The 188,051-nt window shown below is 35.6% G+C and carries 143 protein-coding genes, 1 tRNA gene, 1 rRNA gene and 2 pseudogenes; 87 read left to right on the forward strand and 60 right to left on the reverse strand.

Annotated elements, in window-relative coordinates:
• Positions 1 to 251, reverse strand: a pseudogene (locus tag LV89_RS24995) (hypothetical protein); the annotation flags it as partial.
• A gap of 444 nt (positions 252 to 695) precedes the next feature.
• Between LV89_RS24995 and LV89_RS02475 the strand changes: the two are divergent.
• The 6 genes from LV89_RS02475 (at position 696) to LV89_RS02500 (ending at position 11,015) form a co-directional block, all read left to right on the forward strand.
• A complete protein-coding gene (locus LV89_RS02475) occupies positions 696 to 2,867 on the forward strand; it encodes a TonB-dependent receptor (protein WP_109741274.1) in 2,172 nt (723 codons plus the stop codon).
• A 219-nt stretch (positions 2,868 to 3,086) separates the two neighbouring features.
• Entirely contained in the window at positions 3,087 to 5,828 is a 2,742-nt protein-coding gene (locus LV89_RS02480) for a DNA methyltransferase (RefSeq protein ID WP_109741275.1), read from the forward strand.
• A gap of 40 nt (positions 5,829 to 5,868) precedes the next feature.
• Positions 5,869 to 6,990 carry a Fic family protein gene (locus tag LV89_RS02485; protein WP_109741276.1) on the forward strand — a complete coding sequence of 374 codons (1,122 nt, stop codon included), beginning with the start codon at positions 5,869 to 5,871 and terminating at the stop codon, positions 6,988 to 6,990.
• A gap of 449 nt (positions 6,991 to 7,439) precedes the next feature.
• A complete protein-coding gene (locus tag LV89_RS02490) occupies positions 7,440 to 7,694 on the forward strand; it encodes a hypothetical protein (protein WP_146199054.1) in 255 nt (84 codons plus the stop codon).
• A gap of 5 nt (positions 7,695 to 7,699) precedes the next feature.
• Positions 7,700 to 9,823 carry a DEAD/DEAH box helicase gene (locus LV89_RS02495; RefSeq protein ID WP_109741278.1) on the forward strand — a complete coding sequence of 708 codons (2,124 nt, stop codon included), beginning with the start codon at positions 7,700 to 7,702 and terminating at the stop codon, positions 9,821 to 9,823.
• Positions 9,816 to 11,015, forward strand: a complete 1,200-nt coding sequence (locus LV89_RS02500) for a GIY-YIG nuclease family protein (protein ID WP_109741279.1) — start codon at positions 9,816 to 9,818, stop codon at positions 11,013 to 11,015. The genes LV89_RS02495 and LV89_RS02500 overlap by 8 nt, the downstream gene beginning before the upstream one ends.
• A 220-nt stretch (positions 11,016 to 11,235) precedes the next feature.
• Here the strand turns inward: LV89_RS02500 and LV89_RS02505 are convergent, their stop codons facing one another.
• The 4 genes from LV89_RS02505 to LV89_RS02520 all read right to left on the reverse strand — a co-directional run bounded on the left by LV89_RS02505 (position 11,236) and on the right by LV89_RS02520 (position 17,891).
• Positions 11,236 to 13,056, reverse strand: a complete 1,821-nt coding sequence (locus LV89_RS02505; protein WP_109741280.1) for a tail fiber domain-containing protein — start codon at positions 13,054 to 13,056, stop codon at positions 11,236 to 11,238.
• A gap of 6 nt (positions 13,057 to 13,062) precedes the next feature.
• Positions 13,063 to 13,503, reverse strand: a complete 441-nt coding sequence (locus tag LV89_RS02510) for a phage tail-like protein (RefSeq protein WP_146199055.1) — start codon at positions 13,501 to 13,503, stop codon at positions 13,063 to 13,065.
• A 60-nt stretch (positions 13,504 to 13,563) separates the two neighbouring features.
• On the reverse strand, positions 13,564 to 15,717 hold the full coding sequence (locus LV89_RS02515; RefSeq protein WP_109741282.1) for an O-antigen ligase family protein: 2,154 nt from the start codon (positions 15,715 to 15,717) through the stop codon (positions 13,564 to 13,566).
• 134 nt (positions 15,718 to 15,851) lie between these two features.
• Entirely contained in the window at positions 15,852 to 17,891 is a 2,040-nt protein-coding gene (locus LV89_RS02520; RefSeq protein ID WP_109741283.1) for a M43 family zinc metalloprotease, read from the reverse strand.
• A gap of 277 nt (positions 17,892 to 18,168) precedes the next feature.
• Between LV89_RS02520 and LV89_RS02525 the strand changes: the two genes are divergently transcribed.
• Positions 18,169 to 18,738, forward strand: coding sequence for a hypothetical protein (locus LV89_RS02525; protein ID WP_109741284.1), 570 nt, complete (start codon positions 18,169 to 18,171; stop codon positions 18,736 to 18,738).
• On the forward strand, positions 18,722 to 19,141 hold the full coding sequence (locus LV89_RS02530; RefSeq protein WP_109741285.1) for a hypothetical protein: 420 nt from the start codon (positions 18,722 to 18,724) through the stop codon (positions 19,139 to 19,141). Before LV89_RS02525 ends, LV89_RS02530 begins: the two co-directional genes overlap by 17 nt.
• Positions 19,142 to 19,195: 54 nt before the next feature.
• Here the strand turns inward: LV89_RS02530 and LV89_RS24845 are convergent, their stop codons facing one another.
• The gene (locus LV89_RS24845; protein WP_146199056.1) at positions 19,196 to 19,408 is read right to left on the reverse strand and encodes a hypothetical protein; all 213 of its coding nucleotides are present in this window, start codon (positions 19,406 to 19,408) and stop codon (positions 19,196 to 19,198) included.
• A 70-nt stretch (positions 19,409 to 19,478) separates the two neighbouring features.
• Between LV89_RS24845 and LV89_RS02540 the strand changes: the two genes are divergently transcribed.
• The 3 genes from LV89_RS02540 to LV89_RS02550 all read left to right on the forward strand — a co-directional run bounded on the left by LV89_RS02540 (position 19,479) and on the right by LV89_RS02550 (position 21,800).
• Entirely contained in the window at positions 19,479 to 20,303 is an 825-nt protein-coding gene (locus tag LV89_RS02540; RefSeq protein WP_109741287.1) for a site-specific integrase, read from the forward strand.
• Positions 20,270 to 21,469 carry a VapE domain-containing protein gene (locus tag LV89_RS02545; protein WP_158279494.1) on the forward strand — a complete coding sequence of 400 codons (1,200 nt, stop codon included), beginning with the start codon at positions 20,270 to 20,272 and terminating at the stop codon, positions 21,467 to 21,469. The genes LV89_RS02540 and LV89_RS02545 overlap by 34 nt, the downstream gene beginning before the upstream one ends.
• Positions 21,470 to 21,593: 124 nt before the next feature.
• A complete protein-coding gene (locus LV89_RS02550; RefSeq protein WP_109741289.1) occupies positions 21,594 to 21,800 on the forward strand; it encodes a hypothetical protein in 207 nt (68 codons plus the stop codon).
• Between the two features lie 377 nt (positions 21,801 to 22,177).
• Here the strand turns inward: LV89_RS02550 and LV89_RS02555 are convergent, their stop codons facing one another.
• A complete protein-coding gene (locus LV89_RS02555; protein WP_109741290.1) occupies positions 22,178 to 22,879 on the reverse strand; it encodes a helix-turn-helix domain-containing protein in 702 nt (233 codons plus the stop codon).
• Positions 22,880 to 23,007: 128 nt separating this feature from the next.
• Between LV89_RS02555 and LV89_RS02560 the strand changes: the two genes are divergently transcribed.
• From LV89_RS02560 to LV89_RS02615, 10 genes are all read left to right on the forward strand, one after another.
• Complete coding sequence (locus LV89_RS02560) at positions 23,008 to 23,220, forward strand: hypothetical protein (RefSeq protein WP_109741291.1); 213 nt, start codon at positions 23,008 to 23,010, stop codon at positions 23,218 to 23,220.
• 119 nt (positions 23,221 to 23,339) lie between these two features.
• Positions 23,340 to 24,557 carry a site-specific integrase gene (locus tag LV89_RS02565; protein ID WP_109741292.1) on the forward strand — a complete coding sequence of 406 codons (1,218 nt, stop codon included), beginning with the start codon at positions 23,340 to 23,342 and terminating at the stop codon, positions 24,555 to 24,557.
• Positions 24,554 to 24,820, forward strand: coding sequence for a hypothetical protein (locus LV89_RS02570; protein WP_146199057.1), 267 nt, complete (start codon positions 24,554 to 24,556; stop codon positions 24,818 to 24,820). Before LV89_RS02565 ends, LV89_RS02570 begins: the two co-directional genes overlap by 4 nt.
• Positions 24,821 to 24,839: 19 nt before the next feature.
• Positions 24,840 to 25,031 (forward strand): hypothetical protein, encoded by a 192-nt coding sequence (locus LV89_RS02575; protein WP_109741294.1) that lies wholly within the window; start codon positions 24,840 to 24,842, stop codon positions 25,029 to 25,031.
• 104 nt (positions 25,032 to 25,135) lie between these two features.
• Complete coding sequence (locus tag LV89_RS02580; protein ID WP_109741295.1) at positions 25,136 to 26,425, forward strand: VapE domain-containing protein; 1,290 nt, start codon at positions 25,136 to 25,138, stop codon at positions 26,423 to 26,425.
• 367 nt (positions 26,426 to 26,792) lie between these two features.
• Positions 26,793 to 27,680, forward strand: a complete 888-nt coding sequence (locus LV89_RS02585) for a DUF8464 domain-containing protein (protein ID WP_109741296.1) — start codon at positions 26,793 to 26,795, stop codon at positions 27,678 to 27,680.
• Positions 27,681 to 28,039: 359 nt separating this feature from the next.
• The gene (locus tag LV89_RS24850) at positions 28,040 to 28,630 is read left to right on the forward strand and encodes a hypothetical protein (protein ID WP_146199058.1); all 591 of its coding nucleotides are present in this window, start codon (positions 28,040 to 28,042) and stop codon (positions 28,628 to 28,630) included.
• Positions 28,631 to 28,634: 4 nt separating this feature from the next.
• Positions 28,635 to 29,027: a hypothetical protein gene (locus LV89_RS02605; protein WP_146199059.1), complete on the forward strand. Its 393-nt coding sequence runs from the start codon at positions 28,635 to 28,637 to the stop codon at positions 29,025 to 29,027.
• A 13-nt stretch (positions 29,028 to 29,040) separates the two neighbouring features.
• Positions 29,041 to 29,301, forward strand: coding sequence for a hypothetical protein (locus LV89_RS02610; protein ID WP_109741301.1), 261 nt, complete (start codon positions 29,041 to 29,043; stop codon positions 29,299 to 29,301).
• A gap of 182 nt (positions 29,302 to 29,483) precedes the next feature.
• Positions 29,484 to 29,804 carry a hypothetical protein gene (locus LV89_RS02615; RefSeq protein WP_109741302.1) on the forward strand — a complete coding sequence of 107 codons (321 nt, stop codon included), beginning with the start codon at positions 29,484 to 29,486 and terminating at the stop codon, positions 29,802 to 29,804.
• Between the two features lie 834 nt (positions 29,805 to 30,638).
• Here LV89_RS02615 and LV89_RS02620 read toward each other — a convergent pair.
• The 3 genes from LV89_RS02620 to LV89_RS02630 form a co-directional block, all read right to left on the reverse strand.
• A tRNA-Asn gene (locus tag LV89_RS02620) sits at positions 30,639 to 30,712 on the reverse strand.
• 131 nt (positions 30,713 to 30,843) lie between these two features.
• The gene (rsmG, locus tag LV89_RS02625) at positions 30,844 to 31,476 is read right to left on the reverse strand and encodes a 16S rRNA (guanine(527)-N(7))-methyltransferase RsmG (RefSeq protein ID WP_109741303.1); all 633 of its coding nucleotides are present in this window, start codon (positions 31,474 to 31,476) and stop codon (positions 30,844 to 30,846) included.
• Between the two features lie 144 nt (positions 31,477 to 31,620).
• On the reverse strand, positions 31,621 to 32,781 hold the full coding sequence (locus LV89_RS02630; protein ID WP_229201462.1) for a glycosyltransferase: 1,161 nt from the start codon (positions 32,779 to 32,781) through the stop codon (positions 31,621 to 31,623).
• Between the two features lie 194 nt (positions 32,782 to 32,975).
• Between LV89_RS02630 and tgt the strand changes: the two genes are divergently transcribed.
• The 11 genes from tgt to LV89_RS02685 all read left to right on the forward strand — a co-directional run bounded on the left by tgt (position 32,976) and on the right by LV89_RS02685 (position 50,945).
• A complete protein-coding gene (gene tgt / locus LV89_RS02635; protein WP_109741304.1) occupies positions 32,976 to 34,109 on the forward strand; it encodes a tRNA guanosine(34) transglycosylase Tgt in 1,134 nt (377 codons plus the stop codon).
• Positions 34,110 to 34,206: 97 nt separating this feature from the next.
• Positions 34,207 to 36,573 carry an SLBB domain-containing protein gene (locus LV89_RS02640; protein WP_109741305.1) on the forward strand — a complete coding sequence of 789 codons (2,367 nt, stop codon included), beginning with the start codon at positions 34,207 to 34,209 and terminating at the stop codon, positions 36,571 to 36,573.
• Between the two features lie 11 nt (positions 36,574 to 36,584).
• On the forward strand, positions 36,585 to 37,658 hold the full coding sequence (locus LV89_RS02645) for a Wzz/FepE/Etk N-terminal domain-containing protein (RefSeq protein ID WP_109741306.1): 1,074 nt from the start codon (positions 36,585 to 36,587) through the stop codon (positions 37,656 to 37,658).
• On the forward strand, positions 37,658 to 38,959 hold the full coding sequence (locus LV89_RS02650; protein ID WP_109741307.1) for an oligosaccharide flippase family protein: 1,302 nt from the start codon (positions 37,658 to 37,660) through the stop codon (positions 38,957 to 38,959). Before LV89_RS02645 ends, LV89_RS02650 begins: the two co-directional genes overlap by 1 nt.
• Complete coding sequence (locus tag LV89_RS02655; RefSeq protein WP_109741308.1) at positions 38,959 to 40,155, forward strand: glycosyltransferase family 4 protein; 1,197 nt, start codon at positions 38,959 to 38,961, stop codon at positions 40,153 to 40,155. The genes LV89_RS02650 and LV89_RS02655 overlap by 1 nt, the downstream gene beginning before the upstream one ends.
• Before the next feature lie 98 nt (positions 40,156 to 40,253).
• On the forward strand, positions 40,254 to 41,552 hold the full coding sequence (locus LV89_RS02660) for an O-antigen polymerase (RefSeq protein WP_109741309.1): 1,299 nt from the start codon (positions 40,254 to 40,256) through the stop codon (positions 41,550 to 41,552).
• A 43-nt stretch (positions 41,553 to 41,595) separates the two neighbouring features.
• Positions 41,596 to 42,708 (forward strand): glycosyltransferase, encoded by a 1,113-nt coding sequence (locus LV89_RS02665; protein WP_109741310.1) that lies wholly within the window; start codon positions 41,596 to 41,598, stop codon positions 42,706 to 42,708.
• The gene (locus tag LV89_RS02670) at positions 42,705 to 44,540 is read left to right on the forward strand and encodes a glycosyltransferase (RefSeq protein WP_109741311.1); all 1,836 of its coding nucleotides are present in this window, start codon (positions 42,705 to 42,707) and stop codon (positions 44,538 to 44,540) included. The genes LV89_RS02665 and LV89_RS02670 overlap by 4 nt, the downstream gene beginning before the upstream one ends.
• A 1-nt stretch (position 44,541) precedes the next feature.
• Positions 44,542 to 45,645: a non-hydrolyzing UDP-N-acetylglucosamine 2-epimerase gene (gene wecB / locus LV89_RS02675; RefSeq protein ID WP_310588756.1), complete on the forward strand. Its 1,104-nt coding sequence runs from the start codon at positions 44,542 to 44,544 to the stop codon at positions 45,643 to 45,645.
• A gap of 189 nt (positions 45,646 to 45,834) precedes the next feature.
• Positions 45,835 to 47,952, forward strand: coding sequence for a bi-domain-containing oxidoreductase (locus tag LV89_RS02680; RefSeq protein WP_109741312.1), 2,118 nt, complete (start codon positions 45,835 to 45,837; stop codon positions 47,950 to 47,952).
• Between the two features lie 107 nt (positions 47,953 to 48,059).
• A complete protein-coding gene (locus LV89_RS02685) occupies positions 48,060 to 50,945 on the forward strand; it encodes a S8 family serine peptidase (protein WP_109741313.1) in 2,886 nt (961 codons plus the stop codon).
• A 169-nt stretch (positions 50,946 to 51,114) separates the two neighbouring features.
• Here the strand turns inward: LV89_RS02685 and ettA are convergent, their stop codons facing one another.
• Positions 51,115 to 52,785, reverse strand: coding sequence for an energy-dependent translational throttle protein EttA (ettA, locus tag LV89_RS02690; RefSeq protein WP_109741314.1), 1,671 nt, complete (start codon positions 52,783 to 52,785; stop codon positions 51,115 to 51,117).
• A gap of 247 nt (positions 52,786 to 53,032) precedes the next feature.
• Between ettA and LV89_RS02695 the strand changes: the two genes are divergently transcribed.
• Together LV89_RS02695 and LV89_RS02700 are read left to right on the forward strand one after the other, a co-directional pair.
• Complete coding sequence (locus tag LV89_RS02695; protein WP_109741315.1) at positions 53,033 to 54,442, forward strand: DEAD/DEAH box helicase; 1,410 nt, start codon at positions 53,033 to 53,035, stop codon at positions 54,440 to 54,442.
• A gap of 97 nt (positions 54,443 to 54,539) precedes the next feature.
• Entirely contained in the window at positions 54,540 to 55,385 is an 846-nt protein-coding gene (locus LV89_RS02700) for a YybH family protein (protein ID WP_158279495.1), read from the forward strand.
• Positions 55,386 to 55,701: 316 nt separating this feature from the next.
• Here LV89_RS02700 and LV89_RS02705 read toward each other — a convergent pair whose 3' ends face one another.
• Complete coding sequence (locus LV89_RS02705; protein WP_109741317.1) at positions 55,702 to 56,361, reverse strand: phosphatidylserine decarboxylase family protein; 660 nt, start codon at positions 56,359 to 56,361, stop codon at positions 55,702 to 55,704.
• A 253-nt stretch (positions 56,362 to 56,614) separates the two neighbouring features.
• On the opposite strand from LV89_RS02705, the gene LV89_RS02710 reads away from it, so the two are divergent.
• Together LV89_RS02710 and LV89_RS02715 are read left to right on the forward strand one after the other, a co-directional pair.
• The gene (locus tag LV89_RS02710; protein WP_109741318.1) at positions 56,615 to 57,163 is read left to right on the forward strand and encodes an RNA polymerase sigma factor; all 549 of its coding nucleotides are present in this window, start codon (positions 56,615 to 56,617) and stop codon (positions 57,161 to 57,163) included.
• A gap of 64 nt (positions 57,164 to 57,227) precedes the next feature.
• Positions 57,228 to 58,802, forward strand: a complete 1,575-nt coding sequence (locus tag LV89_RS02715) for an outer membrane beta-barrel protein (RefSeq protein ID WP_109741319.1) — start codon at positions 57,228 to 57,230, stop codon at positions 58,800 to 58,802.
• Here LV89_RS02715 and LV89_RS25905 read toward each other — a convergent pair.
• The 4 genes and pseudogenes from LV89_RS25905 to LV89_RS02730 all read right to left on the reverse strand — a co-directional run bounded on the left by LV89_RS25905 (position 58,799) and on the right by LV89_RS02730 (position 62,533).
• A complete protein-coding gene (locus tag LV89_RS25905) occupies positions 58,799 to 59,266 on the reverse strand; it encodes a 3-oxoacyl-[acyl-carrier-protein] synthase III C-terminal domain-containing protein (protein ID WP_310588757.1) in 468 nt (155 codons plus the stop codon). The two genes, LV89_RS02715 and LV89_RS25905, sit on opposite strands and share 4 nt — an antisense overlap.
• Positions 59,252 to 59,884 (reverse strand): annotated as a pseudogene (locus LV89_RS25910) (type III polyketide synthase); the annotation flags it as partial. The gene LV89_RS25905 and the pseudogene LV89_RS25910, both read right to left, overlap by 15 nt.
• A 209-nt stretch (positions 59,885 to 60,093) precedes the next feature.
• The gene (locus tag LV89_RS02725; RefSeq protein WP_109741321.1) at positions 60,094 to 60,867 is read right to left on the reverse strand and encodes an alpha/beta fold hydrolase; all 774 of its coding nucleotides are present in this window, start codon (positions 60,865 to 60,867) and stop codon (positions 60,094 to 60,096) included.
• A gap of 64 nt (positions 60,868 to 60,931) precedes the next feature.
• Positions 60,932 to 62,533 (reverse strand): MFS transporter, encoded by a 1,602-nt coding sequence (locus LV89_RS02730; protein WP_109741424.1) that lies wholly within the window; start codon positions 62,531 to 62,533, stop codon positions 60,932 to 60,934.
• 169 nt (positions 62,534 to 62,702) lie between these two features.
• Between LV89_RS02730 and uxuA the strand changes: the two genes are divergently transcribed.
• On the forward strand, positions 62,703 to 63,893 hold the full coding sequence (gene uxuA / locus LV89_RS02735; protein WP_109741322.1) for a mannonate dehydratase: 1,191 nt from the start codon (positions 62,703 to 62,705) through the stop codon (positions 63,891 to 63,893).
• 163 nt (positions 63,894 to 64,056) lie between these two features.
• On the opposite strand, the gene LV89_RS02740 is transcribed toward uxuA, so the two are convergent.
• The 3 genes from LV89_RS02740 to uvrA are packed head-to-tail and all read right to left on the reverse strand — an operon-like array spanning position 64,057 to position 67,652.
• A complete protein-coding gene (locus LV89_RS02740) occupies positions 64,057 to 64,362 on the reverse strand; it encodes a helix-turn-helix domain-containing protein (RefSeq protein WP_229201463.1) in 306 nt (101 codons plus the stop codon).
• Between the two features lie 4 nt (positions 64,363 to 64,366).
• Positions 64,367 to 64,702 carry a type II toxin-antitoxin system RelE/ParE family toxin gene (locus LV89_RS02745; RefSeq protein ID WP_109741323.1) on the reverse strand — a complete coding sequence of 112 codons (336 nt, stop codon included), beginning with the start codon at positions 64,700 to 64,702 and terminating at the stop codon, positions 64,367 to 64,369.
• A gap of 46 nt (positions 64,703 to 64,748) precedes the next feature.
• On the reverse strand, positions 64,749 to 67,652 hold the full coding sequence (gene uvrA / locus LV89_RS02750; protein ID WP_109741426.1) for an excinuclease ABC subunit UvrA: 2,904 nt from the start codon (positions 67,650 to 67,652) through the stop codon (positions 64,749 to 64,751).
• Positions 67,653 to 67,897: 245 nt separating this feature from the next.
• On the opposite strand from uvrA, the gene LV89_RS02755 reads away from it, so the two are divergent.
• From LV89_RS02755 to trpB, 10 genes are all read left to right on the forward strand, one after another.
• Complete coding sequence (locus LV89_RS02755; protein ID WP_109741324.1) at positions 67,898 to 68,470, forward strand: hypothetical protein; 573 nt, start codon at positions 67,898 to 67,900, stop codon at positions 68,468 to 68,470.
• A gap of 5 nt (positions 68,471 to 68,475) precedes the next feature.
• Positions 68,476 to 68,718 (forward strand): hypothetical protein, encoded by a 243-nt coding sequence (locus tag LV89_RS02760; protein ID WP_109741325.1) that lies wholly within the window; start codon positions 68,476 to 68,478, stop codon positions 68,716 to 68,718.
• A gap of 60 nt (positions 68,719 to 68,778) precedes the next feature.
• On the forward strand, positions 68,779 to 70,776 hold the full coding sequence (locus LV89_RS25915) for a CHU_0125 family OmpA-like outer membrane integrity protein (RefSeq protein ID WP_109741326.1): 1,998 nt from the start codon (positions 68,779 to 68,781) through the stop codon (positions 70,774 to 70,776).
• A 389-nt stretch (positions 70,777 to 71,165) separates the two neighbouring features.
• Entirely contained in the window at positions 71,166 to 72,578 is a 1,413-nt protein-coding gene (locus LV89_RS02770) for an anthranilate synthase component I family protein (protein WP_109741327.1), read from the forward strand.
• A gap of 209 nt (positions 72,579 to 72,787) precedes the next feature.
• Positions 72,788 to 73,354: an anthranilate synthase component II gene (locus LV89_RS02775; RefSeq protein ID WP_109741328.1), complete on the forward strand. Its 567-nt coding sequence runs from the start codon at positions 72,788 to 72,790 to the stop codon at positions 73,352 to 73,354.
• Positions 73,355 to 73,386: 32 nt separating this feature from the next.
• Positions 73,387 to 74,376, forward strand: coding sequence for an anthranilate phosphoribosyltransferase (gene trpD / locus LV89_RS02780; RefSeq protein WP_109741329.1), 990 nt, complete (start codon positions 73,387 to 73,389; stop codon positions 74,374 to 74,376).
• On the forward strand, positions 74,373 to 74,957 hold the full coding sequence (locus tag LV89_RS02785) for a Uma2 family endonuclease (RefSeq protein WP_109741330.1): 585 nt from the start codon (positions 74,373 to 74,375) through the stop codon (positions 74,955 to 74,957). Before trpD ends, LV89_RS02785 begins: the two co-directional genes overlap by 4 nt.
• A gap of 87 nt (positions 74,958 to 75,044) precedes the next feature.
• Positions 75,045 to 75,833 (forward strand): indole-3-glycerol phosphate synthase TrpC, encoded by a 789-nt coding sequence (gene trpC / locus LV89_RS02790; protein WP_109741331.1) that lies wholly within the window; start codon positions 75,045 to 75,047, stop codon positions 75,831 to 75,833.
• 96 nt (positions 75,834 to 75,929) lie between these two features.
• Positions 75,930 to 76,568, forward strand: coding sequence for a phosphoribosylanthranilate isomerase (locus LV89_RS02795; protein ID WP_109741332.1), 639 nt, complete (start codon positions 75,930 to 75,932; stop codon positions 76,566 to 76,568).
• Positions 76,569 to 76,582: 14 nt separating this feature from the next.
• Positions 76,583 to 77,776 (forward strand): tryptophan synthase subunit beta, encoded by a 1,194-nt coding sequence (gene trpB / locus LV89_RS02800; RefSeq protein WP_109741333.1) that lies wholly within the window; start codon positions 76,583 to 76,585, stop codon positions 77,774 to 77,776.
• A 368-nt stretch (positions 77,777 to 78,144) separates the two neighbouring features.
• Here trpB and LV89_RS02805 read toward each other — a convergent pair whose 3' ends face one another.
• From LV89_RS02805 to uvrB, 4 genes are all read right to left on the reverse strand, one after another.
• Positions 78,145 to 78,654 carry a KdsC family phosphatase gene (locus LV89_RS02805; protein ID WP_109741334.1) on the reverse strand — a complete coding sequence of 170 codons (510 nt, stop codon included), beginning with the start codon at positions 78,652 to 78,654 and terminating at the stop codon, positions 78,145 to 78,147.
• Positions 78,655 to 78,895: 241 nt separating this feature from the next.
• Complete coding sequence (locus tag LV89_RS02810) at positions 78,896 to 79,687, reverse strand: Rossmann-like and DUF2520 domain-containing protein (RefSeq protein ID WP_109741427.1); 792 nt, start codon at positions 79,685 to 79,687, stop codon at positions 78,896 to 78,898.
• A gap of 73 nt (positions 79,688 to 79,760) precedes the next feature.
• On the reverse strand, positions 79,761 to 80,102 hold the full coding sequence (locus LV89_RS02815; protein WP_109741335.1) for an ArsC family reductase: 342 nt from the start codon (positions 80,100 to 80,102) through the stop codon (positions 79,761 to 79,763).
• A 219-nt stretch (positions 80,103 to 80,321) separates the two neighbouring features.
• On the reverse strand, positions 80,322 to 82,355 hold the full coding sequence (uvrB, locus tag LV89_RS02820) for an excinuclease ABC subunit UvrB (RefSeq protein WP_109741336.1): 2,034 nt from the start codon (positions 82,353 to 82,355) through the stop codon (positions 80,322 to 80,324).
• A gap of 126 nt (positions 82,356 to 82,481) precedes the next feature.
• Here uvrB and LV89_RS02825 point away from each other — a divergent pair, with 126 nt between their 5' ends.
• Positions 82,482 to 83,318 carry a glycoside hydrolase family 16 protein gene (locus tag LV89_RS02825; protein WP_109741337.1) on the forward strand — a complete coding sequence of 279 codons (837 nt, stop codon included), beginning with the start codon at positions 82,482 to 82,484 and terminating at the stop codon, positions 83,316 to 83,318.
• 97 nt (positions 83,319 to 83,415) lie between these two features.
• Here the strand turns inward: LV89_RS02825 and purB are convergent, their stop codons facing one another.
• Positions 83,416 to 84,762 carry an adenylosuccinate lyase gene (gene purB, locus LV89_RS02830; protein WP_109741338.1) on the reverse strand — a complete coding sequence of 449 codons (1,347 nt, stop codon included), beginning with the start codon at positions 84,760 to 84,762 and terminating at the stop codon, positions 83,416 to 83,418.
• Positions 84,763 to 84,947: 185 nt separating this feature from the next.
• Here purB and LV89_RS02835 point away from each other — a divergent pair, with 185 nt between their 5' ends.
• The gene (locus LV89_RS02835) at positions 84,948 to 85,988 is read left to right on the forward strand and encodes a sensor histidine kinase (RefSeq protein ID WP_109741339.1); all 1,041 of its coding nucleotides are present in this window, start codon (positions 84,948 to 84,950) and stop codon (positions 85,986 to 85,988) included.
• 284 nt (positions 85,989 to 86,272) lie between these two features.
• Entirely contained in the window at positions 86,273 to 86,725 is a 453-nt protein-coding gene (locus LV89_RS02840; protein ID WP_109741340.1) for a lipocalin-like domain-containing protein, read from the forward strand.
• A 49-nt stretch (positions 86,726 to 86,774) separates the two neighbouring features.
• On the opposite strand, the gene prfA is transcribed toward LV89_RS02840, so the two are convergent.
• Positions 86,775 to 87,851 carry a peptide chain release factor 1 gene (prfA, locus tag LV89_RS02845; protein WP_109741341.1) on the reverse strand — a complete coding sequence of 359 codons (1,077 nt, stop codon included), beginning with the start codon at positions 87,849 to 87,851 and terminating at the stop codon, positions 86,775 to 86,777.
• 238 nt (positions 87,852 to 88,089) lie between these two features.
• Between prfA and LV89_RS02850 the strand changes: the two genes are divergently transcribed.
• Both LV89_RS02850 and LV89_RS02855 read left to right on the forward strand, forming a co-directional pair.
• A complete protein-coding gene (locus LV89_RS02850) occupies positions 88,090 to 88,338 on the forward strand; it encodes a hypothetical protein (RefSeq protein ID WP_109741342.1) in 249 nt (82 codons plus the stop codon).
• 91 nt (positions 88,339 to 88,429) lie between these two features.
• Positions 88,430 to 89,047 carry a hypothetical protein gene (locus tag LV89_RS02855; protein ID WP_109741343.1) on the forward strand — a complete coding sequence of 206 codons (618 nt, stop codon included), beginning with the start codon at positions 88,430 to 88,432 and terminating at the stop codon, positions 89,045 to 89,047.
• Positions 89,048 to 89,078: 31 nt separating this feature from the next.
• On the opposite strand, the gene LV89_RS02860 is transcribed toward LV89_RS02855, so the two are convergent.
• Positions 89,079 to 89,876, reverse strand: coding sequence for an alpha/beta hydrolase (locus tag LV89_RS02860; RefSeq protein ID WP_109741344.1), 798 nt, complete (start codon positions 89,874 to 89,876; stop codon positions 89,079 to 89,081).
• 95 nt (positions 89,877 to 89,971) lie between these two features.
• The gene (locus LV89_RS02865; RefSeq protein ID WP_211321133.1) at positions 89,972 to 91,276 is read right to left on the reverse strand and encodes a D-alanyl-D-alanine carboxypeptidase/D-alanyl-D-alanine-endopeptidase; all 1,305 of its coding nucleotides are present in this window, start codon (positions 91,274 to 91,276) and stop codon (positions 89,972 to 89,974) included.
• Positions 91,277 to 91,712: 436 nt separating this feature from the next.
• Between LV89_RS02865 and LV89_RS02870 the strand changes: the two genes are divergently transcribed.
• Both LV89_RS02870 and LV89_RS02875 read left to right on the forward strand, forming a co-directional pair.
• Complete coding sequence (locus tag LV89_RS02870) at positions 91,713 to 92,771, forward strand: ferredoxin--NADP reductase (RefSeq protein WP_109741346.1); 1,059 nt, start codon at positions 91,713 to 91,715, stop codon at positions 92,769 to 92,771.
• Between the two features lie 128 nt (positions 92,772 to 92,899).
• Positions 92,900 to 93,187, forward strand: coding sequence for an antibiotic biosynthesis monooxygenase family protein (locus LV89_RS02875; protein WP_109741347.1), 288 nt, complete (start codon positions 92,900 to 92,902; stop codon positions 93,185 to 93,187).
• 72 nt (positions 93,188 to 93,259) lie between these two features.
• Here the strand turns inward: LV89_RS02875 and LV89_RS02880 are convergent, their stop codons facing one another.
• Complete coding sequence (locus tag LV89_RS02880; protein WP_109741348.1) at positions 93,260 to 96,433, reverse strand: serine hydrolase domain-containing protein; 3,174 nt, start codon at positions 96,431 to 96,433, stop codon at positions 93,260 to 93,262.
• 343 nt (positions 96,434 to 96,776) lie between these two features.
• On the opposite strand from LV89_RS02880, the gene LV89_RS02885 reads away from it, so the two are divergent.
• Entirely contained in the window at positions 96,777 to 99,347 is a 2,571-nt protein-coding gene (locus LV89_RS02885; RefSeq protein ID WP_109741349.1) for a zinc-dependent metalloprotease, read from the forward strand.
• A 116-nt stretch (positions 99,348 to 99,463) separates the two neighbouring features.
• On the opposite strand, the gene LV89_RS02890 is transcribed toward LV89_RS02885, so the two are convergent.
• From LV89_RS02890 to LV89_RS02915, 6 genes are read right to left on the reverse strand one after another with little or no spacing between them, the layout of a single operon-like run.
• A complete protein-coding gene (locus LV89_RS02890; RefSeq protein ID WP_146199060.1) occupies positions 99,464 to 100,093 on the reverse strand; it encodes a hypothetical protein in 630 nt (209 codons plus the stop codon).
• 13 nt (positions 100,094 to 100,106) lie between these two features.
• Positions 100,107 to 101,402 carry an LVIVD repeat-containing protein gene (locus tag LV89_RS02895; RefSeq protein ID WP_109741351.1) on the reverse strand — a complete coding sequence of 432 codons (1,296 nt, stop codon included), beginning with the start codon at positions 101,400 to 101,402 and terminating at the stop codon, positions 100,107 to 100,109.
• A 15-nt stretch (positions 101,403 to 101,417) separates the two neighbouring features.
• On the reverse strand, positions 101,418 to 101,801 hold the full coding sequence (locus LV89_RS02900; RefSeq protein WP_109741352.1) for a hypothetical protein: 384 nt from the start codon (positions 101,799 to 101,801) through the stop codon (positions 101,418 to 101,420).
• 29 nt (positions 101,802 to 101,830) lie between these two features.
• Positions 101,831 to 102,355 (reverse strand): hypothetical protein, encoded by a 525-nt coding sequence (locus LV89_RS02905; RefSeq protein WP_109741353.1) that lies wholly within the window; start codon positions 102,353 to 102,355, stop codon positions 101,831 to 101,833.
• A 52-nt stretch (positions 102,356 to 102,407) separates the two neighbouring features.
• Entirely contained in the window at positions 102,408 to 103,010 is a 603-nt protein-coding gene (locus LV89_RS02910; protein WP_109741354.1) for a hypothetical protein, read from the reverse strand.
• The gene (locus tag LV89_RS02915) at positions 103,007 to 103,534 is read right to left on the reverse strand and encodes an RNA polymerase sigma factor (RefSeq protein WP_109741355.1); all 528 of its coding nucleotides are present in this window, start codon (positions 103,532 to 103,534) and stop codon (positions 103,007 to 103,009) included. The genes LV89_RS02910 and LV89_RS02915 overlap by 4 nt, the downstream gene beginning before the upstream one ends.
• A 145-nt stretch (positions 103,535 to 103,679) precedes the next feature.
• Here LV89_RS02915 and LV89_RS02920 point away from each other — a divergent pair, with 145 nt between their 5' ends.
• The 7 genes from LV89_RS02920 (at position 103,680) to proC (ending at position 110,194) form a co-directional block, all read left to right on the forward strand.
• On the forward strand, positions 103,680 to 104,594 hold the full coding sequence (locus LV89_RS02920; protein ID WP_109741356.1) for a DNA adenine methylase: 915 nt from the start codon (positions 103,680 to 103,682) through the stop codon (positions 104,592 to 104,594).
• Complete coding sequence (locus LV89_RS02925; protein WP_109741357.1) at positions 104,587 to 105,285, forward strand: MutH/Sau3AI family endonuclease; 699 nt, start codon at positions 104,587 to 104,589, stop codon at positions 105,283 to 105,285. The genes LV89_RS02920 and LV89_RS02925 overlap by 8 nt, the downstream gene beginning before the upstream one ends.
• 4 nt (positions 105,286 to 105,289) lie before the next feature.
• Positions 105,290 to 106,168 (forward strand): DNA-methyltransferase, encoded by an 879-nt coding sequence (locus LV89_RS02930; protein WP_109741358.1) that lies wholly within the window; start codon positions 105,290 to 105,292, stop codon positions 106,166 to 106,168.
• 1 nt (position 106,169) lies between these two features.
• The gene (gatB, locus tag LV89_RS02935) at positions 106,170 to 107,624 is read left to right on the forward strand and encodes an Asp-tRNA(Asn)/Glu-tRNA(Gln) amidotransferase subunit GatB (protein WP_109741359.1); all 1,455 of its coding nucleotides are present in this window, start codon (positions 106,170 to 106,172) and stop codon (positions 107,622 to 107,624) included.
• Positions 107,625 to 107,713: 89 nt separating this feature from the next.
• Positions 107,714 to 108,856 carry a TlpA disulfide reductase family protein gene (locus tag LV89_RS02940; protein ID WP_109741360.1) on the forward strand — a complete coding sequence of 381 codons (1,143 nt, stop codon included), beginning with the start codon at positions 107,714 to 107,716 and terminating at the stop codon, positions 108,854 to 108,856.
• Positions 108,857 to 108,956: 100 nt separating this feature from the next.
• The gene (locus LV89_RS02945) at positions 108,957 to 109,343 is read left to right on the forward strand and encodes a four helix bundle protein (protein WP_109741361.1); all 387 of its coding nucleotides are present in this window, start codon (positions 108,957 to 108,959) and stop codon (positions 109,341 to 109,343) included.
• Between the two features lie 50 nt (positions 109,344 to 109,393).
• Complete coding sequence (gene proC / locus LV89_RS02950) at positions 109,394 to 110,194, forward strand: pyrroline-5-carboxylate reductase (protein ID WP_109741362.1); 801 nt, start codon at positions 109,394 to 109,396, stop codon at positions 110,192 to 110,194.
• A 61-nt stretch (positions 110,195 to 110,255) separates the two neighbouring features.
• On the opposite strand, the gene LV89_RS02955 is transcribed toward proC, so the two are convergent.
• The 4 genes from LV89_RS02955 to LV89_RS02970 all read right to left on the reverse strand — a co-directional run bounded on the left by LV89_RS02955 (position 110,256) and on the right by LV89_RS02970 (position 115,388).
• A complete protein-coding gene (locus LV89_RS02955) occupies positions 110,256 to 110,645 on the reverse strand; it encodes a MerC domain-containing protein (protein ID WP_109741363.1) in 390 nt (129 codons plus the stop codon).
• 51 nt (positions 110,646 to 110,696) lie between these two features.
• The gene (locus tag LV89_RS02960) at positions 110,697 to 112,124 is read right to left on the reverse strand and encodes a DUF1800 domain-containing protein (RefSeq protein ID WP_109741364.1); all 1,428 of its coding nucleotides are present in this window, start codon (positions 112,122 to 112,124) and stop codon (positions 110,697 to 110,699) included.
• Positions 112,125 to 112,423: 299 nt separating this feature from the next.
• Positions 112,424 to 113,704: a DUF349 domain-containing protein gene (locus tag LV89_RS02965; protein WP_109741365.1), complete on the reverse strand. Its 1,281-nt coding sequence runs from the start codon at positions 113,702 to 113,704 to the stop codon at positions 112,424 to 112,426.
• A gap of 283 nt (positions 113,705 to 113,987) precedes the next feature.
• On the reverse strand, positions 113,988 to 115,388 hold the full coding sequence (locus LV89_RS02970; RefSeq protein ID WP_109741366.1) for an MBL fold metallo-hydrolase RNA specificity domain-containing protein: 1,401 nt from the start codon (positions 115,386 to 115,388) through the stop codon (positions 113,988 to 113,990).
• Positions 115,389 to 115,650: 262 nt separating this feature from the next.
• Between LV89_RS02970 and LV89_RS02975 the strand changes: the two genes are divergently transcribed.
• From LV89_RS02975 to hisH, 3 genes are all read left to right on the forward strand, one after another.
• The gene (locus LV89_RS02975; protein ID WP_374755128.1) at positions 115,651 to 116,805 is read left to right on the forward strand and encodes an acyl-CoA dehydrogenase; all 1,155 of its coding nucleotides are present in this window, start codon (positions 115,651 to 115,653) and stop codon (positions 116,803 to 116,805) included.
• A 343-nt stretch (positions 116,806 to 117,148) separates the two neighbouring features.
• Complete coding sequence (locus LV89_RS02980) at positions 117,149 to 118,075, forward strand: helix-turn-helix domain-containing protein (RefSeq protein WP_109741368.1); 927 nt, start codon at positions 117,149 to 117,151, stop codon at positions 118,073 to 118,075.
• A gap of 135 nt (positions 118,076 to 118,210) precedes the next feature.
• Complete coding sequence (gene hisH / locus LV89_RS02985; protein WP_109741369.1) at positions 118,211 to 118,795, forward strand: imidazole glycerol phosphate synthase subunit HisH; 585 nt, start codon at positions 118,211 to 118,213, stop codon at positions 118,793 to 118,795.
• Positions 118,796 to 118,845: 50 nt separating this feature from the next.
• On the opposite strand, the gene LV89_RS02990 is transcribed toward hisH, so the two are convergent.
• Entirely contained in the window at positions 118,846 to 119,607 is a 762-nt protein-coding gene (locus LV89_RS02990; RefSeq protein ID WP_109741370.1) for an enoyl-CoA hydratase/isomerase family protein, read from the reverse strand.
• Between the two features lie 168 nt (positions 119,608 to 119,775).
• Between LV89_RS02990 and LV89_RS02995 the strand changes: the two genes are divergently transcribed.
• Positions 119,776 to 120,915, forward strand: coding sequence for an acyl-CoA dehydrogenase family protein (locus LV89_RS02995; RefSeq protein WP_109741371.1), 1,140 nt, complete (start codon positions 119,776 to 119,778; stop codon positions 120,913 to 120,915).
• Positions 120,916 to 121,186: 271 nt separating this feature from the next.
• Here LV89_RS02995 and LV89_RS03000 read toward each other — a convergent pair whose 3' ends face one another.
• Positions 121,187 to 122,467 carry a sensor histidine kinase gene (locus tag LV89_RS03000; protein ID WP_109741372.1) on the reverse strand — a complete coding sequence of 427 codons (1,281 nt, stop codon included), beginning with the start codon at positions 122,465 to 122,467 and terminating at the stop codon, positions 121,187 to 121,189.
• A gap of 141 nt (positions 122,468 to 122,608) precedes the next feature.
• Here LV89_RS03000 and LV89_RS03005 point away from each other — a divergent pair, with 141 nt between their 5' ends.
• A complete protein-coding gene (locus tag LV89_RS03005; RefSeq protein WP_109741373.1) occupies positions 122,609 to 124,561 on the forward strand; it encodes a tetratricopeptide repeat protein in 1,953 nt (650 codons plus the stop codon).
• A 112-nt stretch (positions 124,562 to 124,673) separates the two neighbouring features.
• On the opposite strand, the gene LV89_RS03010 is transcribed toward LV89_RS03005, so the two are convergent.
• The 8 genes from LV89_RS03010 to LV89_RS03045 form a co-directional block, all read right to left on the reverse strand.
• Complete coding sequence (locus LV89_RS03010) at positions 124,674 to 126,014, reverse strand: sensor histidine kinase (RefSeq protein ID WP_211321134.1); 1,341 nt, start codon at positions 126,012 to 126,014, stop codon at positions 124,674 to 124,676.
• Positions 126,015 to 126,019: 5 nt separating this feature from the next.
• Positions 126,020 to 127,381 carry a sigma-54-dependent transcriptional regulator gene (locus LV89_RS03015; RefSeq protein ID WP_109741374.1) on the reverse strand — a complete coding sequence of 454 codons (1,362 nt, stop codon included), beginning with the start codon at positions 127,379 to 127,381 and terminating at the stop codon, positions 126,020 to 126,022.
• Positions 127,382 to 127,505: 124 nt separating this feature from the next.
• Positions 127,506 to 130,445 carry a DEAD/DEAH box helicase gene (locus LV89_RS03020; RefSeq protein WP_109741375.1) on the reverse strand — a complete coding sequence of 980 codons (2,940 nt, stop codon included), beginning with the start codon at positions 130,443 to 130,445 and terminating at the stop codon, positions 127,506 to 127,508.
• A gap of 219 nt (positions 130,446 to 130,664) precedes the next feature.
• Complete coding sequence (locus tag LV89_RS03025) at positions 130,665 to 132,593, reverse strand: KUP/HAK/KT family potassium transporter (protein ID WP_374755129.1); 1,929 nt, start codon at positions 132,591 to 132,593, stop codon at positions 130,665 to 130,667.
• A gap of 215 nt (positions 132,594 to 132,808) precedes the next feature.
• Entirely contained in the window at positions 132,809 to 133,621 is an 813-nt protein-coding gene (locus tag LV89_RS03030) for a hypothetical protein (protein WP_109741377.1), read from the reverse strand.
• Between the two features lie 23 nt (positions 133,622 to 133,644).
• On the reverse strand, positions 133,645 to 134,373 hold the full coding sequence (locus tag LV89_RS03035) for an ATPase (RefSeq protein WP_109741378.1): 729 nt from the start codon (positions 134,371 to 134,373) through the stop codon (positions 133,645 to 133,647).
• Complete coding sequence (locus LV89_RS03040) at positions 134,374 to 134,637, reverse strand: hypothetical protein (protein ID WP_211321135.1); 264 nt, start codon at positions 134,635 to 134,637, stop codon at positions 134,374 to 134,376.
• Between the two features lie 26 nt (positions 134,638 to 134,663).
• Positions 134,664 to 135,878 (reverse strand): NADH-quinone oxidoreductase subunit D, encoded by a 1,215-nt coding sequence (locus LV89_RS03045; protein WP_109741379.1) that lies wholly within the window; start codon positions 135,876 to 135,878, stop codon positions 134,664 to 134,666.
• 45 nt (positions 135,879 to 135,923) lie between these two features.
• On the opposite strand from LV89_RS03045, the gene LV89_RS03050 reads away from it, so the two are divergent.
• On the forward strand, positions 135,924 to 137,825 hold the full coding sequence (locus LV89_RS03050) for an ABC-F family ATP-binding cassette domain-containing protein (RefSeq protein WP_109741380.1): 1,902 nt from the start codon (positions 135,924 to 135,926) through the stop codon (positions 137,823 to 137,825).
• Between the two features lie 107 nt (positions 137,826 to 137,932).
• Here the strand turns inward: LV89_RS03050 and LV89_RS03055 are convergent, their stop codons facing one another.
• Both LV89_RS03055 and LV89_RS03060 read right to left on the reverse strand, forming a co-directional pair.
• Positions 137,933 to 138,364: a Dabb family protein gene (locus tag LV89_RS03055; protein ID WP_109741381.1), complete on the reverse strand. Its 432-nt coding sequence runs from the start codon at positions 138,362 to 138,364 to the stop codon at positions 137,933 to 137,935.
• Between the two features lie 122 nt (positions 138,365 to 138,486).
• Complete coding sequence (locus tag LV89_RS03060; RefSeq protein WP_109741382.1) at positions 138,487 to 140,646, reverse strand: ComEC/Rec2 family competence protein; 2,160 nt, start codon at positions 140,644 to 140,646, stop codon at positions 138,487 to 138,489.
• A gap of 170 nt (positions 140,647 to 140,816) precedes the next feature.
• Here LV89_RS03060 and LV89_RS03065 point away from each other — a divergent pair, with 170 nt between their 5' ends.
• The 3 genes from LV89_RS03065 to LV89_RS03075 all read left to right on the forward strand — a co-directional run bounded on the left by LV89_RS03065 (position 140,817) and on the right by LV89_RS03075 (position 148,022).
• On the forward strand, positions 140,817 to 144,632 hold the full coding sequence (locus tag LV89_RS03065) for an SNF2-related protein (protein ID WP_109741383.1): 3,816 nt from the start codon (positions 140,817 to 140,819) through the stop codon (positions 144,630 to 144,632).
• Positions 144,633 to 144,926: 294 nt separating this feature from the next.
• Complete coding sequence (gene lon / locus LV89_RS03070; protein ID WP_109741384.1) at positions 144,927 to 147,410, forward strand: endopeptidase La; 2,484 nt, start codon at positions 144,927 to 144,929, stop codon at positions 147,408 to 147,410.
• A 156-nt stretch (positions 147,411 to 147,566) separates the two neighbouring features.
• Positions 147,567 to 148,022 carry a hypothetical protein gene (locus tag LV89_RS03075; RefSeq protein ID WP_109741385.1) on the forward strand — a complete coding sequence of 152 codons (456 nt, stop codon included), beginning with the start codon at positions 147,567 to 147,569 and terminating at the stop codon, positions 148,020 to 148,022.
• 81 nt (positions 148,023 to 148,103) lie between these two features.
• On the opposite strand, the gene LV89_RS03080 is transcribed toward LV89_RS03075, so the two are convergent.
• From LV89_RS03080 to rnhB, 5 genes are all read right to left on the reverse strand, one after another.
• Positions 148,104 to 149,588, reverse strand: coding sequence for a GH3 auxin-responsive promoter family protein (locus LV89_RS03080; protein ID WP_109741386.1), 1,485 nt, complete (start codon positions 149,586 to 149,588; stop codon positions 148,104 to 148,106).
• A gap of 15 nt (positions 149,589 to 149,603) precedes the next feature.
• Positions 149,604 to 150,191, reverse strand: coding sequence for a hypothetical protein (locus LV89_RS03085; protein WP_109741387.1), 588 nt, complete (start codon positions 150,189 to 150,191; stop codon positions 149,604 to 149,606).
• Positions 150,192 to 150,209: 18 nt separating this feature from the next.
• On the reverse strand, positions 150,210 to 150,404 hold the full coding sequence (locus LV89_RS03090; RefSeq protein ID WP_109741388.1) for a DUF433 domain-containing protein: 195 nt from the start codon (positions 150,402 to 150,404) through the stop codon (positions 150,210 to 150,212).
• Positions 150,405 to 150,429: 25 nt separating this feature from the next.
• The gene (locus LV89_RS03095; protein ID WP_109741389.1) at positions 150,430 to 150,756 is read right to left on the reverse strand and encodes a HigA family addiction module antitoxin; all 327 of its coding nucleotides are present in this window, start codon (positions 150,754 to 150,756) and stop codon (positions 150,430 to 150,432) included.
• 137 nt (positions 150,757 to 150,893) lie between these two features.
• On the reverse strand, positions 150,894 to 151,472 hold the full coding sequence (gene rnhB / locus LV89_RS03100) for a ribonuclease HII (RefSeq protein ID WP_109741390.1): 579 nt from the start codon (positions 151,470 to 151,472) through the stop codon (positions 150,894 to 150,896).
• A gap of 284 nt (positions 151,473 to 151,756) precedes the next feature.
• Between rnhB and LV89_RS03105 the strand changes: the two genes are divergently transcribed.
• From LV89_RS03105 to LV89_RS03170, 14 genes are all read left to right on the forward strand, one after another.
• A complete protein-coding gene (locus LV89_RS03105) occupies positions 151,757 to 154,243 on the forward strand; it encodes an OmpA family protein (protein WP_158279497.1) in 2,487 nt (828 codons plus the stop codon).
• Between the two features lie 895 nt (positions 154,244 to 155,138).
• Positions 155,139 to 155,681 (forward strand): hypothetical protein, encoded by a 543-nt coding sequence (locus LV89_RS03110; protein ID WP_109741392.1) that lies wholly within the window; start codon positions 155,139 to 155,141, stop codon positions 155,679 to 155,681.
• A gap of 83 nt (positions 155,682 to 155,764) precedes the next feature.
• Positions 155,765 to 156,274, forward strand: a complete 510-nt coding sequence (locus tag LV89_RS03115) for a phage tail protein (RefSeq protein WP_109741393.1) — start codon at positions 155,765 to 155,767, stop codon at positions 156,272 to 156,274.
• 33 nt (positions 156,275 to 156,307) lie between these two features.
• Positions 156,308 to 156,826, forward strand: coding sequence for a phage tail protein (locus LV89_RS03120; RefSeq protein WP_109741394.1), 519 nt, complete (start codon positions 156,308 to 156,310; stop codon positions 156,824 to 156,826).
• A gap of 61 nt (positions 156,827 to 156,887) precedes the next feature.
• Positions 156,888 to 157,412, forward strand: coding sequence for a phage tail protein (locus LV89_RS03125; protein ID WP_109741395.1), 525 nt, complete (start codon positions 156,888 to 156,890; stop codon positions 157,410 to 157,412).
• A 4-nt stretch (positions 157,413 to 157,416) separates the two neighbouring features.
• Positions 157,417 to 157,917: a GNAT family N-acetyltransferase gene (locus LV89_RS03130; protein WP_109741396.1), complete on the forward strand. Its 501-nt coding sequence runs from the start codon at positions 157,417 to 157,419 to the stop codon at positions 157,915 to 157,917.
• Complete coding sequence (locus LV89_RS03135) at positions 157,899 to 158,198, forward strand: DUF6916 family protein (protein WP_109741397.1); 300 nt, start codon at positions 157,899 to 157,901, stop codon at positions 158,196 to 158,198. The genes LV89_RS03130 and LV89_RS03135 overlap by 19 nt, the downstream gene beginning before the upstream one ends.
• Positions 158,199 to 158,262: 64 nt before the next feature.
• Complete coding sequence (locus LV89_RS03140) at positions 158,263 to 169,185, forward strand: Ig-like domain-containing protein (protein ID WP_109741398.1); 10,923 nt, start codon at positions 158,263 to 158,265, stop codon at positions 169,183 to 169,185.
• Between the two features lie 76 nt (positions 169,186 to 169,261).
• Positions 169,262 to 169,594: a LytR/AlgR family response regulator transcription factor gene (locus LV89_RS03145; RefSeq protein WP_109741399.1), complete on the forward strand. Its 333-nt coding sequence runs from the start codon at positions 169,262 to 169,264 to the stop codon at positions 169,592 to 169,594.
• Between the two features lie 517 nt (positions 169,595 to 170,111).
• Positions 170,112 to 171,089, forward strand: a complete 978-nt coding sequence (locus LV89_RS03150) for a DUF8740 domain-containing protein (protein WP_109741400.1) — start codon at positions 170,112 to 170,114, stop codon at positions 171,087 to 171,089.
• Between the two features lie 24 nt (positions 171,090 to 171,113).
• Positions 171,114 to 172,061: a DUF8740 domain-containing protein gene (locus tag LV89_RS03155; protein WP_109741401.1), complete on the forward strand. Its 948-nt coding sequence runs from the start codon at positions 171,114 to 171,116 to the stop codon at positions 172,059 to 172,061.
• A 32-nt stretch (positions 172,062 to 172,093) separates the two neighbouring features.
• Positions 172,094 to 179,644 carry a LamG domain-containing protein gene (locus LV89_RS03160; protein ID WP_109741402.1) on the forward strand — a complete coding sequence of 2,517 codons (7,551 nt, stop codon included), beginning with the start codon at positions 172,094 to 172,096 and terminating at the stop codon, positions 179,642 to 179,644.
• Between the two features lie 108 nt (positions 179,645 to 179,752).
• Entirely contained in the window at positions 179,753 to 180,205 is a 453-nt protein-coding gene (locus LV89_RS03165) for a hypothetical protein (protein ID WP_109741403.1), read from the forward strand.
• Positions 180,206 to 180,577: 372 nt separating this feature from the next.
• Positions 180,578 to 181,618, forward strand: a complete 1,041-nt coding sequence (locus tag LV89_RS03170; protein WP_109741404.1) for a hypothetical protein — start codon at positions 180,578 to 180,580, stop codon at positions 181,616 to 181,618.
• 98 nt (positions 181,619 to 181,716) lie between these two features.
• Here the strand turns inward: LV89_RS03170 and LV89_RS24855 are convergent, their stop codons facing one another.
• Entirely contained in the window at positions 181,717 to 182,019 is a 303-nt protein-coding gene (locus LV89_RS24855; RefSeq protein WP_146199061.1) for a hypothetical protein, read from the reverse strand.
• 277 nt (positions 182,020 to 182,296) lie between these two features.
• Here LV89_RS24855 and LV89_RS03175 point away from each other — a divergent pair, with 277 nt between their 5' ends.
• The gene (locus tag LV89_RS03175) at positions 182,297 to 183,028 is read left to right on the forward strand and encodes a tetratricopeptide repeat protein (protein ID WP_109741405.1); all 732 of its coding nucleotides are present in this window, start codon (positions 182,297 to 182,299) and stop codon (positions 183,026 to 183,028) included.
• Positions 183,029 to 183,046: 18 nt separating this feature from the next.
• On the opposite strand, the gene cobA is transcribed toward LV89_RS03175, so the two are convergent.
• A complete protein-coding gene (gene cobA / locus LV89_RS03180; RefSeq protein ID WP_109741406.1) occupies positions 183,047 to 183,832 on the reverse strand; it encodes a uroporphyrinogen-III C-methyltransferase in 786 nt (261 codons plus the stop codon).
• Between the two features lie 77 nt (positions 183,833 to 183,909).
• The gene (locus LV89_RS03185; protein WP_109741407.1) at positions 183,910 to 186,012 is read right to left on the reverse strand and encodes a ferredoxin-like domain-containing protein; all 2,103 of its coding nucleotides are present in this window, start codon (positions 186,010 to 186,012) and stop codon (positions 183,910 to 183,912) included.
• A gap of 387 nt (positions 186,013 to 186,399) precedes the next feature.
• On the opposite strand from LV89_RS03185, the gene LV89_RS03190 reads away from it, so the two are divergent.
• Positions 186,400 to 186,819 carry a hypothetical protein gene (locus tag LV89_RS03190; RefSeq protein ID WP_109741408.1) on the forward strand — a complete coding sequence of 140 codons (420 nt, stop codon included), beginning with the start codon at positions 186,400 to 186,402 and terminating at the stop codon, positions 186,817 to 186,819.
• Positions 186,820 to 186,875: 56 nt separating this feature from the next.
• Here LV89_RS03190 and LV89_RS03195 read toward each other — a convergent pair whose 3' ends face one another.
• Complete coding sequence (locus LV89_RS03195; protein WP_146199062.1) at positions 186,876 to 187,655, reverse strand: hypothetical protein; 780 nt, start codon at positions 187,653 to 187,655, stop codon at positions 186,876 to 186,878.
• 102 nt (positions 187,656 to 187,757) lie between these two features.
• Positions 187,758 to 187,869, reverse strand: a 5S ribosomal RNA gene (gene rrf / locus LV89_RS03200).
• Positions 187,870 to 188,051 lie beyond the last annotated feature (182 nt).

A 188,051-nucleotide genomic window follows, 5' to 3' on the forward strand; every position in this document is an offset into this window, starting at 1 on the left:
TTGAAATCTCTTCTCTCTCCTCTATTCTCTGAACGATCGCCGTAAGGTTTACGCTCGCCTGACTTAAACTCTCTTCTTTCTCCTCTATTCTCTGAACGCTCGCCATTAAACTCTCTTCTGTATTCGTCGCCGCCGTAAGTTCTTCTCACAGGAACTTCACGTCCTAATTCACGGTTTAATTCATCTTTTCTTTGACGAGTTTGTTCTCTTCTCTCAAAGTTCAAATCTTCTTTTTCGATTCGCTTTCTCATTTTTTTGTTTGTTAAAATATTGCAACATCACTGCTGTAAATAAATACGATAATAAATCTCTAAAATACGAATTAAAATTAGCTAAAAATCTATATTTCAACGATTTAACCACTCTGTCTTTTTAAATGGCGTGCAAAGGTACAACTATTTTATTAATATGTAACAACTTTTTAAAATACAATTTCAAAAACTACAATTCTACACATTTTCTTGGTGCAAATTACCTTTGCTATTATGAAGAAGCTACTTTAGAAAACAGGTATATAAATGGTGATTTTGTATATTTACTTTATCATTATTTCATCAACGAAAAAAGAGGTTTTTTTCAAGTTGGACAGATGTTCATTTCTCGCAAAATACTAACCTTAATAATCAGAAAAGTTTAGAGCATAATAGCTGTCGAGTGATTCACGCTCCGCAAACTGCTTTTCACGTATATATTCCATGAAAAAAATATTTATACTATCATATTTAATGCTTAGTGCTGGATTTGCCTTTGCTCAAGATTCTACAAGCAAAGCTCTTGATGAAGTTATCGTCAGAGAAAAACGTAAAACTGCTAAAGAAAGAGGCGAATTTAAACGCCATGCACAGACAGTTGAAGCTCTTACAGAAGAGGAACTAAATAGAAATAACCCTGCATTTATCGAACAAAGTTTAGGTACAATGGCGGGTGTTCAAGTAGATAAACGGACGCAATTGGGCGGACAACGCTTGGTAATTCGTGGTTACGGAAACGACCAAAAATTCAACAACTGGGGCATAAAAGCATACTATAACGGCATTCCGATTACTACCGCAGACGGTGTTACGGTATTGGATGATATAGATTTTGCCTTAGTCAATAATATCGAAGTAATAAAAGGAGCAGCAGCAACCATGTATGGCGGTGGAGTTGGCGGCGTAGCTCGTTTTTACTTAAAATCTTCAGAGGATAAAGGCGTTTCCATTACCGAAAAAGCATCAGCAGGTTCTTTTGGTTTGTTTCAGTCGAACACTCGTTTAGATATTGTGGGAGATAGTTCTGCCATTGCTTTAAGTTATGGACATTTACAGTCTGACGGATACCGTCCAAGGGGAAATAGTTTAAAAAATTATTTGACATTCTTGGGAGATTTCAAGTTTAATAAGAAACAAATGCTATCCGTTTATATGAGTCAGAACTATTCTTACGAAGGGGTAACTGGGCAAATTCCGTATGCTGATTATTACGCTGGGATAGACAATGGAAATACTGCTTATGCCAAGAAAAATGCTCGAAACGAAATATATGCCACTCGTTTTGGGGTAACACATCGTTATAACTTCTCGTCAAATTTCAGTAATTATACTACGGCATTTTATTCCAATCAAGACTTTACAAGAGTTGCTGCGGGTGCGTATGAAATGAGCATGAATCCTAATTATGGTGTTCGGTCAATCTTCATTTTAAAATCAAATTTTTCTCCAACTATTACTAACGAATTAAACGTTGGAACTGAAATTCAACAATCACGCTCACAGATTTCTAACTACCGTTTTCTTGGAACAGACGATGCCAATCCGTTAAAAGTACAGGATATTTCTAAAGGCTCGTATTTCAAATATGTAACCAATCAAACCTCATTTTTCGTCCACAATCGTACTACCATAACCCCACTCGACCTATCATTAATTTTGGGTTTGAGTGCTAACAATATCAGTTATAGTCGTTTAGATTTATTGGCAAACCCTGGGTTAGTAGCAGGTTATAATAAAGATTTATCATTTGAGAAAAGCTTTGCAACATCATTCAATCCACACATTGCTTTGCAGAAAAATATCAAAGACCAAATCATCAATTTAAGTTATAGCGAAGGTTATAACGCCCCAACGGCTTCTACGGCATTCATCGGGACAATCAATAAAGCCAATGATAATTTATTGCCAGAAAAAGCAAAAATGATTGATTTAGGGATTCAAGGATTGTTATTTAATAATCACTTAGACTACCAAGTGTCTTTATTCAACATCGACATCACCAATAAATTAACACAGTTATCGGGTGTTATTCCAACAGGTGGTACTTACACTTATTTTGCCAATACAGGCAATCAAAGTAACTCTGGATTAGAACTTAGTTTGGGATATTTATTCATTCCGAGAACGAAGTCGTTTATCAAAAAAATTGAACCATTCCTCAATTACTCGAACTACAATTTCAAATACAGCGACTTTAAAACACGATTTGGAAGTGATGTTGTAGATTTTTCTAATAAACAAGTGGTAGGAGTTCCTAAAACTAAATATACACTTGGCTTAGACATTGTAACCAAAGCAGGTTTATACCTCAACAATACCTACAATTTTATGGGGGATGTTTACACAGACTTTGCCAATACCAATAACGTAAAAGAATTTGCTTTGTTAAACAGTAAAATTGGCTACAAATACACAGGCAAAAAGGTAGATTTCGATATTTATTTTGCAGGCAATAACTTAACCAGTCAAGTAAACTACACGTTCTTATTTTTGGGGAACAACATCAACGACTCAGATGCAGGAAGTAACTATCCAACAGGCATTGCAACAGACGTAAACCCAGGTCCAAGCAAAGCTTACTATTTTAGTGGAGTGAATGTAAAGTTTAAATTTTAAAACAAAAAAGCCTTAAATCGTGTGATTTAAGGCTTTTTTGTTTTAAAATCAATATTGCTCACAAACTCTCTTTCAGTGCTAAAGGCATTTACCATTTGGCTATTAACTTGGATTGAAAGAAAAGGGATTTCCAAACCTTAAATCGTTCTATTCCACATTCCCCAACAACAATTCCCTCTTTTTTCCATAAATTGCAACCACAATCATTAATCCTCAAAAATGAATATTACCCAGATAACCGATAGTTTACAAAACCTACTGAATAACTTTGATAAAGACGAATTTATCTACCAATTGCTCCGTGCTTATAACATCCCGAATGCCTCTATTGCACGACTGAAAAAAGGGGGACTTAACCTCTCTAAAAACCCAAATGAAATAGACTGGAAAACTAAACTTTTCTATAAAATTGCTGAACCTACCGAGAATGTCCATGAAATCATGGAGGAACTCAAAGCCAATGGAAAGGCTCTTAAAAACTCCCCTCGGTTTATGGTGGTGACGGATTTTACGACGCTTTTGGCTTGGGACGTGAAAATGGCAGAGGCTTTGGATATTCCCCTGACGCAATTGGTGCAACACTACGACTTCTTTTTGCCTTGGGCGGGCATGGAAAAAGCTACGCATCAATACGAAAATCCTGCCGACGTAAAGGCTGCCGAAAAAATGGCAAAGCTTTACGACGAAATCAGTAAGGATAACCGAAACGTAGCAACGCTCACCAAAGAGGATGTTCATTCGCTCAATGTGTTCCTCAGCCGTTTGTTGTTTTGCTTTTTTGCGGAGGATACGGGCATTTTTGAGAAAAGCCAATTTACCCACGATATTAAAGACCATACCCAAGAAGACGGCTCCGATTTACATACCTACCTCGACCGCCTTTTTGAGTTGATGAATACGCCTCTCCGAGACGATTCTTTGCCGAAACACCTCCGTGATTTTCCGTATGTAAACGGGGGACTTTTTCAACAAAAACACCAAGCACCCACTTTTAGCAGACGTAGCCGTGCAATCTTGATTGAATGTGGGGAACTGGATTGGGCTGCTATTAATCCTGATATTTTTGGTTCGATGATTCAGGCGGTTATTACGCCCGAACACCGTGGCGGTATGGGGATGCACTATACTTCTGTACCCAATATTATGAAGGTAATTGAACCGCTTTTCTTGGATAATTTGCTCGAAGAATTTGAATCTGCAAAAGGTAATATCAAGAAAATCAATGAATTGCTAAAACGTATCTGGAGTATCAAAATCTTTGACCCTGCTTGTGGTTCGGGTAACTTTTTGATTATTGCCTACAAAAAAATGCGGGAATTGGAAATGGCTATTTTCAAGGAAATTGACCGTATTAAAGGTAAACTTGGTTCTGGAATTTTTGATTTTGGAGGAAATTCTTTTTCTGAAATTCGTTTAGATAATTTTTACGGAATTGAGTTGGACGATTTTGCCCATGAAATCGCAATTCTGTCTTTGTGGCTTGCCGAACACCAAATGAACCAAGAATTTTTTAAGGAATTTGGCAGAACTCGCCCCGCTTTACCCCTCAAAGCTACGGGCAATATCGTACACGGAAACGCTACTCGTTTGGACTGGGAAGTGGTTTGCCCTAAAAAAGAACAGGACGAGATTTATATTTTGGGAAATCCGCCGTATTTGGGAAGCAGTATGCAATCTGCGGAGCAAAAAGAAGATATGGCTCTGGTTTTCAAAGGAATAAAAGATTATAAAAACTTAGATTATATCGCTTGTTGGTTTTTAAAAGGGGCTAAATTTATTCAAAACCAAAACGCTCAATTCGCTTTTGTAAGTACCAATTCTATTTGTCAAGGGGAACAAGTAGCCCTTTTATGGCCACATATTTTCAATCGTAATCTTGAAATTGGATTTGCTCATACTTCTTTCAAATGGAACAATAATGCTAAAGCTAATGCAGCGGTAATTGTTGTGATTGTAAGTATCAAACCAACCGCTTTAAACAAAACTAAATTAATTATTAATAGTATTAATAAAATTATAGTCGATAATATTAATCCTTATTTAACAAAGGGACGAAGTACTTTTGTTGTTAGAACTACAAAATCTATAAGTTTACTGACTCCCATGGTAAAAGGTAATCAACCAACCGACGGAGGTCACTTTATTTTAAATAAAGAAGAGCGTTCTGAGTTATTATCATTGAATTCTAATTCGTCTCAATTCATCAAAAAGCTTATTGGGTCAGACGAACTTATAAATAGTAAAGAAAGATGGTGTCTTTGGATAAACGATGAAACTCTATCTGAAGCTACTCAAGTGGACATTATTAAGACTCGTATCAATAATGTCAAGTATTTCCGTAGCCAAAGTCCTGCCCCATCTACAGTAAATTTTACTGGAGGACATCATAGATTCATTCAAATTCAGCATGAACCTGAAAAAGCACTCGTTATTCCATCTGTTTCGTCAGAAAATCGCATTTACATCCCAATAGGGTTTGTTGATAATCATACTGTTGTTACAAATCTTGCCTTTGCTATCTATAATCCCGAAACTTGGTTATTTGCAGTACTCACTTCACGTATGCACATGACGTGGGTACGTGCAGTAGCAGGAAGATTAAAGTCAGATTATCGTTATTCATCAGCACTTTGCTACAACACCTTCCCCTTCCCACCCATATCAGACACACAAAAAGACGAGTTAAAGAAGCACGTGTTTCAGATTATTGGAGAGCGGGAACAAGATTCAGAAAAGACCTTAGCCCAACTCTATGACCCTGAAAAAATGCCCGAGGGGCTACGAGAAGCCCACCGTCAGAACGATTTGGCGGTAGAGCGTTGTTACCGTTCCAAACCCTTTGAAAGCGACGAAGAGCGTTTAGAATACCTCTTTAAACTCTACGAAAAAATGATTGAAGAAGAGAAGACGAAGGGGACTTTGTTTGCGATGGAGAGGAAAGGGAAGGGGAAGAAGAAGTAAAAAGGATTGTATAATTTTGTCGGAATAAATTTAAAACAATATGAATTATCAGATACCAATGTTGCCTTTGGGGAACGATGTAGAAACCAAAGCAGTCTTGAAACAAGCTGCTAAGGCTCACAGACGTTTAGCAGAATTGAAAGGTGTAGCATTGACAATACCCAACGAGCAAATTCTTATCAGTACCCTCACGTTGCAAGAAGCAAAAGATAGTTCTGCTATTGAAAATATCGTGACGACCCACGATGAAATTTTCAAGGCTGAACTATATATTGAAAATCTGAGAAGTCCAGCCGCAAAAGAGGTTCAAAGCTACGCCAATGCTCTACGAAAAGGGTTTGGATTGGTTCGCCAAAATAAGATTTTGAGTAATAATTATATTTTACAGATTCAGGAAGAACTTGAACAGAACAAGGCTGGTTTTCGTAAACTACCTGGCACAGCTCTAAAAAATCAACAAACAGGCGAAACTGTATATACTCCCCCACAAGACTCAGAGGATATTTTGCGATTAATGCAAAATTTAGAAGCCTTCATTAACAATGATGATTTATCAGACCTTGACCCTTTGGTTAAATTGGCTATTATTCACCATCAATTTGAGAGTATTCACCCTTTTTATGACGGAAATGGACGAACTGGCAGAATTATCAATATCCTTTATTTAGTAAGCAAAGACTTACTCGACATTCCTGTTTTATATTTAAGTCGTTATGTGATTGAAAATAAAGGAGAATATTATCGTCTCCTTCAATTGGTAAGAGATAAAAATCAATGGGAAGATTGGCTGATTTTTATGCTTACGGGCATTGAACAAACAGCTATTCAAACAATAAAACTTATTGAGAACATTAAAGAATTAATGATGGATTATAAAAAGCGTATCCGTTCTCAATTTCCCAAAATTTATAGTCAGGAACTACTCAATAGCCTGTTTAGTCATCCATACACTAAAATAGAATTTGTAGAAGAATCATTAAGAATCACTCGTAAAACAGCGTCATCTTATCTAAAAGAATTGGTAGAAGCCAATTACTTAGAATTGATAAAAATTGGGAGGAGTAATTTCTATTTGAACAAACCTCTTTTTGATTTATTTCTCAATGTTCCAGACCTTTATAAAGCCGACACACCCATTATAGAGTCAGGAAGGATTGGTTAATAATCCTAAAAAAGCCTCAATCTTTTCCCGAATAATAAATTATATGGGTAAAAAATTGAAAAATTTACCCATATCGAGAATTATATGGGTAAAAAATTGAAAAATTTACCCATATCGAGAATTATATGGGTAAAAAATCGAAAAATCTTAACACGTTTTTATAATATGTTAAGAAAATCGAAAAATCTTAACATATCGTAAAAAGTAGACGATAGTTGATTAATGCCATGCAATAATGCTTTAGAGACGCATACAGATTATCTAAGTTATTACAAGAGCTATGCAAAAGTGGATTTCTAACATCTGAAAACAGAGGAAGATGGACGACATACCATCTTAATAAAACTTATAATGTTAAACAGAGTAGTTCCAATGAGGGTAGTTCTAATGGGGGTAGTTCTAATGGGGATAGTTCTAATGAGGGTAGTTCTAATATGGACAGTCCCAATATGGACAGTTCTAATATGGATAGTTCTAATATGGACAGTTCTAATAAGAGATTATCATTTAATGAAATGGCAAAATTAGTAAAAGCCTCTTGCTCAAACGAGTATAAATCGGCAGAAGAAATAGCTGTAGAAATCAACAGAGCTGTTAAATATTTAAAAAACTTCATTTTACCCAAATTGATAGAAAACGGAGAGTTAATTAAATTGTTCCCAGATAATAATCCATTTCAAAAGTATAAATCAAATATCAAATAAATCCTATGCCAGATTTAGTCCATGTTACCTACGCCCAAACGGGACAAAGCTCCAAAACCAATCATTACGGAATGCGAGAAATGCAAGAAAAGGCATACCAAGCCCGTGATGCTCAATATTTATTATTAAAAGCTCCACCTGCCTCTGGTAAATCAAGGGCTTTGATGTTTATCGCCTTGGATAAATTGGTAAATCAAGGCTTACAAAAAGTCATTGTAGCCGTTCCCGAAAGGTCTATCGGCGGTTCATTTGGTACAACCCTCTTGAGTAAAAACGGTTTTTATGCCGATTGGAAACCCAATCCACTTTATAACCTCTGTACCCCAGGTATGGACGGTAGCAAAAGTAAAGTAGAAGCCTTTAAAAAGTTTTTGGACAACGACGAAAAAATCCTGATTTGTACGCACGCTACCTTACGTTTTGCCTGTGATGAGCTGGAAGAAAAGAAGTTTAATAATGTTTTATTGACGATTGATGAATTCCATCACGTTTCAGCCGATGGCGATAACCGTTTGGGCGAATTGTTGCGGTTAATCATGGCAAAATCAACGGCACATATTGTAGCCATGACGGGGTCATATTTTCGTGGAGATAGCATTCCAGTCTTAAAACCCGAAGACGAAGCCAAATTCACTAATGTAACCTACAACTATTACGAGCAACTCAACGGCTACACGTATTTAAAATCTTTAGGAATTGGCTATCATTTCTATCAGGGTAGATATACGTCCGCCATTTTAGAGATTTTAGATACCGATAAAAAGACAATTTTACACATTCCAAACGTCAATTCGGGCGAGTCAACCAAAGATAAACGCCAAGAAGTAGATACCATTTTAGATGCCATTGGTGATATTATTTCAGTGGATGAAGAAACAGGCGTTATTTCCGTGAAAAGACATTCGGACGGGAAAATACTAAAAGTAGCCGATTTAGTAAACGATAACCAAAGAGACCGAGACAAAATCCAGAACTATTTGCGTGACCAAATCAAGTCCGCAGACGACATGGATTTAATCATTGCTTTAGGCATGGCAAAAGAAGGTTTCGACTGGCCCTATTGCGAACACGCCCTGACGGTAGGTTATAGAGGTTCGTTGACAGAAATTATTCAGATTATCGGGCGTTGCACCCGTGATAGTAATAACAAAACTCACGCCCAGTTTACCAACCTCATAGCCCAACCCGATGCTAAAGATGATGAGGTAAAACTTTCGGTCAATAATATGCTTAAAGCCATAACGGCTTCTTTGTTGATGGAACAAGTCCTTGCTCCTAACTTTAAATTCAAAACAAAAGTAGATGGTGGCGAACCTCCTAAAAAAGGAGAATTACATATTAGAGGTTTTAAAAAGCCCAGTTCACAACGAGTAAAAAGTATTGTAGAATCTGATTTGAACGACTTAAAAGCAACGATTTTACAAGACCCTCAAATGCTAAAAGCCATGCCAGGGAATGTGGACGCTGAGGTTATAAACAAGGTACTTATTCCAAAAATTATTGAGAAAAAATACCCTACTTTATCAGAAGAAGAAATTGAAGAAGTCCGTCAATATGTAGTGTTAGACTCGGTAATCAAAAATACCTTGATGGTCGATGTTGACGTAATTAAAAAAGCGATTCAAGAAGATAAAGCTGTTCAAAAAGCAACCTCTCAACAAACCATTGATAGTGAATTAGTGCCTAAAATTGTCAAAAAAGTGTATCCAGACCTAAGCGATGATGAAGCAAAAGCCTTTAGTAAATTGATGGTTAATATGCCTAAAGGTGAATCCAAAACTGACGAAGCCATGAGTGATAAACGATTTATCAGAATGGCAGGACAGTTTATTAACATCGACGACATCCATATTGATTTAATCGACCAAGTAAATCCATTTCAGAGAGCCTTTGAAGTATTGTCAAAATCGGTAACTACGCAAGTGCTAAGAATCATTCAAGATGTCATTGAAGCGACGAGAATCACGATGGATTTTGAAGAAGCGAAGATTTTATGGCCTAAAATTATTGCCTTCAAACAAACGTATAACAAAGAACCTAATTTACAGTCAAGCGACCCACTGGAACGTAGAATGGCGGAATGTATTATTTATTTGAAAGAAGAAAAACGAAAAAGAGCCAATGGATAAGAATCGTATTTTAGATGAAATATTCTCGAATGACCCATTCGAGATGCTGAATATTAAGCCTACTTCATCAGGAACAAGAAATGACGAAGAGCGGCTGTTCAGCTCGTTTCAACCAATCGTTGACTTTTATCAAAAAAATAATCGAGAGCCTTTACCAGTTAGTGAAGATATACAAGAGTATCAATTATTCTCAAGGTTGAAATCTATTCGGGAGAATCCTTCCAAAATGGAAATTCTCAAAAAGTATGATACCTACGGATTCTTAACTACCAAGAATGTTGAAATCAATTCCATTGATGATATTTTCAACGATGATTCATTTGGACTATTAGAAAATGATAACTTAGGCTTATTTGATTTTAAACATATAAATGCCCCTGATAAAGACAGAGCTGAAACAGATTTTGTGGCAAGAAGAAAGCCTTGTAAAGACTTTAATAAGTATGAACAACGGTTAAGAGATGTACAAAACGACCTAAAAATTGGTAAGCGAAAATTAGTAGATTTTAATCAAGGAAATCTGCGTGAAGGTGCTTTTTACATTCACAATGGTGTACTTTTTCTGTTAGAGAAAATCAATATTTCATTTAAAGAACATTATCGTGAAGATGGCACACGAGTACGAGAAGATGGACGAACTCGATGTATATTTGAAAACGGTACAGAGTCAAATATGCTCAAACGTTCAGTAGAAAAAATCCTTTATGCAAATGGCAAAGTGGTCACAGAAAATGCCGACGAAGTTGCTGAAAGTTTTGTCAATAAAGTAAATAATATCACCGAACAAGACCAAGCCTTTGGCTATATCTATGTCTTAAAATCTAAAAGTAGCAATCAAGAAATTAAGCAGATTAACAACCTTTATAAGATTGGTTACTCAAAAATAACCGTCGAAGAAAGAATCAAAAATGCGAAAGAAGAGCCTACTTATTTGATGGCAGATGTATCAATTCTTCAGACATACAAATGCTATAATATTAACCCTCAGAAGTTAGAACAACTCTTACATATCTTTTTTGGAAAGGCGTGTTTAGATATTGATATTTTTGATAAAAATGGGAATAGGCATACGCCAAGAGAATGGTTCATAGCTCCGTTGCACATTATTGAAAGTGCTATTGAAATGATTATATCGGGAGAAATTTTAAAATATAAATATGACATAAAGAATCAAGAAATTATTGAGTCTTAACAAGTGGAATAAAATAGGAGTTTTTGTAATGCCGTAATACAATCTTCGTATTACGACATTACAGGAAAGTGGCAAACGCTTGATAATCAACTGTATTACATTGTAATACGTAGGTTTAAACTGGTTCAGTTAGATATTGTTCACAAAAAATGCTTGTTCACGAAAACGTGAACAAGCATTTTTTGTGAATAATGTTGAAGATGGATTAACCCATAAGTACCTATTTTTCTGAAACCTTTTTTGCGGATATTTTTTCTCTTTCGGGCAATAGTAAAGCCTTTAGCTCTTCCATTTCTAATTTCAAAATGGAGATTTCAGCGTTTGATTTTTCCAATAATACTAATCGTTTTTTCAATAATTCATTTTCAGCTTGTAAATCACTGGTTCTTTTTTCTAAAGCTTTAATGGCGGTGAAATTGACACCATCAAAATCAGCGGATGCAATGGTAGTATCGTTACCAACAACACCTAATTTATCACGACCAAAAGCACTAAAAAACTCTTGAGCCATTGGGCCATAATGTCGGAATAGTTTCGGGTCTTGTCCTTTATAATTCCAAGTAACTGTTCTCATATTGGCTATTTTCTTTAAAACATTTTCACCATCAATGGGTTGGAAGTTTTCTTTTTTGGTGCTGTCGGATATTGACGACCAACTATTACTACCTCCGTAAAGAATAGCACCCGTTCCCAAAGTTGCACTGGTATAGAGATAGTAACCATTTCTAAACCTTGCAGAAAAAGTATTTGGATTAAAGCTATACAGATAACTACTGCTATTTGGGGAATCTCCGATGACAAAAGAACCTTCGTAATAGGCATTTACATTACTACCTATTGCGGTTGAGTTGTTACCATTTGCTATCGTATTGTATCCCATAGCAGTTGAAGCAAAGCCAGAAGCAACCGTTCCTGTCCCCATTGCAGTAGCTATATATCCCGATGCGTTGGTATTGTTTCCAAGAGCTGTTGAAACATAACCAGAGGCATTAGAATTATAACCCATTGAAGTAGAAGCATAACCACTCGATATTGTTTGAGAACCTGATGCGAAACTGGCGGTTGATGATGCAGTGGTATAATATCCCATGGCTGTACCATAATAAGCATTTGAAGTTGCGTTTGTATTATAACCTGTTGCTAATGAGGCATAACCAGAAGCGTATGTACTATATCCCATTGTAGTTGAAACATATCCAGAAGCATTTGTGTAAGCCCCTATCGCTGTAGAGTAATCTCCAGATGCTCTTGTTGAGTAACCCATTGATGTGGCAGTATTTGCAGTAGCGTTTGAATAAGCACCCATTACAGTAGAGTAATCTCCAGATGCGGTTCCGTAATAACCTAATGCAGTCGATGCTTGTCCTAAAGATTTTAAGAATGACCCCAAAGCAGTTGAGGTATAACCTCTACATTCTGTTGCAAATCCCAACGCAACAGTATAGTAATTACTGGCTGTTACGTTTGAGCCTATAGCAGTTGAATAAGGTCCTGATGCTAATGTCTGCGTTCCCATGGAGATAGAACTAAATCCTTGAGCGTGATTATTATAGCCTATTCCAATAGAGTATTTTCCTATAATTTCACTCTGATTTGCTGATGTAACTGTACGGCCACTTCTAAATGCACCTTTTGTAGAATCAAAAAATAAAGCATTCCCTACCGCTTCTGTAATGGGTGTAGATGTAATGTCTTGCTCTATCATATACCATCTTATTTTAAACCCTTGTCCGACAACAGAATTTCCATTCGTTTTAAACTTAATTCCTATATAGGAGCCATCATACAATAAATCAGGAGGCAAATTATTCCCTGAGTATTTAGCAATCACTTTACTTCCATTATCTAATATTATAACTGAATCTCCATTGGCCTCAGTATCAAATGTCTCAAAGACCAATTTGATACTTACTATACTGGGTAAAGAATTATAAATAGTTGTTGTTGTATTTATACTCCCACTTGGATATGGAGCATTAGGGCCACTTGGGTCATATAATATACCAGCAGCATCCGTGTACGTGGTATTACTAAGGGGCATATTATACTAATGCAAATTAGGGTCTTCCGTAGTCAATTTCGTTTTCTGTGAAATTAAAAAACCATCCCCTTTAATATCAAGCGTAGTTTGAGGAGTTGCAGTATTTATCCCAACATTATTATTATTGGTATAAACATTCGTTCCATTCTGTAACCATGCCCCATTAGTTCCGCCATTGCCCATATCTGTCCAAGTGGTTCCATTGTAATACCAAAAAGTATTGGTTGTTGTATTGAAAACAATTAAACCCGTAGCGGGCGAGGTAATTACGGTGTGGTCAGTTACCCGTGGCATTAAAAACCCTTTTGCGTTTGTAGTGGCTGATGCTTTAATATCCAGCATCGCTGATTGGTGAGGAGCAGTACCATCTTTATTAATACCCATTTGGGCTTTTATTTGAAATAGGGTAAACATCAACATAGATGTTAGGAAATAGATTTTTCTCATGATATTGATAAATTTAAGGTTGAAACAATCATTATACACTATTGATATTGAACTGATTAATTACTGAAAATACTCCGCAGGACTCCGCCCGTTTCTGACAGCTTCCCGATGCTGGCGAGTAGTGTTGACATCCATTCCATTACCGAATAGGCATAAATATCGAAATACTTGGTCGGCACTCTGTTTTAAATCCCCCGTTACATAAGCCGCCATTGCCCATTCAAAATAAATTTGTTTGGTATATTGATACGAAAGTTTTGCGGTCTGCTTTTCTCTTCGATTAAACTCCTGTACCAAACCCTGTAAGTTGTTATGCTTACCGTAGATAAAGCGAATCATTTCTATTTTTTGGATAAAATTCTTATTATCAACCTTTTGCAACTCCTTCCAAATGTTTAGCGTGTCATTCTTTTCGCTGTAAATCATGGATTTGAATATAAAAACCTCACCATGTCCATTGATTTTATAAATATCATCGTAAAGTTTTAGAGCCTTTTCTGTTTGTTGGTTTCGGGTGTAAACGCCCGCTAATTGCATCAAATTGATATGGCGTTTAGGTGCGAGTGCTTGTACTTTTTCAAAACCTGTTATGGCTTCATTGAATGCCCCACGGTCGGCATTAATGGAAGATTGAATGGATAATAAACGTGGATGTTCGGGGTGTTTTTCTGCTTCTTTCTTTAAAATATCTGATACCGCTTGATAATAGCCACCTTTCATTTCGTTAGCAATTTCACTTTTACCCACTTTTTCGGATAAGAAAGAAACTTGCTCGGCAAAATCGCTCGTACCTGTACCGATGGCGTTTGAATAACCCAATTGAATTTGCTGAATAGTTTGTTGTAAATCAGGCTCTTGCATTATTTTTACGATTTGCTTACTCGTTCGCAAGGGTTGTAAATAACCGTAATAAAAACCAACAGAAGACAATAGAACACAAATAAAAACTCCCCAAATTGTTAGCTTAGGGAAGATATGAGCTTTATCAGATTGCGTTTCAAATTGCCAGTAAGCCAATACCATAAAAACCGTTATTGTACCCGTTAAACTATCAAAACCAAAGAAATTATTGACAAAGTAGGCAACGATAAAACCGATAAATAATCCTTTTTGAATATTAGAAAATTTACCCGAACGCATAGTAAACCAAAACATTAAACCAAATGGAGCGAGAAAAGATAAAAGCCCAAGAATTCCGCCCGAGACAAGCCAATCTAAAAGGAAATTATGCGAACGGTCGTACCACGGAGCATCATTATACATTTCGGGTAAAAAATGTTTGGCAAAAACGTATTGATAATTCTCCTGTCCCCAACCTAAAATGGGCTTTTCCTTAAAGCCTTCGTAAGCAATTTTCCAGTTATTGAGTCGAGAAACACCCGTAGTTTTTGACTTTGCTACCGAAACAACCCGTGATAACAATGCAGACTGTTTTACCAATTTAGAATCATCAGCACTGAATAAAACCGCAATGGATAATATTGAAATACTCACAAAACAACCGATACTCCATCGGATTTTAGCAGATATTTTAGCAGAAAACAGTACAAAACCCATCAAAACTAACCCGCCCAAAAATAAGCCTAAAAACGCACTTCTACTTTGCGTTAAAATGACTCCAATCAAGAGAATGGGAATAAACAAAAGGGAGATTTTTCTAATGTTACCCGAAGCATTTGTCAAAATAAATCCCACTAAAAACAAGTGTAGAATCAAATAAAGACCCAAATACGTAGGGTTTCCCAAACTTGAAAAAAGCCTTTCGCCAGTTTTAAGCATTTCAAGTTCTTTGAATATTCCTATCAGCACGACCACGCAAGCCACACTACAGGAAATCAGAAAGAGAAGATGCCATTGCTCTATTTTTTTGAATGAATTACTCAGTACAAAGAAGAAAATTAAGGAATAAAAAAGCCCAACGGCTCCCTCCATACGTTCTAAACCAGACCAAAAGCTACTGTGGAAATCATGCCCGAAAAGAGCCGTCAAAAAAGTTACGATTCCCAAACCTAATAAAGCAATATTCAAAGGCGTTTTGCGTGGTAAATATTCTGCATCTCGAAAGGCAATAATCGCCCAAACAATCAACAAAATATCCACTAATAATCGAAAATAAAGTGTTTTTTCAGTGACAAACGGAAATGGTAATTTCTCGAAAAGAACTAACGGAGTAAGCGTAATGAGTAGAATTAGGATGAATAGAAGTTTTTTCATGATTTGTGTTAAAGTATGGCACGCTGATAAGACTTGCCGTCCGCCTTGATGCCTATCGGCAACGCAGATTTAATAGATTTTTTCAATCTGCAAAAATCTGCGTTGGGACATCTGCGTTATCTGCGTGCCAATAGTTAAATACCTAAACCAACTTTCCCTTTGATAGTTGGTGAGAAGTTTTGAAAGTTTAGATTTCCTCTGATAATGATATTTTTTGCCTTAGCATCGTTTATTGGCACATTTACCGTGTGACCTGCTTGGATAGTTACGGTTTGGCAATTGAGGGGAACGAGATTACTCGACCAAAGCGTAGCATCTTGCCAATTACCTGTTTTGGTGGATTGAACGTTGGGGTTTAAGGCAATTATCCTGACGGGTGGGGCGTAACCCTTATTACAGAAATAATTATTACAATTCACGAAAAAATCTCTCGTACTGGAAGCAGTCAAATAACGAATGGATGACGTTGAGCCGTCATTCCATAAAGTATTCATCCCCGATTGGCAACCCGCAGAAAGCATCACTGGAGAACCCTCGCAGGTAGCAAGTCTGAAATCGGTCAAAGCACCATTTGATGATGCCGTGAGTGAAGGTGTGGGTTCATAAAATCTTAGATAAATCGAGTTTGAACTTCGGTAAACATTTCCACATTTCATCATATTTAAGGTATAAGTTCCCGTTGATGAGGCGTTAAAGTAACTACTTGTTGAAGATGCCGTAATATTTTGTCCATCCTTCGTCCACCAATAAGTATCATAACCGCTTTCGTTTACATTTAAACCGATATTATTCCCTGCACAAGTTGAAGTAGCGTTGTAATTTGTGGATGTAGCATTTGAATATTGAGAGTATATTGGGCTGCCTGTGGGAGTGTTATTTGCTCCATTGATGTAAAGCGTAATAGTTGTCATAGCATCAGGAGAAGCATACGAATTATATATTCTCAAATCGTAATATCCTGCTGTAATGTTTGAAGGTATCGTAATGGTTTTCAGACCAGCAGAAACATTACCCAAGTCATAATAACTGCCACTACTATTATAAAGTCTGGCTGTCGAAGAAGCATTGACAAAATTAGGCTCTCCATATAAATTATACTCAAAAGAGAATGAACCTCCTGCACAAAGTAAGCGATTGGAACTAAAAGGACGTATTACCACTCTTCTTTGACCATCGAGGTAGTAGCGTTGAGAAAAAGTTGGATTTGGATTTAAAACTCTAAAATCGTAGCCTGAAGCTATTCGTTGATATTGTTCGTAAGTAAATCCTAAATTATCTAAACAATCTCTTGTCCAGTAACTCATTTGGTTATTGATTGGAGGTGTATAACTTTGATTATTGGAGTCAATATAATTACATCCATAAGTAGAACCACCCCAAAAGCAATTACCAGTGAAAATATTCAACCTTTTACAATTATCCATACCGCTATTTCTTATGTATGGGTCCGCATCTGTATCACATAATTGGTCAGCTACTGAATAACAATTTCTCCCAGACCCTCTTGTAACAAGTTCAAACGGCTCTAACCCATCTTCTCTAAAAGTATGAAATAAACTAAAATAATGTCCAAATTCATGAGGTACAACATATTTTGAGATGAAATCTAAACTACTATTTTTACCTATAAAAATTCTATTATCTTCTTTTCTACTTGTATTGCCATCACAAAAAGTTGGGAACTTAGCAAAACCACTCGCATCTGTTATAGAACCTACAAAATAGATATTTATTGCATTTGTATAATCTCTCGTTGAGCAAAGACTTGCTTCTTTTGAGCTACCACAAGAAGTAACATCACCATAATTATAGAAATAATCACTTTGAATAAAGTCTGTAAAATAAGGTCTATAAAATTGAATGCCAACACTACTATATTTACTATTTAATATTGTAAATATGGTCGTTAAATCAGATGAACTAATCTTTCCTGTGCCATCCAGTTTGTATATATCATGAACAATCACAGGAACATATACGATATTAGTTGGGGATGGAGAAAGGGCGGTCTTTGTACGAGACTGATAATCTTGATATGCCTTTAACAGATTTTTTGAAACTTCATGTGTTTGTGGCTTAGTACCACAATCTAAGTTTGTAGAACTTTGCCCAACCCCATCAAAAAAAACAAACAACAATAAACAAACAAACCAAATTCGTAGAAAATGTTTCATATAGAAATTATAGAGTTAAAATGTAAAATATTAATTCCTACAAAGAAACGTAGAATTACGTATTGGTTTTAGCGTAGAATTACCTAATGTCAACAACTACCCCTTAATATCTTCTCAATACTCCTCTTTTTTCCCCTTCCCTCAAGTCTATAATTACCAACTTGCCATCGTTTTACAAAGTCTGTAAAGCCGTAATACAATGACGTTTTACCGTATTACGAAAAATGCAATCAATTGATAATCAAACGTATTACAACGTAATACATCGTAACACAACATGAGCGAATTATCCCAAACAATTAATATCCGTACAACCTTCGATATGAAGAAACGGATATTAGACCATGCCGACAAAAAAGGTATGAACCAGTCTGAGTTTATTATTTATGCTGTTGAGAGTTTTCTGAACGGTGGAAATAATCAGAATCCTGTTGAATCTAAATTGGATATTGACAATTCTTTTGTCCAACAACTTCAAGAACAGTTAGCGACCACAACTAACCAATTAAGGCTAATACAAGAAACTATGACTTCTGAAAGGAAAAGTATTTTACAAGAAGCGGTTGAGTTAGCTCAAAGAATGGCAACTGAAAAAATTCAGCAAGTACAAAACCAAGCCATTAGGGTTCATCAAGAAAGAACTCGAAACGATTTTGATGGGACTAATCAACAAATTAAAGTCTTACAAGAACGCTTATATGCTTACGAAACACCATTATTAAAAGAAGTATTTATGATGGTATCTCAAAATCCTCAAATTAGAGACTATCCTGATGTCGTTTATTTTTTAGTTCATTGTTACTCTCAACAATTTAAACAAACAACTCAATATGCAATTGGACAATAAATTTAGGTTTTCTTATGACCCTTTTGGTCTGGTTGATTTTAATAGTAAAAATGGTCGCTATGTACCTAAACCTCCTAAATCAAATTGGGGATGGGTTCTTTGGATTGTACTCTTGCTAATATTAGGACTTGGCATATTATTCCGAGAAACCATTTATAAGTTCTTCTTTCCCAAAACTGATGACGTAGATGATAAACCCGAAAAAGTAGAACCCAATGATGAAGTTTTAAAACAGCTCCCAGCGGTAACAGCTCAATCATTTAAGTTACAACCTGAACACAAAATAATTATACGACTCGACTTAGCAGATGAAGCTAAATGGGATTTAGAACTTTTGGAAGCAAAGAAAAAAGAGGGAAAAGCAGAGTTTGTAAAGGGCAAAGGTTGGCTATTATATGAGTAATACAATGTAAAACCCTGTAAAACACGCAATTTTACGGTATTACAGGGTTTCATTCTATTCAAATTTGTATGTTGCATAGTTACTGATTGTACCCATTACTTGGAACGGATTTCGAGCCATTGAAGAAACGATAGAGCCAACTTCTGAAAAAGATTCTAAATAACTATCTAATGGACTTGCCGCCTGTGGCGGATTTTTCTTCTTCCATTCTTCCCATTCCGTCTGCTCGTTGTCAGTAGCCAACCCTTGTTCTAATATAGTTTTCACCCACGGGTCTTTATAATATTCAGCCAAGAGTTTTTCAAAATTCGCCTGAGTTACTACTGTCTCATCTCTTTTGAAAAGATATATTATTGAAAATATTAAGAGTTTTTTGAAAGTTGAATTTAAGGGGCAAAACATTCAATTGGAAGAAGTTGAGCCAATTGTAGCAGACAACCTAATTAACTACCTCAAAAATGTACGTGGCAACCAACAAGACCATGCTGTAAGACATGCCAAAACATTAAAATCTGTTTTCGCTTTTGCTCAAGATAATGGCTGGATACCTTATAGTAAGTTTGCTAATAAATCTTACAAAAGAGGCGTGAAAAAGGAGATACATTTTTTAAATGAAAAAGAGATTCGACAAATTGTAGAATTGAAACTTTATAGTCCAAACCTACAACTGGTAAAAGACCTCTATATATTCTCGTGCTATACAGGATTGAGCTTTGCAGATGTAATGAACCTAAAGGCTTCAGATATTCAGAGATACGAAGAAGACTTTGATTATATTTCTAAAGCAAGACAAAAAGGAGCCGAAAATAGCAATTTTAAGAAGAAAGTATTCTTTACTCCTGTTCTTCCTGAGGCAGAAAACATATTAAAGAAGTATGAAGAAATTGCTCAACTAAGTCCAGAGGGATTCTACTTCCCACGTATTACAAACCAGCAAATTAATAGAACCATCAAAGATATTGCAGCCCTGGCTAAAATTGAAAATCCTGAAAAGGTCACTTACCATAGCTCACGAAGAACCTGTGCAAGTCTTTTGTATAATTATGGCGTTCCTATTTCAATCGTTGCGAAAGTTTTAGGACATTCATCAGAATTAGTAACACTCACACTCAACCCAAAAGTAGCAATTTGCCTCAAAATACCAATGATAGCAAACCATTGAAGGTAAGTAATACAGAACTGGTCAGGCAATATTTTAAAGCAAATTATAAGTTTAGGTATAATACCATTACTGATACACCAGAATGGAGGACAATAACAGATACAAGATTTAAGCCTCTGGATGATTACAAACTCAATAGTTTGTCTTTTGAGTTAGAAAGTAAAGGTTCAAATGTATCAACGGAGAAAATTTTCAAGTTATTAAAATCTGATTTTGTTGAGCTTGTAAATCCTATAAAAGAATATTTTGAAGGCTTAGAGTTTGAAGAGGAAGTAACAGGTAGTATCAAAAAACTCACGCAAACTGTAAAAGTTGAAAACCCCACATTATTTGAAAACCACTTTACAAAATGGATAGTCGGAGTAATTGCCAATAGCTTAACTCGTGAAGGTTGTCAAAACCATACCTGTTTAGTGTTGACAGGTGACCAAGGTGCATATAAAACGACATGGCTAACCAACCTATGCCCACCCTCTTTAAAAGAATATATTTTCACGGGTAAAATAGACGTAGATAAAAATGATACTCAAAGTATGCTATCAGAGTTTCTAATAATCAATATCGACGACCAACTCCGAAATCTTAACCGTAAAGATGAAAATGCACTAAAGACGCTTATCACACTTGAATCTGTCAAAGTCAGGAAACCCTATGACCGAATGATTACCAAAAGACCGAGAATTGCATCATTCTGTGGAAGCGTCAACGGCAATGATTTTTTAACTGACCCTTCAGGCTCACGCAGGTTTTTACCATTTGAGGTAAAGAGTATTGATTTAGAAGAGTTTCAGAAAATAGACATAGATGCAGTCTGGACAGAAGCATTACAATTATTTCACAGTGGTTTTAGGTACTGGTTTACGAAAGAAGAAATTGCTGAAATAAATAACCACAATCAGGAGTTTGAAGTTACTGATACCGAAACAGAACTTCTCTTAGAATTATATGAAGCCGTGCCACGAAATAGTCCAGAATCAGAGGAATTAACATCAAGTATCATTCTACATAATATTGAAAGTCATTTCAATACAAAGCTTAGTAGTAAAAAATTGGGCGATGCCCTAAGCAAACTCAAATTTATTCGTTTTGGGAAAAAAATCAATGGGTCAGTCAGGTATCTATTTGTAGTCAAACCGAAAGATTTACAGAAAAGCAATCGGTTGTAAGATAGATAGTCAATAGGTTGTAAGAACTTCTCTAAATCCACACAACAATCAAAACTTTGAATACCAAACTATTAATCTCAAAAAAAGTACGGTTGTAAGATAATAACTAAAAAAAGTATAAAACATGAAAAGATTAAGAATTCACACAGACGAAGTAATGTCCACAATGGGCTGGTCGAAAAAGCACACCTATAAGGTAATGCGTCTAATTAAAGACTGCTACCCTGATTCCAAAAAATATGTAATGGTCAAGGATTTTGCTAAACATATCGGTGCATCTGAAGACTACGTTCAAGATGCTATCAAGCAAACAAAAAACGAAGCCCCTTGAAAGGCTTTGTTTTTTGTTGTATATCATCACAAATCAAGAAGATTATATTAGTTTGAAAAAGCGTTTTGGAAAAGAATCACTTATTCTGGAAAAAAATTCAACAAAAAAGCCTTAAATCGAATGATTTAAGGCTTTTTGCTCCCTCTCAAATAGTGGAAAGCAACCGAATAACATCTTGATTATCAAGGAATAAAATAACTTTATATAAAGAATGAACCTAATTTTGTTCAACCGAATCATCACCATTGAAAGAACAAAGTTACACTTAAATACAGTTAAACGCTATTTTGGTGTTCCAAAATGATTTTCTGTTGCTCCTGACTTCGTTCCAATTATTAGTAACTAAAACTTTATCTAAAGTTACATGAAACTGCTATTTAAAAACGATTTTCATTTTCTTTAAGGTTCGCTTGATATTTAACAAGAAAATCGTAATATTCTTTTCTGAATAAAGTAATATTAATTTCTCCAATAATAGCCTTTAACCGTTTTGTATTTTCCACTATCGTATTAAAAATAGAACTCTTTATCGTAAATCGGGTTTCGTCCCCATCAAGCACATTGCTAATTTCAATTTCTCTGGCTTCGTTAAAACTGCGTCGAAATTTCCTAAATATATCACTTGATAAGTCTGATGAATTTGAGCTATTTTCTTGATTTAACATATATTTTTTGCTCAGAAATTCCATTACATTTTCAATTTCTTGCATTGCAATATTATAGGCAAGTAATATCGTAGGGTTTGCATTTGAATACTCATAGTCATCTAACTCTTTCTTCAGCCGTCTTTTATCATCCTCCAAATCCGTAATCCTGAGTTTCAATTCTTCATTCTCTTTCAAAAGCCTTTTCATCTCATCAGAATTGATGTTGGTATTAGAAATATCAACACCTATAAGCTCTGTAACCGATACGCCTAAGGCATTAGCTATTAATTCAATTTGCTCTAAGCTCAGTTTCTTTCCACGTTTTTCAAGTTTTGCGTATTGTGAGTTGTCCATATTTAAGGCATCAGCAATCTCTATTTGCTTTATCCTTTTGGATTCTCTAATCTGCTTTATTCTATTTTCAATATTCATAATTCAAAGTTATGTCATTATTTGACAACAATAATATACAAATTTATCCAAAATCATTTGGATAAATGGACGAAATTATCCAATTTTGAGGACAAATAATTCCATTTTGTGTCAAAATAGATAGAGAAATGAATACAAACCCAATAATTACGGCTAAAAACGCCTATGAAGCACGTTTAGGAGTCAATTTTTCTCCTAATGAAGAAACTCTAACTCGCTTAGGGTTTAAGAAAAAAAGACTGACAAGAATATTATCAGGCAAAACAACCAAACCGCTAACCGCAACAGAAGCTAAAGGACTGGCAGAGATGCTCAATGTTCCTGTTTCTCAAATTATTTAAGTCTAAAAGTATGAGAAAGTCTAAAAAAAAATCCCTAACGATTTAACCGTTAGGGACTTACTATTTTAATTTAACTGATTGCAACAGTTTGCCGACAATGCAACCAAAAAATGTAAACAATGGCAAAAATACAAAAAAAACAGAACAACTCCGAAAGGGTGCTGAGAATCCCCGATGTTGCCTTTTCCAATAGGCAAGGTAAAGTACAAATAAGGTTTAAGCACGGAGGAGAAGACCGTAAATTATCTTTGAACCAGACCATTGGAAAACGAAAAATTGATTCAAAGACTGGCTACATAGAAAATGACCCAATAGCTACTCAATTGCTTTTAGAATATCGTAACCGATTTCGAGAGACTTACAAAAACTTTATCCTGAGAGGAGCAGAACCGTCAATAGAGGATATTAAAGATGGTATATTTTTTAGGACAACTTCTACTCCTATACCTTCTCTAAAAGTAGCAATGCAAGATTATTTCGACCAAGATTATGGAAAAGACAGCAAAAAGGACGAGAAAACCATAGAGAAGAACGGCTACATGATGCGGTATGTATTAGAATGGCTTAATGATATTGGCAAAAGCGATATTTCAGTAAAATCAATCAATGCTAATCATGCAGAACAACTTCTGAACTGGGTAATGGCAAACCGAAGCGTTGAGAAGGAGCATAGCCGTAGAAGCGTTGGTTTCTTGGAGAGAGCTTTAAAATTTAGTGTTAATAATGGTTGGATTGCTCGCAATCCATTTGAATATGTTTTGATGGAGAAGAAATTTAAACGCCAAAGTAAGCCAATTACCAAATTCCTAACGCCAAACGAAGTGAAAGCCATTGAGCAACTGGACAACTTACAACCAGAGTTAGCATTGATTCGTGATTACTTCCTTTTTTCATGCTATACTGGCATGGATGAAATTACACTAAGAGTCGCAAAAAAGGAATGGCTAAAAGACAAAAACGGTCAAGCCTATATCGAAGGATTTAGAGGTAAACCAGACGGAGACATACATCATCAGTTTGTAGTACCTATTTGTCCTAAAGCGGAAAAGCTAATTGAGAAATTTACCGCTATGAGCGAAGGAGATTCATTATTACCAATTATGACGTACAATCAGCAAATAAACATCATGCTAAAGTGTATAGCCAAAATGGCAGGAGTAAATAAACCTGTTTCGTTTGGGTTTGGTCGCAAAACATTTGCCACTACAAAAATCAATGATGGAGTGAGAATAGAAATTATCCAATTAATGATGGGGCATACCTCCATAAAAACAACCATAGGGTATTACGCCCACATTGACATAAACACCGTGCTAAAGGAGGGCTTAACAAAATGAGAAATTATCAATTACTATGTTTTCAATTGATGGAAAAATATGGCAAAAAAGCCAAAATACAGGGTGAACAGATGCTAAAAAGCAAAGGGAAACAACGCCAAAAAAGTAAGATTTTATACTTTTTCTATTTAGAAAATGGTCAATACTGGCAATACAGAATGAAGGAGGATATAATGGAAAATGGGCTTAAATTAGGTACAGGACAAAAACTAAACAGCCTTTTATTTAACTCTTTTTCTGCCAATAACGGATTTTTCAATTAATAACTAAAACAACAAAAAAATGAAAAACTTAGAAGTAACCAACACAGTAGCAGAAGGATTAGACTTAGACAGAATGAACGCCACATTAGAACGACTATTTGAAGGTTATTCAAGCTCGCAAATGGCAGAAAACGACGACCACGAGCAACGAATGGTACTAACGGAGGATTTCTTCAACTTTAAACGACTACTAAAGAGCCTTAAAGACTAAACAAAAAAGCCCGAACAATTAAAGATTGTTCGGGCAATTGATTTTAAGGCATAAGAAGTCCAGAAACGAAAACGCCTCATTAAAATCTTAAAAAACTAAAGACAATGACGAAGTTAGTTAAAAAAGGTGAAATCCAAGGAGTTACACCCGAAAAAGGCAGAGAAAAGTCTGCACAAAAAAATGAAACTAATCATACTAATCCTGTTATAGCAACAAATCCAAACCCTGATAACAAGCCCAATCAACCATTAATTCTAAGATTAGAAGATTATATTTTCAATAAATATGACCTGAGAATGAATATAGTTTCTAATGAATTAGAAGGCAAATTAAAGAAAGATTCTGAATATGGTTTATTTAGCGAAGACCAATTGACTTATGACCTTTTTGTAAAAGGATTTAACAAATTCAACACTCAACTATCCGTGTTAATTTCCACAAAAGTACCTAAATATGACCCATTAAAAGAGTATTTCGAGAATCTTCCCAAGTGGGATAATTCACAACCAGACTATATCAAAAGACTGTCAGATTTTGTAGTTACTGACAGTGGTGATTGGTGGGAACTAATGTTTAAAAAGCATCTTGTCAGAATGGTTGCTCAAGCCATTCTAAAAATACCTTTTAATAAGCAGTGTCTAACTCTTATAGGCAAACAAAATGACGGAAAAACATCTTTCTTAGAATTTCTTGTTCCCCCTAAACTATCAAAATACTACCGAAAAGGTTTTGACTTTGGAGGTAACAAAGACGGTAAAATTTCCTTATGCCAAAACTTTGTAATCAATTTGGACGAATTGGCAAGTTTTGACAAGAAGGAACTAAACAACGATTTCAAGACAATTTTAACTGAATCAATAGTAAAATTTAGAGGTCTATTTGCTAAAAGTGAAACCACTCATAGCAGAAGAGCAAACTTCGTGGCGAGTACAAACCAATACGAGTTCTTGACTGACGAAACAGGCAACGTTAGATGGTTGCCTTTTGTAGTGAAGGAGATTAACCACGATAACGGAAAATCAAAAGGTTATCAAGCCAATATAGATATAAATTTAGTATGGTCACAAGCGTATAGTTTATTGATTAGCGGAAATTTTGATTTTATTTTATCGAAAGATGAAATACAAACACAAGAAAAAAGAAATCAGCGATTTATGAAAGTTAGTGCCGAGATGGAAGCAATCCAGAAGTATTTTATCTCAGGAAACGAAGATGATAGAAATAGCAAATTTTTAACCGCAACCGATATTCAACTGAAATTAGTATTAAAAGGAATTAAACTAAGCCATATTTCAATTGGGAAAGCCTTAAAAACATTACAATTCCAAGTTTCAGAAAAATATTATAAAGAATGTAAATATAGTATAAAAGGGTATTATATCAAAGAATTGTAAAAACAACTTACTCTCTTACTCGAATGATTATAATATATTGAATATCAATCACTTAAATATATTTTTTCGAGTAAGATATAATATTTAATCTTACTCGAAAAAAATATAAATTACTAAAAACCAATACATTATATATATATTATCGAGTAAGATTATGTTATTCCAAAAAGTATCTTACTCGAAAAACGGAGTAGTTTTCGAGTAAGATAGTAAGATAGAGAATACTATCCTACTCGAAAAAAATAACCATAAATAACTGACAATCAATTAATTGAAATTATTCGAGTAAGAGAGTAAGAATAAATCAAATTTTCAAAAGTCTGCTACTCAAAATAAAATTGAAATTGTACTTTAACAATAATATAAAATGAAAACCCACGAACAAATAAACCAACTAAAACAAATATCCATCATAGATTATCTAAGTGGAAAAGGCATAAGTCCAGTCTCAAGAAATGGCAGTAATTTCCTGTATCATTCTCCGCTCCGTCAGGACAGTACACCGTCTTTTTCAGTAAGTCCAACCCTCAACGTTTTTAACGACTTCGGTAACGATGCCGATAAAGGAAGCATAATTGACTTAGTAATGAAGTTAGAGAAAATCGGATTTGTAGATGCTTGTAGCTTATTAGAGAGAATGGACGACAAAAGAGAAAGAGACGGCTCCCAAACTCTTTCTCTCTCTTGTCGTCCAATCTCTCAGGAAGACCCCGAAGGCTATACCATCAAATCGGTTGCTAACTTACAACACCCTGCTTTAATGCGATATGTAAAAAATCGTGGAATCAACCTAAATACTGCATTCAATTACCTCCAAGAAATTCACTATACAAATTCAAAAGGGCAATTTTTTGGAGTGGGATACAAAACTGATAACGGAGGGTATGTTTTAAGGAGCGAAATCATGCAGAAACCTATAAATTTGGGTAAATCTGGCATTAAAACTTTTACATTCCCTAATAGTAATACCATATCAGTATTTGAGGGAATGTTTGATTTTCTATCAGCCATAGAATACTACAAGCGTCCGCCACGATGTACGGCTATCATACTAAATTCTGTAACGAACCTAAGTAAAGCAATACCACAATTAACGGAAGCAACCACGATTTACAGTTATATGGACAATGACGAAGCAGGACGAAAAGCAACGCAAAAAATGAGAGATGCAGGGTTAAACGTTCAAGATTGTTCAAGTATGTATTCAGACAAAGATTTTAAAGACTTCAATGAGTTTTTAGCCAGTACAATTTAAGACTTTAAACATGGAGAAAAATATAACTTTCAAATGTCCGCTTTACTTGACTGTCGATGACATTAAAATTTTGCTCAGAAGAGAAAAGTCTTTTTGCTACGATTACATGAAAACATTAAGAATACTATACCCTGATAGATGCAAGAATGGAAAAAATATACCATCAAATGTATTCTCTGAATATACAGGTAATTCATTAGAAGATATAGCCGAAATACTCGAAGCATCCAAGCGAAAAATTTAGTTCCATTGTTTCCACACTTTCCATGCTTTCCACCCTTGTTAATTCATTTCTTCAATATTTGTAACCTCTGATAAGTAAGAATTATCGGAGGGTTTTTTATTAAAAATCAAAGAACATGAACAACCCAATTACAATATTTCCCGACGAGGAAATGGCAGAAAAATTTAAACAAAAAAGAGAATCTTTAGGCATGACCGAAGAAGAGTATTTCGCCCATTTAATGGAATTATCGGACGAGGACGAATATGCCGAAATAGAGGACGAAGAACCAGACGAAGAGGACGAAGAAACCGAAATAGAGGACGAAGAAACCGAAATAGAGGACGAAGAATTTGACGAGGAATTGACAGGTATTACGGACATATCTGACAATGATTCTATCATTAAAGAATTAAAGCTCCAAGTAAAAGCTCGTGAAGATGAACTCATCCATGTTAACGAAGAATTAAACGGCATCATCAACTATCCAAGAATCAATCTATTATTTGACCTTGTCAGAGGGCATACGCTAAAGATTAACAATACAGATATTGAGATGGTCATCAGAACAAAAAAGGACTTCATTCAATGCCTTGTTAAGAATTTCCATGCTAACATAGATTCTGAAGACTTTGGAATTGATAGTGATGAATTTGAAGAAATGGAGAACGAAGCATTTAAAGATTACGAAGAAGAGGACGAAAACGACGACGAAGATGACGAATAGAAACATGGAAAAGACCAGTAAAATATCATTCAGATTGTCCGATGAGTTAAAGACATTTCTATCTGACAACGCTAATCGTGGCGAATTATCCATGACAGACTTCTGTATTTGGATTTTAACGTCCTACAAAAATGGAGAAGACATTACGGGCAACATTGAGAATTACGGAGTTAAAGAGGATGCAAGATTAAACGAAATTTTAGCGGAATTTGAAACATATAAACGAAGAGCATTCAACGAAATTGAAGCTCTTAAAAAGGATAAATCCAATCTTATAACAAAATATAACGAATTACAATCTAAGATTATTCAAGAGTGCAAGGGTGTAATTAAAAATGAGGTGGAGAAAGCCTATAAAAGAGGATTTGCCGAAGCAGAAAAAACAAATAATAAATAACTCAAAAAAGAATATGGCACAATTTAATAAAAACGATAAAGTATATGCTGGAAATAGTGGTGTCTCAATGTTTGAAAATGCTGAAAAAAGAGGTGTATTCTCTAAAGCAAGTCCAGATGTTTTGAATCCATGTATTACTCACTACCGAAAATATTTAGGTGAACAACAGGAAAGTCAAGAGCCATACAAAAGTTTAACATTCCTTCCTTATGTTAATTCTCCAATTATTAAAAGAATTTGGCTTCCTGAGTCTTACATTGGCATAGCTACTTGAGAAAGATACTCACTTGGTGGAGTATCTTACATTCAAGTCCAATATGATGCCAATAAAATCACATTTAATAATCAAGAATTGGCAGCCTATACAACAATACAACGTTTAGCATGGGTTAAAGAAGTTTCCATTTCTGATACTGGCTATTAATTAATGAAAACACATTCTAATCAAAAATAAATATGTGGGAAGACGAAGAACAACCCAAAACAAACCCACTCTTTGACTTAATAGGTAGTGGACTTAACACAGTAGGGCAAACCATAGGAACAGTTGTAACAAGTGATAATGCCCGTAAAATAGCACAAACAAAGGCAGAACAAGAGAAGGAATTAGCCATCATTGCGGCAAAGAAAGCAAAAACAGACGGCTTTTTTTTTGTTGGGGGCATTGCAATATTTTTTCTATTCATAGGTATAATTATATGGGCAAAAAAGCCTAAATATTACCAAGTAGGGCAATCATACGCATTAAGTGGTATTCACGTACCCAAAGTTGTTTAAAGGAAACCCTATCATTCATTTTCATTCCTTTTGCTCAATAAATTTCCTTCAAATGGCGTAAATTTATTGACAAAGCAAAAAGCGAAACAACTAAAATCCTGACGATAAACCGTTGGGATTTTTTGTTTTTAACCATTCTCAATTTTTCAATGGTGAAAAACCTGCACCATTAGAACAGTTTACGAAGAACTTAATTAGCGTTAATTAAACGAGAATTAAAAATAGATATATTTAGTCAGTTCAACTCCAAAACACCAAAGTTTAACTCCAAACTACCAAAGTTTAACTCTAAACACCTAAAGTTTAACTCCAAACTACCAAAGTTTAACTCCAAACTACCAAAGTTTAACTCCAAACTACCAAAGTTTAACTATTAATGAATATTGTCTTACAACTTTTATAATGAGTTGAATGACTGTCCGACAACGTAAGACAATCATTTAATAGAAATTACAACCTGTCCGACAAAGTAAGACGCACTATTAATCAATAATACAACCTGTCCGACAAAGTAAGACACACTATTAATCAATAATACAACCTGTCCGACAAAGTAAGACACACTTTTAAACGATAATACAACCTGTCCGACAAAGTAAAACACACTTTTAAACGATAATACAACCTGTCCGACAAAGTAAGACACACTTTTTAAACGACTACTGTATAAGTTTAAAACAACAAACATCTTGTTTTAAACCTTGTTTCACGACTGAAATAGTCCCAAAAACACGCAAAAAAAGCACTGTTCCAAACGCTTGGAACAGTAAATAAAAATTGTTCCAACAAAAAAGCCTTCATACGTAACGTATGAAGGCTTTTTGTGATTAATTGCTCCCTCTCCTGGGCTCGAACCAGGGACCCCATGATTAACAGTCATGTGCTCTAACCGGCTGAGCTAAGAAGGATTGTTGTTAATCGTGATGCAAAATTAGTTGGTTTCTGGTTATTCTGCAAGTGTTTTGGAGGAAAAATTTGCAAAAAAAATTCTAATTTACCTTTATCGTTTGATTATCAGTTTTTTAGGTTTGAAAAAAAATTACTTCATTGGTACATGAACTACCATTTTTGTCTCAAAAAACTCCTCTTCATAGAAATTTGATAGTTCATAGACTTTCGTTTTCTTGCCAAATTCTTTTAATTCTTCTTTTAAGTCTCCTCCTTTTAGATATAAAATTCCATTTTGAAGTTTATTATAGTTATTAATATTGATTTTATTTTTTACCCAACCATAAAATGGAAGCAAACGAGTTACAGCTCTACTTACAATAAAATCATATTCTCCTTCCACTTGTTCTGCTCTTATTTGTTCTGCTTTTACATTGGTTAATCCTAAAGCTTGAGCTACTTCATTGACTACTTTTATTTTCTTGCCGATGCTATCAATTAAATGAAATTGACAGTTTGGAAATAAAATCGCCAAAGGAATTCCGGGAAAACCTCCGCCTGTACCTACATCTAAAATTTCGGTAAAATCTTTGAAATCGACAATTTTAGCAATTCCCAAAGAATGTAAAATGTGTTTTTCATAAAGATTGTCTATATCGGTTCTTGAAATAACATTGATTTGTGCATTCCAAGTAGCATACAAATCGCCTAATTGAGCAAATTGTTGCTTCTGTTTTTCTGAAAGTTGCGGAAAGTATTTTTCTATAATTTTTGAATCGTTCATTACTTTAATTTAAAAATTTTGGATTATTGAATAAGCTCACCGATAAATTGTTTTCAAGCGGAGCTTTTCTAATCTGTTGAATAAAATATAAAATTGAGTTCGAGATAAAATCTAATTTATGCTAACAAATTGCTAACTCATTTATTATCTCCATCTCATTTTTCGTTTTCTCGGAATAAAATTATTGATACCCATTATTAAGATATATAGAGCGTAAACTCCATCCCAAAAAGGAAATGTAAATATTTCAAGTGTATTGTCAAACCTTTTATTTGCTTTAGAAAAAACAACCCATTGACTTATTAATCTGAGAAGAAAAACGCCTAATATCCAGAAAATAAGCGGATTGTGACTAAAAATAGGAGCTAATATTAGAAAAGAAATCCATGATAAAATTTGAGTTGATGCCAATCCTCCTAACAAAGCTTTGTTCTTAAATTGATAATATTTTCCAACCGACAAGTGTCTTCTTTTTTGTCTATACCAAGCTTCCCAAGTTGTTTTAGGGAATGAATACATAAAGGTATCTGGATTTAGGCAAACTGCTGTATTTTTTTCATTAGCAACATCATTCATGAATAAATCATCGTCCCCACCCAAAATATTTGTATGCTTTGCAAACCCTTTGTTATGGAGAAATAATGATTTTTTATACATTAAATTTCTCCCAACACCCATGTAAGGTACGCCTGTAATGGCAAATGAAAAGTATTGAATAGCTGTAATAAAGGTCTCGTATCTTATTAAATTATTGAGAAATCCCTTCTCTTTAAAATAGGGAGAAAATCCTAAAACTATTTCTTTGTCTGGGGTTAAACACTCTGCCATTCCTGTTATCCAGTTGGTACTTTGTGGGCGACAATCTGCATCTGTTAAAAGAACTGTATCATATTTTGCAGATTTTATTCCTAAAGTCAAAGCATATTTTTTGGAAGATAAATGCTCTGGCGTTTGTTCAAGTCTAATAAAGCGAACTTTCTGAAATTCAGCACATTCAGTCAAGAGATAATCAAATGTTCCATCCCAAGAGCGGTCATCAACAATAATCACTTCAAAAGTTGGATATACTTGACTATTTAATAAGGGTAATAATTCTTTAAGATTAGCCAATTCGTTCCATGCACATACAATCACAGATACACCCTGAGATTTTCCTATGGGAATTATCGGAGCGTTGTGCTGAATAACTTTAGCAAAAACAAAAAGAATAAAATATAACTGAAATGCAACAGATATAATAAATATGCCGAATAGAAGTGGTATCAAAGCCGTCAATATCAATGAGTTAGTAAAATCGGAGTGCAAAGATAGCTGATTACAGATTAGAGATTGGAGATTAGAGGGTAGTTTTTGTGAATATGTTGTAATTTTGTGAATATAAGGATGGTTATTAGTTACTGGTCAATTAGTTATTGGGGCTGATAAATGATATTGCGTAGATGTAAACGTTTACTTTTCCAACAACCAATAACTGATAACCAATAACTAATAACCGAAATATGACTTTCGATATACAAACTACCGACCCTAATTCTAAAGCAAGAGCAGGTGTCATCACTACCGACCACGGACAAATCCAAACGCCTATTTTTATGCCTGTTGGTACAGCAGGTTCAGTAAAAGCGGTTCATCAGAGAGAACTAAAAGAAGACATTAAGGCTCAAATTATTTTAGGGAATACTTACCATTTATATCTCCGTCCAACATTAGATATTATTGAAAAAGCAGGCGGTTTACATAAATTTAATGGTTGGGATAAACCTATTTTGACAGATTCAGGAGGGTATCAGGTTTATTCATTGGCGGGAACAGGTAGAAAAATCAAAGAAGAAGGAGTAACTTTCAAATCTCACATCGACGGCTCAACACACTTCTTTACTCCAGAAGGCGTAATGGATATTCAACGAACCATCGGAGCAGATATAATGATGGCTTTTGACGAATGTACGCCCTACCCTTGCGAGTATGGCTACGCTCGTGAGTCAATGGAAATGACGCATCGTTGGCTAAAACGTTGTTGCGACCATTTTGATAAAACGGAGCCTAAATATGGATACAGCCAAACGCTTTTTCCAATTGTACAAGGCAGCGTTTATAAAGATTTACGAGTAAAGTCAGCCGAAGTAATTGCCAGTTTTGAGCGTGAAGGAAATGCTATTGGAGGATTATCAGTAGGCGAACCTGCCGAAATGATGTATGAAATGACTGATATGGTTACAGATATTTTACCAAAAGATAAACCACGTTATTTGATGGGCGTTGGTACTCCTGCTAATATCTTGGAAGGAATTGCCTTAGGTATTGATATGTTTGACTGTGTGATGCCAACCCGTAATGCTCGTAACGGAATGTTGTTTACCACAGAAGGCACAATCAATATGAAAAACGAAAAATGGAAAGACGATTTTTCTCCTTTAGACTCAGGTTTAAATAGCTATGCCAGTAATTTTTATACAAAAGCTTATGTAAGACATTTATTAAAAGCTGATGAAATGTTAGGTGCAATGATTTGTAGCGTTCATAATTTAACTTTTTATCTATGGTTGGTTGGGCAAGCAAGAGAGCAAATTATTGCAGGAACTTTCAAAACTTGGAAAGATAGCATGGTTGTAAAGTTAATGCAACGTCTATAACCGCTTGATAATTCAATATTGTATAAAACCAAGATTTATGCCTACTTTTGCATATAATTTTTAACAAACTCAATCATTCAGAAAATTAAACCTGAAAATGACCCGTTTCAAAAAAAATACTTCGAAGATATTTGTATCTCTTCCCCAATTAGCTTTCTTCCTATTATTGTTATTATCTACAATAAATGCTTTCTCACAGAAGACCAAAGTTGGCGATTTAACTGACGAACAAGTTGCTGCCTTTTTACAAAAGGCAAAAGATAGCGGCATGAGCGAAGCCCAAATCGAAAAAGCGGCAATTATGCAAGGATACACTCCTGCAGATGTGGCAAAAATGAGAGAAAGGCTTAACGCTTTAGTTAGTAAGAAAGGTAAAACAACCAACGAATCTGATATTACGGTTGCTCGTAAAGCTATTAAGACAAAATCAAATTCAGATAGTACAGATACAGACAGTTTAAAAGTCATTCGCAAACCATCAAAAGTTTTCGGGATGTCAATGTTTGCCTCTGGTAGTTTATCATTTGAGCCAGATTTAAGAATTGCAACGCCACGCAACTATCAGTTAGGACCAGATGATGAATTAAATATTGACATTTTTGGTAATGCTTTAGATAATTATAAAGTTAAAGTTAGTCCAGAAGGAACAGTCAGAATTTTAAATTTAAGTCCTATCTACGTTAATGGCTTAACAATTGAGTCAGCATCTGAAAGAATTGTAGGAAGACTTCGCCAACTTTATCAAGGTATCAATATGCCTGGAAGTGGCGTCTCTGCTCAAATTACATTAGGAAATGTTAGAAGTATTAAAGTGACTATTACAGGCGAAGTCGTTAAACCTGGAACCTATACAGTTTCTTCGTTAGCAACAGTATTCAATGCACTTTATGCTGCAGGAGGCCCATCAGAAAATGGTTCTTTTCGTAATATTAAAGTAATTAGAGATAATAAAATTGTAAGAGTTTTAGACTTGTATGATTTTCTTTTGCGTGCTGACCAAAAAGATAATATCCGTCTTCAAGACCAAGATGTAATCAGAATTGCAGACTATGAAACTCGTGTAGAAATTATAGGAGAAGTTAAACGTCCAATGATTTTCGAAGTTGAAAAAACTGAAACCTTAAAAGACGTTTTACGTTTTGCAGGAGGCTTTACCGATAAAGCTTATACCTACACAATTGGTTTGAGAAGAAATACTGCCAAAGAATTGAAATTATTAAATATTACTCAAGATGAGGTTTCAACATTTATTCCACAAAGAGGTGATAAATATACCGTTGGTGAAATTTTAGAAAGATTTGAAAATAGAGTACAAATTAATGGAGCTGTTTTTAGAAGTGGAGAATATGCCTTAGAAGCAGGAGTAAGTACAGTAAAAGAACTTATCAAGAAAGCTGAAGGTTTAAAGGAAGACGCATTTTTGAATCGTGCAACAATTAATCGTCAAAAAGGAGATAGTGACCCACTCATCATTGCCTTCGATTTAGGAAAGCTTATGAAAGGTGAAATTGACGATATTCCTTTAAAAAGAGAAGATATCATTTTCATTAAGAGTATAAAAAACCTACGTGAAAAGCGACTAATTTCTATCAGTGGAGAAGTTAACAAAGAAGGGAAATTCGATTATGTTGATGGATTAACGCTTGCCGATGTAATTGTTTTAGCGAACGGATTTAGTGAAAGTGCGAGTTATGCCAAAATAGAATTAGCTCGTAGAGTAAAAGATGACACAACAGGGCTTGAACCTAATCAAGATGTAATTATCAAGTCGTTTGACATTGATAAAGACCTTAAAATTAGTGCTTTAGATGCCCAAATAACTATTCAGCCTTTCGACAAAATCTATGTTAGAAAAGCTCCAAGATATGTACAGCAAAAAACAGTCGTTATCGAAGGAGAAGTTAAATTTCCAGGGGCATTTACCATCAAAGATAAAAAACAAAGAATTACAGACTTAATTGAATTATCGGGTGGTTTGAAAGACGGGGCATTTGCCAAAGGAGCAAGTTTTAGCAGAGATAGTACCAAAATTGCTATCGACCTATCTTTAATATTGAAAAATCCTGACGTCAAAGAAAATTTGTTATTAATACAAGGAGACAGACTATTTATTCCAAGAGAGTTGGAAACAATAAAACTTACAGGTGAATTATTAAATCCTATTTCTGTTCCCTACCGTCCTAATCTAAGTATTAGAGATTATATATCACAAGCGGGAGGTTTTACAGAAAAAGCAGCCAAAAGAAGAGTGTTTGTAAAATATGCCAATGGGTTTTCAGATAGAACAAAAACATTTTTATTTTTCACTACTTATCCAAAAGTAGAACAAGGTGCTGAAATTATAGTTCCTGCTGTTGATAATGATAATAGTAGTAAACTATCTACCGCAGAAAAAGTTGCTATCTTAGGAGCTGTATCATCTATTTCGCTAATAGCTATCAATATTATTAATGCTTTAAAATAATTACTAATCAATTGGAAACGAATCAACTACAAAATACTGACGCTGAAATGACCATTGATATTAGTAAAATATTCAAGGTCATAGCAAGGAAAAAATGGGCAATATTAATTGTAACAATTATATCCGCATTACTCGGGATTTTTATTGCTATTAATATTCCAAACGAATATTCTTCGCAAGTACAAATACTGCCAGAATTGGAATCAAAAGATGGTGCTGGTGGACTTAGTAAGTTTAAATCTTTAGCTGGTTTAGCAGGCGTGGATTTAGGGAGTTTAAGTTCAACAGAAGCTGTTCGTCCAGATTTATACCCAAATATTATCCAAAGTACGCCTTTTCTGATGGATGTATTAAATCTTGAGGTTTTCGTTTCAAAATATAAACGAAAAATGACGATGAACGCATTTTTAGAAGAAAATAAGAAACAAGAGTTGGCAACTAAAATCTTGGGGGAATCTGACGATAGCGATAAAGATATGCCTGTGATTAATTCAAAAAATATTCCTCTCGAAACAATTCATCTTAATAAAAAACAAGATAATCTTATCAAGGAATTACAGAAGCGTGTTGGGGCTACTTTAGATAAAAAAACAGGCGTAATTAGTATTTCTGCTAAAATGCAAGACCCTGTAATTGCTGCAACGATTGTTCGTTATTGCCAAGATTATTTAACACAATATGTTGTAAAATATCGTACTGAGAAAACCTTAAAAGACATTAAATTCTTGGAGGAGAGGTTAAGCGAGGCTAAAAGAAGATACGATAATGCATTATTTGCATATTCAAGTTATCAAGACCGTAATAAAAGTTTGTTTTTGAATATTGCTAAGGACGAAGGGAAAAAACTTCAGTACGAAGTAGATTTATCTTACAATCTTTATTCAGAATTGGCAAAACAATTGGAAGAAGCAAAAATTAAAGTTCATAGAGAAACGCCAATTTTCAAAGTGCTTGAACCTGCTCAGATTCCAGTGAAAAAGAGTGAACCAAAGCGTTCTGTCATGGTTTTAGGATTTGCCTTCTTAGGATTAATTCTTTCAACTTTTGTTGTATTAGGGATAAATTATAAAGAATTAGGCTTTTAGTGAAAGCTAAGAGTATTATACAAAATATTGGAGCCAACCTTCTGATTGCTATATTCGGACTGGTTGGCTCTATTATTTTGGCTCGTTGGTTGGGACCAAGTCAACGAGGAGTATTTGCCACTATCATTATTATTCCATCAACATTACAGTATTTTGTTAATTTCGGACTTTCGTCTGCTACCGTCTATTTCTCGGCAAAACCCAATGTCAATAAACATAGTATTTGGCATAATCTCCTCGTTATTGCTTCAATTCAGAGCTTAATCGGCATATTATTAGGCTGGGCTATTACTAACTTATATCTACAAAAATACGATGAAAATGTTACGCACTTAGGGCATCTATATTTACTGACTATTCCCTTAGGGCTTTTCGGAATGTACGCCAATTATATGTTGCAAGGAGCATCATTTTTTAAGACCACTAATATGTTGAAATGTGTTGTTCCAATAGGGTATTGTACAGGTATTATCATTTTAAAAATTACTAATATTCTCTCCATTACAAATTTGGTATATCTCCAAATTTTACTACAATCATGCTATTTAATCGTTGCTATTTTCTTTTTGTACCGATTAATTTTACACTATTTTTCCTTCCAATATGATTTTCAATACACCCGAAAGCTATTGAATTACGGAGTAAAAGTGTGGTTTGGCGACGTTGCTCAATTGGCAAATTCCAGAATAGACCAATTCTTAATTGGCGGATTTCTCAGCAGTCATGATTTAGGAATTTATACCGTAGCCGTAAGTATAGCGGGTTTTACAGGAATATTTGCCAACGCTGTCAGAACAATTATCGTTCCTTCGGTTACTGAAAAAGACCATTTACAAGCACAAATCAAAAGCACGATTTTACTATTCAAATCATATTGGATTTTTAGTATTATTTTTCACATTTTATTTGCTTTCAGTCTGAGTTTTTTGATTCCTTTTGTATTTGGTTCTGCTTATTCTGAATCAATTAAAATTTGCCAATTATTAGTCATTGGAAGCTTTTTCATTAATGCCAAAACCGTTTTAGCAGGAGGTATTCAAGGAATGGGATTTCCAGAAGCCATTAGTTTTGCCGAATTTTCAGGCATGATTCTCTCTCTAATCTTAACCTATTTTTTAATCAATTCAATGGGATTAATAGGTGTCTCAATCGCTATCTCATTGGCGTATTTTAGTCAATTTATAGGCATTGTTTTTTTCGCTAATAAAAAGGGAATTATTTACAAAAATTTGTTATTTGCTTCTCAAAAGGAAATAAATTATTATCTTAGAAGATTCAAAAAGAATATTCTACGGAAATAATGAAAACTTTGCTTTTAGCTCGCCCAGACCATTCTATTAATTTATATCGTCACCTCAGTCAAGAAACTGAAGTCGATGTAAAATTTCATACATTTGGCGTTTTTAAGGAAAAATCTTTATTAAGTGCATGGAAACCTTATGTAAAAACGGTTAACTCCCAAGCTGATATTTCATACCAGTTCACGGCTTTTCATAGACTGTTGTATTTTCTTCAAAAACACTTTTCATTCGATTATTATAAAACAGAAAATCAAATTTCGGAATATTATTTCAATAGATTTATCCAAAAGTCAATTGATGATTTAGATGTACTACATTATTGGCCTGTTTACTGTTACAAGGCTGTTGAAACTTTTAAAAAGTTAAATCCTCAAGTAAAATTATTAGCCGATGTGTATGCGGCTCACCCAACCTACACGCAACAACTCCTCGAACCAGAATTTGAAAAATCAGGTATTCCTTTTGCCAAATCTCATTTTTATAGAAGTAAAGAAAGAGAAATAGCTTCTCTCGAAAATGCCGAAAATATAGTCGTTCCCTCTGAATATATGGCTCATATTTATAGGCAATATTTACCTCAAGCAAATATTTTTACGGCAAGTTTTGGACTTCAAATTACTCCTCAAACAAAAAAAAGAAAAGGACATTATAGGACATTTGGCGAACGGCTAAAACTTATTTTTACAGGAAAAGTATCTATTGAAAAGGGTTGTATATACCTTTTTGAAGCAATGAAACAATTACCTTCAGATAAGTTTGTATTAGATGTAATTGGCGAAATAGAACCTTCTCAAACTTCCGTTTTCAAGCAATATCGGCACATTCCAAATATCCGTTTCTTGGGAAAAATGCCTAATTCAGAACTATTATCCATTTTGCCAAGCTACCACGTTTTCGTAATGCCAAGCCTTAGCGATGCTTATTCATTGGCAGTGTCAGAAGCATTAACGAGTAATATTCCTGTGATTGTTACAGAAAACGTTGGCAATAAAGATGATATTCGGAAATATAAAGTTGGAGAAGTTTGTAAAGCACAATGTGTAGAATCTCTTTTAAAATCCATCATTTCAATGTGTTATGAAGAGTACAGGCAATTATTAAAGTCAAATATTGACAATTTCATTAAAGAAGAGGAAACGAATAACCACGCATCAAAAGTCTTGAATATTTACCAAACACTTATTTCAAGTAAGTAAATTTTGACCTAAAAATCAACGTTTTAGTTCTCAATGGCAATTATTAATTTTTCTAAATAATTGCATTTTAAAAGTTACCACTGCACAATTAACCACTGATGAAAGAAAGTTTATTTTTTGCTTTTAGCATAGATACAACCGTACTTTTGATATGCTCATTTTTGCTATTTCGATATGCAAAATTGTCGATATATCACCCTGCTCCTACTTATTTGTGCTTTCATTTCTTTACTTTTTCTACTCGACTTTTCTTTCTAATTAATGGTGCAAATGTATTTTTAGGCGAACAAAGCGACTACTTTTCAGCCATAGAAAATCAGGAAATTGTTCGTGCAACTTTATTAGCAGATATTGGTTTTGTGTCTATGACTGTCGCTTGGATTTTAGAAGCCAATCGTATATCACAAGGTTTTTCTGAGAAATCTGTCATTTTAATAGATAAACTTGCCTTAAAAACTATACTTATTTTTACCATTCCAATAGGTATTTGGGGGATTTTCTCCCAACTCTATATCCCATTTTTAGGCAAAGCTCAATTAGATTTTGGGCTTTGGCAAGACTCTTCTTACATAGCAAATACGCAAAATTGGGTAATTTTAAGTTGTTTGATTTTAGTGTTTTATTACGGTTTTCAGAAGTCATTTTTGTACATAATTGGCATTTGTTTATTTATTCTTGCTTTCCAAGGTCAGCATCGTTATCGAATTTTAACACCTTGTATTTTTCTCCTTTTTTTGTACTTATATCATCAAAAACGAAATTGGATTTCTCTAAGATTCGCCATTTTGATTTTAGTTGGAATCGTCATTTTTTTACCTCTCAAATACGTTGGAAAACTCATTCAACAAGGAGCAAATGTGAATGATTTAATAGAATTTTCTATTGAATATCAGGAAAGTTTTGGCATTGGAGCAAATGCTGATTTTTCGTTTTTAGATATGTACTCGTCTATTCTAACCTTGATAGACCAGCACGACAGTTTTTATTATGGCTCAACCTATTTTACCCTATTATTAGCTCCCATTCCACGACCATTTTGGGAAGACAAACCGTCTTTAATGCAATGGATGACAGATATTTCTACGCCTTCCAGAAATCTTCGAAAATTAGGAGCAGTCGCCACTATTTACGGTGAATCTTACGCAAATTTTGGGTATTTAGGTGTTTTGGTCATTCCTTTTTTATTCGCCAAATATTCTGCTCGCTGGTACAATAGCATTAAAGATGCACACCCAAAATCAGTTAGTTTATTTCTCTATTTATATTTCATGGCAATTTTAGTTCAAGTTTATCGAGACGGAATAAACGCCATTTTCATGTTTTTATCAGTCTATAATATGCCCGGTTTTTTTGTTTGTGCTTTAAGTTATGCCAAAAAATTTTCCATAACCACCTAATCATTAAACAACCACTACTATCAAAACGTCTCTACATATTTGGATGAATATGCCAAGCCATTATCAAAATGATTTATTCACTGAGCTTTCAAAATACTATGATGAATTTGAGGTTATTTACGCTCATACACACGATGATGCACGCAAAAGTCTCGGTTGGAATTTTGAAAATGCACATAATTTTAACTCAAAAACGATTGGACGAGATTTAACTATTTGGAAAATAATCCCATATTTATTTAAAAATCGTAAATCAACCCATATCGTAAATGGCATTTGGGCAGAAAGCATTTTTTTCTTTGTTATTATCCTTCTAAATCTGTTTCAAATCAATTTTTTGATATATTCCGAAGCCTCAAATCCTTTCAAAAATCGCAGTTTTTTGAAGAAAATAATTTTGCGTTTTGTGTCTGTATCAATAGCTAAACTTCTGATTATCAAAGCAAAGGGAGTTTTAGCCATTTCCATTTTTGCCTCAAATTATTTTAAAGACTTAGGCATCAACGACCGAAGAATATATCGCTTTGGATATTTTCAGAAAGAGAAGATACACTTAAAATTAACCACTAAAAAGTCCTGTATTTCATTACTTTTTGTAGGACAATTAATTGAAAGAAAAGGTATTTTCACTTTGTTAGAAGCCATTGAAAAACTTTTTGAAAAATATCAATCTTTTCACCTTTCAATAATTGGGAGTGGTATTTTGAAAGACAATATTCAGCATTTCATCAAGACACAAAACTTACAAAATGAAGTTGAACTTTTAGGCGTAATTGACTCCCAAAATGTGTCAAACTACATTGCTCAAGCCGATTTATTGGTACTCCCTTCGGTTTTTGACGGTTGGGGAATTGTGGTAAATGAAGCATTACAAAACGGAATTTCAGTCTTAATTTCCGACCAATGTGGTGCAAAAGAATTAATACGAGAAGGGAAAAATGGGTTCATTTTCAAAGCAAATAATGTGAATGACATCACTGAAAAATTGACAAATTTTATTGAATTATCACCTCACGAAAAGCTTGAAATGATGAAAGAAATACGAAAAATGAATCAAAATATTGACATTCAAATCGTCACGAAATATTTAGTTGCCTGTGTTGCTCATTCTTTAAATCAAATTTCTATAAAACCTACTGCACCTTGGCTCAAATGAAACATAGAGAAATTTTATTAATTGGCATACTTCCGCCACCTATCAACGGACAAACTATTGCTTTTCACAGCCTTAGCAAAGAATTGTCTTGTGAAATTTTAACATTAAGTGGCCAAAGACATGAAAATCTATCAGGTTTTTTGGGTAAATCTTGGACTTATCTTAGCGTTTTAGTAACCTTATTTTTCAAACTCATTCGTAAAAAATATGTGATTTATCATACCATTTCACAATCGAAGGAAGGATTTTTGAGAGATTTTCCAATCGTGATTTTAGCAAAATTTTTCGGCAGTAAAATCATTCTACACATTCATGGCGGGAATTATGATAACTTTTACGCAACACAAAATGACATTTTACAGAAGTTGATTTTGAAAATGTTGACTTCTGCCAATTCGATTATTGTTTTGTCGGAAGGACTCAAAAAAATGCTTGATTTTGCTCCAACATTAAATCCTAAAATTAAGGTTGTGAATAATGGTTTAGCATGGAGTGCGAGCAGTAAGTATCAAAAAATCAAACGATTACCTTCTAATTTGCAAATACCAATTAACATTTTATTCTTATCAAATCTTATAGAATCTAAAGGATATTGGAGCGTTTTAGAAGCCATCGAAATATTAGTAAATCAATTCAAAATCAACATTCAGGCTGATTTTTGTGGTGAATTTATCCATTATGACGATGCCATTCGCTTTGAAAATGCAAGCGATGCTGAACGTCATTTTTTTGAGTTTATTTCAAAACATCAACTAAGCAATCATGTAAAATATCATGGTATTATAGATGAACAAACCAAAATAGAATTACTACAAAAAGCTCATTTTTTCATTCTTCCCACCCAATATAAAAACGAAGGGCAGCCTATTTCTATCATTGAAGCGATGGCATATAGTTGTGTGGTTTTAACGACCAATTTTAGAGGAATTTCTGAAATGATTGAACACCATAAATCTGGCATTTTTGTGGAATATAATAACCCAAATTCTATCGTAAAACAGTTCATTCATCTAATTGAAAATCCACAAATATTTGAGAAAATATCCCAAAATTCTTTACAAAAATTTCAAGAAAAATACACTAAAGAACTTCATTTAAAGCAACTTGTAGAAGTGATAAAATCTCATACAAAACCTCAAAATGCCATTGATTTTCATTCAGAGATAGCTTTTCAATTCCAAGAAAAATACAAAAAATCAAAACAGTTTAAAGAGCGTTATTTCGTTTGGACAAGCCTAATTGACAAGTATATTTATCCCGATATGAGCGTATTAGATGTGGGTTGTGGCTCAGGGATTTTTAGTCATTATTTAGCTACAAAAAAATGTAAAGTAACAGGAATTGACGGCTCAGAAAAAATGATTGAATTATGCCAAAATAATTACGCTCAAGAGAATGTTACGCTTTCGTTTCTTCAAGATGATTTACCTTTTCAAAACCATTTAAAATATGCTAAAAAAGAGGCAATTATTTGTTCGAGTGTATTAGAATATTTACCTGATTATAAGAAAATTACTATTCAAATTTCGCAAATATTAAACGCAAATGGAATCTTGATTGTATCCATGCCAAATCAAGATTGTTGGTATCGAAAAATTGAAAAATATATCTTCCAAATTACGGGAAAACCAGATTATTTCCCACATCTCAAACAGGTTGTTAAAGCAGAGGCTTTCTCAAAAGAATTATCTGATTTAGGCTTTGAATTAAAAGAATTACAATACTATCCAAACACTCACTTTTATACCAAACTCTTCCATTATATAGGCATACACAAAAAATATACGCACACTATTTTTGTGGGAGTATATCAATTAAACTCAAACCACTAATATGATAAAAATCCTAAATATCGTTGGCGTTAGACCAAACTTCATGAAAGTTGCTCCGCTACATCGTGCTTTTGAAAATTATCCCAAAATAACCTCCAAAATCGTCCACACGGGTCAGCATTATGATAACAACATGAGTGATGTCTTTTTTGAACAATTACAAATTCCTAAACCCGACTATTATTTGGGCATTGGTGGGGGTTCACACACGGAAGTTACAGCCAAAACTATGCTCGAATTTGAAAAGGTAATTTTAAGCGAAAACCCTGATTTAGTGATAGTTGTGGGCGATGTGAGTGCAACGCTTGCGTGTGCGTTGGTGGCAAAAAAATTACACATTCCAGTTGCCCATGTTGAAGCAGGTTTACGTAGTGGCGACCATTCAATGCCTGAGGAAGTTAATAGAATGGTGGTGGATAAAATAGCTGATTATTTGTTTGTTACTGAGAAATCGGGGCTTGAAAACCTAAAACGTGATGGAGTTTGTGAAAAGAAAGTATTTTTTGTAGGTAATGTTATGATTGATTCTCTAAAATATTATCTCAAAAAAGCCCCTCAAACCTCCATTTTGAAAGATTTAGAAATTCAGCGAAACAATTTCGTAATCGTAACTATGCACCGCCCCGCCAATGTAGATTCTGAAAAAGGACTAAGCACTATTTTGACAATCCTTGAAAATACGGTAAAACATCAAAAAGTCGTTTTCCCGATTCATCCACGAACGGCTAAAAATATTAAAAATTTTGGACTCGAAAAGCGACTAAATGTTATCAAAAACCTCATTTTAACCAAACCACAAGGATATTTAGAGTTTTTACAATTGATGAAAAATGCTTCGTTAATCATCACAGATTCGGGCGGAATTCAAGAAGAAACCACTTTTTTGCAAGTACCGTGCTTGACTTTTAGAACTACAACAGAACGCCCTGTAACCGTAGAAATAGGGACAAATCAGCTTTTAGACGACCTAAATCCGCAGACGGTTCATGAAAAATTGATGGAAGTTTTGGAGGGGAAAACCTCAAAGGGACAAATTCCACCATTTTGGGACGGCAAAACGGCTGAACGAATCGCTGAGATTTTAGTATCGAAATTTACAAAATAATAATTGGCACGCAGATGTCGCAGACAAAATTAGCCCACAGATTTAACGGATTTTACCGATTTACACAGATAAAATTAAAGAAAATCGTAACTCCGTTAGGGGTATTAATATTAATCTGTTAAAATCTGCGTTGCCGAAGGCATCTGCGTCATCTGCGTGCTATCATCTTCCACTAATCAAATTATAAAAATGAAACAGCTTATCCAAAACCTAAAAACTGGCGAAACAAGTTTGGAAGAAATACCGATTCCGCAAGTAAAAAAAGGGTGTGTATTGATAAAAACGCATCGAAGTTTGGTTTCGTTAGGGACTGAAAAAATGCTCGTGGAGTTTGGAAAGGCAAATTTTATCGAAAAAGCTCGACAACAACCTGAAAAAGTAAAACAGGTTTTTGATAAGATAAAAACTGACGGATTACGACCAACCACAGAGGCAATTTTCAGAAAATTATCCGAACCTTTACCTTTGGGATATTGCAATGTTGGCGAAATTATTGCCCTTGGCGAAGGCGTAAATGAATTCAAAATTGGCGACCGTGTGACTTCAAACGGACATCATGCGGAAGTGGTTTGTGTACCTAAAAATTTGGTGGCAAAAATCCCCGATAATGTTACGGACGACGAAGCCGTTTTTACCGTTGTCGGGGCAATTGCTTTACAAGGAATTCGGCTCATTAACCCAACTTTTGGGGAAACTGTTGCCGTCATTGGCTTAGGATTAATCGGGCAACTCACCGCCGAATTATTGCAAGCCAATGGTTGCGAGGTCATTGCGTTTGATATTGACAAGACAAAAGTAGAAATGGCAACCGCCAGAGGAATAAAAGCATTTACGGTTTCGGACGGAATGGATTCGGTGAAAATTGCCCAAGAGATTACGCAAAATATAGAGGTTGATGCCGTCATTATTACTGCCTCAACTTCATCTAATGAGCTTATTTCTCGGGCTGCCCAAATGTCTCGGAAGCGTGGACGAATTGTATTGGTAGGCGTGGTTGGCTTAAATATTCAACGAGCAGATTTTTACGAAAAAGAGCTTTCTTTTCAAGTTTCATGCTCGTATGGAGCGGGACGTTATGATGAAAATTATGAGCAAAACGGACAGGATTACCCAATCGGTTTTGTGCGTTGGACGGTAAAACGGAATTTTGAAGCCGTGTTAAATGCCATTTCATCAGGACGTTTAAATGTGAAGTCTTTAATTACAGAAGTAATTGATTTTCAAGACTATAAACAAATTTATAATAATATTGGCAAGTCAAAAACTATTGCTTCAATCTTGAAATATCCCGATAATATTGACCTTTCACAAACCAGTATTTCTTTACAAAATCACACATTTCAAGCTACCGAAAACGTATTGGGAATTATTGGTTCGGGAAATTTTACAAAGGCGACAATTCTTCCAAATTTGACGAAACTCAAAGCCAATATCAAGTATTTGTCTTCCGCTTCGGGCTTGTCGGGAACGTTGTTGGCGAAGAAATTTGGCGTTCATTATTCCACAACTAATAACGAAGATATTTTAAAGGATTCAGACGTTTCTGCCGTCATTATTGCCACTCGCCACGATACTCACGCTCGTTTGTGTATTGAGGCTCTACAAGCAGGAAAACACGTTTTTGTTGAGAAACCTTTGGCTTTGCATCACACAGAATTGGAAGAAATTATTGAGGTTTATCAAAAATCTAACAAGACTTTAACGGTTGGCTTTAATCGTAGATTTTCACCATTTTCTCTGGATTTAAAGAAACAATTAGGCAGTTCTAATATACCCATAAATGTGATTATTACGGTGAATGCAGGAGAAATTCCTCAAAATCATTGGACACAAAATATGAATATTGGAGGTGGGAGAATCATTGGAGAAGCCTGTCATTTCATTGATTTAATTACTTATTTTTCAGACAGTTTAGTGGAAAGCGTAACGATGAATTCAATGGGACAAAATCCTAAAGAAAATACAGATAACGCAACCATTTTGTTGAAATATCAAAACGGGTCAATGGGCGTAATTAACTATTTTTCCAACGGAAATAAAGCCTATTCCAAAGAAAGAATTGAAGTTTATTCACAAGGGCGAACGATGATAATTGATAATTTTCGGAAGTCAGAATATTTCGGAACAAAGGCTTCGGGAATGTCTCGAAGTCAGGACAAAGGTCATTTTAGACAATTTGAACTGTTTTTGGAACGTCTCAAAAATGGTGGAAAAGCCATTATTCCTATCGAAGAAATTATCAATACAACCCAAGCGAGTTTGGCGGCAATAGAGTCTCTCAAACTTGGAACATGGCTGAAAATTTAATTTTTGATAAATACCATTCACACAATAAACTCTTCAAAATAAGCTACTAAGGCACATTTTTTGCTACAATAACAACACACAGTTTTTAAAATCTAAATCAAAACGAAATGAATATCTTTCCGCCAGAGGATTGTTCATGGATTAAAGATTCTTTTAGAGGAAAAGTCGTTATTTTAGCTTCTTTTTTAGTGCTAATCAATCTTTTTAACCTTGTAGCTCAATCATCAGATGAAATTAATTCGTCTGAAAAATCGGCTATTGTTTCTTCTGAAAAAAATTCTGAAAAGGCTCTCCGAAAATTGACAAAAGTCCTCAAATCTGATGCCAAAAGTAATTTCAAAAAAACTTTACAGTTAGCCAACATAAATAATTGGACTCTACAAAAAACGCTTCCTGATGGTAGAACAATGGCTTTGCAAGGCATTGACGAAACCGAAAACCCCATTTATTACATCACGCATGGGCAAGTTTCACCCTCCGCTTGTACACGTACCAATTCGCTTTATGCAGGCGGAAGTTTAGGTGTAAGTTTGAGTGGTGCAAGTTCAGTTGTGAGGAATAAATTAGGACTTTGGGACGGCGGATTGGTCAGAAGCACTCATCAAGAATTGGGCGTTAGTAGAATCACGCAAATTGATGCTCCACCCTATTTAAATGAACACGCCACGCACCTTGCAGGCATACTTATTGGAACGGGCGTAAACAAACAAGCACGGGGAATGGCTTATGGTGGTAGTTTGAAAGTCTGGGATTTTGGCGATGATGTTTCTGAAATGGCTTTTGCTGCCAAAAGTTTATTGGTTTCAAATCATTCTTATGGTGTTTTGGCAGGTTGGGTTTTTAATCCCGACCGAAGCGGAATTATTTTTAGAGATGATAATCTAAAATGGGAGTGGTGGGGAGATACAACTATCTCAAAAACAGAAGATTATCGTTTTGGATTTTATGACAAAAAATCAAGCGACATTGATAAAATTGCGTACAATGCTCCCTATTATCTCATCGTAAAATCGGCAGATAATAAACGAACAGAAACGGGACCTCCCGCAGGAACGCCCTATTATTTCAGAAATACAAATACGAAAAGTACCATTTCAAGAAGTAGGAATGACAGTTTTGATACCATTCCGATGGATGGGAATGCTAAAAATATCATTACCGTTGGAGCGATTGACGGCGGAGACGTTGTACCAACCAAACCAAGCGACATCAAAATGTCTGCATATAGTAGTTGGGGACCCACCGACGATGGACGCATAAAACCTGATATTGTGGGTACAGGCGACGGTATTTTATCAGCCTCCTCTAATGGCGACGATGCCTATACAACACTCAGCGGAACGTCGGTAGCAGCACCCAATATTGCAGGTTCATTATTGCTTTTACAGGAATTTTATGCTCGTAAAAACTACGGATTTACGATGCGTTCTTCAACGTTAAAAGGCTTGGTTTTACACACTGCCAACGAAGCAGGAACAACACAAGGGCCTGATTATCAATTTGGTTGGGGGCTTCTCAATACTGAAAGAGCGGCTCAGGTGATTGACAATAAAGACCAAAATCATTTCATTTCAGAAAGTCTTTTATACCAAAATTCTATCAATACCATTCAAGTAGTTGCATCTGGCAAAAGCCCAATTACAGCAACTATCTGTTGGACAGACCCCGAAGCTACGCCAACCGAAGCAAAAGCCGAAAACTTAAATAGCCGTAAACCTAAGTTAATCAACGATTTAGACATCAGAATTAGTGATGGAACAAACACCTATTATCCTTGGGTTCTGAATCCCGATGCACCAAGTCAGGGAGCAACGCAAGGCGATAATTTCAGAGATAACATTGAACAAATCTATATCGAAAAACCTGTTTATGGCAAAACTTACACAATTACAGTTCGTCATAAAGGTTCTGTATTGAAAGGCGACATTCAATATTATGCCATGATTGTGAGCGGTGTTAGTAGCACTCCATGCCAACTTTCAGCTTCAATTGCCTCCGCAGGTAATACTTCCTTATGTAAAGGTGCGGTGAAATTATTAACCAATTCTGGGACAAATCTATCTTACGTTTGGAGTTGGAATGGGCAACAAATTCCCTTATCAAATGCCAATTCTTATCATGTAAAATTCGCAGGAAATTATACCGTAACCGTTACGCAAGGCAAATGTTCTTCAACCTCTCCGATTATCACGGTAGAAAATGCCCAAACGCCAACTGTTTCGTCAGATAATGGCTCAAATATTTGTGCTGGCAATGTCAATTTGAGCGTTAAAAACCTTACGGGAACAGGTATTACTTATCAATGGTTGAAAGACAATAGCAATATTTCTAAAGCTACCAATTCAACATTAGCAGTTACGGCAACAGGTAATTATTCTGTAAAAACAACGCAAAATGGCTGTTCGGCAACGTCACTACCATTCGTCATTACGAGTATGGGAAATAGTATTTCAACCAAACCTTCAACTGGAAAATACTTGCTGATAAACGGGCGTTCGACCACTATTCAAACGGTCTTAACGGATAATTTGCCTTATACTTTTCAATGGTTTAAAGATGGCGTGAAAATTCAGAATGCAACCCAATCAAGTATTTCCATTAATCAGGCAGGCAAATACACCGTTCAAATGACTTTGGGTAAATGTACATCGACTTCGGGGGTCGTGGAGTTTGTAAAAGTGAGTAATGCACGAGTAATGAGTTTTGATGATTTCATGCAAGATGTCGAGCCAGAAACTTTAATCATTTCGCCAAATCCAACGAATGAATGGCTAAAAATTCAGTATTTATCGAAGCAAAATATCCCGACTGAACCTTCGGTAGAAATCATTAACGCATTGGGATTAAATGTTTTATCAGATAAATTAGAGAAATTACAAGACAATACTTTCACGAAAGAAATTAACGTAAAAAGTCTATCCACAGGAATGTATTTTGTGAGAATTATTGATGGAGAACAGGTACTTGTGAAGAAGTTTATTCGGGGGGAGTAAATACGATATAAAATTAGACCACAGATTATATAGATTTGACTGATTTACACAGAGTCGCACCAATAGAGAAATTAAACTCCGTTACGGGCAAAAATCTGTTATATCTGTACAATCTGTGGTCTATTGTTGTCTTGCGACAAACATTCGATAGTTTTGTTTTATATTATTCCTAATCTCCCAATTTCTTATAACGAATACGCTTCGGCGTGGCATCGTTACCCAAACGTTTTTTACGGTTATCTTCATAATCAGAGAAGTTTCCTTCAAACCAATAAACCTGCGAATCCCCTTCAAATGCTAAAATATGCGTGGCAATTCTATCCAAGAACCATCTATCATGGGAAATTACAACGGCACAACCACCAAAGTTTTCTAAGGCTTCTTCCAAAGCACGAAGCGTATTTACGTCCAAGTCGTTGGTAGGTTCATCTAAAAGCAAAAGGTTTGCCCCTTCTTTCAACATCATCGCCAAATGCACACGGTTTCTTTCTCCACCCGAAAGATTACCAATTTTCTTTTCTTGGTCAGCTCCGTTGAAGTTAAACTTACTCACATACGCACGAGCATTCACTTGTTTTCCACCTAAAAGCGTCATTTCTGTACCACCCGAAACCGTTTCAAACACCGATTTTTCTGCTTTTAGTTGGTTATGTTCTTGGTCAACGTAAGCCATTTGTACGGTATCTCCTACTTCAAAACTTCCCGAATCTGGTACTTCTTGACCCGTAATTAATCTGAATAAGGTCGATTTACCAGCACCATTTGGACCAATAATTCCCACAATTCCCGCAGGAGGTAATGAGAAGGTAAGGTTTTCAAATAATAATTTATCACCATAAGCTTTAGTAACACCTTGAACTTCAATTACTTTATTGCCAAGACGTGGACCTGCTGGGATAAATAATTCTAATTTTTCTTCTTTCTGACGGTTTTCTTCCGACATCAATTTATCATAAGCATCTAAACGAGCTTTAGATTTCGACTGACGAGCTTTTGGAGACATTCGTACCCATTCCAATTCTCGTTGTAAAGTTTTCTGACGACGAGATTCTGTTTTCTCTTCCATCGCCAAACGATTTTGTTTCTGCTCTAACCATGAAGAGTAATTTCCTTTCCACGGAATACCTTCGCCTCTGTCTAATTCCAAAATCCAACCCGCTACGTTATCCAAGAAATAACGGTCGTGCGTTACGGCAATCACCGTTCCTTTGTATTGGCGTAAGTGTTCCTCTAACCAAAGTACCGACTCAGCATCTAAGTGGTTGGTAGGTTCATCTAATAAAAGTACATCTGGTTCTTGCAACAATAAACGACAAAGAGCCACACGACGTTTTTCACCTCCCGAAAGATTAGCCACATTGGCATCTGATGGCGGGCAGCGTAAAGCGTCCATCGCACGTTCCAAACGAGTATCTAATTCCCAAGCGTTGAAATGGTCAAGTTTTTCTTGTACTTCGCCTTGGCGTTCTAATAATTTGTCAAAATCAGCGTCTGGGTCGCCAAAAGCTTCATTGATTTCGTCAAATTCTTTCAACAAGCCTACAATTTCAGATACGCCTTCTTCTACAATTTCCTTAACAGTTTTAGTTGGGTCAAGCTCTGGTTCTTGTTCCAACATTCCCACAGAATAACCTTGCGAGAATACAATATCGCCCGTATAGCTTTTATCTTTTCCTGCAATAATTCTTAACAAAGAAGATTTCCCCGAACCGTTCAAACCCAACACACCAATTTTTGCTCCGTAGAAGAAAGAGAGGTAAATATTTTTTAAGATTTGTTTCTGAGGTGGAACGGTTTTAGAAACTCGCTCCATTGAAAATATTATGGTTTCTTGACTCATTTGATTTTAAATATTTGTATTGTTCAAAGATAGTACAAACATTAATGTACCCCAAATTTTGGAAGGAATCTAAGTCTGTAAAATCTTCATAAATAGATATTTTAAAATGAATAAAAAGCACAAAACGGTTATTATTAACATCAAAAATTTAGGACTTCATACTTAATACTTCGTACAATCCTCTATATTTAAGATACTTCACCGTTTCTTTCCGTACCTTTGTGGTTAAATTAAGCGAATAAAATTTATGACTTTCGAGGATTTTGAACTCAACAGACAATTACTAAACGCCATTGAAGAAGCTGGTTATCAATCACCTACGCCAATTCAAGAACAAGCCATTCCATTAGTTTTGGGTGGACACGACGTTTTGGGTATTGCACAAACAGGAACAGGTAAAACAGCGGCGTATGTATTGCCTATTTTAATGAAAGTCAAATACGCACAAGGAACGGATATGCGTGTGCTGATTCTGGCACCAACCCGTGAATTAGTGATGCAAATTGACGAAGCTATCAAACAATTAGCTAAATATACAGATGTTCGCCATGTAGCTTTGTATGGAGGATTAGGTCCAAAAACACAGATTGAAACACTCCAAAAAGGTATTGACATTATTGTGGCAACTCCTGGGCGATTCATGGATATTTATTTGAAAGGTGAAATTGGCGTTAAAGAACTAAAAACGCTCGTTTTGGATGAAGCCGATAAAATGATGGATATGGGTTTTATGCCTCAAATTCGGAAGATTTTGGAGGTAATTCCTTCAAAAAAACGTCAGAACTTACTGTTTTCGGCAACTTTTCCGCCACGTGTTGAAAACCTTTCGCATGAGTTTTTAGAGTTTCCGCATAAAGTTGAAGTATCGCCACAAGCTACAACGGCGAGTATGGTTACCCAAAAATTGTATCAAGTACCCAATTTCATGACCAAAATTAACCTTTTGGGAATGCTCATGCGTGACCACGAGACGTTTAAAAGAACAATCATTTTTTGCAGAAGTAAAGAATACGCAGATAATATTTTTAAGTTTTTGGGTAGGAAAGTCGTTGGTGAAAACAAGATTCGGGTAATTCATGCAAACAAAGGACAAAATACTCGTATCAACTCGATGGAGGATTTCAAAGAAGGAAATATTCAAGTGTTAGTTGCTACTGATGTTGCCGCCAGAGGCATTGATATTCAAATGGTTAGCCATGTTGTAAATTTCGATGTACCCCTTATTTATGAAGATTATGTTCATAGAATTGGGCGTACAGGACGAGCAAACCAAACGGGGGAAGCCATCACTTTTATGACTGAAGCGGAAGAGTATCACATTGGGAAAATTGAAAAATTGATAAAAATGAGCATTCCCCGTGAGCCACTTCCTGCGGAATTAGATGTTTTAGATACGCCATTTGTTGAAAAACAAATCATGCTTCGTGAAATAGACGAACAACGCAAGCGTGAAGACCCAACTTTTAAAGGTGCTTTCCACGAGAAAAAGGATTTCAAAGTAAAAGCCAAAGAGAAAGAGGTAAAAAATAAAAAACAGATTATTGCAGGCGGAAAAGAATCTCGAAAAGGGAATTTTGGAAAATCATCAAGCAGTAGCGGAGAAAGGAAAAACAGAGGGGCAAAAAAGGGTGGAAATAGTAGAAAGGGACGGCAATAAGTTTAGTGGTGATTTAGTTAATTTATTGTAGTGGCTAATAGCATTAGCCCAATCACGAATTAAAACAGGCTAATACTATTAGCCACTACAAATGCTCATGACTTTAAAAAACATATTCCTTTTCATCTGCTTATTTCCAAGCATGATTTTTGCCCAAGATGCAAAGCAAAAAGATGCTTTACAAGAAGTCATAAAAACGGAAAAAGCCTTCGCCCAAACGTCAATTGACAAAGGAACGAAAAAAGCTTTTGGTGAATTTTTATCGAAAGAATCTATTGTTTTTAATAAAAATATGCCTGTTGATGGACTTGATTATTGGCAAAAAAATGATTTTAAAGGCGTTATTACTTGGCAACCAACCTTAGCAGAAATTTCGGGTTCGATGGATTTGGCTTATACCGTTGGCAATTGGCAATTTCATACTGAATTGGCAACAGATAAACCTGTCACTTTCGGCAGTTTTATTACGCTTTGGAAAAAACAGACTGATAATTCATGGAAAGTTGCCCTTGACGCAGGTATTTCACATCCAGAAACGATTGCTGAAAATATCGCAGAACTTTATCCAACATTCAAGCCAATGGAACTCAAAAATCAATTGGTTTTAGCAGAAAGAATGGTTTTTATGAACGATCATTTTTATTGGAAAAATGCCAAATCATCACTCAATCCATTTGAACCACATCTTGCTCAAAACGTAAGAATTTACCGTAAAAATCAGAAGCCAATTATCGGGAAAGAATTAGGCAAAGCATTTCTGAAAAAAACTTACGATAAAAATATTGTTTATACAGGCTTGAAAGCAATTGCCTCAAATGCAGGCGATTTAGTATGTGTTTACGGGGTAATTTCAGGAGCAGGAAAATCTGGAAACTATGTAAGAATTTGGAAGCAGGAAGCGAAGGATTCTTGGAAAATTGTAGTGGAAATGGTGGATATGTGATGTTTGTCTGGACTATGATTTTTTTAAATCAGCACTAAGATTTCTTAGATTAATAGATTTCAAGACAAAAGATTACATCCTAAAATCCATCAATCCAAAAAATCTTAGTACAGATACATTTATCAATCCTAAAATCCATCAATCTAAAGAATCTTAGTTTAAAAGAAAATGGGGTAAAAAGTATCAAAACTTTTTACCCCATTTTTTATACTTCTCGAAAGTTCTTTCTACTTTCGAGAAGTTCTGTATTTCAAACCTGTTTTTTATTTATGAGCTTACAATTCACAACTCACTCATTCACAAATCACTAAATAAACTAAACTAATTCTGCAATAACGGTTTCTCCGCCCACAGGTCTATCTTCAAGATTTACTAAAATTTTTGCATCTAAAGGCAAGAAAATATCAATTCTTGAGCCAAATTTGATAAAACCAAACTCTTTTCCTTGTTCAACGGCTTGTCCTTCTTTCACATACCAACAAATTCTACGAGCCAAAGCACCTGCAATTTGACGAAAAAGAACTTCTGTTCCATTGGCGTGTTTTGTCACGATGGTTGTTCTTTCATTATCTGTACTCGATTTTGGATGCCAAGCTACCAAGAATTTCCCTGGGTGATATTTAAAATAAGAAACAATTCCAGAAATTGGATTAAAATTAATATGCACGTTAATTGGCGACATAAAAATTGACACCTGACGACGTGGACCTTTGAAGTATTCAGTTTCTACAACTTCTTCAATTACAACCACTTTACCATCAGCAGGTGCGATGATATGCTTAGGATTTTGAACCGTAGTACGTTTTGGAACACGAAAAAATTGAAGCACAATTATGGCTAAAATAACACTAAGAACTACGAAAATTTTACGTATTGTGTCATTATCAGGGAAAAAATAAGCAATTGCACTATTCAAAATGATAATAAAAATAGTGGCTACCAAAATAGTTCCTTTGCTTTCTCTGTGGATTGTCATTGTTTTAGGGAATGTTTGATTTACAAAGTTACAGAAAATCTCTGGATTTTGAGAATTAGCCAGCGGATTCAGTATTAGGCATAATCTAAAATATAATTCAGATGGATTTGGTTTTGGGAAATTCATCTTATAAAACATTATTTTTGTTTTTTTTAGAAACAACGCAACTCAATAAATTAAACGTTCGTACTTATAAAATACATTGATAGCTTTAACGTTTGAGAAATATTTTTTTCGCAGCAATGCCGTCAAAATGCCCATTACCATAGACCGAAGCCATACACTCAAAGACCTGCTTGACGGATGCCTAATTGGTAATCCTAAGTGTCAGGAATTGCTCTATAAGCAGTTCTATGGCTATGCTATGAGCGTTTGTTTGCGTTATACTCGTACTCACGACGAAGCTATTGAGATTGTAAATGATGGATTTATAAAGATTTTTAACAACGCTGATAAAGTCGATTTATCAAAATCTTTTAAAAATTGGCTTAGGAAAATCATGGTAAATACGGCGTTGGATTATTATCGCCACAATCACAAACATTATAATCACGAAGATATACAAGAAGGTGAATATCATTTGACTGACAATACCGATGCTTCATCTGATGTATCCTATGAAGAACTTTTGGGTCTAATACAAAAACTCTCGCCAGCCTACCGAACGGTTTTTAGTTTGTTTGTAATTGATGGATATTCACATGAAGAAATTGCAGAGATGTTAGAAATTTCAATTGGAACATCAAAATCCAATTTAGCGAGAGCCAGAATTAATTTAAGAGAAATGTTGAGCAAAATGTAAAAATATTTCTTCTGAAAATCGAATATAACAACTATTTAAAATTGTCAAAAGACAATTATCAAAAATGTCAGATAAGTGGTGGGATATGCCTGATGATGAACTGGATGACCTTTTCAGAGAAGCCTCTGATAAGGTAGAAATCCCGTTTGATTCGTCGGCATTCGACAAACTCAGACATAAAATTGACAATCAACCCGAAGTCGTCGCTCCCAAAAGTGTCAAGAAAAGGTGGTTGTTGCCGCTTGCCCTTCTACTTTTAGTTGGGGTGGGAATGGTATATTATTTCGTGAATAAAAAACCTGAAATAAGCACGCCTAACCATACGATTACAAGCAATTCTAACAATCAATCAAATAAATTATCGGCTGAATCTTCTGAAAAAAATAAAGTGGATAATAAAAATCTATCTTCAGCAACTACCGATAATAAAAGTATTGATGTAGCTAAAAATATTGAGTCCTCAAAAAATAGCAAGGCTTCAAACTTAAAAGAAGGTAATGATAGGAATACGCTGTCGCCTCAAACGAAAGTGAATAATAATGGTGATTTGTTAGCAAAGAATTTAGCAATAAAAGAAAGATTTACGACTCAAAATGATAAGCAGCAATCGTTAAAAATTATAGAAAATAAGAATACCGAAAAAATCATTCCTTCGTCAGCAACGGAATCTGTAAAAACAGTAAAAGAAGAAAATGCGTCAGCGAATAGTCTAATCAACAGTCCAGAGTTCTCTTCAAAATCAATCGAAAGCTCTTTTGAAACTGAAAAAGTAAAAAGTAATTTTAATAATCAATGGAAAGTTAAAAACAAGAAAGTATCATCTCATAAAAATCAGTTTCATAGATTAACTCTCTCAAATAAAAGTGAAAATATTGGTTTTGAAACCATTAGTATAATTCCTCAAAAAACTGAAAAAGAAGAAATTGTAAATAGAACAAATTTCTTTGGAATTGATAATTTAACAAGCAAGAAAACTAAATCTCTTTTAACGAATTTGGAAGTTGATTTACCACCTTTTGTTGATAGTCTGCCAAGACCAAAATCAAAACCAAAAATGTCTCGATTTGGTGTAAGATTAGCCTTATCACCTGATATTAATTCGATTGAGAAATTACAAACCTCAGCTTTAAGTAGTTCTTTGGGACTTTTATTTGAATATGGACTTAGTAAAAAATGGATTTTACAAACAGGGTTGACGTATTCAAACAAAAAATATGGAGGAGAATTTGACTATTATCATAGTTGGGCAGATACTTGGCAAAAGTATCATCCATCTAAACCCGTAGAAGTTGATGGCGGTTGTAAAGTTATTGACATTCCGCTGAATTTACGTTTTAATGCCTTCCAGAAACCCAGACAAACGTGGTTTGTAAGTGCTGGAATTTCATCGTATTTGATGCTCAACGAATCTTACACCTACAACTATGCGTGGGGAACGCCCAAAACTGTTAACTGGCAAGATAAAACCTCGTATTATTGGAGTACCTTAAATCTATCCATTGGTTTAGAAAAACAGCTTACCAAACATTTAACTATTCAAGCAGAACCTTATTTAAAAACGCCACTTGTTGGGGTCGGGCGTGGTTCTGTCAATTTGTACAGTAGCGGTATTTTATTTTCTACAAAATTCAATTTCTAATTCACTCTCAAAATCATAGATTCTAAAGTTAAACCCGGACCAAAAGCACCACTCAAAATGTTTTTACCTTTGTCGGCTTCTGTTGTATTTTTCAAGATTTCGTTCAAAACAAAAAGTACCGTACAAGACGACATATTTCCGTAATCTCGTAAAACTTGATACGCATATCTATTGTCTTCTTTGGTAATTTCCAAAGCTGTTTCAATGGCTTCTAAAATCGCCTTTCCTCCTGGGTGCATGGCATACAAATCAATTGCCGAATTAGCGATTCCTGAATTCATTAATAATCTATCAATGAGCGACTTAATCCCTAATTTTACTAATTTAGGAATATAAGAAGTCAGGGTCATTTCAAAACCAAAATCTGCTACTTTCCAAGCCATATCTTGCTTGCCTTCAAAATATAAATCACAGAAAAAAGAGTGTAATTCAAGACTTTTTTCTTGACCTTTACTTTCAACCAAAACAGCAGCGGCTCCGTCTGCAAAAAGAGCATTTGAAAGCAAGAAATCTTCTTCCATTTTCTTTTGGAAATGAAGCGTACACAACTCAACACAAACTACTAAAACCTTCGCATTGGGGTTCGCCTTGCAAATGGTATCAGCCATTTTTAAACCATTAAAAGCACCGTAACAACCCATAAAATTGATGGCGGTCCGCTGAATGGTTGTATCTAAATTCAAAGCAGAAATAATCTCAATATCTAATCCGGGAGCATACATTCCCGTGCAACTAACCGTTACAATATGGGTAATTCCTTTTGTATCAATATTGAGATTTTCAATTGCCTTCAAACATAGCGGTAAAGCAAATTTTTGGTAGGCAATCATCCGCTGAGAAATAGTTGGAAATGGCTCTAAATCTGGACTTTGGGGATAAAATTGATATGCTGAATAAGGTTTACCATAATCTGCTAAAACCGAATGCCGTTGAGCAATTTTTGTGGTTTTATACAAAGCTTTGAGTTTTCGTTGGTCATATTCGTCCATTTGCAAAGCAGAAGCCATAAATTCCGCAATTTGCATTTGAGGAAAACAATTTTCTGGAACAGCCGTACCGATAGACGTGATAAAACTCATTTTAGCTTTGGATTGGGTGGAGTGATTAGGAAATGTAGATGATAACTAAAAACCTAACAACATTTAATATACGAAGTAACAACGACTATTGTTTGAATACTGTCAGTTAAATGTCAAATATTGATATTTTTTTAGAGGTTTGTCAATGCTATAAAACATAAGAATCTGATAATAAACTCCTTACCAATGAACCATTTTCTAATTACCAATAACTAATTACCTTTCCCTAAATATCCTAAAGTTTTATCAACCAATCGTCCGTGAGTAGCTTCTAAAGTGACAAACTTAGAAGGTTTTATAAGTTTAGTTAATGGGAGAACTTTCTGAATGGGCATTACTTTATCGTATTTTCCCATAAAAACCTGCACATCTATTTGTTGTTGATTGATTAAATCTGCGATTTTTTTGATGTCAAATCTTAATTGATAAAAACCTACCCAAGCCTGATAAAGCTGCTTCTGCTTTTGGGGAGTATCCACCATCATTTTAGCAAATTTCAGCACACTTTTATGTACCAAACCTACTTTCACTAATATTTCTGCGGGTGCATAAAGTTTATGATTGTGTTTTAGCACTGAGTAAAAAATCTTGCGAGAAAAGCCAAAGCGAGTAGCTAAAGTATAAACGGGGTCTTCCGTAACACCGTCGGGAGCTAATAAGAAAAGTTGCTCAATTCTTTCATAAAAAGCCTCAACAGTCGCCAAAGCAAAGCGTCCACCCATACTGAATGCGATAATTGAAAAAGAATTAATTTGATTTTTTTGAAGGAAATCGGTCATGAAGTTTTTCCAAACCTCCTTCGTAATCATGCTATTTTCAGCACCTTCATTTTTACCATGAAAAGGCAAATCAAATAAATAGGTAGTATATTGATTTTCAAAGGTTTGGGCAAATTGCTGAAAACACGAAAAATCCTGCCCCATTCCATGAAAGGCGAGCAGGATTTTTGTACCATTTCCTATTTTTTGATAGTGTAAGTTCATCATGTAGCCCGATGTTTCACATCGGGCTGGTAATATTTTATTCCGATGTAAAACATCGGGCTACATTTTAATGTCCTGATTTTCCACCAGTAACTACTTCTTTATCAAAGTCAATTCCTTGTTTGCGAAGAACACCTTGTACGATAATTCCGAAAATAAATAAATACGCAAAACAAGCTGCTGCTAATAAATATGACGTTTGGATTCCGAATGAATCAGCAATTTTTCCTTGAACAACAGGAATAATTGAACCTCCCAAAATCATCATGATTAAAAATGCAGCACCTTGGTTGGTAAATTTACCTAAACCAGCCGTTCCCAATGAGAAAATACTTGGCCATAAAACCGAACAGAATAATCCACCAGAAATTAAAGAAAATAAAGCAACAGGTCCTTCTGTCATTACACCAATGATGGTCATAATTGCACCTAAAGCCGTGAAAAGCAACAACAAACGAACAGGTTTTTCATTACTTGCGAAGTAAGCGATAATCATCACCAAAATACAAACTGCATACGGTAATAAATCCGTTACATCACCACTATAAAGGGCATTTACAAATAATACAATGGCAAAAGCTACGAAAGGAACAACAAAAGTTAAAATCTTTTTCATTGAAGCAGAAGGATTAAAATTACTGATAGAAGCCGTCCAACGACCCACCATCATACTTCCCCAGAACAATGAAATATATTTTGAAATTTGAGAAGAATCTAAGTTTTGAGTATGCTTCAAATATTCTCCTAAGTTCGACCCAATCGTTACCTCCACACCTACATAAACAAAGATGGCAGTCATACCCAAAATCGCTTGTGGATATTGTAAAACAGAACCTGCATTTTGAATTTCACCCGATTTAGTTACAAGGGCATAAGCCAAGTAACCAATCATTAAAACAACCATTAAAATAAAGGTGAAAATGATAGCTGTTTCAATTGAAAAAGCAACGGCAACTCCTACGCAAATTACCAAAAATGCCATTGGTAAACCAATCACCACATTACTTACCTGCACATCTTCGTCATTCTTGATACGTGGTAAATTTGAACGCCAAAAGAATAAAGCCATCAAAGCAAATAATGCTCCCAAACACAAATAAGGTAATTTTACATCTTCAATTGAAGCATTGGCTGCGGCATCTTTAGAGATTGAACCAAAGATTGCATAAGAAACTAAAGCAGGTCCAATTGTTCCTCCTAAGTTATTAACTGCACCACCTAAATTGATACGTTGAGCACCCGTTTCTGGAGGTCCTAAAGCAATCATAAATGGCTGTGTTGCCGTTTGTTGTAATGAGAATCCAAGTCCAACAATAAACAAACCTGCAAGCAATAAAGGATAAGAAGCCGTTTGAGCCGCAGGATAAAACAATAATGTTCCAATTGCCGAAATCAAAAGACCAATGACAATTCCGTTTTTGTAACCAATTTTATTCAGAATATCCCCTCCCATAATACGTGAGAAAATTAAATAAAGCACAGAACCAATAAAATATGCCGCATAAAAAGCAAAGTCAACCAATTGAGCTTGGGTCTGACTTAAAGCAAATTTTTCTTTGAATAAAGGTATTAATATTCCATTTGATGCTGCCACAAAACTCCAAAAAAACCAAACGGTCATTAAGGTGTACAGGGCTGATTGATTACTTTTTGTTGATTGTTGTGTCATGAAATTTAAAGTTTTGGGATAATTGATTAGAATTGAATCCAAATCTACTATTTTTCAAAGTAAAATTTGTGCTTCTTTGCATCTATAATGAATATATTTTTAGGTTTTTGGGTAAAAACCAAAGAAAATTCTCTTTTATAATCATAAAACAAGTAATAAATTACATATTATGCCCTTAGAACAAACTTTTCGTTGGTTTGGGACGAAAGACCCAGTACCATTAGCTCATATTCGTCAGGCAGGAGCAACAGGAATTGTAACCGCCCTTCACCACCTTCCCAACGGTGTTATTTGGGGTATTGATGAGATACAAAATCGTAAAGCTGAAATCGAAGCAGCAGGTTTAAATTTTTCGGTTGTAGAAAGCGTACCTGTACACGAAGACATTAAAAAGCGTTCGGGGAATTATCGTCAGTATATTGAAAATTACAAACAATCACTTATCAATTTAGGAAAAGCGGGTATTGATACGGTTTGTTATAATTTCATGCCCGTTCTCGATTGGACTCGTACTGATTTGGACTATGCTTTACCAGACGGTTCAACAGCACTGCGTTTTGATGCTACCGAATTTGCGGCTTTTGAAGTTCATATCTTGAAAAGACCAAATGCTGAAGCTAATTATACAGAAGCACAATTAGCAAAAGCGGGCGAATGGTTTGCTAAAGCCTCACAAGCACAAAAAGATAAATTGATTCGTAATATTATTGCAGGATTACCGGGAAGTGAAGAAAGTTTTACGGTAGAAGAATTTGCTCAAGTTTTGAAAACTTATGATGAAGTTGGCGATAAAGAACTGAGAAATAACTTGTACGATTTCCTTCGTGAAATTACGCCTGTTGCCGAAGAAGCAGGTATCAATTTAGCCATTCACCCAGACGACCCTCCTTTCCCGATTTTAGGTCTTCCACGTGTAGTAAGTACAGAAGCTGATGCACAACAAATTTTACAAGCCTACGAAAGTGCAAATAACGGATTGTGTTTCTGTACAGGAAGCTACGGCGTGCGTCCAGATAATGATTTAGTAGGAATGGTTGAACGCATGGGAAGCCGAATCAACTTTGTGCATTTAAGAGCTACCAAAAGAGATATTGAAGGCAATTTCCACGAAGCCGACCACTTAGACGGCGATGTAGATATGTATGGCGTAATGAGAGCTTTGGTTTTGGAACAAAAAAGCAGAATTGAAGCAGGTAGAAAAGATTATCGTTTGCCATTCCGTCCTGACCACGGACACAGAATGTTGGACGACCTTAATCCAGAAAAACGTACAAATCCGGGTTATACAGCCATTGGTCGCTTACGTGGTTTAGCAGAATTAAGAGGTTTGGAATTGGGGATTTTGAGAGGTTTGGAATAAAACGCTGATGACGCTGATACTTCGTAACGCAGATTTAGAGGATTTTATCATTTCAGAGATTAGCCAACTTTTCAAAAAGTTGGCTAATCTTATTTACTCAATGTTGGGCAAACAGACTTACCTATAAATTATTTCTTTCCTCTATTTTAAGCTAAATGGGAAGTCACCCAAATGATAAATTCACTCTTTTTCCTAATCCTTGCTCAAAAATTCGATAAAGGGTAGATATTTGAATATCACATTGACCGTTTTCAATTCTTGAAATATAACTTTTTTTAGTCCCTATTTTTACTGCCAACTCCTCTTGTGTCATTTTAGCCTCTTTACGAGATTCTTTTAACATCTCGCTAATAACAAAATATTGAGCTTTTTCTTCAAATACATCTCTATCGTGTGTTCCAATTTGACCGTATTTAATATTTAAAAGTTCATCAAATGACTTCGCTTTTTTTAGTTTTTCGATTTCCATTTTCTTAAAGTTTTTGTTCAAAATACTCTTGCATTAATTTTTCAGCCAACTCTATTTCTTTTTTAGGAGTCTTCTGTGTTTTCTTTTGGAAAGCATTAAAAAGAACAACTATTTTACCTTCATCAAAACAACAAAAAATACGGTAAATATTACTCCCAACTTCTATTCTAACCTCATATAGCCCATCTGTACCTGTGAGATGTTTCAGAAATTTTTCTGGGACTCTTTCTATTGTCCGTATAATTGTAAAAACGTATTCTATCTTTTCTTGTACTTTCTGAGGTTGTTCAACATAGAAATCAATAAAATAATCTTCATGAAAAATAATAGTTCGTTCCAAAATAAAAAGTTATCTTTAAAGTTATCAAAAAATCAACAAATTACTACTACACTTTCCCTTTCAAAAAGTCAGCCGTATAATTTCCTTCGATTTTTACCATTGTTTCGGGTGTACCTTCAAAAGTGATATAACCACCTTTATCTCCGCCTTCTGGACCAATGTCAATAATATGGTCAGCCGATTTTATCACTTCCATATTATGTTCAATGATAATGACCGAATCGCCCTGTTCTACCAAAGCATTGATGGCTTTCAAGAGTTTTTTGATGTCGTGAAAATGTAATCCTGTGGTCGGTTCATCAAAAATGAATAAGGTTTTCCCTTTATTCGGATTTCCCTTTCCTAAGAAACTCGCCAATTTTACACGCTGTGCTTCTCCACCCGACAGGGAATTGGACGATTGCCCTAATTTCACATAACCCAAACCAACTTCTTGCAAGGGCAATAATTTTTCCACCAATTTCGGTTGGTCTTTTCTAAATAAATCAATGGCATCATCCACCGTCATATCCAAAATATCTGCGATGTCATTTTCATGATATTTTACGTCCAAAATTTCCTGTTTGAAACGCTTTCCTCCGCATGATTCGCATTTGAGTTTTACGTCTGCCATGAATTGCATTTCGATGGTTACAAAACCTTCTCCCTGACAAGTTTCACAACGTCCACCTTCTACATTAAACGAAAAATGAGCAGGTTTATATCCTCTTGATTTGGCAACAGGTTGTTCGGAATACAACAAACGAATTTGGTCATACGCCTTCACGTATGTAACTGGATTTGAGCGTGACGATTTCCCAATCGGATTTTGGTCAACCATTTCTACGGCTTCAATTTTACCGATACTGCCCGCCATTTCCGTAAATTTCCCTGATTCATCGGTATAAGTTCCTAAATGTCTTCCGATGGCAGGATACAAAATTTTACGTACCAAAGTCGATTTCCCTGAGCCACTCACGCCTGTAACAACCGTCAAAATGCCCAATGGAAATTTCACTGAAACGTCTTTTAAATTATTTTCATAAGCTCCTTTAATCTCTATAAAACTGGTTGATTTTCTACGGAATTTAGGCACTTCTATTTTATCCGTTCCATTCAAAAAGTTAATGGTGTGAGAATTATGAGGTGAACGGGATGCGTAACCTTGTGAATTGTGAATTGTGGCTTCTAACTCGGCATTTTCAAAACTTCCTTGAAAAACCAATTCTCCGCCATTTCGTCCTGCGTCTGGACCAATGTCTATAATTTGGTCAGCGGCACGCATTACTTCTTCTTCATGTTCAACTACCACAACGGTATTTCCCATGTCTCGCAAAGATTCCAAAACCGAAACCAAACGTAAAGTATCTCTTGGATGCAAGCCAATGCTCGGTTCGTCCAAAATATACATGGAACCCACCAAAGCACTACCCAAAGACGTAGCCAATTTTATCCGCTGGAATTCTCCTCCCGAAAGCGTTGAAGACAAACGATTGAGCGTTAAATATCCCAAGCCAACCTTGTTCATATATTCTAAACGAGTTTCTATTTCTTGCAAAATTCGCTTAGAAACACCGTATTGATAATCAGCCAATTCGAGCGTATTGAAAAATTCCATTACGTCTGAAATTGGCAATAAAACCAATTCAATGATTGATTTTCCGCCTATTTTCACATAACCTGCATCCTGACGCAAACGTGAGCCTTTACACTCAGGACAAGTTGTACGTCCACGATAACGAGAAAGCATTACTCGGTACTGAATTTTATGGGTTTCGGCTTCCAACATTTTAAAAAACGCATCTAAACCGATAAAATATTCATTGCCAGTCCATAAAACTGCTTTTTGAACATCTGTTAATTCTTTATAAGGACGATGAATTGGAAAATCAAACTTGGTAGCATTTTTAATAAGCGGAATCAAATATTCGCTCATTTTTTCAGTTCTCCACGGAGCAATTGCCCCTTCGTAAATCGAGAGACTTTTATCTGGGAAAACCAAGTCTGGGTCAAGCCCCAAAATACGTCCAAAACCTTCGCAACGCTTACAAGCTCCGTAAGGATTATTAAAGCTAAAAAGGTTTAAAGAGGGTTCTTCAAAAGGAATTCCGTCAGCTTCAAAGCGGTCGGAAAACGATTTTGTTTCTCCACCCAGAATTTCGACAAAACAAGTTCCATCTCCTTCAAAAAAAGCAGTTTGAACAGAATCTGAAAGACGGAATTGCGTTTCTTCATCGGGTTGCCCGTCTTCTTCTTTCTTAACTGCCACACGGTCAATCAAGATTTTATAATTATTGGTGAATAGATTTATCGGAGGCAGACTCTTTAATTCTTCTTTATTGTCTAAAAGTTCTTCCAAAAATTTCGTCTCTCCATCAATCACAATTCTGGTATATCCTTTTTGCAATAATACCTTCATTTCTTCGGCAAGTGTTCGTTCTTGTTTTAGAAATAAAGGGGACAAAATCATCACTCTTTGTGATTCTTCTAAGGTAAAAACATAATCAACCACACTCGAAACGGTATTTTTTGTCACTTCGTTTCCAGAAATTGGCGAATATGTTATTCCAATTCGGGCGAAAAGCAGTTTTAAATAATCATAAATTTCGGTAGTTGTTCCAACGGTTGAGCGGGGGTTTTTCGTCGAAACTTTTTGTTCAATAGCAATAGCAGGAGAAAGCCCTTTGATGTAATCGACATCGGGTTTTTCCATTCTTCCCAAAAACTGACGAGTATATGAACTCAAACTTTCCACGTACATTCGTTGTCCTTCAGCAAAAAGCGTATCAAATGCCAAAGACGACTTTCCCGAACCAGATAAACCCGTGATTACCACCAATTTATTGCGTGGAATGGCAACATCAATATTTTTTAGATTATTTACTCTCGCCCCTTTGATAAGGATAAAACGCTTTGGGTCAAGGTCTTCAATGGAAGTATTATCGTGATTCTTAATTTCAGTACTGTTCATGAATTTAGGGAGTGGTGATTTGGTTTTGGGGTTTAGAATTTTGCCCGATAAATCACTGATAAATGAATTTAACAAAGATAATAAATTCTGAGATTGTTTTGTCAGAAGAATAAGGGCTTGCCACAATGAAATGTTCTTACTTAAAAGAGACACTTTTTCAGAAAAGAATGTTTCGTATCTTGCAAGAAATTATAAAAAAATTCGTTTAATCATAAATGTTTAAACGACTAATTATAACCAAAATCATGAAAAAATTACTTTTCTTTTTACTTATATCAATTATTTCATACACAAGCACTTACGCACAAGACCCAATCGTTATTAAACAAGATAGTTCTGTTAGAGACTTAGACGTAGAGCAAGATGTACGTGAATTGCCATTCCGTCAGCGTATCAGAATCGGGGGAGGTATCGGAGGGTTGCAATTCGGAAATCCAACAGTTATTAGTGTTTCTCCGATGGTTGGTTATCAGGTAACAAACGATTTTACGGCAGGTTTAGCCGTTGATTATCAATACACAAAATACACAGGCTATACGGCATTAAATCTATATGGTCCACGTCTTTTTGGTCAATACCGTTTGCAGTTTTTGGAAAGTATTCTTTCAAGAGCTTTTGCACAAGCTGAAATTCAAAAATATTACGCATCATCAGGCGGGCAATCTTTAGACTATAATATGCAAACTTTGGCAGGACTTGGTTTGGGTTATGGCGGTTTTCAGATAACGGCTTTGTATAATTTTTCTTATTCTGCCAACGGACTTAATTCTCCGTACAGTAGCCCTGTTGTTATCCGAGTTGGCGGATTCTTTTTCTAAGAATTATGTCTGAAAAGTCAAATCCGTTTGATAATCTTCGTCCAATATTACTTTCGGTAATCATTGGTATTCTCCAATTATTCATTTGGATAGAGATTTTAGTTATTCTCGTGATGATGTATGCTTGGCAAAAAGATTCGGTTTCATTTACCCAAAATAGTACAGATAAAGGGCTAATTGTCTTGGTTATTGTTTTGATTTTGACGTATTTAGTAAAACGAAATATTCATAAATTGTTGAAAAATTAGAGGAAGCCTTCGCTTTGAGCGAAGGCTTCCTTAAAATTCGGAAAATAACACAAAACTTTCATGCAAAAACTGCGTACTTCTATATCAATTTTATCCGCAATTATTTTATTAAATAGTTGTAATTCCGCCTTGCAATCCTTCAAAAAAGGACAAAAGAAATTTGATAATGGCGAATACGAATTGGCTATCAAAGAGCTACAAAAAGCATCTGGGGCAGGCTATGAATTAGGGAAAACCAATTACTTAATTGCAGAATCTTATCGTTTATCAAACCGTCCTTTACAAGCGGGTGATTATTACGAAAAAGCATTGGCAAGCAATAGTCGTGAAAATGATTTACGTTATCATTTAGCCATGACTCAAAAAATGCAAGGCAAATACAAAGAAGCAGGCGAAAATTTAGAAAAATATCTTTCGGGAATACCGAGTAAAGAACTAAAAAATAAGGCTCAAACCGAAATAGATTTACTTCCAGAAGTTGAAGAATTAGCCAATAAAAAAACCTACATTGAAGTAAAACCGTTGAGTTTGAACTCGACAGGAACAGAATTTGCTCCCATTCCACAAGGAAATGAGTTGATTTTTACGGCTTCACGCAAGGATATTATCTACAAAAACAACGGTTTGCCATATTTGGGTTTATATCGTGCAACGCTGAATTCTCCAACAGAAATTGGCACTCCTTCCCTTTTCAGTTCAACCATTTTTAAAGACAACGCTAACGAAGGAACACCAACGTTTTCAAAAGATGGAAAGATGATGGTTTTTGCTCGTGGAAATACAGGAAAACGCTCTGACGCTTCACCTGATGTTGATTTGTATATTTCTAAAAATATTGATGGCGTTTGGTCTGAACCAGAAATGGTTTCAGTTTCTGATTCTTTGGCTTGGGACGGTTGCCCATCTTTTTCAGCCGACAATAAAACTTTGTATTTTGGCTCAAATCGTGCAGGTGGAAAAGGAGGAATTGATATTTACCGAGCCAATATTGACAATGCAGGAAGATTTGGACGTGCCATCAATATGGGTTCTGATATTAATACCGCTGGCGATGAAATGTTCCCGTATGTTTCTAAAGATGGAAAATTGTACTTTTCTTCTGACGGACACGCTGGAATTGGTGGCTTAGATTTGTATTCAGCCACTCGTATAAATGGTGAAATTAAAGTAGAACATTTGGGTATTCCGCTTAATTCCCGCTTTGATGATTTTGGTTTAGTAGCTATTGATTCGACAAAAGGATATTTTGCCTCAAATCGTGATTCTGGCAAAGGAGACGACGATATTTATTATTATGAGAATACTCAACCGGGTAAAAAATACGAAAATGTACCGCCAGTAGTAGCCAAAAAAGACGAGCCAAAAAAGAAAACTATTCGTTATTTCTTAGCAGGTAATGTTACAGATATAAACAATCAAGCTCTTGATTCTGTGAAAGTTGCCATTTTGGATAATTCCACGAATCAAGCGATTGATGAAGTCTATACAAAAGGCGAAGGAACATTTGGAAAAGTAAAAATGGAAGAAGAAAAAACATACACCATTGTTACTGAAAAGAAAGGGTATTTTACCAAACGTGAGCCTTTTACGATGGTCGGAAAATCTATTTCTTTGGATAAATTGACCAAAGCAGAAACAGACACTATTTTCTATGCAAGTATTAAAATGGAGAAACCAGAAGTCGGTAAAGACATTACCAAAACCTTCAATATTGCTCCTATTTATTACAACTTAGATAAATCAGAAATTAGAAATGACGCTGCCAACGAATTGGATAGAATCGTTCAAGTTTTGGTAGATAATCCAACTATTAAATTAGAATTGGGTTCACATACAGACTCACGTGCAACCGCAGAATATAATCAAAAATTATCACAAAGACGTGCAGATTCTGCCGTAGCTTATATTATTTCTAAGGGAATTTCATCAGCACGTATCGTAGCAAAAGGCTACGGAGAAAGTCAATTAGTAAATAAATGTGCCGATGGCGTTCCGTGTTCAGAAGAAGAACACCAAGCCAACCGTCGTACAGAATTTAAAGTGTTGGAAGTAAAGTAGTTCAGATTTCTAATCTGACATATTTCCTAAGAAGAAATTTTAACAAAATTTTTGATTTTAAATTTTAAACGCTAAGTTTGCAACATCAAAACGACAAAATGACAACAAATTTCAAAAATACAGCATGGTGGTGGCAATTGACAAACGTCGGTTGAACAGTCCCATTATGTATTTTCGATAAAGATATATTTATCACGAAAAGGCTTACTGTTCAACCAGTAAGCCTTTTTTTGTTTTCCAATGGGTGAATTAGAACGTGGGCAAAGCTAACTTCTCGAAAGTTTTAGAACTTTCGAGAAGTTCCTCCCTCAATCTGACATATTAGCGTCAATGCTAATTTCATACACTCATTTTATCAATCATTGAAATTATTCGCTAATTGAAAAAACATGAATTTTAAAGTTACAACAACCTCGAAAAAACGTCTTGCAGATACGGTTACGCCCGTAGGGATATTTCTTAAACTCAGAAATCAGTTTAAGAACACCGTCATGTTGGAAAGTGCTGATTATCACGGAAAAGAACATGGATATTCGCATATTGCCTGCGACCCTGTGGCGAGTATTATCATCAACAATGACATTGTTACGCAGACTTTCCCAGACGGCACAACGGAATCATTCAAATTAGCAAAACGCAAAGATGCAGTTCAAGCATTAATGAATTTTGCCAAGAGATTTGAATGGACTCGTCAAGCAGATGATGCCCCAATGGCAAACGGAATGTTCGGACATATCAGTTATGATGCCGTTGAATATTTTGAGGATATTGAAATTCAAGATAAAAATGAGAATACAGAAATTCCGTCTATCATTTATCATGTTTATCGTTATGTAATTGCCATCAATCATTTTAAAGATGAAATGTCAATTTATGAACACCAATTTGGCGATGAAAAATCAACGGAAAAGCCCTTTGAGAAACTTGATTTCTTAATGAATTTACCGCATTATTCAACCAAGCCATTCAAACTTACCAGCGAAGAAACCACCAATTATACTGATGATGAAATGCGAGTTATCATCAACGAATGTATTAAGCATTGTTTAAGAGGTGACGTTTTCCAAATTGTACCTTCACGTCGTTTCAGCCGTACTTTTGAAGGAGATGATTTCCAGATTTATCGTGCTTTGCGTTCAGTAAATCCGTCGCCTTATATGTTTTATTATGATTATGAAAACTACCATATTTTTGGAGCTTCGCCCGAAAAACAAATTGCGATAAAAGGAAATATGGCAGAAATTCACCCCATTGCAGGGACATTCAGACGTACAGGAGATGATGAAAAAGATGCAGAATTAGCCCGTGAATTATTAGCTGACCCCAAAGAATCTGCCGAACACGTGATGTTAGTAGATTTAGCGAGAAATGATTTATCAAGAAGTTCTGACGTGGTAAAAGTGGAAACTTTCAAAGAAGTTCAATTCTATTCGCACGTAATTCACTTGGTTTCAAAAGTAACTGGACAAATGACAGCAGGTACAAACCCATTACAATTAGTGGCAGATACTTTTCCTGCGGGAACGCTTTCAGGTTCACCAAAACACAATGCCATGAGTATCATTAATCGCTTAGAAAATGTCAATCGACACATTTACGGCGGAGCAATTGGCTACATGGATTTTGATGGTAATTTTAACCACGCTATTGCTATCCGTACTTTTATGAGTAAAAATAACACGCTTTTCTATCAAGCAGGGATGGGCGTTGTAGCAAAATCTGTGGTAGAAACAGAAATGAATGAGATTAAATTGAAATTGGGAGCTTTGAGAAAAGCGTTGGAATTGGCAGAAGGGATTTAGTTTTTAGCCACAAAGGCACAAAGACGCTAAGATTAAATTTAGGGTTGCCACTAAGGCACGAAGACGCTAATTATATTAACAATATTCGTGGCTTTTAGTCTTCGTGGCTAAAACAAATTCTTAAAGACTCTGAGCCTTCGTAGCTAAAATAAAATCTTAGAGGCTTTGTGCCTTCGTGGCTAAAATCACAGTAAAATAAAGATACAAAAATGAAAATATTAGTCTTAGATAATTACGATTCATTTGTTTATAATTTGGTGTATATCCTCAAAGAATTAGGCAATGATGTGGACGTTTTTCGTAATGATAAAATAGCATTAGAAGAGGTCAGAAAATACGATAAAATTCTTCTTTCTCCAGGGCCAGGAATTCCCGAAGAAGCAGGAATTTTATTAGATGTTATCCGTGAATATGCTCCGACCATTCCAATGTTAGGCGTATGTTTGGGACATCAAGCCATTGGTGAAGCTTTTGGAGCAAAATTGCACAACATGGGCGACGTACTTCACGGGGTAACGACCAAATGTATCATCACTGACCCATCGGAAGTCCTTTTTCAAGGCATTCCAAAAGAATTTGACGTTTGTCGCTACCATTCGTGGACGGTCGTTGCCGATACAATGCCCGAAGATTTAAAAATTACCGCTATTGACGAAAATAATTTTGTGATGGCAGAAGCTCACACTCGTTATGATGTGCGTGGGGTACAATTTCACCCAGAAGCGTATTTGACGCAATATGGCGTGAAAATGGTGGAGAATTGGGTGAAAATGTAAATTGATTCTCCTGAATCGAAACAGACAAAAACATGAAACAATACTTACAAAAACGAATCTCAGGTGAAATCCTCAGCAAAGCCGAAGCTAAAGAAGCTCTTTCAATCATTGGAAAGGGAGAAGCAAATGTTAGCCAAATTGCTGCTTTTTTAACCACTTACATGATAAAATCTATCACGGCAGACGAATTAGAAGGCTTCCGTGACGCCATGTTAGACTTAGCTATAACCGTTGACCTTTCTGAATTTTCGCCGATGGACGTTTGCGGAACGGGTGGCGATGGTAAAGACACTTTTAATATTTCAACGACTTCCTCTTTCATCGTTGCGGGTGCGGGGCAGTACGTAGCAAAACACGGCAATCATGGGGTTTCGTCGTCCGTTGGTTCTTCAACGGTTTTGGAATATTTAGGCGTAAAATTCACCAATGATGAAAGTTATCTAAAAGCCAAAATTGAAGACGCTGGCATTTGTTTTTTACACGCACCATTGTTTCACCCAGCTATGCGTTTTGTGGGTCCAATTCGTAAGGAGTTAGGCATGAAAACGTTTTTCAATATGCTCGGACCAATTCTAAATCCTGCACAAGTAAAAAAACAAGTCACGGGCGTTTACAACCAAGAGATTTTGGGCATTTACGGACAATTATTTCAAAAAGCAGAAGGTAATTTTGGCGTTTTATTCGGGTTAGATGGTTACGACGAAATTTCATTAACTTCTGACTTTGAGTTAATTACAAAAAGAGGAAAAGAAACGTTTTCGCCAGAACAATTAGGTTTCACAAAATGTAAACAAGAAGATTTACACGGAGGAAATAACGTAGAAGAATCGGCAAAAATCTTAGTTTCTATTCTTGAAAATAAAGGAACGAAAGCTCAAACAGAAGTCGTTTTAGCCAATGCAGCCACCGCTTTATATTGTGCTGATGAGAATTTGAGCCTTTCAGACGCAGTTTTGAAAGCAAAAGAATCTTTAGAAAGTGGAAAAGCCTTAACTTCGTTTAAAAAATTTGTAATGCCATGACATTTGCAGAATTAGACCTTAACGGCACTTATACGTATGCCGATTATTTGAAATGGACTTTTGAAGAACGCCTTGAAATTATTAAAGGCAAAATCTTCCCAATGTCCGCCCCTGCGAGGATTCACCAACGAATTTCTTGGAAATTTACTGAAGCTATTGTAAAGTTTTTGGAAGGGAAAAAATGTGAAGCATATACTGCTCCTTTTGACGTAAGACTAACTCCACTAAAAAGAGATAACTCCTCCAACAAAGTTCATACTGTTGTTCAACCTGACTTGTGTGTAATTTGTGATTTAGATAAATTAGACGATAAAGGCTGTGTGGGTGCTCCTGACCTAATTATTGAAATTCTTTCTCCAGGTAACTCCCGCAAAGAAATGAGAGAAAAGTATGAAGTTTATGAGGAAAATGGCGTAAAAGAATATTGGTTAGTTGAGCCACAAGATAAATGCGTTTTTGTCTATGTATTGAATGAAGCGGGCAAATACATTGGTTTACAACCTGTTACAGATGAAGACATTTTAACTTCTACTACATTCCCCGATTTACAAATAGATTTATCCAGAGTTTTTGATAATTAATTCTTAGTGGCTGGGATTTAGGGGTTAGGATTTTTTAAAGATTAACCATTTTAACCCCTAAATCCTAACCCCTAATCCCCAAGATAAATGACCATTTTAGATAAAATAATTGCCCGAAAGCAAGAAGAAGTAGCCGAAAGAAAAGCACTGATTTCGGCAAAGGAATTAGAAATGAAAGGCTATTTTGCCAAAACTACTAATTCTCTAAAAACCAGCTTATTAAACCCTTCTTCAAGCGGAATAATTTCAGAATTTAAGCGTAAATCTCCCTCAAAAGGCATCATAAACGCCAACGTAACGCCCGAAGATGTTACGTTTGGATATGTGCAAGCAGGAGCCGCTTGTTTGTCGGTTTTGACAGATATTGACTTTTTTGGAGGTTCAGACGATGATTTTCTAAGAGCCAGAAAAGCTAATCCAAGCATTCCGATGATTCGTAAGGATTTTATGATTGATGAATACCAAATCATTGAAGCAAAATCTTTAGGAGCGGACGTTATTTTGTTGATTGCCGCCAATTTAAGTCCTCAAAGAATTAAAGAATTAGGGAAATTAACAAAAGATTTAGGCATGGAAACACTTTTGGAAATTCATGATGAAGAAGAACTAAATCGTAGCCTTTGTGAGTATATTGATGTAGTGGGCGTAAACAACCGCAACCTCAAAAACTTCTCAGAGCAAAACGTGAATGCCTCTTTGGAATTAGCTGAAAAAATCCCTGCAAATTGTATTAAAATTTCAGAAAGTTGTATATCTCAAGCCGAAACCATAAAACTCTTAAAATCAGTTGGTTATCGTGGTTTTCTAATGGGAGAAACATTCATGAAAACTGAAAATCCTCCTAAAGCTTTAGCTGATTTAATTGCTCAACTTTAAGAACATTGCCCATTTATAGCCACTATAATTGCTTTTTATGATAATTGACTGATTTTCAGTAAATTTGCTCAATTGTTATTAGCCCCTTTAAAAATTATGCGACTAAAAGTTTGTGGTATGCGTGATGCGGAAAATATCCGCCAATTATTAGCCCTTCAACCAGATTTTATGGGCTTCATTTTTTACGAAAAATCAAGCCGTTTTGTAGGTGAAGAATTAGATGAGGAATTGCTAAAATCGTTTCCTCATACAACTCGTAAAGTAGGTGTTTTTGTAAATGCTACGGCTTCGTACATCTTAGAAAATTACAAAAAATATAACCTCGACTACGTTCAGTTACATGGTGAAGAATTGCCCGATTTTTGTCGAAGTTTAAAATTGAAGGGAGTAAATATTATTAAAGCGTTTTCGGTAGATGAAAGTTTCTATTTTGGAAAACTTCAAAATTATAAACCTTATTGCGACTACTTTTTATTCGATACTAAAGGCGTAGAAAAAGGTGGAAATGGCATCACTTTCGATTGGAGTATTCTGAAGAAATATGATAACGAAAAACCGTTTTTCTTAGCTGGTGGAATTGATTTAGAAAATGCCCATAAAGCTCTTGAAATCCAGAATTTAAAAGTTTATGCTTTAGATGTAAACAGCAAATTTGAGATTAGTCCTGCGCTAAAAGACATTAATAAATTAGAAGAATTAATACGAATTATCAAGCCAGAAATGGTTGAAATATAAAATAAACACCCAAAATGACGATTACCGAATCACAATATAACGTAAACGAAAAAGGTTATTACGGACAATTTGGTGGAGCTTTCATTCCAGAAATGCTTTATCCAAATGTGGAAGAACTACGAGTTTCATATCTCAGTATTATAGACGAACCTTCATTTCAAGAAGAATTTAATGGCTTATTGAAAGATTATGTTGGTCGCCCAACTCCCCTTTTCTTAGCAAAGCGTTTATCAGAAAAATACAATACTACGGTTTATCTAAAAAGAGAAGATTTGTGCCATACAGGAGCTCATAAAGTAAACAATACAATTGGGCAAATTTTGGTGGCAAAACGTTTGGGTAAAAAGAAAATCGTAGCAGAAACAGGAGCTGGTCAACATGGCGTGGCAACGGCTACGGTTTGTGCGTTAATGGGCTTAGAGTGTATCGTTTACATGGGTGAAATTGACATTCAACGTCAAGCTCCGAATGTAGCCCGTATGAAAATGTTAGGTGCAGAAGTATGTGCAGCAATAAGTGGCTCAAAAACGCTAAAAGATGCCACCAACGAAGCGATGCGTCACTGGATAAATAATCCTGTTGATACGCATTATATCATTGGTTCGGTGGTTGGGCCTCACCCTTACCCTGATATGGTTGCCAAATTTCAGTCAATTATTTCGGAAGAAATTAAATGGCAATTATTAGAAAAAACGGGCAAAGAAACACCAGATTATGTGATTGCTTGCGTTGGTGGTGGTTCAAATGCAGCGGGTGCATTTTATCACTTTTTGGATGATGCAGAAACTCGTTTAATTGCTGCAGAAGCAGGCGGGCATGGTATTAATTCGGGATTTTCTGCCGCTACTACTTTCTTAGGAAAAATGGGCGTTCTTCACGGAAGTAAAAGTTTATTAATGCAAACACCTGACGGACAAGTAGTTGAGCCACATTCTATTTCAGCTGGTTTAGATTATCCAGGAATTGGACCTATGCACGCACACCTTTGGGATACCAAAAGAGCTGAATTTTATGCCATAACCGACGAAGAAGCATTAGAATCAGCGATGGAACTTTCAAAATTAGAAGGAATTATTCCTGCTCTTGAATCGTCTCATGCTTTGGCAGTTTTGAAATATTTGAATGCAAAACCAAATGAAACAGTAGTAATCAATCTTTCAGGACGTGGCGATAAAGATTTGGATACTTATATGAAACACGTTTTGTAAATAGATTTTAAAAGTTAAGCAAAAGTCACGGCAAAGGTTTTCAGAAAACCTTTGCCGTGACTTTTGCTTTTACACAGACTTTAAAGAGCCGTAGGCTCGACCAATTTGGTAGCAACGGTTTTTAATCCGTTGAGAAATGGAAACACATTTGAGTGCGTAGGCTCGACCAATTTGGTAGCAACGGTTTTTAATCCGTTGAAAATTCGACCGATTTTGTATGTTTCGTCCTAAATTCCGAAAACATTATATTTCATTTTCACCAACGGATTGAAATCCGTTGCTACAAAATCGGTCGAGCCTACGGCTCTTTAAAACTTTATAAAATCGCATCACAGTTAAAGTGAGCTTTTACGAAATTCAGAAAAAACTCAAAACTTCAACCACTCTCCTTTTCCTCTCATTACTTGCTCAATTACATCACGAACGGCTCCTTTTCCTCCATTTTTAGGGGAAATATAATTGGCAATTTCCAGAATTTCATCACAGGAATCAGCAGGGCAAGTAGCAAACAAATCTGGGCGAGACATTACTTCATAATCGGGCAAATCGTCACCCATATATAAAATATTTTCTTCTGAAACACCTGATTCTGCCAACCAGCCTTTATAAATTTCTAATTTACTTTTTCCTCCCGAACCCATAAATACATCATGGATTTTAAGGTTTTGCAGACGCTTACGCACGCCTTCGTGCTTTCCACCCGTGATGACACATATTCTGTAACCCGCTTGCACGGCACGCTCAATGGCGTATCCATCACGAATATGAAATACTCGGTAATGCTCGCCAGTTTCTAACACGTGAACTGAACCATCAGTCATAACACCATCAATATCGAAGACGAAAGTGGTTATATTTTTGAATTTTTCTTGGGACATTTTAGTAGCACAGGTTTCAACCTGTACGTTAATATTTTTATGGAACTATCTACAATTTGTCGCAGAATAAAAATCGACCACAGATTATACTGATTTGACAGATTTACACTGGGATACACAGTCGGAAAAATTAAAGAAAAATCAGTGAAAATCTGTTTTATCTGTTCTATCAGTGGTCTAATTTTGTCTTGCGACAAATTGTAGATAATTCCGTATTTTTACTTACAGGTTAAAACCTGTGTTACTTTTTCTTCAAAATTCCTTCCGACAAAACTCGATAAATTTGTTGATAATCGGGTTGTTGTTTCAAGAAAAGAAGATGCTGATTGATTATTTTATTATCGCCACGACGAGCAGGTCCTGTTTGGGCTTTGAAAATATTTTCAGCAGACATTGCCTTTCTGAAAGTTTCATTGATTAAAGGTTTTAGCAAATCAAACTCCAATTCGTTATCTTCCACGATTTCCTGAGCCACCGCCCACAGGTGATTGGTGAAATTACAGGCAAAAACCGCCGCTACGTGTAACACTCGCCTTTCTTCCGAATTTATCAGATAAGTAATGTCTGAAATATCCTGACCCAAGTTTATCAACACTTTTTCCACATCCTCTTCTTCCGACTCAATACAGATAGGAATTTCGGCAAAATTAACCTTATAGTTTTTTGTGAAGGTTTGTAAAGGGTAAAATACCCCCGTTTTTATCGTAACGTCGCTATTGAGTCTGAGGAGTTCGTCCAACTCCGCCAACGACTTACTACCCGAAGTGTGGATAAGCATAGAGTCTTCTGGTAGAACCAATTGCTTGGCTACTTCCAACATAGAATCGTCGGTTACGCACAAAAAGAAGACTTTAGCTTGAGAATCTGCAAAATTGAGGTCACGTTGTACTTTAGCATCGTACAAATATTTGGTAAGTTCTTCGGCATTTTTGACATTACGGCTAAAAACCTCCGCCACATTATGCCCTGCATTTTCGAGTGTTTGTGCCAAATGCCACGAAACATTACCCGCACCAATAAAAGATATTTTCAACTGATTATAAGATTTAGTTATTCGCCAAGGCATCAGTCGGAACGACTTTGCATTTATTTAATTTTTGAATGGATTACTTAAAAATTTGCTCGTAATTATCCGCATTAAATCCCATTACCACAATTTTATCATTTTCAATAATAGGTCTTTTTATCATCGAAGGTTTGTCTATCATCAGTTTTGACGCTCCAATTTCATCCGTCGATTTTTCTTCATCTGATAATTTCTTCCAAGTTGTCCCTGCTTTGTTGATAAGCACGTCCCAAGGTTTTTGGGTAAGCCATTCTTGGATTTTTTCCTCCGAAATTCCTTCTTTTTTATAATCATGAAATTCAAAAGGAACATTATTTTCTGTTAACCATGTCATCGCTTTTTTCATGGTGTCACAATTTTTAATACCGTAAACTTTGTACATTTTTCTATTTTTAAAAGATTGGGGATTATGTACTAAGTACCAAGAAAACCAATCCCAAAACTTGTATTTATTTCGTGGAAAATTCTTAGGACTTAACACATAATACTTTTACACAATCCCAGTCTAACCATTTTATTTCTTCAAATATTTATTAAACCATGCAAGATAACGCTCAAAACGGTCTTTTGGGAAACTTGGATTAGTAATTCCTTGAAATTTCTACCCCTTTCCCTCCATCAACTTTTTCAAACCTAACATTTCGTCACGCAGACGAGCAGCGGCGATGAAGTCTAATTCTTTAGCGGCTTTTTCCATATCGGCTTGTACTTTTTTGATTTGTTTTGCCAGCTCGTCTTTGCTCATGTAAGCCACCACAGGGTCGGCAGCCATTTGAATTTCCTGTGGTTCGGTATAGTATTTTAAATTCTTGATTGGTTTACCCATCACGTCTGCAATAGATGTTTGCTCCATGATTTTTTCTTTAGATTTCAACACCGTTTTTGGAGTGATTCCATTTTCCAAATTATACTCCATTTGGATAGCTCTACGACGATTGGTTTCATCAATGGCTTTTTCCATAGAACCCGTAATACGGTCGGCGTACATCAAAACCTTTCCGTGGTCGTTACGAGCCGCACGCCCAATGGTTTGAATCAACGAGCGAATATCACGCAAAAACCCCTCTTTGTCAGCATCCATAATTGCCACCAACGACACTTCTGGCAAATCTAAGCCTTCACGTAATAAATTCACGCCCACCAATACATCAAATACGCCCAAACGCAATTCTCGCAGAATTTCGATACGGTCTAAGGTTTTTACTTCCGAGTGAATATAACGACATTTCACGCCTACTCTATCCAAATATTTTGATAACTCTTCTGCCATTCTTTTGGTTAAAGTCGTTATCAAAACCCGTTCTTCACTCGCAATTCTTTTATGAACTTCTTCCAATAAATCATCAATTTGATTGAGACTCGGACGAACCTCAATTTCGGGGTCAAGTAATCCTGTTGGACGAATAATTTGCTCAACCACAACACCTTCCGAACGTCTCAGTTCATAATCGGCAGGAGTTGCCGAAACAAAAACCGTTTGTCCTGTAATATTCTCAAACTCTTGGAAAGTAAGTGGACGATTATCCATCGCCGAAGGCAAACGAAAACCATAATCCACCAAAGCCTCTTTTCGAGAACGGTCGCCCCCCCACATAGCTCTGATTTGGGGCATCGTAGCGTGACTTTCATCAACTACCAGTACAAAGTCTTCAGGAAAGAAATCCAACAAACAGAAAGGTCTTTGTCCCGGTTTTCGTTGGTCAAAATAACGTGAATAGTTCTCAATTCCAGAGCAATAGCCCAATTCTCGCATCATTTCCATATCAAATTCTGTACGTTGTTTGATACGGTCAGCTTCCAATAATCGGCTTTCAGATTCAAAGAATTTTATCTGCGAAACCAAATCATCTTGAATAAAATTAATAGCATTGTTCAACACATCACGACCCGTTACAAAGAGATTAGCAGGGAAAATAGCAATCATTTTTTCATCAGAAATCTTCTTGCCATTTTGTGGATTAATGCGTTGAATTGTCTCAATTTCATCACCAAAAAACATAATTCGATAACCAAAATCAGCATAAGGTAAATTTATATCAACGGTATCGCCTTTTACTCTGAATGTTCCTCTTGTAAATTCTGCTTCGGTTCGAGAATATAGAATTTCGACCAAACGAAAGAGAAATTGATTTCGAGAAATAGTTTCGCCAACCCCAAAGCGAAGAATACTTTTGCGGTATTCATCGGGGTTTCCCATACCATAAATACACGAAACCGAAGCAACCACAATAATATCTCTTCTACCAGACATCAACGCTGAAGTTGTAGAAAGACGAAGTTTGTCAATTTCCTCATTAATCATGAGGTCTTTTTCAATGTAGGTATTGGTAGAAGCAATGAAGGCTTCGGGCTGATAATAATCGTAGTAAGAAACAAAATATTCAACGGCATTTTCAGGGAAAAACTGCTTAAATTCACCGTACAATTGAGCCGCAAGGGTTTTATTATGACTCAAAATCAAGGTCGGGCGATTGATTTCTTTTATCATATTGGCTACTGTAAAAGTCTTTCCTGACCCCGTAACCCCCAATAAAGTTTGTGATTGTTCCCCATTTTGAACACCCTCCACAAGTTTAGCAATTGCCTGCGGTTGGTCGCCAGTGGGTTTATATTCTGAAATAAGTTTGAAGTCCATTTTTGAAGATTTTGTAAAGAGTAAAGATACAAAAAATTAGGGGCATTTCACAGTACCCTGCTTGATAGTGAAGTGTAGGTTTTTCCGTAAATTTTCTTAGCTTTATTGAAACAACTCAACAACAAAATGAAAATTCCTTTTATCTCAGCAACGCTCGGCGTGGTTATTATTTCAATGGCTTTCAAGGCAAATATTGCCGTGAGTGACACCAATACAAATGCTTCTGAATTTGAATCTAAGCCTTATTGGGCAGATGAATTTAATAAAAATGGGTTACCCGATGCTAAAAAATGGGGTTATGATATAGGCGGAAGCGGTTGGGGAAATCATGAGCTACAATATTACACGAAAGATAATTTGAAAAATGCTCGTGTAGAAAATGGCAAATTGATTATTGAAGCCATAAAAGAGCCCCTCGAAGGCAAAAATTACACATCTGCCCGCCTCACGAGCAAAGGAAAAGCTGATTTTCTATATGGTCGTTTTGAGATAAAAGCAAAATTGCCCAAAGGTTTAGGCACTTGGCCAGCAATTTGGATGTTGGCAACGGAGCATTCTTATGGTCAAAATTATTGGCCTGATAACGGAGAAATTGACATCATGGAACACGTTGGTTATGACCCCAATGTGATTCATGCCTCAGTACACACAAAATCGTATTATCACAGTATCGGAACACAAAAAACGGCAGTCAAAACAGTTCCGACTTCAATGACAGAATTTCACGTTTACCGCATAGATTGGACGCCAGAGAAAATTGATTCTTATATTGATGGAGAATTATATTTTACCTTCAAAAATGAAAAAACGGGTTGGAAAGAATGGCCTTTTGATAAAAAACAACATCTTTTATTAAACCTTGCCGTTGGTGGAGATTGGGGAGGACAAAAAGGCGTTGATGATTCTATTTTTCCTCAAAAGTTTGAAATTGACTATGTGAGGGTTTATAAAATGAAGAAATAACAGGGTTGAATTAATAAGTAATGGCGAATAGCATTCGCCTATTTCAAATTACAACGAAGGCAGCGTTTTGAACACTGCCTTCGTTAACATATTAAATTTATTCAACTACACCCACATAATTAAATGGCGTGATGCGTTTCAATTCGTATTTAATTTTATCGCCAACTTCTAAATTATCAATAAATTCAGTAATTGTTTTTTCCGTAATCTTATCGTTTTTACGAGTTAATGCTTTTAGAGCTTCGTAAGGTTGTGGATAATTTTCACGTCTCAAAATCGTTTGGATTGCCTCTGCAACTACCGCCCAGTTATCTTCCAAATCAGCATTGATAGCATCTTGATTCAATTCTAATTTATTTAAACCTCTCAAAAGGGCAGTCAAAGCAATTACTTGGTGAGCAATAGGCACACCCAAATTTCTAAGAACAGTCGAGTCCGTTAAATCTCTTTGTAATCTTGAAACTGGTAATTTTGCTGCTAAAAATTCATATAAAGCATTCGCAATTCCAACGTTTCCTTCTGAGTTTTCAAAATCAATTGGATTTACTTTATGTGGCATTGCCGACGAACCAACTTCACCTGCTTTGATTTTTTGTTTGAAATAACCCATTGAGATATAAGTCCAAATATCACGGTCAAGGTCTAAAACGATGTTGTTCAAACGTTTTAAGTTATCCATCAAAGCCGCTAAATTATCGTAATGCTCAATTTGCGTAGTGAATTTACTACGAACCAAACCCAAAGATTTTACAAAATTATTGCCAAAATCAATCCAAGAAGTTTCTGGATACGCTACCGTATGAGCGTTGAAATTACCCGTAGCACCACCAAATTTAGCTGAATATGGAATGGTTTTCAATAAATCCATTTGACGCTCCATTCTTTCCACAAAAACCTGAAACTCTTTTCCCAAACGAGTTGGCGATGCAGGTTGTCCGTGCGTATGGGCAAGTAAAGAAATATCTTTCCATTCTACCGCCAACGATGCAATTTTAGCAATGATTTCATTCAATTTAGGAATCAAAATATCATTCATTGCTTCCATCAACGACAAAGGAATTGCCGTGTTATTGATGTCTTGAGAAGTCAAACCGAAGTGGATAAATTCTAAGTATTGCTCAATTCCAAACTTCTCTAATTTATATTTTATAAAATATTCAACCGCCTTTACGTCGTGATTGGTTTCACGTTCTTTTTCCTTAATCCAAAGAGCATCTTCTTCCGAAAAATTACGATAAATATCTCTTAATGAATCGAATAAACTACTTTTTACGCCTTCCAATTGTGGCAAAGGAATTTCGCAAAGAGCAATAAAGTATTCTATCTCGATTTGAACTCGATATTTGATAAGTCCAAATTCTGAAAAATATGGAGCAAGACTTTCTACCTGCTTACGATAACGCCCATCGATTGGCGAAATGGCGGTTAATTGGTTTAATTGCATGAGTTTGGTAATTGAATAATGAGCGAATTGTATCACTTAATGTTTGATTGGCTTTGAAAATCATACCAAACGCTCAAACGAAAGAACAAATTTACGAAAGAATAATTTGGGATAAGCTACTGATGACTTTAACTATCGTAAATTTGTGTGTTATTTGACTATTTCATTTCACTGTTTATCGCAAAATGCTCTTAAACCCCAGACTTTTAGCTTTTCTATTGGCAATTTCTACTGCCATTTTCACAACGGCTTTTCTTTCCTTTGTGCCAGAAGCCAACGGCAATATATTGTTTATCAGCTTTGTAGCTTGTTTAGTGATTAGTGGCGTTCTGATTTATTTTGTGTTGGATTATTTGGTTTTTCAAGAAATCAATAAAATGTACGACACTATTAATCGCTTGAAAATGAAAGATTTTGGCGTGTCAAGAAAGAAACTACAAAAAGATAATAACCCACTCCGTAAACTCAATGACGAACTTTTTGTGTATGTTTCTAAAAAAGAACAAGAGGTTACAGAATTGAAACGCTTGGAAAAATATCGTAGAGAGTTTTTGGCAAATGTTTCGCATGAACTCAAAACACCCATTTTTGCGGCACAAGGTTTTGTACATACACTTTTAGACGGAGCAATGGACGACGAAAATGTTCGAGAGAAATTCTTGAATAAAGCCGCCAAAAGTTTAGACGGTTTGGATATTCTGGTAAAGGATTTATTAACGCTATCCCAAATGGAAACGGGCGATATTAAGATGAATCCTGCCCGAGTGGATGTAAAGCAAATCACCAAAGAAGTTTTTGAGCAATTAGAAAATAAAGCCAATTCTAAAAATGTAACGATACAAATTAAATCCCCTTTTCCGAATATTTGGGTTCGTGCCGACGCTCAGCGAATCGGACAAGTAATGACAAATTTGGTAGAAAATGCCATCAAATACGGCAATGAAAACGGTAATGTTTGGGTAATTTTTGAAGAAGATAAAAAAGATTGGAAAATTTCAATCAAAGACGATGGACCGGGTATTGCCTCAGAACATTTAAACCGAATTTTTGAAAGATTTTACCGTGTAGATAAAGCTCGTAGTCGCTCAGATGGTTCTTCTGGCTTGGGTTTAGCCATTGTAAAACATATTTTACAGGCACATAGAACTAAAATATCGGTGATTTCAAAACCTGAAAAGGGAACAACTTTTTCATTTAGATTAGAAAAATCTTTGAATGAAGCATAAATAAAAAGATTTTTAGTATCAATAGGGGTTGAGATTTAGGCGTTAGGATTTCGTGACACAACAACCCTGACTATCAATAATTTACAAAATACATTTTAAAGTTCGATAAGCCATTGATTACCAAACTTATGATAATACTTAATCCTAACACCTATTTAACTGCTTTACAATTATTAAAACAACATTTCCGCTTAACTGTCTTGCATATTACCTTTGTAATTCTAAAACTTAAATACATATTTCAATGAAACACTTAAACAAATTATTTTTATTAATCTTCGTTCTTGCTTTCGCTATTGGTTGTAGCAAATCTTCAGACCCTGCACCTGCCTTCTATCGTTGGAAAATGGAAAGCTTCAACTGTAAAAGGTAGTGCCACTGTATTAGGACAAACTCAGTCTATCAGTGAAGCAATTGATGCTACTTTTGAATTTAAAGCAGACAATACTTTTACGACTACTGGAACAATTAACGCTTTGGATACAGATGTTGTCAATAACACAAGCGTATCAGGAAAATACACTTTTACGGGTTCGGAAGTGACGATGACTTACACAGACCCAAGCACAAAAAAAGAAACTGTTGAAACGTATAAAATTACCATTTCTGGTTCAACAATGACTTGGAATCTTAATCTTGATGCTTACAAAAAATTAGCAGCTAATGACCCTAATTCAGCCCTTATTTTAGCTTTTATCAGTGCATTAGACTTAAATATTACTTTACAGAAACAATAAGATTTCGTAGTAAAATAAAAAAGGCAACTCTTTCGAGTTGCCTTTTTTATTAAATAGCTCCTGCACCTTCTTTCAACTTCTCGGCATTTTCTGCAATTCTTAATTGGTCAATAAAATCACCAATTTCTCCGTCCATTACCACTGGCAAATTATAAACTGTATAACCAATACGGTGGTCAGTTACACGTCCTTGTGGATAATTGTAAGTACGAATTTTATCAGAACGGTCGCCAGAACCTACCATTGAACGACGGTCGCCTGCAATAGCATCTTGTTGTTTGGCTAATTCAATTTCATATAAACGAGAACGTAAAACGGTCATCGCTTTATCAAAGTTCTTGATTTGTGAACGTTCATCTTGACATTGTACCACTAAACCTGATGGAATGTGAGTAACACGCACCGCTGAGTAAGTGGTGTTTACTGACTGCCCACCCGCACCCGACGAACAGAATGTATCTTTACGAATATCATTCATATTAATTTGCACATCAACGTCATCAACTTCTGGCAAAACTGCCACCGTAGCCGCTGACGTGTGAATACGTCCTTGAGATTCTGTCGCAGGAACACGTTGTACACGGTGTACTCCCGACTCAAATTTCATTTTTCCGTACACATCTTCTCCTTGAATATTAGCGATAATCTCTTTATAACCTCCAGATGACGCCATCGTGAAGTCAATAATTTGAAATTGCCAGCCTTGATTTGCACAAAAACGTTGGTACATTCTGAATAAATCTCCCGCAAAAATACCCGCTTCATCACCTCCTGTACCTGCACGAATCTCCATAATGATGTTTTTAGAGTCGTTCGGGTCTTTTGGAATCAACATTTCTTTCAAAATGTTTTCCATTTCTTCTTTTTTAGGGTTCAATTCGTCCAATTCAGCTTTTGCCATATCTCTGAAATCTTCGTCTTTTTCAGTAGCAATTACTTCTTTGGCTGATTCTATGTTTGATAAAACGTTTTGGTATTCTTTATATTGATTAACGATTTTTTCAAGGTCTTTATATTCCTTACTAATCGTTTTGTATTTGTTCATATCCGAAACGATTTCGGGTTGCGTCATTTGCTGGGCAACTTCATTGAATCGTTCGTTGATAGCTTCTAATTGTTCTAACATATCTTAATTAATTGCGGGAGTTTCGAATATAAATTTCAGATTTTTTCGTTCTATAATTGAAATTAGGGTGCAAAGATACAAAAGATTTGTTTTGGACTATCCAATCTAAAAATTTTCAAAATCAAATAGGGGTATTTTACCGCTTCGGTGTCTATTATTCAGATACCTGAGTAAATAGTTTTGCACTTATTTAAACCTTTCGAACGCTATATTTTCTAAGATATAAAATTTTAAAATTATGAGAAAGCTAAAAATTCATAAAACCCTTGCAGTCTTGACGTTAGTAGTTGGACTTGCGATGTTAGTTATTTCTTGTGGCCCAACGTATGTGCGTGGAGATTATGGTTATCGTCGTCCATATTATAATTATCCCCCGCCACGTCCTTATCGTTATGCAGTACCACCTCCTCCACGTGTGGTTATTGTTCCGAGATACTCACACCCACCACGTTCATATAGAGGTAGAGGTTATGGACGAAGAGGATAAATCAATATTGAGCCGTAGTATTCTGCTACGGCTTTTTTATTGGTCAATGTTGTATCTTTGTGCCAAATAAACGATTCAAAAAATAGACAAGATGAATAAATCCTTCAACATAAACTACCTACTCATAACTTCCATCTGCCTACTCTTAACAAGTTGCGACTTCAGCAAACGCATTGACACAACCGCAGCCGTCAAAGAACTTCATGAACGTGAAGTGAAACGCATTACTCCTGCTCAGTTTACGGCACAAGTAGATGAATGGGGAAAGGTAATTGTAGATTCTCTGAATAAAAATTTTGGAAAAAATCTCGAAAATAACGTTCTGATTGATTCTCTTTCAAACAAATATAGAGTTGAGATTTCGTTGGGAAGTCCACTAAAATTGAAAAATCCAGCTTTGGGAGAAAAAATAAATCAAATTTTAGATGCTTATCAGTACAATGCAGAAAGACATTTAGAGCAAATTGACAATATTCAGAAGTCAGATGATGAAAAGTTTTTCTATTATACTGCTCCCATTTTATTCAAAAATCAGTTTGAAGGCTTGAAAAAAGCTAAAATTGAGGAATTAGGTAAAATTGGAAAATTGGATAGTTTAACTTCCCGCAAAAAAGGAGATTTCATCGGATTATGGATGATAAAATTCTCTAAAAAAGAAGTTGTAAGATTAGCAGACCCTAAACATTTGAAGAGTTTGAGCGAAAAATAGTTAATAGAGATATATGACGCTTTTAGATAAGTCATATATCTCTCACAATTCTTTTAAAGAAATCAAACTGCACTTTTATTGATTTTTGCCAATAGGCTTTATCGTGTTTTCCAGGTTGAGAAATATAAGTTGCTTTTACTTTCAATTCATCGCAACGTCTTCTAAAATCGTTATTTGCTTCATAATTAACGTCCTCTGTTCCGCAGTCAAAAATGATTTCTTTTTGAGAAGCCGCCAACTTTCCAACATTATTAATGACAGAAAACTTCCTTAAAACATCACTTTCACCAGACCCTAAAATATTTTGTAAACTTGCATTGGCAGACTCTACACTCAAATCAACCACCCCGCCCGAACTTCCTGCTGACCTAAAAAGTTCTGGTCTTTTAGCAAATAAACTCAATGCTCCGTGTCCACCCGAACAGATTCCTGTAATAAAAACTTGCTCTTCTTCTACTCGATATTTTTGCTTGATGGCAGGATATAAATCTTTAAAGAAAAAATCTTCAAATTTACTCATTTGCTTGCGTGGACTATTGACGTACCATGAATCCTTCAAACCATCAGGGCAAACGATGATAAAACCATACGCATCTGCATATTTTTGGACGTTGATAATGGTATTCCACTGACGGTAAGTTGCCCCACAACCATGTAAAAGATACATGACAGGATATTTTTTACCAGATGCCATTGAATAATCTTTGGGTGTAAAAACTAAGGTGGTATCAGTATGAGGAACATAAAGCGGATTGAAATACAACTGCTCCTGTGCAAGCATAGAGAAGGAAGTCAAGCATATTCCGATAATAACAATTAGGGACTTCATATTTTTAAATTCTTGGGTTAAATAATAGTGTAAAAATGCTCAAAATTTATGCCAAATAAATTCAATTTTTAGGCTAATTTACTGACAATCAAGCGTTAATTATTTTGGTGTATTTCAGTTAGTATATTGACCATTTCCTTTCGTATTTCAGCGGTCGATTTGGTAAAATTGTTGTTCATGACACTAAAAATGAACACTTTTCCTTTTTTCGTAAGCAAATAACCACTCAAACAATAAATATTACTTAATGAACCCGATTTGGCAAAAATAAAAGGTTCGTCAATTTTCATCATATTTCTAAGCGTTCCCGATTTTCCTGCGGCGGGTAAAAGTCTGAAGAGCCTTTCTTCGGGAACAATGTCATGGATTTTACCTAATAACGCTACAATACTACGTGGTGTAAAAAGGTTGTATCTCGACAAACCAGAACCGTCAATCCAACGGGGAACATCTGGTAAGTCTGCCAAAAACTTTTCTTTTACTTTTTCAATTCCAACGTTTACGTTCAATTCATTTCCTAAAGCATCAGCATTCAACAACATTAAATGTTCTGCAATCATGTTATCGCTCACGTGCAACATTCGTTTATACAAACTATCAGCAGGTAAACTAAAAATCGTTTTTGTTGACCTTTCTAATGGCTTATTTATCAATGTAACTTCCTTTTTTAAGGTATCTGCTAATAAAACCGTTGTTACTTCAACGCCCGTTTTGAAAGGAACATCTTGTTTATAATTTGCTTTTATTTCTTTTCCTGCGGGATAACTAAAAAGGTTTGTTCCTAAATCTCTTTGAACAGAAAAACTTTCAGATTTTGACCAATTATAGGTTTTCTCAGCAAAAAATTTAGGCTGAATTTCTATACCATTTTCTTTATTTCCTGTAAATCTGACTACATTTCCATGAATTGGGAAAGAAGAAACTTCTGCGGCGTAGTCATCGTTATAATCGTCCCAAGCCCAACCTTTTCCATAAAATGAACCTGTGAAATTATCATTTGAAAAATAGATTTTTTCTGGACGATTTTTCAAGAAATCATATACTTTGCTTTTCGGTAAATCAGGATTCAGAAATGAAGGGTCGCCTGTTCCCCAAATAATCAAAGAATCACTCGCAATTTGATAATGCAAAGCAGGAATAGAGTCGCCCAAAGTTTTCAGACTCGCATAAAACGTAAACAGTTTTGTATTAGATGCGGGCGTGAAATAACGTTCAGCGTTATGTTCAAGCAACATTTTCTTTTCAGAAATGTCGTAAAGAGCAAAACCCGTAAAGTTTTGTGAAAAAGTTGGCGATTCTTTCAACTTTCGAGATACCGATTTCATACTAATTTTGGTGGCATCACAAGCCAACAAAAGCATCACAAACGAGATAATTATGGATTTAGAGAGAATATTCAACGCAGATTCTTTTTAATAGAACCTGTTTAAACTTTCTGTTTTGATAAGAAATTTGAATCATTTTGAACCTGCTATTTCAATATTTGAAGCCCCAGTGGAACTGCATAGCAGAGCTACGTTGAGAAAATATTGAATTATCAGATTAAAAATGAACAGGTTTATACCGAAAGAGAAAGTTTAAACAGGTTCTTAATTGCAATACAAAGTGGCGGTTGTATTTCAATTGAAGTTAAATATTTCCTTTGAAAATTACTATTAATGAAAGATAATTTTATTTTTTGGTAAAAGTGGAGAAGCATCTTTTCAATCGTCAAACCTCTAAACAAAAAATCTTGATTAACTTTGTGACGGTTTTCTTGAATTACTCAAACCAGAAGCTTAATCTCTGAGTTATCCTTGAAATTTATATCCAAATATTACAAAAAGCCGAACGCTGATGTCCGTAAAATATTTTCATCTTACAGTAAAAGAAATTATTGAAGAAACTCCCGATACCAAAACTTTCACATTTTGGCACCCAATTCACGCAGCAGTATCTTATAAAGCTGGTCAATTCCTTACCTTAATGCCTGTCATTAATGGGCAAAAAGTACGTCGTAGCTACTCAATGTCATCTTCGCCAAACAAAGATGCGTCAATTGCCGTGACAGTAAAAAGAGTTGCCAACGGTTTAGTTTCAAATTATTTGTGCGACCATGTAAAAGTGGGCGATGCCATTGAAATAATGGAGCCAATGGGTCATTTTGTGGTTGAACCAAACCCCAATAAAGAACGTACAATTGTTCTTTTCGGTGGAGGTTCAGGAATTACGCCATTGATGTCAATTTTGAAGTCTGTTTTACCTGTTGAGCAAAGCACAAAAGTATATTTGGTGTATGGTTCTCGTGATGAAAACAGTATTATTTTCAAGAAAGAATTAGAAAATTTAGAGCAAAAATATGAAGGTCGCCTACGTGTATTACACGTATTGAGTAAGCCCTCTTATACTTGGACAGGTTACAAAACCCGTATCAATCAAGCTTCAGCGGTTACGTTTTTGAAACAAGATTTTGCCATTGATATTGCTACGGCTGAATACTTCTTGTGTGGCCCAGAAGGCATGATGGAGGAAGTAACAAATTCGTTAAAAATCTTCAATGTTCCTGCTGATAATATTCACCAAGAGCATTTTGGTAGCGGTATTTTACACGTTGAAGAAGAAGACGGAGACGATTCTGTAAAAGAACAAACCGTTACAATTCAGTACGAAGGAACAGATTATCAAGTGCTTGTAAAACCCCACGAAACGATTTTAGAAGCGGCTCTTCGTGAAGACATCGACCTTCCGTATTCGTGTCAGGCAGGTATGTGTACGGCTTGTATGGGTAAATGTGTATCGGGTAAAGTTCACATGGACGAAGAAGATGGTTTGACCGATAAAGAAATTCAACAAGGATATATTCTTACGTGTGTAGCTCACCCGAAAACTGCGGGAGTAGTTATTGAAGTAGAATAACATTTCGTGATTATTTTAAAATATACTTAAACAATTTAGATTTGCAGAAGAGAAACTACATAAGCTATTGATTTTTAAAAGCTTAATTATTCGCTTTTCGCAAATCGCTTTTCGCTTCATATAAAAAAATGATTTTAGAACTTGCAACAATTGATATTAAAGCTGACCAAAACGCTGGATTTGAGGCTGCTTTGACACAAGCTCAAGAAGTCTTGAAACAGTCGAAAGGATATGTTTCTCATGAGTTTAAGAAATGTATTGAACAGCCAAACCGTTATATTTTACTGATAACTTGGGAAACTTTAGAAGCCCATACCGTTGGTTTCAGAGAGTCTGAATTATTTGTTCAATGGAGAGGTTTAATCGGGTCATTTTTCGAGAATCCTCCTGTGGTAGTGCATTATAGGGCTATTTAAGCTATTTCAACAAAAATCCCGTCAATTGAGAATTGACGGGATTTTTTGTTTTTTACAGGTTAGAAACTTGTGTTACTTACCTTTCTTTATCGCCTGATAAATCACTTCGTTGATATTCGTTCTCACGTTTAAGTCGGATAATTTTGAGTTGTTGCGGGTTGGGTAAACTCGGTTGCAAAGAAATACATAAACCAATTGATGTTCGGGGTCAACCCACGTGTATGTACCTGTAAAACCTGAATGTCCAAAACTACTTGGACTTGCACTTGGAGCGGCACTGATACCTGCACGTTTGCGGTCGGGCTTATCAAAACCAACGCCTCTACGGCTATTTACTTCCGTCGGGAAAGGGTAGCTTGTCCATTCGTTCATGGTCTTTTCGCTGATAAATTGCTTTCCTCCGTAATACCCTTTTTGCAAATACATTTGCATCAATTTAGCCAAATCCTGAGCCGTTCCAAATAAACCTGCGTGTCCAGAAATTCCACCTAACATAGATGCACCTTCATCGTGTACACGTCCATGAATGAGATTTTTACGATAAAGCGAATCATATTCCGTCGGGACAATTCTTGATAATGGATAAAAATCTCTGGCATTGTACGTCAGCGTAGTTGCTCCCAAAGGTTTATAAAAAGTATCTTTCAAATAAGTCTGAAAATCTTTGCCCGTGAGACGTGGAATAATTTGCGGATATAGATAATACGATAAATCTGAATAAACGTATTCTTTTTTCTCTCGCAAAGGCGAATCTTCAATGGCTTTGTAAAGCGTATTGTGATAATCTTTATGTAACCACAAATTGTCTGCCACTTGCACTGAAAAATCGTCTGATTGTTTGTACGCAAAAGTATTTGGTTTCCAAATTGTTGGGTCTTTGGTAAGATTTACACAGTCTTTCCAAAGATTTTTATCCGTCTGAATTGCCTGACACATTCTTTGCAAAGCCTTTTTCTTTCTGAATAATTTATCCCAAAACGTGATTGTATATTTCTCAGAATACTTCTCTTTGTAAATCTTACTTGCCAAAACCATTTTGGTAGAATCGATACAATCCATCCAGAACGGAATCCATGCTTTTAGGCGTGCTTGGTGCGTAAAAATATCTCGGTAAACTAAGCCCGCTTTGTTACTATTTTGCCACGAAGGCACTAAGTCACCAAGTGTTTTATCTAAATTGAATTTCCCTTCGTCCTCCATCTTCATCATCAACGGTACGGAGGTACTAATTTTCGTTATCGAAGCCAAATCGTATAAATCCGTCAATTGTACTTTTTGCGTGCCTTCGTAGGTTTGTTTTCCGTAGGCTTTGTGTAAAATCACTTTGCCGTTTTTGGCTACTAAAACCACAGCCCCCGGAGTTGCCTTTTGTTTAATCGCCTCATTTACAATAGAATCTACTTTATTATTCAAGAATTTAGAATCAATCCCAACGTTTTCGGCCAAAGCGTATTGGAATCTTTTGATAGGTTCAGTCGTGATGCCATCATTGTATCTGAAAGTCATATTTACCGAAACAGGTAGTTTTCCTTTCGCTCCAATTGCTCCAAAAATAACTTCGGCAGTAGCAACGGCTTCGTGCATTTGTGGGCTTTCTTGATAGGTAATTGTCAAGGCTTTTGCTTTATCTAAATTCTCAAATTTCGACAAAGTATAAGCATTTGAAAATAAAGAAACTACCGTTTTTGAAGAATTAGCAAACTCAGCTACCAAAGTCTGAATTTTAGGATTGATACTATAATTTTTCGCAGGACGAACCGATTGTCCATTAACCGCCATCAAAACTAAATTGTAATTTTTCAAAGATTCACGCACTTTTTGAATAGCCGCTTCGTCTGAGTTTTCATCTAAATTAAAATGCGTAACGTCGGTATAATTGGAAAGCATTTTTTGATAATCCGTTGGTGATTTTGAGCCAAAACTTGGATTGCCAATATTCAAAGAAGCAATGCGTAAAGTATCTAAATTTTGAAGAGGAAGAATGTTGTTCGTATTTTTCAAAAGCGTAATGGTTTCCTCCGCAAATTGACGGTTGAGGGCTTCTGATTTCTTCGGGTTCAAATCTTCAATCAATCCTTTTATTTCAATCGGTTTGTATTTATCTAAACCCGCCCAAGCCTTTGCTGTTAAAATTCTTTTTACTCTAAAATCAATATCCGACTGAGCAATTTCTCCTTTTTCCAACGCCTTTTTTATCGCATTAAATGCCGCAGGGACATCTATGAAAGTTTCTAACACATCATTTCCTGCCAAAATAGCTTTTACGTTTGCCGTTCCTTCGGGAAAAAACTTTACTGCTCCTTGCATATCCATCGCATCGGTAAAGACTAAACCTTTGAAATCTAAATCTTTACGCAATAAATTGGTAACGATTTTTTGAGATAAAGTCGAAGCTAAATTTTTAGTAGTATCCAAAGACGGGATACTCAAATGAGCCACCATTACGCCCTGCAAACCATTTTGGATTAATTCACGATAAGGGAATAATTCAAGCGAATCCAAGCGATTACGAGTATGTCCAATTACGGGTAAATCGGTATGCGAATCTACACCCGTATCTCCATGTCCGGGAAAATGTTTTGCCGAAGTAATAATTCCTCCTTTTTGCAAGCCACGCATATAGGCAAGAGCCTTTGAAGTTACTTTTTCCCGATTTTCACCAAAAGAACGGAAATTAATTACAGGATTATTCGGGTTATTATTTACGTCCACCACAGGAGCATAATTGACGTGTACACCCATACGCTTACATTGTTGAGCCAACTGCAAACCCATTTCTTCAATCATCGCTTCGTTGCCCTGCATCGCTCCTAATGTCATTTGATACGGAAAACGAATGGTACTATCCAAACGCATTTCCATACCCCATTCCAAGTCCATTCCAATCATCATGGGTACTTTACTCATGGCTTGTAACTTATTGACCAACAACGCCTGAGCTGTTGGACGGTTACGAAAAAGCACAAATCCACCAACGTGATAATCTCTAACAATTTTGTTCAGTCGGGCGGTGTCATAATCATAACTATAATTACCACGAGGCATCATTAATTGTCCAATTTTTTCATCCACCGAAAGGGTATTGAATACCGAATCAACCCAACGCAAATTAGCATTTGGGAAAAGGTCAGTTGAATTTGTGGGAGCAATTATTGTTGAATTATTCGCCTGTGAAAAAACAGAGAAGGGTAATAATGGTAAAATAATAACGAGAAAAATACTTTTGATGAAGTAATTTATTTTCATGAGATATTTAATTTATTACACTGTTTAATAAGTTATCTGGATAATTTTTATTCCAAAATCTTGTAGAACTTCTCGAAACAATATCCATTGCGGGTAAAGAACTTTCGGGAAGTTGAAGAAACTTCTTAAACACTGTATTTATTTGCCTTGCAATTTACGAAGTAGTTTAGATTTTTCTGTAAAAACAGGAATCATAGTCATAAAGCTATTGCAGATTCATTTTCGCCAGCACTCTTAAACTATTACGTCGCTCTTCTCTGCCCATTCATCACAGAACGTTTTTAATTAAAATCATTCTTCAGTATTTTCGTTGTTTATAGAAAATAAAACAACACGATTCATCATGCTAAAAATTTCCCACAAAGCATTATTCTTAGCTTCAGCGGTTTGCCTAACCATCTCTGCACAAGCACAAGATAAAAAAGGAGATGCTAAAGCACCAGCGGCTGCACCAACAGCTCCTGCTAAACCCGCCGAAGCACCCAAAACAGGCCCTAAACCATACAAAGAGGTTATTACGGACAAAGCAAAAACCACAAAAGGCTTATTTACTGTTCATAAATTAGAGGATAAATACTTCTTCGAGATTCCTGATTCATTGATGGGACGTGAAGTGATGACGGTAACTCGTATCACCAAAGCGGCAACAATTCCGGGAACTTACGGCGGAGAAATGTTGAACCGTCAGGTGATTAATTTTGAAAAAGGCCCTGATAATAAAGTATTTTTAAGAGCAATCCAATACATCAACGTTTCGCCAGATTCTACTGCTCCGATGTACAAAGCTGTTAAAAACTCAAACGTACAACCAATTGCACAAGCCTTTGATGTGAAAGCATTTAAAAAGGATTCTGTTAGCAAACAAGGTTCAACGGTAATTGAAATAACGGATTTCTTTAAAGGAGATAATCAAATTGTTTCATTGCCTCCGTTTACGAAGACAATGTACAAAATCACTTCTATTGCTGCCGACCGTTCTTATATCCAAAGTATTAAAACATTCCCGATTAATACTGAAATCAGAACAGTAAAAACTTTCAATGGAACGCCACCAATGCCATCTTTTGGAGGTGCTCCAAGCCCAATTCCTTCGGTGAATATTCCTGCCATTGCGGCATCGGGTGCGGTTACGATGGAAATTAACACGTCCATGATTTTGTTGCCAAAAGAAACGATGAAGCAACGTTATTTTGACCCACGTGTTGGATATTTTGCTAATGGTTATACTGTTTTTGACGAAGGTTCGCAACGTACTGAAGACCGTACTTTTGCTGTTCGTTGGCGTTTAGAGCCTAAAAATGCCGAAGATGCAGCTAAGCAAAAACAAGGTCAATTGATTGAACCTAAAAAACCAATTGTCTATTATATCGACCCTGCAACGCCTGCCAAATGGAGAAAATATTTGAAATTAGGTGTTGATGATTGGCAAAAAGCATTTGAAGCGGCTGGTTGGAAAAACGCTATCAGAGCTGAAATCTTAGCAGATAATGACACCACTATTAGTTTAGAAGATGCACGTTATTCGGCTATTCGTTATTTTGCTTCGGATATTGAAAACGCTTATGGCCCCAACGTACACGACCCACGCTCAGGCGAGATTTTGGAAAGTCATATCGGTTGGTATCATAACGTAATGAAATTATTGAAAAAATGGTACATGACGCAAGCCGCTGCCGTTGACCCAAGAGCAAGAAAGAATAAATTGGATGATGAATTGATGGGAGATTTAATTCGTTTTGTATCATCTCACGAAGTTGGTCACACGATTGGGTTACGCCATAATTTTGGTTCAAGTAGTACAGTGCCTGTTGAAAATTTACGTAATCCGAAATGGATTGCTGAACACGGACATACGCCTTCAATCATGGATTATGCTCGTTTTAACTACGTTGCACAACCAGAAGACGGTGTAAAGGATTTATATCCACGCATTGGCGAATATGATATTTGGGCTATCAAATGGGCATATCAAACACTTGATGGTGCAACTGCTGAAGACGACCAAAAAACTTTGAACAAGCAGTTTATTACGGAATATGCTAAAAATCCAAGAATTTGGTTTGGTACAGAAATAAACCCGTATGACCCACGTACACAGTCGGAATGTTTGGGAGACAACAACATGTTGGCAAGTGAATATGGTATCAAAAACTTGAAAAGAATTGTTCCAAATTTAACAGAATGGACAAAAGAAGAAGCTCAAGATTATGATATGCTTTCAGAAGCTTACGGAGAAATCGTAACTCAATATCGTCGTTATATTGGTCATGTTACCAAAAATGTAGGCGGTATTTATGAAACACCAAAAACAACCGACGAAGCTGGTACAGTTTATGAGCCAACGCCACGTAGCATTCAAAAAGATGCCGTTTTATGGTTAAATCGTCAGGTTTTTGAAACACCTACGTGGTTATTAGACGGAAAAATTATGGCTCAAATTCGTCCAGACCAAGGTCTTGATGCTATCAGCCGTATTCAAGAAGCAACATTAACCAACTTATTAGCTGTTGACCGTTTGCAACGTTTAATTGAAACAAATGCTAAATATGCTACTGCATATAGTTTAGACGAAATGTTTACAGATGTTCGTACTTCTATTTGGTCAGAATTGCGTTCTCGTAAAGCAATTGATGCTTCTCGTAGAAATTTACAGAAAATTTACGTTGAGAAAATGATTTCAACTCTAAACGCAACAGGGGTAGCTCCAACTGGAGGATTCAGTTTCAGAGGAACCGTTGTTCCTGCGGCGGTTGACCCACGTAAAACAGATATTATTTCAGTATCACGTGGTCATTTATTGACATTGAAAGACGAAATCAAATCAGCATTGGTTCAACCAACTTTAGATAAAATGGGCAAATATCATTTACAAGATTGTTTGTTCAGAATTGAAAAAGGTCTTGACCCGAAATAATGATTGATTAAATAAAAAACGGCTTGGTTCTACGTAGAATCAAGCCGTTTTTCATTTGTCAACTAACCGCTGACGAGGTCTTTAACCGTCGTCAGGGTTATTGTCAGATTAACTATTTAAAAATTCACCCCTAATCTTATCGCCATTCGGTTGAAATTATATTGGTTTTCGATAAGATAAGGATAATCCAACGTTCCATTATCAATTTTACTTTTGAAACGATTATGCTTATACCCAACACTCAAAGTAAAATTGGCATTTCCACCTGTCGGAATTAATAAACCTACCATCGGGCTAATAGCTAAACCTCCCTTTATTTCATTACTTGGAGAAATTTCATCATTGAGCCACATAAATCCGAAACCTGCATCTATTCCTGCAAAAGTTTTAACCTTTTTCGTTTTAATATCTCCAAATGTATTACGGATTCCTAATGAAATCGGAATGATTTGATAACTACTAAACCAATCCACGCCAACGGTTGCTCCTACCGCCAAGTTTTTATAAACCTTCAAACCATTAAATGTTTGAATGGTAAAATTGGTACTTGCTTTTACGGTGTAACTATAATTCGGGTTTTGAATAGCATTTGGCGTTATTTGATATGATTTCCCGAATAAACCTCCAATATCGGTAAAATTGACATAATTTTCTTTTACAAAACGCTTAAAAGAATTTTGCGTTTTCTCCTGCGAATACGCCATCGTACATACAAGCAAGAACATACCCGTGATTATCTTTTTCATATTTGTCAATGCGTTAAGATGCCGTTTTTACTGCTATTTTACTCAATAATTTCAAACTATTCGGATTTGAATAATCATACTGATACAAGCCATCTTTCCCAATTAACATCAAGGTATTATTAAGCGGAATAACATCAAAAGCATTCATTTCTTTGAAGTGTTGTAATTGCTTAATATTCATCACATCGTTGGCATCAAAGGTCTTCAAACCGCCTGTTCCTTCACAGATAAATAGTTTTTTATTATCAATTCCTAAACCGTAAGGGCTATCCATTGGATAAGTTTTCTTCAAAATTGGACTTGCTGGATTCGACACATCAATAACATCTAATTGATTGGCACTCGCTGCTCCACATCTGGTAAAATTATTAACTGAACGGAGCGTTACATACGCAATATCGTTTTCAACCACCACAGGGTCACAGGCACGGGCGTGGTCGAGACGAGATAAATACGTTGGTTTTTGTGGGTTGGCATTGTCCCAAATTTGTACACCTGTTGATGTTCCTAAGAACAATTTATTCTTGTACGGAAAAATGGTTTCAATGCCAAAACCCAAATTAATACTTCCTTCTTGCGAAGGATTTGAAGGGTTTTTGAGGTTAAAAAGTTTCATATCACTTTGCGTAACGGCATACAATCTATTATCCACAATGGCAAAACGAGCCGTTGAGCCACTCACGCCTGTACCATTTGCCGTAGGTAAACCCGTTTTGATTCCGCCAGAAGACAACCCTTGGTCAAAGGCGATTCCACCCCCGTAATAATAAACAGGATTTTGGGGTTCACAGGCTACTTCTTGCGTTGTGGTGTATAATTTGTACTTAGAGTCATAAATTGTTTGGTCGCTTGCATTATAACTCCATGTAATACCGTCAACTTGTCCATTATTAAAAACGTCTTTATTTCGAGATACTTCTTTTACGTCATTTGGATTGGTAATGTCAAGAGCCACAAAATCGGTGTAACTGTCGGCATAAAGAATATTTCCATTAACAGCAATGTCAATATTTCCTAAAATTTGAATAAAAGAAACCGCCTTCGGAGCAGACGGATTAGAATTATCTATTATATGAATACCTTTTTTGACTTCATTAATAAACAAAAAATTATCTTTCACATAGATTTTACCGGGGTTTTCCAAAGCCTGAGCAGGCAGTGTTTTAATGCCACTCCGCAACTCAGAAAGAGTCACTTTCACAGATTCTGCACCTCTATAAGTAACTGTTTGCGTACAATTATCTTTACAAGAGGCAAAAGCAGTTACTAACGCTACCCATTGGAGCGTTCTAAAAATTACCTTTTTCATGACGTTAAGATTTAATTAATTTGAAGTACAAACTCCATTCAGACAATTAACGGTTGGAGGAATTAATGCTTCGCAAGTACCCATTTTATTGTACTTTACATTCAGTTCTTTCTCTAAATTGGTATAAGCTGTTATTTTCTCTGTCAATTGCTTTTCATCTGTTTTAGATAAAGCATAGATGATAAATCTGGAAGGACCACCGCATGGTCTTGCCCCCATTTCAATTACCTTACAATCGTCGCCACCTGCACAAGTTTTATTTTTGGCGAATAAATCTATTTCTGTTGCCAGATTTACTAATTTTTGTTCGTCTGAAACATTGGTAATATCATCATTTTTAGTACAAGAAGAAAATAGTACAAAACCAACAATAGAGAGTTTCAAAAAAAGCGTTTTCATTTTGTTTACGGGTGAGTTTATAGTTTATGTTAATATTTAATTTCAGAAAAAACATCAGCCACGGTTTTTCCATATTTAGCTAAATAAGCAGGGAATGGCTGATTGATTACATCATTATCACTTCTAAAAACAGCATCATCAATTCGCCACGTTTTAATTTCTTGTCCACTAACTTTTAATTGAATAAAAAACATTCCACCGTCGGCACAACCTGGACAACCAAAAGTTTTGCTCGATTCTTTCGTTAATTCAGCGGGAAAACTGCTTACAAAAACCTTAGCTTTTTGATATTCGCTATCTGGCAATTGATAGCCCGAAAACTGATAGTTTTCTTGATTTTTGCAAAATACTCTTGAGGTATCAGCATATAATTTTCCTTGCTCAATTTTATAAATGACATTTGCTCCACAAATTCTTCCTAAACCCACATACCCAAAAACAAGATAGTCGGAAGATGTTGCCAAAGTGGATTCAGCAATATTTATATCATCTTTTTTGCAAGATTTAATTGACAACACTGCCATGAAAAACATTAAAAAAGTTGCTATTTTCATCGTTATATATTTTTAAATTGAGTATATTTTTTCTAAAAACTAATCCTTATTTTTACTGATAAACCCCTATTCCACCCGAAATTCTAACATTTCTAAAGATAGGTTTCTTCTTGGGTTTAGGCTTTGGTTTTTCATAATAAGGTGTTTGTTCATGTTGTAAGTCTGGTGTAGTAGTCGTAAAATCCAAAGGGATTTGTTTTGGTGAAATTGGTGTAATAAAATCAACTGAATCTATGAGTATTTTTTCTACCTTTTCAGTTTGTATTTCCACTATTTGAGGCTCAACAATTGTTTCTTCTTTGGGAATAATTACTTTGGGAGTAGCTATTCTTTCTTTGGGTTTAATAGCTATTATTTCATTCGTTTTAGACAAAATTTCTTCTTTTTTCTCTACAACAACTCGCTTATTTTCTATTGCTGGAAATGGTTTTATTTCCTCTTTATTTCCAACAAAATACCACAATGCAATGCTTAAAATCAATGCAGAAACGGCTCCCCAATAATAGGTTTGATTCCCTGATTTTGGTTGAATATTGTTGTCTAAACTTACCTCAATCTTCTCCCAAACTCCCTCTGGAGGAGTCATAGAAGCATCATCAAAGGCATTTTGCCATTGCTCCTCGAAAGAATTATGTTGTAAATCGTCTATATTCATTTCACTGATAAAATTCCCTGTAAAATTGCCTTTGCTCGTGCATATTGCGATTTTGAAGTTCCTTCTGAAATATTCAACATTTCGGCAATTTCGTTGTGTTTATATCCTTCAATGGCAAATAAATTAAAAACCGTCTGACAACCCTTTGGTAGTTTTTGAATCATTTCAATTAATTCCTTAAAATGGATTCCTTCTATCCCCGATTGAAAATCACTAATCTGATTTTCATAATCTTGAATATCCCCCATATCCTGAAAATGTTGTTGCGAGCGTATTTGATTGATAGCGGTATTCACCACAATTCGTTTAATCCAAGCCCCTAATGTACTTTCTGCACGAAATTTGTCTAAATTTTGGAAAATCTTGATGAAAGCTTCTTGCAAAATATCCTCAGCCTCAGCTTGACTTTGGGCATAGCGGTTACACACGACCAACATTCGCCCTGCGTAGGCATTATATAGCTTTCGTTGGGCATTTCGGTCATTTTGTAAACAGGCTTGTATAAGTTGAGCTTCGGTTTCCAAAGAAATTATAACATTTCAATCTTCATTTTTATAAAGACTCAATTTACTTTAAAACGGTTGGAATGAAGGTAAAATTTTCTATCAATAATTATCAAGGAGGTTTTGTTATCTTTGTGGATATTTTCATGATAGCAAATAATAAAGGTTGAAAAATAAAGTAGCGAAACCATTTTTAAAATGGGCAGGAGGTAAAACTCAATTAATCGGAGAAATAGAGAAAAATTTACCTTACGAAATGATGGGTCATAATTTTACTTATCTTGAACCATTTGTGGGTAGTGGGGCTGTATTGTTTTGGATGCTCAACAATTTCCCGAAATTAGAAAAAGCTGTCATTTGTGATATTAATGAGGATTTAATCAATACTTACCAAGTTATTGCATCAAATCCCAAAGAATTGATTTCTACTCTCTATCAGTTTCAAAACGAGTATCATTCTTTAGAAACAAAAGAAGAAGAGAAAAAGCAATACTATTATAACAAAAGAGACATTTATAATTTGAGGCAAACGGATAAAATTATCCAATCTGCATTATTTATTTTCCTTAATAGAACTTGCTTTAATGGTTTGTATCGTGTTAATCAAAAGAATGTGTTTAATGTACCTATGGGTGCCTATAAAATGCCTACAATTTGTGACGACGTTAATTTATTGGCGGTGAGTGAAGTCTTAAAGAAAGTTGAAATAATACACGGGGATTATGAAAAGTCGTTAGAATATGCTGAAAAAAACTCTCTATTCTATTTTGACCCTCCTTACAAACCATTAAGTAATACTTCATCTTTCAATTCTTATGCAAAAGATGTTTTTGATGATAATGAACAAATAAGATTAAGAGATTTTTGTTCAAAGTTAAATATCTTAAAACACAAATGGATATTAAGTAATTCAGACGTTAGTGGAGAAAATACAAACAATGATTTCTTTGATAAAATATATGATAATTTCTTAATCAAGAGGGTGAAAGCCAAAAGAAGTATTAATGCAAATGCTTCAAGAAGAGGAGAATTAAATGAGTTATTAATCACAAATTTTAATATGATTTTAGAATATGCTTAGTAGTAAAGCCATAACAATATTAACACCCCTTTTTAAAATAATTGAAGAATCAAAAGGTAAGACTATTGGTGAAATTAAGTCATTATTAAACCATGAGAGAACCAATATGAAAAAAGGGGCATCAGGTTTAATTGTTGAAACATTATTAGGAATTAAAAATAACAATAACGCAGATGCCGATATTCCTGAAATTGGTTGTGAAGTTAAAATTTTACCTATTCAAAAAAATAGAAATGGTGAAGTAAAAGTAAAAGAACCCACTCAAATTCAGATGATAAACTATTTTGAAGTAGCAAATGAAAAGTGGGAAACAGCTAAAATCAGAAAAAAAATTACCCTAACTTTTTGGATTGTTTACTTAGCTAAAGAAAATAGCAAGTCACTTAATCAAGATGACTATAAAATCATTGACTACTTTATTGATCATCCAAATGAGTATAAATTACAGATTTTTCAGAGAGATTGGGAAGCAATACAATCATACATAATAAATGGCTTAAGTGATAAATTATCATGTAGCATGGGCGAATATATTGAACCTAAAACAAAAGGAGCGAACAATCAAGATGTAACAAACGCACCTGACGGAAAGGGTGGAATATTAAAAGCAAGGAGAAGAGCATTTTACTTTAAAAAGAAGTACACTAACTCTCAAATTATACCCAATATTGACTTAAAGACTCTATTGTAAATTAATGATTATACCTTTCTTTAGCTCTACTGATAAAAACTTTAATCTCCTTCAAGGTGATTCTACACAACTATTGCCACAATTCGAGCATAAATTTGATATGGTTTTCGCAGACCCTCCTTATTTTTTATCAAATGGAGGATTATCTATTCAAAGCGGGGAAATTGTTAGTGTAAATAAAGGAGATTGGGATAAATCTCAAGGGCTCACTTTTATACACGACTTTAATAGAAAATGGCTTTCATTAGTTCGAGACAAAATGAAAGAAGATGGAACAATTTGGATAAGTGGGACAATGCACAATATTTTCTCTATTGGGCAGATTCTCATAGAATTAGATTTTAAAATACTGAATATTATTACTTGGGAAAAAACAAATCCCCCTCCCAATTTTTCATGTAGGTATTTTACCCATTCAACTGAACAAATAATTTGGGCTCGTAAAAATGTAAAAACACCACATTTTTACAACTATGAACTTATGAAAAGGTTGAATGGAGATAAACAAATGAAAGATGTTTGGACGTTACCAGCTATAGCTCCTTGGGAAAAATCGTGTGGTAAACACCCTACACAAAAACCTTTATCTGTTTTAACAAGACTTATATTAGCTTCAACTAAACAAAACGCATGGATACTCGACCCTTTTACAGGAAGTAGCACTACGGGAATTGCCGCAAATTTAACAAATAGACGATTTTTGGGAATAGACCAACAATTAGATTTTTTAGAAATCAGTAAGAACAGAAAAATAGAAATTGAGGACTTAAAAATAAGAAATATATACAAGCAAAAGCTGAGTGGATTTAGTGAAAAAACACAACTTGACCAATTTCTATTAAATGAACCACAAATAGCTTATCAATCAGAATTATTATTTTAGAATGAAACAAGAAATCAGAGATAAATACGAAGTCGTTATTGGCTTAGAAGTACACGCTCAGTTACAGACTGAAAGTAAAATTTTTGCGGCTGATGCTGCCTCTTTTGGCGGTTTGCCCAATACGCATATTTCACCTATTACGCTCGGACATCCAGGTACGCTTCCGAAACTCAATCGTAAAGCAGTAGAATATGCCATCAAAATGGGTTTGGCTTGCAATTCTCAAATTACTGAAAACCAATATTTCGACCGTAAAAATTATTTCTATCCTGACCTCCCAAAAGGTTATCAAATTACGCAAGATAAAACCCCAATTTGTATGGGTGGTGGCGTGAAGGTAAAGCTTTCGACGGGCGAAAAAACAGTTCGTTTTCATCATATTCATTTAGAGGAAGACGCTGGAAAATCGCTTCATGCAGAGGGTTCAACTGATAGTTTGATTGACTACAATCGTGCTGGAACGCCATTAATTGAAATGGTTACTGAACCCGAAATTAAATCTGCCGAAGAAGCCGCTACTTTTATGAATGAGGTTCGTAAATTGGTTCGTTATTTAGGTATTTGCGACGGAAACATGGAAGAAGGTTCGCTACGTTGTGATGTCAATATTTCGGTAATGCCTGTTGGTAGCAAAGTATTTGGTACAAAAGTTGAAATCAAGAATATGAACTCAATGCGTTTTATCCAAAAAGCTATTGAATATGAAGTGGTTAGACAAATTGATGCCGTAGAAAATGGAGAGAAATTAATTCAAGAAACTCGTAGTTTTGACCCTGCAACGGGACGTACTTCGGGTATGCGTGAAAAGGAAACCCAAAACGATTATCGTTATTTCCCTGAACCAGATTTAGTGCCTTTGACTATTTCAGAAGCATGGCTTTCGGAAGTGAAAAACATGATGCCCGCTTTGCCTTGGGAGCTTTTTGAGAAATTTACGAAGCAATATAATTTACCAGAATACGACGCTAACGTTTTGACTGAAACTCGTGAAGTAGCAGAATATTTTGAAGCAACTTCTCAGTTTACCAAAAACTACAAAGCGGTTTCCAACTGGATTATGGGTACGGTGAAATCTTACTTAAACGATAATAATTTAGAAATTGGTCAATTAACCGTTACTCCCGAACGCTTGGGAGCATTGATTAATCTGATTGACGAAGGAAAAGTAAGTACGTCAACTGCCGCACAGCAAATCTTCCCAGAGTTGGTACAAGATTCGAGCAAAACACCTTTGCAAATTGCCGAAGCAAAGAATCTAATTCAGCAAAGCAATACCGATACACTTCAATCGTTAATTGATGAGGTTTTAGCAAATAATCCTGCTAAAGTAAAAGAATACAAATCGGGTAAAAAAGGACTTTTAGCAATGTTCATGGGCGAAATCATGAAAAAGTCAAAAGGTTCTGCCGACCCAAAAGTTACAACGGCATTATTGCAAAAAACATTAGAAATGTAAAACGGACGGTTCGACGCATCGACAGCCTTGTCCGTAAACATAAATTAAGTATTACTCTTTTGACGGACAAGGCTGTCCGTATTACATATATGAAAAAGCTATTTTTGGGCGTAATATTCGCCATGATTTCTACCATTACTTTCGGGCAAGGCAGTAAACCTGTGGCTATTACGGGAAAGGTCAACAATGTTGTTCCCGACAAAAAAGTTTATCTACAATTTATCAATGGCAGAGGAACTCCCGTAACGATGGATTCAGCCAATGTTGCTGTCGATAAAACCTTCAAATTCAATGCAAATATTATTGATGGCGGTGGTTATTATTTACTCAATTTCTTCGGAATGGAATTGAGCCAAAAGATTTTATTAATCTTAGAAGGAGGCGAAACAATTAATATAATTGCCGACGGAATGGATTTACCCAACAAACGTGGTACATTCCAAATAACAGGCAATTCTAAGAATATTGAATATTTTAATAGAATCTTAAAACTGAATACCGACTTACAGGCCAAAGTAGAAACTTGGAATAAACAAGTAGCAACCGCTCAAGCCAAAAAAGACGAAGCCACTTTGCAGAAAATCCAAAATGATTTTCAAGCCGCACAGCAAGCTAATGTCAATAAAATCAAAGCAATGATTCCAGAAATGGGAACAAATTTGGTAGCATTATGGACGGCAGGCAATTTCTTAAATCCAGAAAATGATTTAGAAACCTTAACGCAAGTTTCAGAAAGATTCAAGGCAGAAAAACCAAATTCTCCTAACATACACATCAAGACTTTTCATCAGCAAATTATGCGTTTGAAAGGTGTAGATGTAGGTTCTGAAGCACCCGAAATTGCGATGAAAACGCCTTCAGATAGCACATTAGCACTTTCTTCACTTCGTGGAAAATATGTACTGATTGACTTCTGGGCAAGTTGGTGCGGGCCATGTAGAAAAGAAAATCCAAATGTGGTAAGAATGTATTACAAATTCAAAGACAAAGGTTTTGATATTTTCTCAGTAAGTCTCGACCAAGAAAAAGAATCATGGGTAAAAGCCATTGAAAAAGACGGATTACCTTGGCATCATGTTTCAGACCTGCAATTTTGGAACTCCGCCGCCGCCGCCGCTTATGGCGTACAAGCCATTCCTGCTACCTTTTTATTAGACAAAGAAGGAAAAATTATAGCTAAATTTTTAAGAGGAGACGACTTAGAAAGGAAATTAGAAGAAGTATTGAAATAGGTAATCAGAAGATAGATTTTAGAGAAAAGAGAATAGAGAGTTATTGTTTTACACTTAGTTCATCATAGAGATTATACTTTACACTTAAAAATTAATTGAAATGACTAATAAAATAGCCAATCACAAAAGCTATTCTTTTGCTTTAAGAATAATCAAACTCTATCAGTTATTGTCGAAAGAAAAACAAGAATATGTTATTTCAAAACAAATATTGAGAAGCGGAACCGCTATTGGGGCGTTAATTCGTGAAGCTGAATGTGCAGAAAGCAAAGCAGATTTTATTCATAAATTAGCTATTTCCAATAAAAAAGCGAACGAAACACATTATTGGATTATGCTTTTGAGAGATAGCAATTTGATAGATACTAAATTAGCCAACTCTTTTCTCCTTGATTGCGAAGAATTACAAAAACTGCTTAATTCAAGTATAAAAACAGCCAAAACTAATCTAAAAACAATTAAAAAAGATAATGAGAATCAGAAATAGCAAAGCGATAAACACTATCATCTAAACTCTATTATCTATCATCTAATAACATGAAAGTAGCCATCATCGGAGCAGGAAATATGGGTATGGCATTTGCCAAGTCATTCATCCAATACGAATTAGTAAAAAAAGAAAACCTTTTTTTGATTGAAAAAAATGCCGAACGTGCTGAAGCTCTTCGCCAAGAAAAAGCAGGCGTTGTCATTGATACTATTTCTCCTAAACTCGGAGAATATGATTTGATAATTTTATCGGTTAAACCACAAGATTTCGCTTCCTTAAAAGACGAGCTTGCGTCTGTTATCCAGCCTAACCAATTGGTTTTGAGCATCATGGCAGGTATTTCAATTGATAAAATCAAAGAATCCCTCAATCATAATTTAGTAGTACGTGCAATGCCTAATACACCTGCATTATTAGGTATGGGTATGACGGCATTCTCGGCAGCAGGAGATATTACTTTAAGTCAATTAAAGAAAGTAGAAAACCTTATCAACTCAACCGGAAGAGCCGTTTTCTTAGAAGATGAAAGCCTTTTAGATGCTGTTACAGCAGTGAGTGGAAGTGGTCCTGCGTATTTCTTCTACTTAGTAAAAGCAATGGTTGAAGCAGGAAAAGAATTAGGGTTTGAAGACTCAATGGCTTCATTATTAGTGAAACAAACAATGTTAGGTTCGTTTCATTTGATTAATAATTCCGAGAAAAGTTTAGATGAATTAATTAAAGCTGTTGCTTCAAAAGGAGGAACGACAGAAGCAGCCTTGAAACGTTTTGAAGAGGGTTTATTAGCTCAAAACCTCAAAGAAGGTATTTTTGCAGCACAAAAAAGAGCAACCGAACTTTCTAAATAGGAATTTTGGGGGTTGGGGGTTAAAAAACTATAATAACAACTAACCCCTAACTTCTTATAAATTAACAGTTACAAGCTTTTTTATATTTCCAATTAAAGTAATATGCAGCAGCAATAAATAATGCACCAATACTGCCTGTAAGAAATTCTAAACTCTCTCCTAACCACAAAATCTCCATCAATTTAGTACATAAACTTGCACCTAATAATACCAAAGGCAAATAGTTTTGATGCTTACGAAAATCAGTATATAAAAGCGTTCCTGCCAAAATCAAACTTCCACCAATAAACCAAATCTCCCACGAATGATTGACTAAGCTACTCCCTAAAAATGGAAGCACAGTTATTAAAACAGGCGTTGCGATACAGTGAATTGCACAAGCCACCGAAAGGTAAAAACCCAACTTCTCTATCTTATTATTGTCGTGCGAATGGTTCATTGTTGTAATCATGTTGCAAAAATAATAATTTGCAACATGATTGCAAAAGAAAAGCCAATATTTTTAACACAACTGATATTCTGGTAATGATGTAATACTTTGCGAAGCCATTTTTAATAACTCAATACCTGATTTTCCATCTATTTTTTGCTGAATAAACGCTTTTTGCTGAAGAGATAATGGTCTGGGCAATAAATAAGAAGACAATTTTTCAATAATTGTCGGTACATCTTCTTCCGAAAATTCATTTTGAAATGCCGACCAGTTAATCGCTGCCTGCATTCTATTTACTTTTTTACTGAGGTTTTCGGTATTAACATCACCGTCATCTTTAAGTTTAAAATTGATTTCAGAATCTTTAAAAATGATTTCGGGTAATTTCATCCTTGTCATTAAAGTTGAAGAATCTATCCAATTTTTTCCACCAGACCAACCCGCAACATTTGGCGGATAAAATAAAACCTGTCCCAATGATTTTTGAATAAACAAAACAGCTTGTCTTTGTTGAAAATCAATCCCAAAATTTCGTTGTAAACCAACCAATAATTCAACAGGAGACTTTATTCTTGTACCAATATTTTCAGGGTTATAAAACCAATCACTTTTAAAAACGTATTCCATCAAATCAGCAATATCATAATCGGTTGAATGAAAACGTTTTGCCATTTTATCAACTAACTGATTATCAGCATTTTCATTTACGAAGTAACGATAAATTTTAGTACAAATAAAAGTAGCAGTTTGAGGATTTTGAAGGATAATTTTCAAAATATCTTCTCCGTTAAAATTACCCGTTTTCCCTTGAAAAGTCTTTTGACCATTATCATGCTGATTAGGTCTAAAAACAAACTCTCCCTGCAAATTGGAAGTCCAACCTGTAAAAGCTCTTGCCGCTTCTTTTACATCATTTTCAGTATAATTTCCTCGCCCCAAAGTAAACAATTCCATTACTTCACGAGCAAAATTTTCGTTTGGCGAATTCTTCTTATTCTGCTGATTATTAAGAAATTGCAACATATCTGGGTCTTTTGAAACTGCCAAAAGTAAATCTCCAAATTTTCCCAAAGCATTTTCTCTAATTACATTATGTTGAATTTGAACAGTTAGCGGTCTTCTTCCTCTACAAGCGAAATGCCCGTGCCAAAATAAGGTCATTTTTTCACGAAGCATTCCTTCTCCCGATGCCATTCTATTTATCCACAAATAATTCAATTCTGCGATTTTCTCTCTCGCTTCTTTTAATTTTTCTTTTATTTCATTTTCAGAAGCACCCTTTAATTCTAATAAAGTCTTTAAAGCTTTCTTTCTGATAACTTCTTTATCTTCATTTTCTACCACCAATAAAGGAATTGCTTTTTCAGAATTGCTCAATAAAAATTTTAAGGCTTTATCAGGAGATTTCTTTCCAAATTCCTTCACTTGAGCAGGCGTAGCACCAAAACCTGCTCGCATAAATAAATGCTCAACTTTTATCTGATTATCTATTTTCATATCTTAAATATTTTCAATAAGACACGTTTTTAATAGGAAGGTTTAAGTGGGGAATTAGTTATTGGTGATTAGAAACTGGTAGAGTCCTTATTCCCATTTATATATTTTGTGGAGCTACCCAATAAATTTGAAAATTCATATAAGTAAGTACAGTGACTATTTAAGAATTATGATTGCCATGAATTTGATAATCAAGCTCATGATAATACAAAATCCTAACCCCTAAATCCCAAACCCTACTAAAAACAAAAATCCTTCTCAATTTTGAATTGAGAAGGATTTTAAATATTCTTAAATGATTATTGACCTAATAAAATTTCAAGTTCTTTCTTGAATTCGATTAAAAGGGTTTCTTTCATTGAGATTTTGCGTTTTTGTGTATTGATTTTATTCATCACCAATTTATCACCCATTTGACCGCTATATTGAGAATCCGTAATGAAAGCATCCAATTCGTTTTTCTCTTTTTTAGTCATGTAATCCATTTGGTTAATCATAATTTTCAATTGCTCCACTCTTGGTTTATCATCTAAAGCTGGGTGGCGATAGCTGATTACACGTAAAAGGTAGTTCATTTCAAAAATCTTATCACAAACATTTCTGAAACGCTCGGCAATGTTACGGTCGAGATTTTTAGTTTGTGCTGCCAATTCTTTCCATTTTACTAAATAACCTTTTGCTTTCTCAGAAGTTGATGGAATTTGCGACTGAATTTTGAATAAGCTTTCTAATTCAGTAGTCATTTCCTTCATTTGCTGTACACGTGGGTCAATTCTTACTGTTGCAACAATACCTTTTTCACGGTTATAACGCTCGAAGAAGAAGTCATTTGAACGCTTAAATTGCTTCCAAAGCATACTTTGTTTCTTCGGTGGAACGTTAGTAATTGTTTTCCACTCACGTTGCAAGTTTTTGATAACTTCAAAAGCAACATCAACATCTTTCTCATAACGTAAATTACGAGCATCATCTACGATACGTTGAAGCGTTGCCAATTTTTCATCAATAATTCTATTTTTCTCTGAATAGTATTCACGACGACGAACAAAGAACTCATCAACGATTTCATTAAATTCTCCTTCTACTCCATCCTGAAGAGCTTTATCAACTGGACCAGTTTTCAACCATTTGGTTTTAATTTCCATAATGGTTTCAGTCGCAACTGCCCAATCTTCAATTTGTCCCGCCTCTTTCAATTCTTCAATTAAAGCTTTCTTAATTTCAAGATTTTTGATTTGATTGTTCAAAATCAATTCTCTCAATTCAAGCTCCAATCCGTCTAAGCGTTCAAGCAAAGGGATGAAGTTTCCTAAACCGTCAAATTCTGTGAGGCTTTTGCGTAGTTGAAGTAATTTCGTTAGATACGACCCTTTGTTTTGGGCCTCTTCTACTTGTTCAAATAGGGTGCTTACTTTGTTTTCGGCAATAGAGAAGCGATTAATAAAGTATTGTAATGCTTCTTCTTCGGTATTTCTGACTACACCAATCTGTCGGTCTTCGTATTCAGAGTAGCCTTTTAAATAGACTTTACCGTCTTTACAGTAGCCATAATCGGCTGAATTCTTAATTGAGTTTTCCATTGTTTTACATTACATGAATAGAGTTTCTGGCAAGGCTCATTACTCTAAGGGATTCATGGTTTAGGTTAATTAAAGTTTTAGTAGCTTTATTAATTTACAGTTGTTTTGGGTTGTTATGAATATTTTTATTGCAAGTTACTGATTTTCAACAAAAAATCTAATCTTTTAACCACATAATCCATTGAGTGGTTATTTTTTATTTTATAGTTTCTAAAATACAACAACCAGACCAAAATTAAAAGTCAAAACGATGTTTTTATTACTTTAAATGTAACGGAAATGTTTATGATATAATTACTTCTTCTTGATGTGCAGGAATATAAATTTTGGAATATCCTTCTTTCAAAAGCTTTTCTTTGAAAATAGTTTGTACGTCAAGCTCTCCATGTACCAAAAATATTTCCTTAATTTTTGATTTATCCTGACATGACAAATATTGTATTATTTCTTGGTAATCGGCATGAGCAGAGAATGAATCCATTACGATAACTTCGGCTCTTACATCAAATTCTTTCCCGAAAATATTGACTTTTTTTGCCCCAGCTTTTAGTTGTCCTCCCAAGCTATCAGGCGATGTATAACCTACCAAAAGCACAGCACAACGAATATCTTCAATGTGGTTGGCGATATGGTGTTTTATCCGTCCAGCTTCTGCCATTCCCGACGATGAGATGATAATACACGGCTCATCTAATTCATTTAATTTTTTAGAATCCTCCGTCGAAGAAATATAAAATAAATTAGGAAATCCGAAAGCGTCACCATCTCCTTTTTTCAAATATGCCAACACCTCTGGATTAAAACACTCTGGATGGTTTTTCATAATTTGTGTAGCATTTACCGACAACGGTGAATCTACAAAAACCTTGATTACAGGCCATTTTCCTTCATTTTCTAATTGGTCGAGAGCATAAACTAATTCTTGTGTACGGTCAATAGAGAATGCGGGAATCAATAATTTCCCTTTTTGTTCAACACATACTTTTTGAACTATCTCTCTCAAATGAGCTTTAACATCTGTTTCTGTTTCGTGCAATCTTGACCCATAAGTTGATTCACAAATAATATAATCCGCCTGTGGAAAAGCCTCTGGAGAATTTAATATTTTATCATTCGGGCGACCAATATCTCCTGAGAAAAACAGTTTTATTTCCTTCTCATTCTCTTTAATAGTCAATGAAACAGCCGCTGAACCTAAGATATGTCCCGTATCAGTGAAGTAACAACTCACTTCATCATTCAGCCAAAAAATTTCTCTAAAATTGACCGCCACCATTTGGCTAAGTGTCTGTTCTACATCTTCTTGCGAATATAAGTTTTCCAAGACAGTTTCCCCACGTTTTGCACGTCGTTTATTAATTCTGGCTAAGTCCGATTCTTGTATTCGGGCAGAATCACCCAAAAGAATTGAGCATAAATCTTTTGTTGCAGAAGTACAGAAAATTTTTCCTGTATAACCTTTTTTAACTAATCGTGGCAATAAACCCGTATGGTCGATATGAGCGTGAGAAAGCACTAAATAATCTATTTCAGAGGGGTCAAAAGCAAAATTTTGATTTAACTCCTGTGTATTTAATCCTTGAAACAATCCACAATCCAATAAAATTTTTGTCCCTTTCTCTGTAATTATTAAATGTTTAGAGCCTGTAACTCTTTGAGCCGCCCCGTGAAATTGAATTTTCATGTTATCGTTTAAGTAAAAGTAACACAGACAAAAGTCTGTCATATTTCATACAAATTAAAGCCTGTATCACTAAAATAATCATTGCAATATAACAATTTTTTAAAAAAATTATACAAATTTATTATGCAAGCATACTATTTTGTATATTTGAAAACTTTTTAATAGGTGTTAGGTATTGGGTTATAGGGTTAGTTACTACGATAAACAACTAACATCTAAAACCTAATCCCTAAAACCTAAAACCTGAAAAAACATGAGTACGATGGCATTAGAAGGATTAAACCTCGACTTAACAGAAGAACACTTAGCGGTTCAACAAGCGGCAAGAGATTTTGCTCAAACAGAATTATTACCAAATGTCATTGAAAGAGATGACAAGGAATATTTTCCAGAAGAGTTAGTTCGTAAAATGGGAGAATTAGGTTTTTTAGGAATGATGGTGGCTCCAGAATATGGCGGTGGCGGAATGGATACCGTTTCGTATGTATTGGCGATGGAGGAACTTTCAAAAATTGATGCTTCGGCTTCGGTAATTGTTTCGGTAAATAATTCATTGGTTTGCTATGGTTTAGAAAAATACGGTTCGGAAGAACAAAAACAAAAATATCTTGTGCCTTTGGCGAAAGGTGAAATTGTTGGAGCATTCGCTTTGTCAGAACCCGAAGCTGGTTCTGATGCAACTTCCCAACATACAACCGCCGAAGATATGGGTGATTATTATCTATTAAACGGAACAAAAAACTGGATAACCAACGGCGGGCGTGCAAGTGTGTATTTAGTAATGGCTCAAACTCACCCAGAATTAGGACATAAAGGAATTAATTGCCTCATTGTTGAAAAGGGAATGGAAGGTTTCCAAGTTGGCAAAAAAGAACAGAAATTAGGAATTCGTGGGTCTGATACTCATTCGTTAATGTTTACCGATGTGAAAGTTCCAAAAGAAAATAGAATAGGAGCTGACGGTTTTGGGTTCAAGTTTGCGATGTCAACCCTAAATGGTGGACGTATTGGAATTGCTTCGCAAGCATTAGGCATTGCTTCGGGGGCTTATGAATTAGCGGTGAAATATTCAAAAGAACGAAAATCTTTCGGAAAAGCAATTTGTGAACACCAAGCGATTCAATTCAAATTATCGGATATGGCAACTAATATCGAAGCCGCACGTTTATTATGTTTCAAAGCAGCTTTAGACAAAGACAATCATAGAGACTATGTGAAGTCGGCAGCGATGGCAAAATTATTTTGCTCGCAAGTAGCCATGGATACAACTGTCGAAGCCGTGCAAGTTCATGGAGGTTATGGTTTTGTCAAAGAGTTTCATGTCGAACGATTAATGCGAGATGCAAAAATCACTCAGATTTACGAAGGCACTTCCGAAATACAGAAAATGGTAATAGCTCGAGAAATTTTAAAATAATTCAAGAAAAAGGCGGAAAACTCAACAATTTTTCCGCCTTTTTCATTTCCCAAAACCTTCCATTACAAGATTCTCTTTCATTTTGATTTCAGAGATTTCTCAAAATACTTCAATCTTTTTCCAAATTTCCTTTAAAACTACAAATAATCATTTTACGAAACGTTATCTTTAATATTCTCCATTCTTAGGATATTACAATAAAATATTATTCAAAAGTGAAGCTATCCATTCAATAAGTATTTTACACTTTTTTTAATTATATTTTGGAATTTTACATGGATTTATTAGTTTTGTCCAAAATTAAACATAGTATAACTGAATATAATTAAAAAAAGCCGCAAAGATGGAAGATTATAATAAGATAATTGAGTCGCTCGGTGTGAAGTTTATAAAGTCACGCAACATTAGAATATTACAACCTATCCGTATTAAAAACTTCTATGATGTTGAAAACACACTCTTGATTTTGTACAATGGTGAAGTTTCATTCGGAGAAGAAGCAGTTCATGCAGAGGTTGGCGATATGCTTTTTATTCCTGGCGGCAAAATGCTTTCTGTAACTTACGGAAACGCAGATAGACCAAAAGCTATTTCAAACGAAGAGTTTATGACTCATCGTGAACTATATTTTGAGCCAAATCTTGAGCCTGCAAAAATCGGTCAAATCGAAAACTCTTTCGGGATGGTTGCTTTTGAAGCTAAAGTTTTTGACTCGGTGAATTTCTTCACTTCTCTTGATATTCCTCCATTCTTAATCAAAAAAGATGACAAGTTGGCATTTATGTTAGCTGAAATCTTGAAAGAAGATATGACGGATGATTTAGGGAAAGGACGTGTTATTAAGATTAAAACGGAAGAAATCGTTATCGAAATCATTCGTTATATCATTAAAAACCGTTTATTTGTTGAGCAATTAGCTACTAACAGTACGTATTTCAAAGACCCAAGATTAATTGATATTTTTGCTTATATTAAAGACAATATCGGCGGAGATTTATCGAACAAAGTTTTGGCTAACGTTGCCAACGTTTCTGAAGATTATGTTGGACAGTATTTCAAAATGTTGACAGGTATCAATCCGCAAGATTATATCGAATATCAAAGAATGGAAGCTGCCGTTGGTTTATTAAGAACTTCTAAGAAATCTATTCGTGCCATCGGTGCTGATGTAGGTTATAAAGATACTGCATATTTCTGCCGTCGTTTCAAAATGATGTTTGGTATTCCAGCAGGAAAAATGCGTAGAAGAGAATCATTGATGAATTTGTAGTTTTATAAAGTATCAAAGGAACAGAGTTACAAAGGAGCAAAGTGTCTAAACAACCTTGCTCCTTTGTAACTTTTTTATTTTTTGTCTTTGAACACTTTGTAACTTTGTGCCTTTAAATACTTTGTACTCTCGAAAATGAAAACAGTAATTATAAAATATAACGCAGGTAACGTACAGTCGGTGATGTATGCTTTGGACAGAATTGGAGTAAATTATCTTTGGACAGACGACGAAACAGAAATTCGTTCCGCCGACCGAGTGATTTTTCCAGGTGTAGGAGAAGCAAGCACTGCCATGAGTTATTTGCGTGAAAAAGGTTTGGACAAAGTGATTCCGTCACTTACACAACCTGTTTTGGGTACGTGCGTAGGAATGCAATTGATGTGCCGTCACTCAGAAGAAAACGATACGACTTGTATGGGTATTTTTGATATTGACGTAAAACGCTTTCAATCAAGCGAATACAAAGTACCACACGTGGGTTGGAACAATATTTACAATTTCAAAAATGGCTTGACTGAAGGCTTGAACGAAAACAGTTTTATGTATTTTGTTCATAGCTATTACGCAGAATTGAGCCCATATACCGTTGCTACTTGCGACTATGTTCAACCATTTTCGGCAATGTTACAGAAAGACAACTTTTACGCAGCCCAATTTCATACGGAAATTAGTGGAAAAGAAGGACAAAGAATTATTGAGAATTTTTTGAAGGTTTAACGTAACACAGACTTTAGTCTGTAAATTAAAAGTACAGACTAAAGTCTGTGTTACTTTCTTCCTAAAGTCCGCTTCGTAAACTCACTCAAAACCAAGCGTCCACTTATTTCTGCTCTTTCTGCCAAAAGTTCGTCCCAATTGTCGGTATTTTTCCATAAAACACGCTTTAATGTTGTTAATGCTTCTGGATTGTAAGTTGTGAGACGATTTGCTAAATTTTCTACGGCTTCGTCCATCGACTTGATGTCTTCAAAAACTTCCATAAAAAGTCCGTTCTCCTTTGCCCATTCTGCCGAAAAAAAATCATTTGGATTAAAAGTCAGTTTTGAAAATGCCGAAAGTCCGATTTTTCGCTCAACGGCTGGTTCTATCACGGCTGGTATAATTCCAATATTTAGCTCACTCAATTTTATAGACGCAAATTGCGTAGCAAAGCAATAATCTGTCGCAGCCGCCAAGCCAACGCCACCACCCACAGACTTTCCTTGTACTCTTCCGATGATAATTTTAGGAGATTTTCGGCACGCATTAATAACTTTTGCAAAGCCGTTAAAAAATATTTCTCCTGATTTTTCGTCCTTAATTTGCAATAATTGCTCAAAATTCGCTCCCGAACAAAAAGTACGCTCTCCCCCACTTTGCAAAATAATCACTTGTACATTTTCATCTTCCCCCAAATTTTCAATGGTCATTACTAATTCTTGCAATAAATCAATGGGCATAGAATTACTTGGAGAATTACTAAAAATGATTCTCGAGACTCCTTTTTGTGCATTTTCTACCACTATGGAACTTGATAAATTATCTTGCATAATAAAAATATTTTAAGAAATTACATTACAATATTAAGAAACAGGGCATTAAAATTGTTTAAAACTCAATAATTAATCGTAAAACAATTAAAAGTTTATTCATTACATTTTTGCACTTTTCTAATATCATCAACAATATTCAAAAACAATCTCAATCAACAATTTAAAATGTATAAGTCAGAACAATTAACCTTAGTACGTCAATCTGCCAAAGATTTTGCTGAACGCTATATCCGTCCACACATTATGGAATGGGACGAAGTACAAACTTTTCCAATAGAATTAATGCACCAATTAGGCGAACATGGTTTTTTAGGAGTTTTAGTACCAGAACAATACGGAGGAGCAGGTTTGGGTTACCAAGAATATGTTTCCGTTATTGATGAAATTGCACAGGTTTGTGGCTCAATCGGATTATCAGTAGCAGCTCATAACTCTTTGTGTACCAACCATATTTTACAATTCGGTTCGGAAGAACAAAAACAAAAATACCTTCCTAAACTCGCCACAGGACAATGGATTGGGGCGTGGGCTTTGACAGAAGCCAACACAGGTTCTGACTCTGCCCGTATGATGTGCGTAGCTCGTAGAGAAGGCGACGAATACGTTTTGAATGGTTCTAAATGCTGGATAACACACGGAAAATCTGGTGATGTGGTGGTAGTAATGACCCGCACGGGAGAAATTGGAGCAAAAAATAATTCGACCGCTTTTATTGTTGAACGTAGTAATGTTGGCTTAAAATACGGCAAAAAAGAGAATAAATTGGGCATGAGGGCTTCTGAAACGGCTGAAGTTATTTTGGAAGATTGCCGAGTACCAATTTCAGCACGTTTAGGAGAAGAGGGCGATGGTTTTAAACAAGCCATGAAGATTTTGGACGGCGGACGGATTTCCATTGCGGCATTATCCTTGGGAATTGCCAAAGGTGCTATGTCGGCGGCGGCAAAATATGCTCAAGAACGCCAACAATTCGGACAACCAATTGCTAATTTTCAAGGAATTAGCTTCAAATTAGCTGAAATGGCAACAAAAGTACACGCCGCAGAATTAATGACTCGTGAAGCAGCAGCTCTAAAAATGGAAGGTACAAGCATGACAAAAGAGGCAGCGATGGCAAAATTTTATGCTTCAGAAATTTGTGTGGAAGTTTCAACAGATGCCGTTCAGATTTTTGGAGGATATGGTTACACCAAGGATTTTCCAGTAGAAAAATTCTATCGTGATTCTAAACTTTGCACCATTGGTGAAGGCACTTCTGAAATTCAGAAAATCGTGATTGCGAGAGAGGTTTTGAAGGAATATTGATACTTGTATTATGATTATGGTACACAGATTAAACGGATTAGACACGGATTGAAATAATAGACTTCTTGCGAAAGTCCTGTATGATTGAAAAATAGTGATTTTTTGAGCGAAAATTAGGTAAATTTTGAAAGCATAGCAGAGCTACGGTTGAAAAATTTACCTAATTTGTAGCCCAAAAAGTGCTTACTTTCACCTTAAAGGACTTTTGCAAGAGGTCTAATATGTAAAATTTAAAATCCGTGTCTAATCTGTTCAATCCGTGTACCATTTTTCACGCCACAACAGGCACAATCAATTTAAACTCGCTTCCCTCTCCTACTTTACTTTTGAGTTCAATTTTTCCTTTGTGTCCTTCCACCATTTCTTTCACATAATATAAACCTAATCCGAAGCCTTTTACATCGTGTACGTCGCCCGTATGCACACGGAAGAATTTATTAAAAACTTGCTTTTGGTCACGGTCGGCAATGCCAATTCCATTATCTTTTATACTGACAATCAAATCATTACCTATATTTTCTGTCGAAATTTCAATCATCGGGATTCTCTCACAATATTTCATTCCATTATCAATCAAATTATGAATGATGTTAGTAAAATGTAGGCGGTCGGCTTTTATCAAAGCATTTGTCGCATTTAACTTGATAGACAATTCTCCATTTTTTTCCTTAAATAATGGCTCGCAACTTATGGCTAAATCTTCCAAAAGTTCATGAACATCAACTTCTTCAAAATTGAGTTTATCTATTTTCTGAGCAATATTAGCAGTCTGCAAAACGGTATCTACATTCTTTTTGAGGCGGGCAGCTTCTTTTCTAATAATTGCCGCATAACTCAATAATCTTTCGGGCGTGTTTACAATTTCAGGCTTCATTAAAACCTCACTCGAAATAGAAATCGTAGAAATTGGCGTTTTAAATTCATGCGTCATGTTGTTGATAAAATCATTCTGAATTTCAGAAAGGCGTTTTTGCTTAAAAATCAACATCAATGAATACACGAAAAATGCCATCACCACCAAAAGAATTGCCGACGATACAAACCAATTATTCAAATCGCCCAAAAGGAAACGTTTTTTATCAGGAAAATGAACCCCAAAATAATAATTATGAATATCTAAAGCAGGAAAATGATAATTAGCCGTTGAATCAGAACGGTCGCAATTTTCAGAAAAACAAACAAAAGAAGCATACCTAATTCTATCTTTTGAACAGTCATAAATTCCATATTCAAAATTCAAGCGAATATCAGCCTGAGCAAATTCTTGCTTGATAAATTCCTCTAAAATAAGATTATTGATAGTATCGTTTACTTGTACCGTGTAATAATTGGAAGTAACTCGCTCGACAGGTTTCAATAATTGGCTATTAGGATTTTTATTAAATTCCAACAATCGTTTACTAACCACCCTCAAAGCAGTGGTAACTCGTTGGTCAAAATCACGGTCTTCGAGGTTATAAGCCTGTTTAAACCAAAAATATTGAACCACCACAACGCTCCCCAATAACAAGACCGACAAGGCTACGAATATTCTAAGTGTTTTTGCATTCATTGAATTAATATGTATTTCTACAAAATTAACTGATTATGAGCTTCATATATTATGTAATATTTTCTTTAGCTATTCTTTTATCTTAATTTGGAATAATTTTTGAAACATTCCTGCTTATAAAACCCATAATATCAACCTAATATGTCGAAGAAAAACAAGGCTCCCCAACCACCAACGCCAAAATCTAAAAATCTTGATAATCAACATCATGAAGCAAAAACACAAAATCCTAAAATTTGGTTTTGGACTTGTATTGGCGTATTGGTAATTGCCGTTTTCATTGCTTTCTCAGGCGGTTTCAATAATAACTTTGTCTCTTGGGATGACGGTGCTTATGTAACCGAAAATACAATTGTGCAGAAGCCTAACGGCAATTGGGGAAAGGCTTGGACAACCCACGTTGCTCTCAACTATCATCCGCTGACAATCACGTCTTTAATGTTAAATTCGGATATTTTTGGAACTGATAACGCTCGTCCATTCATCGTTACAAATACTCTTATTCACTTATTAAATGCCTTATTGGTCTTTTGGTTTGTGCTTTTGTTGCTTAAAAATAAAGATGAAGAAAATATTCCAATTACGGGGAAACCGCTTTTTGTGGCGTTTTTTACGGCTTTGGTTTTTGCTATTCATCCTCTAAAAGTAGAATCTGTCATTTGGGTTTCTGAACGGAAAGACGTGCTTTATAGCTTATTTTTCCTTTTGGGCTGTATCAATTATTTGAAATATTTGCACAATCCTCAAACAAAAAAATACCTGACTTATAGCTTTTTATTATTCATTCTTTCATGTTTATCGAAAGGACAAGCGGTGGTTTTCCCTGTTGTATTGTTGCTTTTAGATTATTGGAACGACCGCAAATTTGACACAAAAACCATCATCGAAAAAATTCCGTTTTTCTTGATTTCTTTACTTTTCGGGGTAATTGCCTCAAGCATACAAGCGGGCGATAATTTTTATGGATTAATCAAAAGTCTTGACAATGGAAATTATGTTGCCGTAAACACTCAGCATAATTTATGGAACGGGATTAAATATTCAGCTTATGGTTTGTCGCAATATTGGGTAAAATTCTTTTTTCCGTACAGTTTATCGTCATTTTATCCTGTAACATTGTGGAAACAAGGACCACTTCCTTATAATTTTCCGTTTGGGTTTGTCTTTACCTTATTTGTTTTGGGTGCATTTGTTTATGGTTTTAAGAAATCAAAAGCGATATTTTTCGGAATTGCCTTCTTCGGAATTACTTTCTTTTTAGTATCACAAATTTTATTGGTTGGTGGAGCAATTATGGCAGACCGTTATACCTATTTGCCGTACATCGGATTGGCATTTATGGTGTTTTATTTTCTGGCAGATATTTTTGAAAAGGGTAATTCTCAGAAATATGGATTGTTAGCCATTCTAATAGGATTTATGCTTTTCTTTGTGATAAAAACTCGAAATCAAGTTAAGGTTTGGGAAAATACCAGAACTTTAATGACCCAAAGAGTAGATTTATTGCCTGCCGATGATAGAGCTCATTATAACATTGCAAAATATTCTGGCGAGAAAGAAAACAACTACGATTTATGTATTAGCGAATATCTAAAATGCCTCGAAAATACCGATTCTACGCAATTGATTGATGTTTGGGCAAATATTGCAACGGCTTATTCTTTGAAAGGAGATTACCCAAAAGCCATTGAATATTATACTTCTTCTATCAAAAAAGAGCCTAAAGTAGGTGTACATTACATGAATCGAGGGTTTCAATATTTAAAAACTCAACAACCCGAAAAAGCACTTCCCGATTTAGAAAAAGCAAGTGTGATGACCATGAAAAAAGAAGATAGAGCTTCTGTTTTTGGCGGTTTAGGTACGGCACAATTGAACGTGGGCAAAGCAGCAGAAGCCTTTAATAATTTGAATATTGCCATTGACAAAGAAGGCAGTAAAGATGCTATTCATTATTTTAATCGTGGCGTGGCTCGGCTTAAACTTTTCAATGATAAAACTGGGGCATTGGCAGACGTTAAAGCAAGTTTAAAAATTAATCCAAATTATGCAGATGCTTTAAATGGATTGAAGGTTTTGGAAAGTGCGAAGTAAAGGGATAAGATTGATATTTAGTAGGGACGAATAGCATTCGTCCAGCTCCAGAACCACGGGCGAATGCTATTCGTCCCTACTAAATATATCAAATTCAATTATCAGAATATTTTTAAAACCCCAATCTAAAAATCGTTCCCTCTCCTTCTATTGAATGAACCGAAATTGTTCCTTTATGAAGTGTCATAATTTGCTTCGACAAACTCAAGCCAATACCTGAACCGTTTGGCTTAGAGGTAAAGAAAGGCACAAAGATTTTATCCATCAAATCAGGCGACATACCTATGCCATTATCACGCACTTCAATAACGGGTCGTTCGTCTTGTCCTCGATAAGTTGAAAGTATAATCTTAGGATTTTCTTGATTTTTTACGGCATCTATTGCATTGATAATCAAATTAATAAGCATTTGTTCCACCAAAACCATATCCCCTTCAATAGTCAATTCAAAGTCTTTAATTACGACATCAAATTCAATATTTTTCTGTTCAATTTGATTTTCTAAAAGAATTTCTACGCCTTCAAAAAGGTCATGTACAAAAAAATCTGAGAAAGAAGTTATCGAAACTTTAGCCAATTGACGATACGTATCTGCAAATTTCAGTAGGTTTTCACTACGTTTGCGAATCGTGGAAATTCCTAAAACAATATCATCAAATTGTGCATTTTCAGTATTCAATTTTTCATTAGCTTGACCATTATGGTGCAAAGTTTTCTCAATTGTTTCTGCTAATGAGGCAATCGGAGCAACAGAATTCATAATCTCATGCGTCATTACTCGCAAGAGTTTTTGGTAAGCCTGAGCTTCGGTGTCTTCAATGGCTTCATTGACGTTCTGAAAAGCAATTAAATTGGTTTCAACATCTTCATTTAAAAAAGTGGTTTTTGCTAATAAAACTTGTTTTTGATTAATCTTCACCAATTGGCTATCACCATTTTCAAGATTCATAATTACCTGATAAACAACTACATCACGTTTTTCTAAGGAAGAAATATTCCGCAAATACGGCACATTCATCATGCGTTTGAACGACTCATTTATCCAACCAACTTCACCTTCTTGGTTATACGAAAGAATACCCGTATCAACCAATTCTAAGATTTTTTGGAGATACTGATATTGCTCTTCTCTTTCGGAAGATAATTGCTTGAAAGTAGAATTGATTTGGTTAAAAGCACGACGAAGTTGTCGAACAGAAACAGGAGCGTTTTTCTCGGTAAATTGTAAAGAAAAATCTCGATACCGAACCGCCTCAATAAATTGTGAAAGTTCGATATTGGTTTTATTAATGAATTGTACGAAGTTAAATATTTGGAAAACAAGCAGTAATATGGCAAATACCAACAATGAATATTTAGCCATCACAATACAAAAAGCGGCTACCGTGATGCTGGCAAGCAACAAAACAACCCGAATGGTCAGACTGATTTCATAGCGATTGAATCTTAGCATAATTTCTAAATGTCATACTTGCCCAAACGTCTGTACAACGCAGTGCGAGTCAAACCCAATTCACGAGCAGCTTTGGTAATATTGCCATCATGACGTTCAATTGCTTTTAAAATTGTCGATTTTTCGAGTTCATCAATGCGTAAAGTACCCGTTTCAGAAACAGTTGCCACAGGAGCTTCAATAGAAGAATTCAAATCTAAATCTCTGGCACTAATCTCTTGATTATCAGACATAATCACGGCTCTTTCAATACTATGTTGTAATTCTCTGATATTTCCCGGAAAAGCATATTTCCGTAATTTATCTTTCGCTTTTTCATCAATACCGAAGAGTGTTTTGCGGTATTTTTCGGCATAGGTTTTCATAAAATAATTGGCTAAAACAAGCACATCATCAGCACGCATACGCAAAGGCGGAAGCGTGATTTCAATGGTATTCAGTCGGTAAATTAAATCTTTCCGATACTGATTTTGCAAAGCCATTTCCTTAATTGGAGCATTAGTAGCAGAAATCAAACGAATATCAATAGGAATTGGCGTATTTGTACCCAAACGAATTACTTCTCGATTTTGGAGAATAGTCAACAATTTGGCTTGTTGCGGTAACGAGATATTACCAATTTCATCTAAAAATAAGGTTCCGTTATTGGCAGCCTCAAATCGTCCTGCACGGTCCTCCCGGGCATCAGTAAAAGCTCCTTTTTTATGTCCAAATAATTCAGATTCAAAAAGACTTTCGGTCAAAGAACCCAAATCAGCGTGAACAAAAGGGTTTTGATTTCTTTGTGATTTTTGGTGAATCAATTTAGCAACTTCACTTTTTCCAGTTCCATTTTCACCCAAAATCAAGATATTAGCATCGGTTGGGGCAATTTTATCAATTTTATAAAGCACATCTTGCATTGCTTCAGACTCTCCCAAGAGTTGAAGTCCTTCTGCATTTTGCGATTTACTTTTAGTCGATTTAGGCTTACCATCATTTACTTTTTCGAGAATGTCCTCCAAGGTAACCAATAGCTTTTCATTTCGCCAAGGCTTCAGAACAAAATCATTTGCACCTTCTTTCACCGAACGCACCGCCAAATCAATATCACCATAAGCCGTAATCATGATTACAGCCACATTTTTATTCACTTCTCTGATTTTACGAAGCCAAAAAATCCCTTCATTTCCTGTATTCAATGAGCTTTTATAGTTCATATCCAGCAAAATAAGGTCAAATTGATTTTGAGCTAAAAGAGAAAGTAGTTTTTCGGGATTTTTCTCCGTAACAATTTCCTTAACCTCTGGGCGAAGTAACATTTTTACTGCTACAAGCACGTCTTGGTCATCATCAACGGCTAATATTTTGGCGTTTTTTAAGAGCATGAAACGTTTTATTTATAAGGTATTTAGCTTGATAGCTTAGAGAAATTCATCAATTTTATGACATTCTAAAGATGCCAAATTTAGCCCAAAAGTTGCAACAGAATGTAGAATTTACCAATCGGTTTTATTCCAATAACGCCAAAACATCATCTTTTGATAAAGATTTCACAAAACTTTCTTCCGTAGTTATTAAGTCATTGGCAAGGCGTTTTTTGCTTTGTTGTAATGCCAAAATCTTTTCTTCTACTGTATTTTTTGTAATGAATTTGTAGGTAAACACCGTATTTTGTTGTCCAATTCTGTGGGCTCTATCAACGGCTTGGGCTTCAATGGCTGGGTTCCACCAAGGGTCTAAAATAAAGACATAGTCGGCGGCGGTAAGATTTAGCCCCAAACCTCCAGCTTTTAAGGAAATCAGGAAAATCTTTACTTTTTCGTCATTCTGAAACAATTCTACCTGTGATTGTCGGTCTTGCGTGCTTCCGTCAAGATACGCATAAGGCAAATTTTGCTTATCTAAATGTTCTCTGAAAAGGTCGAGATGTTTTACAAATTGACTAAAAATCAAAACCTTATGTTTTCCTTCTAAAATGGTTTCTAATTTCTGCAAAACATCATCTAATTTACCAGAATCTCCGTCGTAATCCACATCGGTCATACGTGGGTGATTGGCTAATTGACGCAATTTTGTCAGACCCTGCAAAACCACCATTTGAGACTTAGCAATTCCCTCATTTTCAATATGTTGAAGAATTAGATTTCTGTAATAAGATTTCGTCTCTTCGTATTCTTTTTCCTGTAATTCCGTCATTTGAGCATAGTGAACTGCCTCAATTTTAGGGGGCAATTCGGTGGCTACTTGCGACTTATGTCTTCTCAACATAAATGGTTTAATGATAGAATACAGGCGTCTGAGTTTTACTTCGTCTGCCTTTTTTTCAATCGGAATCTGAAACTCATTTCTAAAAAAATGTTGCGTTCCTAAAAGTCCGGGATTGATAAATGTCATCTGCGACCATAAATCCATCGTACTATTTTCCAAAGGCGTACCCGTAAGCACCAAACGATGCCGAGTATTGAGTTGCATTACCGCCTTTGTAATGTAAGAAGACGGATTTTTGATTGCCTGAGATTCATCTAAAATCACATAATTGAAACGGTGATTTTTGATTAAATCAATATCAATTCTGACAATTCCATAAGAAGTCAGAATGACGTCATAATTATCAAATTGCTCAATATTTTTATCTCGATATGTACCTGTGTAAGTGAGGATTCGGAGATTTGGCGTGAATTTCTGTGCTTCTTTCTCCCAATTATAAATCAGAGAAGTTGGCATAATTAACAAACTTGGCAGTTGAATTCCTTGCTCTTTCTGCGACTGCAATAAAGTAAGTGTTTGTACTGTTTTTCCAAGTCCCATATCATCGGCAAGACAACCGCCAAAATGGTAATCATTTAAGAACCGCATCCAATCGTAACCAGCTTTTTGATAAGGACGAAGTTCTCCATTAAAATCTTTTGGTAATTGATAGGTTTGTATTTCTTCAAAATCACGAAGTTTTTCTAATTTTCTACTCAAAACTGCCGTAGCTAAAGATTCATTTTGTAAATCTTGAACTAAGGAAATGTGATATTTTTTAAGAATAAAACGCTCACTTTCAGTGTCTTGCTCAATAAAAGCAAACAATTCAGAATATTGAGAAAACCAAATTTCTGGAATAACCGCAATTTCACCATTTGGCAAGGCAAACTCTCTTTTCTTTTGTAAAATCAGGTTACGAAGTTTCAAAAATGGAATCTCATAATCACCAAAAAGTACCTTTGCATGAATATCAAACCAGTCATTTCCTTCAACGATATTTACCTCAATTTTTGAATATCCTAAAAAGTATTTCTTGCCATCATCTTGCACATTTTGAGAGATTTCAAAACCCGCATCCGTCAGATTTTCGTAGTTTTTTTGTAACCACATAAAGGCTTCACTTTTGGATAAAATGGTTTTGCCATTTTTCAAATCCAGCCCCAAATCTTTCAAAATTGACAAATTAGCTTTTTCCTTTTTTAAGTCTCTTCGTACTTTATGAAAAACGTAATCGTCACCCTGTTTTTCCATGCTCACATTGGCAGAAGCTGAAAAACTGTCAAAGCGGAACGAGTATTTTCCATATTGAAAAGAAAGTCCTAAAGTAACTTCTGAATCTTCATCGTCATAAGAATTATCTGTATCTGTCGAATCAAATAGAGTGGTTTGCAAACGCTTATGCTCTGATAAATTCAACATCGGTACACAAGAATATGCTTCCGAACGAATTTCAAAACCTTTAGCATAAACGTCAAACATAGTAATAATCGACGTTACGAATTTTCGGTAATAATCTTCCTCAATAGTTTTGGGAATAACGATAAATTTCTTGTGTAAAAACGGACGAAGTTTTTTGCCATCAACGTCTTTTGCAAAATGATAAAGTTTATTTTCAAGAATCATCCAAGCAGGTTCATCGCAAACGATAAAGGCATTTTTGTATTGAAATTCTACCTTTTCACCTTGATATTTTATTCTTGGAAAATAGTGCGTATTATCCTCATTTCGCATAAAATGAAAGAGAACGGTTGCTTTTTCGGGAAGAACCTCAATTTTTTGCCAAATCGGATTTCCGTCGCCACCCATAATAAACAATTGCTTGCCCAAAAGTAAAGGCAACATTTCTGCTTTTACTTTTTCAACATAACCCGCAATTAATTCTTGAATGGGTTTCTCGCCTTTTTGTGTGTCGTAAACTTTAAGGTAAAAATCTGTTACTGTACGTTTTTTGGTGCCAACGTATTTTTTATAGACATTCTCTGGTTGAAGAGAATCAATCAGTTTAACAATCTGTAAATCGCTGTCATCTAAACCATGACTAAATTCTTTTATGTTTTTGATAGACACATTCTGATTCAATAAGGTTAATTCACCTTTTGAGTCTAATTGAATGACAAATGCTTCAAAAAGATAACCAAGATACTCATGGTTAAGTATGGAATAAATTATTTGGAATGGTTGCGAAGTGGAGACCTTCATATTAAAAGCTAAAAGAGGTAGTTAATGCTGGTAAAATTAAAGAGGTAAGGATTAATCAAAAGCTATTTTTTTTCACTTTTTCAGATTTTCCGAATATTAAATATAAAAATTTAAAATGATACTTCCAAAAATTGAAGTAGATTTTACAAGAATAATCCTATTTTATAAGGCACAAAAAAGCCGTTTGGAATTTCCAAACGGCTTTTTTGTATGAATATTTTAGTCAATCCGTTTCAAATGTACATTTTCAACAGGACGAATAATTAACGGTACTTTTTCAACTTTTACGGCTGAAGTATCAAGTCCAAACCATTTATCTTCTGACGGCGTAAAGTCTTTGATGAAGAAATACGCTTTCATGATGATTCCTTCAAAAAGTGAAAGTTGGTTTTCAAATGAAAGGAAGCGTTCTAATACAACAAAACGGAAATCGCCAATAACATTTTGCTTGTTCAATGACTCATAACGTGAGGTAATATCAACTTCACCTTTTTTCACCATATCTTCCACCACTTTGCGGAAATAAAGGTTAATTTTTTGCTCAACTTTAAAGCCTAATCTGAAATTCACTTTGATAATATCATCAGACTCGATAACATTCACTTTGTATTCCATTGTATAAGGGTCATCCATTGTATCTACGTGAACAAACCAATAAATATCTGCTCTTTTGGGTCTTTTCTGGAAGATTGAATAAATGATTTTAGATTCAATATCTCCCATACGAGCTGCATTCGACATAAAAACTAAGTGCGTTGCATATTTTGGAATACTCATATCTTGACTCAATTCTTGGAGAGGTTCGATATAATCTGCCATTTTCACGTATTCAGTCAAACGCATTTTAATAATATTGGCTCTGTACCAAATCACCATTAAAGCAATAATCGCTGCGGCAATAAATAAGGAAACATAACCTCCATGCACAAATTTGCGAAGATTGGCTACTAAAAACGCTCCTTCGATAGCTACATAAACAATGATAAAACCAACAACCCACCACATATCAAATTTCTTGATGTGTAAGTAATAAGCCATCAAAGCAGTAGTCATCAACATGGTCAGGGTAATTGCTAAACCATAGGCAGCTTCCATATTGGCAGATTCTTTGAACCATAAAACAACGCCAATACAACCTAACCACAAAAAGATATTCATACTTGGAACGTACAATTGTCCTTTTTGGTCTGATGGATAGTGCAAACGAACTTTAGGCCAAAAGTTCAAACGAATTGCCTCAGAAACTAAGGTAAACGAACCTGAAATCAAGGCTTGACTGGCAATAACTGCTGCTGCCGTAGCAATGGCAATTCCCCAAATCAAAAACCATTCTGGCATTAATTCAAAGATTGGTTTGCGTCCGTTCAATAATTGTCCATTTTGAGTCAATAACCAAGCTCCTTGACCGAAGTATTGAAGGATAAGACAGATTTTTACAAAAACCCAACTCACACGAATATTGCCACGCCCACAGTGTCCTAAATCTGAATAAAGAGCTTCTGCTCCTGTTGTACATAAGAAGACTGCTCCCAAAATCCAGAAACCACCATCACCTCCATGCGGATTTGTTAATAATTCGTAACCATAAATTGGCGACAATGCTCTTAAAATAGCCCAATCTTGAGCAATCCAGATAATTCCAAAAATTGCCAACATCGAAAACCAAATCAACATAACGGGTCCGAAAGCACGTCCTACAACGCCTGTTCCAAATATTTGGAACATAAACAAGCCCGTAATAATGGCAATTACAATGGGAACAGTTTGTAAATCTGGATAGATTTTAAGAAGACCCTCAACTGCCGAAGCGACAGAAATTGGAGGCGTAATAACACCATCCGCCAAGAGAGTCGATGCTCCAATAATGGCAGGAATTGTTAGCCATTTTGCGTGCCTACGCACTAAAGCAAAGAGAGCCAAAATTCCACCTTCACCTCGGTTATCTGCTCGAAGAATCAAGATAACATACTTGAGTGTGGTTTGCAGGGTGAGTGTCCAGAAGATACAAGATAATCCTCCTAAGACTGTTCTTTCATCAATCGCCTCTTTGTCGATGATTGATTGCATTACATACAACGGCGAAGTACCAATATCACCGTAGATAATTCCCATCGCTACCAGCAGACCCGCTGCGGTGGCTTTGTCCATGTTTTTGTGTTCCATAAAAGGACGCTAAAAGTAACTTTTAAGCAGAAAAATAATTATTCCTTGAAAAATTACGATTTTTTAGGGTTTGTAAAAATTTAATCAAACAATATTACGATTTGTTTACTATCAAAAGCAAATATAATATTTCTAACGGTTTATTTATTATGATAAAGCCATTTCAAAATCAAATTTGAAATGGCTTTTTATTGTAAGAATTACTGTTTGGGCTTCAAGAATATTTTTTCATCCATTAGTTCATTGAATTTTACTTGATTTACAGTGTACCATTCTGAATATGAACCTCCTAATTTTGAATCAATCAAAATTTCTGTTATTTCAAATGGGACTTTGACATTCTCCACTTGTTTGTACTTTGAATACACAAATTCTCTTTTTTTGTAGGCTAATTTAAGTAGTAAATTATTCTTTTTATGGAAAAAATATTGAGCAGTATCACCTGTTGGAGAAATCATTTCTATTTCCGAAACGTCATCAACACTAATTTTGGAATCTCCTTTGTAGATAGTTTTATAACCTTTTGTTTCATAATCAATAAAACACCAAGGCATTTGGGTTTGCCATTTGAGAGACTGAATCCAATGTTTATCATTACGTTTATCTATAAATTGATTGAAACCGAACTGTTTTTGGATTAAATTTAGAGTTGAATCTGCTTTTTTATCTCCAACTTGTACAGAAAAATTTGCTACACTCCATGCAGTCTCATCATTATACCACGCATAAACAGAAGGGGTTCCTCCTTGAAAAGTTTTCGTTCCTTCATTTGAAAACTCGTAAATTTTCTCTCTTTTATAACCTTTACCACGCAAGATAGAAATAGTAGTAATTGATTCGCCTAAATATTTATCTTCCTTTTGCCATGTAGTTTTAATTGTTTTTATCGCTTCCCATTCTTTTGCTCCGCCAATGGATTTGAGGTATTTTTTAATAATTTTATCAGAACCATCATCAAAAGCAAAAGTTGAAAAATGAGCAAATAGTAGGCAAAGAATTAGGATTTTTTTCATGGGTAATAATGTAGGAGTTTAGTTTAAATTTTATCAATTACATATTTCTCAAACCATTCGGGTAATGTATCCGTCTGAATATCAATGGTTTTTCCGTCTTCGATTGAAGCAATAAATCTTTTAGAAATTCCTGAGTTATCAAACAAATAGACTCTATTACTGTATTTTATAGCCTCAAAAAGAAACGCTAATGACCGATAATATCTTTGGAAAATTTTGTCTTGTGGTACATTATGTCCGCCTAAATTGACACGATTAGAAACACGAGCAATATTGATTTGAGGGTCTTCTGTCGAAACATAATATAAATATGTTCTGAAACCCAATGCCTGAGCCTTGGCAAGTAAAGCCACTTTGTCGGCAGAAGACATCACTGTTTCAAAAGTAAAACTCATCTGATTTTCGAGGAATTTATGTCTCAAGAAATCCGAAAAAATGGCACTGACGTAAGAATTAACGGGTATTTTGAGGAAAAACAATTTGTTTCCTTCAATTTGGAAATTATCAATCGTCAAACTGAAAGTTAACTTAGGATAGAGTCCAGAGTTGTGGAAAAATACAAGAATTTCGGATATTAATATTTCAAAGGGAAGTGAATCAAGATGATAAAATCCTTTTTCATGAAGTTCTTTTTCAATTTCATCAGGATTGATGTAGAAACCTAACAGATAAGGTTCAATCACAGATTTTAAGGTGCTTTTTCCAGAACCATTTGGCCCTGCAAACATACGCATACGAGGTTGATTACTCATTTACTTGATAATGTAGTGTTTTTGGGTAATTCTTTTTTCGTGTCTGGGTAAGGTTTTTATTACTCTCTTTTTTCCATCTGGAGAAATCTCCACAATTTTATCATCTTCTAAAACTGTTACGGTATTTCCCGAAGATAAATTATGCCAATAAGCCTGCTGAAAAGCCAATTCTGCTAAATCAGGGATTTGTGTTTCCAAAAAATTAATATTTTCTTCCGACATTATCATCATTACTTTTTTTAACAAATATAAAATAATATCCATTCGCTTTGGAAATTATAACCAAAAAATCATCTATCCACTTCCCCCATCACCAAATCCATTGAGCCAATAATCGCCACTAAATCCGCTAACATAGCTCCACGACTAATTTCTGGAATTATCGACAAATTATGCAACGAACACGCCCGAGCTTTTAAGCGTACAGGAATATCCGAGCGTCCATCGGTACGGAAGAAGAAACCTAATTCGCCTTTCGGATTTTCGGCACGAGCATAAAAATCCATCGCTTGCGGGCGGATTTTCTTAGGTACTAATCCTTGTGGTTCAAAATCTTGGGTACGTTTATGGTCGTTTTTCAGTTGGATAAGGCATTGCTCAATAATTTTGATGGATTCGTCACATTCTTCCACACGCACGTAATTTCTATCCCAACAATCGCCAACCGTTCCCATTTCACCTTTCCCGACAGGAATATCAAAATCCATTTCTGGATAAACCGAATACCCATCCACTTTCCGAAGGTCAAGTTTCAAACCCGAACCCCTCAAAACGGGCCCAGTACAACCGTAATTTATCGCTAAATCCATCGGTAGAACACCTACATTTGCCGTCCGTTGCACAAAGATTTTATTCTCAATGACTAACTGACGCAATTCTACCATTTTAGGTTTTAGGTAATTGATAAACTCGGTACAACGTTCCTCAAAACCAACGGGCAAATCGTAAAACAATCCACCTACCCAAATATAATTATAGAGCATTCTCGCCCCACAAATCCACTCTAAAAGACGCTGAATATGCTCACGGTCACGCATAATCCATAAAAACGCTGTGTACGCCCCAATGTCCAAACCATACGTACCAATTGCCACAAAATGAGAAGCCAAGCGGTTCAACTCTGCCACCAAAACACGGATATACTCAAGGCGTTTAGGAAGTTTGCCCGTCAAATCCAACATTTTTTCCACGCCCATTACGTAAGCGTGTTCCGAGTTCATCGCCGCCAAATAATCCATTCTATCCACATAAGGAATAATTTGATTGAATGGCAAAGACTCAGCGTGCTTCTCGAAACAACGGTGTAAATAACCCAAATGCGGGATAACATCTACCACAAGTTCCCCGTCAGAAATCACTTCCATTCGTAAAACTCCGTGCGTAGATGGGTGTTGAGGCCCTAAAGACAAAATCATTTCCTCCGACCGCAAGTTTTCTAAACGATACTTGTTGGGGTCAGAAAGTTTGAAGTTTTCGGGTTTATATTGGTATTGAATTTTGTTCATGTTGTAAAATTACGGATTTTCACAACCTTGACTTACCTTTGCACCATGAATTATTTATCAGCAGAGAACATCTCTAAGAATTATAACGAGCGTTGGTTGTTTAAGGGAATCAACTTTGGTATCCTCAAAGGCGACAAGGTGGCTTTGGTCGGGCAAAATGGTACGGGTAAAACTACCTTAATGAACATTTTAGCGGGTATTATTCCTGCCGACGAAGGTACGGTTTCTATCCGCAAAGGTATTTCGGTGGGTTATTTATTCCAAAATCCTGCTTTCGACGAAAACTTATCGGTAATGGATACGCTTTTTTCGGGCGAATCTCCTGCCAATCAAGCAATTAAGGCTTACGAAAAATCATTACTTCACCCAGAAGATATGGAACAAATGTCGGAGGCTTTGGAAATGATGGATAAATACCAAGCTTGGGACTATGAAAGTAGAGTAAAACAGATTCTCGGAAAATTGGGAATTCATGATTTTGACCGTAAAATTTCGGCACTTTCGGGTGGACAACGCAAGCGTGTGGCAATGGCGAAGGTTTTGATTGAAGAACCCGATTTCATGATTTTTGATGAGCCTACCAACCACTTGGATTTGGAGACCATCGAATGGCTTGAACAAACACTTTCTGCCCAAAATATTACGCTACTTTTGGTAACGCACGATAGATATTTCTTGGACAGAGTTTGCAACAATATCGTTGAATTAGACAACGGAAGTATATACACCTACAAAGGAAATTACAGTTATTTCTTGGAGAAAAAAGCCGAAAGAGAGGCTTCAGAGGCTGCCAGTATCGACAAAGCCAAAAACACACTTCGTACCGAATTGGAATGGATGCGTCGCCAACCAAAAGCTCGTGGAACAAAGGCTCAGTACCGTATTGACGCTTTTCATGAGTTAAAAGAGAAGGCTTCACAAACAAAAGACGACTCAAAAGTACAGTTAAATGTAAAAATGACTCGTCAGGGAAGTAAGATTTTAGAAATTGATGATTTGTGTAAATCTTTCGGAACACAGAAAGTTGTTGACCACTTTTCATATATCTTCCAACGTGGCGACCGTGTAGGAATTATCGGGAAAAACGGTATCGGAAAATCAACGTTTTTAAATATGCTTACCCAAAATCTAAAACCAGATTCGGGGAAAATAACAACGGGCGAAACGGTCGTTTACGGATATTACACGCAGGGAGATTTAGACTTCAAACCAGAGGACAGAGTAATTGACGTAATCAAAGAAATTGCTGAAGTCGTAACCGTTGGAACAGGCGAAACCATTTCTGCAAGTCAGTTTTTAACCCACTTCAAATTCGACCCAAAAGTGCAGTATGGCATGGTTGAAAAGCTATCAGGTGGAGAAAAAAGACGTTTGCAATTAATGAAAGTGCTTATCAAAAATCCTAACTTTTTGATTCTCGATGAGCCAACCAACGACCTTGATATTCAGACACTTAACATCTTAGAAGACTTTTTAATGGCTTTTGGTGGTTGTTTGATGTTGGTTTCTCACGACCGTTATTTCATGGACAAATTAGTTGAACACCTTTTTGTTTTTGAAGGAAACGGAGTCATTCGTGACTTTCCAGGAAACTACACAGATTACCGTGATTGGGCAGATAGTCCAGAAGCAATTGCCGCAGGAGCTACGCAGGCAGAGGAAATTAAAAAATCAAGTGCTAATAATCTTTCCACAACGGTTAGTAAAACACAAGAACCTGTTAATCAACCTGTTAAAAAGAAATTGTCGTTCAAAGAACAAAAAGAATACGACGATTTAGGAAAAGCTATTGAACAATTAGAAGCTAAAAAGGAAGGACTTACTGAGCAACTTAACGGTGGCGGTTCGTATGAAGATTTAGCAAATTGGGCAAAAGAAATTGAGGCAATTACCAATGAATTAGACGAAAAAGAATTGCGTTGGTTAGAGCTTTCTGAGAATATGTAATCTACAAAATTGACCACAGATGACGCTGATTTAACGGATTTACACGGATAAAAATTAAAAATTCTGTGCAAATCCGTTAAATCTGTAACATCAGTGGTCTATTTTCTCTAAATCACCGCAGAATCATAAACTACCACTTTCGACCATAGATTTTTATGGTCTTCGATAAACTGCTTGTGCAAGGGATGTACTAAATATTTCTCTTCGTCCGACTTACTTCCAAAGATTAAAAGCACCGAAAACGAGTACGAAGCATCAGTTACAGGCTTATCAAAATCGTTAATTGATGGCGAACCAATATGAGCCATTTTAATTTCTTTAATTTTGCCCAAAGCTCTCAAGCCAGCCAATAATTTATCATGTTCTTGCTTATTTTTTGGGTTTTTGAGCCAAAAGAAAACGTGATGAACAAATGGCAAAACTTCCCCTTTTACGGTATTTGCTTCTGCCTCTGAGCTACTTAAAGTTGTCATAACAGTTCCTGCCACTAAAGCAGCGGTTGATTTTTCTAAAAATTCTCTTCTTGACGAATTTTCCATAGTTTTTGAATATAAATAAGCGAAAAAGCGATTTGCGAACAGCAAATCTCTAAAAATTAATGTTGCATAAAAGTAATTAAATTTTCGTATTCTCTAATCCGCCCTTATCCATTCTCTAAAACCTATTCATTATTCTTTATTTTCAACGCTCCACTCCTACTTAAATCAACATATTTCAATCCCATTTCTTCTGCCTGATTAGACAATTTATCAGCATACCAACGAGTATAAGAAGCATCAATTATCAATTTTTCAAATTGTACTTTACCAATAATTTGGCTCAGGTCTTTTACCGATTTATTTGCTAAAATTAAATAGTCAACTGATACGTTTTTAGCTTCAAAATCTTTATGCTTCAGATTTTTACCAATCCAAAGAAAGGTTTTGTTATTCCATGAAATCACAGCGGTAGAATCTTGACTTCTAATATTGACCACATTGTTTTTGGAATGGTAATTTTCCAATAAATCAAGTTTTAAAGTATCTCTCACCCCAAGACTTGACCAATAATTATTTACCCGAAAACCAATTTCTTTTCTACTATCTAAAAAGCCTTTATTAGCCAATATGATAGCATTTTTACCATTTACAAAGGTAATAGCAGAATGCTTAGGTGTTGATAAAATTGTGCATAACTCTTGCTGATTTCTTTGTAATTTTTCGTGAAAATTTAAAAAAAATAAGTTACCCACAAATCCACAACTTATCCACACCCAAGCGTATTTTCTGGTTTTCCATAAAGCAATTAAGCTAAAAATCAAAGCATACATTAACCACATTTCATAAGTAGAAATCCATAAAAATTTAGTGACTGATAATGGTAAATATTCAAACCAAAGGACAGTTTCATTTAGTAACAAAATTGTATATTTCAAACATTGACCTAAAAAATTCGTAATTGATATTAAGTCAAATAATAGTAGTAAATTAGCTAAAATTGCAAAGCCCAAACCAGCCATTAATACAATTGATGACAATAAAATTACGATGGGATTTGCAAAAAGAAAGTAATTTGGAAATTGATGAAAATAATAAATCGTCACAGGAAGTGTAGCAATCTGAGCAGCAACGGCTACCGTAGTAACTTTCCAAATTCTATCAGCAATTCTATAAATCCAATTTTTATTTTTATCAATTACTAAAATAGGATTTAGTAATGGTTGAAAAAATATCATTCCAAAAACTGCTAAATACGATAATTGAAAACCTACATTAAATATAAAATTGGGATTATAAAGCAAAATACAAAAAGCAGAAAAAGCGGTGGTATTGTAGGCGTCTTTATTTTTTTGATAAATTTCTGCAAATAGAAAAATAGAAAACATAATGGTAGAACGCAAAACGGGAGAAGACAAACCTGTGATAAAAGCGTAAGACCATAAAATTGAAAAGATTAACCAAAATAATATTATTTTTCCCGTCTTTCCTTTTTTCTTTAAAGATTTTAAAAGCCAGAGCAAAACTGCATAAATTACGCCCACGTGTAAACCCGAAACCGAAAGTACGTGAATTGCTCCAGCAGCAGAATATGCCTGCATTAAGTCGTTTGATAAATCATCACGCTGTCCCAAAATCATGGCATTGGCAACACCATACTGATTTTTGCCCTCAACGAAGGTCGTGAGAATTGAATCTACACGAGCATTTATTCTCAAAGCAAAATTTATTAAAATCTCAGGCGGTTTATTTCCAACTTTTTCAATGTTTTCCGAACGTAAATATTGTTGATAACCCACATTTTGATTTCGCATATATTGCTGATAATCAAATTCTTCTGGATTTTTAGGCGAACTTATTTCTTGTGGCTTTCCTTTTACAAAAAATATATCTCCATATCGAGGTTTTTCCACAGAGTGATTGTCAAAATAAAGTAAAATTTTGCCAGATGTGGATAAGATACGATTATCCACAATCACCGACCGAATCTCACCAGTACATTTCCATGAATTTTCTTTTTCTTCGACCAAGTTATCCACAATTACTTCATAATGGGAAATTTCTTTCGACCAATGTGTATAATGTTGTGGATAATTCATTTCATCGTTCAGAAAAGAGACTTCATAAGCAGACAATATCAAAAATAGACTTCCGACAAAACCTATAAGCAATTGATTCTTAATTTTTCGTCTAAAAATAAATAAGAAAGCATAGAGAAAGGAGATAAAAACCCAAGCACCCAATACAAAATAAATTGGTAAAAGGGGCAAAAAACGATAAAGCAAAATGCCACAGATAAGCACGATACAATATCGAACAAATGGAAATGTAGAAAAATGATTCATTATTATCTAAGTTGTAGTTTACTAATTGAATATAGCAAATTTTCCTGATTTTTAAGCTAAAAACCCTCCAAACAAGAAAATAATGCACCTTTTTTCCTTTCATTGCCTTTTTACCCTCTAAATTCAGTACCTTTGCAGATTAGCGATTTTTAAAATTTAGCACATTAGATATGTCTTCAATTATTATAGAGAAATTAAAAAAATACCTCAAGTCAAATGCACTTCCACAAAGCGTTTCAAAGGGAAAAACAATTTTTGCAAACGGAAAGGTAAGTGTCGAGAAGTTTTCAAATGTAGAGAAAGGTGAAGCCATTTTTAAAGTTAAAAGTGACACAAGCTCAAAAATTTACACCATAAATGCCAAGAATTGGAACACCCCCATTGTAAGTACCAATTGCAGTTGTGATTATGATTGGGGCGGAATTTGCAAACACAGAGTGGCGGCTTTAATGGTTCTTGAAAATGAAATTATAAAACACACCACCACCAATGCCAATATTTTTGCACCCAAGAAAAAAACTTATCCAACTTCACAGCACATTATTCGCATAAGCTCTTTTGATGATTGGACACTGAAAAATTTGGTTTCCTTAGATGACTGGAAAAACAGAGCTAACGTAAAAAAGGTACAAATTTTATCGGCTCTCAACGGCGAAGCAATCTTAGATGTAAATTATAAGGGAGAGGATTTCGAGGTAAAATTCACACAATTAAAATTTAATAGTGAATTATCCACACATTGTTCATGCTCGCAAGAGCTTGAAAATCAGGCTTGTATCCATAAATTGGCAGCATTTATTGCCGTGCGTGACGCTTTCGGTGCGAATAATCCTTTTGATAGAATGAGAGATTATACTATCGAAAAAAATAAGCTTTTAGCAGAGTACGGCTTTACGATGGATGATGATTTGAAGGGAAATTTTGATTTTAAATTGCAAGCCAATGGCGACCTTCAATTATTAAAACTGGATGCAAGTATCCAAAAAATTAGCCAATATCAAAACTGGAGAGCGGTCAATAATAGTATTTTCAGAAAGCCCGAAACCATTTTTAGTATCGGTGCAAGTGAAGGACAAAGAGAACAACGCCAATTATTGTACGTTATCAGATGCAAAGGTGAAGAATTTGTCAATGATGTTGCGGTTGATACCTATTCATATAAAGCAGCGGGTAATGGCAAAATGACCTATATTCGTTCATTAAAAGATAGTGATGTTGAGAGTTTGCCAAAAATGGAAGACTCTGATAATCAAATCATTAACTTAGCAAATAGCATAAAAGATGATGGTTTAAAGAATTTTGGAAAGAAGAAAGAACTACGTCTTCCATTCTTTTATGACTACCTAAATAGAGAAGAAATTTCGGCAAATGATGCTCCAATTATTGAGGAATATATCAACAAAAAGCTTAATAAAATCTTCCGTTTATTGTCTGAAAAACAAGTATTTACAAGTGCAACTTCTTACGTTGCAAATCAAACTGACATTGAGGAAGTACAAATTTCTACGGAGCAAATTTTACCATTCTTTATCCTAAAAGAAGATGAAGATTTTGTGGTTTTAGAAGGCTATACCAAACTTCATGGTAAAAAAGTAAAATTGGCTTCTTTAACAAATCCGGGAAGTTATTGGACACGCTCTTTCGGAAAAACAATTTATAAATTAGCAAACCCAGAAGTTGCCAATTTATTGAGTTATTTACCTAAAAATGGACTGATAAAAGTTAGAAAATCTAACTTTTCGGGTTTTTTCCAAGACTTCGTTTTACCACTTGCAGAGAAATTCACGATTGACTTACAAGTATCACAAGCCATTGAAGTACAGTCACTTAACTTCAAAGAAGCTAAAATATATTTAAAGGAAGACGAATCAAATTTAATGTTGATTCCTATTTATGAATACACCAAAAATGATGGTGAAGAAATTGTTGAAAACCCAGTAACAATTGAGTTTTCGCATGACTATAAAACAAATAAAATAAATTACGAATCTGAAAAAATCATGATTCAGGAACGTAATGCGGAAGCGGAAAAATATTATTATGATATTATCCGTGAACAAAATATTGAATTCAATAGTCAGGAGCAATATCCTTTCTTTTTCTTGAGTTTCAATGATGTTTTAAAAGATGGTTGGCTCTTCAAATTTTTTGAAGCCATGAAAGAGCAAAATATAACTATTTATGGATTTAAGGAATTAAAGAAATTCAAATACAATCCTAATAAAGCTGTATTTAACATTAAAGCAGGCTCTGGAATTGACTGGTTTGATATGCACATTGAAGTTCAATTTGGAGAGCAAATGGTGGGCATCAAAGAAATTCAAAAAGCGGTTTTAAAGAAACAAAATTATGTTGAATTGAAAGATGGTTCTTTAGGAATGTTACCCGAAGAATGGTTGAAAAAATATGAAAATATCTTAAAATTTGGTCGTATAAAAGGAGAAGAATTACAAGTTTCTAAACTTCACTTCTCATTAATTGATGAATTAAGTAAAGATATTGATAGCTTTGAAATTGAGCAGGAATTATTTGAAAAAAAGAGTAAACTTCTGAATTTCAAAGAGATGGCAGAAATACCATTACCAAACAACATTGAAGCAAAACTACGTGATTATCAAGTAGAAGGCTTTAAGTGGTTGAATTTCTTAGATGAATTTTCGTGGGGTGGTATCCTTGCTGATGATATGGGGCTTGGCAAAACCTTACAGATGCTAACGTTCATTCAGGAGCAACAAAACCGTAATGGGAAGTCGGTAAATTTAGTGGTTTTACCTACAACACTAATATTTAACTGGCAAGCAGAAGCGGCAAAATTCTGTCCAGATTTAAAACTATATGTGCATCGTGGCGGTACACGCCAAAAGGCAAATGAGCATTGGAGCGAGTACGACATCATCTTGACAACCTATGGAATGGTGCGTTCAGATATTGAACTTTTCCGTGAATTCCATTTTAACTATATTATTCTGGATGAGTCGCAAGCTATTAAAAATCCAGACTCTTTGATTTCTAAAGCGGTCAAATTATTGAACTCAAGAAACCGTTTGGTGATGACAGGAACACCCGTTGAAAACAATACTTTCGACTTGTTTTCACAAATGGAATTCATCAATCCAGGTTTATTGGGTAGTGGTGAATTCTTCAAAACTGAATTTGCAACGCCAATTGATAAACTTCAAGATAAAGAGAAGGCAGCACAACTCAGAAAAATTGTGTATCCTTTTATGTTGAAGCGTACTAAAGAAGAAGTTGCCAAAGATTTACCAGACAAAACAGAAAGTATCATTTATTGCGAAATGGACACCAAACAACGTAAAGTTTATGATACATTCAGAGAGCTTTATCGCCAAAAATTGGTAGATAAAATGGCAACCGATGGAAAGGAAAAATCTTCTTTCTTGATTTTGGAAGCACTTTTAAAACTTCGTCAAATTTGCGACAGTCCAGCTTTATTGAACGAAGAAGGAGAATACGACCAAACTTCAGCGAAATTAGGCGAAATCATCCGTGAAATTGAAGAGAACGCAGGAAATCATAAAATATTGATTTTCAGTCAGTTCTTAAAAATGTTAGATTTAATAAAAGGGCATTTAGAAAAACATAAAATCAAATTTGAGTATTTAGACGGAAAAACCACCGACCGTGCCGACCGTGTAAATCACTTCCAAGAAGATGAAGAATGTAGAGTTTTCTTGATGAGTTTGAAAGCGGGTGGCGTTGGTATCAACCTTACTGAAGCCGATTATGTTTACTTGGTTGACCCTTGGTGGAACCCAGCAGTGGAACAACAAGCCATTGACAGAACGCACCGTATTGGACAAAAGAAAAAGGTTTTTGCTTACAGAATGATTTGTAAGGATACCATTGAGGAGAAAATTTTATTACTTCAAGATAAAAAGCGAGACATTGCCAAAGATATTATCAGTACTGAAGACGGTTTCTTGAAGAAATTATCTCAAAACGATATTATTGATTTGTTTTCTTAAAAGTGCTGAGTAAGAGTTGGAATTTAGTCTTGAAACTTGATACTTACAGCACATTCAAACCCTGTCAGTTTGTCAAATGGCACAGGGTTTGACCATTTAATAAATCACTTTTGTGATTGGGAATTTTAACATTAATTTTATATGTTATGTCATAGTGGCAGAAATTTCAGTTTAAATATTGAGAATCATAAATAAAGCTTTTTGCAAAATAATCATAACAGAAAACCACTAAATAAATAAATAGCCATACCTCAAACGCTATTCACCAACCAATTTAATTACTTTCAAAACAATATGAGTTACGATAAAAATTTCTTGAATAATCTTAGACTTGCCGAAATAACTGATTTTGATAACATTGAATTAATTCCGCTTGGAGGAGAGGAAATTGATGATGAAAAATTAGGGGTACTTTCAGATGAATTACCCATTTTGCCTGTTCGTAATATTGCCTTATTTCCGGGCATGGTCATTCCTGTGACCGTTGGAAGACAGAAATCGGTTCGTTTGGTCAAAAAAGCATATAAGGGGAATCGCACTTTGGGAGTAATTGCACAGGCAAATCCAAATAAAGAAGAACCCACAGGAGAAGATTTATATAAAGTTGGCACAGTAGCACATATCTTAAAAATGATTGTTTTACCGGGTGGAAATACAACCATTATCGTGCAAGGGCGTAAGCGTTTTGAGGTACAAGAATATACTAAAACAGAGCCAAATCTTATTGCCAAAGTTGCTTATATTGAAGATAATCTTCCTGCAAAATTGAATAAAGAAAACAAAGCTTTGATTCAATCTTTGCGTGAAATGGCTTCTCGAATTTTATTCTTGAATCCAGAAATACCTCGTGAAGCACAAATTGCCCTTGATAATATTGAATCTCCAAACTTCTTGATTCATTTTCTTTCAGCCAATGTTAACGCAGAAGTTTCTGAAAAACAGCAATTATTAGAAATTCCGAATGGACTCGACCAAGCTCGTCGTTTATTAGAATTGATGATGAATGACATTGATTTATTGGAAATCAAGCGTGAAATTCAGAGTAAAGCAAGCAGCGATATTGACCAACAACAACGTGATTATTACCTTCGTCAGCAAATAAAAGTATTGCAGGAAGAGTTAGGCGTTGATAATCCAGAAGCCGAACTTGATAAAGTTCGAGCAAAAGGAGCGAATAAAAAATGGAGTAAAGAAGTAAACGACCATTTCCAGAAAGAATTGAATAAATTACAACGTACCAACTCCATGTCGGCAGAATATCCGATGTTGATGAATTATGTTGAATTATTGACCGATTTACCTTGGAACGAAACCACAAAAGATAATTTTGACCTCAAAAAGGCTCAAAAAGTCCTTGATTCAGACCATTCTGGACTTGAAAAAGTTAAAGAAAGAATCATTGAATATTTAGCCGTTTTAAAAATGAAGGGCAATATGAAAGCCCCAATTTTATGTCTTTATGGCCCTCCTGGTGTTGGTAAAACCTCACTTGGAAAATCAGTTGCCAAAGCATTAGGACGCAAATACGTAAGAATGGCTTTGGGAGGTTTACACGACGAATCTGAAATCAGAGGACACCGTAAGACTTACATTGGAGCAATGCCGGGAAAAGTCATTCAGAACATCAAAAAAGCAGGTTCTGCCAACCCAGTATTTATCTTAGATGAAATTGATAAAGTTGGAGCAGACCACCGTGGCGACCCTTCGTCGGCACTTTTGGAAGTCCTTGACCCTGAGCAAAATAGTGCATTTATGGATAATTATTTAGAGGTTGAATACGACCTTTCTAAAATATTATTCATCGCCACAGCCAACTCATTAGATAGCATTCATCCTGCCCTCCGTGACCGTATGGAAATCATCGACATTAGTGGTTATACCATGGAAGAAAAGGTACAAATTGCCAAAAAACACCTTGTTCCAAAACAAAAGCAAGAACATGGTTTGGATAATAAAGCTCTAACTGTGACTGACGCTGCCTTACAAAAATTAGTAGAAGGTTATACCAGAGAATCGGGAGTACGTAAATTGGAGCAAGTAGTTGGCAAATTGATTCGGAAAATCACCAAATCCATCGCAATGGAAGAGGAATACCCGAAAACCATCAGACCAGAAGAAGTTGTTAAATTATTAGGGCAAGAAGTTTATGACCAAGACCTCTACGAAACCAGCGATTCAGCGGGCGTAGTAACAGGCTTGGCTTGGACACCCGTTGGAGGCGATATATTATTCATTGAATCAATCCTTAATCGTGGAAAAGGTGGCGTAACACTTTCTGGACAGTTAGGTGATGTCATGAAAGAATCTGCCATGGCGGCACTTTCATACTTACGGGCTCATGCTGATGATTATGAGATTGATTATAGAATTTTTGATAACTACAATCTTCATATCCACGTACCCGCAGGAGCAGTGCCAAAGGATGGACCATCGGCAGGTATCACGATGACAACTTCGATTGCGTCAGCATTGACCCAACGCAAAGTAAAACCACATTTAGCCATGACAGGCGAAGTGACTTTACGTGGAAAAGTATTACCTGTTGGCGGTATCAAAGAAAAGATTTTAGCTGCCAAACGTGCAGGTATTAAAGAAGTTATTCTTTGTTACAAAAACAGAAAAGACGTTGAAGAAATTACACCTTCGTATATTTCAGACGTTAAATTTCATTATGTAGATTATGTAGATGAAGTTTTGGAAATAGCTTTGCTGAAAGAGAAGATTACTAAGCCGATTCAATTTGTTTTTCCAGAAGAGAAGAAAGAGTTAGCATTATAAAAACCAAAAAGCCCAGACTAAGTTTGGGCTTTTTTTATTCATTGTGAATTCTTTCAGCTTTTACGACCTGCAATCTCTACCAATCCACGCAGAAAAAGACAAAGCCTTGAGCGTAACTTGATAAATTACTTATTCATTTAAAAAACGCTCTCAACAATGAAAAAAATCTTATCTATTATTGCCATTTCTTCCTTTATTATTTCTTGTAAAACAGACCCAAAACAGGATTCCTCTTCTTCAATTAATGGTACTTGGAAACTAATTTCTGGAACACTTATCGAAAAAGGAGATACAACAATAACCGATTATACAAAAGACAAAAACGCCATCAAAATTATTAATGATACTCATTTTTCCTTCTTAAACCATGATTTGAATAAAGGAAAAGACTCAACGGCGTCGTTTGGTGCGGGCGGTGGGAAATACACCTTAATAGGCGATAAATACACCGAGTTTTTAGAATATTGCAACGCCAGAGAATGGGAAAACAACAAATTTGAATTTACTGTAACGGTTAAAAATGATACATTAATTCAAACAGGTATTGAAAAAATTGACAGCATTGGCGTAAATAGATTGAATATCGAAAAATACGTGAAGGTAAAAATATAGAACAATGAGTTTATTTACACAAAACCCCTTGTAAGTTTAAAAGCTCACAAGGGGTTTTGATATTTATGAAAATAATGAGAATTATAATTTATCCGCAATTCCTCTATCATTCGACAGTCTTGGTACTTTATTTTGCCCTCCTAATTTCCCTTCATTTCTCATATAATTGATAAAAGAATCTCTTTGCAAAGATTTGATTTTCAATGGTCTGAGAATATTTCCAACCATTAAATCATCATAATAAACATTCAATTCTGCTAACTTTTGGTTAATATCTTGGGCAAAACTTTCTATATTTTGTGGTTCTCTTGAAAACTCAATCAGCCATTCATGATACGGCAAACCTCCTTCGGGTGGTGTTACTTGTGGAGCAACGGTAAACTCAACTAATTCTACTTCGGGATGACGTTGCATGGCGAATTGCATCGCTTTTTCAACTTCTTCGCCAATTACGTGTTCACCGAAAGCAGAAATAAAATGCTTAATTCGTCCCGAAACTACGATGCGATAAGGATTTAAAGAGACAAATTTTACGGTATCTCCAATAGAATATCCCCAAAGCCCAGCATTGGTATTCATCACTACGGCATAATTTACGCCTAATTGTACTTCTCCAATATGCAAACGTCTTGGATTTGGCTTGAAGTAGTCTCCAACGGGAATAAATTCATAGAAAATCCCAGAATTTAAAAGCATCAAAAGACCTTCCTCTGTTTGAGAATCTTGGTAAGCGATGAATCCCTCTGAAGCAGGATACGTTTCGATAGAATCTATTTTACAGCCAATAGACTCATAAAGCTTTGCCCGATATGGTTCAAAATTTACCCCACCATATACAAATAATGAAAATTCGGGAAAAACATCTTTAATTTTCTTACCAGTTCTTGCTTGAATTCTATCAAAATACATCTGAACCCAAGGCGGAATTCCCGAAATCAAAGACATCGGTTTGTCGATGGTTTCATCTATAATTTTTTCAAGTTTCGTTTCCCAATCTTCAATACAATTGGTCTCATAACTTGGCATTTGATTACTCCTCAAATAACTCGGTACGTGATGATTGACAATACCCGAAAGTCGTCCCGTGAAAATGCCATTTTTTTTGTGCATTTCTGGAGAACCCGATAAGAAAATGAGGTTTTTATCCAAGAATTTAGAATTGCCCGTTTCATGCACATAACTCAACAAAGCATCTCTTGCCCCGTTGATATGAAAACCGATGGATTCTTGGGAAATTGGAATATATTTTACACCCGAAGTTGTCCCCGAAGTTTTGGCAAAATAAAGCGGTTTCCCTTTCCAGAGAATATCAGGTTCGCCTGCTACTACTTTTTCAATGTACGGTTTTAGATTTTCATAATCTTGAACAGCAACAGAATGCTTAAAGTCTTGATAATCAGAAATTTGATTAAATTTATTGTCTTTTCCAAAAAGCGTATGTGAAGCATCAGAAACCAACGATTTCATCAAAGAAAGCTGTGTTTCTACGGCACGTTGTTCCCATTTTCGGCGATTATTTACGACGAAAGAGGCAAAAGGTTTAGCGAGTATTGAACGGATGGGCATTTTTTGATTGGGGAGTTAGTGGTGAAGTTCTGATAAATTATGACGGAATGATTGGTAAGATTTTCCGTATCGCTTTTCATTGATTTTAATTATATTTTCATCACGGTCAAAAACCCCAAACTTTTCAACGGGAAGTTCTTTATTTCCAACTTTTAAATGAAGGTTTGTAATGAAATCAATAAAATGTGCGGGTCGAATATCAGTTGGAATAGTAGAATCTATACAGTTGCAATCGAAACAAAGGCTAATCCATTTGGAGGGTTTTGTATTTTTATAAAATATAATTCCGTGATGAGGAGAACAGCAAGCCGCTTCGGCATAATCCATTGAAGAATCTGCTTCAACTCTTTTGATGTTTAATAAAGTAACTAATTTGCCAATCTCTGAATTTGTTAATTTTTTAGAGGTTACAATAGTTGTGTCAATTTTACCATTTAAATCTACTATTGATTGACCCATAAGCCCATCATAAATGTAAACAATAACACTGTCGGCATCAGAAGTAAAATTTAATTTAGCAATATTATTTCCATTAGGTTTTTTGTTACAACTAAACAAGTATAAAATTGTAATGCTAAACAGGATTTTAAGTATAGTTTTCATCAGAAAGTATTTTAATATTTAATTCAAATTATACTTAGTAGCCTCTTGAATACTCTCATAGGTCAAATGAGGATATTTTTCTAATATTTCTTGGATAGTTGTTCCAACCGCTACCCACTCTAAAATTAGCTGAACGCTGATCCGTGTACCTTTAATACAGGGTTTTCCACCAAGAATACCTTGATTAGAAACTATATGTTGGAATTGATTCATATTTTTGAAAATATTGATAAATATTTTAAATCATTTCAGCTATCAAAGGACGTTCCCAAAGGTGAACGATGCTTTGACGCTGAACCGTTTTATCAGCTTCAAATAAATCATAACTCCGCTGAACATTTAACCAAAATTTAGCAGTTGTTCCAAAACATTCAGATAAACGAATCGCCATCGCTGGACTGATTCCTTGATGACCATTCATAACATTTGAAAGTGTTTTACGAGTAATTCCAAGAGCATTTGCTACGTCTTCAATCGTAACATCTTTGCCTTCTGTACGCAATCCTTCTATATTTTCACGAATTAAAATACCTGGATGTGCAGGTTTCATTCCTCTTTTTAGCATGATTTTATTTTTACAAATGTAATAAAATTTGTGCTTCTTCTATAATTTATACGGAGTAGAACGCTGGCAGGGTTTTGGAACCCTGCCAGCGTTAATCGGACAAATGAATCCCTATATAAATCATAATAGAACCAATTTTATCGCTCAAATCTAAATGTCAAACGATGATGAACCGTTACACCAAATTCTTTGATGGCTTGTCGATGTTTTACTGTTGGATAACCTGCATTTTTTTCCCAACCATATTCTGGAAATTCTTTGGCAAGACCTTCCATTAAATCATCTCGGTATGTCTTTGCTAAAATTGATGCCGCTGCAATTGACATGAATTTACTATCTCCTTTCACGATACAAGTATGCGGAATAAGTGGATAGTTAGGAAAACGATTTCCATCAATCAACAAATGTTCGGGGCGAATAGTTAGCTTATCCGTTGCCAAGTGCATAGCTTTCATGCTTGCTTTTAGGATATTTATTTCGTCAATTTCCTGATTGGAAACCTCCGCAATTTGGTATGCAAGGGCATCACGCATAATATCAACCCGCAATATTTCTCTTTGCTTTTTGGTCAATTGTTTTGAGTCATTTAGCAATTGATGTTCATAATATTTGGGTAAAATAACTGCGGCAGCTACTACTGGGCCCGCTAAACAACCCCTTCCCGCTTCATCTAATCCTGCTTCTATGAGGGTTTCATTATAAAAACTTTTTAACATATTTTCTATTATGAGATTTATATTTTAGTGCTGTTACTACTTTTTCTAAGGCAACAATGACTAATTTGCTTTTTTTCAGCCGTTTACATCTTTATATTTGCCAGCTCCAAAGCCTAATTTGGCATGATTTATGCTAATAAACTGATGAATAATGTAGTTATATTCGAGTTTTTCCGCTTTAAAATACCCATCAAAAATCCTTACTGATAATTATAATTTTTTACGACGATGCGTTTATGGAACGAACTTTGTCAGAACATATAAGGACTTACGATACTAACACGATGCCTAAGTTAAGAAAAATTGGACTTACCCTCACGTTGGCGACTGCTCTTTTGAGCAATGTTTCTGCCCAACAAACCAACCCGTTGTTGAGTGACGCTATTCGTCATTTTGATTTACGGAGTTATCCTACTGCCATTCAAAAATTTGAGCAGGTGCTAAAAGACGGTTCCGCAAATCTATCTGAAAATGATAAATTATCGGTGCTTTTAAAATTAGCAACCAGTTATAAGCAGGCTAAAGACGGTTCAAATGCTGAACGTGTTTTTCGTCAGGCTTTTGCATCAGCAGGAGATTTAGTTGGAGAAAATGCCAAATCTTACCTTCAATTTGCTCAAGTGTTGGCAGATAATGGTAAATATAAAGAATCTCAAGATTTCTTTGATAAATATAGTGCTTCACAAGTTCTTGAAAGTCAAAATGTACAGTCTTTCAAATCAGCTACAAGTGCTAAAATTTCACAAGATGTTACGTCTCTGACTAATGGAAAAGGAAAATATAAAGTTGATTTCTTAGACTTTAATACTTCCAATCCAGAATTTAGCCCGATGTATTACAAAGACGGTATCGTTTTTTGTTCTGGAAAAGGCACAGGAACAAGTTTGATGAACGACAAAGGGGGATATTTAGATTTATTTTATCTAAATGACCTCAGTAAAGTGCAAGGACTTGGAGCAGATGGAAATGCTAAAAAAACCAAAAGAATTACATCAGGAGGAGCAAAATCTTTAGGAAACGATTATTATTCTCGTCCAACGGCGAATGATTCTAAAACACTTAATTTCTTTGGTGGAACAGACGAAGCAGTAGCAAAAGTAAAAGGACAAATTGCAGAATCTGAAATATTTAGTAAGTCATTAAATACTAAATTTCACGAAGGTCCAGCAACATTCAATAAAGATTTTACTCAGATAATTTTCACCAGAAATAACTTTAACGAAGGCGAAAAAGGCACAAGCGAAGATAACGAAATGAAGCTGAAACTTTATTCAGCAGAAAACGTAAACGGAGCTTGGGGAGAAGCCACAGAATTGCCTTTTAATGACGATGAAGTATCAACGGCTCACCCTTCATTATCAAAAGACGGAAGATATTTATATTTTGCGTCTGACCGTGAAGGTGGTTTTGGAGGAATGGATATTTGGGTTTCGGAATATAAAAATGGAAACTGGAACGAACCTAAAAACTTAGGGAAAGACATTAATTCAAAAGGCGTGGAGGTTTTCCCATTTGTTGACGAAAGAGGTAATTTATACTTCTCGTCTGACGGTTGGGGCGGTGAAGGTGGTTTAGATATGTTTTTCGCTGAAATGAAAAACGGAGCCAATGCCAATAAACCTGTTGCTTTAGGCGAACCTTTTAATTCTCCAAATGATGATTTTGGAATTATAACTGACGGAAATCGCAAAACAGGTTATTTCAGTTCAGACCGTAAACGTGGCGAAGACGATGATATTTATCGTTTTACTCGTGAAGGCGGTTCAGCGTATGATTGTCGTGAAATGACCGTGAGTATTTTTGACCCTGAAACCAAAGAACCAATTGCGGATACAGACGTTGAAATTAATCCAAAAGGTGGAACTTCTGAGAAAAAGAGAACAGACAAAAACGGAAGTTTGAAATTCTGTACAGGTCAAGATTTAGACTATTCGATGAAAATCATGAAAGAAGGTTATGTAACCAACTTTGTGGGATATTCAACCAAAGGAGAAGCTGACGACGAACCTTCAAGATTAGATGTGCCTTTGATGAAGGTACAAATTGTTGAACCTGAGCCAGAACCGCAAGCAGTTGTTGAAAAAGTAGTTACTCCCGTAGCACCTGTATTTACACCCGAAGCAGTTACTAAAAAGAAATCGTTATTGAAAGGTATTGTAAAAACCGAAGTTGAAAAAACCCCAATCGAAGGTGTATTGGTAACGTTCAAAAATGATTGTGATAATACCACTCAGCAAGTAATGACAGGGCCAGACGGGGTTTATGCCTTCAATATGACTGATGGTTGTGATTATACCTTGGAAGTTTCAAAAGATGGTTATGGTACAAACGTCAATAAAATCAAGAAAGTAAAGAAAGGAAAAGCAAAAGAGATTTCGTTGAACTCTGGGCTTTTCAAAGAAGGTGATTTAATTACGATGGACAATATTTATTATGATTCAAACAAAGCTCTTATCCGTAAAGATGCAGCTCGTGAATTAGATAAATTGGCGGCAACGTTACAAAAATTCCCTTCAATGGTCATTGAATTAGGTTCGCATACTGACAGCCGTGGAGATGCCCAAGACAACATGAATCTTTCAGAAAAAAGAGCTCAAGCAGCCGTTGATTATATTGCAAGAAAAGGTATTGAGCGTAATAGAATGTTAGCGAAAGGTTATGGCGAGAGCGATTTGGTAAATAAATGTACCGACGGTGTAAGTTGTACTGAAGCAGAACATCAAAAAAATAGAAGAACAACTGTTAAGATTATGAAGGTTAGACCCGAATAATCATTAATAATATTTTTAAAGCGACTTAAATTTAATTTGAGTCGCTTTTTTTTGTGCAACAATTCGCCATTTCATATATCAGATAACCGCTTAATAATCAATCATAAAAAAATATAGCATAAGTATTATATATTATTAATATTTTTGTAATATTGACAAATCTTCTTGTTATCCTTCATTCATATACATCTCCATCAAGATAATTCTATACAATCAATTTTGCCTAAAAAGGTTCTGAAATGTATAAAAGATTATCCCTCATTAAATTAATTTCAGCAAATATTTAACAAATAAAATAACGAAAATTGATAACGTAAATTTATGTTGAATGCTTCGTTTTAACAGTACCCTGTGTCAATTCCCTAATTGACCCAATTTTTTCACTAACACATAAAACACAGTACGCTTACTTATTCTATCATACCCGTTTGGATAAGTCGGTAGCATGAACCCATGACCCAAATTACCATTTCTCTATTATTTAACTATCTATCTAAGCAACGTTTATCTCATAGACGTATGGGTTCATTTCATTATATTCCACCTATCCGAAAGCAAAAACCACCGCTATCTAAAATTAATAACGCCTTTTCAAGTCAGTAGGAATTAGTTTTGTTTTAGGGCGACCGACACTTCGGATTAGCACTTCAACTATCACTATTTCAACAAATTACATGAATTTCAAATCAACATAAATATTCATTAGAATTTTTATAAGTACTCAATCTAAAAATATTATTTCAAAAGATACACATCCTTTTAAGAAATATGTTTCCGCTAACTGTCCATTTTGCTAAAGACGATAAGGTGTTCTTTGGGTTTATGGCATAAAAGTTATATCCACTTCCGCCCCAGTTTCAAGTTTTATTTAGCATTATAGCCAATACAATAATATATGAAAACCATTTTTTTGAATTTATCAAGAAGGCACTTTTTAGCGTGTCTGGGCATAACATCTGCCTCAGTCATTGTAACACCAAACACATTGATAGCTAAAAATTCAACCCAAAAACTAAGCATTTTTGTATTAGATGGAGACGAAATAATTATCCAAAAACTTTCTCAGCATCAAGACATCAGCCTCATTAATTCTTTAGAAAAAGCAGATATTATATTCCTAAATAGTTTAACTGAAACGAATCAAACAAGGCTTCTTCAACAATATATTAATCTGGGAAAATACCTTATGATTAATCAAAATGAGAACAATGAAGCATTGCTTAAAATATGCCAACAAGAAGGTGTTTTATGCTCTTCGGTTAGCTTGTCAGACGATGACGTAAAACTATTTAACAAAGTCGATTATTTTGAATCAAATACAAATCAACTTTTTGATTTTCAAAAAGTTGCAACCATAATAAATTTTTTAAATAGCAATACTCAAAAAAATAAATTTAGGGTTTTTCCTGTAAAATCAGCCGAAAGTCTCATTTTATAAAACAGGTATTTTTACCCTATTTAATCATTATTAACCTCATTATTTTTGAAAGATTTTTACTAATAAAACCAATTTAATTAACTATGGCAGAACCTTTTTTATCAGAAATCCGAATAATGTCCTTCGGCTTTGCCCCCAAAGGCTGGGCTTTATGCAACGGACAACTCTTGCCCATCAATCAAAATCAAGCACTTTTCTCATTGCTTGGAACTACCTATGGAGGTAACGGACAAACGAACTTTGCTTTGCCTGACAGTCGAGGTAGAGTACCCATTTCGTTTGGAAATGGGCATACAATAGGTGAAGCTGCTGGTTCGACAGCGGTTACACTCCTTAACGCCCAAATGCCCCAGCATATTCATTTTGCCAGTGGAGTAAATACCAGTACAAACAATACGGCTATCAGTGCGGGCAATTATTTAGCAAATACCGCCCCTGCTGATTTTTATAATTCAGTAACATCGGGTTTGGTTGTAATGAATCCGACTTCTATTTCGAATGCAGGTGGAAGCCAACCACACTTGAATATGCAGCCTTATACCACACTCAATTTTTGCATTGCATTACAAGGGATTTTCCCATCACAAACTTAATTTTCTGATAATCTTTTAAATTAAATAATAGCTATGGCACAACCATATATTGGAGAAATACGAATGTTTGGGGGAAATTTTGCCCCTTCTGGCTGGGCTTTTTGTAATGGAGCGTTAATGTCTATCGCAGAAAATGAAGTTCTTTTTCAGTTAATCGGTACTACTTATGGTGGCGATGGCTCACAGACTTTTGCAGTACCTGATTTACGAGGTCGAGTACCTATACATATGGGTACAGGCGGTGGAGCAACCTACCAACTTGCACAAATGGGAGGAATAGAGCAGGTAACTCTTACACAACAGGAGTTACCCGTACATTCACATCCGTATTTAGCGAGTTCGGCAATTGCCAATACTGCCAGCCCCCAAAATAACTTTATTGCCCAACCCAATCAAATATTACCTTATGTTTCAGAGACATCCGTAAATGTAGCACTGGGGGCTTCATCAATTAGTAGTACGGGCGGAAACCAGCCACACGATAATATGCAGCCCTATCTGTGTATTAGTTTTATTATTTCTTTATTTGGGGTTTTTCCAAGTCCAACCTAAAATAGGCTTTTGATTTAGTAAAATAAATTTTCAACGATTTTAAACATTCAATATATTAATTATGGCAGACCAATTTGTAGCCGAAATACGAATTTTCCCTTTCAATTTTGCACCACGTGGCTGGGCTTTTTGTGCGGGTCAACTCTTACCAATTTCACAAAATACTGCTCTTTTTTCATTGTTAGGAACTAACTATGGTGGCGATGGAAAAGTCACTTTTGGACTTCCAAATTTACAAGGGAATGCACCTATGTTTTGGGGGCAAGGTCCTGGCTTATCACTCCATGACATAGGAGAAGAAAGTGGTTCGGAGACCGTAACACTCCTCCAAACCGAAATGCCTTCTCATAATCATAGCTTGATGTCGGCAAATTTACCTGGCGATCAAAAAATACCCGATTCTACAATGAATCTATCGAGGTCGGCACAAGGCACGATTTATAATGCTTCTAATTCTCCTTTGGTAGCAATGAACATGCAGACCATTGCACCAGCGGGAGGTACACAACCGCATAATAACATGATGCCGTATCTGACAATGAATTTTTGTATTGCTATGCAAGGAATTTTTCCACCGAGAGGTTAAAACCATGACATTACAATTCAAAGATAAAAATATCAAACTAAGACTTTTTTCAGAGGAGGATATTCCTTTTCTGAAAAAAGTCTATTTCAGTACCCGTGAGGCAGAAGTAAATCAAGTAACGTATTGGAATACTGAAATGAAAATAGCTTTTCTAAATCAACAATTTCATGCACAACATACTTACTATCAACAGAATTATACAGAAGCAAAGTTTTTTGTGATTGAAAGAAATAAAGAGTTTATCGGAAGGCTGTATTATGATGAAGGTTTTGAGAATACAATACGAATTATTGACATTGCTATTTTGCCAGAATTTCAGAAAAAAGGATTAGGGACAACCATTTTACAAGGCATTTTTGAACGTGCCAAAGTCATTGAGCAACCCATAACGATTCATGTAGAGAGTTTTAATCCAGCTATGAATCTATATAAAAGATTAGGATTTCAGAAGATTTCAGAAACAAACGGAGTTTATCATTTACTACAATGGAATTACAAGAATTAACACATCAAGATTTCAAGGGGTATCTCAATCAGAATTTGAAAATCAAGTTTTCTGAAGATGTTACTTTACCTGCCGAGTTAGTGGAAGTGGTTAAACTCAAAGGTTATACGCCCCTTGAACGTGAACCATTTTTATTAACATTTAGGACTCAACAACAAAATGAGTATTACCAACAAGGGACTTTTGTGGTTGAACATCCCATTTTGGGAGAAATTCCAATGTTTTTAGGACCAATGGGCTTTGATAATATTGGAATGAAATATGAAGCCGTATTTTCTTAACATTACTGATTTACAGGCAGTTACACACGCCTATAAACGTCTTACAATAAACACGTAAATACTCATGAAAAAAATTTACCTATTTCTGATAGGAATTCTGACCGCATGGTTGGGTTTCTCCAATACAACCCTTTTCGATATCGTCCTTTTTTCAAGAAATTTGGATAATTCTATTAAAAACTCCAAAACAGAAAAACCTAAGGCGAAATCTGTTGCCCGAAAAATCCGTAAACAAGTCATTCCCTACGCAGGTACTCAGGCACTTACGCCAGAGGAGAATATACTGTATTCAACGCTTTTGCCACCTTCGATTACTGCTACCAAGTCTGTAACAGGAAGTGCCGTACCAGGCGGGCAATTAGACTATACCATTGTAGTAAGCAATGCAGGCACTGATGCTGCAAACGTAGTGGTAACAGACCCGTTGGTGGCAGACCTAACCTTAGTGGCAGGGTCGGTAAAAGCAAGCCCAATAGCGGTGGAAGACAGCTATGATTGTATTGGTAATGTGGGTATCAACGTACCAACAGCCAATGGAGTTTTGGCAAATGATGTCAATCCTGTCAATACCTCAATGAGTACAACTGCCGTGAACCAAGCAGGAACTCAGGGTACAGTCGTGATGAACCCTGATGGTAGTTTTACCTTTACTCCAACGGTTGGATTTAGCGGTAATACCACATTTACCTATACTATTTCCAATACTTATTTTACTCGTACTGCCACCGTAACGATAAATGTTTCTGCTCCAATCTATTTTGTCAATTTGGCTGCTGCAACGAGTGGAACGGGTACGTTGCAAAGTCCGTTCAAAGATATTAGTAATGTTACAGGCACAGGTTCAAACGCTATTTTTATTTATTCAAATGCCACTGCTTATTCAGGTAGCTTGACATTGGAAAATAACCAAAGGGTTATCGGGCAAGGTGCTTCGGCAAGTCTTGCTACTATTCTGGGAGTTACCGTGCCTACGTTTAGTAATGCTTTACCCGCAACAGGTGGTACAAAACCCAATCTAACCAGTAGCGGAACGACCATTACATTAGGCTCAAGCAATACCCTTCGTGGTTTTGACATGGGCAATAGTACCAAAGACATCGTAGGCTCGTCTTTCGGTACATTGACTGCTTCTGAAATTGCTCTTAATGGCAATGGGCAAGCATTAGACCTTACGACAGGTACTTTGGGTGCTACATTTGTCAGTATTTCTTCTACTAATTCGGCGGCAGATGGAATAGCTTTAACAGGCGTTGCTGGCACACTCACAATCGTAGGTGGAACTACCATCACAAATCCTACGAGTAGAGGAATTGGAGTGTTAGGGGCAAGTAGTGTAACAGCCAATTTTGGAAATACAAATATTACAGGCTCTGGTGGAAATGGTATTACTACGTCAGGTACTACATCAAATACTTCAACACTAACTTTTGGTGATTTAGATATTGCCCCTGATGCAGGACAAACTGCAATGAATGTATTTACTTCTAATACAATCTCTTGTACGAGTGGTACAATCACAACAAGCAATACAACAGGCTCTGTTCCAGGTATTTTTCTTGAAGGAGGATCTTCGGCTGCAAAAGCCAACTTAAATATGGTACTTGATAGTTATACCACTACGGGTGCTACTGGAGCAACTATTGGTTTAACGCTGAAAAATACAAGTGGTTCATTTAATATAAACGGAACAGGCTCAACAGCAGGAAGCGGTGGTAGTATTTCAGGTTTTAGTAGTAGAGGAGCAAATTTTGAAAATGCTTCAAATATTACGCTCAAAAACATGAATTTTACCAATGCCAATTCACTTAATGATGGAACTCCAAATACATCTGATAACTCAAATGCCAACGGTGCGATTCATGCAGCTAATGTAACGGGCTTGACATTAGATAATCTAAGTTTTACAGGAACTATCGTACATACTGGTATCAATTTATACAAAGTAACGACATTTAGTTTAGCCAATAGTACCATCACAGACCCAGGTGATGGCGGAACAAACACTTTGCCGTCGGTAGAGGGTGGTATTCATGCCATTGACTTGGGCGGTACGTGTTCTATCAGCAATACTACGATTGCTTCTCCTTTGTCGAGATGCGTGTTGATTACGCAATTAGGCAATACCACACCCTTGACCCTCAATGTAAGCAATTCGACTTTTCGTGATTCGTATGACGGAGGTAATCAGGGCAATGATAACATGGAAATAAATTGCTTTAATTCTACGGTTAGTACGGTAAATATTTCGGGAAGTAGTTTTTTGAGGTCGAAAACTTTACAACTTCAAGGTTTATGTAATAATACATCTCAACTGACGGTCAATGTGCAGACCAGTACATTCGATAACGGAAGCAACCCAAGTGGAGGGATTGAACTTTCTTCTAACGATAATGCTACATTAAATTTCAATATCCTTAACAATACGCTCATCAAATCGAGCGGACAGGCGGGCGTATATGTGGGAGCAAAAGTAAACTCGACAACCCAAGGTCGTATTAATGGTAATACAGATATTAGGTCAGTGGGTAATTGTTGTAGTGCTATTTACGCCGACCAAGACGGTGATGCTACTATGAAAGTAGAGGTAATGAACAATACCCTGACGATTAACAGTGCCAATAATTTTGACAATGTGATTTTTCTGAGAAATGTTAATGGTACTACCAATTCAGGCTCTCTAAATAAAATGGATGCCATCATTTCTAATAATACCATGAATGTGACTGGTACACAAGCATTTGCAGGTATTCATACCGTTTCTGGTGGATCTGGAGGAACAAAATACAATAAAACTTGTGCAAAAATCAATGGTAATACAGTAAATGGAGTTGTAAACCCCAATTATGCACATTTTGCACAAGAGAATGGAGCGGGTACAAGTACCAGCGTAATCTATTTAGAAAGGGTTACGGGTAGTGGAACAACTGCCGAAGCAATTTGGAATAATAACTCAAATAGCCCTGTTGGAACTTCTACGAATATAGGCACTACTGGAACTGTATCAGTTGCCCCTGCTGCCTGTGCTGTTCCTTCCAATAGCAACGCACCCATTGTGAATTCAGTAGCCATTTCAGAAAAACAAGTAGAGGGAACGATTGAAACTCCTGCTGTCACTAAAACAGAAACAGTTTTAGAAGAAACAAAAGAAGAAGCGGAAACTGCTGTTACTGAAAATGAGACGATTGCTACTAAAACCGAAGCTAAACCAAGCACAGAATCAACCAATGCAAATGCCAGAATGATGGCAGGCGAAACGATTACGGTCAATGGTACAGGTACAGGTTTTTCTTTGCCAGCAGGCAAAAACACTACCATTACGTTTAGTGCAACGGTGTCAAGTACGCCAAGCACTTGTGCTATTACCAATCAGGCAACAGTTACTTATACAGGAGGTTCAGTTAATTCAAATACCACAACAACCAATTTAATAGTAGCACCACCAACAGGTGTAACAGGGGCAACTTCAATCTGTAATGGGCAATCTATTTCATTGTCGGCTACTTGCCCCAATGGTACGATTCAGTGGTACACTACGGCAGCCCCAAGTTCATTATTGGGTACAGGCTCACCATTTAGCCAATCGCCAACCAGCAATACTACTTATACTGCCAAATGTTTAGTGGGTGGTTGTGAAAGTGCAGGTACCAATAGTGGTTTGATAACGGTGAATGCTTTGCCAGTTCCTGCTCCAAGTAGTAATTCGCCAGTTTGTACAGGAAATGCCCTCAATTTAAGTTCGGCATCGAGTACGAGTTATTCATGGTCTGGACCAAATGGTTTTACGTCTTCGCTGCGAAATCCGAGTATTTCAAATGTAACCATTCCAGCAGGAGGTACTTATACTATTACCCAAACAAATAGCTTTAACTGTACAGCTTCGGCAACTACGGCTGTTACGATAAGTCAAACGCCAACAGCAACAATAGGTAGCAATAGCCCAATTTGTGAAGGTCAAACTATCAATTTAACTTCGGGAGGAGGAGGAACATACTCATGGACTGGTCCAAATTCATTTACTTCTTCCATTCAAAACCCTACGATAACGAGTGCTACTACTGCCGCTGCTGGAACATATATAGTTACGGTAACGAGTAGCGGTTGTACGGCGACCAATTCGGTAGTATTTACAGTCAATGCAAATCCTATAACCACCGTAAGTAATGATTCACCCGTTTGTAGTGGGAATACACTTAATTTAATTACACCAACTATCTTGGGTGTTACTTACTCATGGGCTGGGCCGAATAATTTTACTTCTTCTTTACAAAATCCAAGTATTGCGAATGTAACAACAGCCGCCGCAGGTAGTTATACTATTACTAAAACCATTGTTGCAACAGGCTGTTCGGCAAGTGCCAATACAACTGTAATGATTAATTCAACCCCAGCCCCAACCGCCCCAACGGCAACGCCATCGAGTAGATCAACAACGGGTTCGGTAACGCTTTCGGCAACAGGCTGTTCGGGAGGAACCCTTACTTGGTACAATGCTTCAACCAATGTAGCAGTTCCTTCACCCAACAATCAACCTAATTTGACGGCTCAGGGAACATACAATTTTTATGCAAAATGTACAGGAACAAATACCTGTGTGAGTGATGCAAGTACGAATGTTTCGGTAGCGGTAAGTTTGTGTACGCCTTTGGCAACTTCGCCGGGGAATGTGGGTATTAATTGGACTGGTTTAGTAAGTACCGATTGGAACAATGCCTGTAACTGGAATCCTGCATGGGTGCCTGATGCTACCAATAGTGCGGTAGTGATTGGTTTACAAACGAATCAACCCACTATTTCGGGTACAGTACCCAATGTAAAGTTGATATACGTTAATTCCGGTGCAACGCTAACAGTTGCAAGTGGAGGTACACTGAATGCAAGTAGTACGGCAGGAGTAATCACTTTGCAAGGTGGTAATCTTATCAATGATGGAACTATAAATGTAAGCGGTGGTGGCACCAGTGTTGGACTTGCTATTGGAGCTACGGCAAGTATTATGAATAGAGGAACCATTACTACCAATAACCTCTATGGTGCATCACTTCAATTTGGTAATCTTACTTTTACGAATGAAAGCACGGGAATATTTAATGGTGATTTTAAAGCCAATAACAATGTTCTGACCCTTACCAATCATGGAACTATCAATTATGCAGGTGGAACTTATGCTCTAAGTTTGGGCAGTATTGGGTCAAGTGTAATAAACGATGGAACAATTAGTGTTACAGGAGGAAGCGGTATTTCAAATCCAAGTGGTTCAACCATTGCCAATAATGCTTGTGGTAAAATATTGATGACAACAGGTCTTTATGAAAATGGAGGAACAACTACCAATACAGGATTAATCCAAATGCCAAATCTTTATGATTTTACAAACACTGGCACGTTTACGAACAATGGTGTTTTGAAGGCAAATACGGTTTCAAGTGTTACCAATAATAAAATGGTGATTACCAATGCTTGCCCAATCTTCACTTTAGGGGGTACTAATAATTATACAGTAAGCGGAATTTTTACAGATTTAGCAGCAACGACTTCAGCAGGTACTTATGTTTCGGCAGGTAACAAATTTACAGCAAACAATACCATTCCAACGGGAATACAAACACTTTACGCTCAAGTAACTAATAGTCCAACTGAGCCAACGTGTACGTTTGTTGTTCCTTTTGATTTTGATAATAAAAAACCAACGGCAGTTTCAGTAAATAAAACTGTGATTTGTCCAGGTGGAAGCGTTACACTTTCGGGTACGTGTGTAAGTGGTACAACACCTACGTGGTACACCACCGCAACAGGCGGAACGAGCATAGGAACAGGAGCAAGTTTATCACAATCTCCTTCTTCTACTACTACTTATTACATTGCTTGTGAGGCGACTAATTGTGTAAGTGGAAGAGTAGCAACAAATGTAGTTTCAATATCTCCATTACCAACAGCGTCAGCGAGTAGTAATTCGCCTGTTTGTGCAGGAGCAACCTTGAATTTAACAGGTGGTGCGGCAGGAAATACTTATTTATGGACAGGACCAAATACGTTTACTTCAACAGAACAAAGCCCAAGCATTACAAATACAACAACCTTAGCAACAGGAACTTACAGGATAACAGTAACAAATTCTACCAATTGTACCAGTACAGCAACAGTAGCAGTTACGGTTAATGCAATTCCTACGGCAACTGCCAGTAGCAACACGCCTGTTTGCGAAGGAAACAGTATTTCCCTCACAGGTGGAGGAATTGGTACATACGCATGGAGTGGACCAAATGGTTTTTCTTCAACGGAGCAAAACCCAACCATTGCGAGTGCAACGGTTTTAGCAACAGGCACTTATACAATAGTAGTTACTAATCCAAGTAACTGTACTTCAACCGCAACAACTTCGGTAACGGTGAATGGTTTAGCAACCGCAAATGTAACCCCAAGTACCCAAACAATATGTAGTGGTGAAGCAATTACTACCATTGCCATATCAGGAACAGGTACAAGTTATACGTGGACAAGGGATAATACTGGTTCTGTAACAGGTATTGCAGCCAGTGGTTCGGGGAATATTTCGGGTTCATTAACCAATACTACCGAAGCCCCAATTACAGTAACGTTTACAATAACGCCAGTGGGTACTTGTAATGGAACACCAATTACGGCTACGGTTATTGTGAACCCTACTCCAACAGCTACCGCAAGTACACCAAGCCAATCAATATGTTCTGGGGCAAGTATTACTGGTATTACCTTTAACCTTCCTCCGCCATTTGCCCCACCAGCTCTTGACCCAGCATCAGATATTGAACCCAAAGCAATAACTCAAAAAACACAAGCAATCGTTTTGAGTAGTTTTGTTGCAGGAACAGTATTCAACTGGACAAGAGATAATACTGCTACTGTAACTGGCATTGCAGCCAGTGGCACAGGCAATATTTCGGGTACTTTAACTAATACTACAACTTTGCCAGTAACGGTTACTTTTACTGTCACACCATCTTATACCAATGCAGGAAAAACCTGTACGGGTACGCCAATCACGGTAACAGTAACGGTAAGCCCTGTTGTAGTAGCAACCATAACTGATGCAGGTACAGCTTTTTGTTCTGGAAGTAGTACAACGCTTTCTGCCCCTGCCAATCCGAATTATACTTACGCTTGGCAAAGAAGTTTAACAGGATTCGCCAATTCATTTACGACATTTGGGGGTACTGCACAAACGCAGGTTGTTACAACTTCTGGAGTTTATCGAGTAATTGTAACCAATCAGTTTAACTGTTCCGCTTCTGATACAACGGCAGTGAAGTTTGGAGATTTTGTATATAGTGGCTCATTGGTTGCGGGCGATGCTCAACAAACAGGAAGGATATTCCGTGATGCAGCTGCCTCTACTTGTGCATCTCCCAAAAGTTATCCCGGAGACTTTACCACATCAGGGTCAAGACTTTATGATAGTTATACCGTTACCAATCCAACTAATGCACCTATTTGTGCTACGATTGGTTTAACCTCTGGTTGTGGAACAAATATTTTTTCGGTGGCTTATTTAGGTAGTTACAATCCTACCTCTTTGGGTACTAATTATTTAGCTGACCACGGTTCAACTTTTATTGGAACTGCATTTTATGAAGCAACTATTCCAGCAAATGGAACGATGGTAGTAGTAGTTCATGAAGTGAATTCAGGTACGGGTTGTAGTAATTATAATTTAAGAATAGATGTACCAGGGGCAACGGTAGCACCAACGGCAAGTAGTAATTCGCCCATTTGTGCAGGAAATGCTTTGAATCTCACAGGTACAGGAACAGGAACATACTCTTGGACAGGACCAAATAGCTTTACCTCAACGGAGCAAAATCCAAATATTGCCAATGCCACTACTTTAGCAACGGGAACATATACAATTAATGTAACCAATACGAATGGTTGTGTTTTTAGTGCTACGACTGCTGTAACGGTGAATGCTCTTCCAACGGCAACAGCCACAAACAATTCGCCTGTTTGTGTGGGTTCAACATTAAATCTATCTGCAACTGGTGGGGTTTCTTATGCTTGGACTGGGGTAAATTCATTTAACTCAACTCAACAAAATCCAAGTATTGCTTCCGCAACAAGTTCGGCTCATGGTACTTATCAAGTTGTCGTTACTAATGCTGCGGGTTGTACCGCTGCGGCTACTACTTCGGTAATTATAAATGGCTTACCTACCGCAACAGCCACAAGCAATTCACCAGTTTGTGCTGGCAATACGGTTAATTTGTTCGGTGGAGGTTTAAGTCTTCCAACACTTGCACCTTCTGGCTCGTATGCGTGGAGTGGGCCAAACTCATTTAGCTCAACTTTACAGAATCCAAACATTACGAGTGCAACAGTTTTAGCAACAGGTACATACCAATTAATCATTACCAACGCAAATGGATGTACAGCTATGGCAACAACTGCGGTAACAGTAAATGCTCTGCCAACGGCTACCGCAACCAGTAATTCCCCTATTTGTGCTGGAAATACCATTAACTTAATGGGTGGTGGATTATCTGCTCCTGCACTCGCTCCTTCTGGTTCGTATGCGTGGAGTGGCCCGAACTCATTTAGTTCAACGTTACAAAACCCAAGTATTACATCAGCTACTACTTTAGCAACAGGTACATACCAGTTAATCATCACCAATGAAAATGGATGTACGGCTATGGCTACTACTTCGGTAACTGTTAATGATATACCAACCGCAACGGCAAGTAATAATTCTCCTATTTGTACAGGGGCAAGCTTAAATTTTTCAGCAGGTGGCGGAATATCTTATGCTTGGACAGGCGTAAACTCATTTAGCTCAACGCTACAAAATCCAAGTATTTTATCTGCTACTACTTCAGCAACGGGAACATATCAGGTAATTGTTACAAATGCTAATGGTTGTACCGCTATGGCTACCACCTCCGCAACAGTAAACCCAACACCAACAACACCAACGCCACAAGCCAATACCCAAATCATCTTTGGAGCAAGTATTACGCTTACAGCAACAGGTTGTTCAGATGTAAATGATGTTTTGAAGTGGTATAAATCGGCTGATAATACTTTAGCAACAATGCCTGTTTCACCAACGGTAACGAGCAATTATTACGCAAAATGTGAAACAACATTAAACGGCATTACTTGTATCAGTCCTCAATCAGTAGATGTAACGGTAACGGTTTTGAGTCCAACGCCACCAGTAGCGACAGGCGGAACAACTTGTATCAGTACACCTTTGACACTTACTGCAACAGGATGTTCGGGAAGCACAGGCACATTTGAATTAAAATGGTATCAAAACGCTGATGATGCTTTGGTAACGATGCCTGTTTCGCCAACCACAACAACTCAATATTATGCAAAATGTGAGCAAACATTTAATGCTGTAACGGCAGTAAGTGAGAAATCAAACGTGGTTACCTTAACAGTATTAACTCCAGCAATTCCAGTGGCAACAGGAGCAACTATTTATAATGGTAACTCAACCACACTAACCGCTACGGGATGTACAGGAGAAGGTTTCACGGTAAAATGGTATCAAACTTCTGACAATGTTTTGGTAACGATGCCAGTTTCGCCAACCGTTACAACTCAGTATTATGCAAAATGCGAGCAAACAGCCAATAGCGTTACTTGTATTTCGGGAAAAAGCAATGATGTAACTGTAACAGTGGTAAACAGAATTTTTGTAGATATTACCAAACTTTCAGCTCCAATACAAAACGGTCTTTCATGGGCAACAGCTTATGGAAATCTTCAAACAGGATTAACCGCTGCAACCGCAGGTGTAGAGGTTTGGGTAGCTAAAGGTACTTACAAAACAACCACAACCGTTAACAGAAATATATCATTCAATATTCCAAATGATGTAATTGTTTATGGAGGTTTTGCTGGAACAGAAAATGCTTTGAGTGAGCGTAATTTCAGAACGAACGTTTCTATTTTAAGTGGTGAAATTGGTAATACAAATGATATTGCAGATAATAGTTATCATGTTGTAACATTCAATGGTACATCAAGCAATACTGTTTTAAATGGTTTCACTATTACGGGCGGAAATGCAAGCTTTAATCCAAGTAGAACAATTAACCTTCCAATAACCACAGTAACATCTACGGTAACTAATGAAAGCGGAGGTGGTATTGCTCTTCAAAATGCAGCCATGCCGATGATTACCAATTGTACAATCAGTAGTAATTCATCAATATTTGGAGGAGGCTTATTTGCAGGAGATGCCAGCAAACCAACCATAACTTTCTGTAAATTTATGGGTAACCAAGCTACTTTCGGTGCGGGTATTTACCTACAAGATGGAAGCCATGCAACGATTTCAAACACGTTGATTTCTGGAAACAGAGGTGTTGGTGGACTTTACAATAACTATTCTAACCCGACGATTAGCAATACTACTTTCAGTGGTAATGGTGGATACAACGGGGGAATTTTCAACTCGAATAGTCAGCCCGTTATGAAGAATTCAATCATCTGGGGTAATTCAACGCCATTTAATGATACACAATCAATTATCACTTACAGTATCATTCAAGGTGGTTATGCTGGAACAGGAAACTTAAATTATGACCCTCAATTTGTTAGTCAATCACCAGAAGGAATTTCGCCAAACTTAAATGGAGACTACCATTTACAAGCAAGTTCATTGGGAGTTGATAGAGGTGACAATGGCTCTATTTCGCTTACTGATTTAGACTTAGATGGAAATTTAAGAAGATATAACGGAGGAAGAGTTGATATGGGAGCTTATGAATTCCAAGGAAATGCAACAGCAAGTGTAGTAATCAGTATTGCCACTGGCAATTGGGAGATTAATTCTACTTGGGATGTCAACCGTGTTCCTCAAATAGGTGATATTGTTATCATCGACCAAAACCATATTGTTACATTAAATGGCGTTGGTAATGCTAAAAATATCGAATACCGAGGAACAGGAAAATTGAAGTTTAACTCTACCAGTAGCAAATTAAATATTGGATTTTAATATAGGTAGGGACTTTGAGATAACAAATTTTTCTCAAAGTCCCTCATTAAAATAAAATATCTAAACTAATAATATCATGGAAAACGATACCTATTTTTTACTGCCGAACAAACATCGAAAATTTGAAAAAATTCCCTTTTCTGAAATACTGTATTTACAAGGTAATATCAATTATACCTTAATTCATTTACAGTCGGGAAAAGTAAAAATTTCACCCCGAACATTACGTTTTCACGTCAATAATTCTTTGGATGATAATTTTATAAGAATTCACCGTGCTTTCTGCGTCAACAGAAGTTATATCCAAAGTTATAACGAAAAGGAAAGTGCCAATTTTCTTTTACTGACCAGTGGAATAAAATTATCGGTTTCAAGAAGGAAAAAGAGAGAACTTTTGAAGATTAATTAACAAAACAGGTAGTGGATAATTTATATCTACTACCTGTTTTGTTTTAATAAGCGTGCAGGGGCAATTCTACGGATTTTTCAAGATTGCCAAAGTATAACTAACCGCCTATTCCCTACTTACTCCTCATCACTACGAGCGTCATATTTCTTGATAAACAACGCTAACACATCATTCAAAATCTTAGGCTTCGTCAATTACAGAGGCTAAAATGAAAACTTCAAATTGGAGTAAATAACCAATGTTTTTTCAGAAAAAACTCAGAAATCCCTGTGACAATTGAGTTCATAAAAACTTAGATTTTACCATTGGCGTATGATTTCTTACCATTCACGGTATAAAACCAACACCTACATTGACTCATACATCACATAGGCGATATGTTTGTTTGCAAGTTTAGCAAACTGCTAATCTGTAATTACATATTTTTCTTACTAAAGTTTGGGGCGTAAAAAATGATATTTCCCTGATTTCTTAAATATTTAATCACAATTCAATAAAGTTTTTAAACATCATAAAAATGAAAGCACATCTCCAACACACAAGAACCATTTTTTTGAGCTTCTTTTTCTTAACTCTAATTATTTTTTCGACTACTGCTCAGCAAACTAAAAAAATCTCTCTGCAAGGTTTCTTGAAAGATGCAGATGGAAAAGCCATTCCTAATGGTCGTCAAGACATTACATTTAAGCTATATCCAACCGCTACTGGTGGTGCTGCCGAATGGAGTGAAACTCAATCTATCAATGTTTTTGGCGGGGTTTATAGTACACATTTAGGACTTAATACCAATGCTATATCAGGTGGAGTTTCAAATTTTGAAGAGTTATCATGGGGTTCTAAAACCTATTTTGTTGGTGTAACCTTACAAGATGCCGAATTAACACCCCGTACAGAGTTAACATTTGCTCCGTATTCACTCGGAGCTCCATTTGCCCAAAAATCACAAGAAGTTATTTGTTCTGGTGCAGTGGGCGATGTAAAATATTCTATCCTAAATCCCACTCAATTTGCGGCAGCAAACGGTAGCTGCTGGGTACCAATGGACGGAAGAAATATTGCAGGTTCAAAATTGGCAACCATTACAGGACTTACTACGGTAACTAATGCAGGAGGTTTATTTTTAAGAGGACAAGAATTTGCAAGTAATACCAACCATGACCCTAATAGAGATACAAACTCTCCAATCGCTACTTTCGAAGACCAATCTACACAAGCACATAGCCATACTTATAGCGGATATACAAGCACAGACGGTCAACATTCGCATGGATTTTCTATTCCATATAGAAAAGAAGAAGGTGGTTGGGGACAACAAGGTTTCAATGCCTTTAAAGTTACCGATAGGTCAATAGATGATTATAATGGAAGACAAACCGACGGTTCTGGAAACCACTATCATTATTATTCAGGAACGACAAGTAATCATAATGGCTATTCATCAGATGAAACTCGTCCAAAAAACATAAACCTCTGGACATATATCCGAATTAATTAATCAATTCACTAATACACTAACAAAATGAAGCATTTTTTCACGCTTAATCTCTCAGTTTTAGTAGGTGTACTAATCCTGTTGTCGTTTTCAAATATTTCTGCCCAACAAACTAAAAAAATATCCCTTCAAGGATTTTTAAAAGACCGAAATGGTAAGGCAGTAGCAGATGGCGATAGAGAAGTTATTTTTAAACTATACAAAACCGAAAATGGCGGAACTGCCGACTGGTCAGAAACTCAAACAATTAATATTTTCGGTGGTGTGTATAGTACAGCTTTGGGAAGTAATGCTAACCCTCTTGATGGACTTGATTGGGGCAATAGCACTTACTATGTGGGAGTCATAGTACAAGGTACAGAGCTTTTACCCCGTACAGAATTAACATTTGCTCCGTATTCATTAGGTTCACCTAAAGCCCAAGAAGTAGTTTGTTCGGGTGCAGTTGGTGATATTAAATACTCTATCCTTGCTCCAGACGATTTCATTAAAGTAAACGGAAGTTGTTGGGTACCGATGGATGGACGAACTTTAGCTACAACAGACAAACTCAGAACTGCGGTAACTGGAGGTTTAAACCAAATTCCAGATGGTAGTGGGGCATTTATACGCTCACAAGAATTTGCAGGCAAAGCCGACAGAGACCCAAACAGAACATCTACTTCACCAATTGCAACACTCCAAGCTGATGATTTAAATAGTCATGCTCACTCTGCAAGTTTATCTGTTAGTGGTAGTACATCGGTGGACGGATACCATAATCACAGTATGACACCAGCAATGTCTTTTAGAGGAGATGGAACTTCAGCTACGAATGGTGGAGATGGTGATGGCAATTCTGTTTCAAATACTGATTATGCTGGTAACCATCAACATACGATTACAGGTACTGCCTCGGGAAGTACAAGTAATGCAGGTGGTAGCGAAACACGTCCTAAAAACTTAAACTTTTGGGTATATATCCGTATCAATTAAAGTTTCTAATCAATTCTTAAATCCATAAATTTATGCAAAAGAGGATACTATATTTTCTCTTGGGTTGGCTAATGCTGTTTGGTGGGCAAAAAACTTTTGCTCAAGCCGACACCCTCTGCGACCCAAACGAGAATAAAAAAATATTTGGCGAACTGTATTTTAACTATGGTTCGACTTCAAATGCCTATTCGGCATTTAACCGCTCGACTTTTGTGGTTGGGCAGCCTTTGGTTTCTCGGCAGTCAATGCTTTCACAAAACTACCAAGCAGGTTTTGGAGTGTACAGTCCTTGGTACTTACCACCACAACCTCCCATTTTGGTAGCCACGCAAGGGGATTTTAAAGACCGAATTAAAATTTCGTGGAATGTAAACCCACTTTCTCCTCCGCCCACAGGCTTTGTAATTTACCGTGATGGTTCATTTATTGCAGATATTGGCGAAGACACAAGAGATTTCTTAGATTTCAACGTTCAAGCAGGTGAATATTACGAATATAGTATTGTAGCAAAAAACGTATTTGGAACGGGTAGTCCAAGCAAAGCCGTTGGTTTTGTTAATCCAAATGGCGTGGTTAGTGGTAAAGTGGAAACAAACTCTGGAAATCCTGTTCCGGGAGTTGAAGTTCGCCTTACCCCACTGACAGGTAATTCAATGGCTTTTGATGGGGTTAATGATGAACTTTGCGTTACCTATAATAATGAATTTCCAACGGATAAATTTACCGTTTCGGCTTATGTAAAATTGGGTGATACCAATGATGAAACTGGTATTATCGACTGGGGTAGTTCATTGAATAAAAACTGGTGGATTACCACAACCAAAAGCGGAGAAGCCAAAGGATATATTTTCCATATTGGTAATGGAACAGGGAGTGATTCTTTGAAATATTATTTACCAGATTCGCCTGCCAATCCTTTTAATGTAGGTAATTGGCATCAAGTGACGATGATTTATAATGGTTCAGCGATGTCTGTCATGGTTGATGGTGAATTTATCGGCACAAAACCTGCAAGTATTTCAAGAGTAAGTAATTATTTGAATATCGGTAGTAAAGTTGGCGACGGAGGGTTTTTCAAAGGAAAAATTGATGACATCAGAGTTTACAATCGTCCGCTTTCTCAAACAGAAGTTAATAATACTAAAAACCGTTCAGTATCAAAATCTGAAAATGGTTTGGTATCCTATTGGAAAATGGACGAAGGCGTTGGAGCAAAAGTATTCGATAATACAACTATTCCAACTAATGCCAATATTTATGGTGGAGCATTATTTTCATCTGACAAACCTGAAGTTTATAGTGCTGGCGTAACAGACGTAACGGGGTATTATGTCATTGATGGAATTAATTATAGTCAAAATGAAGGTTTTAGAGCAACTCCAATAAAAGACTTCGAGTTCAATTCAGCTATTGAATTTAATGCTGCGGATAAGTCTTACGGAAACCTGACGGACTATGATATGCCCGATACTTCAACGGTAGAATTATTGTTTCATCCATTTGATTTAAAGTCTCGTCAAACTATCCTTTCAAAAGGAAATTTATACGAAGCATACATTGATAATGGAAAGCTTTTCTTAAAACTGAATGCAACAACTACTGATTTAGGGACAATCTCAGCTAAATATTATCATTTAGCAGTAACCATTGATAATCACGCAGGGAGTGCAAAAGTTTATTTAGAAGGTGAATTAAAAGGAACAGTTTCATTCTCGGGAACATCAAATTGGAAAAATGGAACTCCTTGGTTATTAGCAACCAATTCAACCGATGCAATCACAGGTAAGTTTTACACAGGTTTGGTAGATGAGATAGTCATTTACAAAACAGCTTTACCACAAAACCAAATTCAAGAACACTTTGTGGTAGGTATTCCACAAGATTCTACCACAGCATTATTGTACAGTTATTTCGACCTCAATGAAGGTACAGACAATAAAGTTTATGATTATGCGGCTATCAATTTTGGAAGTGCTTTTCCAAGAGAAGGTGTCCTTACAAAAGCGTCATGGAGTAATAATGCACGTAGAAAAGAAAACAAACCGCATGAATTTGAGCCAAATGTAAGAGTTGTCAACTTGAATACAAGTAACACGGCTATCGGAAATATTGATTTTAGAGATGTTTCAACCGTGAACGTTTCGGGTTATGTTCGTTTTGCTAACACATTCTGTTTTGAAAATGACATTGAAATAAAAGTAAACGGACAATCCCATTTTCCACCCATTATTTCTGACAAAAATGGTAAATGGTCAGCAGATTTTGAACCGGGAAAAACAGTAAAATTAACGGCAGAATATAAAGACCACATTTTCTCTCCAAGCTTTTTTGAGATTCGTAAAATCCAAGCCCCAAAAGCAGGAGTTGTATTTTTGGATAATACCAAAAGAGAAATTAGCGGACAAGTTGCAGGAAATGACCTTTGTCGTAAATCAATTATTCCAGAGGGTGCAAGAGTAGTTGTAAAAGTAGCAACCTTAGACGGTTGTTTTGAAAAAACGGATACGTTAAGAAATCCAGACGGAAAATTCATTTTCAAAGATTTACCTGCCAGAGCTTTCAGAGTCAGTATTGTTGAACATTCAAATTCTATCATTTACAATTACTTCCAAACAAAAGGAGGTCAAGAAATTGATTTGAGAGACAAAGCATCAGCCGTTATTGATTTTATTTATGTTGCTCCTCCGCACGTAGAAATCAGCCAACCTTCGGTTAATGAATGTAATATTCCATTAATGAATCAGGCGGTTAAATATAAAACCAGAATTAAAGTTTTTGAAATGTACGATGGAGGTAAATGTTATCTTCCGAATGCGAATTTAACCATTACAAACTCCATTGCGGATGCAGATGCTTTTAATGTAGCTCTGACCAATGGTCTATACGAATATGAGTACAAAGCAGGCTATCCAAATTTACTTGAACCACACCGAAAATTGATGCAAGTGGTTGCTGAAGTAAACAATGCTCTTGCTCAAGATACCATTTCAGCGGTTGTATTGGGTAAAAAAGCCAGAGTGGCAACATTTACCTCAAAGTCACCAGAAATACCTTTCTTGATATTACGTGACCCACCCGGTGACCAAAGTACGGCTTTTGTCGAAAAAAATAATACGAACTGTGTCAATATGTCTATCAGTGGTAGTATTGGACAAAGTTTTGAGCAATCAATTGGACTTAGTGCAGGTAGCGAAGTAACAACCAGTGTTGGGGTTGGAGCTGAAACAGAATTAACAATAGCAAGAACAGCGGACTTTGGTTTAACTACAAGTTTTGCTTATAACGTTGGAGCAAGTGCAACTTTCCAAACTTGTTTGACCACAAATGAAGTTTATTCAACTTCTACTGACCTTCAAGGAAGAGACGGAGATTTATATGCAGGAGTAGCGATTAACTTTACTTATGGGGTTTCTGATGTACTTAAATATGATAATATTACTTGTACATTTAAAAAAGACCAAGACGTTAACGTTTCGCCAAAAGATTTTGGAACAACTTATATTTATACGGATTTTCATATTCGAAACGATGTAATTCCAAGTTTAGAATCTTTAGGTAAAAATGCTGATGCACAAAGATGGAGAGATATTTTAGCAGAAAATGACAGACTAAAATCAGCGGCAAATTTTGAAAAAAATATCTCTTTTGATGCTGGTGCAAACTTTTCGTCAGCAACAACTTCTTCTTATACAGGAGGTGCATCTATATCTTTTGAAGTTGAAGGCAGTGAAGAGTTTTCGGAAGAACAAGGCATTGAAGTTAATGGTTTAGGAGCTTCTGCTGGTTTTAAAACAACGCTTTCTTTCTCATTAGCAACCGAAACTGGTTATGAAAATAGCAACGAAAGAACGGTCGGATATAATCTTGCCGATGATGATATTGGTGATAATTTCACGGTAAACGTTAAAAAAGATGCTAAATACGGAACACCAGTATTTGAATTAGTTTCAGGAGAATCAAGTTGTCCGAACGAACCAAATACAAGACCACGTTCTGAACCATCGCTTACATCAATAGACGGACTTACGAAAGTTAACGTTCCTTCTAATACGCCTGCGGTTTATGAGTTGTTGCTCGGAAATTTAAGTCCAACAGAAGAAGAAATGAATTACGACTTCTCAATGGAAACAGGAACAAATCCAGATGGAGCAATTGTAAAAGTTGATGGACAACCATTAACACAACCAATTTCATACAGAATTCCCTATGGAGAAACTCGTAAGGTAATTGTTACGCTTGAAAGGGGACCTCGTGCATATACATACAGCGACATCACGTTACAACTTGAATCATCTTGTGAAACGGAAATAGCAGATATTTTACATCGTGATGTAGATGCCCTTTTTGTTAGAAAGCTAAGTTTAAATGCTTCTTTCATCGAGCCATGTAGCACAGTTGATATTGGTTTCCCTTTGCAAGATTGGGTGGTTACGCCAGCAGCAGAGAATAAACTAAGCATTACTCTAAATGAATACGATAAAGCCGATGCAGACCTCAAATTAGTCCGCATCCAATATCGTCCAATTGGTGGAGATGGTTCATGGATAAATATAAATGAAACTTCTAAAGAAGAATTAGGGGACGTTTTCACAATAAAACAATGGAATACAGAATTGTTGAAAGATGGTCGTTATGAAATTCGTGCCGTTGCAGAATGTTTCAACCCTAATTTAGCATCTGGTATTTCAACAGTTGTAAAAGGTGAGGTAGCGAGAAATCCGCCAGAAATTGTAGGTGTTCCAGAACCGGGAGACGGCACTTGGGACCCAGGTGATGAAATCTCTATTACTTTCAACGAGCAGATTAATTGTGATAAAGTTATTCAAGCCGATATATTAGCCAATAACACAATTGGTCTTTACGATGCTACAACCAATGCTTTGGTAGATGCTAAAATTAGTTGTGTAGGGAATAAAATTGTCATTGTACCAAATATCAACCCTGTTTTCTTTGAAAATAGAACTTTCAGAGTCGTTGTGAGTGGTAAAGATTATGATGATGCTATGATAGCTCAAAATCCAAATCATCAATCAGCGGCAATTAGAGATAAAGCAGGAAATATGGTTGAAAAAACAATCAAATGGGAATTTGCCATTAACCAAAATAATCTTGAATGGATAGGCACTGACGTTATCGAAACCAATGAAGTTTTAAAACCTTTCACAGTAAAACGTCAAATTCGTAATCGTGGAGGTAGTATTACAAGTTTTAGAATGGAAAGTATTCCGTCTTGGTTAACAGTTACGCCATCAACAGGAACGTTAAATCCGGGGCAAGTAGCCGATGTAACGCTTACTTTCCAACAAGATTTATTGATTGGTGATTATTTGGATACGCTTCAAATGATAGGTTCTAAAGGTAGCGAACCATTATTGATTGATTATCGTGTACGTTGTCCTCAACCAAAATATGTGGTTGAAAACGCATCTGAGTACGAAGGAACGATGAACATGGTTATTGATTTAAGTATTTTTGGCGTTCATTCAACAGACCCGTCTGATATGATTGTGGCTAAAATTGGTGGTCAAATCAGAGGTGTTGGTAGAGTGGGATATTATCGTAACCTTCCTGCCGACAAACAACGTTGGCTTACCTTCTTGACAGTTTATGGAAATCCAGAAGATGAAAATAAACCAATAGAATTTACCATTTGGGACGGCGATAAATGTAATGAATACGTAGAAATTCTTGAAAGCTATACTTATCGTGATGGTAATTTAGTGGGTAGTCCATTAGTACCAACCAATGTAAGTGTATTGAATTTAGTAAAGAAATGTATTCCATTAAACAAAGGTTACAACTGGGTATCGTTTAACCTTGATTTAGGCACAGGCAGAAATACCGTTCGGAATGTTTTAAGTTCTCTGAAAAATAAAACAGGGGCATATATTAAAACTGATAACGGTTTTGCAGAGTATTTACCGGGTTATGGTTGGGATGCTTCAGATAGTATCATAAATCCTACTAAACGATACATGGTTTATGTAGTAGCTAAAGATACTGTTTGTATGAAAGGTTCACCATATTTGGCAAATCAACATCCTATCAATCTGACTGAGTATGTAAAAGTTCATACAGATATTTCAGGCAGAAAAGATACAACATTGGTTTGGAACTGGCTTGGTTATGTACCTTCAACAGGTATGACGGTTACGCAAGCATTAAAAGGACTTACTCCGCTCAATGGGGACTTAATCAAAAGTCAAACATTGTTTGCTCAATATGTTGCAGGAGTAGGTTGGGTTGGTAATTTAAGTTTCCTTGAACCATTGAAAGGCTATTTATTGAAAATCAGTAATGCAGGACGACTGACTTATCCAACCAATGTTTCATTGACCACAAGCGAAGGTTTAACCCTTGATTTAGCCAAATCATTGGAACAACAAACCGCTTTAGAACCCGTAATGAATTTTGATTTTACCCAATATGAGCAAAATATGAACCTCATAGCTAAAATCAAAGGAATTACAATTGATTCGGATGATGAATTAAGAGCTTACATTGACGGTAAATTAGTGGGTATGAATAAAGCCATTGTTAATAACGGAGAATCGCTTTTCTTCCAAACAATTTATTACCAAGACCAACAAAATGTACAGTTTAAGCTCTTCAAGGCTGACCGAAACAAGGAATATGATTTAGACAAGAAAGTATTGTTCAAAGCTGAAACAGTAGCAGGTATGGTAACAGAACCTATTATTTTCAACTTAGTAACAAACTCACAAGCAGCAGTAAGTATTGTAGTTGAAGACAATGTAATCAAACAACCAACAACTACTTTCCCTACGGTGTCGATACCTGCAAGTATTTCACCAAGCAATGTGTCTTGTACAAGTTTCGCTGTAAGTACGGTATTACCTTTAGAAGCTGAAGCAAAACCAACTTGTAGCACAAGCCCACAAGAAGGAAATATGTCTGCCGTGATAAAAGTGAAATTCAATGAAAAAACAAGTTTTGTATCCGACAACGATATGTTGACTTTCGTGAATTCGGTAACAAATGCCGTTATTGGTTGTGCAACATTCAATAGTACCAATAAATTATTTTATGCTACTATTTCTGGTTCAACGGGTTCAGCAACTGTTCCTGTAAATGTGAAGTATTATTCAAGTTCAATGAAGAAGACATTCACCGTAAAATCAGGCGTTACGTATCAATATAATACTCGACTTGGAAATGCCATTGCCCCATACGAGCTTGACTTTTCACCATTGACCGTAAGTATTAATAATGGAATAGTTACTGCCGTAATGCGTGATACGTCATGGACAGGTAAATATTGCGTAAATGTTTCAGCATTGAATTGTGCAGGTTACAATGATGGACAAGCTACTTTCTGTTTCCAACGCCTCAAAGCAGGCGACTGTGTGGAAGTTGCCAACAGAAGTGCCGTTGAAAGTATTGATAAAGTTGTTCAAGCATTATCTATTACTTCTCAATCATTCCTGAATGCCAATGTAAAAGTTGAATATAAAGCAGGGAACGTAATTGAATTGAAACCGGGATTCTCAACTGATACCAACAACGATTTGAATACTAAGTTCTCTGCCCAAATCGGAGGCTGTAATAATGCCAGTAGGTAACTTTCAATCATACCACCTTACTAAAGAATCAAAATTTTAGTAAGGTGGTAAAATCAACAGTTTTAACAATATTTTCAAATTGATAATCATCATTAAAAATAAAAAGTCATGAAAAAAGTCATTTTACTCTCTCTCATTTTAGGATTTTTCTTCATTCAAAAATCTAATGCACAAAACCCCGTAGGATTTCCAGATGGCATCACCGTCGGAACACCTACCGTAACAATTCCAGCAGGAAGTAGCTATAAAATGGCAGTTGCAGGTGGTATCATTACTGAAAAAATAAGAGTTGCAACCAACGGAACAACGTTTTGGGCAGATTTCGTTTTTGATAAATCTTACAAATTGCGTTCTCTTAATGAAGTTGCCAAATACATTAAATTAAACAAACATTTACCCGACGTACCTTCTACCGCAGAAGTAACTCAACAAGGCATTGACCTTGCGAATACACAAGCCATTTTATTACAAAAAATCGAAGAATTAACACTTTACGTCATCGAACAAAACAAGAAAATTGAACGCTTAAACAAAAAGGTGCGTCAATTATCTAAGAATTAGAAAAAAATAATATCATGGGATTCCTCAATGTCAGATGAATAATTTCGTCTGACATTTTTTATGCTCAAAAATACCAAGCTATAATTTCATCATCGTTTTTAACAAATTATCAAGACAGATTTACCAAATAGCCTAATCTAAATTGCACGTAATAAAGACATTGTTTACTTTTAACTTATGAACCCGTTTAAACTTTTCGTTTTGAATGGGAATTGATTTAATTTTATGACTGTGTTTTTGAAATATATGACATATAGCATCGCTACATTGAATAAATTTTAAACTCACAGACTTAAAACGAAACGATTTACAACGAAAGGAATAAGTTTAAACAGGTTCATAATTTCGATTTCAACTAAAACTATATCAACAATGCAAAGATTAACCGTTGCGGGAAGATTACTCATCACCGCCCTTGTATTAGGAGCTATATATTTCGGCTTTCGTATGTTTGGTGGTCAGGAAGCTCTAAAAAAATTAGCTCCCGAAACTCAAACTGAAGTAGCAACTAATAATTCAAGTAGTTCTGAAAGTGTGTCTAACACTTCTGAATCAAGTAGCTCTGCTTCAGATTCTCAGTCATCATCTGCCACTGATGGTGGCGAAAAAGCTCGTTTTGATTATACTCCTCCCGGACCAATTGCAGGAAAATTAAAAGGAGTTGTAGAATTAGGAGCAAGCGGCTTTAATTCATTTATTATCAGAATTGATGCAGATAAAAACTGGAAACTCGAAAAAGCAGAATTTGGCAATAGCTTAGTGCTTGAAAATATGGCTTCAGACGATGACATTAGAGCTGGTCTGAAAAAATACATTGCTGGAATGTTGGACTACGGTGTAAGTGGAAGAGATATTCACTTTGTGGTAAGTTCTGGGGCAGTTAAAGCCGAAGGTACACAAAAAATCATCGGTGTTTTAAAGTCGTTAAAATACTTTGTAAATACTGTTACACCTGAGCAAGAAGGTAAATTAGGTTTAAAATCTGTTCAACCTGCTAAATATGCAGACAATTCATTTGTGACAGATATTGGCTCTGGCAATACAAAAATATCTTGGAAAGAAGGAAGCAAAATCAATTCGGTAGAAACTTACGGAGCAAAATACTTCCAAAATAATACTTCAGATGAAACAGTTAGCAAAGAAGTACAAGCTAAAGCAAAACAAGTTCCTTCTGATAAACGTACCACTTGCTTTATCATTGGCGGTGTTCCTTTTGAGTTAGCAAAGAAAGTACGTAAAGACAAAGAACGTTATACCGTTCTTGATGCACCATCGGCATATCAGTTAGATAATGCAAAATCAAAAGCAGGTTTAAATATCTACAAATCAATTGCAGATGCCACAGGTTGTAAGCAATTTGTTTTCGATTGGGATGCAAACTTTACCATCGGATTTTTATTAGATTTACCATAATCCAAAACCTTTAAGTCATAAAAAAAGCCGTATTGTGAATCCAATACGGCTTTTTTAGCTTTTATATTTCTGAATATTATTTTCTTCTAAAAATTCATTTAACTCGTAACCAATTCTGATTTTGAAATTCTATATCTTGCCGATTTTGCTTCATATAATTTCCTTCTTATAATCGCTTTTCGTTCATGTTTATAAATAATAAACATTTCATAAATAGTACAACCTATCAGAAATAGCACAGTGGGAATTAAGACAATCAACCAGTCGAAATAATATTTTCTTACATACTCAAACATAAAATTTGAGGCTGTCAAAAACATTCCAAACGGGGTTGTATAAAATAGAGAGCGAACAAAAATCGTCGCAAAGCTATCTTTATCAGAGGAACGAGACGTATTCATGATTTCATATAATTTATGGGATAATGTTGGAAGTTCATTGTGAAAACAAACATAAGTGATAATCATTTATAATTCAATACCTTACAATAAGTTTTATATTACTTGTTCAAACACAATGCCAAAAAATCGTGCAACAAATTACATAAACTTTGTGTTTCATAACAAAAAATTACTATTTTTATTATTCCTGCTCTAAAACTTACAATTTACCATTTTAGGGTTGTTTTAGACAATAAGAAACACCGATTTGGCGTTATTATTGAGCGTAACTAATTATATGAAAGCTTTATTATATATTTTCATTTTGTCATCAAGTTTACCCCTGATGGCTCAAACACAACTACTTCCTTTTGCAAGTAGCCGTGAAGTATCAAAAAAGGTATCACCTCCCGATAGTCAAGATGTAAGATACATACCTTTATTTGGTAGCAAAAAAATGGTAGAGGAGCAATTACTTAATTCCAAAGAGTTTTTAACTCAGTGTGATAAAAGCTTTAAAGATAGAAGTGATGCCAGCAATTTCTTTGCAGATAGAGGATGGGAATACTTAAATGATGGACTTTTAGATACTGCCACTTATAGATTTAACCTTTGTTATTTATTAAATCAGGATAATGTAGAAGCATTTTGGGGATTAGGTTCAATTAGTTATCAAAAAGGCAATTATGAAGAATCTACAAAATTGCTCCGTCAAGGCTTAATATTATCTCCCGAAAATACAACGCTCATGATTGATGTAGCAACTGTTCAATTAGCTTGCTACAAAGAAAAAAGAAATTGTGATGATATTGATGATGCTTTAAGACTTTTAGAAAAGTCTCTTCAATTAGACCCTTCAAATGCCAATGGCTGGCTAAAATTTTCTATTGCAGAGTTTCAGTTAGAACATTACGATAGAGCTTGGGATTACCTCCATAAGTGCCGACAGTTAGATGTCTCTTTTATCGACACAGCATATTTACAAGAATTGATTACTAAAAAAGAAGACCCATTAGGCTTATTCAAATAATTTCTATTTTAAATAAGCCTAATGAGTATAATTTTTACCAATTCCAGATAAAATATCAGTAGAGGCATATTTCACTACTTCTCCCAAAATAATTACCGCAGGATTTGACAAAGCATTATCTTCTGCAATTAATTTCAAGTTTTTAGCAACTCCCACTCCTACTTTTTGTTTATCAGTAGTTCCATTCTGCACAATTGCCACAGGTAAATTTTCCTTTCCTGCATATTTACAAAGCTCCGCAATCTGACTTAATTTACTCATTCCCATCAACACAACGACTGTTGCAGATGTTTGTAAAGCTATTTCTAAATCTTTTGATAAAGTGCCGTCTGTTTTTGTTCCTGTAATTACCCAGAAACTTTCGCTTACTCCACGTGTTGTCAACGGAATACCCGCATAACCCGCAGCAGCCACAGAAGACGAAATACCAGGAATATAAGCAGTCTCTAAACCAAAGTTCTTTGCGTACTCGATTTCCTCCATGCCACGTCCAAAAATAAATGGGTCACCTCCTTTCAGACGTACAACGTGTCCGTACATATACGCTTTTTCAACAATCATAAAATTGATTGCATCTTGCGAATGACTTTCTCCGGGACGCTTACCAACATAAATCTTCTCTGCATCAACTTTGCAATAATCTAATAACTCTTCCGAAATCAAAGCATCATAAAGTACAACATCGGCAGTCTTTAAAGCTTTTATTGCTTTAACAGTAATTAAATCGGGGTCACCAGGGCCAGCACCTACAACCGTAAGTTTGGGTCTTGGGTCTAATGTATGAAATTGCTCTAATTGACTCATTTGGGGTATTCTATTGGAAAAATAAAGCGTTGAACCTTATCGCAAAATAAGATTCAACGCTTCATTACTATCTTTAATTAAGCATTTACTAATTCTTCACGATATGCTTTTGCTAAACCTAAAAATGCTTGAGCTTCTGCAATATATGATTTCGCAAATTCTTCAGAAGGCTCATTTTTATTAATTTGTAAAACCAATTCTTGGAATGTTTTACCACCTAATGCAATATCACCAGTCTCAACAAAATTCTCTTGGAATTTATCAATTACACCGCTTTGAGTAGAAGCACTAACCGATTTGTCTAACAATAAAGCTTTTGCTGCACTTACAAACACACTATATGCGTGATAAATAGCATCTGCAAAACGATTTTCTTCATAAGCCGCTTTTGTCCAATCAAATTTCTCTTCTGATTCTAACAACAAAGTAGCCACTAAGTCAATAATTACACTCGCACATTCACCCACACCAATTTCTGTTTGGAATTGCTCTGATGCACCCCAGTCGATAAAATCATCATCTTTCAAGGTTGTTAAATCCGCCACAGGCTTCAACAAAGTATAAAAATACTTCTCACCTTGACGGTCATAATAATCATTGAAATATTCACCTTCATTAGCATTTTCTTCATAGTTGTTCAATACAACTCTCAATACTTCTGGACCTCTTTTTGAAGGAACTTTAATCACTTTATCAGCCACACGACCAACGCCATCTCCAACTGTTCCACCACCCAAAAGCACTTGTAATGCAGGCAAAACACGCTTATCAGCCGCTTTCAAAGATGAACCATGAAAACCAATATTTGCCATACCGTGCTGTCCACATGAATTCATACAACCCGAAATCTTAATTTTGATTTCATTATTGTGAATTAACTCAGGGAAATCTTCAGTAATTACAGATTCTAATTTAGATGTAATATTTGTACTATCAGAAATAGCTAAGTTACAAGTATCAGTACCCGGACAAGCCGTAATATTTGCCATAGAATTTGCACCCGCAGCCGCTAATCCATGAGCTTCTAATACAGAGTAAACGTAAGGTAAATTTGCTTCTGGAACATATTTCAACATCAACCCTTGATTGATTGTTACACGTACATCATCAGCAATATATCCTTCCAATTGTTCAATTAATGAACGAGAAGTTGTTGAATGAATATTTCCGTTCAAGATTCTCACATAAACTCCATAAAAACCTTCTTGCTTTTGTTCAAAGGTATTCGTAGCTTTCCAAAGTTCATAAGCAGGCGTTTGTTCAAGACTTACCTCAGAAGTTTTTGAAGGCATTTCTTCTGTTGCAACCGCCCATTTTCCTGTTTCAGTATCAATAGTGAATGATTTGCTCTTCAATGCTTTTTGTTCATCATTGATTAATTGAACAAGTGCTTCAAAACCAATTTTTTGGATTAAAAATTTAATTCTTGCTTTATGACGAGAATTACGTTCTCCATGACGGTCAAAAACTCTCAAAGTAGCCTCTAAATAAGGGATAATCTCATTTTCAGCTAAAAACTCATGAGCAATTTTAGCCATCATTGGCTGAGCTCCCAAACCACCACCAAGAACAACTTTAAATCCACGTTTTCCATCTTGAATCTTAGGAATAAAACCCATGTCGTGCATATAAGTCAAAGCTGTATCTTCGTCAGTATTCGAGAATGCAATTTTAAACTTACGTCCCATTTCTTGACAAATTGGATTACGCAAGAAATAACGGAAAGTTGCATCTGCATACGGAGCAATATCAAAAGGTTCATTTGGGTCAATACCTGCTGAGGGAGAAGCCGTCACATTACGAACAGTATTTCCGCAAGCTTCACGAAGCGTAATATCATCTTGTTCTAATTTAGACCACAATTCTGGAGTTCTATCTAAAGAAACAAAGTGTACTTGAATATCTTGACGAGTCGTTAAATGTAAATTACCCGTTGAATATTCATCAGAAATATCAGCAATTCTTTTCCATTGCTTAAAAGTCATTTTTCCATAAGGCAATTTTATACGAACCATTTGTACACCTTGTTGGCGTTGTCCATATACCCCACGAGCAAGTCTTAAACTACGGAATTTTTCCTCATGAATTTTTCCTTCACGAAACAGCTCAATTTTACGAGCTAAATCAATAATATCTTTTTCCACAAGTGGATTTTCAAGTTCAGTTCTGAAACTTTGCATAACGATTCTAAAATTTAGCTTTTAGTAAAAACTAACAGCAACTTTGTTCTTAAATACCAATTAATCCATAAACACCAAAAACATAATTTTAATTTATGTTTTTCTGATATTCTTAAAAATCTTAACACAGATTTTTAACTACTCTATTAAATAGATAGATTTAATACAAAATTAAGTAAGAAATCTATTCAAACTAAGGTTTTACGGAAAAAAGTTTAGTATTCATTTTACAAAAAGAAAAATAGAAGTAAATTTGTTAATAAATTAATCCTTATTATATTTATGTGGCTAAGTTTTTCCCACTATGTAATTAGACATTCCATGACAGTTTAGTTATTGATATAATAATTGATTATCAATTAGTTATCTATCAACCCACAAAATCCCATGAAAAAGAGTTTATTAATCATCACATCGGTTGTATCAATAACCTTGTCGGGTTGCACTGACACCAAAAAAATCACTGAACTACAAGACCAAGTTCGTCGTCTTGAAAGCCAAGTTTTAAAAGAGCGTCAAGAAAATGCAGAACTAAGTAGCTTTCGTTTCAGTTTAGAAAGCCAGTTCAAGAAAAAAAGTGAAGATTATGTAAAATGTCAAGAAGATAGTAAAGAGACATTTGAATCATTAAGTATTAAATACAATCGTCTTTTAGATGATTATAATAAACTACAAGCTTCTTATAAATCATTAAACGAGACTTATGAAGCAAGTAAAGAAAACTCTACACGTGTAATTGCAGAGTTAGAAGAAAGAATGAGACAAATTCGTTCATTGAAGAGCAAAAGATATGCTCGTAGAGATTAATATATATCAAAAAATAGAAAAGCCCTTGAAGTTGCAACTTCAAGGGCTTTTCTATTTTATACTCCTCTCTGATTTTCAGAAATAAAAGATGAAATAATATACTTAATTCCAAGAGAAAACCGCAACCATCCATCATTTGCAGTATTACTATAAGAATTTTCACCTCCAATAATAGTAGGGTTTGTTAAATTATATGGAGTAGTTGCATCAAATTTATCGTTATAAATATAATTATACCCCAAATTTGCCGTTAAAGAAAATTTTTCTGTCAAATCATATTTGAAGTTACATCCCATAGGAATTATCAATTCTCGAGTATAATAAATACCTTTCTCACCAATTCCAACACCGGCCTGTTGAAACAGAGCAGTATGTTTAGTTGTTCCATCAGATGTCGTTCTTAAAAATACACCAGTATTAACATCATAAACATTTGAATGAAACCATATTAAACCAATCCCAAGATAAGTTTTAATTTCAAATCGTTTCATTTTTTCATAATATAGTCTTGTTAGATTTAGAGAAGGATAAAATTGTACCTGAAAATAATCACTTTGAAACTTAGCATTATATATGTCATTATCAACACCATTCATAACACCTCCTAAAATCTCAAGGTTTAAATTCACTTTTTCAGAAAATCCTTTTTCAACAGCAATTCCATAAACTGGTTTAAAATGAAAAACATCCCCTAACTCTCCAGTCACACTTCCAACGCCGAGAATAGGTATTACAGATAATCCATCAACATAATTGAATCTCTTAAATTTTTTCTGAGAGAATAGAGAATGGAAATTAAAAAGAAGAAAAAGTACCAATAGAGAATGTAGTTTCATATTTAAATTAATTTAAAGTAGAATAATAATTAAATTTATAAAAATACGAGACAATAAAAAAGTCTCCTAATAATTAAATTAGGAGACTTAATTTCTAATAGTATTTGGGGTTTATTTACTTTCCCGCATGTGATTGCAGTATCATCAACGGCAGTAGGCTTAACTTCTCTGTTCGAGATGGGAAGAGGTGAACACTACTCCTATCAACCCCATAAGTTCTTTGAGCTTAAGCTCTATATCTTATGGATGTTCATGTAATATTGTGAAAGATTTTGAAGAGCAAGAGCTATACTTGACTATCAGACAGTATAATTTAATAAGCTATTGGGTAATTAGTATTGCTCGACTTTGGTATCTCTACCTTTACATCTGCAACCTATCAAGGTCGTCATCTAC

It is taken from the genome of Arcicella aurantiaca, from assembly GCF_003148625.1.
GTDB classification, from domain to species: Bacteria; Bacteroidota; Bacteroidia; order Cytophagales; family Spirosomataceae; genus Arcicella; species Arcicella aurantiaca.

Excerpts from the sequence above, each read along its gene's own strand:
- LV89_RS02475 (WP_109741274.1), top strand. The coding sequence starts at position 696 with ATGAAAAAAATATTTATACTATCATATTTAATGCTTAGTGCTGGATTT.
- LV89_RS02480 (WP_109741275.1), top strand. The coding sequence starts at position 3,087 with ATGAATATTACCCAGATAACCGATAGTTTACAAAACCTACTGAATAAC.
- LV89_RS02485 (WP_109741276.1), top strand. The coding sequence starts at position 5,869 with ATGAATTATCAGATACCAATGTTGCCTTTGGGGAACGATGTAGAAACC.
- LV89_RS02490 (WP_146199054.1), top strand. The coding sequence starts at position 7,440 with ATGGACAGTTCTAATATGGATAGTTCTAATATGGACAGTTCTAATAAG.
- LV89_RS02495 (WP_109741278.1), top strand. The coding sequence starts at position 7,700 with ATGCCAGATTTAGTCCATGTTACCTACGCCCAAACGGGACAAAGCTCC.
- LV89_RS02500 (WP_109741279.1), top strand. The coding sequence starts at position 9,816 with ATGGATAAGAATCGTATTTTAGATGAAATATTCTCGAATGACCCATTC.
- LV89_RS02505 (WP_109741280.1), bottom strand. The coding sequence starts at position 13,056 with ATGCCCCTTAGTAATACCACGTACACGGATGCTGCTGGTATATTATAT.
- LV89_RS02510 (WP_146199055.1), bottom strand. The coding sequence starts at position 13,503 with ATGAGAAAAATCTATTTCCTAACATCTATGTTGATGTTTACCCTATTT.
- LV89_RS02515 (WP_109741282.1), bottom strand. The coding sequence starts at position 15,717 with ATGAAAAAACTTCTATTCATCCTAATTCTACTCATTACGCTTACTCCG.
- LV89_RS02520 (WP_109741283.1), bottom strand. The coding sequence starts at position 17,891 with ATGAAACATTTTCTACGAATTTGGTTTGTTTGTTTATTGTTGTTTGTT.
- LV89_RS02525 (WP_109741284.1), top strand. The coding sequence starts at position 18,169 with ATGAGCGAATTATCCCAAACAATTAATATCCGTACAACCTTCGATATG.
- LV89_RS02530 (WP_109741285.1), top strand. The coding sequence starts at position 18,722 with ATGCAATTGGACAATAAATTTAGGTTTTCTTATGACCCTTTTGGTCTG.
- LV89_RS02550 (WP_109741289.1), top strand. The coding sequence starts at position 21,594 with ATGAAAAGATTAAGAATTCACACAGACGAAGTAATGTCCACAATGGGC.
- LV89_RS02555 (WP_109741290.1), bottom strand. The coding sequence starts at position 22,879 with ATGAATATTGAAAATAGAATAAAGCAGATTAGAGAATCCAAAAGGATA.
- LV89_RS02560 (WP_109741291.1), top strand. The coding sequence starts at position 23,008 with ATGAATACAAACCCAATAATTACGGCTAAAAACGCCTATGAAGCACGT.
- LV89_RS02565 (WP_109741292.1), top strand. The coding sequence starts at position 23,340 with ATGGCAAAAATACAAAAAAAACAGAACAACTCCGAAAGGGTGCTGAGA.
- LV89_RS02570 (WP_146199057.1), top strand. The coding sequence starts at position 24,554 with ATGAGAAATTATCAATTACTATGTTTTCAATTGATGGAAAAATATGGC.
- LV89_RS02575 (WP_109741294.1), top strand. The coding sequence starts at position 24,840 with ATGAAAAACTTAGAAGTAACCAACACAGTAGCAGAAGGATTAGACTTA.
- LV89_RS02580 (WP_109741295.1), top strand. The coding sequence starts at position 25,136 with ATGACGAAGTTAGTTAAAAAAGGTGAAATCCAAGGAGTTACACCCGAA.
- LV89_RS02585 (WP_109741296.1), top strand. The coding sequence starts at position 26,793 with ATGAAAACCCACGAACAAATAAACCAACTAAAACAAATATCCATCATA.
- LV89_RS24850 (WP_146199058.1), top strand. The coding sequence starts at position 28,040 with ATGAACAACCCAATTACAATATTTCCCGACGAGGAAATGGCAGAAAAA.
- LV89_RS02605 (WP_146199059.1), top strand. The coding sequence starts at position 28,635 with ATGGAAAAGACCAGTAAAATATCATTCAGATTGTCCGATGAGTTAAAG.
- LV89_RS02610 (WP_109741301.1), top strand. The coding sequence starts at position 29,041 with ATGGCACAATTTAATAAAAACGATAAAGTATATGCTGGAAATAGTGGT.
- LV89_RS02615 (WP_109741302.1), top strand. The coding sequence starts at position 29,484 with ATGTGGGAAGACGAAGAACAACCCAAAACAAACCCACTCTTTGACTTA.
- rsmG (WP_109741303.1), bottom strand. The coding sequence starts at position 31,476 with ATGAACGATTCAAAAATTATAGAAAAATACTTTCCGCAACTTTCAGAA.
- tgt (WP_109741304.1), top strand. The coding sequence starts at position 32,976 with ATGACTTTCGATATACAAACTACCGACCCTAATTCTAAAGCAAGAGCA.
- LV89_RS02640 (WP_109741305.1), top strand. The coding sequence starts at position 34,207 with ATGACCCGTTTCAAAAAAAATACTTCGAAGATATTTGTATCTCTTCCC.
- LV89_RS02655 (WP_109741308.1), top strand. The coding sequence starts at position 38,959 with ATGAAAACTTTGCTTTTAGCTCGCCCAGACCATTCTATTAATTTATAT.
- LV89_RS02660 (WP_109741309.1), top strand. The coding sequence starts at position 40,254 with ATGAAAGAAAGTTTATTTTTTGCTTTTAGCATAGATACAACCGTACTT.
- LV89_RS02665 (WP_109741310.1), top strand. The coding sequence starts at position 41,596 with ATGAATATGCCAAGCCATTATCAAAATGATTTATTCACTGAGCTTTCA.
- LV89_RS02670 (WP_109741311.1), top strand. The coding sequence starts at position 42,705 with ATGAAACATAGAGAAATTTTATTAATTGGCATACTTCCGCCACCTATC.
- wecB (WP_310588756.1), top strand. The coding sequence starts at position 44,542 with ATGATAAAAATCCTAAATATCGTTGGCGTTAGACCAAACTTCATGAAA.
- LV89_RS02680 (WP_109741312.1), top strand. The coding sequence starts at position 45,835 with ATGAAACAGCTTATCCAAAACCTAAAAACTGGCGAAACAAGTTTGGAA.
- LV89_RS02685 (WP_109741313.1), top strand. The coding sequence starts at position 48,060 with ATGAATATCTTTCCGCCAGAGGATTGTTCATGGATTAAAGATTCTTTT.
- ettA (WP_109741314.1), bottom strand. The coding sequence starts at position 52,785 with ATGAGTCAAGAAACCATAATATTTTCAATGGAGCGAGTTTCTAAAACC.
- LV89_RS02695 (WP_109741315.1), top strand. The coding sequence starts at position 53,033 with ATGACTTTCGAGGATTTTGAACTCAACAGACAATTACTAAACGCCATT.
- LV89_RS02700 (WP_158279495.1), top strand. The coding sequence starts at position 54,540 with ATGACTTTAAAAAACATATTCCTTTTCATCTGCTTATTTCCAAGCATG.
- LV89_RS02705 (WP_109741317.1), bottom strand. The coding sequence starts at position 56,361 with ATGACAATCCACAGAGAAAGCAAAGGAACTATTTTGGTAGCCACTATT.
- LV89_RS02710 (WP_109741318.1), top strand. The coding sequence starts at position 56,615 with ATGCCCATTACCATAGACCGAAGCCATACACTCAAAGACCTGCTTGAC.
- LV89_RS02715 (WP_109741319.1), top strand. The coding sequence starts at position 57,228 with ATGTCAGATAAGTGGTGGGATATGCCTGATGATGAACTGGATGACCTT.
- LV89_RS02725 (WP_109741321.1), bottom strand. The coding sequence starts at position 60,867 with ATGATGAACTTACACTATCAAAAAATAGGAAATGGTACAAAAATCCTG.
- LV89_RS02730 (WP_109741424.1), bottom strand. The coding sequence starts at position 62,533 with ATGACACAACAATCAACAAAAAGTAATCAATCAGCCCTGTACACCTTA.
- uxuA (WP_109741322.1), top strand. The coding sequence starts at position 62,703 with ATGCCCTTAGAACAAACTTTTCGTTGGTTTGGGACGAAAGACCCAGTA.
- LV89_RS02740 (WP_229201463.1), bottom strand. The coding sequence starts at position 64,362 with ATGGAAATCGAAAAACTAAAAAAAGCGAAGTCATTTGATGAACTTTTA.
- uvrA (WP_109741426.1), bottom strand. The coding sequence starts at position 67,652 with ATGAACAGTACTGAAATTAAGAATCACGATAATACTTCCATTGAAGAC.
- LV89_RS02755 (WP_109741324.1), top strand. The coding sequence starts at position 67,898 with ATGAAAAAATTACTTTTCTTTTTACTTATATCAATTATTTCATACACA.
- LV89_RS02760 (WP_109741325.1), top strand. The coding sequence starts at position 68,476 with ATGTCTGAAAAGTCAAATCCGTTTGATAATCTTCGTCCAATATTACTT.
- LV89_RS25915 (WP_109741326.1), top strand. The coding sequence starts at position 68,779 with ATGCAAAAACTGCGTACTTCTATATCAATTTTATCCGCAATTATTTTA.
- LV89_RS02770 (WP_109741327.1), top strand. The coding sequence starts at position 71,166 with ATGAATTTTAAAGTTACAACAACCTCGAAAAAACGTCTTGCAGATACG.
- LV89_RS02775 (WP_109741328.1), top strand. The coding sequence starts at position 72,788 with ATGAAAATATTAGTCTTAGATAATTACGATTCATTTGTTTATAATTTG.
- trpD (WP_109741329.1), top strand. The coding sequence starts at position 73,387 with ATGAAACAATACTTACAAAAACGAATCTCAGGTGAAATCCTCAGCAAA.
- LV89_RS02785 (WP_109741330.1), top strand. The coding sequence starts at position 74,373 with ATGACATTTGCAGAATTAGACCTTAACGGCACTTATACGTATGCCGAT.
- trpC (WP_109741331.1), top strand. The coding sequence starts at position 75,045 with ATGACCATTTTAGATAAAATAATTGCCCGAAAGCAAGAAGAAGTAGCC.
- LV89_RS02795 (WP_109741332.1), top strand. The coding sequence starts at position 75,930 with ATGCGACTAAAAGTTTGTGGTATGCGTGATGCGGAAAATATCCGCCAA.
- trpB (WP_109741333.1), top strand. The coding sequence starts at position 76,583 with ATGACGATTACCGAATCACAATATAACGTAAACGAAAAAGGTTATTAC.
- LV89_RS02805 (WP_109741334.1), bottom strand. The coding sequence starts at position 78,654 with ATGTCCCAAGAAAAATTCAAAAATATAACCACTTTCGTCTTCGATATT.
- LV89_RS02815 (WP_109741335.1), bottom strand. The coding sequence starts at position 80,102 with ATGTACAAAGTTTACGGTATTAAAAATTGTGACACCATGAAAAAAGCG.
- uvrB (WP_109741336.1), bottom strand. The coding sequence starts at position 82,355 with ATGGACTTCAAACTTATTTCAGAATATAAACCCACTGGCGACCAACCG.
- LV89_RS02825 (WP_109741337.1), top strand. The coding sequence starts at position 82,482 with ATGAAAATTCCTTTTATCTCAGCAACGCTCGGCGTGGTTATTATTTCA.
- purB (WP_109741338.1), bottom strand. The coding sequence starts at position 84,762 with ATGCAATTAAACCAATTAACCGCCATTTCGCCAATCGATGGGCGTTAT.
- LV89_RS02835 (WP_109741339.1), top strand. The coding sequence starts at position 84,948 with ATGCTCTTAAACCCCAGACTTTTAGCTTTTCTATTGGCAATTTCTACT.
- prfA (WP_109741341.1), bottom strand. The coding sequence starts at position 87,851 with ATGTTAGAACAATTAGAAGCTATCAACGAACGATTCAATGAAGTTGCC.
- LV89_RS02850 (WP_109741342.1), top strand. The coding sequence starts at position 88,090 with ATGAGAAAGCTAAAAATTCATAAAACCCTTGCAGTCTTGACGTTAGTA.
- LV89_RS02855 (WP_109741343.1), top strand. The coding sequence starts at position 88,430 with ATGAATAAATCCTTCAACATAAACTACCTACTCATAACTTCCATCTGC.
- LV89_RS02860 (WP_109741344.1), bottom strand. The coding sequence starts at position 89,876 with ATGAAGTCCCTAATTGTTATTATCGGAATATGCTTGACTTCCTTCTCT.
- LV89_RS02870 (WP_109741346.1), top strand. The coding sequence starts at position 91,713 with ATGTCCGTAAAATATTTTCATCTTACAGTAAAAGAAATTATTGAAGAA.
- LV89_RS02875 (WP_109741347.1), top strand. The coding sequence starts at position 92,900 with ATGATTTTAGAACTTGCAACAATTGATATTAAAGCTGACCAAAACGCT.
- LV89_RS02880 (WP_109741348.1), bottom strand. The coding sequence starts at position 96,433 with ATGAAAATAAATTACTTCATCAAAAGTATTTTTCTCGTTATTATTTTA.
- LV89_RS02885 (WP_109741349.1), top strand. The coding sequence starts at position 96,777 with ATGCTAAAAATTTCCCACAAAGCATTATTCTTAGCTTCAGCGGTTTGC.
- LV89_RS02890 (WP_146199060.1), bottom strand. The coding sequence starts at position 100,093 with ATGAAAAAGATAATCACGGGTATGTTCTTGCTTGTATGTACGATGGCG.
- LV89_RS02895 (WP_109741351.1), bottom strand. The coding sequence starts at position 101,402 with ATGAAAAAGGTAATTTTTAGAACGCTCCAATGGGTAGCGTTAGTAACT.
- LV89_RS02900 (WP_109741352.1), bottom strand. The coding sequence starts at position 101,801 with ATGAAAACGCTTTTTTTGAAACTCTCTATTGTTGGTTTTGTACTATTT.
- LV89_RS02905 (WP_109741353.1), bottom strand. The coding sequence starts at position 102,355 with ATGAAAATAGCAACTTTTTTAATGTTTTTCATGGCAGTGTTGTCAATT.
- LV89_RS02910 (WP_109741354.1), bottom strand. The coding sequence starts at position 103,010 with ATGAATATAGACGATTTACAACATAATTCTTTCGAGGAGCAATGGCAA.
- LV89_RS02925 (WP_109741357.1), top strand. The coding sequence starts at position 104,587 with ATGCTTAGTAGTAAAGCCATAACAATATTAACACCCCTTTTTAAAATA.
- LV89_RS02930 (WP_109741358.1), top strand. The coding sequence starts at position 105,290 with ATGATTATACCTTTCTTTAGCTCTACTGATAAAAACTTTAATCTCCTT.
- gatB (WP_109741359.1), top strand. The coding sequence starts at position 106,170 with ATGAAACAAGAAATCAGAGATAAATACGAAGTCGTTATTGGCTTAGAA.
- LV89_RS02940 (WP_109741360.1), top strand. The coding sequence starts at position 107,714 with ATGAAAAAGCTATTTTTGGGCGTAATATTCGCCATGATTTCTACCATT.
- LV89_RS02945 (WP_109741361.1), top strand. The coding sequence starts at position 108,957 with ATGACTAATAAAATAGCCAATCACAAAAGCTATTCTTTTGCTTTAAGA.
- proC (WP_109741362.1), top strand. The coding sequence starts at position 109,394 with ATGAAAGTAGCCATCATCGGAGCAGGAAATATGGGTATGGCATTTGCC.
- LV89_RS02955 (WP_109741363.1), bottom strand. The coding sequence starts at position 110,645 with ATGATTACAACAATGAACCATTCGCACGACAATAATAAGATAGAGAAG.
- LV89_RS02960 (WP_109741364.1), bottom strand. The coding sequence starts at position 112,124 with ATGAAAATAGATAATCAGATAAAAGTTGAGCATTTATTTATGCGAGCA.
- LV89_RS02965 (WP_109741365.1), bottom strand. The coding sequence starts at position 113,704 with ATGGAAAACTCAATTAAGAATTCAGCCGATTATGGCTACTGTAAAGAC.
- LV89_RS02970 (WP_109741366.1), bottom strand. The coding sequence starts at position 115,388 with ATGAAAATTCAATTTCACGGGGCGGCTCAAAGAGTTACAGGCTCTAAA.
- LV89_RS02975 (WP_374755128.1), top strand. The coding sequence starts at position 115,651 with ATGGCATTAGAAGGATTAAACCTCGACTTAACAGAAGAACACTTAGCG.
- LV89_RS02980 (WP_109741368.1), top strand. The coding sequence starts at position 117,149 with ATGGAAGATTATAATAAGATAATTGAGTCGCTCGGTGTGAAGTTTATA.
- hisH (WP_109741369.1), top strand. The coding sequence starts at position 118,211 with ATGAAAACAGTAATTATAAAATATAACGCAGGTAACGTACAGTCGGTG.
- LV89_RS02990 (WP_109741370.1), bottom strand. The coding sequence starts at position 119,607 with ATGCAAGATAATTTATCAAGTTCCATAGTGGTAGAAAATGCACAAAAA.
- LV89_RS02995 (WP_109741371.1), top strand. The coding sequence starts at position 119,776 with ATGTATAAGTCAGAACAATTAACCTTAGTACGTCAATCTGCCAAAGAT.
- LV89_RS03000 (WP_109741372.1), bottom strand. The coding sequence starts at position 122,467 with ATGAATGCAAAAACACTTAGAATATTCGTAGCCTTGTCGGTCTTGTTA.
- LV89_RS03005 (WP_109741373.1), top strand. The coding sequence starts at position 122,609 with ATGTCGAAGAAAAACAAGGCTCCCCAACCACCAACGCCAAAATCTAAA.
- LV89_RS03010 (WP_211321134.1), bottom strand. The coding sequence starts at position 126,014 with ATGCTAAGATTCAATCGCTATGAAATCAGTCTGACCATTCGGGTTGTT.
- LV89_RS03015 (WP_109741374.1), bottom strand. The coding sequence starts at position 127,381 with ATGCTCTTAAAAAACGCCAAAATATTAGCCGTTGATGATGACCAAGAC.
- LV89_RS03020 (WP_109741375.1), bottom strand. The coding sequence starts at position 130,445 with ATGAAGGTCTCCACTTCGCAACCATTCCAAATAATTTATTCCATACTT.
- LV89_RS03025 (WP_374755129.1), bottom strand. The coding sequence starts at position 132,593 with ATGGACAAAGCCACCGCAGCGGGTCTGCTGGTAGCGATGGGAATTATC.
- LV89_RS03030 (WP_109741377.1), bottom strand. The coding sequence starts at position 133,621 with ATGAAAAAAATCCTAATTCTTTGCCTACTATTTGCTCATTTTTCAACT.
- LV89_RS03035 (WP_109741378.1), bottom strand. The coding sequence starts at position 134,373 with ATGAGTAATCAACCTCGTATGCGTATGTTTGCAGGGCCAAATGGTTCT.
- LV89_RS03040 (WP_211321135.1), bottom strand. The coding sequence starts at position 134,637 with ATGGATATTATTTTATATTTGTTAAAAAAAGTAATGATGATAATGTCG.
- LV89_RS03045 (WP_109741379.1), bottom strand. The coding sequence starts at position 135,878 with ATGAACAAAATTCAATACCAATATAAACCCGAAAACTTCAAACTTTCT.
- LV89_RS03050 (WP_109741380.1), top strand. The coding sequence starts at position 135,924 with ATGAATTATTTATCAGCAGAGAACATCTCTAAGAATTATAACGAGCGT.
- LV89_RS03055 (WP_109741381.1), bottom strand. The coding sequence starts at position 138,364 with ATGGAAAATTCGTCAAGAAGAGAATTTTTAGAAAAATCAACCGCTGCT.
- LV89_RS03060 (WP_109741382.1), bottom strand. The coding sequence starts at position 140,646 with ATGAATCATTTTTCTACATTTCCATTTGTTCGATATTGTATCGTGCTT.
- LV89_RS03065 (WP_109741383.1), top strand. The coding sequence starts at position 140,817 with ATGTCTTCAATTATTATAGAGAAATTAAAAAAATACCTCAAGTCAAAT.
- lon (WP_109741384.1), top strand. The coding sequence starts at position 144,927 with ATGAGTTACGATAAAAATTTCTTGAATAATCTTAGACTTGCCGAAATA.
- LV89_RS03075 (WP_109741385.1), top strand. The coding sequence starts at position 147,567 with ATGAAAAAAATCTTATCTATTATTGCCATTTCTTCCTTTATTATTTCT.
- LV89_RS03080 (WP_109741386.1), bottom strand. The coding sequence starts at position 149,588 with ATGCCCATCCGTTCAATACTCGCTAAACCTTTTGCCTCTTTCGTCGTA.
- LV89_RS03085 (WP_109741387.1), bottom strand. The coding sequence starts at position 150,191 with ATGAAAACTATACTTAAAATCCTGTTTAGCATTACAATTTTATACTTG.
- LV89_RS03090 (WP_109741388.1), bottom strand. The coding sequence starts at position 150,404 with ATGAATCAATTCCAACATATAGTTTCTAATCAAGGTATTCTTGGTGGA.
- LV89_RS03095 (WP_109741389.1), bottom strand. The coding sequence starts at position 150,756 with ATGCTAAAAAGAGGAATGAAACCTGCACATCCAGGTATTTTAATTCGT.
- rnhB (WP_109741390.1), bottom strand. The coding sequence starts at position 151,472 with ATGTTAAAAAGTTTTTATAATGAAACCCTCATAGAAGCAGGATTAGAT.
- LV89_RS03105 (WP_158279497.1), top strand. The coding sequence starts at position 151,757 with ATGCCTAAGTTAAGAAAAATTGGACTTACCCTCACGTTGGCGACTGCT.
- LV89_RS03110 (WP_109741392.1), top strand. The coding sequence starts at position 155,139 with ATGAAAACCATTTTTTTGAATTTATCAAGAAGGCACTTTTTAGCGTGT.
- LV89_RS03115 (WP_109741393.1), top strand. The coding sequence starts at position 155,765 with ATGGCAGAACCTTTTTTATCAGAAATCCGAATAATGTCCTTCGGCTTT.
- LV89_RS03120 (WP_109741394.1), top strand. The coding sequence starts at position 156,308 with ATGGCACAACCATATATTGGAGAAATACGAATGTTTGGGGGAAATTTT.
- LV89_RS03125 (WP_109741395.1), top strand. The coding sequence starts at position 156,888 with ATGGCAGACCAATTTGTAGCCGAAATACGAATTTTCCCTTTCAATTTT.
- LV89_RS03130 (WP_109741396.1), top strand. The coding sequence starts at position 157,417 with ATGACATTACAATTCAAAGATAAAAATATCAAACTAAGACTTTTTTCA.
- LV89_RS03135 (WP_109741397.1), top strand. The coding sequence starts at position 157,899 with ATGGAATTACAAGAATTAACACATCAAGATTTCAAGGGGTATCTCAAT.
- LV89_RS03140 (WP_109741398.1), top strand. The coding sequence starts at position 158,263 with ATGAAAAAAATTTACCTATTTCTGATAGGAATTCTGACCGCATGGTTG.
- LV89_RS03145 (WP_109741399.1), top strand. The coding sequence starts at position 169,262 with ATGGAAAACGATACCTATTTTTTACTGCCGAACAAACATCGAAAATTT.
- LV89_RS03150 (WP_109741400.1), top strand. The coding sequence starts at position 170,112 with ATGAAAGCACATCTCCAACACACAAGAACCATTTTTTTGAGCTTCTTT.
- LV89_RS03155 (WP_109741401.1), top strand. The coding sequence starts at position 171,114 with ATGAAGCATTTTTTCACGCTTAATCTCTCAGTTTTAGTAGGTGTACTA.
- LV89_RS03160 (WP_109741402.1), top strand. The coding sequence starts at position 172,094 with ATGCAAAAGAGGATACTATATTTTCTCTTGGGTTGGCTAATGCTGTTT.
- LV89_RS03165 (WP_109741403.1), top strand. The coding sequence starts at position 179,753 with ATGAAAAAAGTCATTTTACTCTCTCTCATTTTAGGATTTTTCTTCATT.
- LV89_RS03170 (WP_109741404.1), top strand. The coding sequence starts at position 180,578 with ATGCAAAGATTAACCGTTGCGGGAAGATTACTCATCACCGCCCTTGTA.
- LV89_RS24855 (WP_146199061.1), bottom strand. The coding sequence starts at position 182,019 with ATGAATACGTCTCGTTCCTCTGATAAAGATAGCTTTGCGACGATTTTT.
- LV89_RS03175 (WP_109741405.1), top strand. The coding sequence starts at position 182,297 with ATGAAAGCTTTATTATATATTTTCATTTTGTCATCAAGTTTACCCCTG.
- cobA (WP_109741406.1), bottom strand. The coding sequence starts at position 183,832 with ATGAGTCAATTAGAGCAATTTCATACATTAGACCCAAGACCCAAACTT.
- LV89_RS03185 (WP_109741407.1), bottom strand. The coding sequence starts at position 186,012 with ATGCAAAGTTTCAGAACTGAACTTGAAAATCCACTTGTGGAAAAAGAT.
- LV89_RS03190 (WP_109741408.1), top strand. The coding sequence starts at position 186,400 with ATGAAAAAGAGTTTATTAATCATCACATCGGTTGTATCAATAACCTTG.
- LV89_RS03195 (WP_146199062.1), bottom strand. The coding sequence starts at position 187,655 with ATGAAACTACATTCTCTATTGGTACTTTTTCTTCTTTTTAATTTCCAT.